General features: G+C 72.5%; 215 protein-coding genes, 4 tRNA genes, 2 pseudogenes and 1 riboswitch (2 of these 222 only partly in view). Of the genes and pseudogenes, 55 read left to right on the top strand and 166 right to left on the bottom strand.

Annotated features, from left to right (window positions below; translation table 11 throughout):
- Nucleotides 1-956, top strand: the 3' portion of a protein-coding gene (gene pstA / locus ABME01_RS02910; protein WP_353826846.1) for a phosphate ABC transporter permease PstA. Its footprint begins 145 nt before the window's first position; the window shows 956 of its 1101 coding nt (coding positions 146-1101); its start codon lies beyond the left edge, outside the window; it ends in the stop codon at nt 954-956.
- A gap of 26 nt (nt 957-982) precedes the next feature.
- A complete protein-coding gene (gene pstB / locus ABME01_RS02905) occupies nt 983-1762 on the top strand; it encodes a phosphate ABC transporter ATP-binding protein PstB (protein ID WP_353826845.1) in 780 nt (259 codons plus the stop codon).
- Between the two features lie 132 nt (nt 1763-1894).
- Here the strand turns inward: pstB and ABME01_RS02900 are convergent, their stop codons facing one another.
- From ABME01_RS02900 to ABME01_RS02865, 8 genes are all read right to left on the bottom strand, one after another.
- Nucleotides 1895-2782 (bottom strand): aminodeoxychorismate lyase, encoded by an 888-nt coding sequence (locus tag ABME01_RS02900; RefSeq protein ID WP_353826844.1) that lies wholly within the window; start codon nt 2780-2782, stop codon nt 1895-1897.
- Between the two features lie 270 nt (nt 2783-3052).
- Nucleotides 3053-3691 carry a DNA-directed RNA polymerase subunit beta gene (locus ABME01_RS02895; RefSeq protein WP_353826843.1) on the bottom strand — a complete coding sequence of 213 codons (639 nt, stop codon included), beginning with the start codon at nt 3689-3691 and terminating at the stop codon, nt 3053-3055.
- Between the two features lie 937 nt (nt 3692-4628).
- Nucleotides 4629-6083, bottom strand: coding sequence for a phytoene desaturase family protein (locus tag ABME01_RS02890; protein ID WP_353826842.1), 1455 nt, complete (start codon nt 6081-6083; stop codon nt 4629-4631).
- Nucleotides 6084-6472: 389 nt separating this feature from the next.
- Nucleotides 6473-7522 carry an LLM class F420-dependent oxidoreductase gene (locus ABME01_RS02885; protein WP_353826841.1) on the bottom strand — a complete coding sequence of 350 codons (1050 nt, stop codon included), beginning with the start codon at nt 7520-7522 and terminating at the stop codon, nt 6473-6475.
- A gap of 43 nt (nt 7523-7565) precedes the next feature.
- The gene (locus ABME01_RS02880; RefSeq protein WP_353826840.1) at nt 7566-8936 is read right to left on the bottom strand and encodes an alpha/beta fold hydrolase; all 1371 of its coding nucleotides are present in this window, start codon (nt 8934-8936) and stop codon (nt 7566-7568) included.
- Between the two features lie 48 nt (nt 8937-8984).
- Nucleotides 8985-9812, bottom strand: coding sequence for an anti-sigma factor (locus tag ABME01_RS02875; RefSeq protein ID WP_353826839.1), 828 nt, complete (start codon nt 9810-9812; stop codon nt 8985-8987).
- Nucleotides 9809-10399: an ECF RNA polymerase sigma factor SigK gene (gene sigK, locus ABME01_RS02870; protein ID WP_353826872.1), complete on the bottom strand. Its 591-nt coding sequence runs from the start codon at nt 10397-10399 to the stop codon at nt 9809-9811. Before sigK ends, ABME01_RS02875 begins: the two co-directional genes overlap by 4 nt.
- Nucleotides 10400-10552: 153 nt before the next feature.
- Complete coding sequence (locus tag ABME01_RS02865) at nt 10553-11248, bottom strand: DedA family protein (protein ID WP_353826838.1); 696 nt, start codon at nt 11246-11248, stop codon at nt 10553-10555.
- A gap of 124 nt (nt 11249-11372) precedes the next feature.
- Between ABME01_RS02865 and ABME01_RS02860 the strand changes: the two genes are divergently transcribed.
- Nucleotides 11373-12551 carry a MarP family serine protease gene (locus tag ABME01_RS02860; protein ID WP_353826837.1) on the top strand — a complete coding sequence of 393 codons (1179 nt, stop codon included), beginning with the start codon at nt 11373-11375 and terminating at the stop codon, nt 12549-12551.
- 9 nt (nt 12552-12560) lie between these two features.
- On the opposite strand, the gene ABME01_RS02855 is transcribed toward ABME01_RS02860, so the two are convergent.
- Complete coding sequence (locus ABME01_RS02855) at nt 12561-13487, bottom strand: aldose 1-epimerase family protein (RefSeq protein ID WP_353826836.1); 927 nt, start codon at nt 13485-13487, stop codon at nt 12561-12563.
- Nucleotides 13488-13497: 10 nt separating this feature from the next.
- Nucleotides 13498-14361: a DeoR/GlpR family DNA-binding transcription regulator gene (locus tag ABME01_RS02850; protein ID WP_353826835.1), complete on the bottom strand. Its 864-nt coding sequence runs from the start codon at nt 14359-14361 to the stop codon at nt 13498-13500.
- A gap of 83 nt (nt 14362-14444) precedes the next feature.
- Here ABME01_RS02850 and galT point away from each other — a divergent pair, with 83 nt between their 5' ends.
- Entirely contained in the window at nt 14445-15596 is a 1152-nt protein-coding gene (galT, locus tag ABME01_RS02845) for a galactose-1-phosphate uridylyltransferase (RefSeq protein WP_353826834.1), read from the top strand.
- The gene (gene galK, locus ABME01_RS02840) at nt 15593-16753 is read left to right on the top strand and encodes a galactokinase (RefSeq protein ID WP_436407387.1); all 1161 of its coding nucleotides are present in this window, start codon (nt 15593-15595) and stop codon (nt 16751-16753) included. The genes galT and galK overlap by 4 nt, the downstream gene beginning before the upstream one ends.
- Here galK and ABME01_RS02835 read toward each other — a convergent pair.
- A complete protein-coding gene (locus ABME01_RS02835) occupies nt 16750-17253 on the bottom strand; it encodes a YbaK/EbsC family protein (RefSeq protein WP_353826833.1) in 504 nt (167 codons plus the stop codon). The genes galK and ABME01_RS02835 overlap by 4 nt on opposite strands.
- A gap of 94 nt (nt 17254-17347) precedes the next feature.
- On the opposite strand from ABME01_RS02835, the gene ABME01_RS02830 reads away from it, so the two are divergent.
- Nucleotides 17348-18670 carry an APC family permease gene (locus tag ABME01_RS02830; RefSeq protein WP_353826832.1) on the top strand — a complete coding sequence of 441 codons (1323 nt, stop codon included), beginning with the start codon at nt 17348-17350 and terminating at the stop codon, nt 18668-18670.
- Nucleotides 18671-18679: 9 nt separating this feature from the next.
- Nucleotides 18680-19216, top strand: a complete 537-nt coding sequence (locus ABME01_RS02825; RefSeq protein WP_353826831.1) for a gamma carbonic anhydrase family protein — start codon at nt 18680-18682, stop codon at nt 19214-19216.
- Between the two features lie 240 nt (nt 19217-19456).
- Here ABME01_RS02825 and ABME01_RS02820 read toward each other — a convergent pair.
- The 5 genes and pseudogenes from ABME01_RS02820 to glyA form a co-directional block, all read right to left on the bottom strand.
- Nucleotides 19457-20506: pseudogene (locus ABME01_RS02820) on the bottom strand (DUF6716 putative glycosyltransferase); the annotation flags it as partial.
- Complete coding sequence (locus ABME01_RS02815; RefSeq protein ID WP_353826830.1) at nt 20503-21375, bottom strand: N-acetylneuraminate synthase family protein; 873 nt, start codon at nt 21373-21375, stop codon at nt 20503-20505. The gene ABME01_RS02815 and the pseudogene ABME01_RS02820, both read right to left, overlap by 4 nt.
- Before the next feature lie 23 nt (nt 21376-21398).
- The gene (locus tag ABME01_RS02810; RefSeq protein ID WP_353826829.1) at nt 21399-22970 is read right to left on the bottom strand and encodes a cytidylyltransferase domain-containing protein; all 1572 of its coding nucleotides are present in this window, start codon (nt 22968-22970) and stop codon (nt 21399-21401) included.
- Between the two features lie 95 nt (nt 22971-23065).
- Nucleotides 23066-23953, bottom strand: coding sequence for a bifunctional methylenetetrahydrofolate dehydrogenase/methenyltetrahydrofolate cyclohydrolase (locus ABME01_RS02805; protein WP_353826828.1), 888 nt, complete (start codon nt 23951-23953; stop codon nt 23066-23068).
- A gap of 77 nt (nt 23954-24030) precedes the next feature.
- Nucleotides 24031-25350, bottom strand: coding sequence for a serine hydroxymethyltransferase (gene glyA, locus ABME01_RS02800; RefSeq protein WP_436407386.1), 1320 nt, complete (start codon nt 25348-25350; stop codon nt 24031-24033).
- Between the two features lie 71 nt (nt 25351-25421).
- Nucleotides 25422-25503: riboswitch (ZMP/ZTP riboswitch) on the bottom strand.
- A 103-nt stretch (nt 25504-25606) separates the two neighbouring features.
- Between glyA and nagA the strand changes: the two genes are divergently transcribed.
- Nucleotides 25607-26779 (top strand): N-acetylglucosamine-6-phosphate deacetylase, encoded by a 1173-nt coding sequence (gene nagA / locus ABME01_RS02795; RefSeq protein WP_353826827.1) that lies wholly within the window; start codon nt 25607-25609, stop codon nt 26777-26779.
- Between the two features lie 463 nt (nt 26780-27242).
- A complete protein-coding gene (locus ABME01_RS02790) occupies nt 27243-28730 on the top strand; it encodes a sigma-70 family RNA polymerase sigma factor (protein ID WP_353826826.1) in 1488 nt (495 codons plus the stop codon).
- A 10-nt stretch (nt 28731-28740) separates the two neighbouring features.
- Here the strand turns inward: ABME01_RS02790 and ABME01_RS02785 are convergent, their stop codons facing one another.
- Complete coding sequence (locus ABME01_RS02785; RefSeq protein WP_353826824.1) at nt 28741-29976, bottom strand: MFS transporter; 1236 nt, start codon at nt 29974-29976, stop codon at nt 28741-28743.
- Nucleotides 29977-30129: 153 nt separating this feature from the next.
- Here ABME01_RS02785 and purU point away from each other — a divergent pair, with 153 nt between their 5' ends.
- Nucleotides 30130-31008, top strand: a complete 879-nt coding sequence (purU, locus tag ABME01_RS02780) for a formyltetrahydrofolate deformylase (RefSeq protein WP_353826823.1) — start codon at nt 30130-30132, stop codon at nt 31006-31008.
- A 42-nt stretch (nt 31009-31050) separates the two neighbouring features.
- Here the strand turns inward: purU and ABME01_RS02775 are convergent, their stop codons facing one another.
- Together ABME01_RS02775 and ABME01_RS02770 are read right to left on the bottom strand one after the other, a co-directional pair.
- Complete coding sequence (locus tag ABME01_RS02775) at nt 31051-31416, bottom strand: YrdB family protein (RefSeq protein ID WP_353826822.1); 366 nt, start codon at nt 31414-31416, stop codon at nt 31051-31053.
- A 102-nt stretch (nt 31417-31518) separates the two neighbouring features.
- Nucleotides 31519-32754 (bottom strand): ABC transporter permease, encoded by a 1236-nt coding sequence (locus ABME01_RS02770; protein WP_353826821.1) that lies wholly within the window; start codon nt 32752-32754, stop codon nt 31519-31521.
- Between the two features lie 83 nt (nt 32755-32837).
- On the opposite strand from ABME01_RS02770, the gene ABME01_RS02765 reads away from it, so the two are divergent.
- Complete coding sequence (locus ABME01_RS02765; protein WP_353826820.1) at nt 32838-33431, top strand: TetR/AcrR family transcriptional regulator; 594 nt, start codon at nt 32838-32840, stop codon at nt 33429-33431.
- A 22-nt stretch (nt 33432-33453) separates the two neighbouring features.
- Here ABME01_RS02765 and nagB read toward each other — a convergent pair whose 3' ends face one another.
- The 9 genes from nagB to ABME01_RS02720 all read right to left on the bottom strand — a co-directional run bounded on the left by nagB (nt 33454) and on the right by ABME01_RS02720 (nt 44773).
- Nucleotides 33454-34239: a glucosamine-6-phosphate deaminase gene (nagB, locus tag ABME01_RS02760; protein ID WP_353826819.1), complete on the bottom strand. Its 786-nt coding sequence runs from the start codon at nt 34237-34239 to the stop codon at nt 33454-33456.
- Nucleotides 34224-35162: an ROK family protein gene (locus tag ABME01_RS02755; RefSeq protein ID WP_353826818.1), complete on the bottom strand. Its 939-nt coding sequence runs from the start codon at nt 35160-35162 to the stop codon at nt 34224-34226. Before ABME01_RS02755 ends, nagB begins: the two co-directional genes overlap by 16 nt.
- The gene (locus ABME01_RS02750) at nt 35159-36703 is read right to left on the bottom strand and encodes a glycoside hydrolase family 3 protein (protein ID WP_353826817.1); all 1545 of its coding nucleotides are present in this window, start codon (nt 36701-36703) and stop codon (nt 35159-35161) included. The genes ABME01_RS02755 and ABME01_RS02750 overlap by 4 nt, the downstream gene beginning before the upstream one ends.
- Complete coding sequence (locus tag ABME01_RS02745) at nt 36700-37617, bottom strand: carbohydrate ABC transporter permease (protein ID WP_353826816.1); 918 nt, start codon at nt 37615-37617, stop codon at nt 36700-36702. The genes ABME01_RS02750 and ABME01_RS02745 overlap by 4 nt, the downstream gene beginning before the upstream one ends.
- Nucleotides 37614-38609, bottom strand: coding sequence for a carbohydrate ABC transporter permease (locus ABME01_RS02740; protein WP_353826815.1), 996 nt, complete (start codon nt 38607-38609; stop codon nt 37614-37616). Before ABME01_RS02740 ends, ABME01_RS02745 begins: the two co-directional genes overlap by 4 nt.
- A 164-nt stretch (nt 38610-38773) precedes the next feature.
- Nucleotides 38774-40042, bottom strand: a complete 1269-nt coding sequence (locus ABME01_RS02735) for an extracellular solute-binding protein (protein ID WP_353826814.1) — start codon at nt 40040-40042, stop codon at nt 38774-38776.
- Nucleotides 40043-40111: 69 nt separating this feature from the next.
- A complete protein-coding gene (locus ABME01_RS02730) occupies nt 40112-41257 on the bottom strand; it encodes an ROK family transcriptional regulator (RefSeq protein ID WP_353826869.1) in 1146 nt (381 codons plus the stop codon).
- A 278-nt stretch (nt 41258-41535) separates the two neighbouring features.
- Nucleotides 41536-43437 carry a heavy metal translocating P-type ATPase gene (locus tag ABME01_RS02725; protein WP_353826813.1) on the bottom strand — a complete coding sequence of 634 codons (1902 nt, stop codon included), beginning with the start codon at nt 43435-43437 and terminating at the stop codon, nt 41536-41538.
- A gap of 118 nt (nt 43438-43555) precedes the next feature.
- Nucleotides 43556-44773, bottom strand: a complete 1218-nt coding sequence (locus ABME01_RS02720) for an NADP-dependent isocitrate dehydrogenase (RefSeq protein ID WP_353826812.1) — start codon at nt 44771-44773, stop codon at nt 43556-43558.
- A gap of 215 nt (nt 44774-44988) precedes the next feature.
- Here ABME01_RS02720 and ABME01_RS02715 point away from each other — a divergent pair, with 215 nt between their 5' ends.
- Together ABME01_RS02715 and ABME01_RS02710 are read left to right on the top strand one after the other, a co-directional pair.
- Nucleotides 44989-45447, top strand: a complete 459-nt coding sequence (locus tag ABME01_RS02715; RefSeq protein WP_353826811.1) for a GNAT family N-acetyltransferase — start codon at nt 44989-44991, stop codon at nt 45445-45447.
- A gap of 22 nt (nt 45448-45469) precedes the next feature.
- Nucleotides 45470-45784, top strand: a complete 315-nt coding sequence (locus ABME01_RS02710; protein ID WP_353826810.1) for an MGMT family protein — start codon at nt 45470-45472, stop codon at nt 45782-45784.
- A gap of 43 nt (nt 45785-45827) precedes the next feature.
- Here the strand turns inward: ABME01_RS02710 and ABME01_RS02705 are convergent, their stop codons facing one another.
- Nucleotides 45828-47750 (bottom strand): sensor histidine kinase, encoded by a 1923-nt coding sequence (locus tag ABME01_RS02705; RefSeq protein ID WP_353826809.1) that lies wholly within the window; start codon nt 47748-47750, stop codon nt 45828-45830.
- A gap of 10 nt (nt 47751-47760) precedes the next feature.
- The gene (locus ABME01_RS02700; RefSeq protein ID WP_353826808.1) at nt 47761-48432 is read right to left on the bottom strand and encodes a response regulator; all 672 of its coding nucleotides are present in this window, start codon (nt 48430-48432) and stop codon (nt 47761-47763) included.
- 210 nt (nt 48433-48642) lie between these two features.
- On the opposite strand from ABME01_RS02700, the gene ABME01_RS02695 reads away from it, so the two are divergent.
- Nucleotides 48643-52269, top strand: coding sequence for a DUF3376 domain-containing protein (locus ABME01_RS02695; protein ID WP_353826807.1), 3627 nt, complete (start codon nt 48643-48645; stop codon nt 52267-52269).
- A gap of 68 nt (nt 52270-52337) precedes the next feature.
- Here the strand turns inward: ABME01_RS02695 and ABME01_RS02690 are convergent, their stop codons facing one another.
- The 9 genes from ABME01_RS02690 to ABME01_RS02650 form a co-directional block, all read right to left on the bottom strand.
- Nucleotides 52338-54146 carry an ABC transporter ATP-binding protein gene (locus ABME01_RS02690; protein WP_353826806.1) on the bottom strand — a complete coding sequence of 603 codons (1809 nt, stop codon included), beginning with the start codon at nt 54144-54146 and terminating at the stop codon, nt 52338-52340.
- Nucleotides 54143-56044 (bottom strand): ABC transporter ATP-binding protein, encoded by a 1902-nt coding sequence (locus tag ABME01_RS02685; RefSeq protein ID WP_436407385.1) that lies wholly within the window; start codon nt 56042-56044, stop codon nt 54143-54145. Before ABME01_RS02685 ends, ABME01_RS02690 begins: the two co-directional genes overlap by 4 nt.
- Before the next feature lie 391 nt (nt 56045-56435).
- Nucleotides 56436-57695 carry a dimethylargininase gene (gene ddaH, locus ABME01_RS02680; RefSeq protein WP_353826805.1) on the bottom strand — a complete coding sequence of 420 codons (1260 nt, stop codon included), beginning with the start codon at nt 57693-57695 and terminating at the stop codon, nt 56436-56438.
- A 117-nt stretch (nt 57696-57812) separates the two neighbouring features.
- Nucleotides 57813-58910, bottom strand: coding sequence for a Glu/Leu/Phe/Val dehydrogenase dimerization domain-containing protein (locus tag ABME01_RS02675; RefSeq protein WP_353826804.1), 1098 nt, complete (start codon nt 58908-58910; stop codon nt 57813-57815).
- A 134-nt stretch (nt 58911-59044) separates the two neighbouring features.
- Nucleotides 59045-60655 carry a bifunctional phosphoribosylaminoimidazolecarboxamide formyltransferase/IMP cyclohydrolase gene (purH, locus tag ABME01_RS02670; RefSeq protein WP_353826803.1) on the bottom strand — a complete coding sequence of 537 codons (1611 nt, stop codon included), beginning with the start codon at nt 60653-60655 and terminating at the stop codon, nt 59045-59047.
- Nucleotides 60652-61245, bottom strand: a complete 594-nt coding sequence (gene purN / locus ABME01_RS02665; RefSeq protein ID WP_353826802.1) for a phosphoribosylglycinamide formyltransferase — start codon at nt 61243-61245, stop codon at nt 60652-60654. Before purN ends, purH begins: the two co-directional genes overlap by 4 nt.
- A 70-nt stretch (nt 61246-61315) precedes the next feature.
- On the bottom strand, nt 61316-62689 hold the full coding sequence (locus ABME01_RS02660) for a cell division protein PerM (RefSeq protein WP_353826801.1): 1374 nt from the start codon (nt 62687-62689) through the stop codon (nt 61316-61318).
- 30 nt (nt 62690-62719) lie between these two features.
- On the bottom strand, nt 62720-64120 hold the full coding sequence (locus ABME01_RS02655; protein ID WP_353826800.1) for an FtsB/FtsL family cell division protein: 1401 nt from the start codon (nt 64118-64120) through the stop codon (nt 62720-62722).
- A gap of 98 nt (nt 64121-64218) precedes the next feature.
- On the bottom strand, nt 64219-64746 hold the full coding sequence (locus tag ABME01_RS02650; RefSeq protein WP_353826799.1) for a hypothetical protein: 528 nt from the start codon (nt 64744-64746) through the stop codon (nt 64219-64221).
- A gap of 305 nt (nt 64747-65051) precedes the next feature.
- Here ABME01_RS02650 and ABME01_RS02645 point away from each other — a divergent pair, with 305 nt between their 5' ends.
- Both ABME01_RS02645 and ABME01_RS02640 read left to right on the top strand, forming a co-directional pair.
- The gene (locus tag ABME01_RS02645) at nt 65052-67718 is read left to right on the top strand and encodes a prealbumin-like fold domain-containing protein (protein WP_353826798.1); all 2667 of its coding nucleotides are present in this window, start codon (nt 65052-65054) and stop codon (nt 67716-67718) included.
- Between the two features lie 318 nt (nt 67719-68036).
- Nucleotides 68037-69422 (top strand): hypothetical protein, encoded by a 1386-nt coding sequence (locus ABME01_RS02640; RefSeq protein WP_353826797.1) that lies wholly within the window; start codon nt 68037-68039, stop codon nt 69420-69422.
- A 104-nt stretch (nt 69423-69526) separates the two neighbouring features.
- On the opposite strand, the gene sucD is transcribed toward ABME01_RS02640, so the two are convergent.
- Together sucD and sucC are read right to left on the bottom strand one after the other, a co-directional pair.
- Nucleotides 69527-70435 (bottom strand): succinate--CoA ligase subunit alpha, encoded by a 909-nt coding sequence (sucD, locus tag ABME01_RS02635; RefSeq protein WP_353826796.1) that lies wholly within the window; start codon nt 70433-70435, stop codon nt 69527-69529.
- Nucleotides 70436-70463: 28 nt separating this feature from the next.
- Nucleotides 70464-71630: an ADP-forming succinate--CoA ligase subunit beta gene (gene sucC / locus ABME01_RS02630; protein ID WP_353826795.1), complete on the bottom strand. Its 1167-nt coding sequence runs from the start codon at nt 71628-71630 to the stop codon at nt 70464-70466.
- A 245-nt stretch (nt 71631-71875) separates the two neighbouring features.
- On the opposite strand from sucC, the gene ABME01_RS02625 reads away from it, so the two are divergent.
- Nucleotides 71876-72598, top strand: coding sequence for a VIT1/CCC1 transporter family protein (locus tag ABME01_RS02625; protein WP_353826794.1), 723 nt, complete (start codon nt 71876-71878; stop codon nt 72596-72598).
- Here the strand turns inward: ABME01_RS02625 and ABME01_RS02620 are convergent.
- The 6 genes from ABME01_RS02620 to ABME01_RS02595 all read right to left on the bottom strand — a co-directional run bounded on the left by ABME01_RS02620 (nt 72595) and on the right by ABME01_RS02595 (nt 79517).
- Complete coding sequence (locus tag ABME01_RS02620) at nt 72595-73389, bottom strand: FAD:protein FMN transferase (protein ID WP_353826793.1); 795 nt, start codon at nt 73387-73389, stop codon at nt 72595-72597. The genes ABME01_RS02625 and ABME01_RS02620 overlap by 4 nt on opposite strands.
- 1 nt (nt 73390) lies before the next feature.
- The gene (locus ABME01_RS02615) at nt 73391-73882 is read right to left on the bottom strand and encodes an FMN-binding protein (RefSeq protein WP_353826792.1); all 492 of its coding nucleotides are present in this window, start codon (nt 73880-73882) and stop codon (nt 73391-73393) included.
- Nucleotides 73879-75297 (bottom strand): ferredoxin reductase family protein, encoded by a 1419-nt coding sequence (locus ABME01_RS02610; RefSeq protein ID WP_353826791.1) that lies wholly within the window; start codon nt 75295-75297, stop codon nt 73879-73881. Before ABME01_RS02610 ends, ABME01_RS02615 begins: the two co-directional genes overlap by 4 nt.
- A gap of 66 nt (nt 75298-75363) precedes the next feature.
- On the bottom strand, nt 75364-75906 hold the full coding sequence (locus tag ABME01_RS02605) for an NUDIX domain-containing protein (RefSeq protein ID WP_353826790.1): 543 nt from the start codon (nt 75904-75906) through the stop codon (nt 75364-75366).
- Entirely contained in the window at nt 75903-78401 is a 2499-nt protein-coding gene (locus tag ABME01_RS02600) for an ATP-dependent helicase (protein ID WP_353826789.1), read from the bottom strand. The genes ABME01_RS02605 and ABME01_RS02600 overlap by 4 nt, the downstream gene beginning before the upstream one ends.
- Before the next feature lie 48 nt (nt 78402-78449).
- Nucleotides 78450-79517 (bottom strand): glycerophosphodiester phosphodiesterase family protein, encoded by a 1068-nt coding sequence (locus tag ABME01_RS02595; RefSeq protein WP_353826788.1) that lies wholly within the window; start codon nt 79515-79517, stop codon nt 78450-78452.
- 158 nt (nt 79518-79675) lie between these two features.
- On the opposite strand from ABME01_RS02595, the gene ABME01_RS02590 reads away from it, so the two are divergent.
- Nucleotides 79676-80485 carry a Bax inhibitor-1/YccA family protein gene (locus tag ABME01_RS02590; protein ID WP_353826787.1) on the top strand — a complete coding sequence of 270 codons (810 nt, stop codon included), beginning with the start codon at nt 79676-79678 and terminating at the stop codon, nt 80483-80485.
- A 61-nt stretch (nt 80486-80546) separates the two neighbouring features.
- On the opposite strand, the gene ABME01_RS02585 is transcribed toward ABME01_RS02590, so the two are convergent.
- From ABME01_RS02585 to ABME01_RS02540, 10 genes are all read right to left on the bottom strand, one after another.
- On the bottom strand, nt 80547-81776 hold the full coding sequence (locus tag ABME01_RS02585; protein WP_353826867.1) for an RNA polymerase sigma factor: 1230 nt from the start codon (nt 81774-81776) through the stop codon (nt 80547-80549).
- Between the two features lie 136 nt (nt 81777-81912).
- A complete protein-coding gene (locus tag ABME01_RS02580; RefSeq protein ID WP_353826786.1) occupies nt 81913-82368 on the bottom strand; it encodes a YciI family protein in 456 nt (151 codons plus the stop codon).
- A gap of 102 nt (nt 82369-82470) precedes the next feature.
- On the bottom strand, nt 82471-83415 hold the full coding sequence (locus ABME01_RS02575) for an L-lactate dehydrogenase (RefSeq protein ID WP_353826785.1): 945 nt from the start codon (nt 83413-83415) through the stop codon (nt 82471-82473).
- An 18-nt stretch (nt 83416-83433) separates the two neighbouring features.
- Complete coding sequence (guaA, locus tag ABME01_RS02570) at nt 83434-85011, bottom strand: glutamine-hydrolyzing GMP synthase (RefSeq protein WP_353826784.1); 1578 nt, start codon at nt 85009-85011, stop codon at nt 83434-83436.
- A complete protein-coding gene (locus ABME01_RS02565) occupies nt 85008-85502 on the bottom strand; it encodes a DUF3817 domain-containing protein (protein WP_353826783.1) in 495 nt (164 codons plus the stop codon). Before ABME01_RS02565 ends, guaA begins: the two co-directional genes overlap by 4 nt.
- 80 nt (nt 85503-85582) lie before the next feature.
- A complete protein-coding gene (locus ABME01_RS02560; protein ID WP_353826782.1) occupies nt 85583-86542 on the bottom strand; it encodes a S1C family serine protease in 960 nt (319 codons plus the stop codon).
- A 63-nt stretch (nt 86543-86605) separates the two neighbouring features.
- Nucleotides 86606-87436 carry an SURF1 family protein gene (locus ABME01_RS02555; protein ID WP_353826781.1) on the bottom strand — a complete coding sequence of 277 codons (831 nt, stop codon included), beginning with the start codon at nt 87434-87436 and terminating at the stop codon, nt 86606-86608.
- Nucleotides 87437-87553: 117 nt separating this feature from the next.
- Nucleotides 87554-89284, bottom strand: coding sequence for a glycerol-3-phosphate dehydrogenase/oxidase (locus ABME01_RS02550; RefSeq protein ID WP_353826780.1), 1731 nt, complete (start codon nt 89282-89284; stop codon nt 87554-87556).
- A gap of 144 nt (nt 89285-89428) precedes the next feature.
- On the bottom strand, nt 89429-90553 hold the full coding sequence (locus ABME01_RS02545; RefSeq protein ID WP_353826779.1) for a GuaB3 family IMP dehydrogenase-related protein: 1125 nt from the start codon (nt 90551-90553) through the stop codon (nt 89429-89431).
- Between the two features lie 61 nt (nt 90554-90614).
- On the bottom strand, nt 90615-92315 hold the full coding sequence (locus ABME01_RS02540) for an ABC-F family ATP-binding cassette domain-containing protein (protein WP_353826778.1): 1701 nt from the start codon (nt 92313-92315) through the stop codon (nt 90615-90617).
- Between the two features lie 139 nt (nt 92316-92454).
- Between ABME01_RS02540 and ABME01_RS02535 the strand changes: the two genes are divergently transcribed.
- Complete coding sequence (locus tag ABME01_RS02535) at nt 92455-93612, top strand: MalY/PatB family protein (protein WP_353826777.1); 1158 nt, start codon at nt 92455-92457, stop codon at nt 93610-93612.
- A 27-nt stretch (nt 93613-93639) separates the two neighbouring features.
- Here the strand turns inward: ABME01_RS02535 and guaB are convergent, their stop codons facing one another.
- A complete protein-coding gene (gene guaB / locus ABME01_RS02530) occupies nt 93640-95142 on the bottom strand; it encodes an IMP dehydrogenase (protein ID WP_353826776.1) in 1503 nt (500 codons plus the stop codon).
- Nucleotides 95143-95492: 350 nt separating this feature from the next.
- On the opposite strand from guaB, the gene ABME01_RS02525 reads away from it, so the two are divergent.
- The 4 genes from ABME01_RS02525 to ABME01_RS02510 are packed head-to-tail and all read left to right on the top strand — an operon-like array spanning nt 95493 to nt 99370.
- Nucleotides 95493-96713 (top strand): ABC transporter permease subunit, encoded by a 1221-nt coding sequence (locus ABME01_RS02525; RefSeq protein WP_353826775.1) that lies wholly within the window; start codon nt 95493-95495, stop codon nt 96711-96713.
- A gap of 15 nt (nt 96714-96728) precedes the next feature.
- Entirely contained in the window at nt 96729-97709 is a 981-nt protein-coding gene (locus ABME01_RS02520; protein WP_353826866.1) for a branched-chain amino acid ABC transporter permease, read from the top strand.
- Entirely contained in the window at nt 97699-98613 is a 915-nt protein-coding gene (locus tag ABME01_RS02515; RefSeq protein WP_353826774.1) for an ABC transporter ATP-binding protein, read from the top strand. The genes ABME01_RS02520 and ABME01_RS02515 overlap by 11 nt, the downstream gene beginning before the upstream one ends.
- Nucleotides 98600-99370, top strand: coding sequence for an ABC transporter ATP-binding protein (locus tag ABME01_RS02510; RefSeq protein ID WP_353826773.1), 771 nt, complete (start codon nt 98600-98602; stop codon nt 99368-99370). Before ABME01_RS02515 ends, ABME01_RS02510 begins: the two co-directional genes overlap by 14 nt.
- Nucleotides 99371-100183: 813 nt before the next feature.
- Here the strand turns inward: ABME01_RS02510 and ABME01_RS02505 are convergent.
- From ABME01_RS02505 to groES, 3 genes are all read right to left on the bottom strand, one after another.
- On the bottom strand, nt 100184-101488 hold the full coding sequence (locus tag ABME01_RS02505) for an ABC transporter substrate-binding protein (RefSeq protein ID WP_353826772.1): 1305 nt from the start codon (nt 101486-101488) through the stop codon (nt 100184-100186).
- A gap of 241 nt (nt 101489-101729) precedes the next feature.
- Nucleotides 101730-102686 carry an EamA family transporter RarD gene (gene rarD / locus ABME01_RS02500; protein ID WP_436407384.1) on the bottom strand — a complete coding sequence of 319 codons (957 nt, stop codon included), beginning with the start codon at nt 102684-102686 and terminating at the stop codon, nt 101730-101732.
- Nucleotides 102687-102816: 130 nt separating this feature from the next.
- On the bottom strand, nt 102817-103113 hold the full coding sequence (gene groES, locus ABME01_RS02495) for a co-chaperone GroES (protein ID WP_022889766.1): 297 nt from the start codon (nt 103111-103113) through the stop codon (nt 102817-102819).
- A 130-nt stretch (nt 103114-103243) separates the two neighbouring features.
- On the opposite strand from groES, the gene ABME01_RS02490 reads away from it, so the two are divergent.
- Nucleotides 103244-104476 carry a class I SAM-dependent methyltransferase gene (locus ABME01_RS02490; protein ID WP_353826771.1) on the top strand — a complete coding sequence of 411 codons (1233 nt, stop codon included), beginning with the start codon at nt 103244-103246 and terminating at the stop codon, nt 104474-104476.
- Here the strand turns inward: ABME01_RS02490 and ABME01_RS02485 are convergent.
- From ABME01_RS02485 to glmS, 10 genes are all read right to left on the bottom strand, one after another.
- A complete protein-coding gene (locus ABME01_RS02485) occupies nt 104443-104952 on the bottom strand; it encodes a hypothetical protein (protein ID WP_353826770.1) in 510 nt (169 codons plus the stop codon). The genes ABME01_RS02490 and ABME01_RS02485 overlap by 34 nt on opposite strands.
- 10 nt (nt 104953-104962) lie before the next feature.
- Complete coding sequence (locus ABME01_RS02480; protein ID WP_353826769.1) at nt 104963-105235, bottom strand: hypothetical protein; 273 nt, start codon at nt 105233-105235, stop codon at nt 104963-104965.
- A gap of 352 nt (nt 105236-105587) precedes the next feature.
- Nucleotides 105588-106013, bottom strand: a complete 426-nt coding sequence (locus ABME01_RS02475) for a DUF4190 domain-containing protein (protein ID WP_353826768.1) — start codon at nt 106011-106013, stop codon at nt 105588-105590.
- A 166-nt stretch (nt 106014-106179) separates the two neighbouring features.
- Nucleotides 106180-107229, bottom strand: a complete 1050-nt coding sequence (gene tsaD / locus ABME01_RS02470; protein ID WP_353826767.1) for a tRNA (adenosine(37)-N6)-threonylcarbamoyltransferase complex transferase subunit TsaD — start codon at nt 107227-107229, stop codon at nt 106180-106182.
- Nucleotides 107226-107771 carry a ribosomal protein S18-alanine N-acetyltransferase gene (rimI, locus tag ABME01_RS02465; protein ID WP_353826766.1) on the bottom strand — a complete coding sequence of 182 codons (546 nt, stop codon included), beginning with the start codon at nt 107769-107771 and terminating at the stop codon, nt 107226-107228. Before rimI ends, tsaD begins: the two co-directional genes overlap by 4 nt.
- Nucleotides 107768-108388, bottom strand: coding sequence for a tRNA (adenosine(37)-N6)-threonylcarbamoyltransferase complex dimerization subunit type 1 TsaB (gene tsaB / locus ABME01_RS02460; RefSeq protein WP_353826765.1), 621 nt, complete (start codon nt 108386-108388; stop codon nt 107768-107770). Before tsaB ends, rimI begins: the two co-directional genes overlap by 4 nt.
- 54 nt (nt 108389-108442) lie before the next feature.
- Nucleotides 108443-108988 carry a tRNA (adenosine(37)-N6)-threonylcarbamoyltransferase complex ATPase subunit type 1 TsaE gene (tsaE, locus tag ABME01_RS02455; protein WP_436407383.1) on the bottom strand — a complete coding sequence of 182 codons (546 nt, stop codon included), beginning with the start codon at nt 108986-108988 and terminating at the stop codon, nt 108443-108445.
- The gene (gene alr / locus ABME01_RS02450; RefSeq protein ID WP_353826764.1) at nt 108988-110127 is read right to left on the bottom strand and encodes an alanine racemase; all 1140 of its coding nucleotides are present in this window, start codon (nt 110125-110127) and stop codon (nt 108988-108990) included. The genes tsaE and alr overlap by 1 nt, the downstream gene beginning before the upstream one ends.
- Nucleotides 110124-110534 carry a holo-ACP synthase gene (locus ABME01_RS02445; RefSeq protein WP_353826763.1) on the bottom strand — a complete coding sequence of 137 codons (411 nt, stop codon included), beginning with the start codon at nt 110532-110534 and terminating at the stop codon, nt 110124-110126. The genes alr and ABME01_RS02445 overlap by 4 nt, the downstream gene beginning before the upstream one ends.
- A gap of 82 nt (nt 110535-110616) precedes the next feature.
- On the bottom strand, nt 110617-112464 hold the full coding sequence (gene glmS, locus ABME01_RS02440; protein WP_353826762.1) for a glutamine--fructose-6-phosphate transaminase (isomerizing): 1848 nt from the start codon (nt 112462-112464) through the stop codon (nt 110617-110619).
- A 76-nt stretch (nt 112465-112540) separates the two neighbouring features.
- On the opposite strand from glmS, the gene coaA reads away from it, so the two are divergent.
- A complete protein-coding gene (gene coaA / locus ABME01_RS02435) occupies nt 112541-113494 on the top strand; it encodes a type I pantothenate kinase (protein WP_353826761.1) in 954 nt (317 codons plus the stop codon).
- Nucleotides 113495-113506: 12 nt separating this feature from the next.
- Here the strand turns inward: coaA and glmM are convergent, their stop codons facing one another.
- From glmM to ABME01_RS02355, 16 genes are all read right to left on the bottom strand, one after another.
- Entirely contained in the window at nt 113507-114868 is a 1362-nt protein-coding gene (gene glmM, locus ABME01_RS02430) for a phosphoglucosamine mutase (protein ID WP_353826760.1), read from the bottom strand.
- A 15-nt stretch (nt 114869-114883) separates the two neighbouring features.
- On the bottom strand, nt 114884-115366 hold the full coding sequence (gene rpsI, locus ABME01_RS02425) for a 30S ribosomal protein S9 (RefSeq protein ID WP_353826759.1): 483 nt from the start codon (nt 115364-115366) through the stop codon (nt 114884-114886).
- Nucleotides 115367-115401: 35 nt separating this feature from the next.
- Nucleotides 115402-115848, bottom strand: a complete 447-nt coding sequence (rplM, locus tag ABME01_RS02420; RefSeq protein WP_353826758.1) for a 50S ribosomal protein L13 — start codon at nt 115846-115848, stop codon at nt 115402-115404.
- A 136-nt stretch (nt 115849-115984) separates the two neighbouring features.
- Nucleotides 115985-116872, bottom strand: a complete 888-nt coding sequence (locus ABME01_RS02415) for a tRNA pseudouridine synthase A (protein ID WP_353826863.1) — start codon at nt 116870-116872, stop codon at nt 115985-115987.
- Between the two features lie 110 nt (nt 116873-116982).
- Complete coding sequence (rplQ, locus tag ABME01_RS02410; RefSeq protein WP_353826757.1) at nt 116983-117516, bottom strand: 50S ribosomal protein L17; 534 nt, start codon at nt 117514-117516, stop codon at nt 116983-116985.
- Between the two features lie 48 nt (nt 117517-117564).
- Nucleotides 117565-118551, bottom strand: a complete 987-nt coding sequence (locus ABME01_RS02405; protein WP_353826756.1) for a DNA-directed RNA polymerase subunit alpha — start codon at nt 118549-118551, stop codon at nt 117565-117567.
- Nucleotides 118552-118686: 135 nt separating this feature from the next.
- Nucleotides 118687-119085 carry a 30S ribosomal protein S11 gene (gene rpsK, locus ABME01_RS02400; protein WP_353826755.1) on the bottom strand — a complete coding sequence of 133 codons (399 nt, stop codon included), beginning with the start codon at nt 119083-119085 and terminating at the stop codon, nt 118687-118689.
- Nucleotides 119086-119117: 32 nt separating this feature from the next.
- Complete coding sequence (gene rpsM, locus ABME01_RS02395; RefSeq protein WP_092668572.1) at nt 119118-119498, bottom strand: 30S ribosomal protein S13; 381 nt, start codon at nt 119496-119498, stop codon at nt 119118-119120.
- Nucleotides 119499-119630: 132 nt separating this feature from the next.
- Nucleotides 119631-119744, bottom strand: a complete 114-nt coding sequence (gene rpmJ / locus ABME01_RS02390; RefSeq protein ID WP_056734976.1) for a 50S ribosomal protein L36 — start codon at nt 119742-119744, stop codon at nt 119631-119633.
- Nucleotides 119745-119814: 70 nt separating this feature from the next.
- Nucleotides 119815-120036, bottom strand: a complete 222-nt coding sequence (gene infA, locus ABME01_RS02385; protein WP_011186713.1) for a translation initiation factor IF-1 — start codon at nt 120034-120036, stop codon at nt 119815-119817.
- A gap of 151 nt (nt 120037-120187) precedes the next feature.
- Nucleotides 120188-121336, bottom strand: a complete 1149-nt coding sequence (locus ABME01_RS02380) for a mannitol-1-phosphate 5-dehydrogenase (RefSeq protein ID WP_353826754.1) — start codon at nt 121334-121336, stop codon at nt 120188-120190.
- Nucleotides 121333-121773, bottom strand: coding sequence for a PTS mannitol transporter subunit IIA (locus ABME01_RS02375; protein ID WP_353826753.1), 441 nt, complete (start codon nt 121771-121773; stop codon nt 121333-121335). The genes ABME01_RS02380 and ABME01_RS02375 overlap by 4 nt, the downstream gene beginning before the upstream one ends.
- Before the next feature lie 163 nt (nt 121774-121936).
- Complete coding sequence (locus ABME01_RS02370) at nt 121937-123466, bottom strand: PTS mannitol transporter subunit IIBC (RefSeq protein ID WP_353826752.1); 1530 nt, start codon at nt 123464-123466, stop codon at nt 121937-121939.
- 18 nt (nt 123467-123484) lie between these two features.
- Complete coding sequence (gene ptsP / locus ABME01_RS02365; RefSeq protein ID WP_353826751.1) at nt 123485-125167, bottom strand: phosphoenolpyruvate--protein phosphotransferase; 1683 nt, start codon at nt 125165-125167, stop codon at nt 123485-123487.
- A gap of 45 nt (nt 125168-125212) precedes the next feature.
- A complete protein-coding gene (locus tag ABME01_RS02360; RefSeq protein ID WP_353826750.1) occupies nt 125213-125479 on the bottom strand; it encodes an HPr family phosphocarrier protein in 267 nt (88 codons plus the stop codon).
- Nucleotides 125480-125573: 94 nt separating this feature from the next.
- Nucleotides 125574-125882, bottom strand: coding sequence for a PTS sugar transporter subunit IIB (locus tag ABME01_RS02355; protein WP_353826749.1), 309 nt, complete (start codon nt 125880-125882; stop codon nt 125574-125576).
- A gap of 228 nt (nt 125883-126110) precedes the next feature.
- Here ABME01_RS02355 and ABME01_RS02350 point away from each other — a divergent pair, with 228 nt between their 5' ends.
- Nucleotides 126111-128024: a BglG family transcription antiterminator gene (locus tag ABME01_RS02350; protein WP_353826748.1), complete on the top strand. Its 1914-nt coding sequence runs from the start codon at nt 126111-126113 to the stop codon at nt 128022-128024.
- Nucleotides 128025-128038: 14 nt separating this feature from the next.
- Here ABME01_RS02350 and ABME01_RS02345 read toward each other — a convergent pair whose 3' ends face one another.
- The 22 genes from ABME01_RS02345 to rpsJ all read right to left on the bottom strand — a co-directional run bounded on the left by ABME01_RS02345 (nt 128039) and on the right by rpsJ (nt 139779).
- Complete coding sequence (locus tag ABME01_RS02345; protein WP_353826747.1) at nt 128039-128671, bottom strand: adenylate kinase; 633 nt, start codon at nt 128669-128671, stop codon at nt 128039-128041.
- Nucleotides 128668-129990 carry a preprotein translocase subunit SecY gene (secY, locus tag ABME01_RS02340; protein ID WP_353826746.1) on the bottom strand — a complete coding sequence of 441 codons (1323 nt, stop codon included), beginning with the start codon at nt 129988-129990 and terminating at the stop codon, nt 128668-128670. The genes ABME01_RS02345 and secY overlap by 4 nt, the downstream gene beginning before the upstream one ends.
- A gap of 117 nt (nt 129991-130107) precedes the next feature.
- Complete coding sequence (gene rplO, locus ABME01_RS02335) at nt 130108-130815, bottom strand: 50S ribosomal protein L15 (RefSeq protein ID WP_353826745.1); 708 nt, start codon at nt 130813-130815, stop codon at nt 130108-130110.
- Entirely contained in the window at nt 130815-130997 is a 183-nt protein-coding gene (gene rpmD, locus ABME01_RS02330; RefSeq protein WP_344378089.1) for a 50S ribosomal protein L30, read from the bottom strand. The genes rplO and rpmD overlap by 1 nt, the downstream gene beginning before the upstream one ends.
- Nucleotides 130997-131695 (bottom strand): 30S ribosomal protein S5, encoded by a 699-nt coding sequence (gene rpsE / locus ABME01_RS02325; RefSeq protein WP_425546259.1) that lies wholly within the window; start codon nt 131693-131695, stop codon nt 130997-130999. Before rpsE ends, rpmD begins: the two co-directional genes overlap by 1 nt.
- The gene (rplR, locus tag ABME01_RS02320; RefSeq protein ID WP_353826744.1) at nt 131692-132051 is read right to left on the bottom strand and encodes a 50S ribosomal protein L18; all 360 of its coding nucleotides are present in this window, start codon (nt 132049-132051) and stop codon (nt 131692-131694) included. The genes rpsE and rplR overlap by 4 nt, the downstream gene beginning before the upstream one ends.
- 2 nt (nt 132052-132053) lie before the next feature.
- Entirely contained in the window at nt 132054-132590 is a 537-nt protein-coding gene (gene rplF / locus ABME01_RS02315; protein ID WP_353826743.1) for a 50S ribosomal protein L6, read from the bottom strand.
- A 4-nt stretch (nt 132591-132594) separates the two neighbouring features.
- Nucleotides 132595-132993, bottom strand: coding sequence for a 30S ribosomal protein S8 (gene rpsH, locus ABME01_RS02310; RefSeq protein WP_344378081.1), 399 nt, complete (start codon nt 132991-132993; stop codon nt 132595-132597).
- A gap of 161 nt (nt 132994-133154) precedes the next feature.
- On the bottom strand, nt 133155-133745 hold the full coding sequence (rplE, locus tag ABME01_RS02305) for a 50S ribosomal protein L5 (protein ID WP_353826742.1): 591 nt from the start codon (nt 133743-133745) through the stop codon (nt 133155-133157).
- Nucleotides 133745-134104 carry a 50S ribosomal protein L24 gene (rplX, locus tag ABME01_RS02300; protein WP_353826741.1) on the bottom strand — a complete coding sequence of 120 codons (360 nt, stop codon included), beginning with the start codon at nt 134102-134104 and terminating at the stop codon, nt 133745-133747. Before rplX ends, rplE begins: the two co-directional genes overlap by 1 nt.
- Nucleotides 134105-134107: 3 nt before the next feature.
- On the bottom strand, nt 134108-134476 hold the full coding sequence (gene rplN, locus ABME01_RS02295; protein WP_353826740.1) for a 50S ribosomal protein L14: 369 nt from the start codon (nt 134474-134476) through the stop codon (nt 134108-134110).
- A gap of 33 nt (nt 134477-134509) precedes the next feature.
- The gene (gene rpsQ / locus ABME01_RS02290; protein WP_129233338.1) at nt 134510-134812 is read right to left on the bottom strand and encodes a 30S ribosomal protein S17; all 303 of its coding nucleotides are present in this window, start codon (nt 134810-134812) and stop codon (nt 134510-134512) included.
- Between the two features lie 2 nt (nt 134813-134814).
- Nucleotides 134815-135132: a 50S ribosomal protein L29 gene (gene rpmC / locus ABME01_RS02285; RefSeq protein WP_353826739.1), complete on the bottom strand. Its 318-nt coding sequence runs from the start codon at nt 135130-135132 to the stop codon at nt 134815-134817.
- Nucleotides 135132-135551: a 50S ribosomal protein L16 gene (gene rplP, locus ABME01_RS02280; protein WP_353826738.1), complete on the bottom strand. Its 420-nt coding sequence runs from the start codon at nt 135549-135551 to the stop codon at nt 135132-135134. The genes rpmC and rplP overlap by 1 nt, the downstream gene beginning before the upstream one ends.
- Nucleotides 135552-135553: 2 nt before the next feature.
- Nucleotides 135554-136300 (bottom strand): 30S ribosomal protein S3, encoded by a 747-nt coding sequence (gene rpsC, locus ABME01_RS02275; RefSeq protein ID WP_353826737.1) that lies wholly within the window; start codon nt 136298-136300, stop codon nt 135554-135556.
- The gene (gene rplV / locus ABME01_RS02270) at nt 136300-136665 is read right to left on the bottom strand and encodes a 50S ribosomal protein L22 (protein WP_353826736.1); all 366 of its coding nucleotides are present in this window, start codon (nt 136663-136665) and stop codon (nt 136300-136302) included. The genes rpsC and rplV overlap by 1 nt, the downstream gene beginning before the upstream one ends.
- A gap of 25 nt (nt 136666-136690) precedes the next feature.
- Complete coding sequence (rpsS, locus tag ABME01_RS02265) at nt 136691-136972, bottom strand: 30S ribosomal protein S19 (protein ID WP_155052793.1); 282 nt, start codon at nt 136970-136972, stop codon at nt 136691-136693.
- 12 nt (nt 136973-136984) lie between these two features.
- Nucleotides 136985-137824 (bottom strand): 50S ribosomal protein L2, encoded by an 840-nt coding sequence (gene rplB, locus ABME01_RS02260; RefSeq protein WP_353826735.1) that lies wholly within the window; start codon nt 137822-137824, stop codon nt 136985-136987.
- A 19-nt stretch (nt 137825-137843) separates the two neighbouring features.
- The gene (gene rplW / locus ABME01_RS02255) at nt 137844-138146 is read right to left on the bottom strand and encodes a 50S ribosomal protein L23 (protein ID WP_353826734.1); all 303 of its coding nucleotides are present in this window, start codon (nt 138144-138146) and stop codon (nt 137844-137846) included.
- A complete protein-coding gene (gene rplD / locus ABME01_RS02250; protein ID WP_353826733.1) occupies nt 138143-138802 on the bottom strand; it encodes a 50S ribosomal protein L4 in 660 nt (219 codons plus the stop codon). The genes rplW and rplD overlap by 4 nt, the downstream gene beginning before the upstream one ends.
- A gap of 3 nt (nt 138803-138805) precedes the next feature.
- Nucleotides 138806-139462, bottom strand: coding sequence for a 50S ribosomal protein L3 (rplC, locus tag ABME01_RS02245; protein WP_353826732.1), 657 nt, complete (start codon nt 139460-139462; stop codon nt 138806-138808).
- Between the two features lie 8 nt (nt 139463-139470).
- A complete protein-coding gene (gene rpsJ, locus ABME01_RS02240; protein ID WP_106816553.1) occupies nt 139471-139779 on the bottom strand; it encodes a 30S ribosomal protein S10 in 309 nt (102 codons plus the stop codon).
- A gap of 529 nt (nt 139780-140308) precedes the next feature.
- Between rpsJ and ABME01_RS02235 the strand changes: the two genes are divergently transcribed.
- Nucleotides 140309-140779 (top strand): OsmC family protein, encoded by a 471-nt coding sequence (locus tag ABME01_RS02235; protein WP_353826731.1) that lies wholly within the window; start codon nt 140309-140311, stop codon nt 140777-140779.
- 73 nt (nt 140780-140852) lie between these two features.
- Here ABME01_RS02235 and tuf read toward each other — a convergent pair whose 3' ends face one another.
- The 10 genes from tuf to rpoB all read right to left on the bottom strand — a co-directional run bounded on the left by tuf (nt 140853) and on the right by rpoB (nt 156227).
- Nucleotides 140853-142043 (bottom strand): elongation factor Tu, encoded by a 1191-nt coding sequence (gene tuf / locus ABME01_RS02230; RefSeq protein WP_353826730.1) that lies wholly within the window; start codon nt 142041-142043, stop codon nt 140853-140855.
- 114 nt (nt 142044-142157) lie between these two features.
- Nucleotides 142158-144272: an elongation factor G gene (gene fusA / locus ABME01_RS02225; protein ID WP_353826729.1), complete on the bottom strand. Its 2115-nt coding sequence runs from the start codon at nt 144270-144272 to the stop codon at nt 142158-142160.
- 96 nt (nt 144273-144368) lie between these two features.
- Nucleotides 144369-144839 carry a 30S ribosomal protein S7 gene (rpsG, locus tag ABME01_RS02220; RefSeq protein WP_067948599.1) on the bottom strand — a complete coding sequence of 157 codons (471 nt, stop codon included), beginning with the start codon at nt 144837-144839 and terminating at the stop codon, nt 144369-144371.
- Nucleotides 144839-145213 (bottom strand): 30S ribosomal protein S12, encoded by a 375-nt coding sequence (rpsL, locus tag ABME01_RS02215; protein WP_022889720.1) that lies wholly within the window; start codon nt 145211-145213, stop codon nt 144839-144841. Before rpsL ends, rpsG begins: the two co-directional genes overlap by 1 nt.
- A 280-nt stretch (nt 145214-145493) precedes the next feature.
- Entirely contained in the window at nt 145494-146141 is a 648-nt protein-coding gene (locus ABME01_RS02210) for a spermidine/putrescine ABC transporter substrate-binding protein (RefSeq protein WP_353826728.1), read from the bottom strand.
- Nucleotides 146142-146210: 69 nt separating this feature from the next.
- Nucleotides 146211-146684 (bottom strand): DUF6121 family protein, encoded by a 474-nt coding sequence (locus tag ABME01_RS02205; RefSeq protein ID WP_353826727.1) that lies wholly within the window; start codon nt 146682-146684, stop codon nt 146211-146213.
- 51 nt (nt 146685-146735) lie between these two features.
- Nucleotides 146736-147791, bottom strand: coding sequence for a hypothetical protein (locus ABME01_RS02200; protein ID WP_353826726.1), 1056 nt, complete (start codon nt 147789-147791; stop codon nt 146736-146738).
- A 159-nt stretch (nt 147792-147950) separates the two neighbouring features.
- Nucleotides 147951-148622, bottom strand: a complete 672-nt coding sequence (locus tag ABME01_RS02195; protein ID WP_353826725.1) for a hypothetical protein — start codon at nt 148620-148622, stop codon at nt 147951-147953.
- A gap of 166 nt (nt 148623-148788) precedes the next feature.
- On the bottom strand, nt 148789-152691 hold the full coding sequence (gene rpoC / locus ABME01_RS02190) for a DNA-directed RNA polymerase subunit beta' (protein WP_353826724.1): 3903 nt from the start codon (nt 152689-152691) through the stop codon (nt 148789-148791).
- 44 nt (nt 152692-152735) lie between these two features.
- Complete coding sequence (gene rpoB, locus ABME01_RS02185; protein ID WP_353826723.1) at nt 152736-156227, bottom strand: DNA-directed RNA polymerase subunit beta; 3492 nt, start codon at nt 156225-156227, stop codon at nt 152736-152738.
- A gap of 263 nt (nt 156228-156490) precedes the next feature.
- On the opposite strand from rpoB, the gene ABME01_RS02180 reads away from it, so the two are divergent.
- Both ABME01_RS02180 and ABME01_RS02175 read left to right on the top strand, forming a co-directional pair.
- Nucleotides 156491-157246, top strand: coding sequence for a spermidine synthase (locus ABME01_RS02180; RefSeq protein WP_353826722.1), 756 nt, complete (start codon nt 156491-156493; stop codon nt 157244-157246).
- A gap of 24 nt (nt 157247-157270) precedes the next feature.
- Nucleotides 157271-158125: a spermidine synthase gene (locus tag ABME01_RS02175; RefSeq protein WP_353826721.1), complete on the top strand. Its 855-nt coding sequence runs from the start codon at nt 157271-157273 to the stop codon at nt 158123-158125.
- Between the two features lie 33 nt (nt 158126-158158).
- On the opposite strand, the gene ABME01_RS02170 is transcribed toward ABME01_RS02175, so the two are convergent.
- The 3 genes from ABME01_RS02170 to ABME01_RS02160 are packed head-to-tail and all read right to left on the bottom strand — an operon-like array spanning nt 158159 to nt 160433.
- Entirely contained in the window at nt 158159-159019 is an 861-nt protein-coding gene (locus ABME01_RS02170; protein WP_353826720.1) for a 5-oxoprolinase subunit C family protein, read from the bottom strand.
- A complete protein-coding gene (locus tag ABME01_RS02165) occupies nt 159016-159675 on the bottom strand; it encodes a 5-oxoprolinase subunit B family protein (RefSeq protein ID WP_353826719.1) in 660 nt (219 codons plus the stop codon). Before ABME01_RS02165 ends, ABME01_RS02170 begins: the two co-directional genes overlap by 4 nt.
- Entirely contained in the window at nt 159672-160433 is a 762-nt protein-coding gene (locus ABME01_RS02160; RefSeq protein WP_353826718.1) for a LamB/YcsF family protein, read from the bottom strand. Before ABME01_RS02160 ends, ABME01_RS02165 begins: the two co-directional genes overlap by 4 nt.
- A gap of 108 nt (nt 160434-160541) precedes the next feature.
- On the opposite strand from ABME01_RS02160, the gene ABME01_RS02155 reads away from it, so the two are divergent.
- The 3 genes from ABME01_RS02155 to ABME01_RS02145 all read left to right on the top strand — a co-directional run bounded on the left by ABME01_RS02155 (nt 160542) and on the right by ABME01_RS02145 (nt 162924).
- Complete coding sequence (locus ABME01_RS02155) at nt 160542-161678, top strand: PQQ-dependent sugar dehydrogenase (protein WP_353826717.1); 1137 nt, start codon at nt 160542-160544, stop codon at nt 161676-161678.
- Between the two features lie 68 nt (nt 161679-161746).
- Nucleotides 161747-162244: a SprT-like domain-containing protein gene (locus ABME01_RS02150; RefSeq protein ID WP_353826716.1), complete on the top strand. Its 498-nt coding sequence runs from the start codon at nt 161747-161749 to the stop codon at nt 162242-162244.
- A gap of 59 nt (nt 162245-162303) precedes the next feature.
- Entirely contained in the window at nt 162304-162924 is a 621-nt protein-coding gene (locus ABME01_RS02145) for a CGNR zinc finger domain-containing protein (protein WP_353826715.1), read from the top strand.
- On the opposite strand, the gene ABME01_RS02140 is transcribed toward ABME01_RS02145, so the two are convergent.
- Nucleotides 162911-163474 (bottom strand): hypothetical protein, encoded by a 564-nt coding sequence (locus ABME01_RS02140; protein WP_353826714.1) that lies wholly within the window; start codon nt 163472-163474, stop codon nt 162911-162913. The two genes, ABME01_RS02145 and ABME01_RS02140, sit on opposite strands and share 14 nt — an antisense overlap.
- 50 nt (nt 163475-163524) lie before the next feature.
- Here ABME01_RS02140 and ABME01_RS02135 point away from each other — a divergent pair, with 50 nt between their 5' ends.
- Nucleotides 163525-164289 carry an SDR family NAD(P)-dependent oxidoreductase gene (locus ABME01_RS02135; RefSeq protein ID WP_353826713.1) on the top strand — a complete coding sequence of 255 codons (765 nt, stop codon included), beginning with the start codon at nt 163525-163527 and terminating at the stop codon, nt 164287-164289.
- A 41-nt stretch (nt 164290-164330) separates the two neighbouring features.
- Here the strand turns inward: ABME01_RS02135 and ABME01_RS02130 are convergent, their stop codons facing one another.
- Nucleotides 164331-165596, bottom strand: coding sequence for a hypothetical protein (locus ABME01_RS02130; protein WP_353826712.1), 1266 nt, complete (start codon nt 165594-165596; stop codon nt 164331-164333).
- A gap of 111 nt (nt 165597-165707) precedes the next feature.
- Between ABME01_RS02130 and ABME01_RS02125 the strand changes: the two genes are divergently transcribed.
- The 4 genes from ABME01_RS02125 (at nt 165708) to ABME01_RS02110 (ending at nt 169265) form a co-directional block, all read left to right on the top strand.
- Complete coding sequence (locus ABME01_RS02125) at nt 165708-166238, top strand: hypothetical protein (RefSeq protein ID WP_353826711.1); 531 nt, start codon at nt 165708-165710, stop codon at nt 166236-166238.
- Nucleotides 166235-166864: a DUF1684 domain-containing protein gene (locus ABME01_RS02120; protein ID WP_353826710.1), complete on the top strand. Its 630-nt coding sequence runs from the start codon at nt 166235-166237 to the stop codon at nt 166862-166864. The genes ABME01_RS02125 and ABME01_RS02120 overlap by 4 nt, the downstream gene beginning before the upstream one ends.
- Nucleotides 166865-167101: 237 nt before the next feature.
- Nucleotides 167102-168664, top strand: coding sequence for a DEAD/DEAH box helicase (locus ABME01_RS02115; protein ID WP_353826709.1), 1563 nt, complete (start codon nt 167102-167104; stop codon nt 168662-168664).
- A gap of 97 nt (nt 168665-168761) precedes the next feature.
- Nucleotides 168762-169265, top strand: a complete 504-nt coding sequence (locus tag ABME01_RS02110) for a GNAT family N-acetyltransferase (protein WP_353826708.1) — start codon at nt 168762-168764, stop codon at nt 169263-169265.
- A gap of 23 nt (nt 169266-169288) precedes the next feature.
- Here the strand turns inward: ABME01_RS02110 and ABME01_RS02105 are convergent, their stop codons facing one another.
- On the bottom strand, nt 169289-169870 hold the full coding sequence (locus ABME01_RS02105; protein ID WP_353826707.1) for an NUDIX hydrolase family protein: 582 nt from the start codon (nt 169868-169870) through the stop codon (nt 169289-169291).
- A gap of 77 nt (nt 169871-169947) precedes the next feature.
- Between ABME01_RS02105 and ABME01_RS02100 the strand changes: the two genes are divergently transcribed.
- A complete protein-coding gene (locus ABME01_RS02100) occupies nt 169948-170577 on the top strand; it encodes an alpha/beta hydrolase (protein WP_353826706.1) in 630 nt (209 codons plus the stop codon).
- Nucleotides 170578-170601: 24 nt separating this feature from the next.
- Here ABME01_RS02100 and ABME01_RS02095 read toward each other — a convergent pair whose 3' ends face one another.
- On the bottom strand, nt 170602-171006 hold the full coding sequence (locus ABME01_RS02095) for a DUF5997 family protein (RefSeq protein ID WP_353826862.1): 405 nt from the start codon (nt 171004-171006) through the stop codon (nt 170602-170604).
- A gap of 141 nt (nt 171007-171147) precedes the next feature.
- Between ABME01_RS02095 and ABME01_RS02090 the strand changes: the two genes are divergently transcribed.
- Both ABME01_RS02090 and ABME01_RS02085 read left to right on the top strand, forming a co-directional pair.
- On the top strand, nt 171148-171831 hold the full coding sequence (locus tag ABME01_RS02090) for a LysR substrate-binding domain-containing protein (protein ID WP_353826705.1): 684 nt from the start codon (nt 171148-171150) through the stop codon (nt 171829-171831).
- Nucleotides 171828-172574: a glutamine amidotransferase gene (locus ABME01_RS02085; protein WP_353826704.1), complete on the top strand. Its 747-nt coding sequence runs from the start codon at nt 171828-171830 to the stop codon at nt 172572-172574. The genes ABME01_RS02090 and ABME01_RS02085 overlap by 4 nt, the downstream gene beginning before the upstream one ends.
- Nucleotides 172575-172647: 73 nt before the next feature.
- Here ABME01_RS02085 and ABME01_RS02080 read toward each other — a convergent pair whose 3' ends face one another.
- Nucleotides 172648-172914 (bottom strand): GlsB/YeaQ/YmgE family stress response membrane protein, encoded by a 267-nt coding sequence (locus ABME01_RS02080; protein ID WP_353826703.1) that lies wholly within the window; start codon nt 172912-172914, stop codon nt 172648-172650.
- 150 nt (nt 172915-173064) lie between these two features.
- On the opposite strand from ABME01_RS02080, the gene ABME01_RS02075 reads away from it, so the two are divergent.
- Nucleotides 173065-174144, top strand: a complete 1080-nt coding sequence (locus ABME01_RS02075; protein WP_353826702.1) for a DNA polymerase IV — start codon at nt 173065-173067, stop codon at nt 174142-174144.
- On the opposite strand, the gene ABME01_RS02070 is transcribed toward ABME01_RS02075, so the two are convergent.
- Both ABME01_RS02070 and ABME01_RS02065 read right to left on the bottom strand, forming a co-directional pair.
- Nucleotides 174145-176778, bottom strand: a complete 2634-nt coding sequence (locus ABME01_RS02070) for a cation-translocating P-type ATPase (protein ID WP_353826701.1) — start codon at nt 176776-176778, stop codon at nt 174145-174147.
- Nucleotides 176779-176892: 114 nt separating this feature from the next.
- Nucleotides 176893-176982: transfer RNA gene (locus tag ABME01_RS02065), tRNA-Ser, on the bottom strand.
- 138 nt (nt 176983-177120) lie between these two features.
- Between ABME01_RS02065 and ABME01_RS02060 the strand changes: the two genes are divergently transcribed.
- Nucleotides 177121-177993 (top strand): SGNH/GDSL hydrolase family protein, encoded by an 873-nt coding sequence (locus ABME01_RS02060; protein WP_353826700.1) that lies wholly within the window; start codon nt 177121-177123, stop codon nt 177991-177993.
- Nucleotides 177994-178058: 65 nt separating this feature from the next.
- Nucleotides 178059-179423 (top strand): DNA repair protein RadA, encoded by a 1365-nt coding sequence (radA, locus tag ABME01_RS02055; protein WP_353826699.1) that lies wholly within the window; start codon nt 178059-178061, stop codon nt 179421-179423.
- 45 nt (nt 179424-179468) lie between these two features.
- Here the strand turns inward: radA and ABME01_RS02050 are convergent, their stop codons facing one another.
- From ABME01_RS02050 to ABME01_RS02030, 5 genes are all read right to left on the bottom strand, one after another.
- Nucleotides 179469-179879, bottom strand: a complete 411-nt coding sequence (locus ABME01_RS02050) for a dehydrogenase (RefSeq protein WP_353826698.1) — start codon at nt 179877-179879, stop codon at nt 179469-179471.
- A gap of 77 nt (nt 179880-179956) precedes the next feature.
- Nucleotides 179957-180469, bottom strand: a complete 513-nt coding sequence (locus tag ABME01_RS02045) for a hypothetical protein (protein ID WP_353826697.1) — start codon at nt 180467-180469, stop codon at nt 179957-179959.
- Between the two features lie 20 nt (nt 180470-180489).
- On the bottom strand, nt 180490-181146 hold the full coding sequence (locus ABME01_RS02040) for a hypothetical protein (RefSeq protein ID WP_353826696.1): 657 nt from the start codon (nt 181144-181146) through the stop codon (nt 180490-180492).
- Nucleotides 181147-181220: 74 nt separating this feature from the next.
- The gene (locus tag ABME01_RS02035) at nt 181221-181730 is read right to left on the bottom strand and encodes an amino-acid N-acetyltransferase (protein WP_353826695.1); all 510 of its coding nucleotides are present in this window, start codon (nt 181728-181730) and stop codon (nt 181221-181223) included.
- 87 nt (nt 181731-181817) lie between these two features.
- Nucleotides 181818-184340, bottom strand: coding sequence for an ATP-dependent Clp protease ATP-binding subunit (locus ABME01_RS02030; protein ID WP_353826694.1), 2523 nt, complete (start codon nt 184338-184340; stop codon nt 181818-181820).
- Between the two features lie 222 nt (nt 184341-184562).
- Here ABME01_RS02030 and ABME01_RS02025 point away from each other — a divergent pair, with 222 nt between their 5' ends.
- Nucleotides 184563-185081, top strand: coding sequence for a glycine cleavage system transcriptional repressor (locus ABME01_RS02025; protein WP_353826693.1), 519 nt, complete (start codon nt 184563-184565; stop codon nt 185079-185081).
- A 48-nt stretch (nt 185082-185129) separates the two neighbouring features.
- On the opposite strand, the gene ABME01_RS02020 is transcribed toward ABME01_RS02025, so the two are convergent.
- Nucleotides 185130-185651: a hypothetical protein gene (locus ABME01_RS02020; protein WP_353826692.1), complete on the bottom strand. Its 522-nt coding sequence runs from the start codon at nt 185649-185651 to the stop codon at nt 185130-185132.
- Nucleotides 185652-185730: 79 nt separating this feature from the next.
- Here ABME01_RS02020 and ABME01_RS02015 point away from each other — a divergent pair, with 79 nt between their 5' ends.
- The gene (locus ABME01_RS02015; RefSeq protein WP_353826691.1) at nt 185731-186747 is read left to right on the top strand and encodes a pirin family protein; all 1017 of its coding nucleotides are present in this window, start codon (nt 185731-185733) and stop codon (nt 186745-186747) included.
- A 61-nt stretch (nt 186748-186808) separates the two neighbouring features.
- Here ABME01_RS02015 and ABME01_RS02010 read toward each other — a convergent pair whose 3' ends face one another.
- From ABME01_RS02010 to tilS, 21 genes are all read right to left on the bottom strand, one after another.
- Entirely contained in the window at nt 186809-188854 is a 2046-nt protein-coding gene (locus ABME01_RS02010) for a PTS fructose transporter subunit IIABC (protein WP_353826690.1), read from the bottom strand.
- 9 nt (nt 188855-188863) lie between these two features.
- Nucleotides 188864-189835, bottom strand: coding sequence for a 1-phosphofructokinase family hexose kinase (locus ABME01_RS02005; RefSeq protein ID WP_353826688.1), 972 nt, complete (start codon nt 189833-189835; stop codon nt 188864-188866).
- Complete coding sequence (locus ABME01_RS02000; protein WP_353826687.1) at nt 189832-190620, bottom strand: DeoR/GlpR family DNA-binding transcription regulator; 789 nt, start codon at nt 190618-190620, stop codon at nt 189832-189834. Before ABME01_RS02000 ends, ABME01_RS02005 begins: the two co-directional genes overlap by 4 nt.
- Before the next feature lie 123 nt (nt 190621-190743).
- Nucleotides 190744-193359, bottom strand: a complete 2616-nt coding sequence (locus tag ABME01_RS01995) for a M14 family zinc carboxypeptidase (RefSeq protein ID WP_353826686.1) — start codon at nt 193357-193359, stop codon at nt 190744-190746.
- Between the two features lie 9 nt (nt 193360-193368).
- Nucleotides 193369-194835 carry a cardiolipin synthase gene (gene cls / locus ABME01_RS01990; RefSeq protein WP_353826685.1) on the bottom strand — a complete coding sequence of 489 codons (1467 nt, stop codon included), beginning with the start codon at nt 194833-194835 and terminating at the stop codon, nt 193369-193371.
- Between the two features lie 6 nt (nt 194836-194841).
- Entirely contained in the window at nt 194842-195021 is a 180-nt protein-coding gene (locus tag ABME01_RS01985; RefSeq protein ID WP_353826684.1) for a hypothetical protein, read from the bottom strand.
- A gap of 49 nt (nt 195022-195070) precedes the next feature.
- Nucleotides 195071-195220, bottom strand: coding sequence for a hypothetical protein (locus ABME01_RS01980; RefSeq protein ID WP_353826683.1), 150 nt, complete (start codon nt 195218-195220; stop codon nt 195071-195073).
- 10 nt (nt 195221-195230) lie between these two features.
- The gene (lysS, locus tag ABME01_RS01975; protein WP_353826682.1) at nt 195231-196739 is read right to left on the bottom strand and encodes a lysine--tRNA ligase; all 1509 of its coding nucleotides are present in this window, start codon (nt 196737-196739) and stop codon (nt 195231-195233) included.
- 108 nt (nt 196740-196847) lie between these two features.
- Nucleotides 196848-197735: a pantoate--beta-alanine ligase gene (gene panC / locus ABME01_RS01970; protein WP_436407382.1), complete on the bottom strand. Its 888-nt coding sequence runs from the start codon at nt 197733-197735 to the stop codon at nt 196848-196850.
- A complete protein-coding gene (locus ABME01_RS01965; protein WP_353826681.1) occupies nt 197732-198493 on the bottom strand; it encodes a Rossmann-like and DUF2520 domain-containing protein in 762 nt (253 codons plus the stop codon). The genes panC and ABME01_RS01965 overlap by 4 nt, the downstream gene beginning before the upstream one ends.
- Complete coding sequence (locus tag ABME01_RS01960) at nt 198483-200099, bottom strand: PH domain-containing protein (protein WP_353826680.1); 1617 nt, start codon at nt 200097-200099, stop codon at nt 198483-198485. Before ABME01_RS01960 ends, ABME01_RS01965 begins: the two co-directional genes overlap by 11 nt.
- On the bottom strand, nt 200096-200674 hold the full coding sequence (locus tag ABME01_RS01955) for a PH domain-containing protein (protein WP_353826679.1): 579 nt from the start codon (nt 200672-200674) through the stop codon (nt 200096-200098). The genes ABME01_RS01960 and ABME01_RS01955 overlap by 4 nt, the downstream gene beginning before the upstream one ends.
- Nucleotides 200667-201137: a DUF3180 domain-containing protein gene (locus tag ABME01_RS01950; RefSeq protein WP_353826678.1), complete on the bottom strand. Its 471-nt coding sequence runs from the start codon at nt 201135-201137 to the stop codon at nt 200667-200669. The genes ABME01_RS01955 and ABME01_RS01950 overlap by 8 nt, the downstream gene beginning before the upstream one ends.
- Complete coding sequence (gene folK / locus ABME01_RS01945) at nt 201134-201619, bottom strand: 2-amino-4-hydroxy-6-hydroxymethyldihydropteridine diphosphokinase (protein WP_353826677.1); 486 nt, start codon at nt 201617-201619, stop codon at nt 201134-201136. Before folK ends, ABME01_RS01950 begins: the two co-directional genes overlap by 4 nt.
- Nucleotides 201616-201987: a dihydroneopterin aldolase gene (gene folB, locus ABME01_RS01940; RefSeq protein WP_353826676.1), complete on the bottom strand. Its 372-nt coding sequence runs from the start codon at nt 201985-201987 to the stop codon at nt 201616-201618. The genes folK and folB overlap by 4 nt, the downstream gene beginning before the upstream one ends.
- Nucleotides 201971-202771: a dihydropteroate synthase gene (gene folP / locus ABME01_RS01935; protein ID WP_353826860.1), complete on the bottom strand. Its 801-nt coding sequence runs from the start codon at nt 202769-202771 to the stop codon at nt 201971-201973. Before folP ends, folB begins: the two co-directional genes overlap by 17 nt.
- A gap of 34 nt (nt 202772-202805) precedes the next feature.
- Nucleotides 202806-203402 carry a GTP cyclohydrolase I gene (folE, locus tag ABME01_RS01930; protein ID WP_353826675.1) on the bottom strand — a complete coding sequence of 199 codons (597 nt, stop codon included), beginning with the start codon at nt 203400-203402 and terminating at the stop codon, nt 202806-202808.
- A gap of 24 nt (nt 203403-203426) precedes the next feature.
- Nucleotides 203427-205442 carry an ATP-dependent zinc metalloprotease FtsH gene (gene ftsH / locus ABME01_RS01925; protein WP_353826674.1) on the bottom strand — a complete coding sequence of 672 codons (2016 nt, stop codon included), beginning with the start codon at nt 205440-205442 and terminating at the stop codon, nt 203427-203429.
- 74 nt (nt 205443-205516) lie between these two features.
- Nucleotides 205517-207205 (bottom strand): MFS transporter, encoded by a 1689-nt coding sequence (locus tag ABME01_RS01920; protein ID WP_353826673.1) that lies wholly within the window; start codon nt 207203-207205, stop codon nt 205517-205519.
- Between the two features lie 31 nt (nt 207206-207236).
- Nucleotides 207237-207788 (bottom strand): hypoxanthine phosphoribosyltransferase, encoded by a 552-nt coding sequence (gene hpt, locus ABME01_RS01915; protein ID WP_353826672.1) that lies wholly within the window; start codon nt 207786-207788, stop codon nt 207237-207239.
- A 59-nt stretch (nt 207789-207847) separates the two neighbouring features.
- Entirely contained in the window at nt 207848-208879 is a 1032-nt protein-coding gene (gene tilS, locus ABME01_RS01910; RefSeq protein WP_353826671.1) for a tRNA lysidine(34) synthetase TilS, read from the bottom strand.
- Between the two features lie 113 nt (nt 208880-208992).
- On the opposite strand from tilS, the gene ppa reads away from it, so the two are divergent.
- A complete protein-coding gene (gene ppa / locus ABME01_RS01905) occupies nt 208993-209478 on the top strand; it encodes an inorganic diphosphatase (protein WP_353826670.1) in 486 nt (161 codons plus the stop codon).
- 145 nt (nt 209479-209623) lie between these two features.
- Here ppa and ABME01_RS01900 read toward each other — a convergent pair whose 3' ends face one another.
- Nucleotides 209624-210964 carry a peptidoglycan DD-metalloendopeptidase family protein gene (locus ABME01_RS01900; protein ID WP_353826669.1) on the bottom strand — a complete coding sequence of 447 codons (1341 nt, stop codon included), beginning with the start codon at nt 210962-210964 and terminating at the stop codon, nt 209624-209626.
- A gap of 267 nt (nt 210965-211231) precedes the next feature.
- Here ABME01_RS01900 and ABME01_RS01895 point away from each other — a divergent pair.
- From ABME01_RS01895 to ABME01_RS01875, 5 genes are all read left to right on the top strand, one after another.
- A tRNA-Glu gene (locus ABME01_RS01895) sits at nt 211232-211304 on the top strand.
- Between the two features lie 38 nt (nt 211305-211342).
- A tRNA-Asp gene (locus ABME01_RS01890) sits at nt 211343-211416 on the top strand.
- A 72-nt stretch (nt 211417-211488) separates the two neighbouring features.
- Nucleotides 211489-211561 (top strand) — tRNA-Phe (locus ABME01_RS01885).
- A 205-nt stretch (nt 211562-211766) separates the two neighbouring features.
- Nucleotides 211767-212675 carry a hypothetical protein gene (locus ABME01_RS01880; RefSeq protein ID WP_353826668.1) on the top strand — a complete coding sequence of 303 codons (909 nt, stop codon included), beginning with the start codon at nt 211767-211769 and terminating at the stop codon, nt 212673-212675.
- A gap of 51 nt (nt 212676-212726) precedes the next feature.
- Entirely contained in the window at nt 212727-214385 is a 1659-nt protein-coding gene (locus tag ABME01_RS01875; protein WP_353826667.1) for a DUF389 domain-containing protein, read from the top strand.
- A 34-nt stretch (nt 214386-214419) separates the two neighbouring features.
- Here the strand turns inward: ABME01_RS01875 and ABME01_RS01870 are convergent, their stop codons facing one another.
- Entirely contained in the window at nt 214420-215367 is a 948-nt protein-coding gene (locus ABME01_RS01870) for a helix-turn-helix transcriptional regulator (protein WP_353826666.1), read from the bottom strand.
- Nucleotides 215368-215565: 198 nt separating this feature from the next.
- Here ABME01_RS01870 and ABME01_RS01865 point away from each other — a divergent pair, with 198 nt between their 5' ends.
- On the top strand, nt 215566-216168 hold the full coding sequence (locus ABME01_RS01865; RefSeq protein WP_353826665.1) for a YggT family protein: 603 nt from the start codon (nt 215566-215568) through the stop codon (nt 216166-216168).
- A 7-nt stretch (nt 216169-216175) separates the two neighbouring features.
- Here ABME01_RS01865 and ABME01_RS01860 read toward each other — a convergent pair whose 3' ends face one another.
- The 4 genes and pseudogenes from ABME01_RS01860 to pip all read right to left on the bottom strand — a co-directional run.
- On the bottom strand, nt 216176-217219 hold the full coding sequence (locus tag ABME01_RS01860; RefSeq protein WP_353826664.1) for a zinc-dependent alcohol dehydrogenase family protein: 1044 nt from the start codon (nt 217217-217219) through the stop codon (nt 216176-216178).
- 150 nt (nt 217220-217369) lie between these two features.
- Nucleotides 217370-218128 carry an alpha/beta hydrolase gene (locus ABME01_RS01855; RefSeq protein WP_353826663.1) on the bottom strand — a complete coding sequence of 253 codons (759 nt, stop codon included), beginning with the start codon at nt 218126-218128 and terminating at the stop codon, nt 217370-217372.
- On the bottom strand, nt 218128-219009 hold the full coding sequence (gene ypfJ / locus ABME01_RS01850) for a KPN_02809 family neutral zinc metallopeptidase (protein ID WP_353826662.1): 882 nt from the start codon (nt 219007-219009) through the stop codon (nt 218128-218130). The genes ABME01_RS01855 and ypfJ overlap by 1 nt, the downstream gene beginning before the upstream one ends.
- A 549-nt stretch (nt 219010-219558) precedes the next feature.
- Nucleotides 219559-220509: pseudogene (gene pip / locus ABME01_RS01845) on the bottom strand (prolyl aminopeptidase); the annotation flags it as partial.
- A gap of 119 nt (nt 220510-220628) precedes the next feature.
- On the opposite strand from pip, the gene ABME01_RS01840 reads away from it, so the two are divergent.
- The 3 genes from ABME01_RS01840 to ABME01_RS01830 are packed head-to-tail and all read left to right on the top strand — an operon-like array spanning nt 220629 to nt 222423.
- Nucleotides 220629-221123: a DUF427 domain-containing protein gene (locus ABME01_RS01840; protein ID WP_353826661.1), complete on the top strand. Its 495-nt coding sequence runs from the start codon at nt 220629-220631 to the stop codon at nt 221121-221123.
- Between the two features lie 45 nt (nt 221124-221168).
- On the top strand, nt 221169-222182 hold the full coding sequence (locus ABME01_RS01835) for a malate dehydrogenase (protein ID WP_353826660.1): 1014 nt from the start codon (nt 221169-221171) through the stop codon (nt 222180-222182).
- A 37-nt stretch (nt 222183-222219) separates the two neighbouring features.
- A complete protein-coding gene (locus ABME01_RS01830; protein WP_353826659.1) occupies nt 222220-222423 on the top strand; it encodes an HPP family protein in 204 nt (67 codons plus the stop codon).
- 64 nt (nt 222424-222487) lie between these two features.
- Here ABME01_RS01830 and ABME01_RS01825 read toward each other — a convergent pair whose 3' ends face one another.
- The 4 genes from ABME01_RS01825 to recQ form a co-directional block, all read right to left on the bottom strand.
- On the bottom strand, nt 222488-224620 hold the full coding sequence (locus tag ABME01_RS01825) for an acyl-CoA dehydrogenase family protein (RefSeq protein ID WP_353826658.1): 2133 nt from the start codon (nt 224618-224620) through the stop codon (nt 222488-222490).
- Between the two features lie 198 nt (nt 224621-224818).
- Nucleotides 224819-225247: a DUF7144 family membrane protein gene (locus ABME01_RS01820; RefSeq protein ID WP_353826657.1), complete on the bottom strand. Its 429-nt coding sequence runs from the start codon at nt 225245-225247 to the stop codon at nt 224819-224821.
- A gap of 39 nt (nt 225248-225286) precedes the next feature.
- Complete coding sequence (locus ABME01_RS01815; RefSeq protein ID WP_353826656.1) at nt 225287-225691, bottom strand: DUF7144 family membrane protein; 405 nt, start codon at nt 225689-225691, stop codon at nt 225287-225289.
- A 128-nt stretch (nt 225692-225819) separates the two neighbouring features.
- Nucleotides 225820-226589: the 3' portion of a DNA helicase RecQ gene (gene recQ / locus ABME01_RS01810; protein ID WP_353826655.1), read on the bottom strand. 1249 nt of this gene lie beyond the right edge of the window; only the last 770 of its 2019 coding nucleotides appear in the window; its start codon lies beyond the right edge, outside the window; the stop codon is at nt 225820-225822.

Here is a 226589-nt window from a genome sequence, read left to right as displayed (position 1 = left end):
TGCTCGCCTTCGCCGGTGCCGAGTTCAACTGGGCCGGCATGTTCATCATCGCGGCCATCGTCTACGTGGTCACGATCACGCTGATCTCGCGGCTGGTCGAGGGCTCGCGCCGGGCCACCGACCGGTTCGTGACGGCGCTGGTGACCGGCGCCTTCCTGCTCGCGATGATCCCGCTCGTGTCGCTCGCGATCACCGTCATCACGTTCGGACTGAACCGCTTCGACGCCGAGTTCTTCACGTACTCGATGCGCAATGTCACCGGCGAGGGCGGCGGCATCGTGCACGCCATCATCGGCACGCTCGAGATGACCGGCACCGCCGCGCTCATCTCGATCCCGATCGGCCTGATGACCTCGATCTACCTCGTCGAGTACGGCCGCGGACGGCTGGCGCAGGGCATCACGTTCCTGGTCGACGTCATGACCGGCATCCCCTCGATCGTCGCGGGCCTGTTCGCCTACGCGCTCTTCGCGATCTTCTGGGGCCCCGGCACGCGCACCGGCATCGCCGGCGCGGTCGCGCTCGCGGTGCTCATGATCCCGGTCGTGGTGCGCTCCAGCGAGGAGATGCTTCGGCTGGTGCCGAACGAGTTGCGCGAGGCGTCCTTCGCGCTCGGCGTGCCGAAGTGGCTGACGATCGTCAAGGTCGTGCTGCCCACGTCGATCGCCGGCATCACGACCGGCGTCATGCTCGCGATCGCGCGCGTCATCGGCGAGACCGCCCCGCTGCTCATCGCCGCGGGCTTCACCAACAGCGTGAACTACGACATGTTCGAGGGGCGCATGCAGTCGCTCCCGGTCTTCGTCTACACGCAGTACGCCAACCAGGGGAACCCGCCCGAGGCGTACCTCGACCGCGCGTGGGCCGCCGCGCTCACCCTCATCCTCATCGTCATGGCGCTGAACCTGATCGCCCGCCTCGTCTCGCGGTTCTTCGCCCCGAAGTACGGTCGCTGACCGCCAACCCCCAGTAAGGAAACGTCGTGTCCAAGCGAATCGAGGTCAAGGACCTCAACGTCTACTACTCCAAGTTCCTGGCGGTCGAGGGCGTCTCCCTCGAGATCGAGCCCCGGAGCGTCACCGCGTTCATCGGCCCGTCGGGCTGCGGCAAGTCCACGTTCCTGCGCACCCTGAATCGCATGCACGAGGTCATCCCCGGCGCGCGCGTCGAGGGCGAGGTGCTCATCGACGGCAACAACCTCTACGACCCCGAGGTCGACCCGGTGCTCGTGCGCCGTCAGGTCGGCATGGTGTTCCAGCGTCCGAACCCGTTCCCGACGATGTCGATCAAGGAGAACGTGCTCGCGGGCGTGAAGCTCAACAACAAGCGCATCTCGAAGTCGGACGCCGACGACCTCGTCGAGACGTCGCTGCGCGGCGCGAACCTCTGGGAAGAGGTCAAGGACCGTCTCGACCGTCCCGGGTCGGGCCTGTCGGGCGGCCAGCAGCAGCGCCTCTGCATCGCGCGCGCCATCGCGGTCTCGCCCGAGGTCATCCTCATGGACGAGCCGTGCTCGGCCCTCGACCCGATCTCGACGCTCGCCATCGAGGACCTCATCGAGGACCTCAAGAAGGACTACACGATCGTGATCGTGACCCACAACATGCAGCAGGCGAGCCGCGTGTCCGACAAGACCGCGTTCTTCAACATCGCGGGCACCGGCAAGCCGGGCAAGCTGATCGAGTACGACGAGACGACCACGATCTTCTCGAACCCGTCCGAGAAGTCGACCGAGGACTACGTCTCGGGTCGCTTCGGCTGATCGACACCGCGGCATCGACGGCCCGGTCCCCGCTCGGGGGCCGGGCCGTCGTCGTCGCGTCCCGGTTCGCGCGGGCGCGGTCGCGCGTGCTCGGTCGCGCCGGCTCGGTCGCGCCGGCTCAGTCGCGCGGGCTCAGTCGCGCGGGCTCAGCAGGTACGCGTTGAACTCCGCGGTCGCCTCGAGGTCGACCGGCATGGGCTCGCCGTCGAGCTCGGCGATCGGCGCCGCCATCCGCACGCTCGAGACCAGCCACGCGGCATCCGCGCCGCGCAGGTCGTCGACCGTCAGGTCGCGGTACTCGACCGTCGCGCCCTGCTGCTCGAGGTGGGCGAAGATGCTCCGCTGGGTGGTGCCGTGCAGGATGCCGGCGGCGGGCGGCGGCGTGACGACCACGTCGCCGAGCCGCGCGAGCAGGCTCGACGTCGGCCCCTCGAGGACGTACCCGTCGGACGAGACGTAGATCGCGTCGTCGGCGCCGCGACGCTTCGCCTCGCGGATCGCCGCCATGTTCGACGCGTAGCTCAGCGTCTTCGCGCCGAGCAGCAGCCACGGCGCCTGCTCGCCCGCGCCCCGTGCGACGCCGCGACCGAGCGTGACGGCGCGGAGGCCCTGCTCGCGCTGCGCGCGGAAGTCGGCACCGGGTGTCACGTGCACCCAGCCGGTGGGCGTCGTGCCCGGGTCGAGCCCCCGGCTCAGCGCGATCTTGAGGGCGAACTCCCCCGCCGCCGGGACCCGCTCGGCGGCGCGCTGGATGATCAGGCGCCACTGTTCCAGGTTCGGCTCGGGAAGCTCCGTCAGGCGCGCCGAGTTGGCCAGCCGAGCCAGGTGCGGTCCGACCTCCTGCACGTGACCATCGACGACGGCGAGCGTCTCGAAGACGCCGTCCCCGCGATGCGGAGCGAAGTCGTTCACGGCGAGCGCCGGCGCCCCGGGTTCGATCTCCCGGAAGGACGCCTCCAGGAACTCCGTTGACGCGTCGACCGGAAGGGGGTCGACGAGGAACGAGACGGTGTCGGCCATGCCCCGATGCTACGCCGCGGGGGTCGCCCACGGCAGGTGCGGCACGGCTCCGCCGCGTCGCCCGTGCTCGGGTGTCGCACGCGGGCATGGAGATGGCCGGCCGCAGAACGCCTCTCGGCGCGAGGCCGCTCGTAGCGGCGAGATTTGGAGCCCGGGGTTACTGCGACCGGCCACGAAGAGTCTAAACGAGGTGACCTGGGAACCTATTCCCGAGGCTCGCCCGGCGCGCGGTCCGGGCGTGTCGATCGGATGGCACAGCCCGGTGCCCGGTCAGTCGAGGCTGTCGTGCCGCCAGAGGCGGGCGCACGCCGCGAACTCCTCGGCGAGCGCCGAGAGTCGCAGCGCGCGCTGGGTGAGCCGGCCCGGCCGGTCGGCGTGGACGGCGTCGGTGGCATCCGCGTCGTCGGCGAGGCTCGCGAAGCCGGTCGAGGCGACGCGGCAGAACGCTCCGGCCCGCTCGAGCGCGGCCGCGAAGTCGCCCGCGAAGGCGCCGCGCAGGATGGTGTCGGCGAGGTCGCGGATCTCGGCCGGACCGGCGGGGATCGCCGCACCGGCGACCACCTGGTCGATGGTGTGCGAGACCTCCGTGCCGCGCTGGAATGCGAGGCTGACGCCCTGCGAGTCCTGCCGGATCATCGTGCGGAGGAGGTAGAGCCGCCAGAGCGCGCCGGGCAGGCTCTTCGGCGAGGCCTGCGACCACAGTTCCGCGATCGCGTCGATCCCGTGCTCGTCGGCGTACGAGACGAGTCGGGCGACGATCTCCGGGTCGGGGTCGGCGCGCACGCGTGAGAGCACCGCCGCCGCGGTGTCGTGCGCGACGCGACTGACCTGCGCCGGGTCCTCGGCGCCGAGGTACCCCTCGAACATGCTCGGCGGGAAGCGCGTGGGGCGGTGGAAGTCTGCGGCCATCGCGCACACGATACCCCTCGATGCTGCAACCCGGGTTGGGGTTCCGCGGTCAGCGGATCGTGCGGTCGAAGGGTCGGGCTCGATCGGGAACGGCATCCTGCACAAGCTCGGTCCGCCAGGTTGCGCCCACCCGCTCGTACGTGACGATGGCGTGGCAGTTGCGACACCGCACATCGCATTTCGCGATCTCGGCGCTCACTCTCCGCCACGAGTACGCCGCCTTCGCGAGCCTCCGATGGTGCTCCAAGTTCTCCGCGTAGTACCGTCGCGCTCTCGCGGAGTTGCACTCCCGGCACACGGATTGACGCCCGTCGACGGATCGCGCACGCACGTTGAAGGCGGTCGCGGGGAGCGATCGACCGCACGTCGGACAGGTCTTCATGCGCATCCTTCCGTGTGCATGAATCGACGCTAGAGGTTGCTGCCGACACTGCGTCGAACGCTCGCCCCGAGCGCCGGGAGTGGCGTTCGCGGGCTGTTATGGTGGACTCGCCCCTATAGCTCAGTTGGTTAGAGCAACGGACTTCAACAGAACACAGGAGCGTCATCGCAGAAATGCGGTGGATGGACGCCGCTATATGCTGGAACACCCTGAGAGCCCGAGGTACTCGCCGTATCGGCAGTGACAATCCGAGGGATTGGGCGATCAGCAGGTAACCGAGAGGGAACCTCAGAGACTACACGCGGCGCACCTGACCGGTCCGGCCGAAGGTGAAGATATAGTCCAGACTGCAAGCCGCTCGTCGGTGGCTGGGGAAACTCAGTGCAGCAGGTTAATCCGTGGGTCCAGGGTTCGAGTCCCTGTGGGGGCACTGTCGCGGGCGGGGGCACTGTCGCGGCCGACGGGGTGCGGCCTCGTACCCCCCGGAAGGCCGAGGTCGCGGCGACATCGCGGGCATCCGGTGCGCGTCGTCCCGGAATGGGAGCTGGGCACGGTTCACGGCGCGAGCCGTGGCATCCCGAGCCCGAACTCGTGGCGCAGCGCGCTCCGGGCGGCGTGCCAGCCGGCGAGACCGTGCACGCCGGGCCCGGGCGGGGTCGACGCCGACGCGAGGTAGACGCCGGGCAGCGGCGTGCGCCAGGGATCGGCGGAGAGCACCGGGCGCCGGATGAGCTGTGCGAGCGTCGGGGCGCCCGCCGCGATGTCGCCCCCGATGTAGTTGGCGTTCTCGGCCTGCATCTGCTGCGCCGAACGGGACGAGGAGGCGAGCACGAGGTCGCGGAACCCGGGCGCGAAGCGCTCGACCTGCCGCGTGACGGCCTCGGTCGGGTCGAGGGTCGACCCGGCGGGCACGTGGGTGTACGTCCACAGGACGTGGCGCCCCTCGGGCGCGCGCGTCGGGTCGAAGGCCGTCGGCTGCGACACCAGCACGTACGGTGACTCCGGATGCTGCCCGCGCGCGACGTCGCGCTCCCCCGCGGCGATCTCCTCGCGGGAACCGCCGAGGTGGAGGGTGCCGGCCACGGCGAGCTCGGGCACCGTCCACGGCACCGGCCCCGAGAGCGCGAAGTCGACCTTCGCGGCGGCGTTGCCGTACCGGAACCGCCGGAGCGCGTGGCGATAGCGACCCGGCAGGCGCTCCCCCGCCATCCGGTCGAGCGCCCGCGGCGTGAGGTCGAGGATGACCACGCGGGCCGACGGCAGTTCCCGGAGATCGCTCACCGCGGTTCCGGTCACGACCTCACCGCCGTGGGCGCGCAGGTCGTCCACGAGCGCCGCGATGATCGCGCCGCTGCCGCCGACCGGGATGGGCCATCCGCGCGCGTGCGCGTGCATCGCGAGCACCAGCCCGGCGGCCGTGGCTCCGAGGCTCGGCTGCGGGCGGATGGCGTGCGCGGCCACGCCGGTGAGCATGGCCGGGGCGAGCTCCTCGCGGAACCGCAGGTTCCAGGCGGGTGTGCCCTGCTCGAGCGCCGCGAGGCCGAGGCCGGCTCCCGCGAACGGATGCCTCGGCACGCGCACGAGCGTCGACCCCGCGAACTCGGTGACCGCCGACGCATGCGCGACGAGGGGGCCGAGCAGGCGACGATAGGCGCGTCCGTCGCGCCCGAGGCCCTCGGCCGTGCGGTCGAGGTCGTGCCAGGCGAGCCCGGCCCGCCCGCCGTCGAGCGGATGCCCGTACGAGAGCTCGGGCGTCCGCAGCTCGATCCGGTGCTCGAGCCCGAACGCCCGGAAGAACGGCGAGGCGAGCGCCATGGGGTGCACGGCCGAGCAGACGTCGTGACGGAAGCCCGGCAGGGTCAGTTCCGCGGTGCGGCTGCCGCCGCCCGGCTCGTCGGCGGCCTCGACGACCCTGACGGACAGCCCGGCGCGCGCGAGCGTCACCGCTGCGGCGAGCCCGTTCGGACCGGACCCGACCACGACGGCGTCGACGGCGGCTCCACGGGCCATGCGACCTCCCGGCCGGGCGGCTCGGTCGACCCGGCCCGACGGGCACCATGATGCCACGCGGCCGGTAGCGAGCGCGGATGCCCGGGGATCGGAGGCCGACCGGGACGCGAACGGCGGACCGCGGACAGACTGCGTCGAGCCCTGCGATGCCGGGCCTGGCACCGCCGTGGGGGGCTCGAGGGGTTCGCGGGCCTCGATGCCCCGACGCGGCGGCTCCTCCCCAGGTGTCCCCTTGCCGCACGGCCTCGTGCGGTGCACCGAGCGTACGTCCGCGATCCGGAGCACGGAACACCCGCGAACGGGGGACTGGACGTGAGCGATGCTCGGATGCAGCGGAACGGGCTCGGCCGCGGCCGATTCGACCGCAGCCGGCTCCGCCGACGATCGGCTCAGCCGACGATGCGGCGCAGTCCCGACATCAGCGCGAGCCGCTCCCCCGCGTCGCGGCCGAGCGGCGTGACCGTGAGCGTCGTGACCCCGGCGCGGGCGAAGGCCGCGACGCGTTCGGCCACCTCGGCCGGCGAGCCGATGAGCGAGATCGCGCGCACCAGCTCGTCGGGCACGGCCGCGACGGCCTCCTCGCGTCGGCCGTCGAGGTAGAGGTCCTGGATCCGTTCGGCCTCGGCGCCGAAGCCGTAGCTCGAGACGAGGTCGTTGTAGAAGTTCTTGCCGCGTGCTCCCATGCCGCCCACGTAGAGCGCGAGGTTCGGCTTCACCGCCGCGATCGCCGCCTCGACCAGTTCGGGCCGATCGGTGATGGCGAGCGCCGGGCTCGCGAACACGTCGAGCTCGCCGAGCTCGGGGGCGCGGCGCGCGCGCCCCGCCTCGAGTGAGGCGCCCCACACGTCGGCGGCCCGCTCGGGGTGGAAGAACATCGGCAGCCAGCCCTCGGCGATCTCCGCCGTCTGCTCGACCGACTTCGGGCCGAGCGAGGCGACCGTGATCGGGATGCGCTCGCGCACGGGGTGGTTGATGAGCTTCAGCGGCTTGCCGAGGCCCGTGCCCTCGCCCTCGGGCAGCGGGATCCGGTAGCGACGCCCCTCGTGCACGACCTTCTCGCGACGCCACACCATCCGGCACACGTCCACGATCTCGCCCACGCGCCCGACCGGCGCGTCGTAGGGCACGCCGTGGAACCCCTCGACGACCTGCGGGCCCGACGCGCCGATGCCGAGCTCGAACCGTCCCTCGGACACGTAGTCGAGGCCCGCGGCCGTCATCGCCGTGAGCGTGGGCGTGCGCGTGTAGAGCTGCAGGATGCCGCTCATGAGCGTCATCCGCGACGTGCGGGCGGCGAGGAAGCCGAGCTGGCTCACGGCATCGAACGAGTACGCCTCCGGGACGGCGACGAGGTCGACCCCCGCCTGCTCCAGCTCGGCGACCTCGTCGGCCGCCTCGCGGAATCCGCCGGCGTAGTTCAGGAACATGCCGATCCGCATGCAACACTCCTCGTCGTCGTGGGTGGTCGGCCCTCGGGCCACCTCAGACCCTAGCCGACGTGTCGGACCGCTCCGCACCGGCTCGGCCCGGGCCCAGCCACCAGAGGTGCCACGTGCCCGGGACGCCCTTCAGCGTCCGCTCCCCCGCATCCTCGAACGCGAACTCGAGCGGCGACCCCATGACGAGCAGCCGCACCGCCTCGCTCACCAGCACCCGGCCGGGCGCGGCGAGCGCGCAGATCCTGGCGGCCGCGTGGACGGCCATCCCGATGAGCGCGCCGTCCCGCGTGATGACCTCCCCGGCGTGCATCCCGACCCGGATGGTCAGGCCCAGGCCGGCCGCGGCCGTCGTCGCCTCCGCCGCGTACTGCAGCGCAGACGACGGCAGCGCGAACGTCGCCACGACGCCGTCACCGGTCGTGTTCGCCTCGCGCCCGCCGTATCGGGCGATCGAGGCGCGGAGGGCGCGGTCGTGGCCCGCGAGCACGTTGCGCCACTGCTCGTCGCCCATCCGGGCGAGTCCCGCGGTCGAGTCGACGATGTCGGTGAACACCGTCGTGAGCACCTCGCGTCGACCGCCGCTGCGCGTGCCGACGAGGAACTCCTCCATCTCGTCGACGAGGTCCTCGGACGGCAGCAGCGCGGGCATGCCGCCGGCCCGGCGGACCAGGCGCAGCCGCCCGTCCGGCAGCCGATCGACGAGCCAGCGCATGGCCGCCTCGTCGATGCCGCCGAGCGACGGGTCGTGCAGCACCAGCACCGGCGCCTCGACCCGTTCGAGCGCATCGCGGATGTCGAGCCGCGCCATCTCCTCGACCACTCCCCTGGCCGCGGTCGGCGTGGCCGACATCGACTCGTAGCGACGCCACCACGCCACGAGGCGGTCGTCGGCGGCCGCCGGCCAGAGTCGCCTCCCGACGTCGCCGCTGCCCCACCGCTCGGGACCGATGCCCTCGAGCAGTCCCGTGATCCACGCCGCGTCGACGCCCCACGGGAATCCCTCGACGGGCCGGCCGACGGCGAGCGCCTCGAACGCGATGACCGCCTCGGCGCGGCCCGGATGACGGGCGGCGGCGACCAGGCACGTCGCGCCGCCGTCGAACCATCCGATGAGCACCGCGCGGCGGCTGCCGACCGCGTCGAGCACCGCGACGAGGTCGTCCGCCCGCACGTCGACCGAGGTCTCGCCGCCGACCCGCCCCGAGAGCCCGGTGCCGCGCTTGTCGAACAGGATCACGCGGGCGTCGAGCGCCTCGAGCCGCTCGATGAACTCCAGGTGCTCGGCGAGTTCGCAGAAGACGTCGACGTTCGAGACGAAGGCGAACGCCAGCAGGATGTCGCGGGTTCCCGAGCCGAACGTCTTGTAGGCGAGGTCGACGCCGTCGCGCGACGCGAACCTCGTGGGCGGGATCATGCGCCCGCTCCGCGCCGGGCGCGAATGCTCACGCGCTCAGGCTAGCCCTCAGGTCGCGAAGACGGCGACGGGTTCGGTCGTCGGTGCGGGCGAGCCGCCCGCGGGTTCCACGGTCATCCCCACGACGACCCCGGGGCGGAAGGCGCCCTCGAGCACGATGTACGCCGCGCCGCCGGCGGGATCGAACGTCCCGGCCGGAGCGGCGCCGGACTCGTCGATGTACCAGAGCTCGTAGGTCGCCTCGGACCCGACGTCGGGGAGGTCCTCCGCGCGCACGGCCGAGCGCCCGAGCTCCTCCGACCACACGAGCGTGACGTCGCCGCCACCCGCGGAGGCCACGGTCTCGCTGCGGGCGTCGGGTGCGTCGGCGATGGCCTGCACCTGGCGCTGCGCGCCCCACCCCGCCGGGCCGCCCCAGTTGACGCCGACGACGGCGCCGGCGATGAGCAGCACGGCCGCGGCCGCCGCGGCGAGCACGGCTCCGGGCCGAGCGAACCAGCGGGCGCGAGCGGTGCGCTCGGCCGGTCCCGGCTCGGCGCGAGCCGCCGGCGCCTCGGCCGGGGTCACGGGTGCCGGGGCCGCCGGAGCGGGCACCGGCCGCGGGTCCGCCTCGGGGCCGACCTGCGGCACCTCGTCGAGGCGGTCCAGGATCGACGCCCGCATACCGGGCGGCGGGGCGACGGGTTCGGTCGCGACGGCGAGGGCCGACGCCGCCTCGCGATGCTCGCGCACGCGATCGCGCAGCTCGGGCGACGACGCCAGGCGCGCGTCGACGTCGGCGCGCTCGTCGTCCGTCACCGCGTCCAGGGCGTACGCGGCCAGCAGCGCGTCGAGGTCCTCGGGAATCCGCTCGTTCCCGGCTCCGGGCACGGTCATGCGCTCACCCCCATCGATCGGCGCAGGCGGGCCATGCCGTCGCGCATCCGGGTCTTCACGGTGCCGAGCGGCACCTGCAGTCGCTCCGCGATCTCGCTCTGCGTGAGGCCGCCGTAGTAGGCCAGCGCGACGCACTCGCGCTGCAGGTCGCTGAGGTCGGCGAGCGCCTCGTGGGCGCGATCGTGGTCGAGGCGGATCTCCGCGGCCTCGGCCACCGTGTCGGTGGGCACGTCGACGTCGCGTGCGCCGATCCGGGCATCGCGATCGCGGGCCGACTGCGACGAGCGGACCCGGTCGACGGCTCGCCGGTGCGCCAGCGTGAACATCCACGACACCGCGGCGCCGCGGTTCGGATCGAACCGAGGCGCGGTCTGCCAGACCTCGAGGAAGACGTCCTGCGCGACCTCCTCGGCCTGCGCGGGGTCGACGACGATGCGTCGGACGAGGCCGAACACGCGCGCGGCGGAGCGATCGTAGAGCTCGGCGAACGCGCCACGGTCGCCGGTCCCGGTCCGGACCAGCAGGTCCTCGAGGCTCGGGCCGGACGCGACGGGCTCGGGCTCGGCGTCATCCACGCGGTCCAGCATGTCAGACGCTCCGTCGCGCGGCGTCACCGTCGAGGCGGGCGCGACGCGCTCGAGGACGGGTGCGAGGGTCATGACGGCTCCTGACGGCGATCCACCGGGGTGGTGGTCCACCCGTGGTTCGGCGCCGACGCCCTCGCGGGTTGGTCGGGTCGCTCAGATCCCGCCGCGAGTCGCCTCGCCGCGGGCGACGGCCTCGCGGTGGGCGCGGATGCGGCGCACGCGCTTGATGACGAAGAGCGCGAGGGCGATCACGACGCCCGCGATCACGACCTTCTGCAGGACGTCCGACCACGGCTCCACGAGGTGCCAGTTCTCGCCGAGCACGAATCCGGCGACGACGAACACCGTGTTCCACACCAGGCTGCCGAGCGTCGTCAGCGCGAGGAACCGCCAGATCGGCATGCGCGTGATGCCGGCCGGGATGGAGATGAGGCTTCGGAAGATCGGGATCATGCGACCGAACAGCACGGCCTTCGTCCCGTGCGCGAGGAACCACTCCTCGGTGCGGTCGACGTCGGCGACGTCGACCAGCGGCATGGCCTTGATGATCGCGCGCGTGCGGTCACGCCCCAGCAGCGCGCCGACGAGGTAGAGCGCGAGCGCGCCGAACACGGAGCCGGCCGTCGTCCACGCGATCACCTCGAGCAGGCCGAACGAGCCGCGGCTGGCGGTGAATCCGGCCAGGGGCAGGATCACCTCGCTCGGCAGCGGCGGGAAGAGGTTCTCCAGGGCGATCGCCAGTCCCGCACCCGGTGCTCCCAGCGCCTCCATGAGGTCGACCGCCCACGCGGCGAGCCCGGTGAGCTCGGGTTGGGCAGCGGCGGCGGCATGCAGGGCTGTCGTCGTCATGGGTTCGAGGCTACCGGCTCGTGGCTGGATGTCCGCTCACCGCCCGGTAACGCCGCCGACGCCGCACAGCGCCTTCCGAGCCGCATGCGGGAGGCTGGTGGTCCCCCCGGATCGGAGCGACCGCATGCCCTGGAGCCTCCTGCTCGACCTCGTGCTCGTGCTGGTGCTCATCGGCGCGCTCGTGAACGGATGGCGCAGCGGACTGCTCCGCACGCTCGGCGGGCTGCTCGGGCTCCTGGCCGGCGCCGTCGTCGCCTACTTCGCGATGCCGTGGCTGATCTCCCTCATCGCGGCGCCCGAATGGCGTGCGCCGATCGCGATCGCGGTCGCGATCGTGCTCGTGATCGCCGGCGGGTCGCTCGGCGGTGCGATCGGTCGGACGCTCGGACAGGGTGCCGAGAAGGTGAAGCTGGGGCTGCTCGACCGGATCCTCGGGGCGATCGTGAACACGATGGTGACCGCGTTCGTGGTCGCGCTCGTCGCCTCGGGCGTGGGGACGATGGGCGTGCCGGTCGTCTCGCCCGCCGTCACGGGCTCCTGGGTCGTGCGCGCCATCGACGGCGTGACGCCGGACCCCGCACGCACGCTCATGGCCGAGCTGCGCTCGGCCGCCCTCGGCGGCGCCATCCCGTGGCTGACCGGCGTGCTCGACGGGCCGACGGTCGCCCCCGATCTCCCCTCCGGCGGCGTCGACGATCCCGAGGTGCAGGCGGCCGCCGCATCGGTGGTCCGGGTGACCGGGCTCGCGTTCGAGTGCGGCGGCAACCTGACCGGCTCGGGCTTCGTCATCGCGCCCGACCGCGTGGTGACGAACGCGCACGTGGTGGCGGGGGTCACCGACCCGATCGTCGAGGCGCCGGGGCGCGGGCCGGTCTCGGGCCGCGTCGTCGCGTTCGACCCCGACGTCGACCTCGCCGTGATCGCGACCGACGGGCTCGGCGTCGCCCCGCTCGCCGTCGCCGAGGCCCCGGGCGCCGACGACGAGGTCGCGGTCGCGGGCTACCCGTTCGGCGGTCCGCTCGAGCTCCGGCCGGCGAGGGTCATGGCCGACGGCCCGATCACGATCTCGATCGACGGCGAGACGAGTGCGCGCGAGGTCGTGACCCTCGCGGCCGACGTGGACCACGGCAACTCGGGCGGTCCGGTGATCACCGACGACGGGCTGGTCGGCGGCGTCGTCTTCGCGAAGTCCCAGACGGTGGAGAACGTCGGCTTCGCGGTGCCGGTGGGCACGTTGCAGCCGCTCGCCGACGAGGCCCCGTCGCTCAGCGAGCGCGTCGACTCGGGGCGCTGCGCGTTCTGACGCTCGGGGCTACTCGGCGGTGAACCCGGCGAAGCGGATGCCCCAGCGGACCTCCCACTGCTCGCCCGGGTCGAGCCAGCGCAGGCCCTTGCCCGAGTTGAACGCGTCGGCGGGCGCCGTCATGGGCTCGACCGCGATGGCCGTGCTCTCGCCGGGGTAGGCGTCGGTCGTGAACACCTGCACGTAGGCGAACTCGTCGTCGGCCCACACGGAGACCGAGCGGCCGTCGGGCGCGAGCAGGGTGTGCTCGACCCTGCCGTCGACCGAGGCGAGCTCGCCGAACGCATCGTCGAGGTCGACGTCGCCGACCCGGCGTCCGTCGCGGAAGTCCCAGTCGGTGCCGTCGACCGGCACCTCGCCCGTCGGCAGCAGCCGGTCGTCGACCTCCAGGTGGCTGTCGGCGTCGAGCCGCAGCACGAGGTCTTCGGTGGGGACCCCGCCGATCTTCAGGAACGGGTGGGTTCCGACGGCGACCGGCGCCGGGTCGGCGCCGAGGTTCTCGAGGAAGTGCGTGACCTCGAGTCCGTCGGAGACGAGCTCGTACCGCACGGCCGTGCGGACCGTGAACGGATAGCCGAGCTGCGGGTAGATCGTGGCCGCGAGGGTCACGGAGTCGCGGTCCTGCTCGACCGGGACGTATTCGGCGTAGCGGAGCAGCCCGTGGATCGCGTTGTGGCGGGCCGGCTCCGTGATCGCGAGCTGGTACGTCCGCTCGCCGTGCTGCCAGACGCCGTCGCGGATGCGATTCGGCCACGGGACGAGCACGATGCCGGAGCCGGACGGCGGGGTGCGGTCGTCGCCGTACGCCGGCACGAGATCGATGCCGTTGAGGGTCAGCGTGCGCAGGCCCGCGGCGACCGCGGTCACGGTCGCGCGGAGGTCGCCCGTGGAGGTGGTCGTCTCGAGCTCGAACTGGTCGCCCGTCGGGTGGGTCATGCAGACCACCCTACGGCCGGTCGCCCTCGCGGGCGATGATCACCTCGAGGCCCGCGTCGACGAGCTCGCCGACGAGCACCTCCGGCGCGGCGGCGTCGGTCACGACGGCGTCGAACGCGTCGACCGGCGCGATGCGGCCGAGGTGCACCTCGCCGAGCTTGGCGGCGTCGGCGACGACGATCGCGCGACGCGCCCGGCGCAGCATGAGCGCCTTGACGCTCGCCTCGGGGAGGTTGGCGTTGGTGACGCCGAGCCTCGGGTCGACGCCGTTGCAGCCGATGACGGCGAGGTCGACGTGCACCTCGTCGAGGATCGATCCCGCGAGCGGGTGGACGAGCGAGTGCTGGCGCGGCCGCAGCGTGCCGCCGGTGACGACGACGGTGAAGCGGGGGATCTCGGGTTCGAGCTCGAGGGCGATCGAGAGGCCGTTCGTGAAGACGGTCACGTCGTCGAGGTCGTCGCGCGCACGGAGCGCCCGGGCGACCTGGAGCGTGGTGGTGCCGACGTCGAGGATGACGCTCTGTCCGCTGCGGACCATGGCCGCCACCCGCTCGCCGATGAGCCGCTTGGGCACGACGGAGGCCTCGAGCGCCTCCTCGAAGCTCGGCTCGCGCTCGGGTCGTGGCTCCGCGGCGCCGGTGCCGGCCGGGACGGCCCCGCCGTGGACGCGGCGGACGAGCCCGGCCCGTTCGAGCGCGTCGAGGTCGGCCCTGGCGGTCACCGGCGTGACGCCGAACGAGTCGCTGAGCTCGACGACCCGGACGAACCCCCGCTCGGCGACGAGGTCGGCCGTGAGGGCGCGTCGGTGCGCCGCGTCTCGGGCCGCACCACCCGCGAGCACCCGGTCGCCGTCGCCGCGCTGATCTGTGGCCATGTCACCATCTTCGCGTCCGCACACATGACTTTGCAATACGAAACACTCTTGTTTCTCAAACGAAACTAACGTACCGTGACCCCGTGAGCACCATCGAACCCGGCATCCTCGATCCGCGCGTCGCCGTCCGACGCTCCACGCTCGCCGACGGGCGCGAGCTCATCTACTTCGACGACGCCGACACCACGCTTCCCGCCGAGCGCGCCCTCGACGCACGGGCGCTCGACCCCCGCCCGGCCACGGCCGAGATGCGCCAGGACCCGCTGACCGGCGACTGGATCTCCGTCGCCGCCTCGCGCCAGAACCGCGTGTTCCTCCCCCCGGCCGACGCCGACCCGCTCGCTCCGCAGACCCCGGCCAACCCGTCCGAGATCCCGAGCACCTACGACGTCGCGGTGTTCGAGAACCGGTCCCCCTCGTTCGGGCCCGACCTGCCCGACTGGACCGGTGCGCCGGATGCCGCCGCATCCGCCCTCGCCGACGTCCGGGCCGTGGGCCTCGAGCGACGCCGGCCCTCGAACGGCCGGTGCGAGGTCGTCTGCTTCAGCCCCGAGCACGAGGGCTCGTTCGGCACGCAGTCCGTCTCGCGCGCCCGCACGGTCATCGAGGCGTGGGCGCATCGCACGGCGGCGCTCTCCGCGCTTCCCGGCGTGCAGCAGGTGTTCCCGTTCGAGAACCGCGGGCGCGAGATCGGCGTCACGCTGCCGCACCCGCACGGGCAGATCTACGCCTACCCCTACGTGACCCCGCGCACCGAGCGGCTCCTCGCCTCGATCGACGCGTACGGCCCCGGCCTGCAGGCCGACATCCTCGAGCGCGAACGCGCCGGCGATCGCGTGCTCATCGCGGGTGCGCACTGGACGGCGTACGTGCCGTTCGCCGCGCGCTGGCCGGTCGAGGTGCACCTCGTCCCGAACCGCCACGTGCCCGACCTCGCCGCCTCCAACGCCGAGGAGCGCGACGAACTCGCCCACGTGTACCTGCGACTGCTCCGCGGCGTCGACCGCCTCTACGACACTCCCACGCCGTACATCGCCGCCTGGCACCAGGCGCCCGTCCACGAGCACCGGGACGACGTCCGGCTGACCATGCAGCTCACGAGCCCCCGCCGCGCCGCCGATCGCCTGAAGTACCTCGCCGGCTCCGAGGCCGCGATGGGCGCCTGGATCGGCGACGTGCCGCCCGAGACGCAGGCCGCAGCGCTGCGCACCGCCATCGAAGGAGTGGAACTGTGACCGACGCCGTCGCCGGCACCCAGCACCTGTTCGCCGAGCAGTTCGGCCGCCGCGCGGCCGGCGTCTGGTCGGCTCCCGGCCGGGTGAACCTCATCGGCGAGCACACCGACTACAACGACGGGTTCGTGTTCCCGTTCGCGATCGACCGGCGCACCGTCGTGGCGCTCGGCGATCGCGACGACCGCGTCGTGCGCGTCGCCTCGACGTTCTCGCCCGAGGTCGTCGAGGTGCACCTCGACGAGCTGACGCCCGATGCCGTCGACGGCTGGGCGGCCTACCCGCTCGGCGTCGTCTGGGCGCTCGCCGAGTTCGGGGCGGACCTGCTCCACGTGCGCGGGGTCGACCTCTACATCGACAGCGACGTCCCCGTCGGCGCCGGGCTCTCCTCCTCCGCCGCGATCGAATGCGCGGTCGCGCTCGCGCTCGACGAGCACTGGGGCCTGGGCTTCGATCGGCCGACGCTGGCGAAGGTGGGGCAGCTCGCCGAGAACCGCGTCGTCGGCGCGCCGACGGGCATCATGGACCAGTCCGCGTCGCTGCTCGGCGAGGCCGACTCCGGCGTGTTCCTCGACTGCCGCAGCCTCGACGCCGACGTGATCCCGCTCGGCTTCGCCGAAGCGGGGCTGTCGCTCCTCGTCATCGACACGCGCGTGAGCCACTCCCACGCGACGGGCGGATACGCGGCGCGCCGGGCGTCATGCGAGACGGGGGCGCGGGCCCTCGGCGTCGACTCGCTCCGCGACGTGCGGGTCGACGACCTCGACCGGGCCCGCGAGATCCTCGACGACGAGACCTTCCGTCGGGTGCGCCACGTCGTGACCGAGGACCAGCGGGTGCTCGACACCGTCCGGACGCTCCGCGAGGAGGGCCCCGGCGCGATCGGGCCGCTGCTCGACGCCTCGCACGTGTCGATGCGCGACGACTTCGAGATCTCGGTGCCCGAGCTCGACCTCGCGGTCGAGACGGCGCAGGCGGCCGGCGCGATCGGCGCACGCATGACGGGCGGCGGCTTCGGCGGCGCCGCGATCGCGCTCGTGATCGACGCGCTCGTGCCCGTGGTGACCCGGAAGGTGCAGGAGTCGTTCGCCGAGCAGGGGTTCCGCGAGCCCGGCGTCTTCACCGTGCACGCCGCGCAGGGTGCGCGGCGCGACGCCTAGGCTCCCTCGCCCGGGTCCACCGCGCGGGGCGTGCCGCCGGTGAGGCGGACGAGCTCCTCGAACGTGGTCGGGAACACCGTCTTCGCGTGCCCGGCCGCGGCCCACACCTCGTCGTAGTCGGCGAGGGCGACGTCGACGAACGTGCGTACGGGTGCCGGGTGCCCGACCGGGGCGACCCCGCCGATCACCTGCCCGGTGGCGGCCTTCACGACCTCCTTCGGCGCGCGCCCGATCGTGCCGCCGAGCTCGGCCCCGAGCCATTCGGTGTCGACCCGGTGCGCGCCGGAGGTGAGCACCAGGATCGGCTCGTCGTCGAGCGTGAAGACCAGCGAATTCGCGATCTGGCCGACCTCGACGCCGAGCGCGTCGGCCGCGAGCTTCGCGGTCGTCACGGCGTCGTCGAACCAGACGATGCGCGGCGCGACGCCCTGCGCCGCGAGCGCGGCGCTGACCCGGTCGACGGCGGCGTGCGAGGGCGTGGCGGCGGACTCGGCGGTCATGCGTCGATCCTACGAGCGGATGCCGCACCACCCCTCGCCGGGGGGCCGGCGGCCGCGTCGCCGACCGTTCACCGCGCTGCCGTAGGGTTCGAGCGTGACCGACCCCGCCGCCCCGTCCGCGCCGCTGGCGCGTCGGCTCGGCCTCCGCGGTGCGGTCGCGATCGGCCTCGCCGCGATGATCGGCGCGGGCGTGTTCGCGGTGTGGGCGCCGGCGGCGCGGGCCGCTGGCGGATGGCTGCTGCTCGGGCTCGTGGTCGCCGCGGCCGTCGCCGTCGCGAACGCGGGATCGACCGCGCAGCTCGCCGTGCGCCACCCGGAGGCGGGCGGCGCCTACCGGTACGGCCGCGAGCGGCTGGGCGCGTGGCCGGGCTTCCTCGCGGGCTGGGCGTTCGTCATCGGCAAGACGGCCAGCTGCGCCGCGATGGCGCTCACCGCGGCGGCCTACCTCGTGCCGTCGGAGTGGCAGCGGCCGGTGGCGGTCGCCGCGGTCGCGGCGCTCGTCGGCGTCAACGTCCTCGGCGTGACGCGGACCGCGCGCGTCGCCTCGGTGATCGTGGCGGCGGTGCTCGCCGTGCTCGTCGTGGTCGTCGCCGCCGGGGCCGCTGCGATCGCGGGGGCCGGCTGGGGCGTCGGCACGGCGGGCGCCGGGGCCGCCCTCGACGCCGCGGATGCCGCATCCGCTCCACCCGGCGCGTACGGCGTGCTGCAGGCCGCGGCCCTGCTGTTCTTCGCGTTCGCGGGGTACGCCCGCATCGCCACGCTCGGCGAGGAGGTCCGCGAGCCCCGCCGCACGATCCCGCGGGCGATCGGCATCGCGTTCGCCGTCGTCGTCGTGGTCTACGCGCTGGTCGGCACGGCCGCGCTGGGAGCGCTCGGCCCGGACGGGCTCGCGGCATCCGTCGCCCCGCTCGTCGACGTCGTGGCGGTCGCCGGATGGCCCTGGGCCGAGCCCCTGGTCCGCGTCGCCGCCGGCGTAGCGGCGCTCGGGTCGCTCCTCGCGCTCGTGGCCGGCATCGGGCGGACCGGCCTCGCCATGGCGCGCGACGGCGAGCTGCCGCGTGCGCTCCGCGCCGTGCACCCCCGCTTCGGCGTGCCGCACGTGGCCGAGCTCGCCGTGGGCCTCGCGGTCATCGTGCTCGTGCTCGTCGCCGACCTGCGGGGCGCGATCGGCTTCTCGTCGTTCGGCGTGCTCGTCTACTACCTCGTCGCGAACGCCTCGGCGCTCACCCAGCCCGCCGCGGAGCGGCTCGTGCCGCGCGCGCTCTCCTGGCTCGGCGCCGTCGGGTGCGTCGTGCTCGTGGCCACGCTCCCGCCGCCCTCGATCGTCGCCGGCGCCGCGGTGCTCGCGATCGGGGTCGCCGTCCGCGGCATCCGCCTCGCCCTCGCAGCCCGGACCACGCGGCGCGGGCGGCAATAGGCTGGCGGCATGAGCGCCGATCCGTCCGCCCGCATCCTCACCATCGCCGACGTGCCCGCGCCCGAGCTCGACCCGACCGCGTTCGTCGCGCTCGGGGCCGTGGTCGTCGGGCAGGTGCGCCTCGCGGCGCAGTCGAGCGTCTGGTACAACGCCGTGCTCCGCGCCGAGGCCGAGCCGATCACGCTCGGCGAGCGCTCGAACCTGCAGGACGGCGTCGTCTGCCACGTCGACCGCGGCTACCCGGTGACGGTCGGGGCCGGCGTCTCGGTCGGCCACCGGGCGGTGCTGCACGGGTGCACGGTCGAGGACGACTGCCTGATCGGCATGGGCGCGACCATCCTGAACGGCGCCGTCATCGGCAGCGGCTCGCTCGTCGCGGCCGGCGCCGTGGTGCTCGAGGGCACGGTCGTGCCGCCCGGGTCACTGGTCGCGGGCGTCCCCGGCAAGGTCCGGCGCGAGCTCACGGCCGACGAGCGGGACGGCATCCGCCGCAACGCCGACGCCTACCTCGAGCACGTCCTCCTGCACACGGCTCCGGTCGACTGACGCGGCGGGGCGACCCCCCAGCCACCGCTCGAACCTCCGGCGCGCCCGGCGTGCGCGGCGCACGACCGCCCGCGCGGGAACCCCGACACCCCACGCGAGCGTGCCGGCGAGGCTGCGGTCGTGCGCGCCCAGCATCCGGCGCCGTTCGAAGGCGCCGCGCAGCGCGCCTCCCGCGAGGTCGTGGCGTCGGTCGAGCGCCGGGAGCGGGACGATCTCGCGGGCCTCGACCAGCGCCGACAGGCGCGCCTGCCAGTCGTCGGCCGCGCGACCGTGGAAGTAGTTGTCGGCGAGCCAGCCCGGGTCGGCGCCCCGGAACCGCCCCTCGACGAGGTCGGCCATCGAGCCGAACAGGCCGGACCCCTCGAACACGGTGTTGATCATCGCGGGCGAGACGCCGAAGTCGTCGAGCAGGAGCGTCGGGATGCCGAGCGCGACCGACTCGAGCGCCGCGGTCGAACTCACGGTCACGAGCGCACCCGCCCTCGCGAGGTGCTCCGCCATCGGGCCGTCCTCGACCACGAGGTTCGGCGGCAGGTCGACGCGCGCTCCGAGCTCGGTGACGAGCTGCGCGTAGTCGTGGGCCTCCTCGTGCGTCTGCGCCTCGCCAGGGCGAGCACGGACCTTGACGACGACCCGCTGCGCGGGCCGTCGGCGGGCGAGCTCGACCAGGGCTCCGACGACCGCGAGCCGGGCGTCGCGGTCGATCGGGACCTTCGCCTGCGCGGCGAAGACGAGGTCGCCGGTGGCGGGGTCGGCCGGCACGGTGACGCCCTCGCCCGCGAGGAACGGCAGCGTCGCGAGTCCGAACGTCCGGTCCACGACGAGCTCGGCCGCGTTGGCACGGAACTCGCGGACCTCCCGCCGGCTGTGCAGCACGATCAGGTCGGTCTGCTCCCGGTAGATCACGGCCTTCGGGACGGCCGGGATGGTCAGGCCCGGGAAGCCGCTCGCGAGGGCGGGGCGGTCGGGGCGGCGGAGCAGCCGCGGCGCGACGACGCGCACGAACGGCCCGCGCAGCGCGAGCAGCACGGCGTGCGGGGCGAACGCGTCCAGCACGTCGCCGAGCCCGCCCCGGCCGTCGAGCGGCACCACGTCGACGTCGTGCGGTGCGAAGGCGGTGGCGTCCAGGGCGTGCTCGAGCTGGCGCGCGCTCGGCTGCACCGGCGAGGCGACCACGACCAGGCGCGACGTCCACTCGCCGGGAAGGGTCGACGCGAGGGCCGCCCCCCACTTCACGTAGGAGTCGGAGTCGCCGACGACGAGCAGCCGTCGGGTCGTGGCATCCGTCACGCGAGCACCCGGCGCAGCTTCGCCTTGGGGGCCTCCTCGCCCGGGTAGACCCGCTTCACCCCGTCGCCGAGGGCCTCGCCGATGATCCGGATGTCGCGGACGAGGTGATCGAGGCCCTGCGGCTCGAGCGACGCCGAGTGGTCGGAGCCCCACATCGTCCGGTCGAGCGTGATGTGGCGCTCGACCGCGACCGCGCCGAGTGAGACCGCGGCGAGCGAGATCTGCAGTCCGCGCTCGTGACCGGAGTAGCCGATCGGCACGCCGGGGAAGCGGCGCTTCAGGGCCGGGATCATGAGGAGGTTCGCCTCCTCCGGCGGCATCGGGTAGCTCGAGGTCGCGTGCATGATGACCAGGTGCTCGGTGCCGAGCACGGTGACGGCGCGGTCGATCTCGTCCATCGTCGACATGCCCGTGGAGAGGATGACCGGCTTGCCGGTCGCGCGGACCGCCTCGAGGAGCTCGAGGTCGGTCACCGACGCCGACGCGATCTTGTGCGCGACGACGCCGTACGACTCGAGGTCGGCCACGGCGGGCACGTCCCACGGCGAGGCGAACCAGTCGAGGCCGTGGAGCGACGCGTGATCGGCGATCGCCGCGTACTCGTCACGGCCGAACTCGACGCGGTGCCGGTACTCGAGGTAGGTCATGGTGCCCCACGGCGTCTCGCGGGGCGTCAGCTTCATGTGCTCGGGCGTGGAGAGGTCCGGCGTGCGCTTCTGGAACTTCACCGCCTGCGCGCCGGCACGGGCGGCCACCTCGATCAGCTGCTTGGCGATCTCGACGTCGCCGTTGTGGTTCAGGCCGATCTCGGCGATGACGTAGACGGGGTCGAACTCGCCGATGGCGGCGTGGCCGATGCGCACGGACATCCGGTGCTCGCTTTCGTGGTGGGTCAGGTCGTCGCGGACGACGCGGCGATGGCCTCGCGCTGCTCGCGCGAGGGATGTGCGGGGTCGAGTTCGCGCGATTCGCGCGGCGGGGCGGGCTCGCCGTCCCATCCGTCGGCGTCGCTGCGCACCGCGCCGTGGCGTTCGGACGCCTCGGACGCGGCGGCGACGGCGTCGCGCGCGGCGAGCACGAGGTCGGCGAGCTCGCGCACGGCACCGTGCCCGCCGTGGCGTTCGAGCACGTGGCGGGCGCGTTCGAGGGCGTCGGGCGCGGCATCCGGCACCGCCAGCGGCCAGCCCACGGCGTCGAGCGCCGGGATGTCGCCGCGGTCGTTGCCGAGGTACGCGACGCGTTCGAGGCGGAGGCCGCGGGCGGCGGCCCATTCGCGCAGCGCCGCCCCCTTGTCGGCGACGCCCTGGATGCAGTCCACGCCGAGCTTCTCGGCCCGCCGGGAGACGACCGGATTCGCCTCGGCGCTCAGGATGAGGACGGGGACGCCGGCGTCGCGGAGCCGGGCGATGCCCGCCCCGTCGGCCCGGCTGACCCGGACCGACTCGCGGCCGAGCTCGTCGACGGCCGCGGTGTCGTCGGTGTGGACCCCGTCGAAGTCGGTGACGACGGCGTCGACGTCGAGGAACGGATGGCGCGGGTCGGCCACCCACGCCGTGCCGGCGCGGCGGGCGAGGCTCGCGGCGACCGCCCCGGCCAGTCGGCGGTCCACGCGCGGAGCGAGGGCGCGGGCCCGCGCGAGGTCGGCGGCGTCGTCGATCTCGACGGCCGTGTCCGGGTGCACGCGCTGGATGCCGATGCGCCCGAAGAACCGGTGCCCGGCGAGCCGGAACCCGGCCGTGCGGAACACGTAGAACGCACCGGTCTCGAGGAACTCCGGCTCGCGATCCTGTCGGCGGGGCCGGTGCGCCGGATCGTGGTTGACGCCGACCGCGCTCGCCCCGTCGGCGTCGTCGGCACGCTCCCGCCACAGGAAGCCGTGCGTGGGCACCGCGGCGAACACCACGTCGCGGTCGCCCCCCTCGACCCGCAGGACGGCGCCGTCGAGGTCGGCCGGGTCGATGAACGGCGACGTGGCCTGGATGAAGACGGTGATCGGCGCGTCCGCCGCCCCGTCCGCGGAGTCGCCCGACGAGTCGGTCCCGGAGGCCAGCGCGTCGAGGGCGTGCAGCAGCGCCGACTCGCTCGAGGCGGTCGCGTCGGCGATCTCGGGCGGACGGTCGACGACCTCCGCGCCGGCGCCGCGCGCGACCTCGGCGATCTCCGCGTCGTCGGTGGTGACGACGACGCGCCCGATGCGTTCCGCCGCGAGCGCCGCGTGCACGGCCCGGGCGACGAGCGGCACTCCCCCGATGCGCGCCACGTTCTTGCCCGGCAGGCCCTGCGACCCGCCGCGGGCCGGGATGATCGCGGTCGCGAGCGCGGCGCCGGCTCCCCGACCGCCGCCGACCGCGCCACGGTCGCCCGGTTCGCGCGCGGCGGGTTCCCCGTTCGCGCCGGCGCCGTCCTGGGCGGATCCCGTGGCCGCGTCGGCGGCGGTGGCCTCGGTGAGGTCGCTGCGGCTCATGCCGCGAAGCTATGCGCGCGACGCGACGACCGGGTGCACGCCGGGTGAACGGGCGTCGACGCTCAGGCGGCCGGTGGATGCCGCACCCCGGCGGGTCAGCGCCCGTGCAGCTTGACCTCGGCGGCCTTCACGACGTTGGCGAGCAGCATGGCGCGGGTCATCGGGCCCACACCGCCGGGATTCGGCGAGAGGTGGCCCGCGACCTCGGCGACGCCGGGGTCGACGTCGCCGGTGAGCCGGCCCCTGCCGGTCTCCTCGTCGGCGACGCGGGTGATGCCGACGTCGAGCACGGCGGCGCCCGGCTTGATCCAGTCGGGCTTGACCATGTGCGGCACGCCGACGGCGGCCACGACGATGTCGGCGCGGCGCACCTCCTCGGCCAGGTCGACGGTGCGCGAGTGCGTGAGCGTCACGGTCGCGTCGAGCCCCTTGCGGGTGAAGAGCAGGCCGAGCGGGCGGCCGACCGTGAGTCCGCGGCCGATCACGGCGACGTGGCGTCCGCGGATCGGGACGTCGTAGCGCTGGAGCATCTCGACGATGCCGGCGGGGGTGCAGGGCAGCGGCGAGCGCAGCTCGCCCTCGATGCCGAGCACGAGGCGGCCGAGGTTCGTCGGGTGCAGTCCGTCGGCGTCCTTGTCGGGGTCGATGAGCTCGAGCATCGCGTTCTCGTCGTGCCCGGCGGGCAGCGGCAGCTGCACGATGTAGCCGGTCACCTCGCGGGCCGAGTTGAGGTCGCGGATCGCGGCGCGCACGTCGGCGGTCGTGGCGGAGGAGGGCAGGTCGACGCGGATCGACTCGATGCCGACCTCGGCGCAGTCGCGGTGCTTGCCGGCGACGTACGAGCGCGAAGCCGGGTCGTCGCCGACGAGCAGGGTGCCGAGGCCCGGCACGATGCCGTTCGAGCGCAGGTCGTCGATGCGCGAGGTCAGCTCGGACTTCACGGCCGCCGCGGTCGCGACGCCGTCGAGGGTGATGGCGGTCATTCGGGTACCTCTTCCGAGCGGATGGCGGTGCAGGGTGGCGTCCGGCCCGGGGCGCGCCCCGGGCCGGACGGATCGGGCTACTGCTGCAGGCCCGGGTAGAGCGGGAACGCGTCGGTCAGGGCCTCGACGCGCGCGCCGAGCGCCGCGACATCCGGGTCCGACTGGAGCGCGAGCGCGATGACGTCGGCGACCTCGGTGAACTCGGCGTCGCCGAAGCCGCGGGTGGCCAGCGCCGGCGTGCCGATGCGCAGGCCCGAGGTGACCATCGGCGGGCGGGGGTCGAACGGCACTGCGTTGCGGTTCACGGTGATGCCGACCTCGTGCAGGCGGTCCTCGGCCTGCTGGCCGTCGAGCTCGGAGGTGCGCAGGTCGGCGAGCACGAGGTGCACGTCGGTGCCGCCGGTGAGCACGTCGACGCCCGCGGCGCGGGAGTCCTCGGCGACCAGGCGCTCGGCGAGGATCCGGGCGCCGCGCACCGTCCGCTCCTGGCGGTCCTTGAACTCCGCCGAGGCCGCGATCTTGAACGCGGTGGCCTTGGCCGCGATCACGTGCATGAGCGGGCCGCCCTGCTGGCCGGGGAACACGTTCGAGTTGAGCTTCTTCGCCAGCTCCATGTCGCGCGAGAGGATGAAGCCCGAGCGGGGGCCGCCGATCGTCTTGTGCACGGTCGAGGAGACCACGTCGGCGTGCGGCACCGGGTTCGGGTGCAGGCCCGCGGCCACGAGGCCGGCGAAGTGCGCCATGTCGACCCAGAGCTTCGCACCGACCTCGTCGGCGATCTCGCGGAACGCGGCGAAGTCGAGCTGGCGGGGGTAGGCCGACCAGCCGGCGATGATGACCTGCGGCTTGTGCTCGTGCGCCTTCTCGCGCACGACGTCCATGTCGACCTCGAAGGTCTCGGGATCGACGCCGTAGGCGACGGCGTTGTAGAGCTTGCCCGAGAAGTTCAGCTTCATGCCGTGGGTCAGGTGACCGCCGTGCGCGAGCTCGAGGCCGAGGATCGTGTCGCCCGGCGTGGCGATGGCGGAGAGCACGGCGGCGTTCGCCGTGGCGCCCGAGTGCGGCTGGACGTTCGCGTACTCGGCGCCGAAGAGGCTCTTCGCGCGCTGGATCGCGAGGTTCTCGGCGACGTCGACGAACTCGCACCCGCCGTAGTAGCGACGGCCGGGGTAGCCCTCGGCGTACTTGTTGGTGAGTACCGAGCCCTGCGACTGCAGCACCGAGACGGGCACGAAGTTCTCGCTCGCGATCATCTCGAGCGTGGTGCGCTGGCGGTTCAGCTCCTGCTCGAGGACCTCGGCGATCTCGGGGTCCACCTCGGCGAGGGGCTGGTTGAAGACGGACGCGGCGCCCGCGACGGCGTCGGCGGGGGCGTCGGTGGTGAGGGACTCGGCCAAGACTGGCTCCTTCGAAGATGACATGCGGACCTGCGGAATACGCCTCGCGCGACTCGCGCCACGAGGCCTCGCGTACCGGCCCAGGCGTGCGGTCGGTCCGTGCCAGTCGCTCCCCGATGGTCACCCATCTCAACGCCAGTCGCGACGCGGCCCAGCATACCAACGGATGCCGGGGGCCACGCCCACGTGTCGGCACGCGTCCGGCGGGCGGGCCGCACGCCGTCCGCCGGGACGCCCACGGCGATATCGTGGCCCGATGAGCAGCGCGCCGACCACCGTCATCCACTCCGCCCGGCTCGTCTCCGGCGGCGACACGGTGCAGGACGCGTGGGTCGCGTTCGACGGCGACCGCATCGCGGCGCGCGGCCTGGGCGACACCTGGCGCGACGCACCGGAGCTGCGGTCCCGGCCGGCCGCGCAGGTGACGGATGCCGCCGGCCGCTGGCTCACTCCCGGATTCGTCGACATCCACTGCCACGGCGGCGGCGGAGCGGCCTTCGACGACGGCGAGGCGGCGATCGCTCAGGCGCTCGAGGTGCATCGCGCGCACGGCACCACGCGGACGGTGTGCTCGCTCGTGACGGCGCCGGTCGAGGTGCTCGCCGACCGCCTGGCGGCGATCGCCCGCGTCGCGGCGTCCGACCAGCGCGTGCTCGGCGCCCACCTGGAGGGCCCGTTCCTCGACCACGACTTCCGCGGCGCGCACGACCCGGTCATGCTGCGCCAGGCGGACGCGATCGCGGTCGACCGGCTGCTCGACGCCGCCGGCGGCACGCTGCGGCAGGTCACGATCGCCCCCGAGCACGACGGCGCCGATGACGCGATCACGAGGTTCGTCGAGGCCGGCGTCGCCGTCGCGGTCGGCCACACGGGCGCGGACTTCGACACGGCGCTGCGGGCCTTCGACGCGGGCGCATCGATCCTCACGCATGCGTTCAACGGCATGCGCGGCATCCACCACCGGGCCCCGGGCCCGGTCGTCGCCGCGATGCGCGCCGACCACGTGACCCTCGAGGTCATCGACGACGGGGTGCACGTGCATCCGGACGTGGTGCGGCTCGCCTTCGACGGCGCACACGGGCGGGTCGCGCTGGTGACGGACGCGATGGCGGCCGCCGGCGCCGCCGACGGCGACTACGTGCTCGGATCCCTCGCGGTCACGGTGCGCGACGGCGTCGCGCGGCTAACCGAGTCGGGCGCGATCGCCGGATCGACGCTCACGCAGGACGAGGCGCTGCGCCGCGCGGTCGTCGACGCGGGGGTGCCGCTGCACGAGGTCGTCGACGCGCTGACCGTGACCCCGGCGTCGGCGATCGGGCGCGCGGGCGACCTCGGCCGGCTCGACGTGGGATTCGCGGCCGACGCGGTGCTGCTCGACGCCGACCTCGCCGTCGACGCGGTCTGGGGCGCGGGCGAGCGGATCGCCTGACCCGCCGCCGAGTCCGGACCGACGGCGCCCGTCGCGGAGCTGTCGCGACCCGGTCACGGGAGGGGCGGAGGCCCGTCGCCCTCGCCTCCGCACCCGTCCCGGTCGCCGGTCCGCGCCGCCCCCGACGCGGTCCGGGCGCCACCCCCGACCGCCGTCGCCCGGACGGGTGCGCCATCCGGCCCGGGTGGCGCACGCGGTCTCGGCCCGCGCGACGACGGTCGGAGCGACCGGCCGGCCCCTTTCCCGATGCGGTCGCTCACCTGAGAGACGCACGCGCCGCGGAATCATGACGCGAGGCGGCGTGATCCGGGCCGATCCGGCGATCGTGAGCGGATCGTGCCACGGACGACCGACGCGATCTGGTGGAATGATCGCGACGCGCGCGACCGGCCGGCACCCACCGGCACCCGACGGCACCCGCGCCGGATCGGCGCGCCCGCGCGCCCGGACGAGAGGAGGGCCCGTGTCCCCAGCACGCCACGGCCGCGCGGACGCGGAACTCATCGACGCGACCCGGGCCGGCGACCGCGACGCGTACGGGCAACTGTGGCGCCGCCACGAGGCGTCCGCCCGGACCGTCGCCCGCTCGTACACGACGCTCGACGCCGACGACCTGGTCGCCGAGGCCTTCGCGCGCATCTTCGAGGCCATCGGCGCGGGCGACGGGCCGACCTCGGCGTTCCGCCCCTACCTGTTCACGACGATCCGGAACACCGCGACGAGTTGGGCGCGCGCCGCGCGCGAGCAGGCGCTCGACACGCTCGACGAGGTCGCCGACCCCGCCACGGCCGACGCCGCGGCGCTCGAGGAGTTCGACCGCTCCACGACGGCGAAGGCGTTCCGGGCGCTGCCCGCGCGCTGGCAGGAGGTGCTCTGGTACGCCGAGGTCGAGCGGATGTCGCCCGCGCGCATCGCGCCACTGCTCGGCATGACCGCGAACGCGACCGCCGCGCTCGCCTACCGGGCCCGCGAGGGCCTGCGCCAGGAGTGGATCCGAGCCCACCTCGCCGATGCGCACCTCGAACCCGAGTGCGGGTGGAGCGTCGACCGGCTCGGGCCGTACCTGCGCGGACGGCTCCGCGCACGCGACACGGCGAGGCTCGAGGCGCACCTCGACGGCTGCGCGCGGTGCACGGTCGTCGCCGCGGAGGCCCGGGAGGTCGGATCGCGCCTCATGGTCGTGATGCTCCCGCTGGCCGCGGGCACGGCCGCAGCGACCGCCTACGGCGCCTGGCTCGCGACGACGACGACCGTCACGGCATCGGCCGCGGCTGGAGCCGCGGCGACGATGGGATCCGGGGCGTCCGGCGCTGGGGCGCTCGGCGGGACGGCGGGCGCCGGCGCGACGACGTCGGCCGTCGCGTCGTCCGCGGGCGGGGCGGCGGGCGGCTCGCTCGCGGTCGGCGCCGGCGTCGGCGGCGCGGCGCTCGTCGCGGCGACCACCGCGGCGCTGCTCGTGCTGCCGCTGCTGTCGACCGATTCCGAGCTCGTCGAGCCCCCGGCCGCCGCGGCGGAGTCGCGCACGGCGCTGGGGCCGCCGGTCCACGTCGTGGACGTCGTCGCCACGGAGGAGGCGACGGTGGAGCCGATCGTCGACCCGGCGCCCCCGGCGCCGCAGCCGGCACCGCCCGCGCCGGAACCGGCCGCACCGGAGCCGGTGGTGCCGGCTCCCGCGCCGCTCGCCGCGGAGGCACTCCCGAAGCCCGCACCGGAGCCCGCACCCGAGCCGGAGCCCGCACCCGAGCCGGAGCCGGCCGCGCCCGGACTCGTCGCCGACGCCCACGGGTCCGCCCTCACGCTGACCGTCACGGGCGAGCCCGGATCCGTCGTCGAGCTGCTCGCCGACGGCGTGCCGTTCGCGACCGTCACGATCGACGCCACGGGCACGACCCGGCTCGAGCTGCTCGCGCCGGCCAACCACAAGTGGACGGCGAGCGCGCGCTACGCCTGAGCCGGCGGTGCTACGCGCCGGCCGCGACGGCCGCGCGGGCGCGCGCGGCACGCGCCGACGCGACCACGACGACCATGGCGACCACGAGCAGGGCCGCGTAGGCGACGGGCACCGAGCCCACGCCGAATGCGCCATAGAGGAGCGACCCGACGAGCGCGCCGCCGCCGATCCCCACGTTGAAGGCCGTGGTGTAGAAGGCGCTCGCGGCGTCGCGACGCTCCGGCGGCGCGGCCTGGAGCAGGCGCGTCTGCAGCAGCGGCGGGATCGCGCCGAAGGCGAAGCCCCACGCGGTGTAGGCGATGATCCCCGCCCAGAGGCCCGGCTCCGCGGCGATCGCGACGAGCGCCACGGCGAGCAGCGTCATCGCGACGACCAGCGCCCGCGCGCTGTCCCTGGCGATCGCGCTGCCCGCCACCATGAGGCCCGCCGCGCCGGCGAGGCCCGAGGCGAACAGCAGGGGCGCGACCGCGGCGGGCGAGACGCCGACCACGTCGGTGAGCAGCGGTGCGACGTAGGTGAGCGCGGCGTACTGCCCGATCATGACGATCGCGGTGACGACGCAGACCGCGAGCACGGCGCGCATCGACGTGCGGCCCACCGCCGGAACGGCACCGGTCGCGACGACCGAGCCGGTGGCGGTGGAGACCGCGCGCGTCGCGCCGTCCGCCGGCAGCACGAGTCGCACGAGGACCGCGCCCGCGAGCGTCAGCAGCGCGACGACGCCGAACGCCCAGCGCCATCCGAGGGCCTGACCGAGCGCGGTCGCGAGCGGAACGCCCGCGATGAGCGCGATCGTGCCGCCGCCGAGGACGACGGACACCGCGCGGCCGAGGTGCGCCTCGCCGACGAGGCGGGCCGGGTAGGCGCCGACGAGCGCCCAGAACAGGCCGTGCGCGACGCCGCCCGCGACGCGCACGGAGACGAGCATCCAGTACTCCGGCACGAGCGCCGACGCGGCGGTCGTGAGGCCGAGCACGACGAGCACGACGGTCATCAGGGTGCGCCGCGGCACGCGGCGCAGCAGCGCCGTCAGCGGCGCCGAGGACACGACCACCGCGAACGCGAAGACCGAGACGAGCAGTCCCACGAGCGGGGCGCCCACGCCCAGCTCGGCGCTCATCTCGGGCAGGAGGCCCGTCGGGAGCATCTCGATGGTGATGGACAGGAAGACGGCCGAGGCGAGGGCGACGAGCGCCCGCCAGGGCATGGTGGTCGCGCCGGGGCGCGACGATTCGGTGATCGGCATGAGAGTTCATCCGACGGCGTTCCCCGCTCGCGGCCTGGCCTGCGGCGGGTCGACTACGCGCTCACGTGCGCGCCCGGGGCCGGCGGAGTCCGTCGACCGCGAGCCAGTGTACCCGGCTCCGCCTGAGCGGATGCCGGACGGTACGCTGTGCGGATGACCACGGAGTCCGAGCCGCACAGCCCGCACCTGTACCACTGGGTGATCACGCTGAGCTGCACCGACGGACCGGGGATCGTGCACGCGGTCAGCGGGGCGATCGTCTCCGCGCGCGGCAACATCACCGAGAGCCAGCAGTTCGCCAGCCACGACACCGGGCGCTTCTTCATGCGCGTGCAGGTCGAGTCGCCGGCGGACCGTGCCGAGCTCGAGGCCGCGCTCGCGCCGGTCGCCGAGCGCTGGGGCATGGAGCTGCACGTCGACGAGGTGGGCCGCCCGCTGCGCACCCTGGTGCTCGCCTCCACGGCGGGCCACTGCGTGAACGACCTCCTGTTCCGCCAGCACGCGGGCCAGCTGCCGATCGAGATCCCGCTCGTCCGCTCGAACCACGGCACGCTCCGCGACCTCGTCGACTTCTACGGCGTGCCGTTCGAGTCGGCCCCGGTCACCTCGCCGGAGACGAAGGCCGAGTTCGAGCGGCGGATCCTCGAGGCGGTCGAGGAGCACGACATCGAGCTCGTGGTGCTCGCGCGGTACATGCAGATCCTCTCGCCCGAGCTGTGCGACGCGCTCGCCGGCCGGTGCATCAACATCCACCACTCGTTCCTGCCGGGCTTCAAGGGTGCGAACCCCTACCGGCAGGCCCACGCCCGCGGCGTCAAGCTCATCGGTGCGACCGCGCACTTCGTCACGAGCGACCTCGACGAGGGGCCGATCATCGAGCAGAACGTCGTGCGAGTCGATCACACCCGGTCGGTCGCCGAACTCGTGGCGATCGGACAGGACGAGGAGAGCCGGACCCTCTCGCAGGCCGTGAAGTGGTTCGCGGAGCGGCGCGTGCTGCTCGACGGGCAGCGCACCGTCATCTTCCGCTGAGGACGGTGCCGGCGCGTCGCGATCGAGCCGCCCCGCCGCGGGTCAGGCGCGGAGCTCGCGACGACCGTTGATGATGCCGCTGACGGCGGCGACGACCGCGAAGACGACCGCGATCACCGGCTGCCCCATGATCCACCAGGCGATGGCCGCGGTCGAGAAGACGGCGATCTCGACGAGGGCCTTCACGAACGGGTCGACGTGGAACACCGCCTTCGGCGAGCGGAACAGCCCCCACAGCAGGATGGCGAGCAGCGGGAGCCCGATGCCGAGGAGCACGCCCGGCCACGGGAGCTCGAACGCGGTGAACCCGAAGATCGCGAGCGTGACGATCGCGAAGATCTCGAGGAGGAAGCGCAGCAGGTCGTTGGCGCCGACCGTCGGGGTCGGCTCGGGCGTGGCGTCGTTCACGAGGTTCAAGCCTAACCGCGCCCGCCGCGCGGTCGCGCCGCGGCATCCGTCGTGGGATGCCGCGGCGCGAGGCGGGTGCGGCGAGCTGCGCTCGCCCGGGTGTCAGCCGACGGCGGTCGTGTCGCGCTCCGGCGCGGCGGGCGAGCCCGCGTGCGTCCGCTCCGCGTCGGCCTCGCCCTCGGCCGCGAGCTCCTCGTCGGCGTGGGCGGCCTCCTCGTCGGACTCGGCGCCGCCCGCGGTGCGGAAGTGGCCGACGAGCGAGAGCAGGATGCCGGCGAGCGCCCAGCCCGCGAGGACGAGCCACGGGAATGCCATGGGCGCGTCCGGGAAGTAGGACAGGTCGCGCAGGAGCGTCGCGGCCGCCCCGGGCGGGAACCACTGGCCGATCGCGCCCCACGGCGCGACCAGGAACTCCATTGGCACCGTGGCAGCCGAGATCGGGTTCGCCACGAGGATGAACAGCACGGCGCCGACGCCGATGCCCGCGCGACCCATGATCGCGACGAGCCCCGTGATGGGCGCGGCGATCGCCGCCACGGCGAGCGCGATGGCGCCGGCATTGACCCAGTAGTCGCCCTGCAGCGCGCCGAACCAGCCCTGGAGGATGCCGGCGAGGACGAGCCCCGCGGCGACGGCGTAGGCGACCACGGCGGCGACCCTGCGCATGGCGCCGATCACAGCCAGCGAGATCGCGATGCCGCCGAGCATGCCACCGAGCACGAGCGGGAACATCGCCACCGCGAGGCCGGTGCCCCGCGGGTCGGTGTCGGCGAGCGGGACGACGTCGGTCACCGTCACCGTGACCTGCGGGAGCTCGGGCGCCGACGGTGCGGCCGGGGCCTCGCCGCCGCCCGCCTGTCCGGTCGCCTGGGCGACCGCGGCCGTCACGGCCGCCTCGATCACCTGCTGGAGCTGCTCGGGCAGGGCGGCCCGCACCTGCTCGTCGATGCCCGCCTGCAGCTGCTGGGCGAAGCCGGTGAGCTGCTGCGCCACGGCGGAATTCGCCGCGGTGGCGATCAGCACCTCGGGCGCCTGGCTGGGCGAGTCGCCGAGCACGACGGCCCCGTAGACCTCGCGCTGCTCGATCGCGGCGACGGCGGCGTCGCGGTCGTCGTAGCGCTCGAGCGCGATGGCTCCGTCGGCCTCGTCGGCGATGCGCTCCTCGACCTGACTCACCGCGTCGTCGGCGCCGACCACGCCCACCGGCAGGTCCTTCGGATCGGCGGTGACGGACGGCCAGGCGAAGGCGAGCAGGATGACGCCGACGACGAGCGAGAGCACGGCGCCGATGCCGACGGCGCGAGCCATCGGCGTCCGTTGCGTGGTGTGGGAGGACATGGGCGGCTCCTTCATAAAAAACGAATGCTCGTTCTTTATAATGGACCTGCGACGTAGGATCGTCAAGCGACGGGAGGATGCCGATGCCCAAGGTGAGCGAGCAGTACCGCGCGGCGCGGCGCGAGGAGATCCTCGACGTGGCGCTCAAGTGCTTCGCCGAACGCGGCTACGCCAAGACGTCGATCGCCGACCTCGTCGAGGCCTCGGGACTCTCCGCGGGTGCGATCTACGGCAACTTCCCCGACGGCAAGAAGGAGCTCTTCGCGGCGGCGGCCGCCCGCGTGCTCGAATCGCGCCGGATCGAACTCGACCGGCGCCGCCGCGGCGAGGGTCCGCTCGCTCCCGGCGAGGTCGTCGCGACGCTGCTCGCGGGCATCCGGACCGAGCCGTTCAGCGACCTCCTCCCCCAGCTCTGGGCCGAGGCGATCGTCGACCGGGAGATCCGCGAACTCGTGCAGGGGGTGTTCCTGCGGCTGCGGGCCGCGATCAGCTCGCAGCTCGCCGACTGGGCGCGGACCCGACCCGATCGCGTCGACGGAGACCCGGACGCCTGGGCCGAGCGCGTGACGCCCGTGATCCTCTCGGCGGCGCCCGGCTTCGTCCTCCAGCGCGCCCTGCTCGACGACTTCGACGAGGCGAGCTACCTCGCCGCGCTCGGCGAGGCGCTCGCCCACTGACCGGCGCCCGGGAGGCGCGCGCTCAGATCCCCTGCCACTCCGGCTTGTTCGCCCACGCGTACCGGTAGTAGTCGGCGTGCGCGAGCCGCGCGGCCGCGGCCTCGTCGGCGATCACCGTCGCGTGCGGGTGCAGCTGGATCGCCGAGCCGGGCTGGCTCGCCGAGACCGGGCCCTCGACGGCCGCGGCGAGCGCCTCGGCCTTGGCCTCCCCGAAGGCGAGCAGCACGAGGTGCCGTGCCTCGAGGATGGTCCCGATGCCCTGCGTGATGCAGTGCATCGGGACGTCGTCGATCGAGTCGAAGAAGCGCGCGTTGTCGATGCGGGTGGGCTCGGTGAGCGTCTTCACCCGCGTTCGCGAGGCGAGCGACGAGCCGGGCTCGTTGAAGCCGATGTGCCCGGTGCGCCCGATGCCGAGGATCTGCAGGTCGACGCCGCCGGCGTCGAGGATGGCCGCGTCGTAGTCCTCGGCGGCCGTGCGGATGCCGGCGGGATCGCCGTTCGGCACGCGCACGAGCTCGGGTGTCAGCCCGAGCGGCTCGACGACCTCGCGCGTGATGACCTGGCGGTAGCCCTCGGGATGTCCCGCGGGCAGGCCCACGTACTCGTCGAGCGCGAAGCCGCGCACGCCCGAGACGTCGAGGGCCTCGTCGGCGATGCGTCGTGCGAGCGCGCGGTAGGTCGAGAGCGGGGTCGACCCGGTCGCGAGTCCGAGCACGGCGTCGGGACGGGAGCCGACGAGCTCCGTGATCGCCGACGCGGCGAGCTCGCCCGCCTCCTGCTCGTCGCGGACGATCACGATCTCTGCCATGCCGGCGCCTCCTGGTCCTCTCCGATGAGCGCGGCGCCGACGGCAGCCGCGGGGAAACCGCGCGGGATGACCTGCACGCGTCTGGGCAGGTCGAGCGAGGCGAGGAACGCGGACTCCTGCGCCCACGCGGCGAGCACGCCGCGGGTGCCGGCGAGCAGGCGTTCGCCGAGGGCCGCCAGCCCGCCGCCGATGACGATGTCGTCGACGTCGGTGGTAAGCGCGAGGAGCCGGACGGCCGCGGCCACGCCGGTGAGGAACCGCTCGCGGACGGCGACCGCCGCGGGCTCCCCCGCGTCGGCCCGGTCGAAGAGGTCGACCGCGGGGTGCCGGTGGCCGGTCGGCCAGAGCGTGGCCAGGGCGGAGCCCGACGCGAGCGTCTCGAGGCAGCCGCGCTGCCCGCAGGCGCATCGCTCGCCGGCGGGGTCGACGGGGATGTGCCCGATCTCGCCGGCGACGCCGCGTCCGCCGCGGAGCAGGTGCCCGTCGAGCACGATCCCGGCGGCGAGCCCGGTGCCGAGGTTGAGGTAGGCCATCGAGTGCGCCCGGAACCCGTCGGCGACGCCGAGGAGGTGGTGGGCGCCGAGCGCCGCGGCCTTCACGTCGTTCTCGATGCGCACCTCGACGCCGAGCCGGTCGGAGAGCCGTGGGCCGAGGTCGAGTCCCTCGAGGCCCAGGTTCACGGCGTGGGTCACCCGCCCGCTCGTGCCGTCGACCGATCCGGGGATGCCGATGCCGATCGACTGGAACTCGGCGGCGTCGACGCCGGCGAGTTCGGACATCCGCTCGACTGTCCGCAGTGCGGTCGCGACGACCGCCTCGGCGCCGAACCCGGTCGGCATGCGCACCTGGTCGCTGAGCTCGCCGTCCTCGCCGATCGCGACGGCGGCGGTCTTCGTGCCGCCGATGTCGATCCCGAGCCTCACGAGACCTCCGACGGTTCCGTCAGGCCCTCGGCGACGAGGTCGGCGAACGTCGCCGCGACGCCACGGGACGCGCCGAAGGTCGCGAGGTCCGCGTACGCCCGGTCCTCGCTCGGCCAGCCCATGTCGACCGTCACGACGTCGTCGCGCGTGGCCCGGAGCCGATCGATCGCCTCGACGGCGAACGCGTGGCGATGCAGGTCCTTGCCGATGACGAGCACCGGCCCGGCGAGCGTGGCGGGGTCGGGCAGCGGCGCGGAGGCGTCGAGCACGACCTCGGCGGCATCCGCCAGCCAGTCCGGCGCCGGCCGGTCGGCATCGGGCACGGCGGTGAGCGCGAACGGCCCCCAGGGCACGGCACCGACCGCGATGTTCGCGACGGTCTCGACCCGGACGACGGTCCCGACCGCGCGACTCGACCCGAGGCGCGCGCGGGCGGCGGGTCCGACGTCGAAGGCGGCGCGCACCCGCGCGTCGAGGTCCGCGGGCAGCCGGGCCGGGGACTCCGCCCGGGCAGCGGCGTCCCTCGACGCCCCGTGGGCGACGGCGAGCCCGCGCACGCGCGCGGCCGCCTCGGCCACGCGTTCGGCGGGGAGCCGGCCCGCGGCGACCGCGTCGAGGATCGCCTGCGCGATCTCCTCCATCTGCGCCCCGGAGTTGTCGGTGCCGATGCAGAGGAGGTCGCAGCCGGCGGCGAGCGCGAGCACGGCAGCCTCAGGGATGCCGCGCCCGCCGCTCGCCCCGGCCATGTCGAGCGCATCGGAGACGATGACGCCCTCGAACCCCAGCTCGCCGCGGAGCAGGCCGTGCAGGATGCGGCGAGACAGGGTGGCGGGATGCTCCGCGTCGAGCTGCGGGAGCAGGATGTGGCTCGTCATGATCGAGCGCGTCCCCGCCGCGATCGCGGCGCGGAACGGCTCGAGCTCGCGCTCGTGCAGCTGCTCGAGCGGCAGGTCGACGACCGGCAGCGCGAGGTGCGAGTCGGTGGCGGTGTCGCCGTGGCCGGGGAAGTGCTTCGCGCTCGCGTCGACGCCGGCCGACTGCACCCCCTGCACCCACGCCGCGGTGTGCCGAGCGACCGGGCCGGGCTCGGCGCCGAAGCTGCGGACGCCGATCACCGGGTTCTGCGCGTTCGAGTTGATGTCGGCGTCGGGTCCGAAGGTCATCGTGCAGCCGGTGGCCGCGATCGCCTCGCCGACGGCGCGGCCGACCGCGCGGGTGAGCTCGACGTCGTCGATGCGGCCGAGCACCGCGTTGCCGGGGTAGGGCGCGCCGCGGTCGGCGAAGAGCCGCGTGACGTCACCGCCCTCCTCGTCGATCGCGACGACCGCGTGCGGGTTCGCCGCGCGCAGCGCGGCCGTGAGGCCGGCGAGCTGCTCGGACGAGTGCACGTTCGTGGCGAACACGCACACGCCGCCGAGTCCCTCTCGCAGCAGCCGCAGCAGCCACTCGGGCGCCTCCGGGCCTGCGAAGCCGGGCAGCAGGGTCGTCAGGACGTCGCGGCGCAGCTCCGGCGTCACGCGGTCCGCGGTCGCCCCGCTCATCCCTTGACCGCCCCGCTCACGAGGCCGCTGGTCATCCGGCCCTGCACGATGAGGAAGAAGATCACGACCGGGATCGCCATGAGCGTGGAACCCGCCATGATCGCGGCCCAGTTCGTGGTGCCGTTGGCGACGAGGAACGTGCGCAGCCACACGGGAAGCGTCATCATCTCGGGCCGGGCGTTCAGCACCAGCGCGATGACGAACTCGTTCCAGGCCTGGATGAAGCCGAACACGCCCGTGGCGACCAGGCCCGGCGCGAGCAGCGGGAAGGTGACCCGCCAGAACGCCCCGGCGCGCGAGCAGCCGTCGATCATCGCCGCCTCCTCGAGGTCGGCGGGGACGCCGTTGACGAATCCCCTCAGGGTCCAGATCGTGAACGGCAGCACGGTCGCCACGTACACGATCGTGAGGCCGATCAGCGTGTTCAGCAACTGCCATCCGTCGATGACCCGGAAGATCGACACGATCATCGCCTCGCCGGGGATCATCTGGATCACGAGGATCATCACGATGAACCCGCGACGGCTCCGGAACCGGAACCGGGTGACGGCGACGGCCGCGAGGAACGCGAACACGAGTGCGACGAGCACGGTCGTGAGGGTCACGATGAGCGAGTTCACCGCGGCCGGCGCGAAGGGCGTGCGGCCCGGGTCGAAGAGCACCGTCGCGTAGTTGCGGAGCGTGAAGTTGTCGGGCCAGAAGTGGATCTCGGAGCCGCGGATCTCGTTGTTGGGCTGCAGCGAGGTGTTCACCATCCAGTAGACGGGGAAGGAGAACAGCGCGAAGAGGGCGACCGAGAGCGCGCTCCAGAGCGCGGTCGAGAGGCGCTTTCGGCCGCGGGACCGGCGCGCGGGGGCGGTCTTCGGGGCCGGGGCGCCCGCGGTACGGGGCGCGATGGCGGTGGCGGCGCTCACAGCTCCTCCTCCTTGATGACCTGGCGGACGTAGTAGAGCGAGACGGTCATCAGGATGATGGCCGTGATGACGGCGATCGCACCACCGGTGCCGAAGTCCCCGCCCGCGATCGAGACCTGGTAGATGTACACGCCGAGCGTGTTGGTGAGGGCGCGGATGCCCCCGATGTCCTGCAGCGCGAAGATCTGGGTGAACACCTTCAGGTCCCAGATGATCTGCAGGATCGTGGTGATGAGGAAGATCGGCTTCAGGTAGGGGAACACGATCAGCCGGAACCGCGAGAAGCCGCCCGCGCCGTCGAGCTGGGCCGCCTCGAGCACCTCGTCGGGCACCTGCGTGAGGCCGGCGTACAGGGTGAATCCGACGAACGGGATCGCCCCCCAGACGATGATGACGCCCGCGACGAAGAAGAAGCTCAGCGGGTCGATCAGCCACGAGTGCTGGCTGAACTGCTCGAGCCCGAACGCGTTGACGAGCACCGAGTTCACGACGCCGTAGTCGGTGTCGAACATCCACCCCCACACGACGGTCGCCGAGAGCGGCGGCATCGCCCAGGCGAGCAGCATGCCCACCGAGAGCAGGAGCCGGAAGCCCTTGGGCAGGCGCTGCAGGAGGAGGGCGACGAGGGTGCCGAGCACCATCGTGGTGACCACGCACGCGGCGGCGAAGACGAGGCTGCGGCCGAGCACTTCGTAGAAGGTGGCGTCGGTGAGGACGTCGACGTAGTTCTGGAACCACACCCACTCGGGCGGGGCGCCGAAGACCTGTGCGCGGCCGAACTCCTGCATCGAGGTGATCAGCAGCTGGATCAGGGGCCAGCCCACGATCGCGGCGAGCACGATCGAGGCGGGGATCAGCAGGGCGTAGGGGGTGAGGCCGCCGGTGCGCCGGCTGGGACGGCGCCGACGGGGTCGGTCGGGGTTCGGCGCGACGATGCGCTCGTCCTCGACCGAGCTCACGGCCGGTGAGAGGCCGGTGTCGGTGGTGGTCATGTGGGGCTCCTGCGTCTGACGGCGGGTGACGGATGCCGCGGGCCGGGCCCGCTCATGGTGCCGGGCCGGCAGCGTGTGTGGGGCGCTGCCGGCCCGGGGCCCTGGTGAGGATCGGTGCGGCCGCACATGACGAGTGTGCAGCGCGGCCGCACCGCGAGGAAGGACTAGCCGTTGAGGATGTCCTCGATCTGCTGGTCCGCCTCGGCGGCGAGCGACGCGACGTCGCCGCCCTGCGCGATGTTGACGAAGAGGTCCTGCAGGATGCCCGCGGCCTCGACGTCCGCCCACTTCGGAGACGCCGGGGTGAGCTTGGCGTTGCCGGCGGCCGAGGAGATCGCCTGCGCGACCTCGTCGGTGCCGAGGGTGTCGGCGAGCGAGAGCTTCGCCGGGACGAGGCCGTTCTCGCCGTACACGGTCTGGAACTCGTCCGAGAGGATGATCTTCAGGGCGTCGAGGGCGAGCTCGGGGTGGGCCGACTTCGCCGAGACGGCGATGTTCGAGCCGCCGGCGAAGACCTGCGCGGCGCCGCCGTCCTTGCCCGGCAGCGCGTAGACGCCGAGGTTCTCCTCCTGGTCGGGGCAGCCGGGGGTCTCGGCGTCCTCGGGGGCGAGGATCGACCACTTGACCCAGCTCGGGGCCGACAGCTGCAGCGTGGTGCCGTCGCAGAAGCCGACCTGCGGGTTCGTCTCGTTGCCGTCCTTCGGCGCGCGCGACGCCTCGGTCATGACCTGCTGGACCTGCTCGAGGCCGGCGATCGACTCGGGGCTGGAGAGCTGCGCGTCCCAGTTCTCACCGTCCGGCACGGCGACCTCGCCGCCGTTCTCCCAGATGTAGGGCAGGGCGTTGTACCAGTCCTGGCCGGGCCACCAGATGCCCGAGGCGCCGTCGTTGTCGGCGGCGAGCTGGACGCCCTGGTCCACGTACTCGTCGAGCGTGGCGGGCACATCGAGGCCGGACGCGGCGAGCGCGTCCTTCTTGTAGAAGACGAGGCGCGAGCCCGAGTAGAGCGGCGCGGCGTAGAACTTCTCGTCGTACGAGCCGGCCTCGACGAAGCCGGGGAGCAGGTCGTCGCCGCCGAGCTCGTCGTAGTGGTCGGTGAGGTCCATGAACGCGCCGGCCGAGGTGAACGCCGAGGCCTGGGTGTTGCCGACCTCGACGATGTCGGGGCTGTCGGAGCCCGAGAGGCTCGTGGTCAGGCGGTCGACGAGTCCGTCCCAGGACTGCTCCTCGATGACGAGCGTGGAGCCGGGGTGCTCCTCCTCGAAGGTCTCGACGAGCAGCTCGCGGGCCGCGTCGGGGGTGTCGGTGCCGACCAGCCAGACGCGGATCTCCGCGTTCTCGTCGCTGGAGGCAGCGTCGCCTCCGCTGGTCGCGCACCCGGCGAGGGTCAGCGCCGCCGCGGCGCCGAGCGCCACGATGCCGAGGTTCCTCATTGCGTGGTTTCCTTTCGTAGGGGGAAGGTGGGAGCGGGGCGCTGCCACCCGTGGTGCAGGGGGTGGGGCCTAGGAGACCCCGAGTTGGCCGGAGAGGACCATGACGGCCGCCCCGCGCAGGACGATGTCCTGCCCATGCGCGGTCATCCGGAGCCTCAGTTCCCGGTGGTGTTCCGTCATCGTCCGGTTCCGGACCGTCTCGACGGTCGCCTGGAGCAGCGGGCCGTCAAGCAGTTCCGTCGGTCCGCTGAGCACGACCTCGGAGAGGTTCAGCGCACCGACGACGGGGGCGAGCACGATGCCGAGGCGCCGGCCCGCTTCCCGCAGGGTCTCTTCACGAGCGGATGCCGGGGCGCCCGCCTGGTCGAGCCGCTCGAGCTCGGCGGTGAGTCGGGGCACGGCGAGCCAGGCCTCGAGGCATCCGTCCTTGCCGCACGCGCAGTGCGGGCCGCCGTCGGTGCCGACGACGACGTGGCCGATCTCGCCGGCGGCGCTGCCCGCGCCGAGCACCGGCCGGCCGCCGACGATGACGCCGGCGCCGACGCCGTGGCCGACCTTCACGAGCACGAGGTCGCCGGGTGCACCGGCGTGCTCGGCGAGCACGGCGACGTTCGCGTCGTTCGCGACGTGCACCGGCAGGTGGAAGAGCTCGTGCAGGCGGTCCTGCAGCGGCAGGTCGATCCATCCGAGGTTCGGAGCGGAGCGGACGACGCCGTTGGGCTCGACGACGCCCGGCGAGCCGACGCCGATGCCGAGCACCTGGGCGGTCGTGAGCGCGAGCAGGCCGTCGAGGAGTTCGACCACCAGGTCGACGGCGCGTTCGCCGGTCGCACCGTCGAGGGCCACCTCGGCGCGGGCGACGACGGCTCCGTCGAGGTCGAGGACGGCGCCGCGGAAGCGCGTGTGCTCGGAGAGGTCGAGCGCGACGACGTGGTGCCCGCCGCGGTCGACGTCGATGAGCGTGGCGGGCTTGCCGGGCCGCGCGTCCTCGCGCTGGCCGAGCTCGCGGACCAGGCCCTCGCCGATCAGCTCGGCGACGAGGTCGGAGACGGTGACCCGGGTGAGGCCGGTCTGGCGCGCGACGTCGGCGCGGCTCTGGGGGCCGAGGGTGTAGAGCGTCTGGAGGACGAGCGAGCGGTTGTTCCGGCGCGCGTGCTCGGGGAGCACCTTCGCCGACGTGCGCAGGGCTCGTCCCGCGAAGAGCGGGTCGGCGATCGCGGCGGCGGCGAGCGTCTCGCCGTTGCCGGCCGCGCCCCCGTTCGCCGAGCGGCCGTGGCCGTTCGCGGTGGGTGCGGGACCCTGACCTGGTGCTGCATCCGTTGCCGTCACGTTTGTTAGTACACCTTACGAACAAACCCTCGCGCAACCCTTCGGATGAAATTCGTTCATGTTCTTTACAAACCCGTGACCTTCCGCGTTCGGGCGCGCGGGGGCGCCGGACGACGACCGGGCCGGACGTCCGGGCCGCGTGTCCGGGCCGCGTCGGCCGCGGTTCAGCGCCGCGCCGCCCCCGACGATGCCGCGCCCGCCTTCACGCCGGCCGCCCCACCGGGTCCGGGCGCGCGCGCATCACGACGCCCGCCGATCGCGCGGAGCGCAGCCAGGATCGTCGCGAGGTCCACGACCTCCTGCAGCAGGGCGCCCGCGGTCGCGGGGATGAGGCCGAAGGCCGCGACGAGCATGAGCCCGACGCTCACGATGATGCCGAGCCAGATCGACTGGAGCGCGATCCGCACGGTGTCGCGGCCGATCTCGACCGCCTTCGCGGTCCGCGAGATGTCGTCGACGAGGATCACCGCCCCCGCCGACTCGCTCGCCGCCGTCGCACCCCGCGCCCCCATGGCGATGCCGACATCGGCCGCCGCGAGCACCGGCGCGTCGTTCACGCCGTCGCCGACCATGATCACCGGCCGCTCGGCGACCTCGGCCACCTCGTGCACCTTGTCCGCGGGCAGGCACTCGGCGCGGACGCGCTCGATGCCCAGCTCGGCCGCGATGTGGTCGGCGGTGGCCTGCGCGTCGCCGGTGAGCATCATGGTGTGGTGCACGCCGAGCTCGTCGAGCCGGGCGAGCGTCGCCGCCGCATCGTCGCGCAGCCGGTCGCGGGCGAGCAGCGCACCGGCGTACGCACCGTCGACGGCGACGTAGATCGCGAGCTCACCGGGGTCGATCCCGGTGCGACGGGCGGCAGGCGCGTGCTCGGCCACGAACGCGAACTTGCCGACGACGACCTCGCGCCCGTCGATGCGGGCGACGACGCCGTTCGTCGCGGCCTCGCGGGCAGTGCTCGCCTCGGCCAGCGGGATGCCGCGGTCGCCCGCGGCATCGATCATCGATGCCGCGAGCACGTGCGACGAGTACTGCTCGGCCGAGGCGACGAGTCCGAGCAGCTCGTCCTCGCCGAATCCCGCCTCCGGCCGCACCGCCACGAGCTCGGGCGAACCGTGGGTCAGCGTGCCGGTCTTGTCGAACACCGCCGTACGGGCGCGCGCCAGCTGCTCGAGCACCCCGCCGCCCTTGACGATCACGCCGTTGCGCGCGGCCCGGCTCATGCCGCCGATGAAGGCGACCGGCGCCGCGATGAGCAGCGGACAGGGCGTCGCGAGCACGAGCACCTCGGCGAAGCGCACGGGATCGCCCGACACCCACCAGGCGATGCCGGCGAGCAGCAGCGAGAAGACCGTGAACGGCACGGCGTACCGGTCGGCGAGCCGGACCACGGGCGCCTTGCTCGCGGCGGCCTCCGCCACGAGCGCGACGATCTGCTGGTACTGGCTGTCGGCCGCGCGCGCCGTGGCGGTGACCTCGACGGCGGCGGGACCGTTCACCGACCCCGAGAGCAGCTGGTCGCCGGCCCGCTTGTCCACGGGCACGCTCTCGCCCGTGATCGACGACTCGTCGACCGAGGCCTCGTCGGAGCGGAGCGCCGCATCGACCGGGACGATCTCGCTCGGCCGCACGAGCAGCACGTCGCCGGGCCGGACCTCGTCGACCGGCACGTCCACGAAGTGGTCGTCCACGACGCGGTGCGCGTGCTGCGGCGCCCGGGTCAGGAGGGCGTCGAGCTCGCGCTTGGCGCGGCGGTTCGCGTAGTCCTCGAGGGCCTCGCCGCCGGTGAGCATGAGCACGACGATGAGGGCGGCGACGTACTCCCCCACCGCGACCGTCGCGACGATGGCCGTGACCGCGAGGATGTCGAGTCCCCAGTGCCCGCGCAGGATGTCGCGCACCATGCCGATCGCCTGCCACGCGGCGATCGCGAGCGCGTACCCGCTGAACATCCAGGCGACGAGCCAGCCCAGCCCGGCCAGGCCCAGCACGATGCCCGCGAGGCCGATCGCGAGCGTGAGCGCGACGACCGGGTAGCGCCGGATGAGACGGATGCCGCGGGCCATGCCTCCATCCTCGCCGATAGGGGCGGACGCCGACCGAGCGGAGACGGCGAAGGGCCGGATGCTCGAGGCATCCGGCCCTTCGAGGACCGCGGGTCAGGGCCCGCTGCGAGCGCGCGGCTCAGGCGCCGAGGCGCGCCTTGAGGTTCGCGTCGATCGTGTCGAGGAACTGCTCGGTCGTCTGCCACTCCTGCTCGGGACCGACGAGGAGTGCGAGGTCCTTGGTCATCGCGCCCGACTCGACGGTCGTGATGATGACGTCCTCGAGCGTGTGCGAGAAGTCGATCAGCTCCTGGTTGCCGTCGAGCTTGCCGCGGTGCGCGAGGCCGCGCGTCCAGGCGAAGATCGAAGCGATCGGGTTGGTCGAGGTGGGCTTGCCCTGCTGGTGCTGGCGGTAGTGGCGCGTGACCGTGCCGTGCGCCGCCTCGGCCTCGACGATGCTGCCGTCGGGCGTCGTGAGCACCGAGGTCATGAGGCCGAGCGAGCCGAAGCCCTGCGCGACGGTGTCGGACTGGACGTCGCCGTCGTAGTTCTTGCAGGCCCAGACGTAGCCGCCCTCCCACTTGAGCGACGCCGCGACCATGTCGTCGATGAGGCGGTGCTCGTAGGTGATGCCGGCGGCGTCGAACTTCTCCTTGAACTCGGTGTCGAAGACCTCCTGGAAGATGTCCTTGAAGCGACCGTCGTAGGCCTTCAGGATCGTGTTCTTCGTCGAGAGGTAGACCGGGTAGTTGCGGTCGAGGCCGTAGTTCAGCGACGCGCGGGCGAAGTCGCGGATCGACGCGTCGAGGTTGTACATGCCCATCGCGATGCCCGAGCCCGGGGCCTGGAAGACCTCGAACTGCTGCGGCTCGGAGCCGTCCTGCGGCGTGAAGGTCATCGTGAGCGTGCCGGGGCCGTCGAACTTGAAGTCGGTGGCGCGGTACTGGTCGCCGAAGGCGTGGCGACCGACGATGATCGGCTTGTTCCAGCCGGGCACGAGTCGCGGGATGTTCGAGATGATGATCGGCTCGCGGAAGATGACCCCGCCGAGGATGTTGCGGATGGTGCCGTTGGGCGAGCGCCACATCTTCTTCAGGCCGAACTCCTCGACGCGCGCCTCGTCGGGGGTGATCGTCGCGCACTTGACGCCGACGCCGTGCTGCTTGATCGCGTTCGCCGCGTCGACCGTGATCTGGTCGTCGGTCTCGTCGCGCTTCTGGATGGAGAGGTCGTAGTACTCGAGGTTGACGTCGAGGTACGGGTGGATGAGCTGGTCCTTGATGGCCTGCCAGATGATGCGAGTCATCTCGTCGCCGTCGAGTTCGACGACGGTGCCTTCGACCTTGATCTTCGACAAGGGGCGGTCTCCTTGGGATCTCGTGGGATTGCTTGGGAAGCGAGGAAGTCTCGGGGGTGTCCGAACACGCCGTCGACCAGCTTACCGCGTCCCCGGAATATCTCGACATCGAGAGATCGGCCCCGCGTGATCGGCGTCGCCGCGCGGCGCGACCCGAGCGCATCCGGATGCATGGGGTTACCCGCGCTCCACCTCCTCCGGTTAGGCTGCCGTGCATGGCTGATCTGCGACTCGAAGAACTGAACGCGACGAACATCGTCGCCGCGAACACCCTGTCGCTGAAGCCCGGCCAGGAGCAGTTCATCGCACCGGTCACCTACGCGGCCGAGTCCACGGTCGTGAACCCGGCCACCGCGTGGCAGCGCGTCGCGCTCAGCGACGACCGAGTGGTCGGCTTCATCCACGGCAACTTCGACCCCGAGAACGAGCACGAGGAGTTCCGGGCCTGCATCTGGCGCATCAACGTCGACGCCGAGGCGCAGGGCAAGGGCGTCGGCCGGTTCCTCGCGCACGCGCTGGCCGAGGAGGCCGAGCGCCGCGGCTTCGACCGCATCACCGTGCTCTGGGAGCCGGGCGAGGGCGGCCCCGGCGAGTTCTTCCACCGCATCGGCTTCCGCGACATCGGCGAGACCCAGTACGGCGACGTCATCGGGGCGCTCGAGCTCACGAGCTAGCGACCAGGACCGGCACCAGCGGATGTCGCGACCGACCGGCGGCTTCGTCGAGGCGGTGCTCGCCGTCGTCGCCGACATCCCGCCGGGCAGCGTCATGACCTACGGCGACGTCGCCGCGGTGCTCGGGTCGCGCGGCGCCCGCGCGGTCGGCGGGGTGATGGCCAGGTACGGCGGCGGCGTGCCGTGGTGGCGCGTCGTGCGCGCCGGCGGGAGGCCGCCCGCAGGGCACGCCGAGGCCGCGCGAGCCCACTACGAGTCCGAGGGCGTGCCGCTGCGTCCCGTCGACGACGAGGACGGCTACCGGATCGAGCTCGCGGCCTGTCGCTTCCGGCCCTGACCCGCTCCGAGCACGGTGGCTCGACCACGGACCGAGCGCGCCGTCAATGCTCGACCGGAGATCCGATGACCCCCGGCGCCACCGCACGAGTCGGCCCGGGCTCCGTGACCGCGTCGGGTGCCGCCGCCTCCGGCCCCGCGGCCACGAGCAGGCCCGCTCCCGACCCCGGCAGGTCCGTCGACGCCTCCAGCGCGGCCGGCATCCGCACGGTCACGGTGGTCCCCGCGCCGCGCGGGCTCGTGAGCTCGATCGACCCGCCGACGGCGTCGACGCGGTCGACGATGCCGAGCATGCCCGTGCCCCGATCAAGCGAGGCGCCGCCGACGCCGTTGTCGCGCACCACGAGCACGAGGTCGTCCCCCTCGACGTATGCGCGCACCCAGGCCCGGGTCGCCTGCGAGTGCTTCGCGACGTTCGCGAGCGTCTCGGCGACCGCGAAGTAGGCGGTGGACTCGATCAGCTCCGGGAGCCGGCCCTCGGCCTGCACCCCGACGTCGACGGGGACCGGGCAGCGCCCGGCCAGCTCGGGGATCGCGAGCGCGAGCCCGCCCTGCGAGAGCAGGGTCGGGTGGATGCCGTGCGCGAGCTCGCGCAGCTCCTTCAGCCCCTCGTTCAGCGTGCCGATCGAGCGCTCCAGCTCGGCGGCCAGGTCCTCCTGCCCCTGTTGCCGCGCCGTGTTCGCCGCGAGGCGCAGGTTCATTCCGAGCGAGACGAGCTGCTGCTGGGCGCCGTCGTGCAGGTCGCGCTCGATGCGACGGCGCGCCTCGTCCCCCGCCTCGACGATGCGCTGGCGGGACTGCCGGACCTGGTCGAGGGTGCGCTCGAGATCGGAGCGGAGCCTGCCGTTGTCGACGGAGAGCCGGAGCGCGCTCGACACCCCGTCGAGCAGCCGCATGTTGTCGGTGAGCGCCCGGTCGTGCACGATCAGCGCGATCGGCAGCCCGGTCGGCGAGGCCACGGGCAGGATGCTGTGCCCGCGGCCCGCGTCCGCGGAGTCCATCGGCTGGCCCGAGGCGTCCACGTACCGGCCGCGATCCTCCTCCCACCAGTACACGCGCACGCTGTCGTCGCGGAGCGCCCGGGCGAGCGACTCCGCCCAGAGGCCGCGATCCGCGCCCTCACGGGTGACCTTCATCAGGTCGGCGACCCTGGCGCGCATGTTGCGCACGTGCGCGAGGCCGGCCACGAAGCTCACCGGCACCGCGGCCATCGCGATCAGCGCGACCGTGCGGAGCACCTGCCCGGGCGTCGTCGACGCGGCGTACGCGGCCGCCTGCACGACGGCCATCGACGCCCACGAGATCAGCGCGATGGGCATCACGAACGCCACCGCCCGCGCCGGGACGCTGCCGCGCACCCAGCGCACGAGCAGTCGGATGGCGATCAGCACCATCAGCCCTGCGCCGACCGCGCGGTAGCCCACGTCGATCGTGCGCAGCAGGTCCGGGGCCTCTGCGATCCGGTAGGGGTTCGGCGCGCACACGCACTCGGGGATCGACTCCGGCCCCGCGAGCGCGACCGTCCCGACCAGGTAGACCACCGAGATCGCGAGCGCGATCATGGCCACGACCCGGTCGAACCGGTCCGCGAGCCAGCCACGGGGGTACACGAGCACGAGGATGCCCGCGACCACGGCCCATCCGAGGTGCACGCCGCGCACGATGGGCCAGACCCATCCGAACTGCCCGACGACGAAGTAGAAGAACGTCTCGGGGATCCAGAGCACGACGAACAGGATCATCAGCCGCGCGGGAATCGGGTTCGGGCCGATGGCCCATGCCACGGCCGCACAGGCCGCGAACACCAGCGGGACGATCGCGTGGAGGGTCGTGTACGAGATCTCGGGCCGATCCGACGGGGGCGCCATCAGGTACCCGGAGATCTCCATGAACAGGCTCAGCGCCACGACGCCCGCGATGGTCGCGCTGCGCCAGGCCACGCGGCGTCGGTACCCGTGCTCCGCCACGGTCCGCCCCCTACCGCTGGCCGAGGAGCGTCAGCACCGCGAGCACGCGTCGGTGATGCTCGGGGGACTCCTCGAGGTCGAGCTTCTGCAGGATGCTGCGCACGTGCGTCTCCACGGTCTTCAGCCCGAGGAACAGCGTCTGCGCGATGCCGCCGTTCGAGTAGCCCTGCGCCATGAGCTCGAGCACCGATCGCTCGCGCTCGGTGAGGCGCGCGAGCGGGTCGTCGGCGCGCGTGCGCTGCACGAGCTGCTCCACGACCTCCGGGTCGACGACCGATCCGCCGGAGGCCACGGTCTGCACCGCGCGCACGAGCGTCTGCGGCTCGGAGACGCGCTCCTTGAGCAGGTATCCCGTCCCGCTTCCGGCGCCCATGACCCGGAGCGCGTACTCGGGCGTCGCGTACATCGACAGCAGGAGGACGCCCATCTCGTCGCCGCGCTCCCGGATGCGCTCGAGGGCGACGATGCCCTCGTCGCGGAACGTGGGCGGCATCCGGATGTCGAGCACGGCGACGTCGGGCGCGACGTCCGGGAGGGTCGCGAGGAGCTCGTCCGCCGTGCCCACCGAGGAGACGACCTCCAGCCCGCCGTCCTCGAGGACCTTCGCGATGCCCTCGCGGAGCAGCATCGCGTCATCCGCGATGGCCACCCGCAGCGGCCGGTCTTCCGTGCGCTCGCCCATCAGGCACCTCCGATCGAAGGCGTGCGTCAGCCCCCGACGTCCATGCGCCGCCTACCGTGAGGGTATCGCGCCGGTCGGCTCCATGGCAGCCCCGTTGTGGGGACACGGTCGTGCGCTCCGTCGGCCGGACGTGCCACGCTGTACGCAGGCCGCGTCCCTGCATCCTGCGGTCCCGTGGCGCGCGCCCGCGCCGTCGTCCCGAGGAGCGTCATGATCCGAACCGGATCGCCCGTGGCATCCGCCCCCGTCGAACCGGTCACCACGACCGGCCGCCCCGTCCGAGTCGTCGTCGTCGGCGCCGACGAACGGGTCGCCGACGTGCTGCGCCGGCTCCCCGGCGCGACGCCGTCGTTCAACCGCACCCTTCGCGTCGCGCTCGCGATGCGCGGCGGGGTGAGCCTGGCGGTGTGGATCGGCGGCACGGTCGCCGAGCTCGACCTGCTCCGCCGCATCCGCCTCGTCGACCACCGGGACGAGACGCTCGCGCTGGTGCCCGAGACGGCCGAGCGGCCGCTCACCGACGCCGTGCGCGCGCGCCTGCAGGCGTACGCCGAGATGCTCGACGCCGCCGGGTACGACCGCGTCGAGTTCGACCTGCTCGCCGGGGCCAGCGCGGGCGGCCTGAACGCGGTGGTCTACTCCGTCGCCCAGCGCGCGGGCACGGGACTCGATCGCCTGCTGCACACGTGGGGGCGGGTGGGCGGCTTCTGGGGGCTGCTGCATCCGCCGGGCGCCCGGCGCATCCTCGCGCTCATGCAGGGCGAGGACTACTTCCGCGCGCAGACCTTCCGGGCCCTCACCGAGATCTACGCGAGCGACGACCGGCATCCCGACCTCGTCGCCGACTACACCTCGGTCGACCTGTCGGCCACGGTGATCGACGCCGCCGACGAGTTCGAGGAGGACGCGAACGAGGGCCGCGGGCACTTCCGGTTCGTCGGCAGCGCGAGACATCGACTCGACAACCGGATCCCGAGCCGCACCGGCGATCCCGACGAGCGGGCCGACGACCTCGAGAACCTCTCGCGCCTCGCGCTGGCCGCCAGGTCGACGTCGTCGCTGCCCGGCGGGTTCGAGCCGGCACTGGTGGACTCGACCGCGGGACCCGCCGCATCGGAGCTCGACGACGACGAGCCCACGACGTCCGCCGCCGCCGGCATGCGCTTCGCCTTCGCCGCGCACCGGGAAGCGGACGACGCGCCCTACCGGGTCGTCGACGGCGCCGTCTTCGACAACGTGCCGATCGAGCGCGCGCTGCGCGCGGCGCGCTCCCGCGTCTCCGACCGCCGCGCCGACCGCGCGATGATCTTCCTCGACCCCGAGCCCGACCCTCCCGTCGGCGGGACCACCGCATGGGACCCGGACGCGTCGCGGTTCTTCCGCGCGATCGGCGCGATGCTGCAACGGCAGTTCCGCAGCGAGTCGGTCTCGCGCGAGGTCGCCGAGCTCGAGCGGTTCAACGCGGCGCAGCAGGTGGCCACCGCGCGATTCCACAGCGCCGCGCCCCTCGTCGCGAGCGTGCCGTGGACCGCGGCGGCGATCGAGGACCGCCGCACGGCCTACCTGCGGGGCCTCGCCGTCGAACTCGCCGACCACCTCGCCGAGACGATCTCGGGCCCCTCGATCTGGCAGCTGCACACCGAGCTGCCGTCGCGCCGGCGGTACCGGCCCGTGCCGCTGATCCGCCTGACCGGGCTCGCGGATGCCGCATCCAGGCGCTTCCAGGCGCTCACGAGCGCCGAGCGTCGATCGATGCTCGCCTCCCCGCTCGCCCTGGCCGACGCGGCGAACTGCACGCTCGGGTGGGTGCGGGCGCTCGAGGCGCTGCCCGCGGAGGAGGGCTCGCGGCACGGTCTCGTGCTGCCGGAGGTGCGCGCGGCCGCGTACGCCGCCCTGACCGCGGCCACCGCGTGGCGCGACGAGCTCACGGCCGGCGTGCTCGAACTGACCGACGCGTTCGCGCGATCCGGCGGCGGGGAGCCCGGGCCGGAGGAGCTCGACGCGTGGATCGAGCGCTGGGTCGCCGCGAGCCGGCGCCTCCGGACCGGCGAGCACTGGCTCGCCCTCGACCAGGCGGTGGCGCGGCTCCGCGTGACCGCGAAGGGCGTCGAACGCGATGCGGTCTCGAAGCGCCGCACGCTGACGCCCGAATGGGAGACCTCGGCCTGGCGGCCGCTGTCGACCTCGCCCCAGATGTCGGCCGGCGACCTGCCCCCGCTGTTCCATTCGGCCGGGATCCCGCCGGCGCTCTCCGACGTGCGCTACTGGCCGATCAGCGTCGACGAGGCGCCGGCGGCGCCCGGCGAGTTCTCCTCGCTCGTCGAGGACCGCTGGTACGCGGCGCTCGGCAGGGTCGTGCGCTCGCCCGCGCTCGCGCCGGCCGAAGCCGCGGAGGTGCTCGAGGCCGCGGCCGCGACGCCCGCACTCGACCGAGCGTCCAAGCTCGCCGGATACGGGTTCGGGAACTTCCTCGGCTTCCTGGCCCGCGACTGGCGCGTGAACGACTGGTGGTGGGGCCGGCTCGACGGCGCCGCCGGCGTCGCCCGGTTCCTGACGTCCCTCGCGCCGGGCAGGGTCCGCACCGACCTCGCCGTGCACCGCCTGCAGGACGCGGTGCTCGCCGAGGCCGACGAACCCGCCGTGCGCGCCGCCGACCTCTCCCCGCTGGAGGAGCCCCGCTCCGACGGCCCGCGGTCCGGCGCGGAAGGCGGGACCGACGCGGACGCCGATCGCGAGGCCATCGCGCGCCGGGCGCGCATGCGCGCCGGCACGGACACGCTGTTCGACCTCTCCCCCTCGTACCGGTTCTCGATCGCGTCCCGGACGGTGCGGCTGCTCGACCGGGTCGTCGTCCAGCCGACGAACCGCGTGACCACGGTGCTCGCGCAGGCGGGTCTCGCACTCCTCCGGCCGCTGCTCGTCGTCGTCCCCACCCTGTTCGACCCGCCGCGCCTCGCGCTCGTGTCCGGCTTCGTCGCGGCCGTCGCCTGGCTGCTCACGTGGGACGACGTCGAGCTCGGCTCGCCTGGCTGGTTCGTCGTCGCCGGCGTGTCCGCCGCGGCGGCGATCGTCGCGGTGCTCGCGGCCGTGGTCGTGCGACTGCGACGATGGGCGGCCATCGTCGACGAGCTCGCCGGCCCCGAGCGGAGCCGCGCACGGGCGGCACTCGACCGCGCGAGCCGGCGGGCGTGGTTCATGGCCTGGGTCGCGGTCGCCGCGGTCGTCCCCTTCTCGATCGCGCTCCTCTCGGGCAACGTCCTGCTGTTCTTCCTCTGCCTCGGCGTGATCGTCGTGCTCGGCGGGATCGCTGCACGCCTGGCCACCACGGCGACGCGAGCGCCGGTGCCCGGCCGCGAACCGCGGGCGATCGCGATGATGTCGGTGTTCGCCGTCTTCGGCGGGCTCCTTCCGGCCACGCAGCTGCTCGTCGAGCTCATCGCGGGCGACCCGCTCCCGACCTGGCTCGAGGTGCCGCGCGAGGCGAACTGGATCGTGCTCGCGGCCGGCGCGGTCGCCGTGGGCGTCACGCTCACCGTCGACTGGCTCCGGGTCGTCTACGCGCCGCCGCTCGAGGGCGGGCGCCGTCCCCGCATCGCCTGGCACCGGCGGGTGAACCTCGTGAACTGGATCACGGTGACGCTCGCCGCGACCGCGGCCGGCCTCGGGGCGTGGTGGGTCGCGTCCGTCCTCACGGACGGCGTCGCCTCGGTCATCGCGGACGCGATCGCCGCCGGCGCGTTCACGGTCGCCTGGGCGAACGTGCTCTGGTGGGTCCCCGACGCGCTCACGCGCCTGCCCGGGACCGCGGACCGGGTCGAGCGCGCCCCGCTCGACTGAGGCGGGCGGGCGCCGTCCGGCCCGGGATGCCGCGGGCTCGCGCCCACGGCATCCCGTCGATCCGGTCGCTAGACCAGGGAGTCGCGCCACGCGGCGTGCAGCGCCGCGAATCGACCGGTGCCCGCGATCAGCTCCTCGGGCGTGCCGTCCTCGACGATGCGGCCGTGCTCCATGACGAGCACCCGGTCGGCGATCGCGACCGTGGAGAGACGGTGCGCGATGATCACCGCGGTGCGGTCGGCCAGCAGGGTCTGCAGGCCCCGCTGCACGAGCCGCTCGCTCGGGATGTCGAGCGAGCTCGTCGCCTCGTCGAGGATGAGCACCGCCGGGTCGGCCAGGAAGGCGCGCGCGAACGAGATCAGCTGCCGCTGCCCCGCCGACACGCGCCCGCCGCGCTTGTTCACGTCGGTGTCGTAGCCGTTCGGCAGACCCTCGATGAACTCGTGGGCGCCGACCGCCTTCGCCGCCCCCACGATCTCGTCCGGGGTCGCGTCGGGCCGGCCGAGTGCGATGTTGTCGGCGACCGAACCCGAGAACAGGTACGCCTCCTGCGTGACCATGACGATCGCGCGGCGCAGGTCCTTCGGATGCATCCGGCGGAGGTCCACCCCGTCGAGTTCCACGACGCCGTCGCTCGGGTCGTAGAACCGCGAGATCAGCTTCGCGAGCGTCGACTTGCCGGCGCCGGTGGACCCCACGAGCGCGATCGTCTGGCCCGCGGGGACGTCGAGGTCGAACCGCGGCAGCACGATCCGCTCGGGCGTGTAGGCGAACTCCACGCCCTCGAAGCGCACGCGCCCCTCGGCCGTCCAGAGGTCGACGGGGTGTGCGGGGTCGGGCACGCTCGGCTCCTCCTCGAGGACCCCCGAGATCTTCTCGAGCGCCGAGGCCGCCGACTGGTAGGAGTTGTAGAACATCGCGAGCTCCTCCATCGGGTCGAAGAAGCGCTTCGTGTACAGCACGGTCGCGAGCAGCACGCCGACTTCGAGCGCGCCGTCGACCACCCGGAATCCGCCGACCAGCAGCACCGCCGCGACCGCGACGTAGCCGATGAACGACAGGGCCGGGTTGTAGACGGCGAAGAGCCCCAGGGCCCGCGCGTTGACGTCCCGGTAGTCCTCGACGAGTTCGCCGAAGACGCGCTCGTTGCGGCGCTGGGCACGGAACGCCTGCACCGCTCGGATGCCGGTCATCGTCTCGACGAACCGGACGATCAGCGAGGCGCTCGCGACGCGCGACCGGCGGAACACGCGCTGCGAGCGCACCTGGAACCACCGCGTGAGCAGCACCAGCGGCACGAGCGCGGCGAGCAGGACCAGACCCGACTGCCAGTCGAGCCAGAGCAGCGCGATCGCCGTGAACGTCATGTAGAGCACGCCGAGCACGAGCTGGTTGATGCCCTCGTCCATGAGCTCGCGGATCGCATCGAGGTCGCTGGTCTGGCGCGAGATGATCCGGCCCGAGGTGTACGACTCGTGGAACTCGAGCGAGAGCTTCTGCGTGTGCAGGAACACGCGCGTGCGCAGGTCGATGAGCACCGCCTGGCTGATCCGCGCCGACAGCCGGATGTACCAGGCGACGAGGAAGGCGCCGACCGTCCCGGTCAGGAGGTAGGCGAGGCCGGCGAGGCCGATCGGCATCCAGTCCTGGCGCATGAGCGCGGGAAGGCCCTGGTCGATGCCGAAGGCGATGACGGCCGGCCCCGCGACCTGGGCGGCGGTGGAGACCACGACGACCGTGATCGTGAGCCACAGCTGCGGGCGCAGCGGCCGCAGCAGCGAGCCGAGCAGCCGCAGGCTCCGCGCGCGGAGCGAGCGGGACTCCGCCCTGGTGTACTCGTCGCGCTCCTCGCCGCGCACTCCCGTGACGGTGTTCATCGGATCGCCTCCTTCTGCTGGTCGGCCGCGAGGTCGCCGGCGATCAGGCCCGACGCCTCCGCATCGGCGCGCCGCTGCTCGTCCTCGAGGCTCGAGATGACGAATCGGTAGTGCTCGGACTCGCGGAGGAGCTCCGAGTGGGTGCCGACCGCCGTGATGCGTCCGTCCTCGAGGAGCGCCACGCGATCGGCGAGCATCACGGTCGACGGCCGGTGCGCGACGATCAGGGCCGTGGTCGAGGCGAGCACGGTGCGCAGTTCGGCTTCCACGCGCGCCTCGGTCGCGACGTCGAGCGCCGACAGCGGGTCGTCGAGCACGAGCACGGCCGGATCGGCCGCCACCGCACGGGCGAGCGCCAGCCGCTGGCGCTGGCCACCCGAGAGGCTCATCCCCTCCTCGCCGACCTTCGTCTCGACGCCGTCCGGCAGCCCGTGGACGAAGTCGGCCTGCGCGATCCGCAGCGCCTCGGCGAGCACGCGTGCGGCCTCCGCGGCCACGGCCGGGTCGGACGCCGCCCCGTCCGCCAGCTCCGGGCGTCCGAGCATGACGTTCTCGCGCACCGACGCCGAGAACAGCGTCGCGTCCTCGAAGGCCATCGCGACGTGGCGGCGCAGCTCGTCGCGGGTCAGGGCCCGGATGTCGACGCCGTCCAGGGTCACCGACCCCGAGCTCACGTCGTAGAGGCGTGCGGCCAGCGCGGTCACCGTGGTCTTGCCGCTCCCGGTGAGCCCGACGAGCGCCATGGTCTCGCCGGGCTCGAGCACGAGGTCGACGCCGTCGAGGAGGTCGCGTTCGCGGGCCGGGGCATCCTGGTAGCGGAACCGGACGTCGCGGAACGCGAGCTCGCCCCGTGGGCGGTCGACGCGGGACGGCGCCACCGGGTCGGTGACCTCGTTCTCGGTGTCCATGATGTCGAAGTACCGGTCCGTCGCGGTCCGCGCGTCGAGCGTGAAGGCGAGGAGGAAGCCGATCGACTCGATCGGCCACATGAGCACGGCGGCCGTCGCGAAGAACGCGACGAGCTCGCCGACGGTGACCTCGCCGCGCGCGGCGAGCCACACCCCGAGCACGAGGCAGATCGCGAGCGCGACCGCCGGCACGACGAGGATCCACGCCCAGATGTCGGACTCGAGCCGGGCCTTCTCGATCTCGGTGGTGCGAAGCTGCTCGGCCCGGGCGCGGAACGAGCTGAGGGCGTGCTTGCCCCGGCCGAAGGCCTTCAGCACGCGGATGCCATGCACCGACTCCTCGACCGCGGTCGCGAGGTCGCCCGACTGGTCCTGGCTGCGGCGCGAGACCTCGGAGTAGCGGCCCTCGAACCGGTAGCCGACGATCCAGAGCGGGATCGAGCAGGCCAGGAAGACCAGGCCGAGCATCCAGTTCATCGAGATCAGGACGATCGCGCCGACCACGATGACCAGCAGGTTGCCGACGAGCAGCACGAACCCGAAGGCGAGCCAGCGACGGATGAGGCCGAGGTCGCTCACGGCGCGGGAGAGCAGCTGGCCGCTCGGCCAGCGGTCGTGGAAGCTCACCGGCAGGTCCTGCAGCTTCGCGTAGAGCGCATCGCGCATGCGGGCCTCGACGCGCGTCGTCGGCCCGATCACGAGCCAGCGGCGCACGGCGAACATCGCCGCCTCGGCCGTGCCGAGGGCGAGCACCAGGAGGGCGAGCGGCAGGACTGCGGCGCGATCGCCGTCCGCGAGCGGGCCGTCGACGATCGACTGCAGCACCTGCGGGATGGTCAGGGCGATCAACTGCGCCACGAGGTAGGCGATCGTGCTCGCGACGATGGCGATCATCGCCCGTCCGATGTAGGTGCGCAGGCGCGCGAGCGCGCGGACGGTCCCCGCGCGCGGCGCGCGGGGAGGGTGGAGGGTGGGATCGGTGGCGGTCACGCCGGGTCCTTCCGGGAATGCGCGAGCGGTCGCGTCGGGGCGACGTCGTCGAGCGGACTCACGAGTGCGGCGCGCAGGATCGCGCGCGGACGGCGGAGCGCGGAGCTCCGCGGAAACGGCCGGCTCCCGCCGGCGGACGGTGTCGGAGCTAGTGCCCGGCGACCGTGACGGGGAGGGCAGGCGTCGGGACGAATGCACCGAACGCCGCGACCGAGCGGGCGGGAATGCCGGTGTACTTCATGTCGTCCTCCTGCGTCGCGATCACGAACTCATGGCCGTCGGATGGGTCCCCAGCGGCCAGCCCTTCAGGCTATGCCCACGGGCACTCGGGGCACAAGAGGGAATCTCGACGCCGACGCGACGGCGTCGCGACCGCGCGCCCGCGGTCGGGTCAGCGCACCCGCACCGACATGCAGGTGACGCACCCCTCGAGCTTCTCGAACTCGCTGATGTCGACCGTGACCACCCGGTACCCGAGTCCGGAGAGCAGCTCCGCCGTCCGGGGCGCGGCGGCCGACATGAGCAGCGTCTCGTCCGAGAGGATCACGACGGCGACGCCCTCGGGCTCGGGCACCGCGAGGAAGCGCGGGAACAGCGTCGTCGTCTCGAGCAGGTCCGGGTACCCGATCACGGTGCCGTCGGGCAGCGCCGTCGCGGCGCTCTTCAGGTGCAGCGCCCGCGTCATCGGCACCGCCACGACCGTGTACCCGAGCGGGGCGAGGATGCCGCGCAGCTGTCGGATGCCCTCGGCGTTCGTGCGGGAGGACGCCCCGACGTACGCGGTCGAACCGACCTTCAGCACGTCGCCGCCGTCGAGCGTGCCGGGCGCCGCGATGCGCGCCACGGAGACGCCGGGAAGCGCGCGCACCGTCCGCTCGACGGCGTCGACCTCGGTGGCGCGGGACTCGGCGCCGGGGTTCGTCAGCACGGCGGTCCCGCCGAAGAACACGACCGTGTCCTCGATGAACACCGAATCGGGCAGTTCGGGGGCGGCGTCGACCTCGAGGGTCTCCCACCCCTCGGCCACGAGCGCGGCGCAGTAGTCGTCCCACTGCTCGTCGGCCTTCGCCTGGTCGACCGCACGGCGCTCGAGGTGCGTGAGCTCGGCCTCGTCGAGGTTCGACGCCGGGATGCGCACGAGTGCGAGGTGGCGCGTGCTCCGTCGCGCGCGGTGCCGGAACACCCATCGCGCCACGCGCGGCGCGAGGAACATCTCGCCGAGCACTGCCGCGAGGATGAACGCGAGGTTGAGCCCGAGCAGGCTCGAGAGCACGAGCGAGAACACCTGGGCGGTCACCGGCACGCCGCTCGAGGCGATGTTGGCGCTCGCGGCCATGAGGGCGGCGAGCACCGCCGAGGTCAGTCCGACCGGCAGCGCGAGGAACCACGCGCGCAGCGCGCCGACCGCGTTGCCGATCGAGAGCAGCCCCCAGAGCACCACTGCGGCCAGCGCGAAGTAGGGCGCGACTTGGCCGATCACCGCGGGGTTCTGCTCCCGGGCGATGAGGTTCGCCAGGACCCCGGCGCCGAAGGCGAGGAGCGCGACCGACCCGGCCGAGGCCAGCGCCGCGATCGAGCGGCGCGCGACCGTGGCCTGCGCGGGGCTCGGGACGGGCACGGCAGGGGGCTGGGTCGCAGGGGGCGGCGTCATGCGCACGAGCCTATCGGCCGTGCGATGGCCGGTTGCGCGGCCGACGCGAGCGCCGCGCGCGGCGGAGATGCGGTCACGGGACGGCGGCGACCCGCCGCCGTCCCGTGACCGGTGGACCTAGCGCGCGGCGTCCAGGCGCGCCGCGGCGAGCCGCTCGGCCGCCTCGAGCGTCGTGATGCCGGCCGCGTCGGCGTCGCGGAGGACCGCGTACACGACGTCGCCGATGCCGGCGATGCGCTGGTCGAGCTCGTCCTGCCCGATGCCGGGCGTGGCCGCGAGGTCGAGGTAGACCACGCCGCCGGCGTTCACGACGAAGTCGGGCGCCCACACGATGCCGCGCTGGCGCAGCAGGCGCGCGACGTCGCGCTCGGCGAGCTGGTTGTTCGCGGCGCCCACGACGGCCCGCACGCGGAGCTCGCCGACGACCTCGGGCGTCAGGACGCCGCCGAGGCCGCAGGGCACGAACACGTCGGCCTCGACGCGGTGCGCATCGGCCGGGGAGACCCACTCGGCGCCGAGCTCGTCGGCGAGCGCGCGCTTGCCCTCGTGGACGTCGGCGACCGTGAGGCGGGCGCCGCCCGCCGCGAGGGCGCGCGCGAGGCGCCCGCCCACCTGGCCGAGCCCGGCCACGACGAAGTGGCGGCCCGAGACGTCGCGCGTGCCGTAGACGTGCTCGAGCGTCGCGAGGATGCCAGCGTGCACGCCCGCCGCCGTGGCGTCCGCGGGCTCGCCCACGCCGCCCTCGTCGGCCGGGAGGCCGCAGACGTGCTCGGTGCGCGAGTGCACGACGGACATGAGCTCGGCGCTCGTGCCGACGTCCTCGGCGGTCATGTAGGCGCCGCCGAGCGACTCGACGGCGTCGCCGAGGTCGAGCATGGCGTCATGGCGACGGGCCTCGTCGAGGGTCTCGCCGGCGGGGATGCAGACGACCGACTTGCCGCCGCCGCGCGCGAGCCCGGCCGCGGCGTTCTTCAGCGTCATCGCCTGCGAGAGGCGGAGGGCGTCGGCGAGCGCGTCGGTCCAGTGCTCGTAGTGCCACACCCGGGCGCCGCCGAGGGCCTGGCCGAGCGCCGTGGAGTGCACGGCGACGATGATCGTGAGCCCGGAGCGGGGACCGCGCGTGATGAGCACGCGCTCGTGGTCGGGCGCCTCGACGGGCAGTGCGGCGTGGACCCCGTGGGACGGGGAGGGGGCCGGGGCGTGGGTGATCGACATCGATCGGTTCTCCTTGTTCATCGCCTTGTGGGCGCGGCTGTGCGGGCGCTTCGTGGGCGCCCTCACTCCAAGGGTACCGCCGCGCGCGCCCCCCGGTGGCCGGCCTCGGGGCGCCCGCTCGGGGCGGGATCGGATCAGTGGAAGAAGTGCCGCTCCCCGGTGAAGTACATGGTCGCACCGGCAGCCTTCGCCGCGGCGACGACCTCCTCGTCGCGCACCGAGCCGCCCGGCTGCACGACGGCCGTGACCCCGGCGTCGAGCAGGATCTGCAGCCCGTCGGCGAAGGGGAAGAAGGCGTCGGATGCCGCGACCGCGCCGCTCGCGCGATCGCCGGCGCGCTCCACGGCGAGCCGGCACGAGTCGACCCGGTTGACCTGCCCCATGCCCACGCCGACCGAGGCGCCGTCCGCGGCGAGCAGGATGCCGTTCGACTTCACCGCGCGGCAGGCGCGCCACGCGAACTCGAGGTCGGCGAGCGTCGCGTCGTCGACGGGCTCGCCGGCGGCGAGCGTCCATTCCGACGAGGAGGCGAAGGCGCGGTCCGCCTGCTGCATCAGCAGTCCGCCGGAGACCTGGCGGATCTCGACGGCGGGCGGTTCGAAGCCCTCGGGCAGCTCGAGCAGGCGGAGGTTCTTCTTCTGCGTGAGGAGCTCGACGGCCTCGGGCTCGAACCCCGGCGCCACGAGCACCTCGGTGAAGATGCCCGACACGGTCTCGGCCATCTCGCGGGTCACGGTGCGGTTCGCCGCGATGACCCCGCCGAAGGCGGACACCGGATCGCACTCGTGGGCGCGGCGGTGGGCGTCGGCGATCGGGTCGGACGCGCCGGCGGCGGCGACCGCGATGCCGCACGGGTTGGCGTGCTTGATGATGGCGACGGCCGGGTCGGCGAAGTCGTACGCGGCGCGCACGGCGGCATCGGCGTCGACGTAGTTGTTGTACGACATCTCCTTGCCGTGCAGCTGCCGCGCCTGCGCGATGCCGGGCCGGCCGCCGACGGACGAGTACCGTGCCGCCGACTGGTGCGAGTTCTCGCCGTAGCGCAGGTCGGCGTCCTTCGTCCACGCGGCGCCCACCCAGGCCGGGAAGGGCGACTCCTCGGTCGCCTGGTCGGGCACGAGCGCGTTGCCGATCCAGGACGCCACCGCGATGTCGTAGGTCGCCGTGTGCCGGAACGCCTCGCGCGCGAGCGTGCGGCGCTGGGCGAGCGTCGTGCCGCCCGCGCGCACGGCGGAGACGACCTCCTCGTAGCGCCCGGGCGAGACGACGACGGCGACGTTCGCGTGGTTCTTGGCCGACGCCCGCACCATCGCGGGGCCTCCAATGTCGATCTGCTCCACGATCTGGTCGGGCTCGGCGCCCGACGCGACGGTCTCGACGAAGGGGTAGAGGTTCACCACCACGAGCTCGAACGGCGCGATCGCGAGCGCCGCGAGCTCGCGCTCGTGGTGCTCCAGACGCAGGTCGGCGAGCAGGCCCGAGTGCACCCCCGGGTGCAGGGTGCGCACGCGCCCGTCGAGGTGCTCCGGGTAGCCGGTGACCTCCGCGACCTGCGTCACGGGCAGCCCGGCGTCGGAGATCGCCTTCGAGGTCCCGCCGGTCGAGACGATCTCGACCCCGGCGTCGACGAGCGCGGAGGCGAGCTCGACGAGCCCGGTCTTGTCGCTGACCGCGATGAGCGCGCGGCGGACGGCGACGAGGTCGCGCTCGCGGTAGAGACGCGGGTCGATGCTGGCTCCGCTCATGATGCGGCGAGCTCCTTCAGGTCGAGGTGCGAGTTGGCGATGTCGATGACGGCCTGGATGAGCAGGCGACGCTCGACGGGCTTGATGCGGTCGTGCAACGTGGTCTCGGTGTCGCCGGGCAGCACGGGCACGCGCTCCTGGGCGATGATCGGGCCGCCGTCGACGGAGTTGTCGACGACGATGAGGCTCGCCCCGGTCTCGTCGACGCCGGCGGCGAGGGCGTCGCGCACCCCGTGCGCGCCGGGGAACTCGGGCAGGTAGGCCGGGTGGGTGTTGACGAGGAACGGGCTGAACGCGTCGACCACGGCGGGCGGGACGAGGCGCATGAGGCCGGAGAGGATGACGAGGTCGGGCTGCCAGGCCCGGACCTGCGCGATGAGGGCCTCGCCCCACTCCTCTCGGGAGTCGTAGGCGGTGAAGGGCACGGTGAAGGCCGGGATCCCGAACGCCTCGCCGAGCGCCAGTCCCTCGCAGTCGCGGTCGGCGCCGATGGCGACGACGCGGGCGGGGAACTCGGCGTCCTCCGACGCCTCGAGCAGCGCGCGGAGGTTCGATCCCGTGCCGGAGATCAGCACGACGAGCTTGAGCACCCTACGAGGGTACCCGGCGCGCAGACGAGCGGATGACACGCGCCCGCCCGCTCAGCGGAGCGCGCCTGGGTCAGCGGTCGGAACCCCGGCGGATCGGCAGCTCGAGCGTCGCCTCGGAGTCGGCATCCGTCGCCGACGGACGGTCGCCGCGCCGATCATCGAGCTGGTCGGACCCGTCGTCCCCGGCGTCGGCGCGGGCCCACGGGTCGATCCCGTCCGGGTCGGCGTGGCCGTGACGTCCGCGGCTGCGCGCCGCGAAGGCGCCCGCGATGGCCCCGACGCCGACGGCGGCCGCGGCGGCCCCGCCGACGAGCAGTGCGTCCGGACCGACGTCCGCGAGCCGGCCGGGGCCGGCTGCGCCGCCGGACGCCCACGCGAGCGCACCGAGCACGAGGCCTGCGACGAGACCCGACGCGGCCCCGACCGCGAGCGTCGCCCACCAGGGCTCGTCGGCCCGCTCCGGCTTGGTCCGCGCGACGAGGACGGCGCCGGCGAAGCCGAGGAGGACGGGAAGTCCGAGCCACAGCACGCCGAGCGGGGCGCCCTCCGCCGGCAGGCCGCCGAGCAGCGGGAGCCCGGGCACCGGGCCGAGGAGGGTCACGTTGGGCGAGACGATCGTGCCGGTGCCGAGCGCGAAGCCGGGGCCCATCATCCAGGAGGCGGTCCAGATCACCACGTTGGGCAGCAGGAGCAGTTCGACCAGGGTGATGGTGATCCCGCCGCCCACTCCCGCGCCGAGCGCCTGGTAGAGGCCGATGATCGTCGCGTGGTCGAGCACGATGCGCACGGCCACGATGGCCGCGGCGACCGCGACGACGCCCACGGCGGAGCCGACGCCGACGCGGACGGCCGTGCGCGCGCCGGCGATCGCGACGAGCGGGAAGGCGTCCATCCGCCGCCGCACGGCGCTCGTCGTGGCGTCCGTCGCCCACCCGCGGCGACCGAACGAGACCATGACGCCCGCGAGCACGCCGGCGGCCATGACGGCTCCGGGCAGCACCACGGCCTGCCAGACCACCGGCCGCGCCTCGGGGGCGTCGGCGAGCACCGCCGTGAGCCCGCCGAGCGCGGCGGTCACGACGACCGCCGAGGCGGCGCCGACGATCGGCGTGCCGCTCGCGGTGGCGCGCCGGCCGATGCGCAGGCCGAAGAGGAACGTGAGCGCGGCGAAGCCGAGCAGGGCGATGCCGAGGGTGAACGGCTCGTCGGCGCCCTCGATGCCGATGCCGGCGGCGGTCGTCGGATCGAGCCGGACCACGATGTCGACGCCGTGACCGAGCAGCCAGCCGTCGGCGGCGCCGCGGAAGAACGCGTCGACCGGGACCGCGAGGCCGAACTGCACGGCCCAGAGCAGCATGAGCGGCACGACCGCGATCCCGTAGCCGACGAGTACCGCGACCGTGGCCTCGAGCGCGGCCAGCAGGGCGATCGTCGTGCGTCTCATCGCACGCGAGCCTAACCCGGCTCGCGGCGCTCAGTCGGCAGGACGTGCGGAGGCGGCGGCCGCCGGTTCGCCGGCCGCCGGGTCGGCGACCTCGTCGGGGCGCCGCAGGAGCTCGACCACGAGCACGGCGAGCAGTGCGAGCACGACGGTCCACACGACGGTGGAGACCGTGAGCGGACGGCTCGCGAGCAGCACGAGCGCCGCGATGACCGCGATCGCCGCATACGCCGCGACCCGCCAGCGGTGCAGGCCCGCGCCGAAGCGCCCGGTCGTGATGCCGTGGGCGGCGGCGCTCCCGCGGACGGCGCCGAAGCCGTCGTCGGCGAAGCCCCGGAGTCGCCGCGCGGGCGACGAGCCGCCGGAGAGCCACGCGATGATCGCCACCGCGAGGGCGAGCACGGTGAGCGCGGCGATGGTCGAGACCATGAGCTCGGTGAGGCCGCCGAAGAGCGATTCGGCCGCGCCCCTCGGCATGATCGACGGGCTGACGGTGCCGACGAAGAAGAGCCGACCCGTGCCGAACCCCGCGAGGGTCAGGAGCATCACGGCCGCGAGCCCGCCCGCCGCCCAGACGAGGGCGACGCTGCGTCGCTTCGCGACGACCACGCCGCCCGCGAGGAGGACGAGGACGAGCACGGGCAGCCAGGTCCCGACGGCCACGGCGAGGGCGTAGATCGTCTGGACCAGCACGAGCGAGTCGGCCTGGGCGATCTGGACGCTCCGGTCGATCGTCGGGATCGCGGCGGCGAATCCGATGCCCTGGTCGCCCAGTCGCTGCTTGACCGCTTCGATGATCGGGCCGAGCTGGATGGAGAGGGTGCCGTCGCCGCCGATCTCGAGCGCGGCGTCCGGGTCGCCCTGCAGGGCCGCGGTGAACTGCCGGTGCGTCGCCGTGAGCGACGCGCGCCAGATGTCGGCGAACGCGTCCGACGCGATGACGCGGTCGACGGTGGAGGAGAGCAGCGACTGCAGGCCCTGCGCCGCGGGCACCTCGAGCAGGCCGAGTGCGTCCTCCGCGCGGGGCGGGAGGTCGAGCGCGCGGATCCCGTCGAACACGTCGGAGGTGAGCTGCGGGATGTCGACCTGGTCCTCGATCGCGACCGTGACCTCGTCGGCGATGAACGCCTGCACCTCGGGGTCGTCGGCGAGCGGTCCGAAGGTCGCGACGAACCGGTCGGTGTCGACGAGCTCGGCACGGGCCCAGGCGCTGATCACGGCGACCGGCGCGAGCAGCAGTCCGAGGACGATCATGACGACCGCGCCGACGGTCCGGCCGCGCCGGCGCTTCGCTCGCTCGGTCGGTGCGGATGCCGCCGCGACATCCGACGACAGGTCCCGGGTCTCGGCATCCGCGCGCAGGCGCGCGTTCTCGGCTTCGAGCTGGGCGATGCGGGCGCGCAGCTGGTCGTCGGGCTCGGTCACGTCGGCCATGTGCCATCCACTCCCCCGGTCGGCTTCCTGCCGACGATATCGAGGGCCCCCGGGCCGGACGGGTCGATGGTCCCGCGACACGCCGCACCCGCGCGGCGCTAGTGGACGATCGCCTTCAGCACGATCATGGCGATGCCGAACGCGGCGGTGCCGAGCGCGCCGACCACCTGCATGATCGGCGAGGCGCGGCGGCGCCGGAAGGCGATGAAGCCGAGCACCGCGAGCACGCCGACGCCGACCCAGAGCGCCGTCCAGTTCGCCAGGTCGTCGGGCACCGCGCGCGTCGCGCCGAGGAGCAGGATCGCCGCGGGCACCAGCGCCGCGAGGAGCATGCCGAGCGAACGGCGCAGCGACCCGCGGAAGGCCTCGCGCAGGCTGACCATGCGGTGCTCGTCGAAGCCGTGGTGCGCGACGGTGCCGGCGTAGACGTGCGCGGCCCAGAAGACGAGGACCGTGATCACCACCGTCCAGAACACCCGCCACGAGCTGTCGCCGTGCCCGCCGCCGACCACGATCATGCCGGAGACGAGGATGACGCCGTAGACCGACTCCTCGGTCACGAAGCTCGCGCGGAGCACGCTCGCGGCGGACTCCCGCTGCCGCGGCGAGGTGGGGCGATCCGTCATCCGCCCATCGTGCCACGGAGCCCCGGCTCGGTCCCCCTTTTTGGGGACATGAGCATTGCTCATTAACGGTTACGGCCCACCCGCGGCCCGGAGTATCGTGCGGACTGGCGTACCCAAGCTTTCCCAAGCCCCTACGGCGCGACACGCCCGCGACGGCCCAGAGACCGCCGGCGGACGCGCCGCGGGCGGGTTCCCCGAAGATCCCGCCCGTTCGCCCGCAGAGGACGTCCGACCCAGACGAGTCGGACGACGTTGCGAACACGGAGGCGATGATGCCCCACACACCCGAAACCCGAACGTCCGGCGTGCGGACGAACTTCGCGAGACGATGTCTGAGGCTCGCCGCCGCAGCCGGGCTCGCCGGCCTCGTCGGCACGGCGTTCCTCGCCGGTCCGGCCGTCGCCGCTGGACCGCTGAGCCTTCCGGGGAGCGAGTTCGAGATCGAGCCGAACGCCAACCTCGTGGTCGACGCAGGCCCGCCGTCGCTCGACTGGGCGAACGTCAACGAGACCCGCCAGAACGACCTCCCGACCGGTGCAGGGGATGACTCGTTCACCCAGGGCACCAAGGAGGACACCGCGGTCCCGGTCCCTGAGTTCGGAAGCATCCCGAACAACAAGAGCGACCTGAAGACGTTCGGCGTCTATCGCGAGCAGACGGGATCGAAGGACTTCATCCACCTGTTCTGGACCCGTGTCCAAGAGCCCAACGGCACCACGAACATGGACTTCGAGTTCAACCAGTCGGAGAACGATTCGGGCAACGGCGTGACGCCGGAGCGGACCGAGGGCGACCTGCTCATCCAGTACGACCTCGCCAAAGGCGGCACCAGTCCCGTGCTGTGGGTCGCGTTCTGGCTGACCGATGCCGACTTCAACCCGCCGTACACCACCGAGACGGTTTCGAAGAACGACTGCACGTCGGCGAACTCCTTCCCGTGCTGGGGCCTGCGGACCGACCTGACCAGCGGCGGTCTCGCGACCGGAGCGATCAATACGTCCGCGATCCTGGCGGCCAACTCCGACGGACTCGGCGCCCTCTCGGCACGGACGTTCGGCGAGGCGTCGATCGACTTCACGCAGCTGCTCGGCACCGAGGGCTGCACCTCGTTCGGCAGTGCCTACCTGAAGAGCCGTTCCTCCGACTCGTTCACGGCGGCACTCAAGGACTACATCGCCCCGGTGCCGGTGAACATCACCAACTGCGCGTCGGTGATCATCCGGAAGCAGACCGACCCGGATGGTGCGACCGCCTCGTTCGGGTACACCAAGGCGTTCACCACGTCGCCCGCCACGTCGAACACCTTCAGCCTGACGGATGACGGCGTGCAGACGTTCAACAACGTGTTCTTCGGCACCGGCCTCACGGTCGACGAGGACACGCTCCCGAGCGGCTGGAAGTTCGACAGCGTCGACTGCAGCGCGAGCACGGGTGTGAGCCCGAGCATCAGCGGCACGATGGTCACCTTCGACCTCGACAGCGCCTCCGACGTGCTCGACTGCACGTACTACAACGAGACCGGCGGCACGGTGATCGTGCGCAAGGTGACGGATCCGAGTCCCGATCCGAGCGATGCGAGCTTCGGGTACTCCACCGTCCTCGAGACGCTCAGCGGAGCGTCGAACCCGTCGTTCAGCCTCGGCGACGGCGACAGCCAGACCTACGATGACGTGCTGCTCGGGACCGGGTACACGATCACGGAGGACTCGCTGCCCTCAGGCTGGTCGTTCGAGAGCCTGGACTGCAGCGCGAGCTCGGGTGTGACCCCGGTCATCTCCGGCGCGACGGTGACGTTCGACATCGACGATGCCAGCGACGTCCTGGACTGCACCTATGGCAACCAGACCGGCGGTACGGTGATCATTCGCAAGGTGACCGACCCGAGCCCCGACGCCAGCGACACGCTGTTCGACTACTCCTCGTCGTTCTCGACGCTCGACGGGACATCGGACCCGACGTGGCAGTTGAAGGACGGGGAGAACGCGACGTACCTGAACGTGCTCTTCGGCTCCGGCCTGACCGTGACCGAGGGTGCGCTGCCGAGCGGCTGGGAGTTCATCAGCCTCGACTGCAGCGCGAGCACGGACGTGAGCTACAGCACGCTCGACGAGGTCGTCACGTTCGAGATCGACGACGCCGATGACATCCTCGACTGCACGTACACCAACCGTGCGTCGGGCACGATCGTCGTCGAGAAGGTCACGAGCAACGGCGTCGGCGCGTTCGACTTCACCTCGAACACGCTCGACCCGCCGGCGTTCACCCTGACGACGAGCGGCGAGGGCGACGCGGGCAAGGACGCGGACACCTTCTCCGACCTGACGCCGGGCACGTACGACGTCGCCGAGACCCTTCCGACCGGATGGAACCTCGACAGCTCGACGTGCGATGACGGCTCGGACCCGAGTGCGATCGGGCTCAGCGCAGGTGAGACGGTCACGTGCACGTTCGTGAACTCGCGCCAGCTCGGCTCGATCAAGATCGTCAAGGACCGCAAGCACGCGGCCGACGGTCTCGGCGTGAACCACCCGCACGAGGGCGTGGACTTCACCATCACCGGTGGCGAGCTCCCGGCCGGGGGCGTGACGGTCACGACCGACGCGAGCGGCGTCGCCTGCTACACCGGCCTCGTCGTGAGCGACCTGGTCAACAACTACACCGTCACGGAGACGGTGCCAGGCGGGTACGTGATGGAGGTGCCGGGCTCGCAGACGGCGAATGTCGCCGAGGCGTCCGACCCCGACTGCGCCGACACCAACCTCGGCGCGATCAAGGAGTTCACCAACATCCCGCTCACGAACATCACCGTCAGCGTGGACTCGCAGGTGGACGGCGGCACGTACTCGAGCATCGAGTGCGACGTGGCCGGCTCCGACTCCGTGGCGATCGCCGATGAGATGGATGACCCCAGCATCACGATCACCGACCTCACGCCGCGCACCGTGGTGTGCACCATCGTGATCGACCCGTGATCCGAGAGGAGGTCACGTCACATCCGTGACTGATCGATGCGGCCCCGTCGACTCGTCGACGGGGCCGCATCGCGTCGGCGTCGTCCGCCCCCCAGACTGGGTACACGAGGATTCCTCACTTTCTCTTCCGGTGATGCATCGGTCGGCGTAACGTGCGGCGCAAGGCGTGAGAGACCCCTACGGCGCGATGTACGCCGATCGACGAGCCCCCACCCGCCGGACGGCGCAGCGGCGCGGATCGGCAAGCCCCGCCGTTCGCCCGCAGAGGATCGACCGACCCGCCCGGACCGGTCGAAGCTGCGACACCCGGAGGCGATGATGCCCCACACAACCCGAAACCGCACGACCGACAGCGGGTTCGCCCGCACCCGCGCCGCGAAGCTGCTCGCCCTTGCGGGCGCGCTCGGCCTCGTCGGCGCCGCGCTCATCGGCGGGCCCGCACAGGCCGCGCATCCCGAGGTGAGCCTCACCGGCAGCGACTTCGAGATCGAGGACCCGACCACCGCCGGCGGCGCGAACCTCAAGGTCGACGACGCCGCTCCCCCCTCGCTCGACTGGGCGAACGTGGACGAGCTCCGCCAGGCCGATGCCGTCAGCGGCAGCGGCGACGACTCGTTCGGCCAGGGATCCAAGGAGGACACCCTCGTTCCCACGCCGGTCACCGGCAGCATCCCCCCGAACAAGAGCGACCTCAAGAACTTCGGCCTCTACCTGGAGCAGAACGCCCAGGGCGAGTTCCTGCACCTGTTCTGGCATCGCGTGCAGGACCCGTCGGGCACGACCAACATGGACTTCGAGTTCAACAAGTCCACGACGATCTCGGCCAACGGCGTCACCCCGGTCCGCAGCCAGGACGACCTGCTCATCCAGTACGACCTCGCCAACGGCGGGACCGTGCCGGAGCTGTTCGTCTCGCGCTGGGTCGAGAGCGGACCGAAGTCTCAGTGCGAGGCGGCGAACAAGACGCCGTGCTGGGGCGAGCGCGAGAACTTCAGCGCGGGAGGCGACGCCACCGGATCGATCAACACGGCCGCCATCCCCGCAGGTGAGGCTGACGGGCTCGGCGCGATCTCGCCTCGGACGTTCGGCGAGGCCTCGCTCGACTTCGGCGAACTCGTCGGCGACGAATGCGTCGCGTTCGGCTACGCCTACCTGAAGAGCCGCTCGTCCGACTCCTTCACCGCGGCGATGAAGGACTACATCGCCCCGATCGAGACCGGGTTCAACAACTGCGGCGCGCTGCGCATCGAGAAGACCACCAAGCTCGCGTCGGAGGGCGGCACGGTGGCCCACGGCGGCGTGGACTTCACCGTCACCGGCGGCGACCTTCCCGTCGGCGGTCAGGTCGTCACGACCGACGCCGACGGCGTCGCCTGCATCGCCGGCATCCAGTCGGGCGACTACGAGGTGACCGAGACCGTGCCCGAGGGATCCGCCGTGACCTCGGCGAACCCGCAGACCGGAACCGTCGTCGAGGGCACCGACTGCGACACCGCGACCCCGGTGGCCTTCACGAACATGCCGCTCACGAACCTCACGGTGAGCGTCGACTCGCAGGTCGACGGCGGCACGTACTCGAGCATCGAGTGCGACGTGGCCGGATCGGACAGCGTGTCGCTCGGCGACATGATGGACGACCCGAGCATCACGATCTCCGACCTGCAGCCCCGGACGGTCGTCTGCACCATCGTGATCGACCCGTGAGCCGAGGAGGCGAGTGAACGACAGGGCCCCGCCGGCGTCGCCGGCGGGGCCCCTTCCGTGTAACGCGGCCGGGCGTCGAGCGCCCGGCCGCGGCATCCGTCCCGTTACGCTTCGAGCGCCTCGTAGACCTCGCGCAGCAGGCGGGCGGTCTCGGACGGCGTCTTGCCGACCTTCACGCCGGCGGCCTCGAGGGCCTCCTTCTTCGCCTGCGCGGTGCCGGCCGAGCCGGACACGATCGCGCCGGCGTGGCCCATCGTCTTGCCCTCGGGCGCGGTGAAGCCCGCGACGTAGCCGACGACCGGCTTCGTCACGTTCGCCTTGATGAAGTCGGCGGCCCGCTCCTCGGCGTCGCCGCCGATCTCGCCGATCATGACGATCGCCTTGGTCTCGGGGTCGGCCTCGAACGCGGCGAGCGCGTCGATGTGCGTGGTGCCGATGATCGGGTCGCCGCCGATGCCGATCGCGGTCGAGAAGCCGAGGTCGCGGAGCTCGTACATCATCTGGTACGTCAGCGTGCCCGACTTCGAGACCAGGCCGATCGGGCCCTTGCCGGTGATGTTCGCCGGGGTGATGCCGACGAGCGACTCACCGGGGCTGATGATGCCGGGGCAGTTCGGCCCGATGATGCGGGTCTGGCCGCCCTTCTCCTTGGCGTAGGCCCAGAACTCGGCCGAGTCCTGCACGGGCACGCCCTCGGTGATGATCACGAGCAGCGGGATCTCGGCGTCGATGGCCTCGATCACGGCGTCCTTCGTGAAGGCCGGCGGCACGAACGCGATCGACACGTCGGCGCCGGTGGCCTCGATCGCCTCGGCGACCGACGCGAACACGGGCAGCTCGACGTCGTTGCCGTCCCGGTCCTTGTGCAGGACGGTGGTGCCGGCCTTGCGCGCGTTGACGCCGCCGACGACCTGGGTGCCGGCCGCGAGCATGCGCGCGGTGTGCTTGGTGCCCTCGCCGCCGGTGATGCCCTGGACGATGACCTTGGAGTCCTTGTTCAGAAAGATGGTCACGGTTGGTGTCCTTGTCTCGTTCGGCGGCCTACGCGGCGTTCGCCAGCTCGGCGGCCTTCGCGGCGCCCTGGTCCATGTTGTCGGCGAGGGTGACGAGCGGGTGCGCCGCCTCCTCGAGGATGCGACGACCCTCGGCCACGTTGTTGCCGTCGAGGCGGACGACCAGCGGCTTGTTCGCCTCGTGGCCGAGCTCGGCGAGCGCACCGACGATGCCCTTGGCGACCTGGTCGCAGGCGGTGATGCCGCCGAAGACGTTCACGAAGACCGACTTGACCTGCGGGTCGCCGAGGATGATCGACAGGCCGTTGGCCATGACCTCCGCCGACGCGCCGCCGCCGATGTCGAGGAAGTTCGCGGGCTTCACGTCGCCGTGCGCCTCACCGGCGTACGCGACGACGTCGAGGGTCGACATGACCAGGCCCGCGCCGTTGCCGATGATGCCGACCTCGCCGTCGAGCTTGACGTAGTTGAGGTCGAGCTCCTTGGCCTTGGCCTCGAGCGGGTCGGTGGCGGCCTTGTCCTCGAGGAGGGCGTGGCCCTGGTGACGGAACTCGGCGTTCTCGTCGAGCGTGACCTTGCCGTCGAGGGCGATGACGTCGCCCTCCTCCGAGAGGATGAGCGGGTTCACCTCGACGAGCGTCGCGTCCTCGCTCCGGTACACGTCGTAGAGCTTGACGAAGACGTCGGCGACCTTGTCGACGAGCTCGGCCGGGAAGTTCGCCGCCTCGGCGATCTCGCGGGCCTTCGTCGGGGTGATGCCGGTGCCCGGGTCGACCTCGATGCGTGCGAGCGCCTCGGGCTTCTCGACGGCGAGCTGCTCGATCTCCATGCCGCCCTCGACGCTCGTGAGCGAGAGGTAGGAGCGGTTGGCGCGGTCGAGCAGCACGGAGAAGTAGAACTCCTGCGCGATGCGGGCGCCGCCGGCGACCATGACGCGCTTGACGACGTGGCCCTTGATGTCGAGGCCGAGGATCGCCTTCGCGGCCTCCTCCGCCTCGTCGGCGTTCTTGGCGACCTTGACGCCGCCGGCCTTGCCGCGGCCGCCGGTCTTGACCTGGGCCTTCACCACGACGACGCCGCCGAGCTGCTCGGCAGCCGCGCGCACCGCCTCGGGGGTGTCGGCGACGATGCCCGGGAGCACCGGCACTCCGTACTTCTCGAAGAGGTCTCTGGCCTGGTACTCGTAAAGATCCACGCTCTGCTTCCTATCGTTCCGCGCGGATGACGCGCAGGGATGGGTGGGTGAGAGGCCCGGCTGTGAGAGTCTCGACGTCAAGATACCTCGATGTCGAGATAAGTCGAGCCGGGACCATGGTACTCCCCCGCCGACGCGCGCCCGAACGCGGGCGGCCGCCGGCGACGGCAGGGCGGGCTCCGCCGGCCGCTCAGGTGAGCCTCACCATGCTGGCGGGGGCGCGCGGCCGCTGCGAGACTGCCCGCATGACGGATGCCCCGACCGAACCGGTCCACCGCACCGACCCGCACGACGGCAAGGTGCACGAGAAGCTCAACTGGCTGCGTGCGGGCGTGCTCGGCGCGAACGACGGCATCGTCTCGGTCGCGGCCCTCGTGGTGGGCGTCGCCGCCGCGACGACGGATGTCGGCGCCATCCTGGTCGCCGGAGTCGCCTCCGTGGCGGCGGGCGCGATCTCCATGGGCCTCGGCGAGTACGTGTCGGTCTCGAGCCAGCGCGACACGGAGCACGCGCTGATCGCGAAGGAGGAGGCCGAGCTCCGGACGATGCCCGAGCAGGAGCTCGCCGAGCTCACGGCGATCTACCGCGCGAAGGGCCTGTCGGAGGAGACGGCCGGACGCGTGGCCGAGGAGCTCACCGCGCACGACGCGCTCGCCGCGCACCTCGAGGCCGAACTCCACATCTCGCAGGAGGACGTGGTGAACCCGTGGCACGCCGCGTGGGCGTCGGCCGCCTCGTTCCTGATCGGCGCCGTGCTGCCGATGCTCGCGATCCTGCTCCCGCCGCCGGAGTGGCGCGTGCTGACGACCTTCGTCGCCGTCGTCGTCGCGCTGGCGATCACCGGATGGCTCTCGGCGTGGATCGGCGGCGCGCCGAAGCTGCGCGCGATCTCGCGGGTCGTCGTCGGCGGCGCGCTCGCCCTCGCGGTGACGTGGGTGATCGGCGCCCTGCTCGGCGGGGCGATCTAGGAGGTTCCGGCGGCCGCCGCCCGCGGCCATCCGGGCGTGGCGAGGAGCGCGCCGTCGTGCTCGACCGCGAGGACGTCGACGTCGTGGCGCCGGGCCAGTTCGTCGAGCGCCGGATGCCCGCCCGCGACGATCGCGGTGGCGAGCACGTCGGCGGTCAGGAGGTCGCCCGCGGCGACCGTGACCTGCACGAACGGCGTCCGCTCCACGCCCGGCGCGGTCCAGATGTGGTCGCCGCGCTCGGCGCTGCCCGAGGTCGCCACCGCGCGGCGACGCACGCCGTCGAGGTCGATGCGGCCGAGCAGCCCGGACCGGTCGGCGGGGTCGACGATCCCGACCGCCACGCGCGCCTCGTCCGCGACGAGCAGGTCGCCGCCGGCGTCGATGGCCCAGCCCGGTCGGCCGAGGTGGTCGAGCTCCTCGCCCGCCTCCTGCACCGCGAGCGCCTTCACCACGCCGTTCAGGTCGACGAGCCCGTCCCCTCGGTGCGGCGTGAACCGCCCGCCGGTCGCGTCCCGCCACTGCAGCGCGAGCGCGTACGCGTGCCGGACCTCCGCGCCGGCGTCGACGAGGGAGAGTTCGCCGCGCCCCACCCGGCTGAGCTCGGACTCGGGGTCGAAGAGGCTGCACCTCGCCTCCCAGCGGGCGAACACGGCCCGCACGTGCTCGACCGGGTCCGCGCCGCCCGGCGCCGCACCGGCCGGACCGCGCCGGACCGCGCCGAGCCCGGGGCGCACGCTGACGATCGTGCCCATGGCCGCGAACGCGCCGGGCGGCAGCGCGGTGCGCCGCATGTCAGAACCCCGCCGCATCCAGCGCCGCCTGCAGCGACTGCAGGTAGGCCGCGCTCGTGTACGTCGCGCCGCTGATCATCGAGACCGAGGCGGACTGGGCCTGGAGCACCTCGCTGCGCAGCACCGGCTCGGCGCGGTTGCTGATCTGGATGGAGCGCCCGTCGTGGTCGGTGAGCTGCAGCGCGCTGACGTCGGTGATGGCGCCGCCCGAGATCGTCACCTGCACCTGCACGTCGCCGAACCGCGTCGAGACCGTCGACCCGGCGTAGGTGCCGTCCGCGGCGGAGGCGGCGTCGCCGGCGGACCCGGTGGTGCCGCCGCCGGACCCGGCGGTGCCGCTGCCCGACGTCCCCGACGAGGCGCCGCCCGTGTCCGGCGTGGTCGAGCCCGCGTCCGCGGTCGGCGAGCTCGTCGCCGCATCGCCGAGCTGCCACCCGCCGAGGATCGCCGCGGCGGAGGCCGCGGAGGCCAGGATCATCGCACGTCGTCTCACCAGTCGAACCTCTCGTGATGGATCTGCTCGGGCGCGAGGCCCGCGGCACGCGCCTCGTCGATGACCCCCTCGGCCCAGCCGCGCGGCCCGCACACGTACAGGTCGCTGTCGGCGACCCCGGGCACGAGCGCCCGGAGGTCGAGCCCCTGTCGCTCGGCGTCGTGCGTGAGCCATCCGCGACCGCGCCCACCTGGCACGGTCAGCAGCGTCGCGCCGCGTCGCCGGCAGAGCTCGCGGACCTCGTCGAGGAGCCATCCGTCGTCCGGCCCGGTGGTGCGGAGCACGACCACCGCCTCGCCGGGCCGGAAGGTCGCCGACTCCAGGAGCGAACGGATCGGCGTGACGCCGATGCCGGCGCCGACGAGCGTGAGCCGGCGACGGCTGCGGGCGGCCTCGCTGAAGACGCCGTAGGGCCCCTCCAGCGCCACGCGCGTGCCGGGCCGGATGCCGGCGAGGCTCGCCGACCCGTCGCCGAGGGCGCGCACGGTGATCCGGAGTCGGTCGCCGCGCGGTGCCGCCGACAGCGAGTACGGGTGCGCCTGCCACCACTGGCCGGCGGCGAGGAAGCGCCAGATGAAGAACTGCCCGCCGGTCGCGCGGAGCGCCGCGAGCCGACGACCGTGCATCGTGACCGACACGACCCCGTCGCGGGGGTCGCCGACCGGGTCGATGCGCTCGACGACGAGGCCGTGGCGCAGCGTCGTCGCGAGCGGTGCGACGGCCCGGTACGCGACGACGGCCGCGAACGTGCCGATCGTGATCGCGAGCCAGTACCAGCGCTGCCAGGTCCCCTCGGCGAACAGGCCGCCGACGCCGAACTGGTGCGGCAGCGCGGCGAGCACGGCGCCGTAGACGAGCAGGTGGATCACGTGCCACGCCTCGTAGCGCAGCTTCCGTCGCACCGCGACGAGCGAGCTCACGACCACCGCGAGGAACAGCCCGAAGGCGAGGATGGCGAGCGGAAGGTCGGGGAGGTTCCAGATCGCGACGGCCTCGGCGGCGAGGTCGACCCCGTCGGCGATCGCGTACCCGCCCAGCAGGAGCAGTCCGTGTCCGATGAGGAGGGAGAGGACCGGCTTGCCGAGCCGCCCGTGCAGCGCCATCGCGGCGTCGTGGCCGACGGCCCGCTCGATGAGCGGCACCCGTGCGGCGAGCAGCAGCATCACGAGCACGAGGTCGGTGGCCGCGAGGCCCGCGAGGATGCCGAGGGACGTCAATGCCGAGCCGAGGTCGCCGAATCGGGTCGCCCCGCCCTCGGCGAGGAAGAGGGCGACCGCGACGGCGACCGAGGCCACGGCGAGCGCCTGCAGCAGGTCGACCCGCCACAGCCGGCGTCCGGCGCGCGCTCGCTCCGGCTCACCGAACGGGCGCGCGGGTCGCTCGAGGTGCCGAGCGTCGTGGACCAGGAATGCCATGACCAGATGGTGCGCCCGGGGTCTATCGCCCCCCGATGGGTCGCCTGTGGAGCCGCTGTGAACGCCTCAGCCGACGCGACCGAGCTCGAGGGCGGCGTACATGAGGGCCGCGACCGTCTCCCCGTCGCCGATCTCGCCGCGGCGGACCATCCGCATCGCCTCGGGCCACGGCACGGTGCGCACCTCGTGGATGCCCTCCTCTGCCTGGTGGTGCTCGACGGTCGCGGCACGACGGAGCCCCGTCGCCAGCCACACCGTCTCGGGCGCCCGGCAGATGCCGTTGAGGGCGTCCATCCGCCCGATCCGACGCCACTCGGCGGCCTCGAAGCCGGTCTCCTCGAGCAGTTCGCGCTGCGCGGCCGCCAGCGGGTCCTCGCCGTCGGTGCCGCCGGCGGGCACCTCGACCGAGCGTCCGACGGTGTGCCGGTCGACGGTCACGAGCAGCACCTCGTCGGCATCGGTCATCGCCACGACGAACACCGCGTCGTTCCGCACCTCGACGACGCCGTAGACGCCCTCACCGCCGTCGGGCCGTACGACCTGGTCTTCCAGCACCCGGATCCACCGGTTCTCGTAGACGGTGCGCTGCGCGCGGACAGGCCAGGTCACAGCTTCTCGATCGGCGCGATCTTGATGAGGAGCTTCTTCTGCCCGGCCGAGTCGAACGCGACGTGCGCGATGCGCTTGGTGCCCTCGCCGGTCACCTGGCGCACCGTGCCCTCGCCGAAGTCGGTGTGGCGGATGCGGTCCCCGGCCTCGAGCGTGAGGTCGCCGTTGTCGCGCACGGTGCCGGTGACCCGGTTCGCCCACTCGGTCTTCGGGGCCGAGGACTTCGTCACGCTGAACCGCTCGAGGTCGCGGTCGCGCGTGCCCCACGCGCCTCCGCCGCCGGCGCCGAAGCCCCGCCGTGCGTTGAGGGCGCGCGGCTGGCTGCCGCCGCGGCTGTTCGCCATGCCGGGCGACTGCCTCCAGTCGACGAGCTCGTCGGGGATCTCCTGAAGGTAGCGGCTCGGCATCGCCACCGACACCTCGCCGAACTGGGCGCGACTCATGGCGAGCGAGAGGTACAGGCGCTTGCGGGCGCGCGTGATGCCCACGTAGAAGAGCCGCCGCTCCTCGGCCGGACCGCCGGGTTCGGACGCCGACATCTGGTGCGGCAGGAGCCCCTCCTCGAGGCCGGTGAGGAACACCGCGTGGTACTCCAAGCCCTTCGCCGTGTGGAGGGTCATCAGCGAGACCGTGCCCGACGCGTCGTCGAGCTCGTCGGCCGCCGCGACCAGGGAGACCTGGGTGAGGAAGTCGACGAGGCCGGCGCCCGGGTTCTCGCGGTCGAAGTCCTTGGTCTGCGCGAGCAGTTCCTCGACGTTCTCGGCGCGCGTCTCGTCCTGCGGGTCGCGGCTGGTGCGCAGGGTCTCGACGAGCTTCGAGCCCTCCATCAGGAACGCGAGCACGTCGGAGACCTTCGAGGCGCCCTCGTTCGTGCCCTCGTCGAGGCCCTTCTGCGACGGCACCAGCATGGCCGCGGCGGCATCGAGCAGCCTGGCGAGCTCGAGGATCGCCGTGGTGACCTTCGGGCCAAGCCCGAGGCCGTCGGCCGCGCGCATCGCCTGCCGGAACGACAGGTCGTTCTGCTCGGCGAAGGTCGCGATCGCGGTCTCGGTCGCCGGGCCGATGCCCCGCTTCGGCGTGTTCAGGATGCGGCGGATGGCCAGCTCGTCGAGCGGGTTCGCGACGGCGATCAGGTACGCCATCGCGTCCTTGATCTCGGCGCGCTCGTAGAACTTCGTGCCGCCGACGACGCGGTACGGCAGCGCCGATCGCACGAAGATCTCCTCCAGCGCACGCGTCTGCGCGTTGGTGCGGTAGAACACGGCGATGTCGCGGTACGCGACGCCCGCCCGGTGCAGCGACTCGATCTCGTCGGCGACGAACTGGGCCTCGTCATGCGCCGAGTAGCCCGTGTAGCCCGTGATCTTGTCGCCGTCGCCGTCGGCGGTCCAGAGCTTCTTGTCCTTGCGGTCGAAGTTGTTCGAGATCACCGCGTTCGCGGCCGACAGGATGTTCTGCGTCGACCGGTAGTTCTGCTCGAGCAGCACGACCTTCGCGCCCGGGAAGTCGCGCTCGAACTCGACGATGTTGCGGATGTCGGCACCGCGGAACGCGTAGATCGACTGGTCGGAGTCGCCGACGACGGTGAGGCTCGCGCCCGGGATCGCGCCCGTGGCATCCGTCATGCCCCGAACGAGCACGCCGTGCTGGTCGAGCTCGGCGACGACCTCGGGGTCGACCGGGCGGGTGAGCTCGCGGATCAGCGCGTACTGCGCGTGGTTCGTGTCCTGGTACTCGTCGACGAGGATGTGCCGGAAGCGGCGCTGGTAGAGCGCGGCGACCTTCGGGAAGGCCCGGAACAGGTAGACCGTCTCGCTGATCAGGTCGTCGAAGTCGAGCGCGCTCGCGTCGCGCAGGCGCCGCGTGTACTGGCGGAAGATCTCGAGGAACATGACGTCGTTCGGATCGTTCGTGTTGACGTTCCGGGCGTACGACTCGACGTCGGAGAGCTCGTTCTTGAGCTTGGAGATCTTCGCCGACGCACTCGCGGGGGTGAAGCCGAGCGTGTCGGCGTCGAGCTCCTTGATGATGCGCTTCAGGATGGTGCGCTGGTCGGCCGAATCGTAGATCGTGAACGTCGAGCTCAGCCCGATCGACTCGGCCTCGCGGCGGAGGATGCGCACGCACGCCGAGTGGAACGTCGAGATCCACATGCCGCCCGCGGCCTCGCCGAGCAGCGCCTCGACGCGCTCGCGCATCTCGGCCGCGGCCTTGTTCGTGAACGTGATCGCGAGGATCTGGCTGGGCCACGCCTCGCGCCCGTCGATGAGGCTCGCGATCCGGTGCGTCAGCACCCGCGTCTTGCCCGAGCCCGCGCCGGCGACGATCAGCAGCGCCTGGCCGCGGTACTCGACCGCCTCGCGCTGCTGGGGGTTGAGCCCCGCGGTCAGTCGATCGGATGCCGCGCCGCGCGCACCGCCGGCGCGCTCGCGGTCGGCCGCGCCGGGCGCCTCGCGCCAGCCGGTGGGGTCGTCGGGGTCGAGGATCAGCGTCATGTCCCGACAAGTCTAGGCGCGGCGTGCGACAGCCCGGGGCTCCGGCGGTCAGCCCTCGGCCAGCGCGCGGCGGGCCTCGACGCCGAGGTCCGGATGGTCGACGAAGACACCGTCGAGCCCGGTGTCCATGATCCGAGTGAACTCGCCCATCCAGTCGCCCCAGGCGGCCCGCGCGGTGCCCCGCCGGAACGGCCGCGCGAGGAACCGGTTCTCGGGACGCAGCGTCCAGGTGAGCACCGACAGCCCCGCGGCATGCGCCGCATCCACCAGGTCGGAGCCCCGCAGCGGGGCGTCCCGTCGCGCGCGGCGCACGGGTGCATCGTCCTCCGACCCGGTCGCGTCGTCGACGAGCCGGCGCTTGCCGACGCTCACCCCGTCGACGCGCCCGGCCAGTCCGAGCAGGCCCCGCTCGCTCACGAAGCTGTCGTAGCGTCGCGCCGCCGAGCCGTCGACCGCGACCAGGTCGTAGGGCGCTCCGACGTCCTCGACGAGCAGCACCCGCCGCCCGCGGATCCCCGCGGCGGCCAGCCGGTCGAGCAGGCCCGGTTCGAAGGACTCCGACACGATCCGGTCGTCTCCGTGCCCCCATCCCGCCGCGGCGAGCTCGGCCGCGAAGAGCTCCTCCAGCGGCAGCCCGAGGGCCGCGAAGTGCGTGGCGTGCTTGAACTCCGCGACGAGGCGGATGACCCGGCGCGCCTCCTCGCTCTCCGCCTCGATCAGGTCGAGCAGGTCGCGCAGTCGCAGGAGCGGGTACCGGCCGTCGAAGCTCGCGCTGTGCTGCCGAAGGGCGCCGAGCCGCTCGGTCGCGCGCAGCGTCGCGAGCTCGTCCCAGGTGAAGTCCTCCGTGAACCACCCCGTGAGCGGGTTCCCGTCCACCTCGCGCGTGGTGCGGCGCGAGGCGAACTCGGGCCGGTCGGCGACATCCGTCGTGCCCGAGATCTCGTTCTCGTGGCGGAGCACGAGCACGCCGTCGCGCGTGGCGACGAGGTCGGGCTCGACGGCGTCGGCGCCGAGGGCGAACGCGACCCGGTACCCGGCCTCGGTGTGCTCGGGCCGGTACCCGGGCGCGCCGCGATGCCCGATGACGAGGGGTCGCTCGGCCAGGTCGCGCCACATGGGTTCAGAATATTCCCGGTCGGCGATGCTCCCGCGGAATCCCGCCGGAACTCACGGCGTTGACACGGACGGAACCGGTAGATTGGGACGACGCGGCCACGACGGCCGCGTGATTCCCCTCCACACGACGGAAAGCCGAAAGCAGAGGAACCACAGCAATGGCTCTGAACAACCCCGCCTTCTCACGCAACGAGGCGTTCACCTCCGGCCAGGGGGCGGTGGCTGTCGCACAGGACATGTCCGCCCAGCAGCTGCAGGACATGTACAACCAGCCCGCCACGCTCCCCGACCGCGACGTCATGACGATCGAGGACTCGATCGCCAAGTCCGCCGCGACCTTCGGCGTGCTCCTCGTGGGCGCCGCCGTGGGCTGGCTCACCTTCCAGTCCGTGCCGTTCCTCTGGATCGGCGCCGGCATCGTCGGCTTCGTGCTGGCGCTCGTCAACATCTTCAAGAAGGAGCCCTCCCCGGCGCTCATCCTCGGCTACGCGGCCGCGCAGGGCGTGTTCGTGGGCGGCATCTCCGCCTGGTACGAGTACGCGTTCGGCGACGGCATCGTGACCCAGGCCGTCATCGCGACCCTCGTCGTCGTCGGCGTGACGCTCGCGCTGTTCGCCTCGGGCAAGATCCGCGCGTCGAAAAAGGCCACCAAGGTCTTCCTGATCGCGATGGTGGGCTACCTCGTCTTCTCGCTCGTGAACATGGGCCTCATCCTCTTCGGCGCGACCGACGACCCGTGGGGCCTCCGCGGCGCCGAGATCGCCGGCATCCCGCTCGGCCTGATCATCGGCGTCCTCGTCGTGATCATGGGCGCCTACTCGCTCGTGCTCGACTTCGACTTCATCCAGCAGGGCGTGCGCAATCGCGCTCCCCGCAAGTACGGCTGGACGGGCGCCTTCGGCATCATGGTCACCGTCATCTGGCTGTACCTCGAGATCCTGCGCATGCTCGCGATCGCGCGCGACTAGCGATCGACCGCACCGCAGCACGCGAACGGGCCGTCCCCACCGGGGCGGCCCGTTCCGCGTCTCAGGACGGTCGCGATGCGCGCGCGAGCAGGACGGCGCGCTCCCGCTCGTTGGCGGTGAGCCGCGCGGCCTCCGCGAACGCGTCGCGCGCGTCATCGGTGCGCCCGAGCCGTTCGAGCAGCTCGGCCCGGACGGCCTGCAGCGGGTGGTACCGCGCGAGCCGCGGATCGGCGGCGAGCCCGTCGACGATCGCCAAGCCGGCGGCGGGCCCGTCGGCCATCGAGACCGCGACCGCGCGATTGAGGTCGACCACCGGCGACGGCGCGATCCGCGTCAGCGCGTCGTAGAGCGCGACGATGCCGCCCCAGTCGGTGTCGTCGACCGAGGCGGCCACGTCGTGCCGCTCCGCGATCGCCGCCTGCAGGGCGTACGGGCCCCTGCCGCGTCCGAGCGCATCCGCACGGGCGAGCGCGGCGCGCCCGCGGGCGATCGCGGACGCGTCCCAGCGCCGACGGTCCTGGTCGGCGAGCAGCACCGGATCGCCGTGCGCGTCGATCCGTGCGGGGAACCGGGCTGACGTGAGCTCCATGAGCGCGACGAGGCCGTGCGCCTCGGGCTCACGGGGCACGAGTGCCGCGAGCACCCTCGCGAGGCGCAGGGCCTCGCGGCCGAGCTCGGGGCGCATCAGGTCGGCGCCGGCCGACGCCGAGTGCCCCTCGTTGAAGATCAGGTACGGCACGCCGAGCACCGTCCCGAGTCGCGGCGCGAACTCCTCGCGGGGCGGGACCTCGAAGGCGACCCCTGCGTCCCCCAGCGCCTTCTTCGCGCGCACGATCCGCTGCTGCACGGTCGAGACGGGCACGAGGAAGGCCCGCGCGATCTCCTCGGTCGTGAGTCCGCCGACGACGCGGAGCGTGAGCGCGACGCGCGCCTCGCGCGAGAGCAGCGGATGGCACGAGACGAACACGAGCCGGAGCACGTCGTCGTCGATCGCGTCCGGGTCGTACGGCAGGTCGCCCGCGGCATCCCTCGCCTCGGCCTGCTCGCGCTCGAGGTCGTGCGCGATGGCGGCCAGCCGCTCGTCGTAGCGTTCGCGGCGCCGCCACCCGTCGATGGCGCGACGCTTGGCGACCGCGGTCAGCCAGGCGCCGGGATTCGCGGGGACGCCCGATTCGGGCCACCGCGCGAGGGCCTCCGCGAGCGCGTCCTGCGCGAGGTCCTCGGCGAGGGCGAAGTCGCCGACCGCGCGAGTGAGCGTCGCGACGATCCGCGCCGACTCGATGCGCCACACCGCGGCGACGGCGCGCCGGGCCGGCTCGGGGTCGGCGGGGCGCGCCGTCGCGGCTTGCGCGGGCTCCGTCGGGCGTCGGGGCTGGTGCGTCACGTCGGGTCGGCACCCCTCCCGGTCGGGAAGCGGGGTGCGCGCCTCACGCGCTCGGCGCCCCCCGCCGCGCGTCCTCCGCGGCCCGCTCGGCCTGCTCGACGCGCCAGCCCGCCTCCTTCTCGATCCACTCGTTGTCCTGCGGGAAGTCCTCGGCGCTCGTCACGCGTCGCACCTCGAGCTTGGATCCGGGTCCGAGCGGGCAGCGCTTCGCCCATTCGGCGGCCTCCTCGCCGGTCGCGACGTCGATGATCCAGAACCCGTTGAAGAGCTCCTTGGTCTCGCCGTAGGGGCCGTCGGTGATGAGCGGCGGCTCGGCCGAGAAGTCGACGACGAAGCCCTCGCTCGCATCGGCGAGCCCCTCGCCGGCGAGCATCACGCCCGCTTTCATCATCTCCTCGTTGTAGCGGCCCATCGCCTCGATGACCTGCTCGAACGGCAGGTCCCGGTAGGCCTCGACCGCCTGGTCGGTGGCCCGCATGATCAGCATGTACTTCGGCATCGTGGTCGGCTCCTCGCGTGTCCGGGTCGCGTCTCGACCCTCTCACTGACGACGTCGAACGGGAAGCGTCCCGATCGACACCTTCGCCGACATCCGCCGGAATCAGAGGCCGAGGGTCTGGATGGTCGCCCGAATGGCGTCACCGGATGCCGCGAGCAGGCCGGCCTCGTGCTCGGACATCGGCGTCTCCGCGATCGGGAACGCCCCGTCGCCGCCGACGACCGAGGGCATCGACAGCGCGACCCCGTCGAGCCCGAACGCACCGGAGTGCACGGTCGAGACCGGGAGCACGGCGTGCTCGTCGTCGAGCAGCGCCTCGACGATCCGCGCGCCGGACAGGCCGATCGCGTAGTTCGTCGCGCCCTTCCCGCGGATCACGGTGTACGCCGCGTTGCGCACCTCCGACGCGATGCCGTCGAGCTCGTCGCGCGTGAACGGCTCGCCGCCCGCCCAGTCGAGGATCGGCACGGGCCCGATGCGCGCGTTCGACCACAGCGGGAACTCGGTGTCGCCGTGCTCGCCGACGATGTCGGCGTGCACGCTCGCGGTCATGACCCCGGCGCGCCTGGCGAGCAGCCAGCGCAGGCGAGAGGTGTCGAGCACCGTGCCCGAGCCGATGACGCGCTCGGGCGGCAGCCCGGTGATGCGCTGAGCGGCGACGGTGAGCACGTCGACCGGGTTCGTCACGAGCACGTAGATCGCGTCGGGCGCGCGCTCGAGCAGGTCCGGGAGCAGGCGCTCGAGGATGCCGACGTTGGTGCCGGCGAGCTCCATCCGGCTCTGGCCCGGCTGCTGCTTCGCGCCCGCGGTGATCACGACGACGTGCGAGTCCGCGACGACGTCGAGGTCGGCGCCGCCGACGACGTTCGAGCGCGTGAACTGCGTGCCGTGCGCCAGATCGAGCACCTCGGCCTCGACCTTCTCGCGCGCGATGTCGTACAGCGCGACCTGGTTGGCCGACTCGCGGATGAGCGAGGCGTACACCAGGCTCGCGCCGACGCTGCCGGCGCCGATGACACTGAGCTTGGAGTTCTCGATCACCGCCATGCCGCTCAGGCTAGCGGCTCACTCCCACTCGATGGTCCCCGGCGGCTTCGACGTGACATCGAGCACGACGCGGTTGACCTCGCGCACCTCGTTCGTGATCCGGTTGGAGATCCGCGCGAGCACGTCGAAGGGCAGGCGGGTCCAGTCGGCGGTCATCGCGTCCTCCGACGAGACGGGGCGCAGCACGATCGGGTGGCCGTAGGTGCGACCGTCGCCCTGCACGCCCACCGAGCGCACGTCGGCGAGGAGCACGACCGGGCACTGCCAGATCTGGTCGTCGAGGCCCGCGGCGGTCAGCTCGGCGCGCGCGATGGCGTCGGCCTCGCGCAGCACCTCGAGGCGATCGCGGGTGACCTCGCCGACGATGCGGATGCCGAGGCCCGGGCCGGGGAACGGCTGGCGGCCGACGATCGCCTCCGGCAGTCCCAGCTCGCGGCCGATGGCGCGCACCTCGTCCTTGAAGAGGGTGCGCAGCGGCTCGACGAGCTCGAACTCCAGGTCCTCAGGCAGCCCGCCGACGTTGTGGTGGCTCTTGATGTTCGCCGTCCCCGTTCCGCCGCCGGACTCGACGACGTCGGGGTAGAGCGTGCCCTGCACGAGGAACTTCACGGCCTCGCCCTCGGCGGCGGCCTCGGCGATGAGGTCGCGCTCGGCCTGCTCGAAGGCGCGGATGAACTCGCGCCCGATGATCTTGCGCTTCTCCTCGGGGTCGGTGACGCCCTCGAGCGCGGAGAGGAAGGTGTCGGCCGCGTCGATCGTCACCAGGCGCACGCCCGTGGCCGCGACGTAGTCCTCCTGCACCTGCTCGCGTTCGCCCTTGCGGAGCAGCCCGTGGTCGACGAACACCGCGGTGAGCTGGTCGCCGACGGCCTCGTGCACGAGCGCGGTCGAGACGGCCGAGTCGACGCCACCCGAGAGCGCCGAGATGACCCTCGCCGAGCCGACCTGCTCGCGGATGCGCGCGACCTGCTCGGCGATCACGTTGTCGGGGTTCCAGTCCGCGGGGATCCGTGCTGCCTTGTGCAGGAAGTTCTCGATGACGTCCTGCCCGTAGGGCGAGTGCTTGACCTCGGGGTGCCACTGCACGCCGTAGAAGCCCTGCTCGTCGCTCGCGAAGGCCGCGACGGGGGTGGTCGCGGTCGAGGCGAGCACCTCGAAGCCCTCGGGCGCGACGGCCACCGAGTCGCCATGGCTCATCCACACCGTCTGGTGGTCGGGCTGCCCGCCGAGCAGCAGGTTGCCGTCGTCGACGCGCACGGTCGCGGGCGTCGAGCCGTACTCGCGGTGCCCGGTGTGGGCGACCTCGCCGCCGAGCTGGCGCGCCATGACCTGGAAGCCGTAGCAGATGCCGAGCGTGGGCACGCCGAGTTCGAGGATGCCGGGGTCCAGCGACGGCGCCCCGGGCTCGTACACCGACGACGGCCCTCCCGAGAGCACGATGCCGACGGGGTCCTTCGCACGGACCTCCTCGGCCGTGATCGTGTGCGGCACGATCTCGGAGTAGACGGACGCCTCGCGCACGCGCCGGGCGATCAGCTGCGCGTACTGCGCGCCGAAGTCCACGACGAGGACGGGTCGCTGCTGGGTCTCGCTCACTGGGCGGCCTCCACGGGCTCGGAATCGGCGTCGGACCCGGGGCGCGCGGCCGCGGCATCCGCCTCGCGCGCCGCGAGGTAGTCGCGGACCTCGCGCCCGATGCGGGCCTCGAGGATGAAGGAGAGGAAGGGCACGATGCCGCCCGAGGCGAGCACGAGCAGGCGCCAGAACGGCCAGCGCATCAGGCTCCACAGGCGGAAGTTGCTGAAGAGGTACACGACGTAGAACCAGCCGTGCGCGATGAGGATGCCGGTCGACAGGTTCACGCCCGTCGCGGTCGACTCGAGCCCCTCGGGCGTCTCGATCACCGGCTCGAAGGCGAGCAGCCCGTTCGCGCCGAACGCGAAGAGCTCGAGGTGCCAGACGTACTTCAGCAGCATCTCGGCGCACAGCAGGAGGAGCATGACGCCCGTGATGTTCGAGGCGACCATGTAGAACTTCAGGGCCCCGCGGACGCGCGGGAGATCAGCCGATTTGGGCTCGAGGGGCATGGCGTCCAGTCTACGGGGCGTCCGGCTGGGCGATGGCCGAGACGGATGCCGCCCGGCGGCGGCGCACGGCGGCCGCGCGGCTACGAGCCGACGAGCTCGCGCGGCACCACGAACACGTCCACGAGGGCGCCGCCGCGCCAGAGCGTCATCTCGACCTCCCGGTCGATCGCGTCCTCGACCATGAGGCGCTGGATCGAGGTCGCGGTCACGATCCCGGTGCCGTCGAGGGTCACGGCGATGTCGCCGGGGCGGATGCCGGCGGCCCCGGCCGGGCTGCCCTCGACCACCGCGGTGACCTGCAGTCCGGTGACCGAGCCGATCCGCTCGGCGAGGACCGGCGCGAGGCGGACCTGCGCGCCCGCGATGCCGAGCCAGGCGCGACGCACGCGGCCGTGCGCCACGAGCGCGTCGACGATGGCGCGCGTCGCCGGGTTGATCGGCACGGCGAGCCCGAGTCCCACGCCCGCGACGGCGGTGTTCACCCCGACCATCCGCCCCCGCCCGTCGGCGAGCGCGCCGCCGCTGTTGCCCGGGTTCAGCGCCGCATCGGTCTGGATGACCTCGTCGACGACCCGACCGGCCGCCGTCGGCAGCGACCGGCCGAGGTTCGAGACGATGCCGGCCGTCACGCTTCCGGCGAGGCCGAGCGGCGTTCCGAGGGCGACGACGAGCTGCCCGACCCGCAGCGAGCGGGCGTCGCCGAGCGGCACGGGCGACGGGACGCGTCCGTCGGCGCGGAGCACCGCGAGGTCGGAGAGCGGGTCCCGGCCGACGACGTCGGCCTCCACCGCCGTGCCGTCGCCGAACGCCGCCTCGACGCGGTCGGCGCCCGCGACGACGTGGGCGCTCGTCAGCAGCACGCCGTCGTCGGAGATGACGCTCGCCGACCCCGTCCCCGCCCCGCGACGCGAGCGCACGGCGAGGCTCGCCATCCTCGGCAGGAGGTCGCGGGCCACGCCGGAGACGACGCGCGAGTACGCGTCGAGCGGCTCCTCGGCGTGCTCGCCGCGCCGCTCCCCCGGACCCCCGAGATCGCTCACACCGGCATCCTCACCCCGTACCGGGGCCGTGCGGGCGGAGTTCGCCGCGAGCGGAACGACCGGTCAGTCGCGAGGCGCGGCGGCGCGCTCCTCCGCGGCTGCCGCCTCCGCGGCGTCGGCAGCCTCGGCGTCGAGTTCGGCCTGCTCGCGCTCGCGCTGCACGGCATCGAGCACCAGGCGGTACCAGAGGAACACCGCGAAGCCGGCGAACACGACCCACTCGACGGCGTAGAAGACGTTGAGCCAGTTCAGCTCCGCCTCCTGCTCGGGGGGCGGCGAGGAGATCGCGTCGAGCCCGGCGACGGGATCGGTCGCCGTGACGTACCCGAAGTACACGGGGCGGTCGTCGTACCCGGCCCACACGTTCACGAGGTGGGCGACCGCGACCGTCGTCATGGCCTGCGGATCCTGGTCGGGCTCCGGCGCGACGGGCGCCTCGGAGGGCAGGAACCGGCCGACGACCTCGACCTCGCCGCCGTCCGCCGCGGCCGCGCGATCCACCTCGGCGAGCGCCGTGCGCGCGGACTCCTCGTCGGAGGTCCAGCCGAGTGCGACGGGGAGCCCGCCGGCCGCGGCATCCGTCACCTCGAGGTGCGCGACGACCCACCAGCCGGCCACGCCGTCGTTCAGGCGCCCCTGCACGAGAACGGTGTCGCCGGGCACGATCGTGCCGCGCACGCTCACGCGCTGGGCGGTGGCCGCCTGCTCGGTGGGCCCGTCGGGCCGCACCACCTCGCCGAGCGGGCGCACCTGCTCGGTCGGACGCTCCTCGACGGTGGCCTGCTCCACCGCACGGTCGACCTGCCACTGCGCGAGGAGCGCGAAGCCCGCCGCGACGCCGAGGGCGGCGAGCAGGGCGAGCACCCACCGCGGGCGCAGCATCATCCGGAGCATGTCGCTCGGATTCTAGCCGGGCGGGATGCGCGGTTCCTGCCAGCGGCCGGCCCGCGATCCGCGCGGTCGGACGGCGGACGCCGCGGGGCGCCGGCCCCGCGGCATCCGCTCGCCTCGTCAGTCGACCGAGACGATGTCGGGCGCCTCGAGCCGCACCCGGTCCGCCGACTCGTCGTCGGGCTGCTCCTGCGAGGCGCGCTCGGCGGCGACGCGCTGCAGGTACCGCTCGACCTCGAGGGCCTCGCGCTCGGCGTCCCAGCCGAGCACGCCGGCCATGAGCTTCGCGGCGACCGGCGCGGCGGACACGCCGCGGTCCCAGGCCTCGATCGAGATGCGCGTGCGCCGGGCGAGCACGTCGTCCAGGTGCAGCGCGCCCTCGTGCGAGGCCGCGTACACCATCTCGGCGCCGAGGTAGTCGTCGGCGCCCGGCAGTGGCTCGCCGAGCTCCGGCGTCTCGCGGATCAGGTCGAGCAGTTCGTCGGTCATGGTGCCGTACCGGTTCAGCAGGTGCTCGATGCGCACCTTGTGCACGCCGAACGCCCGGGCGATCTTCCCGCGCTTGTTCCACGCCGCCTGATAGCCCTCCGCGCCGAGCAGCGGGATGTCCTGCGTCGTCGACTTCGGCACGCGCCCGTCGAGCGCGTCGGCGGCGGCGTCGATCGCGTCCTTCGCCATCACCCGGTACGTGGTCCACTTGCCGCCGGCGACGACGACGAGGCCCGGCACGGTGTGGGCCACGACGTGCTCGCGCGAGAGCTTCGAGGTCGACTCGCTCTCGCCGGCGAGCAGCGGACGCAGCCCCGCGAACACGCCCTCGACGTCCTCCCGCGAGAGCGGGATCGCCATCACGGCGTTGACGTGCTCGAGCAGGTAGTCGATGTCGGCCGCGGTCGCGGCGGGGTGCGCCTTGTCGAGGTTCCAGTCGGTGTCGGTCGTGCCGATGAGCCAGTGGCGCCCCCACGGGATGACGAACAGCACGCTCTTCTCGGTGCGGAAGATCATGCCCATCGCCGACTGGATGCGGTCGCGGGGCACCACGAGGTGGATGCCCTTCGAGGCGCGCACCTTGAACGTGCCGCGCTCGCCCACCATCCGCTGCGTGTCGTCGGTCCAGACGCCGGTCGCGTTGACGACCTGCTTGGCGCGGATCTCGAAGTGCTCGTCGGTCTGCAGGTCGTGCGCCTTCACGCCGACCACGCGCTCACCGACCTTCACGAACCCCTCGACCTTGACGCGGCTGGCCACGTGCGCGCCGTAGAACGACGCCGTCCGGGCGAGGGAGGCCACGTACCGCGCGTCGTCGACCTGCGCGTCGTAGTAGGTCAGCCCGCCGACCATCGAGTTGCTCGACAGCGACGGGATGGCCCGCATGACCTGCCGCTTCGAGAGGTGGCGGTGGTGCGGCACGCCCGGCGGGCGGCCGCCCGTGTAGCTGAAGACGTCGTAGAGCAGCATGCCCGCGCCGACGTACAACCGCTCGAACACCCGCTTCTGCAGCGGGTAGAGGAATCGCACGGGCTTGACCAGGTGCGGCGCGATCCGCTGCAGCAGCAGGCCGCGTTCGATGAGCGCCTCGCGCACGAGGCCGAAGTCGAGCTGCTCGAGGTAGCGGATGCCGCCGTGCACGAGCTTCGAGGACCGGCTCGACGTGCCGGACGCCCAGTCCCTGGCCTCGAGCAGCCCCGTCGAGAGCCCTCGGGTCACCGCGTCGAGCGCGGCCCCCGTGCCCACGATCCCACCGCCGACCACGAGGACGTCGAGTTCCTTCTCCTTGAGGCGGGCGATCGCCGCCTCCCGCTCCTCCGGTCCGAGCTTGTTCGAACGCGTCACCGTCTTCAGTCTCGCCATCGTGGCTCCCCATCCCCGGGCGGACCGCGGCGGCACCGCCCGTCCGTCCCCACGCTACCCGCTCCCCCTGCCGCGGTGCCATGGAATCTGCTGGGATGCGACGGGGTCGACGACGGACCCCCCGCGGGTGTATCGAGCCGGCGACTACACCGCCTGGTAGGGGGCGACGACGACCTCGACGCGCTGGAACTCCTTCAGGTCGGAGTACCCGGTCGTGGCCATCGACTTGCGGAGCGCCCCGACGAGGTTCGCGGTGCCGTCGGCCGCAGGTGCCGGACCGTACAGGATCTCCTCGAGCGGGGCCACCTGGCCCACCTGCACGCGCTGTCCGCGCGGCAGCTTCGCGTGGTGGGCCTCCTGGCCCCAGTGCCATCCGCCGCCGGGGGCGTCGGTCGCGCGCGCGAGCGCCGCGCCGAGCATGACCGCGTCGGCCCCGCACGCGACGGCCTTGACGATGTCGCCCGCCGCGCCCACGCCGCCGTCGGCGATCACGTGCACGTACCGGCCGCCGGACTCGTCGAGGTAGTCGCGGCGCGCGCCGGCGACATCCGCCACCGCGGTGGCCATCGGGGCGTGGATGCCGAGGGTCGCGCGCGTGGTCGACGCGGCGCCGCCGCCGAAGCCCACGAGGACGCCCGCCGCGCCCGTGCGCATGAGGTGCAGGGCCGCCGTGTACGTCGCCGCGCCGCCCACGATCACGGGCACGTCGAGCTCGTAGATGAACTTCTTGAGGTTCAGCGGCTCCTGGTTCTTCGACACGTGCTCGGCCGAGACGGTCGTGCCCCGGATGACGAAGAGGTCGACGCCGGCCGCGACGACCGTCTCGTAGAGCTCCTGGGTGCGCTGCGGCGAGAGCGCGCCGGCGACGGTGACGCCGGCGGCGCGGACCTCCGCCAGCCGGGCGGTGACGAGGTCGGGCTTGATCGGCTCCGCGTAGAGCTCCTGCATGCGCGCCGTGGCCTGCTCGTCGGGGAGGTTCCGGATCTCGGCGAGCGCCGGCTCCGGGTCCTCGTAGCGGGTCCAGAGTCCCTCGAGGTCGAGCACGCCGAGGCCGCCGAGCTGGCCCATCATGATCGCCGTGCGCGGCGAGACCACCGAGTCCATCGGGGCCGCCAGGAAGGGGATGTCGAACTGGTACGCGTCGATCGACCAGCCGACCGAGACGTCCTCCGGGTCACGGGTGCGCCGGCTCGGCACGATGGCGATGTCGTCGAACGCGTAGACGCGACGGCCCCGCTTGGAGCGGCCGATCTCGATCTCCTGGGTCACCCGTCAACCCTACCGAAGGGCCCCGGCGAGCGACACGGATGCCTCGTCGGCTGCCCGCGTCTCAGCGTGCCCGTGCGACGCGCGCCTCGTCGAACACCGCCTCGTCCGCCTCGACGACCTCGCCGTCCGAGCGGAAGACCAGGTACCGGTCGAACGCCCGCGTGAACCACCGGTCGTGCGTGACGGCGAGCACCGTGCCGTCGAAGCGGGCGAGCGCGTCCTCGAGCGCTTCGGCGGAGACCAGGTCGAGGTTGTCGGTCGGCTCGTCGAGCAGCAGCAGCGTCGCGCCCGAGAGCTCGAGCAGCAGGATCTGCAGTCGCGCCTGCTGCCCGCCCGAGAGGGCCTCGACTCGCTGCTGCGCGGCGCCCGCGAGTCCGTACCGGTCGAGTGCCGAGCTCGCGGCCTCCCGCGCCATCCCCTCGCGGTTCGCATCGCCGCGATGGAGGATGTCGAGCAGGGTGCGCCCGCGCAGGCCGGGCAGCTCGTGGCCCTGCGCGAACCACCCGGGCACGACCCGGGCGCCGAGCACGGCCCGACCCTCGTGCGGCACGACCGCGAGGCTCGCGCCGACGTCGGTCCGGTGGCCCTTGGCCGGATCGGGGTCCGTGCCGCCGGCCGCGAGCAGGCGGAGGAAGTGCGACTTCCCCGACCCGTTCGAGCCGAGCACGGCGACCCGGTCGCCGTACCAGACCTCGAGGTCGAACGGCCGCATCAGTCCGCTGAGCTCGAGTCCCTCGCACACCACGGCCCGCTTGCCGGTGCGCGATCCTCGCAGCCGCATCGACACGGCCTGCGCCGGGGGCCGTTCCTCGGGCGGGCCGGCCTCCTCGAACCGGCGCAGCCGCGTGAGCGCGGCCTGGTAGCGCGAGGCCATGCCGTCGTTGTACGTGGCCTTGACCTTCAGCGTCCGGACGAGCTGCTCCAGTTGCGCGTGCTGCTCGTCCCAGCGGCGACGCAGCTCGTCGAGCCGCGCGAACCGCGCATCGCGCGCGGCGTGGTAGCCCCGGAAGCTCCCGCCGTGCACCCAGGCCGTGCTGCCGGCGGCGCCGACCTCGAGCGTGACGATCCGATCGGCCGCCCGGGCGAGCAGCTCGCGGTCGTGCGAGACGAGCAGCACGGTCTTCGGCGTGGCCTTCAGCTGCTGCTCGAGCCACCGCTTGCCCGGCACGTCGAGGGAGTTGTCCGGCTCGTCGAGCACGAGCACCTGCTCCGGCCCGCGGAGGAGCGCCTCGAGTGCCAGCCGCTTCTGCTCGCCGCCCGAGAGCGTCGACAGCTCGCGCCACCTGGCGCGTTCGAACGGCACGCCGAGCGCGGCGACCGTGCAGCGGTCCCAGACGACCTCCTGGTCGTACCCGCCCGCCTCGGCGTACTCGGCCAGCGCCGACGCGTAGCGCATCTGCGTCGCCGTGTCGTCGGCGTCGATGAGCGCCTGCTCGGCCGCCTCGAGCTCGATCGCGGCCGCGCGGACGCGTGCGGGGGCGACGGACACGAGCAGGCCGTGCACGGTGCGGTCGACGCCGTCGACCACCTCGCCCCGACCCACGAACTGGTCCATGACGCCGAGGCCGCCCTCGACCTGCACGCTGCCCTCGTCGGGCCGGAGCTCGCCGCGGATGATCCGCAGGAGCGTGGTCTTGCCCGCGCCGTTCTGCCCGATGAGGGCCGTCCTCCGACCCTCCGCGACGCGGAACGCGAGGTCGGAGAGCAGCGGCCTGCCGTCGGGGAGGGAGAAGGAGACGCCGTTGACGTCCACGAAGCCCATGGTGCGCCGATTCTGTTGGAGATCGCGGCCGAGCCGCACCGCCCGACGGGCAGCCGACCAGACTACACAGCCCGGTTGCGTGCCGCGAGCAGCGGCGATCCCGGTGGCGGGCCGGGCCGCCCGGGGGCAGGCTGGGGCCATGCATCGCGTCGCCGCCGATCCGCTCGACCAGCTCCGCACCCGCACGAGCGCGAAGTGGCGCAGCTACGACGCCGACGTGCTGCCGCTGCCGATCGCGGAGATGGACTTCCCCCTCGCGGAACCGATCGCCGAGGCGCTGCACGCCGCCGTCCGCCGCTCGGACACGGGGTACAACTGCGGGAGCCGGCCGGTGGCCGAGGCGTTCGCGCCGTTCGCCGCCGACCGGCTCGGCTGGGAGATCGACCCCGCGCGCGTGGGCTGCGTCTCCGACGTGAGTGCGGGGATCGTCGAGATCCTCCGCCGCGCCGTGCCGGCCGGTTCCGGGGTCGTGATCACGCCGCCGATCTACCCGCCGTTCTTCGACCTCGTGACCGAGGCGGGGGCGCGCGTCGTCGACGTGCCGCTCGCGGGCGGCATCGACGCCGGGTGGCGCCTCGACCTCGACGGCATCGGGGCCGCGTTCGAGCGCGGCGCGCGCGCCATGGTGCTCTGCAACCCGCACAACCCGGTCGGGTTCGTGCCGACCCGTGACGAGCTCGCCGCGCTCGCCGACCTCGCGGCCCGGTTCGACGCGACGATCGTCGCGGACGAGGTGCACGGGCCGCTGGCGCAGCCCGAGTCGCCGTACGTGCCGTTCCTGACGGTCTCGGATGCCGCGCGCGAGCACGGGCTCGCGGTGACCGCCGCCAGCAAGGCCTTCAACCTCGCCGGCCTCAAGGCCGCCATGGTCGTGACGGCGAGCGCGCGCGGGGACGCCGTCCGCGAGTCGTTCCCGTACGAGGTCGAGTGGCGCATGGGGCACTTCGGCGCGATCGCGTCGATCGCCGCCTTCCGCCACGGGGCGACCTGGCTCGACGGCGTCATCGCCGCGATCGACGACAACCGCCGGCTGCTCGCAGACCTGCTGGCCGACGAGCTGCCGACGGTGCGGTACCGGATGCCGGAGGCGACCTACCTCGCCTGGCTGGACCTCAGCGCGCTCGGGTGGGGCGACGACCCGGGCGCGGTCGCGCTCGAGCGCGCCCGTGTCGCGCTGGCCAACGGACCGCACTTCGGCGCCGAGGTCGGGCGCGGGCACGCGAGGCTGAACCTCGCGTGCTCGCCCGAGGTCCTCTCGGAGGCGATCACCCGGATCGCCGACGCGCACGACGCCTGAGGCCGTCGCCGGGCCGGGCGGCCGGGGTCAGCGCGTGTAGTTCGGCGCCTCGACGACGAACTGCACGTCGTGCGGGTGCGACTCCTTGAGGCCGGCGGGCGTGATCCGCACGAAGCGGCCCTTCGTCTTCAGCTCCGCGACCGTGCGCGCGCCGACGTAGAACATCGACTGGCGCAGGCCGCCGACGAGCTGGTAGGCCACCGCCGAGACGGGGCCCCGATAGGGCACCTGGCCCTCGATGCCCTCGGGGATGAGCTTCTCGTCGCTCGGGACGTCGGCCTGGAAGTAGCGGTCCTTGGAGTACGACGTCTTCTTGCCGCGCGTCTGCATGGCGCCCAGCGAGCCCATGCCCCGGTACGCCTTGAACTGCTTGCCGTTCTGGAAGACCAGCTCGCCCGGGCTCTCGGCGGTGCCCGCGAGGAGCGAGCCGAGCATGACGGTGTCGGCGCCCGCGACGAGGGCCTTCGCGATGTCGCCCGAATACTGCAGGCCGCCGTCGGCGATGAGCGGCACGCCCGCGGGCTTCGTGGCCCTGGACGCCTCGTAGACGGCGGTGACCTGCGGCACGCCGACTCCGGCGACCACGCGCGTGGTGCAGATCGAGCCGGGGCCCACGCCCACCTTGACGGCATCGGCACCCGCGTCGACGAGCGCCTTGGCGCCCTCGTAGGTGGCGACGTTGCCGCCGATCACGTCGATGTGCGCGAAGGTGGGGTCGGCCTTCAGGCGGCGGATGATGTCGAGCACGCCGGCCGACTCGCCGTTGGCGGTGTCGACCACGATCACGTCGACGCCGGCATCGCGCACGGCCTCCGCGCGCTCCCAGGCCTCGCCGAAGAAGCCGATCGCGGCGCCGACGCGGAGTCGGCCCTCCGAGTCCTTCGTCGCGTTCGGGTACTGCTCCGACTTGTCGAAGTCCTTCACGGTGATCAGCCCGGTGAGTCGGCCCGCGTCGTCGACCAGCGGCAGCTTCTCGACCTTGTGCTGCGCGAAGATCGCGACCGCCTCGTCCGGGTCCATGCCGACCCGGCCCGTGATCAGCGGCGCCGTCGTCATCACGTCCGCGACCTTCGTGGTCGGCTTCTCGAAGTCGGAGACGAAGCGCATGTCGCGGTTCGTGATGATGCCGACCAGCACGCCGTCGGCGTCGACCACCGGAAGGCCGCTCACGCGGTACGTCGCGCACAGTTCGTCGACCTCGGCCACGCTGGCATCCGGAGTCGTCGTGACCGGGTTGGAGACCATCCCCGACTCGCTTCGCTTCACGCGGTCGACCATGTCGGCCTGCTCGGCGATCGAGAGGTTGCGGTGCAGGATGCCGATGCCGCCCTGGCGGGCCATGGCGATGGCCATGCGCGCCTCGGTCACGGTGTCCATCGCCGCGGAGAGCAGGGGCGTGGCCACGGTGATGCGCTTGGTCAGGCGCGAACTGGTGTCGGCCTCGCTGGGGATCACGTCGGTGTGCCCCGGCAGCAGGAGGACGTCGTCGTACGTGAGTCCAGTGAATCCGAACGGATCGGCCTGATCCATGTCGCCCCTTCGTTTCGAGTCGTGCTCGATCGCCCGCGGTCCGCGGGTCGCGGGCACGGGCGCATCGTCGCGGTACAGGAAGTTTAAGCGAGTTTGCGCGCGCGGCATTCCCCGGATAACAATCGAGGGCCGTTTGTGCCCCGCTGCGAAACACCTGGGACATAATCGGGTCGTACTGTGACGACGTCGTCGCAGGAAAGGCGAACCCGGCCGACCCCCATGCCGGGACCTTTGGAGGTTCAGTGGAATCCACGCAATCAGTCCGCCCACGCTCACGTGGGAGGTGGCTCCTCCTCCTCGGACTCCTACTGTCCGCACTCACTCTGTCCGGCATCGCAGCGTCCCCTGCGATGGCGGACGAAGGGGGTACGGACGCGGAGCCCACCGCGGAGGAGTTCGAGTTCTTCTTCACCGGCAACGTCCAATTCGAGGGTGACCCCCTCGAAGGCGTGCGCATCACGGTCGAGGGCAGCGGCTTCGAGGCCGAGACCGAGACCGACGCCGACGGGCGCTGGCAGGTCGGCGTCCCCGAGAAGGCCGAGTACGAGCTCACGCTCGACGAGGACACCCTTCCCGACGGCGTCGTCGTCGAGGACGGACAGGCCACGGTCACGTCCGAGTTCGGGCTCACGAGCCGCAAGGCGGTGAACTTCTTCCTCGGCGAGGGCCAGCGGGTCACCGTCAACCTGTTCGACCAGATCATCGAGCGCACGGTGAACGGCATCAACTTCGGCCTGCTCCTCGCGCTCGCCGCGATCGGGCTCTCGCTCATCTTCGGCACCACCGGCCTGTCGAACTTCGCGCACGCGGAGCTCATCACGTTCGGTGCGTTGATGGTCCTGACGTTCGGAGTCGATCTCGCGTGGCCCCTCTGGCTCGCGATCATCGCGGCGCTCGTGCTGAGCGCGGCGCTCGGATGGACCCTGGACGCCGGGCTCTGGAAGCCGCTCCGGCGCCGGGGCGTCGGCGTCATCCAGCTGATGATCGTCAGCATCGGCCTCTCGCTCGCGATGCGGTACACGTACCAGTTCTTCTACGGCGGGTCGACGAGGCAGCTGCCCGGAGCGACGCTTCCCTCCGACATCCGGTTCGGTCCGGTCGCCCTCTCCTGGGTCGACGTCGTGAGCATGGCGGTCAGCGTCGTGGTGCTGCTCGGCGTGGCGTACTTCCTGCTGCGCACGCGCACGGGCAAGGCGACGCGCGCGGTGTCCGACAACGCACCGCTCGCCGCGGCGAGCGGCATCGACGTCGACCGCGTCATCCGGATCGTCTGGGTGCTCGGCGCACTGCTGGCGGGTCTCTCCGGCATCCTCTGGGCCTACTTCCGCCCCGGGGTCAGCTGGGACATGGGCTTCCAGATCCTGCTGCTCATCTTCGCGGCGGTCACCCTCGGCGGACTGGGCACCGCGTTCGGCGCCCTCGTCGGATCCCTCATCGTGGGCCTGTTCGTCGAGCTGTCGACGCTCTGGCTCCCGAGCGACATGAAGTACGTCGGTGCGCTGGTCATCCTGATCCTCGTGCTGCTGTTCCGGCCCCAGGGAATCCTCGGCCGCCAAGAGAGAATCGGATAGGAGGCCCGCGACATGATCGACTGGGGAGCAATCTTCGGAAACGCGGCGATCGAGCTGATCAGCCCGACGACCGCCGCCTACGCCCTGGCCGCACTGGGTCTCGCGATCCACTTCGGCTTCACCGGCCTGCTGAACTTCGGTCAGGCGGGATTCATGCTGCTCGGCGCCTACGGGTACGCCATCCCGGCACTGAAGCTCGGCTGGCCGTGGTGGGCGTGCATCCTGTCCGCCCTCGTGGCATCGGTGATCTTCGCGCTCATCCTCGGTATCCCGACGCTGCGGTTGCGGGCGGACTACCTCGCCATCGTGACCATCGCCGCAGCCGAAGTGCTGAGGCTGACGTTCACGACGAACGAGTTCCAGCCGGTGACCGGTTCGGCCAACGGCCTCTCCGAGTACCAGCGCGACCTGCTCACGCTGAACCCACTGCCCGACGGGCGCTACGGGTTCGGTCCGTGGGTGTTCAGCGACCGCGCCTGGTTCTTCCTAATCATCGGATGGATCGTCGTGATCCTCGCCGCGGTCCTCACGTGGCTCCTGATGCGCAGCCCGTGGGGCCGCGTGATCAAGGGCATCCGCGAGGACGAGGACGCCGTGCGCGCCCTGGGCAAGAACGTGTACTCGTACAAGATGCAGAGCCTCATCCTCGGTGGCCTGTTCGGAACGCTCGCGGGCATCATCTTCGTGCTGCCACGCGCGGTGGTGCCGAGCTACTTCCAGCCGACGCTGACGTTCTTCATCTACGCGATCCTGCTGCTGGGCGGGGCCGCGACCATCCTGGGGCCGATCCTCGGTTCCATCGTCTTCTGGGTGCTCCTCTCGTTCTTCTCGGGCTTCGTCGCCCGAGCGGTCGAGGCGGGATGGCTGCCGTTCATGACACAGGTCCAGGCCGGTCAGCTGCGGTTCATCCTCGTCGGCGTGGCGATCATGTTGCTCGTGGTCTTCATGCCACAGGGCATCCTGGGCAACAAGAAGGAGTTGGCCTTTGTCAAGTGAGAACACTCCCAGTGCCAAGCCGGTGAAATCGACCGGCCTCCACGTCGGCGAGCCCGCCCCGGGCGTCAAGAAGGTCGACCCGATCCTCGTGGCCGACGGCGTCAAGCGCACCTTCGGCGGCCTCACGGCGGTCGACGTCGAGCACGTCGAGATCCCGCGGAACGCCATCACGGCGCTCATCGGGCCGAACGGTGCCGGCAAGACGACCTTCTTCAACCTGCTGACCGGGTTCGACAAGCCCGACACGGGAACCTGGTCGTTCGAGGGCCGTTCGCTCGCGCACGTCCCGGCGTACAAGGTCGCCCGCATGGGCCTCATCCGCACCTTCCAGCTCACGAAATCCCTCGGCCTGCTCTCGGTCATGGACAACATGAAGCTGGGCGCCAAGGACCAGGCGGGCGAGAACATCTTCCGCGGCCTCATCCCGTCGTTCTGGCGCAAGCAGGAGAACGAGATCGAGGGCAAGGCCGACGACCTGCTCACGCGGTTCAAGCTCGACGCGAAGAAGGACGACTACGCCGCGAGCCTCTCCGGCGGGCAGCGGAAGCTGCTCGAGATGGCGCGGGCGCTCATGAGCGACCCCACGCTGGTGATGCTCGACGAGCCGATGGCCGGCGTCAACCCGGCGCTGACCCAGTCCCTGCTCGACCACATCCTCGACCTCAAGGCGGAGGGCATGACCGTGCTCTTCGTCGAGCACGACATGCACATGGTGCGGCACATCGCCGACTGGGTCATCGTCATGGCCGAGGGCAAGGTCGTCGCCGAGGGCGACCCGCACGAGGTCATGCAGGATCCGGCCGTGATCGACGCCTATCTCGGAGCCCACCACGACTCCGACCTGGGCGCGACCGACACGGGCCATGTCACGGTGCTGAAGGAGCTCATCGATGACGAACAGTGAACCCACGACGACTCCGGTGATGGAGCCCGAAGGCGACATGGTCGTCGAGGTGCGCGACGTCACGGCGGGCTACCTGCCCGGCGTCAACATCCTGAACGGATGCTCGCTCACGGCCCGGCAGGGCGAGCTGATCGGCATCATCGGCCCGAACGGCGCCGGCAAGTCGACGCTGCTCAAGGCGATCTTCGGCCTCGTGAAGGTGCGCGAGGGCGGGATCTTCCTGCAGGACCAGGAGATCACCAACCTCAAGGCGAACAAGCTGGTCGCCAAGGGCGTGGGGTTCGTCCCGCAGACGAACAACGTGTTCCCGTCGCTCACCATCCAGGAGAACCTCGAGATGGGCATCTTCCAGAAGCCCAAGGACCTCAAGCACCGCCTCGAGTTCGTGACCGAGATCTTCCCGGATCTCAAGAAGCGACTCGCGCAGCGGGCGGGCTCCCTCTCGGGCGGTGAGCGCCAGATGGTCGCCATGTCGCGCGCCCTGATGATGGGTCCGCACGTCCTGCTGCTCGACGAGCCGAGCGCCGGCCTCTCGCCGGTGCGCCAGGACGAGGCGTTCCTGCGCGTCAAGGAGATCAACCGCGCGGGCGTCACGACCATCATGGTCGAGCAGAACGCGCGTCGATGCCTGCAGATCTGCGACCGCGGCTACGTGCTCGACCAGGGCCGCGACGCGTACACCGGCACTGGGCGCGACCTGCTCAACGACCCGAAGGTGATCGGGCTCTACCTGGGCACGCTCGGACAGGACGAGTAGCCCTCCGAGGGCGCCGGCAACGGGGGCGGGGATGCGAGGCATCCCCGCCCCCGTTCTCGTGCGCGGAGGCCTCTCGTGCGGCGCGTGCGACGTTCGCGAGCGTTCCCGCGGCCCCCGGGAGGGCCGAGTGCCGGGGCGCGACGTCGTGCGATGCCAGAAGCACCCGCCCAGGACAGGACGGGCGCGCGCCGGATGCTCGGCGGTGCCCACCGGCGGGATGGAGCCGACGGTACCGACCGCAGGTGCGGCGGCTCGCCGGCGACGGCCCCGACGCCGCCGGCGCTCCCGGGTCACGGGCGCCGCGACTCCGCGGGTGCGCCGCGACCGCGACGCAGCCGGACGGCGCAGCGCAGACGGCCGGCGCGGACGGCAGGGCAGGCGGGGCCGGCGCTCGGCCCGGCACGGGTGGCCTGGCGTGCGGCGTGATCAGAAGGCGCCCCAAGGCGTCAGGCGGCGTCAGGCGGCGGTCAGGCGGCGCCAGGTCGCGCAGGCGCCACCAGAACGGCGACGCGGCGTCCCGGCCGTCTGCCGGGGGCCGACGCGGGCAACGGCGACGCAGGTCTCGAGTCGCCATGACGCCGCGAGTCCGAGTGCGTACGTCGCAGCGACTGGGCGTAACCGGGCGATCAGGTGACCGGGCGGCCGGCGATCAGGTGACCGGGCGGCCGGCGATCAGGTGACCGGGCGGCCGGCGATCAGGCGATCGGGCGATCGGGTGATCGGGCGATCGGGCCGGCCACGACCGCGTCCGTGATCGCCCCGAGCACGCCGAAGGGCCCCGGCCGAAGCCGGGGCCCTTCGTGGGGTGAACGATCAGCCGTCGCCGATGCGCTCGTAGGTGTTGTCGTCCTTGTACTCGTAGATGCCGATGGTCGCCTCGGTCGGGTCGCCGTTCTCGTCGAACGTCACCGGGCCGGAGGGGCCGTCGTAGTCGATCTGCTGGCCCTCGGCGAGCAGCTCGGCACCGGCCGAGAAGGTGTCGACCGTCTCGCCCTCGCCCGAACCACCGGAGACCTGCTGCAGGTACGCCGCGATGTCGGCACCGTCGGTGCTGTTCGCCGCGTAGGCCGCGAGCGCGATCAGGATGAGCGCGTCGTAGGACTCGGCCGCGTAGCTGTAGTCGGTCAGGCTCGAGTCGACCTCGAGCAGGCGGTCGGTGAAGTCACCGAGCGTGCCGACGTCGAGACCGGGCAGCGTGCCCTTCGAACCGGTGACCAGGCCCGGAGCGAAGTCCGCGCTGTAGTCCGCCAGGTTGCCGTCGACGAAGTACAGCTGGTCACCCGGGTAGCCGGAGCCGACGAGCGCCGGCGTGATGATCTTCGCCTGATCGAACGTGATCAGCGCGATCGCGTCCGGGTTCTGCGCGGTGACCTCGGAGATCTGCGCGTCGAAGCTCGAGTCGCCCTCGTTGAAGAGCGCCTCGGCGACGACCTCGCCGCCGGCGGCCTCGAACGCGTCCTTGGTGAACTGCGCGAGACCGGTGCCGTACGCGTCGTTCAGCACGATCATGCCGAGGGTGGCGTTGCCGTCCTCCGCGATCAGGTTGCCGAGGACCTCGCCCTGCAGCACGTCGGACGGAGCCGTGCGCCAGTACAGGTTGTTGTCGTCGTAGTCGGTGAAGTCCGCCGAGGTGTTCGCCGGCGAGAACTGCACGACGCCGGCGGCGACGATCTGGTCGATGACGGTCTTCGAGACGCCCGACGAGGCCGCACCGATGATCGCCGACACGTCCTGCGAGAGGAGGTCGGTGACCGAGACGGTCGCCGTGTCGGTCGTGGTGTCGCCCGAGTCGCGGTAGACGACCTCGACCGTCATGCCCATGTCGGCGTCGTTGATGTCCTGCGCGGCGAGCTCGACGCCGGCCTCCTCAGGCGGGCCGAGGAAGGCCAGGGCACCCGACTGCGGCAGGATCGTGCCGACCTTCAGGGTCAGATCGCGGTCACCCGCCTCGATCGACTGCGCGTCGCCGGACGCCGCGGGCGCCTCCGACTCGGCCGGTTCGGTGTCGCCGCCCGTGCTGCACGCGGTGAGGAGGAGGGCGGAGACGCCAGCGATGGCGACGCCCGTCCAAGCCGCGCGAGTCGAGCGCGAGGCATTGGCCCTCGCGAATACGCTCATGATGCTCCTTGGGACTGAAGGATCGGTACACAATCAGCGCCTGACGACGCCGGTGTATCGACCGTATTGCCCGCCCACAGGCGACACAAGATTGCCGCGGTCACAACCCGGTAACGCACACGGAATCGTTACCTGTGCCCCGTCGGGCGCGCGGGGAGCGCACGAAACCGCCGTTCAGGCGCATGTTCGCGCACGATCGCGGCCGACGCCCGCCCCACGCCCCACCCCCGTCCGGGGGGACTCAGACCGGCTCGAGCGACGCCGCGCGACGCGCCGCCCTGGCGCCGCGCACCAGGTCGAACGTGAGCACGCCGAGCGCCACCCAGACCAGGGCGAATCCGATCCACCGCTCGAGCGGCATCGGCTCGCGGAGCACCAGGACGCCCACGACGAACTGGATGAACGGGGCGAAGTACTGGATGAAGCCCATGTAGGTCAGCGGCAGCCGGCGCGAGGCGGCCGCGAAGAGCAGGAGCGGCACCGCGGTCACGGCTCCGGCAGCGAGCAGCAGCGTGGTGTGCCACCCGCTCACCGTGCCCATCGTGAGCCCGCCCGTGGAGGCGACCACGACGAGGAGCGCGGCGGCCGCGGGCGCGAGCCAGGCGGTCTCGAGCGTGAGCCCCGAGATCGCATCGACCCGCGGACCGACCCGCTTCTTGATCAGGCCGTAGAAGCCGAAGCTGAACGCCAGCACGAGCGCGATCCACGGCAGTCGGCCGTACCCGAACGCGAGCACCGCCACCGCGACGATGGAGATGCCCACGGCGGTCCACTGCAGCGGGGTGAGCCGCTCGCGCAGCACGAGCACGCCGAGGAAGACCGTCACGATGGGATTGATGAAGTAGCCGAGCGCGGCCTCGACGACCTGGCCGCTCATCGCGGCGTACACGTAGGTCAGCCAGTTCACGAAGATCAACGCGCCCGCGACGCCCATGGTGAGCACGACCCGGCGATCCCGCAGCAGCGCCCGGATCGCGTGCCAGGATCGCGTCACGGCGATCAGCGCGGCGCAGAACACGAGCGAGAGCAGGATGCGCCAGGCGACGATCTCGACCGGTCCGGTCGGCGCGAGGGCGAGGAAGTAGACGGGCAGGAAGCCCCAGAGCGAGTACGCCGACACGGCGTAGACGAGTCCGCCGCGGCTCACGCCCGCGGTCGTGGCGCTCGCCGGCGCCGTCGGGGTCGGAGCGGTTGGCACCGTGACAGCCTACGCGCGCGCCGGCGCATCCGACCCGGCGTCGGCTGCCGCGGATCGTCGACTTCCGGCCGAGACGACGACGCGGCCCGGATGCCGTGTGGCATCCGGGCCGCGGAAGCGTCGGTGTCGACTAGCGGACCACGACCGCGAGCACGTCGCGGGCCGACAGCACGAGGAAGTCCTCGCCGCCGAACTTCACCTCGGTGCCGCCGTACTTCGAGTAGATCACCTTGTCGCCGACGGCCACGTCGAGCGGCACGCGGTTGCCGTTGTCGTCGATGCGGCCCGGGCCGACCGCCACGACCTCGCCCTCCTGGGGCTTCTCCTTGGCGGTGTCGGGGATGACCAGCCCGGAGGCGGTGGTCTGCTCGGCCTCGACCTGCTTGATGACGATGCGATCCTCGAGCGGCTTGATGGAAACCGACACGGTTGACCTCTTTCTTGACGAAGACTGGGGTTAGCAGCCTCTGGACGAGAGTGCTAACCCCGAGTCTAGGGCGGTTCTGGCACTCGTGCAACGTGAGTGCCAGCGCGCGGCCCGGTGCTAGCGTGGCCGCGTGGAACGCGACGAGCTGGTGCGGCTGCTCTCCCCCGAGGGCCTCGAGCTGCTCGACTCGCTGCCGCCCTACTCCTCCCGCGCGGATGTCGTGAAGGTCGTCTCCGACCTCCGCAGCCGAGGCCACGACGCCGGGCTCGTCGCCGCCGTGCTCAGCCAGTCGCGACTGCGGACGAGGGCCAGGGCGAAGTTCGGGGAGTTCGCCGACCGGATGCTCTTCACGGAGCCCGGCCTCGAGCAGGCGACGCGCCTGCGGGTCGCCGCGCTGCACGCCGGCCGGTTCGCGCGGGCGGGGCTCCGCCACGTGGCCGACCTCGGGTGCGGCATCGGCGGCGACGCGCTGGCCATGGCGGCGGTCGACCTCGAGGTCACCGCGGCCGAGGCCGACGAGGTCACCGCCGCGGTCGCCGCATTCAACCTCACCCCGTTCCCGAAGGTCCGGGTCCTGCACGCGCGGGCGGAGGACGTCGCGCTCGGCGGCATCGACGCGGCGTGGCTCGATCCCGCGCGCCGGACCACCGCCGCCGGGACGACGACGCGACTCTCCGACGCCGCCGACTACTCCCCGTCGCTGGACTTCGCGTTCGGGCTCGCCGACCGGATGCCGGTGGGCGTCAAGCTCGGCCCCGGCACGGACCGCGACGTCGCGCCCGACGGCGCCGAGGCCCAGTGGGTCTCGGTCGACGGCGACGTCGTCGAGCTGGCGGTCTGGACGGGCGCGCTGGCGCGTGCCGGCGTGGGCCGGGCCGCGCTCGTCATCCGCGGCGACGCCGCGCACGAGCTGGTCGCGCCCGCCGACTCCGAGGATGCGCCCGTCGGGCCCGTCGGCGACTACGTGTACGAGCCGGACGGCGCGGTCATCCGGGCCCGGCTCATCGGCGACCTCGCCCGGTCGATGGGCGCGTGGATGCTCAGCGACGGCATCGCCTACCTGACCGGCGACCGGGAGGTCGCGACGCCGTTCGCCCGCGGCTTCCGCGTGCTCGAACGCCTCCCGGCCGACGAGCGCAACCTCCGGCGCGCGCTGCAGGACCGACAGGTCGGCACCCTCGAGATCAAGAAGCGCGGAGTCGACGTGGATCCTGCGGCATTGCGCACGCGACTGAAGCTCAAGGGCGCCGAATCGGCCACCGTCATCCTCACCCGCGAGGAGGGACGCCACGTGGCGCTGCTCGTCGAGCGCCTCCCCGGTGGCGAGGCTCAGGACGGGAGCGCCTCGAACACGATCGCGTAGTAGCCGAGCCAGACCCCGGAGAAGACCAGGCCCGTCACGCCGGTCCCGATGCCGACGAAGGCCAGCACGCGCCCGTGCTCCTCCCGCCGCAGGCCCAGCACGCCGAAGACGATCGCCGCGACCGAGAGCGGCAGCATCCAGCCGACGAACAACGAGGCGATCGCCCCGATCGATCCGATCACCGCACCGACGCGGCTGTAGACGCGACGCTGCTCGTCCTCCTCGGCGTCCTCCATCGGCATCGCCGGCTCGGGGCGGTGCACGGTGAGGAGCTGCCCCGTGGGAAGTCCGTGCAGTTCGGCCGTGTCGAACGGGACCTCGTAGCCGCGCTCGGGTGTCGCGGGGCCGGGCGGTGCGACCGGCCCGGGCGCAGCCGGCAGGGTCGGCGGAGCGGATGCGGGCACGCGCGGCGCGGCGGCCGGGGCCGGCCGTGCCGGCTCGTCTCGGCCGCGTTCGGGGTCGGGTCCGTCGGTCATCTCGCTCGTCTCAGTAGCCCCGCACGGCCCAGTCGCCGATCGCCAAGACCAGGCCCCACAGGACGAACGAGAGCAGCGCGATCCCGATGCCCACGAATCCGAGGATGATGCCGGTCAGCCACATCCCGCGGGCGGCGGGCTCCCGACTGCGCCCGAGGAAGCCCAGGACGACGGCGGCGGCGGGGACGAGCAGCTGCAGGATGCCGCCGGCCACCGGGATGATCGCGATCGGCGACCCGACCACGCCGATGACCCCGGCGATGAGGGAGATCAGGCTGAGCACCGACGTCGCCCCGGCCGGAGGACCGGACGCGGTCGCACCCGGTGCCGGCGCGCCGGGCGCCCTGTCGAACGGCCCGCCGACCGGCGGAGCCGCGGTCGGACCGACCGGCGGCACCGCGCCGACCGGAGCCGGCGGCGCGGGCGGTGCCGGAGCCGGCGGCGCGGACGGTGCCGGCGGCGCGGGTGGCGCCGGCACCTGCGTCGCCGGTTCCGCTCCCGCCTCCACGGTCGGGTCGACGGGCGATCCCGGAGGCGACGTCGCGCCGGAGGCCGGTTGCTCCGGCTCCGTCGGGCCGCCGGGCGTGCCGGGATCGCTCACGTCGAACCCCTTCCGTGGTGCGGATCGATGCCGATCAGTAGGTCTCGAACGAACCGGTGCTGAACGCGGCGCCGAGCACGGCGATCCAGACGATGCCGACGATGAGGCCGACGACGAGGCCGATGTAACCGATCACGAGGCCGGCGATCGCGAGGCCGCGGCCCTGCTCGCCGGTCTTCTTGATCTGGCTGAGCGCGATGTGGCCGGTGATGATCGCGACGAGGGAGATGAAGAACGCCGAGACCAGCGAGACGATGGCCAGGATGTTGGTCTTCTGCTCCGGCGGCGTCGCGTACGACGGCGCGCCGCCGTAGGCCGGCGCGGGCTGCGAAGCCGGTGCGGGCTGCGCCGGCGGGGCCGGCGGAGCGGGCTGGGCCGCCGGTGCGGGCGGCGGGGGCGGCGGCGGGACGTTCTGCGCGTTCTGGTCCGGCGCGCCGTCCGGCGTGGTGGGGTCGGTCATGGTGGCTGCTCCCTCTCGTGCAGGCGTGGACCCGGCAATGCTGGCAGCGCCGCACGGTCGTGTCAACGATCCGCGGTGCGCGTCGGCACCCCGCGTTCGCGGGGGTCCCCGCGCCCAGACTAGCGCGCGGGCGCTGGGGCGACGTGGGACCGACGACCCGGTGGGATCAGGTCCGGATCTCGGTCGCGGGCAGGGTGGAATCGGCGCCGAAGTCGAGCCCGGACGGCCCGTGGCCGGCCATGATCAGTCGGGCGGCCAGCGCGGCGATCATCGCGCCGTTGTCCGTGCACAGCGAGAGCGGCGGGATGCGCAGCGCGATGCCGGCCGCCGCCGCGCGCTCCTCCGCGACCTCTCTCAGGCGGCGATTGGCCACGACGCCGCCGCCGAGCAGCAGCCGGGGCACGCCGAGGTCCGTGCATGCGGCGATCGCCTTCGAGACGAGCACGTCGACCACCGCCTCGCGGAAGCTCGCCGCGACGTCGGCGAGCGGCACGGGCTCGCCGGCCGCCTCGCGCTGCTCGACCCAGCGCGCGACCGCGGTCTTCAGCCCGGAGAACGAGAAGTCGTATCGGTGCCGCTCGAGGTCCTTCGGCCGCGTCAGCCCGCGCGGGAAGCGGATAGCGGTCGGGTCTCCGCCGATGGCGGCGCGGTCGATCTCGGGGCCGCCGGGGTACGGCAGCCCGAGCAGCCGCGCGACCTTGTCGAAGGCCTCCCCGGCGGCGTCGTCGATGGTCTCGCCGAGCAGTTCGACGTCCGAGTCGAGGTCGCGCACGAGCAGCAGCGACGTGTGCCCGCCCGAGACCAGCAGGGCGATGCTCGGCGTCTCGAGCGGAGCGCCGCCGAGCAGGTCGGCGCCGACGTGCCCGACGAGATGGTTGACGGCGTAGACCGGCTTCTCGAGCGACAGGGCGAGCGCCTTCGCGGCACCGACGCCCACCATCAGCGCGCCGGCGAGGCCGGGGCCGCTGGTGACCGCGACCGCGTCGAGGTCGGCGAGCTCCACGGACGCCTCCTCGAGCGCCGAGCGGATCGTCGGGCCGAGCGCCTCGAGGTGGGCGCGTGCGGCGACCTCGGGCACGACGCCGCCATAGCGCGCGTGCTCCTCCATCGAGGACGCGATCGCGTTCGAGAGCAGTTCGGTCCCGCGCACGATCCCGACGCCGGTCTCGTCGCACGAGGTCTCGATGCCGAGGACCAGGGGCGCATCGCGGTTCACTGCGGACCTCCTGCGGTCGGGACGGTCGGCCCCGCGGTCGCGGCATCCGGTCCGACGCGGTCCGCCGGGCGCGCGACGGCGGGCGGCACGTCGAGGCGCATCGCGATCGCGTCGACGCCGTCGGGCTGGTAGTAGCCGCGTCGCACGCCGATCTCGGCGAAGCCGAGCGAGACGTAGAGCGACCGCGCGACGGGGTTGTCGGCCCGGACCTCGAGGAACAGCTCGGACGCGCCGCGACGTCGGGCCTCGTCGATGAGGGCGTGCATGAGCGCCCGCCCGAGCCCGGCGCCGCGATGCGCAGGGTGGACCGCGATGGTCTGGATGTCGCCCTGACCCGAGCCGCGCGGTGCGAGCAGGCCGGCGTAGGCGACCGGCTCGCGCGGCGCGGCGTCGTCGACGGCGACGAGGTAGTACGTGTGCTCGCTCGAGAGCTCGGACCGCATCGCCGACTCGGGCCAGGCGTCGGTCGCGAAGGTGGAGCGCTCGAGCCGCATGAGGGCATCGAGGTCGTCGCCGCCGGCTCGCCGGAGCATGAGGCTCATCGCAGCACCCGCTTCGCGGTCGACAGCGTCACGTCGGGAGCACGCAGGTACAGCGGCTGGTCGTCGGCGATCGGGAGCCGACCGGCCGCGACCGCGAGCTCGGCGAGCATTCCGAGGGCCCCGGCCGAGACGGTGCCGGCGTCGAGGCGGATGCCGCGGGGCGCCGGCACGGCGTCGCGCGGCTCGAGCCGCGGGGCGTCGAGCCGGATCGGGAGTCCATGGGCGTCGAGGCCGTCGTAGTCGGTCACGGCCGACTCGCGGCGACGGGCGTCGGTGACGACCTGCAGCGCGCCCGATCCGCCGGCCCGGTACCAGGCTCGCGCGATCGCATCGTGGCTCACGACGGGCACGACCTCTCGCGAGATGCCGAGCGCGAACGCCCGCGCGGCCGCGATGCCGACGCGCAGGCCCGTGAACGGGCCGGGTCCCATGCCGACCGCCACGCCCGACAGGCGACCCGGCGCGACGCCCGCCGTCGCGAGCACGTCGCGGATGCCGTCGCCGATGAGCTCGGCGTGCCGCATGGTGTCGTCGGTGCCGACCTCGGCGAGGATCCCCGCCTCCCGGTCGACGACGGCGACGCTCGTCCCGGTGGACGTGTCGATCGCGAGGAGCATGGCATCAAGCCTAGGGGCGTGCGGCCGGGCGTCCGCCGTGAGCGCTCGCGGCGCTCAGCCGAGACCGTCCGGGAGCTCGCCCTGCACCGCGAAGCGCGTGCCGGCCCAGCGCGGTCCGTGCCCGCGCAGCTCGACCGTCCTGGGCTCGTCGGCGTCGAGCTCCTCGTCGTGCGGGTCCGTCTCCGCCATCCCGTCGACCGCCGGGTCGGGCCGCTCGCTGCCCCGGCGCCGCACGATGACGACCTCGAGCCACGAGTCGCTGACGCCGTCGAGCAGGCCCGCGCCCCACTCGGCCACGACGACCGAGCGCGAGAAGTCGAGGTCGAGGTCCTCGAGCTCGGCGGCCGTGCCGAGCCGGTAGGCGTCGACGTGCACGAGCGGTGCGCCGCCGACGAGGCTCGGGTGGGTCCGGGCGAGCACGAAGGTCGGGCTCTGCACGGGTCCGCGGATCCCCAGGCCCTCGCCGATCCCTCGCGTGAGCGTGGTCTTCCCGGCGCCGAGCGGCCCGGTCAGCACCACGAGGTCGCCGGCGCGCAGCTCGTGGCCCAGTTCGCGGCCCAGCGACTCCATCGCCTCGGAGTCGGGCACGACCCGGCGCATCAGTCGCGCTCCACGTACGTGCGCGGCACCCGCGGCCCGATCCGGGTCACGATCTCGTAGGCGATGGTGTCGGCGGCGTCGCCCCAGTCGTCGGCCGAGGGCGCGCCCGACTCCGGGTCGCCGACGAGCACGACCTCGTCGCCGACGGCGACCTCGGCCTCGCCGACGTCGACGAGGAACTGGTCCATCGCGATGCGGCCGACGACCGGGTGGCGGACACCCGCGATCGCGACCTCGGCGCGGCCCGAGGCCTGGCGCGGCACGCCGTCGGCATAGCCGAGCGGCACGAGCGCGAGGGTGGTCGGCTGCGGCGCGCGCCACGCGTAGCCGTACGAGGCGCCGGTACCGGGCTCGACCCGGCGCACGGCCGCCACGCGGCCGCGCAGCGTCATCGCCGGGCGCAGTCCGAGGTCGGCCGCCGTGGTGCCGTCGCCGAACGGCGGCACGCCGTAGATGCCGATGCCGAGGCGCACGAGGTCCAGCCGCGCCTCGGGCATGCGCAGCGCGCCAGCCGTGGCTGCGAGGTGCCGCACCTCGGGTGCGAGGCCGGCGCGCTCTGCCTCGGCGACGCCGTCGAGGAACGCGGCGAGCTGGGCGGCATCCTCCTCGGGCGAGGTGTTCGCGAGGTGGCTGAACACCCCGCGCACGCGGATGCGTTCCGCCCGCTCGAGTTCGGCGGCACGTGCCACGGCGTCGCTCCAGTCGGCGGGGGCGATGCCGTTGCGGCTGAGGCCCGTGTCGAGCTTGAGGTGCACCTCGGCGGGGGCGCCCGCCGAGGCGGCGGCATCCGCCATCGCCTCGAGCTGGGCGAGCGACGAGACGCCGAGTTCGATGCGCCGGCCGATCGCGGCGTGGAAGCCGGCCTCGGGGTCGTGCAGCCAGGCGAGCACGGGCGCATCGATCCCGGCGTCGCGGAGCGCGAGCGCCTCGTCCAGGTCGGCGACGCCGAGCCGCGACGCGCCACCGGCGAGCGCGGCGCGGGCGGCCGGCACGGCGCCGTGGCCGTAGCCGTCGGCCTTCACGACCGCCATGACCTGCGCGGGCGCGACGAGCGAGGCGAGGTGCGCCACGTTCCGGCGGATCGCATCGAGGTCGACGACCGCTTCGCGGAAGGGTGATCGGGCGTGCCGGGGGTTCACGGGGACTCCTCGTCGGGGGCGGCGAGGGCCTCGCGCGAGCTCGACGCCCGCCCGACCCCGCGCTCGAGCACCACGAACGCGCTCGCGATGCCGGCGTCGTGGCTCATGGACAGGTGCACGCGGTCGATGCCGAGGGCCTCGACGTGCGCCGAGAGCGCCCCGGAGAGCGCGAAGTCCGGGTTGCCGTCGGCGTCCTGGACGATCCGCATGTCATGCCATCGGATGACCGCGTGCCCTCCGAGCGCCTTGATCAGCGCCTCCTTCGCCGCGAATCGCGCAGCGAGGGATCGGACCGGCCGCTCGCGTTCGCTCTCGGCGAACAGGCGATCGCGCAGGCCGGGCGTGCGCTCGAGCGAACGCCCGAACCGCGCGATGTCGACCACGTCGATCCCGATGCCGGCGATCACGTCGCTCCTCCCGTGCCCACGGTTCGAGTCTGCCGCACCCGGTCGCCGAACGGACGGCCTCGCGGCCGTCGCCGGCCCGGACTCACTCGACCGTGACCGACTTCGCCAGGTTGCGCGGCTGGTCGACGTCGAGCCCCTTCGCCTGCGCGAGCTCCATCGCGAAGATCTGCAGCGGGACGACCGCGAGGAGCGGCTCGAACAGCGGGCCGGCCAGCGGAATGCGGATGACCTCGTCGGCGAAGGGCAGCACGGCGGCGTCGCCCGCCTCGGCGATCGCGATCACGCGCGCGCCGCGAGCGCGGATCTCCTGGATGTTCGAGACGACCTTCGGGTGCAGGCTCGCCGAACCGCGCGGGCTCGGGACCACCACGAACACCGGCTGGCCGGGCTCGATGAGCGCGATCGGGCCGTGCTTGAGCTCGCCGGCGGCGAAGCCCTCGGCGTGGATGTAGGCGAGCTCCTTGAGCTTCAACGCGCCCTCGAGGGCGATCGGGTACCCGACGTGACGGCCGAGGAAGAGCACGGAGCGGGTGTCCGACATCCACCGGGCGAGCTCGCCGACCCGGTCGGCCTGCTCGAGCACGGTCGCCACCTTCTCGGGAACCGCCAGCAGTTCGTCGACCTGCGATGCGAGCTGCTCGTCGGTCATCGTGCCGCGCACGCGCGCGAGGTGGAGCCCGAACACGTACAGCGCCGTGATCTGCGCGACGAACGCCTTGGTCGAGGCCACCGCGACCTCGGGCCCCGCATGCGTGTACACGACGGCGTCGGACTCGCGCGGGATCGTCGCGCCCTGGGTGTTGCACACCGAGATCGCCTTGGCACCCTGCTCGCGCGCGTACTTGACCGCCATCAGCGTGTCCATGGTCTCGCCCGACTGGCTGATGGACACGACGAGCGTGTGCTCGTCGATGACCGGGTCGCGGTAGCGGAACTCGTGGCTGAGCTCCACCTCGACCGGGATCCGCGCCCACTGCTCGATCGCGTACTTCGCGACCATCCCCGCGTACGCGGCGGTGCCGCACGCGACGATCGTGATGCGGCGCACGTCGAGCAGCGCTTCGCCGAACGACTCCAGCTCCGGGATCGAGACGACGCCGTCGACGATGCGGCCGCGGAGGGTGTTCGCCACCGCGTCGGGCTGCTCGGAGACCTCCTTGCGCATGAAGGAGGACCAGCCGCCCTTCTCGGCCGCCGAGGCGTCCCATGCGACGTCGAACGGCTCGACCTCGACGGGAGCGCCGTCGAAGTCGGTCACGGTCACGCCGTCGGCGGTGATCGCGACGATCTGGTCCTGGCCGATCGCCACGGCGCGCTTGGTGTACTCGACGAAGGCCGCGACGTCCGAGCCCAGGAAGTTCTCGCCGTCGCCCAGGCCGATCACCAGCGGAGAGTTGCGACGGGCTCCGACGACGACCCCCGGCTCGTCGCGGTGCACCGCGAGGAGGGTGAACGCGCCGTCGAGCTGGGACACGGTGCGGCGGAACGCCTCGCGCAGGTCCCCGGTCTCGCGGTAGTGCGTGCCGAGGAGCACCGCGGCCACCTCGGTGTCCGTCTCGGACTCGAACTCGTAGCCGGCCGCCAGCAGCGCGTCCTTCAGCTCGGAGAAGTTCTCGATGATGCCGTTGTGGATGAGCGCCAGCCGCCCCTCGTCGGCGAGGTGCGGGTGGGCGTTGCGGTCGGTCGGGCCGCCGTGCGTCGCCCAGCGCGTGTGGCCGATGCCCGTGCCGCCCTCGCCGATCGGGTGGCGCTCGAGCTCGTCGGAGAGCACCTTGAGCTTTCCGGCGCGCTTGGCGAACTCCAACTCCCCCTCGCCGTCGACGACCGCGACCCCGGCCGAGTCGTACCCGCGATACTCGAGGCGGCGAAGGCCGCCCAGGAGGACGTCGAGGCTGTTGCGCTCTCCGACGTATCCGACGATTCCACACATGGGCTCGATTGTATCGACGGCCGGCTGGGCGTCCGCCGCGCCCGGCTGCCCTCGCCGTCGGCACTAGACTGTCCCGGTGCCCGATCCGCAGAGCCCGTCGACGCACACGCAGACCTCCCCGTTCGTCGAACTCGACCGCGACTCGTGGGCGGCCCTCGCGCCGTCCATGCCGTCGCCCCTCCGCGAGACCGAGATCGTCCAGCTCCGCGGCCTCGGAGAGCCGCTGGACCTTCGCGAGGTCGCCGAGGTCTACCTCCCGCTCAGTCGGCTGCTGAACCTCTACGTCGGCGGGACCAAGTCGCTGCACGAGGTCACCAGCACCTTCCTGCGCGAACGGTTCGAGGCCACGCCGTTCGTGATCGGCGTCGCCGGCTCGGTCGCGGTCGGCAAGTCGACGATCGCGCGACTGCTGCGCGAACTGCTCGCCCGCTGGGAGCACACGCCCCGCGTCGAGCTCGTCACGACCGACGGGTTCCTGTTCCCCAACGCGGAGCTCGAGCGCCGAGGGCTGATGGCCAGGAAGGGCTTCCCGGAGTCGTACGACCGCCGGGCGCTGCTCCGCTTCGTGAGCGAGGTCAAGTCGGGAGCGCCCGAGGTGCGCGCCCCGTTCTACTCCCACCTGGCCTACGACATCGTGCCCGACGCCCAGATCACGGTCCGGCGCCCCGACGTGCTCATCATCGAGGGCCTGAACGTGCTCCAGCCTCCGGGGCCGGGCCACCGCCTCGCGGTCAGCGACCTGTTCGACTTCACCATCTACGTCGACGCGCGCACGCGCGACATCGCGCGGTGGTACGAGGAGCGGTTCCTGAAGCTGCAGCGCGGCGCGTTCTCGAACCCGCGCTCCTACTTCCACCGGTACGCGAGCCTCACGGAGGACGAGGCGCGGGCACGGGCGCGCTCGATCTGGCAGTCGATCAACGAGCCGAACCTGCTGCAGAACATCCGGCCGACCCGTTCGCGCGCCTCGCTCGTGCTCCGCAAGGACGCGGACCACACCGTCTCGAGCGTGCTGCTGCGCAAGCTCTGAGGCGTCGTCCGATCAGAGGGCGAGTCGCTCGCGCACGACGTCGGCGAGCTGTTCGGCGTGCGCCTCGGCGACCGCCTGGTCGGCGGCCTCCACCATGACGCGCACCATGGGCTCGGTCCCGGAGGGCCGCAGCAGGACGCGCCCGGTGGTGCCGAGCTCGGCCTCGACCGAGCGGACCGCCGCGGCGATGCCGTCGTCGTCGTGGAGTGCGTGGTGGTCGACGCCGCGCACGTTCACGAGCACCTGCGGGTACACCGTCATGACCTGCGCGAGCTCGGCGAGGGACTTGCCCGTCCGCACGATCTCGGCGGCCAGGTGCAGCCCGGTGAGCACGCCGTCGCCGGTCGTCGCGAACTCCGTCATGATGACGTGGCCGGACTGCTCGCCGCCGAGGGCGTACCCGCCCGCGGTGAGCGCCTCGAGCACGTAGCGGTCGCCGACCTTCGTCTCGACGACGTCGATGCCGCGCTCGGCCATGGCGAGCTTGAGTCCGAGGTTCGACATGACGGTCACGACGAGCGTGTCGTCCGTCAGGGTGCCGCGCTCCTGCATCGAGACCGCGAGGATCGCCATGATGCGGTCGCCGTCGATCACCTCGCCGGCCGCGTCGACCGCGAGGCAGCGGTCGGCGTCGCCGTCGTGGGCGATGCCGAGGTCGGCGCCGTGCTCGAGCACGGCGGCGCGGAGTGGTTCGAGGTGGGTCGAGCCGACGCCGTCGTTGATGTTGGTGCCGTCGGGGTCGGCGCCGATCACGATCACCTCGGCGCCGGCGTCGCGGAAGGTCTCGGGCGACACGCCCGCCGCGGCGCCGTGTGCGCAGTCGATGACGACCTTCAGTCCGTCGAGGCGGTTCGGGAGCGTGCCGAGGAGGTGGACGACGTAGCGGTCCTCCGCGTCGGCGAAGCGCCGGATGCGACCGACGCCGTCGCCGGTCGGGGCGAGCTTCTGCCGTCCGAGGTAGGACTCGATGCGGTCCTCGACCTCGTCGGGCAGCTTGGTGCCGCCGAAGGAGAAGAACTTGATCCCGTTGTCGGGTGCGGGATTGTGCGACGCCGAGATCATGACGCCGAAGTCGGCGTCGATGCTGTCGATGAGGAACGCCGTCGCGGGGGTCGGCACGACGCCCGCATCGAGCACGTCGACGCCGGAGCTGGCGAGCCCCGCCGACACGGCCGCGGTGAGGAACTCGCCCGAGACGCGCGGGTCGCGGGCGACGATCGCCGTCGGTCGACGACCGGCGGCGCGGAGTTCGTCGGCGTGGCGGCCCTGGGTCAGGACCGCGGCAGCCGCCTGGGCGAGGCCCAGGGCCAGGTCAGCCGTGAGTTCACGGTTGGCCAGGCCCCGGACCCCGTCGGTTCCGAAGAGCCGAGGCATCCAGAGGTCCGAAGACTAGCGCTTCGAGAACTGCGGCGCCTTGCGGGCCTTCTTGAGACCGGCCTTCTTGCGCTCGATGACGCGGGCGTCGCGGGTGAGGAAGCCGGCCTTCTTCAGCGTCGGGCGGTTGTTCTCGCGGTCGATCTCGTTCAGCGCACGCGCGATGGCGAGGCGGAGCGCACCGGCCTGGCCCGAGGGGCCGCCGCCGGTGATGCGCGCGACGACGTCGTACGAGCCGCCGAGCTCGAGGACGGTGAAGGGGTCGGTGATGAGCTGCTGGTGGAGCTTGTTCGGGAAGTAGTCCGCGAACTCACGGCCGTTGACCGTGATGTTGCCCGCGCCCGGCACGACGCGCACGCGCGCGATGGCCTCCTTGCGGCGGCCGACGGCCGCGCCCGACACGTTCAGCACGGGACGCGCCGCGGGGGCGGCGGCCGGAGCCGACTCGGTGGTGTAGCTCTCGGGAGCCTGGTCGATCTGGTCTGCGATCTTCGCCATGGTGGTGTCTGAGTCCTTTTCGCTCGGCGCCGGGCTTACTGGGCGACCTGGGTGAGGGTGTACGGCTTCGGCTGCTGGGCGGCGTGCGGGTGCTCCGGGCCGGCGTAGACCTTCAGCTTCTTGATCTGGGCGCGCCCGAGCGAGTTCTTCGGGAGCATGCCGCGGATCGCCTTCTCGACGGCGCGGACGGGGTTCTTCTCGAGCAGCTCGGCGTAGCCGACGGCCTTGAGGCCGCCCGGGTAGCCGGAGTGGCGGTAGGCCTTCTTCTGCTCGAGCTTCTGGCCGGTGAGGGCCACCTTGCCGGCGTTGACGATGATCACGTGGTCACCGGTGTCGACGTGGTTGGCGAAGATCGCCTTGTGCTTGCCGCGGAGGATCGCTGCGGCGTGGCTGGCGAGTCGGCCGAGCACGATGTCGGTGGCGTCGATGACGACCCAGTCGCGCTGGATCTCGTTCGCCTTCGGGGTGTAGGTGCGCGTCACGATAGTGCTGCTTTCTGATCGAGTGAGGGGTTCGTGAATCCCACTCCGGTGGGTGTTCTCCCGCGATGCGGGGGAACGCTCCGGTGGAGGGCTCAACATCGGGTACCGACGCAGTCGACGGCACCAAAGGGTTAGCTTAGCCGACGACGCCGTCCACGTGCAATTCGCGACGCGCCCGCGTCTGCTCCGCCCGGGCGGCGAGCTCCTCGTCCGCCGGGTACCCGACCTCGGTCAGCGTGAGGCCACGGGCGGGGAGGACCTTGAACGCGCTGGTGCGTTCGCCCGCGCGCATGAGCTCGGAGGGCCCCGAGACCTCGAGCCGTCCCTCGCCGACCGCCACGCAGGCGCCGACGAGCGCGCGCACCATCGAGTGGCAGAACGCATCGGCCTGGAGCGACGCCACGAGCACGCCGTCGTCGTCCCGCCGCCAACGGAACGACTGCAGCGTCCGGATGGTCGTGGCCCCCTCGCGCGGCCTGCAGAACGCCGCGAAGTCCCCCAGCCCCACGAGCGTCTGCGCGGCCACGTCCATCGCCTCGACGTCCAGCGCGCGCGGGAACCAGACCGTCCGGTGCCGCTGCAACGGGTCGTGGACGGCGGAGAGGTCGGCGACCCGGTAGGCGTAGCGCCGCCACACCGCCGAGAACCGGGCGTCGAAGCCCTCGGGAGCGGGTCGTGCCGCACGGACCACGACATCGTCGTCGGTGCTGCCCAGGATGCCCGTGACGCGACGGACGAGCACGCCGAACGGGTCGGCGGCCGGGCCCGCATCGGCGGCGCCGCGGCGCGGCCGGGTCACCGCCTCGAACGCCTCGGCGTCGACGTCGAGGTGGGCGACCTGCCCGGTGGCGTGCACGCCGGCGTCGGTGCGGCCCGCGACGACGAGCCGCGGCGCGATCCCCTCGCGTCGGAACAGGGTCGCGAGCGCGGCCTCGACCACGCCCTGCACCGTGCGCAGGCCCGGCTGGCGGCTCCATCCCGCGAAGGACGTGCCCTGATAGGCGAGGTCGAGGCGGATCCGCATCGTCATCGGCTCGCTCCCATGGCCGACAGCCTACGGCGCCGCCCCCCCCGGCATGCGCGACGCCCCCGCAGCCGTCGGGCTGCGGGGGCGTCGAGTGGTGCTGCGCGGGGCTACTTCGCCTCGGCGGCCTCGGTCTCCTCGGCGGGAGCCTCGGCCGACTCCTCCGACGCCTCGGCGCCGGCGGCCTCGTCGACCGCGGCCTCGGCCTCGGTGACCTCCTCGGCCGGGGTCTCGGCGGCGGGCGTCTCCTCGGCGGCGGGCTTCGCGGCGCGCTGCTTCGGCTGGACGGGCTCGAGCACGAGCTCGATCACGGCCATGGGCGCGTTGTCGCCCTTGCGGTTGCCGATCTTCGTGATGCGCGTGTAGCCGCCCTCACGGTCGGCGACCTGCGGCGCGATGACCGCGAACAGCTCGTGGACGACCGACTTGTCGCCGATGACGGCGAGCACGCGACGGCGCGCGTGCAGGTCGCCGCGCTTGGCGAACGTGATCAGGCGCTCGGCGAACGGACGCAGGCGCTTGGCCTTGGTCTCGGTCGTCGTGATGCTCTTGTGCGTGAACAGCGCGGCGGCGAGGTTCGCGAGCAGCAGGCGCTCGTGCGCGGGTCCGCCTCCGAGGCGGGGTCCCTTCGTGGGCTTCGGCATGGTTCTTGATCTCCAGTGGTGTGGGGTTGGTGAGGCCCGTGGCCTGCGTTAGTTCTCGTCCTCGAAGCCCGTGTAGAAGTGGGCGCCGTCGAAGCCGGGGACCGAGTCCTTCAGCGCGAGGCCCATCTCGGTGAGCTTGTCCTTGACCTCGTCGACCGACTTCTGGCCGAAGTTGCGGATGTTCATCAGCTGCGACTCCGACAGGGCCACGAGCTCGGACACCGTGTTGATGCCCTCGCGCTTGAGGCAGTTGTAGGAGCGGACCGACAGGTCGAGGTCCTCGATCGGGATCGACAGCTCGCTCGAGAGCACGGCGTCGACCGGCGCGGGGCCGATCTCGATGCCCTCGGCGGCGCTGTTGAGCTCGCGGGCGAGGCCGAACAGCTCGACGAGCGTGCGACCGGCGGAGGCGATCGCGTCGCGCGGCGAGATCGCCTGCTTCGTCTCGACGTCGACCACGAGGCGGTCGAAGTCGGTGCGCTCGCCGGCACGCGTGGCGTCGACGCGGTACGTGACCTTCAGGACCGGCGAGTAGATCGAGTCGACCGGGATCTGGCCGGCCTCGGAGTACTCGTTGCGGTTCTGGCTGGCCGAGACGTAGCCGCGGCCGCGCTCGATCGTGAGCTCGAGCTCGAACTTCGCCGAGTCGTTGAGCGTCGCGATGACCAGCTCGGGGTTGTGCACCTCGACACCCGCCGGGGCGGAGATGTCGGCCGCGGTGACCTCACCGGAGCCCTGCTTGCGCAGGTACGCGGTGATGGGCTCGTCGTGCTCGCTGGAGACGACCAGGTTCTTGATGTTGAGGATGATCTCGGTGACATCCTCCTTCACGCCCGGGACGGTCGAGAACTCGTGGAGCACGCCGTCGATGCGGATGCTCGTCACGGCGGCGCCGGGGATCGAGGAGAGGAGGGTGCGACGGAGCGAGTTCCCCAGGGTGTAACCGAAGCCCGGCTCGAGGGGCTCGATCACGAAACGCGAACGGAACTCCGAGATGTTCTCTTCGGTGAGCGTCGGACGCTGTGCGATCAGCACGGTGTGATTCCTTTCGGCAGGGTGTCCGCTATATGACACCTGCGAGTTCGAGGATCTTGAGTTGTTGAGAGAACGGGATTCCGCCGGCCGGCGGGCGCGCACGACGCGCGACCCGCCGACCGACGGCTCGAAGAACTAGACGCGGCGGCGCTTCGGGGGACGGCAGCCGTTGTGCGCCTGGGGCGTCACGTCGGTGATGCTGCCGACCTCGAGGCCCGCGGCCTGGAGCGAGCGGATCGCGGTCTCGCGGCCCGAGCCCGGACCCTTGACGAAGACGTCGACCTTCTTCATGCCGTGCTCCTGCGCCTGACGCGCGGCCGACTCGGCCGCGAGCTGCGCAGCGAACGGGGTCGACTTGCGCGAGCCCTTGAAGCCGACGCCGCCCGAGGACGCCCAGCTGATCACGGCACCGGTCGTGTCCGTGATGGACACGATGGTGTTGTTGAACGTCGACTTGATGTGGGCCTGGCCCACGGCGACGTTCTTCTTCTCCTTGCGGCGCGGCTTGCGAGTAGCCGCCTTGGGTGCTGCCATGTGTGAAATCTCCTAAGACTGGCGACGAGCGGTTACTTGCGGCCGGGCTTCTTCTTGCCGGCGACGGTGCGCTTCGGGCCCTTGCGGGTGCGAGCGTTGGTCTTGGTGCGCTGACCGCGGACGGGGAGGCCGCGGCGGTGGCGGATGCCCTCGTACGAGCCGATCTCGACCTTGCGGCGGATGTCGGCGGCGACCTCGCGGCGGAGGTCGCCCTCGACCTTGTAGGTGCCCTCGATGTGGTCGCGGAGCGCGACGAGCTGGTCGTCGCTGAGGTCCTTGACCCGGATGTCGCCGCTGATGCCGGTGGCCTTCAGCGTCTCGAGCGCGCGGGTGCGACCCACGCCGTAGATGTAGGTCAGTGCGATCTCCACGCGCTTCTCGCGCGGGATGTCGACTCCTGCCAGACGTGCCATGTTGGCGTTCTCCTGTCGGATGGTTCGGAGGTGTGGAGCACTTCCGGTGCCTCGGCCTCCGTCCGAGGGTGTCCCCCGCGCCTCATCGGTGCGGGTTCGTGGAAGTGCCGGTATTCGGGTGCGTCGGCGCGACTAGCCCTGGCGCTGCTTGTGGCGCGGGTTCTCGCAGATGACCATCACGCGGCCGTGGCGGCGGATGACCTTGCACTTGTCGCAGATGCGCTTGACGCTGGGGTTGACCTTCACAGTCGTTGTTCCTTTTTTCGCTGTCCTCGTACCCGCGGGGTGCCGCGGGTCGTTACTTTCCGAACAGCCCTTACTTGTAGCGGTAGACGATGCGGCCGCGGGTCAGGTCGTACGGGCTCAGCTCCACGATCACGCGGTCCTCGGGGAGGATGCGGATGTAGTGCTGGCGCATCTTTCCGGAGATGTGGGCGAGCACCTTGTGCCCGTTGGTCAGCTCGACCCGGAACATCGCGTTCGGGAGAGCCTCGATGACCGAGCCTTCGATCTCGATGACGCCGTCTTTCTTGGCCATAGCCTCACTATCGCTTGGGGGTTTGGGTTGTCGGTCGTGCGATGATGATGCACGCCCTCTGCGGAGCCCATCGGGCAGGCAGAAGCGGGCGTGCAAAACACCAAGGGTCAACTATAGGCGAATCGTCGCCGATTCGCCAGTCGGCCGCGTGTCAGCTTGCGAGGCGGCGCTCCACGACCGCCAGCAGCCGATCATGGAGCGGATGCCCCGGCTCGATGCCGCACACCTCCCGCACGATCGCGCCGGCGGGTTCGGTCGCGAGGCGCTCCTGGAGTTCGACGCTCTCCGGGTCGGACGGCACGTCGAACCCGAGCGCCGCCTCGACCGCGTCGAGCAGCGCGTCGACGGGCAGGCCGCGCTCGGCCAGTTCGGCGGCCGGCGCGATGAAGCGCTCGCGTCGCGAGAGCTTGCGCAGCGGCTGGCGACCCACGCGCTCGACGGTGTCGGGCAGGGCGTCGTTCCGGAACCGGCCGAGGATCACCTCGCGGTACTCCGCCATCTCGCCGGCGCCGAACCCGTGCTTGGCGACGATGAGCGCCGACGTCTCGTGCAGGACGGCCTCGACGCGCTCGGCCACCGACGGGTCCGCGAGCGCGTCGGCGATCCTCGCGTGGCCCGCGAGGAAGCCGAAGTACGCCGTGGAGGCGTGGCCGGTGTTCACCGTGAACAGCTTCCGCTCGATGTACGGCCCGAGCCGGTCGACGAAGTGCGCGCCCGGGATGACCGGCGGCGCGTCGCCGAACGGCGGTTCCTCGATCGCCCATTCGGAGAACGTCTCGACCGTGACGTCGAGGCCGGCGCCCTCGGGCTGGCCGGGCACGATGCGATCGACGGCGGTGTTGGCGAACACCGCCCGACGCTCGAGCTCGAGCCACTCGTCGGGGCCGGCCAGCCGCCGGGTCTCCTCGCGCAGCATGCTCGTCGCGTCGATCGCGTTCTCGCACGCCATCACGGCCAGCGGCGCCGCACCCGAGTCGCGGTCGCGCAGCGCCTGCAGCACGTGCGGCGCGATGAACTTGAGGATGTTCGGCCCGACGGCCGTGGTGAGGATGTCCGCGTCGGCGAGCTCGGCGGCCAGCGCCGCGGCGTCCGCCTGCGAGTTGACCGCCCGGTACCGGTCGACGACGAGGTCGCGTGCACCCGTGCCCACCTCGTGCACCGTGTACCGGTCGGATGCGGCGAGCGCGTCGATGAGCTCCGCATTGACGTCGGCGAAGACGAGCTCGTACCCCGCATCGTGCAGGAGCAGCCCGATGAAGCCGCGACCGATGTTGCCGGCGCCGAAGTGGACGGCCTTCACGAGTCGTTCACCTCGGACAGCGCCGCGGCGAGCTCCTCGGCGGAGCCGGCCGCGAGGAGCTTGCCGACCTCGTCCTCGTCGGAGAAGATCATCGCGATCTTCGACAGGATCTCGAGGTGCTCGTCGCCGAGGCCGGCGATGCCGACCACGAACCTGGTCGGCTCGCCGCCCCAGTCGATGGGCTCGTCGTAGCGGATGAACGAGAGCGCGGAGCGCACGATCTGGTCCTTGGCCTCGTTCGTGCCGTGCGGGATGGCGAGCCAGTTGCCCATGTAGGTCGAGACGCTCCCCTCGCGCTCGAGCATGGAGTCGACGTACGCGGGGCGGACGGCGCCGGCCTCGACGAGGATGGCGCCCGCGGCCCGGATCGCCTCCTCGCGGCTCGCCGATCCGGGGGCCAGGCGGACGTCGCCGGGCGACAGGATCTGGTCGGTCATGGGTGGTCCCTCTTCCTCATCGCTTCGTGGTGGTGGTCGGGAGTCCGGATGGAGCGTGCGCGGCGCGGCCGCCGCCGGGTCGGATGACGCGGGCGCCCGAGCCGCGACCGCCACGTTCGGTGGGGCCGCGTCTCGGGCGTCGCGTCATCCGCTCGGAAGGTCGTCAGCGGACGCCCTCGGATTCGAGCAGGTTCACGATCTCGTCGTACTTCGGCGAGTTCATGAAGTTCTCGACGGACATGTGCAGGGCGCTCGGGGACTGCAGCTTGGCGCGGTCCGTGAGGTCCTGGTGGGTGATCACGAGATCGACGTCGTCGCCCAGGTTCGCGATGGCCTTGTTGGTCACCGTGACACTGTCGATGCCGGCCTTCTTGATCTTGTTCCGCAGGACCGTCGCGCCCATCGCCGACGAACCCATGCCCGCATCGCAGGCGAACACGATCGTGTGGATCGGCTTGTGCTCGAACGCGGCGCGCTCGCCCTCGTCGATCAGGCCGGCGCCGGCCTCGACGCCCTCCTCCTGGAGCGAGCCGAGCACGCTGGACTGCTTGCCCTTGTTCGCCTCGGTCTGCGCCACGGCGGCCGAGAGGTCGCCGCCGCCGGTCTCGAGGTCGCGCTTGCGACTGGCCCGCAGGATGATCGCGGAGATGACGAACGACACCGTCGCCGCGAACACGACGGACAGGATCACGCCGACGTAGCTGTCGGACGCGGTCTGCAGCAGCACCGCGATGATCGATCCGGGTGCGGCGGGTGCGCGCAGGCCGGAGCCGAAGATCACGTTGGTGGCGACGCCCGTCATGCCGCCGGCGATCGCCGCGATGATCAGCAGCGGCTTCATCAGCACGTACGGGAAGTAGATCTCGTGGATGCCGCCGAAGAACTGGATGATGATCGCGCCGGGAGCGCTCGCGCGGGCGAGGCCGACGCCGAAGATCGCGAACGCGAGCAGGATGCCGAGTCCGGGACCGGGGTTCGCCTCGATGAGGAAGAGGATCGACTTGCCCTGCTCCTCCGACTGCTGCACGCCGAGCGGCGTGAACACGCCGTGGTTGATGGCGTTGTTCAGGAACAGCACCTTGCCGGGCTCGACCAGGATCGACACCAGCGGGAGCAGGCCCGCGAGGACGAGCCAGTTCACCGCGGCCTCGAGGCCGTTGCTGACCGCGGTCACGGCCGGCGCGAACGCGTAGAAGCCGACGAGAGCGAGCAGCATGCCGACGATGCCGGCGGAGAAGTTGTTGACCAGCATCTCGAAGCCGGCCTTGATCTTGCCCTCCCAGAGGCGGTCGACCTGCTTCATGACCCAGGCCGCGAGCGGGCCCATGATCATGGCGCCGATGAACATCGGGATGCCGGCGCCGACGATGACGCCGACGGTCGCGATGGTGCCCACGACGCCGCCTCGGGTGTCGTAGACCATCCGGCCGCCCATGTTGGCGATGAGCAGCGGCAGCAGGTAGGTGATCATCGGGCCGACCAGGCCGACGTTCTCCGTGCCGTCCGGGCTCGGGAAGCCGCCGATCTCCGGGATCGGGAAGGGCCCGACCTGGATGAACAGCGCGGTGATGAACCCCCAGGCGATGAATGCCGCGATGTTCGGCATGATCATGCCGCTGAGGAAGGTTCCGAAGCGCTGGACGGCGACTCGGGCTCCGCCCGGTCGCTTCGCCTCAGCTGACGTCGTCGTCATGATGCCTCCAGTGCTGGGTCACGGCACGTTCGTGCCGCTCGGGGTGGGTGCGGACTCGGCGGCCTCTTTCGCCGCCTGCTTCGCCTCGGCCGCTCCCTCTGCGGCCAGGGCTGCCCGGGCGATGCGCTCGGCATCCTCCCGGGTGTACCGCGCGAGGGAGGCGCGGACGTCTGCGAGTGCCGATGGCGACATCGACAGGGTGGTGGCTCCGAGGCCGACGAGCACCACCGCGAGCATCGGATCGGCGGCGGCCTCGCCGCAGATGCCCACCGGCTTGCCGAGCTCGGCGCCGGCGGCGCCGACCTCCGACACGAGCCGGAGCACGGCGGGGGCCCACGGGTCCTGCAGGTTCGCGACGGTGCCGAGCAGTCGGTCGGCGGCCATCGTGTACTGGGTGAGGTCGTTCGTGCCGATCGACGCGAAGTCGGCGACCGAGAGGATGCGGTCGGCGATGAGCGCCGCGGACGGCGTCTCGACCATCACGCCCGCCGTCTTGAGCCCGAGCTCGCGGCACAGCTGCGTGAAGTAGGCGGTCTCGTCGACGGTGGCGATCATGGGCGCCATGACCCAGAGATCGGCCTCGGTCGCGGCGTCGGCCGCGGCGAGCGCCGTGAGCTGCTCGCGCAGGATGACCTCGGCGTGCCGGAGGGCGCGGATGCCGCGCAGCCCGAGGGCGGGGTTCTCCTCGTCGGCGTCGTTCAGGAACGCCAGCGGCTTGTCGGCGCCGGCGTCGAGCACGCGCACGACCACCTTGCGTCCTGGGAAGGCCGCGAGCAGGCGCGTGTACTGCTCCTGCTGCTCGCCGACGCTCGGCGCCCGGTCGGCGTCGAGGAAGAGGAACTCGGTGCGGAAGAGCCCGACGCCCTCGGCCCCGAGCTCCACCGCGTTCGCCGCACCGTCGGCGGAGCCGAGGTTGGCCAGCAGCGGCACCGAGGTGCCGTCGGCCAGGGCCCCCGGCGTGATGGGCGCTGCGGCGCGAGCGGCTCGCTCCGCGATGCGCTCCTTCGCCGCGGCGACCTCGTCGGGTGACGGCGACTGGACGACGACGTCGTTCTCCGCGTCGACGATGACGGTGTCGCCGTCGGCGAGGCTCGCGGCATCCGCGGCGCCGACGATCGCGACGATCGACTTCTCGCGGGCGAGGATCGCGGTGTGCGAGGTCGGGCCGCCGTCGATGGTGACGAGGCCGAGCACCTGGCCGAGGTCGAGCAGGGCCGTGTCGGCCGGCGCGAGGTCTCGCGCCACCAGCACGAAAGGATGACCGGGGTTCGGCACGCCGGGCGCGGGCACCTTGAGCAGGTGCGCGACCACGCGCTGCGAGACGTCGTCCAGGTCGGCGGCGCGCTCCCCCATGTACCCGCCCATCGACGAGAGCAGGTCGCGGAACGCCGCGAACGCCTCGTAGACGGCGCGCTCGGCGGTCTTGCCCTCGGCGAGGCGCTTCACCACGTCCTCGATGAGCGTCGGGTCCTCGGCCATCATCGCCTGGGCCTCGAGCACGTCCTGGGCCGAGCCGCCGGCCTGGCGGCCCTTGCGCTGCAGCTCCTCGGCCACGACCGAGAGCGAGCCGCGTGCGCGGTCCTCCTCGCGGGCCGGGTCGAGGTGACTCGGTCGGTCGACGGGCTCCGGCAGTCGTTCCGCCATCCGCACGACCGGTCCGACGGCCACACCCTGGCCGATCCCGGTACCTCTGAACTCCATCACTCGCCCTCCCCGTTCGGTTGGATGGGCGACGGACGCCGCTCGCTATTCGTCGTGGTCGGTGCTGAGCAGCTCGACGAGCTCGTCGAGCACGCGCTGCTCCTCGCCGCCGTCGACCGCCACGGTGACCTCGTCGCCATGGTCGATCCCCTGCGCGATGACGGCGAGGATGCTCGCCGCGTTGACGGGCGCGGCGCCCGCCTTGGCGATCGTGACACTCGATCCCGACTGGGCTGCGGCCTGCGTGAACAGCTTGGCCGGCCTGGCGTGCAGTCCGTGGCTCGATCCGACTCGAACAGTGCGCTCCACCATGTCTCCGGCCTCCGTCGCTGGCGTCCGTTCCCGTGTTCACCATAGACCCGTGGGTTCGCGCAGGGAACGGGAGTGCGCGGGTTCGGCGTGTCGTTCACGATCGACCTCCCGTGAGGGCGATCGCGAGGTCGAGGGCGGCGTCGCCGTCGAGCACGCGGGTCTCGTCGGGCAGCACCGCGAGCGGCACGGATGCCGCGTCGGCGAGTTCCCGGAGCGAGGCGAGGTGCCCGCCGAGGTGGGTTCCCACGAGCAGCGCGTCGGCACCCTCGAGGGCGTCGGGGAGCGTCTGCTCCCCCGCGGCCCGCACGTCGGCGGCGACTCCGCGCGCCTCGGCGGCGCGACGGATGCGCAACGCGGCGAAGGTGCTCGATGCACCGGCGCCGCACACCACGACGATCCGCATCTTCGGCCTCCTCGCCGAGCTTCGCCCGGTCCTCTTCGATCGGTCACGGCGTCCGCCGCGAACTCCTCCGAGTGTCCTCCCGCCCGACGCGGAGCCGCCAACAGATCGACTTCCGCACCCCCGGAAGATTGGGCGCCGATGGCCCCCGAGCCGGCTCCCGCGATGGTTGACTGTCTGCCATCGCAACGCGGGCGATCGGACCCGCGGTCGGGCGGGAGGCGGACGCACGTGTCGGAGAAATGGGAACGCCTCGTCGAGGCGCTCGCGGAGGACGGGTGGGTCACCGCCGCTCGCCTCGCCGACCGGCTGGCCGTGACGCCCCGGACCATCCGAAGCTACGCGTCGCAGGCGAATGCGAGCGGCGAGACGGTCGTCGAGTCGGGCCCTGAGGGCTACCGCCTCGACCGCGGCGCGTGGGCGCGACTGCTGCACGCGCGCGGACAGGACGGCGAGGTCGGTCCGGAGGGGCGGCGCGCCCGGCTCATGCGCGACCTGCTCGATGCTCGCGACGGGCTGGACGTGCATGCCGTCGCCGCCGAGGCGTACCTGAGCGAATCGACGATCGAGGCCGACCTCGGACGCGTCCGCGCCCGGCTGAAGGGCAGCGGGCTCACCCTCGAGCGCGAGGGCAGCCGCGTGCGCCTGGTCGGTCCGGAGAGCGCGATGCGGCGCCTCGTCGGCACGCTGGTGCGCGACGAGGGGCGACGCGGCGTGCGCGACCTCTCGACGCTGCGCGCCGGCTTCCCGCGCATGGACGGCTTCCGGGCGGCGCTCATCGAGGGCCTACGCGCCGCCGACTACGCGCCGAACGAGTACGCGCTCGACGACGTGCTGCTGCACGTCGCGATCGCGCTCGACCGGGTCGGGCGCGACCACCTGCTGGTGGAGGGGTCGGATGCCGCGAGCGGCGAGGCCGGGCCCGAGACCGCGGAGTCCGGTGCTCCAGGATCGCCGGGCGAGACCGCCGCCACCGCGCCCGACCACGGTCTCGAGCCCATCGAGGCGCTGGTCGACGGCCTCGTCCGCGACGAGTACGGCGTGCGCCTGCCCCCGGCCGAGCTCCGGCACCTCGCTCGCCTGATCGGCACCCGGGCCGCCACGCCGCGCAGCGGCCCCGCGCGAGCGCAGGTCATCCGCAGCATCGTCGAGCGGATCTCACGCGACTGGCTCGTCGAGCTCGGGGACGAGGAGTTCATCGAGCGGCTCGCGTTGCACGTCGAGAACCTCGCCGCCCGGTCCGCCGAGCAGAGCTACTCCCGAAATCCGCTCACGGCGTCCATCAAGTCGTCGTACCCCCTGATCTACGACCTCGCCGTGTTCCTCGCGAGCGAGCTCGGGCGCCTCGAGGGCATCACCGTCAACGACGACGAGATCGCCTACCTCGCGATGCACCTGGGCGCGCAGCTCGAGCGCACGCGCGCCCGCGGGGACGTGCTCCGCCTCGCGGTCGACGTGCCGGGCTACCACGACACGCGGGAGCTGCTCGTGCAGCGGCTGCGCACCGCGCTCGGCGACGAGGTCGAGCTCTCCTTCGACGACCCGGCCGAGGCCGACCTGGTGGTCGGCGTCCTGCCGCCCACCTCGCCGATGCCGGCGGTCGTGACGGTCGCTCCCATCCCCACCGACGACGATGTCGAGCGGGTCCGTGCCGAGGTCGCGCGGCTGCGCCGCGGGCGGCGCCGCGCACGGCTCGCCCGTACCCTCGCCGACTCGATCGGAGCCGACCTGTTCGTGCGGGGCGTCGGCGGGCGCGACCGGGAGGGCGTGATCCGGCTGCTCGGCGACCGCATGATCGCCGCCGACGTGATCGACGAGGCCTACGTGCGAGGCGCGCTGGAGCGTGAGCGGATGTCGTCGACGGCGTTCACGGACCTGCTCGCCGTGCCGCACGCCATGACCATGACGGCCGCGCGGAGCGCGATCGCCATCGCGATCGACGAGCACCCCGTGCAGTGGGGCGACGCCCAGGTCCACGTCGTGGCGTTCATCGCCTTCGCGGAGCACGGCCGCGCCGAGTTCCAGCCGGTCTTCGACCAGTTCGTCGAGGCGTTCTCCGACCCCGAGAACGTGCGCCGCCTCGTGCGCGGCGCGACCGACTACCGGGGACTGCTCGCGGAGCTCTCCGGGATCATGGCGAGCTGAGTCGCCGGTCCGCCTTAGGCGGTCGCCGCGTCGCCCGCGCCGGCGGCGTCCGCCTCGAGCCCGCGCTCGGCGAGGGCCGAGAAGATCCGCTCGGTCACCTCGTCGAGTCCGCCGACGCCGTCGACGCGCACGACGATGCCCTGCTCGCGGTACACGTCGAGGATCGGCGCCGTCTCGCGCTCGTAGATCGCGAGGCGGTTCGCGATGACCTGCTCGGTGTCGTCGGTGCGACCCTGGTCGATCGCGCGCTGGCGGAGCCGTTCGATCGACTCCTCCTTCGGCACCACGAGTTCGATCACGGCGTCGAGGGACTCCTCGCGGCCCGACAGGAACGCCTCGAGGTCGTCGACCTGCCCGCGGTTGCGCGGGTACCCGTCGAGCAGGAACCCGCGCTCGGCGTCGGCCTGCTCGAGGCGGTCGCGGACGAGGGCGCTCGTGAGCTCGTCGGGGACGAGGTCGCCCGCCTCGATGATGGCCTGGACCTGCTTGCCGAGGTCGGTGCCGCCCTTGACGTTCTCGCGGAAGATGTCGCCCGTGGCCACCTGCGGCACGTCGAACGCCTCGGCGACGAGCACGCCCTGCGTGCCCTTGCCGGAGCCCTGCGGGCCGACGATCAGGAAGCGGGCGGAGGGGGCGGCGTGCGTCATCGGAGGAGTCCTTCGTAGTGGCGCTGCTGGAGCTGGGCGTCGATCTGCTTGACCGTCTCGAGGCCGACGCCGACGATGATCAGGATCGAGGCTCCGCCGAACGGGAAGTTCTGGTTCGCGCCGAACAGCGAGAACGCGAACAGCGGCAGCAGCGCGATGAGGCCGAGGTAGATCGAGCCGGGGAGCGTGATGCGGGTGAGCACGTAGTCGAGGTACTCCGCCGTCGGACGGCCGGCGCGGATGCCGGGGATGAACCCGCCGTACTTCTTCATGTTCTCGGCGACCTCGTCCGGGTTGAAGGTGATCGCCACGTAGAAGTAGGTGAAGCCGATGATGAGGAGGAGGTACACGGCCATGTACAGGCCGCTGTCGCCCGAGGTCAGGTTGTTCGTGACCCACACGACCCAGGCCGCGGGCTCCTCGCCGGCGGCGGGCTGGTTGAACTGGGCGATGAGGGCGGGCAGGTACAGCAGCGACGAGGCGAAGATGACGGGCACGACGCCGGCCATGTTCACCTTGATCGGGATGTAGGTGTTGTTGCCGCCGTAGGTCCGGCGCCCGACCATCCGCTTGGCGTACTGGACCGGGATGCGGCGCTGCGACTGCTCGACGAAGACGACGGCCACGACGACCAGCAGGCCGACCGCGAGCACGACCGCGAAGACGTCGAAGCCGCGCGAGATGGCGATCCCCCACAGCGAGCCGGGGAAGGTCGCGGCGATCGAGGTGAAGATGAGCAGCGACATGCCGTTGCCGACGCCGCGCTCGGTCACGAGCTCGCCGAGCCACATGATGAGGCCGGTGCCCGCGGTCATGGTGATGACCATGAGCAGGATCGCGTACCAGGCGTCGTTGGTGATGAGCTGCGAGCACGCCGGGTCGGAGTTGGCCGGGAAGAGCGCGCCGGAGCGGGCGACCGTGATCAGGGTCGTCGACTGGAGGACGGCCAGCGCGATCGTCAGGTAGCGGGTGTACTGCGTGAGGCGCGCCTGGCCCGCCTGGCCCTCCTTGTAGAGGGTCTCGAAGTGCGGGATGACCACACGCAGCAGCTGCGTGATGATCGACGCGGTGATGTACGGCATGATGCCGAGCGCGAAGATCGACAGCTGGAGCAGCGCGCCGCCGGAGAACAGGTTGACGAGCTCGTAGAGACCCGAGGCACCCTGGTTCGCCGCCAGGCACTGCTGCACGTTGCCGAAGTCCACGAACGGCGCCGGGATGAACGAGCCGAGGCGGAACAGGGCGATGATGCCCAGCGTGAAGCCGATCTTCCGGCGAAGATCGGGGGTGCGGAAGATCCGCCCGATGGCGTTGAACACTCGTCCTCCTGTTACTGACGCCGCAGTCAGCATGAATGCGGCTCGAGCCTGTCGAGACCCCCGTGAATCATACGCGAGGTCCCGACAGGCTCGAATTCCGTGTGTGGTGCAGTGGTCCTAGTTGACCGAGCCGCCGGCGGCGACGATCTTCTGCTCCGCCGAGCCGGAGACCTTGTCGACCGACACGTTGAGCTTGACCTGGATGTCGCCGTTGCCGAGCACCTTGACGCGCTCGTTCTTGCGAACGGCGCCCTTGGCCACCAGGTCGTCGACGGTCACGTCGCCGCCCTTGGGGTACAGCTCGGCGAGCTTGGCCAGGTTGACCACCTGGTACTCCACGCGGAACGGGTTCTTGAAGCCGCGCAGCTTCGGCGCACGCATGTGGTACGGAAGCTGGCCACCCTCGAAGCCGGGGCGCACGGTGTTGCGGGCCTTGGTGCCCTTCGTGCCGCGACCGGCGGTCTTGCCCTTCGAGCCCTCACCGCGACCCACGCGGGTGCGGTCCTTCTTGGCACCGGGCGCGGGGCGCAGGTGGTGCACCTTGAGGACCGGCTCGCGCACGACGTCCTCGGACGCCTTCTTGGCGGGGGCCTTCTTCGCCGGGGCCTTCTTGGCGGGGGCCTTCTCGGCCTTCGCGTCGTCGGACTTGGCGGCGGCGGCCTTGGCCGGGGCCTTCTTCTCGGCGGCGGCCTTGGCCGGCGCCTTCTTCTCGGCCGCGGCCTTCGCCGGGGCCTTCTTCTCGGCGGCGGGCTTCGCGGCCGCCTTCTTCGCCGGAGCCTTCTTCGGGGTCTCCTCGGCGACGGCGTCCTTCTTCTCGTCAGCCATCAGTCGATCTCCTCAACCTTCACGAGGTGGGCGACCGTGTTGACGTAGCCGCGCACCTGGGGGGTGTCCTCGCGCACGACGCTCTGGCCGATCTTCTTCAGACCGAGGCTGCGCAGCGTGTCGCGCTGGTTCTGCTTCTCGCTCACCTTGGACTTGATCTGGGTCACCTTGAGCTTGGCCATCAGGCACCTGCCTTCGCTGCGGCGGCGGCCTCGGCCGCCTGGGCCTCGGCACGCAGCAGACGGGCCGGCGCGACCTCGTCGTAGTCCAGGCCACGACGGGCGGCGACGGCGCGCGGCTCCTCGAGCTGCTTCAGCGCCTCGACGGTCGCGTGCACGATGTTGATGGTGTTCGACGAGCCGAGCGACTTGCTCAGCACGTCGTGGATGCCGGCGCACTCGAGCACGGCGCGGACCGGGCCACCGGCGATGACACCGGTACCGGGGCCGGCCGGGCGCAGCAGCACCACACCGGCGGCCGCCTCGCCCTGCACGGGGTGCGGGATCGACGAACCGACGCGCGGGACGCGGAAGAAGTTCTTCTTCGCCTCCTCGACGCCCTTCGAGATCGCCGTCGGCACCTCGCGGGCCTTGCCGTAGCCGACGCCGACGAGGCCGTTGCCGTCGCCCACGACGACGAGCGCCGTGAAGCTGAAGCGACGGCCGCCCTTGACGACCTTCGACACGCGGTTGATGGTGACCACGCGCTCGAGGAACTGGCTCTTCTCGGCGTCGCGGTCGCGGCGGTCGCGGCCCTGGCCGCGGTCGCGGCCGCCACGGCGGCCCTCGCGCTCGTTGCGCGGCGGCTCCGAGGAGGCTGCCGTCTCGACGGGTGCCTCAGCGGTGGTCACCTCGGTCTCCTTCTGGTTCTTCTCGCTCACAGGTTCAGCCCTGCCTCTCGCGCTCCGTCGGCGATCGCTGCGACACGACCGGCGTACTTGTTGCCGCCGCGGTCGAACACGACCGACTCGATGCCCGCCTGCTTGGCGCGCTCGGCGACGAGCTCGCCGACCTTCTTCGCCTTGGCGGTCTTGTCACCCTCGAACGCACGGAGGTCGGCCTCCATGGTCGAGGCGGATGCCACGGTGTGGCCCTTGCTGTCGTCCACGACCTGCACGAAGACGTGGCGGGCCGACCGCGTCACCACGAGACGGGGACGCTGCTCGGTGCCGACGATCTTCTTGCGAAGCCGGGTGTGGCGGCGCGTACGCGCAGCCGACTTGCTCTTGACGGCCATGATTACTTACCAGCCTTTCCGGCCTTGCGACGCACGACCTCGCCGGCGTAGCGGATGCCCTTGCCCTTGTAGGGCTCGGGCTTCTTGATCTTGCGGATGTTGGCGGCGGTCTCGCCCACGGCCTGCTTGTCGATGCCCGAGACGGTGAGCTTGTTGTTGCCCTCCACCGTCAGGGTGATGCCGTTCGGCGCCTCGACGGTGACCGGGTGCGAGAAGCCGAGCGCGAACTCGACCGAGGAGCCCTTCTGGGCGACGCGGTATCCGGTGCCGACGATCTCGAGGCCCTTGGAGTAGCCCTGGGTGACGCCGATGATGTTGTTGGCGATGAGGGTGCGCGTGAGGCCGTGCAGCGCGCGCGACGCGCGCTCGTCGTCGGGGCGGGTGACGAGGACCTGGCTGTCCTCGACCTTGACCTCGATGGGCTGGGCGACGGTGAGCGCCAGCTCGCCCTTCGGGCCCTTCACGGTGACGGCGCGGCCGTCGACCTTCACGTCGACCCCTGCCGGGATGTCGATGGGGAGTCGTCCGATTCGTGACATGGATCTACCACACGTAGGCGAGGACTTCCCCACCCACGCCCTTCTTCTCGGCCTGGCGGTCGGTGAGCAGACCGCTGGAAGTGGACAGGATCGCGACGCCGAGGCCGCCGAGCACCTTGGGGATCTCGGTCGACTTCGCGTACACGCGGAGGCCGGGCTTCGACACGCGCTTGATGCCCGCGATCGAACGCTCGCGGTTCGGGCCGAACTTCAGCTTCAGCGTGAGCGTCTTGCCGACGCGGGCGTCGGTGATCTCGAAGCCGGAGATGTAGCCCTCGGACTCGAGGATCTCGGCGATGTGGCCCTTGAGCTTGGAGTGCGGCATCGACACGGTGTCGTGGTGCGCCGAGTTCGCGTTGCGAAGGCGCGTCAGCATGTCAGCGACCGGGTCGGTCATCGTCATGACTATGTCTTCCTTACGTTCACCAGGTTTCAGGACCCGTTACACGGGGACTGACCTGTGGTGGTGGCGGCACGCGGTTGCGTGCCCCCGGATGTCCCGCCGGCCGGGCTCCGGACGTGTCCGGTGCCCGGCCCGCGCGGGGCACAAACTCGTAGAGTCTACTACGCGTTGTCGGTCGACTTGAACGGGAAGCCGAGCGCCTTGAGCAGCGCGCGACCCTCGTCGTCCGTCTTGGCGGTGGTCACCACGGTGATGTCCATGCCGCGGACGCGGTCGATCTTGTCCTGGTCGATCTCGTGGAACACGGACTGCTCCGTGAGACCGAAGGTGTAGTTGCCGGTGCCGTCGAACTGGCGGTCCGACAGTCCGCGGAAGTCGCGGATGCGGGGCAGCGCCAGCGAGAGCAGGCGGTCGAGGAACTCCCACATGCGGTCGCCGCGCAGCGTGACGTGCGCACCGATCGGCTGGCCCTCGCGCAGCTTGAACTGCGCGATGGACTTGCGGGCCTTCGTGACCTGCGGCTTCTGGCCGGTGATCTTGGTGAGATCGGCGATCGCACCGTCGATGACCTTGCCGTCGCGCGCGGCCTCGCCGACGCCCATGTTCACGACGATCTTCACGAGACCGGGAACCTGGTGCGGGTTGGCGTAGCCGTTCGCCTCGGTGAGGGTCTTCGTGATGTCGGTCTTGTACTTCTGCTTGAGGCGCGGCTGGATCTTGCCAGCCGGCGCGGCAGTCGTGGTGTCAGTCATTACAGGTCCTTACCTGACTTCTTCGCGTACCGGACGCGGACCGTCTTGGTGACGCCGTCCTTGGTGACGGTCTCGTTGCGGAAGCCGACGCGGGTCGGCTTCTTCGTCTCGGGGTCCACGATCGCGACGTTCGACACGTGGATCGGGGCCTCGTGGGTCTCGATGCCGCCGGTCTTCGAGCCGCGCTGCGTCTGGCCGACGCGCACGTGCTTCGTGACGTAGTTGACGCCCTCGACCACGACGCGGTTCTGGTCGACCAGGACCTCGATGACGCGACCCTGCTTGCCGCGGTCGCCGCCGCGGGCCTGGCTGCGGCCCGAGATGACCTCGACGAGGTCGCCCTTCTTGATCTTCGCCATGTCTTACAGCACCTCCGGCGCCAGCGAGATGATCTTCATGAACTTCTTGTCGCGGAGCTCCCGGCCGACCGGCCCGAAGATGCGGGTGCCACGGGGGTCACCGTCGTTCTTGAGGATCACCGCGGCGTTCTCGTCGAACTTGATGTAGGAGCCGTCGGGACGACGGGTCTCCTTCGCGGTGCGGACGACGACCGCCTTGACGACGTCGCCCTTCTTCACGTTGCCACCGGGGATGGCGTCCTTGACCGTGGCGACGATGACGTCGCCCAGGCCCGCGTACCGGCGGTTGGATCCGCCGAGGACGCGGATGGTGAGCAGCTCCTTGGCACCCGTGTTGTCGGCGACCTTGAGCCGGGATTCCTGCTGAATCACTTCGTACTCCTTCTGGGAAGCAAGCCCGGGGGCTTACTTGGCCTTCTCGACGATCTCGACCAGGCGCCAGCGCTTGGTGGCGCTGAGCGGGCGGGTCTCGGAGATCACGACGAGGTCGCCGATACCGGCGGTGTTCTGCTCGTCGTGCGCCTTGACCTTCGACGTACGGCGCATGACCTTGCCGTACAGCGGGTGCTTCACGCGGTCCTCGACCTCGACGACGATGGTCTTGTCCATCTTGTCGCTGACGACGTAGCCGCGACGGACCTTGCGGTAACCGCGGACGAGCTCGGCCGTCTCGGCGACCTCGGCCGCAGCCTTCTTGGTCTCAGCCATGATCAGGCCTCCTTCGTCTCGGCCTCGGCCGCCTCATCGGCGGCCTTGGCCTTCTTCGTCTTCTTCGCAGGCGCTGCGGGCGCCTCGACCGGCGCGGGCGTGGCACGGATGCCGAGCTCGCGCTCACGGATGACCGTGTAGATGCGGGCGATGTCGCGCTTCACGGCCTTGAGGCGGCCGTGGCTCTCGAGCTGACCCGTGGCGGCCTGGAAGCGGAGGTTGAACAGCTCCTCCTTGGCCTTCTTCAGCTCGTCGACGAGACGCTCGTCCTCGAAGGTGTCGAGCTCGACGATAGCGAGCTCCTTGGAACCGACGGCCATTATGCGTCGCCCTCCTCGCGCTTGATGATGCGTGCCTTGAGGGGCAGCTTGTGGATGGCACGGGTCATGGCCTCGCGAGCGAGTTCCTCGGAGACGCCCGAGACCTCGAAGAGGACTCGACCCGGCTTGACGTTGGCGACCCACCACTCGGGCGAACCCTTACCGGAACCCATGCGGGTCTCGGCGGGCTTCTTCGTGAGCGGACGGTCGGGGTAGATGTTGATCCACACCTTGCCGCCACGCTTGATGTGACGCGTCATGGCGATACGAGCGGACTCGATCTGACGGTTCGTCACGTAGGCGGGGCTCAGGGCCTGGATGCCGTACTCACCGAAGGCGACCTTGGTGCCACCGGTGGCCTGGCCGGAACGGCCGGGGTGGTGCTGCTTGCGGTACTTGACTCGACGGGGAATCAACATGGTTATGCCTCAACTCCTGCTGCGGCCGTCTCCTGCGCGCGCGGCGCGCGGCGACGGTCGTTACGGTCACGCGACGGCTTCTGGGCCGCCTGCTCGCGAGCGAGCTCCTTGTTGGTGATGTCGCCCTTGTAGATCCAGACCTTCACGCCGATGCGGCCGAAGGTGGTCTTGGCCTCGTAGAAGCCGTAGTCGATGTTCGCGCGGAGGGTGTGCAGCGGCACGCGACCCTCGCGGTAGAACTCCGACCGGCTCATCTCGGCGCCGCCGAGACGGCCCGACACCTGGATCCGGACGCCCTTGGCGCCGGCGCGCTGCGCGCCCTGCAGGCCCTTGCGCATCGCGCGGCGGAAGGCCACGCGGGCGGAGAGCTGCTCGGCGATGCCCTGCGCGACGAGCTGGGCGTCGGCCTCGGGGTTCTTCACCTCGAGGATGTTGAGCTGGATCTGCTTGCCGGTGAGCTTCTCGAGGTCGGCGCGGATGCGCTCGGCCTCGGCGCCGCGGCGGCCGATGACGATGCCCGGGCGCGCCGTGTGGATGTCCACGCGGACGCGGTCACGGGTGCGCTCGATCTCGATGCGCGAGACACCCGCGCGGTCGAGCGACGTCTGGAGCAGGCGCCGGATCTTGACGTCCTCGGCGAGGTAGTCGGCGTAACGCTGTCCGGGCTTCTTCGAGTCGGAGAACCACCGCGACACGTGGTCGGTGGTGATGCCGAGACGGAAGCCGTACGGGTTGACCTTCTGACCCATTACTTCGTACCCTCCTCGGGCGTGGCGAGCACAACGGTGATGTGGCTCGTTCGCTTGTTGATGCGGAAGGCACGGCCCTGCGCGCGCGGCTGGAATCGCTTGAGGGTCGTGCCCTCGTCGACGAACGCCGTCTTCACGTAGAGGTCCTGCTCGTCCAGGTAGGTGTTCGAGGCATCGGCCTTGACGCGAGCGTTCGCGATGGCCGAGGCGACGAGCTTGTACACCGGCTCGCTCGCACCCTGGGGCGCGAACTTCAGGATGGCGAGCGCCTCCTGAGCCTGCTTGCCGCGGATCAGGTTGACGACGCGGCGAGCCTTCATGGGGGTGACGCGGATGTGTCGCACGCGGGCGATCGACTCCACCATTTCTTCCTCCTTCACACCACCGCGGTCAGCGGCGGCGGCCCTTCTTGTCGTCCTTCACGTGTCCACGGAAGGTGCGGGTGGGCGCGAACTCTCCGAGCTTGTGCCCGACCATGGTCTCGGTGACGAACACCGGGATGTGCTTGCGGCCGTCGTGCACGGCGATCGTGTGCCCGAGCATGGCGGGGACGATCATCGAGCGACGCGACCAGGTCTTGATGACGTTCTTGCTGCCGGCTTCGTTCTGCGAGGCGACCTTGCGGAGCAGGTGCTCGTCGACGAAGGGGCCCTTCTTGAGGCTGCGAGGCATCTTCCTGAACTCCTACTTGCGCTTCTTGCCGGCGGTACGGCGGCGGACGATGAGCTTGTCGCTCTCCTTGTTGGGGCGACGGGTGCGACCCTCGGGCTGGCCCCAGGGGCTCACCGGGTGACGACCACCGGAGGTCTTGCCCTCACCACCACCGTGCGGGTGGTCGATCGGGTTCATCGCGACACCGCGGACGGTCGGGCGCACGCCCTTCCAGCGCTTGCGGCCGGCCTTGCCCCAGTTGATGTTCGACTGCTCGGCGTTGCCGACCTCGCCGACGGTCGCGCGGCAGCGCGCGTCGACGTTGCGGATCTCACCCGAGGGCAGGCGCAGCTGCGCGTAGGGGCCGTCCTTCGCCACGAGGCGCACGGAGGCGCCGGCCGAGCGGGCCATCTTCGCGCCGCCGCCGGGGCGGAGCTCGATGGCGTGGATGACCGTACCGGTCGGGATGTTGCGCAGCGGCAGGTTGTTGCCCGGCTTGATGTCGGCGCCGGGGCCCGACTCGATCCGGTCGCCCTGCTTGAGCTTGTCGGGGGCGATGATGTAGCGCTTGGTGCCGTCCACGAAGTGCAGCAGCGCGATGCGCGCGGTGCGGTTCGGGTCGTACTCGATGTGCGCGACCTTGGCGGGCACGCCGTCCTTGTCGTTGCGACGGAAGTCGATGACGCGGTACTGGCGCTTGTGGCCGCCGCCGACGTGGCGGGTGGTGATGCGGCCCTGGTTGTTGCGGCCGCCGCTCTTCGAGAGCGGGCGGAGCAGCGACTTCTCGGGCGTCGAGCGCGTGACCTCTGCGAAGTCGGCGACCGACGAACCGCGACGACCCGGGGTCGTGGGCTTGTACTTGCGAATAGCCATGGTGGGTTTCCTCTGCTCCTTAGCCGACAGCCGTGAAGATGTCGATCGAGCCGGACTTGAGGGTGACGATCGCGCGCTTGGTGTCCTTGCGCTTGCCGGTGCCGAAGCGCGTGCGACGCGTCTTGCCCTGACGGTTGAGGGTGTTGATCGAGGCGACCTTGACGTTGAAGATCTTCTCGATGGCGAGCTTGATCTCGGTCTTGTTCGCGCGGGGGTCCACGGTGAACGTGTACTTGCCCTCGTCGATCAGGTTGTAGCTCTTCTCCGAGACCACCGGCGCGATGATGATGTCGCGGGGGTCCTTGTTGTGGGCGGCGCTCATGCGGAGACCTCTTCCTTCTTGGCCTGCTTCGCGGCGATGAACGCCTCGAGCGCGGCCTGGCTGAAGACGATGTCGTCGGCGACGAGCACGTCGTAAGCGTTCAGCTGGTCGACCGGCAGCACGTGCACGGTCGGGATGTTGCGCACGACCCGCTCCGAGAGCTCGTCCTCGCGGGTGAGCACGACGAGCTGGTGCTTCGAGGCCGCGAGCGAGCCGAGGAGCTTGACGGCGTCCTTGGTCTTCGGGGCGTCGCCGTTCGCGAGCGAGGTGACCGCGTGGAGGCGGCCGCCGCGGGCGCGGTCCGAGAGGGCGCCGAGCAGGGCCGCGGCGATCATCTTCTTGGGGGTGCGCTGCGAGTAGTCGCGCGGCTGCGGGCCGTGGACGACGCCACCGCCGGTCATGTGCGGCGCGCGGATCGAGCCCTGGCGGGCGCGGCCCGTGCCCTTCTGCTTGAAGGGCTTGCGGCCGGCGCCGGAGACCTCGCCGCGACGCTTGGTCTTGTGCGTGCCCTGGCGCGCAGCGGCGAGCTGGGCGACGACGACCTGGTGGATCAGCGGCACGTTCGTCTGCACGTCGAAGAGCTCGGCGGGCAGCTCGATCGAGCCGGACTTCTTGCCGGTGACGTCGAGGACGTCGATGGTGTTGGCGGTAGCCATGGACTACGCCCCCTTCACAGCGTTGCGGACGAACACGAGACGGCCGCGAGCACCGGGAACCGCGCCCTTGACGAGCAGCAGGCCCTTCTCGGCGTCGACGGCGTGCACGCGGAGGTTCAGGACGGTGACGCGCTCGCCACCCATGCGGCCGGCCATGCGCATGCCCTTGAAGACACGGCTCGGGGTCGACGAGGCGCCGATCGAACCGGGCTTGCGGTGGTTGCGGTGCGCACCGTGCGAGGCGGAGACGCCCGCGAAGTTGTGGCGCTTCATGACACCGGCGAAGCCCTTGCCCTTCGACGTCCCGACGACGTCGACCAGCTGGCCGGCCTCGAAGGTGCCGTCGACGGTGAGCTCCTGGCCGAGCGCGTAGTCCGCGGCGTCGGCGGTGCGCACCTCGGTGACGTGGCGGCGCGGCGTGACGCCGGCAGCCTCGAAGTGGCCGGTGAGCGGCTTGGTGACCTTGCGCGGGTCGATGCCGCCGGCGGCGATCTGGACGGCCGAGTAGCCGTCGCGCTCCGGGGTGCGGAGCTGGGTGACCACGTTGGGGGCGATCTCGATGACGGTGACCGGGATGAGCTTGTTGTTCTCGTCCCACACCTGGGTCATGCCGAGCTTGGTGCCGAGCAGGCCCTTCACGTTCTTGGCAGTGGTGGACATGTCGTACCTCAGAGCTTGATCTCGATGTTGACGTCGGCCGGAAGGTCGAGACGCATGAGCGAGTCGACGGCCTTGGGCGTCGGGTCCACGATGTCGATCAGGCGCTTGTGGGTGCGCATCTCGAAGTGCTCGCGGCTGTCCTTGTACTTGTGGGGCGAACGGATCACGGCGATCACGTTCTTCTCGGTCGGAAGCGGCACGGGGCCGACGACCGTGGCGCCCGCGCGGGTCACCGTGTCGACGATCTTGCGCGCCGAGCTGTCGATGACCTCGTGGTCATACGACTTCAGTCGAATGCGGATCTTCTGTCCCGCCATTGCTGACTCTCTCTCTGTCAAGGCGTCTTACCCCTTCCGAGGGCATCGGACGCCGCGTAGTCGCTTCGTGTGAAGCACCACTGTTCTTCTGTCAAAGGCCGGTGATCGAGCCTGTCGAAACCACCCCGCGGCGCGGTGACCTCGACACGCTCGACCTTCGAGCCCCAACCGACCCCCGCGCTCGGGCGTGTCGCACTCGCGGAAACGGGCATGGGCTTCTGCACGCAGGCGGACGCCATGCTCGGATCAAGGGTGTCGGTTGTCGTGTCCTGCTGCCCGCGGCCTAGCCTGACCCGTGGTCCTCCGAGGAGTTCCGGTGGCTATGCACTGCCTGGCAGTGATCCGATCGGCGCGCACCACGGCACGCCGTTCGAAATGTTGAACTCAAAGAGTTTGCCATACTGCATCGGGTCGGTGCAACCCGGGCGTGTCGCGCCGAGCAGGCTCACCGCATCCTCCCAGTCAAGGCGATTCCGGTGCGCCTCGCGTCGTGGTGGAATCGAGCCATCAGCCCCACGGGAGGACCGCCATGACCGACGACACGACCGAACGAGCCCACGCCGTGAGCGAGCGGATCGGACCGGGCAGCGTCTCGGCCACCCGCATCGCGCCGCGACGCTACGAGGGCCTCAACGAGCGCGGTGCGACCGTCGCGATCGGCGGCGCCGAGATGGAGGGCGAGCACTTCACCCCCGGAGAGCTCCTGAAGCTCGCGCTGGCCGGCTGCGTCGGGTTGAGCACCGACCGGGTCGCGGCGCGTCGCCTCGGGGACGACTTCGCGATGACCATCTGGGCGCACGGGCGATCCGACGAGGAGTCGAACCGCTACCGGCAGATCGCCGAGGAGGTGATCGTCGACCTCTCCGGCCTCGAACCGCACGACCGCGACACGCTGGTCCAGATCATGGCCAAGGCCATCGACCGCGCGTGCACCGTCGGCCGATCGGTCGAGGGCGCGATCGACGTCGACACCGCGATCGACGGCACCGACGTGCCCTGACCGCGGAGCTCGTGGGGACGACGAAGGGGCCGGGCCCGAAGGCCCGACCCCTCACAGGTCGCGATCGCGAAGACTACTTGACGATCTTCGTGACGGTACCGGCGCCGACCGTGCGGCCACCCTCGCGGATGGCGAAGCCGAGGCCCTCCTCCATGGCGATCGGCTGGATGAGCTCGACCGTCATGTCGGTGGTGTCGCCGGGCATGACCATCTCGGTGCCCTCGGGCAGCGTGATGACGCCGGTGACGTCGGTGGTGCGGAAGTAGAACTGCGGACGGTAGTTCGCGTAGAACGGGTTGTGGCGGCCACCCTCGTCCTTCGACAGGATGTACGCGGTGCCCTCGAACTCCGTGTGCGGGGTGACCGAGCCGGGGGCCACGACGACCTGGCCGCGCTCGACGTCCTCGCGCTTGGTGCCGCGGAGGAGCAGGCCGCAGTTCTCGCCGGCCCAGGCCTCGTCGAGCTGCTTGTGGAACATCTCGATGCCCGTGACCGTGGTCTTCTGCGTCGGGCGGATGCCGACGATCTCGACCTCGGAGTTGATCTTCAGCGTGCCGCGCTCGGCGCGACCCGTGACGACCGTTCCACGGCCGGTGATGGTGAAGACGTCCTCGATGGGCATGAGGAACGGCTTGTCCTTGTCACGCACCGGGTCGGGGATGTTGTTGTCCACGGCGTCCATGAGGTCGAGGATCGACTGGACCCACTTCTCGTCGCCCTCGAGCGCCTTGAGGCCCGAGACGCGCACGACCGGCGCGTCCTCGGCGAAGCCCTGGCTGGCGAGCAGCTCCGAGACCTCGAGCTCGACGAGCTCCAGGATCTCCTCGTCGTCGACCATGTCGGCCTTGTTCAGCGCGACGAGCAGGTACGGCACGCCGACCTGCTTGGCGAGCAGGACGTGCTCGCGCGTCTGCGCCATGGGGCCGTCGGTCGCGGCGACCACCAGGATCGCGCCGTCCATCTGGGCGGCACCGGTGATCATGTTCTTGATGTAGTCGGCGTGACCCGGGGCGTCGACGTGCGCGTAGTGACGCTTCGGCGTCTCGTACTCGACGTGCGAGATGTTGATCGTGATGCCGCGCTGGCGCTCCTCGGGAGCCGAGTCGATCGACGCGAAGTCGCGCAGGACGTTGACGTCCGACGGGTACTTCTCGGCGAGCACCTTCGAGATCGCGGCGGTGAGCGTCGTCTTGCCGTGGTCGACGTGACCGATCGTCCCGATGTTGACGTGCGGCTTGGTCCGCTCGAACTTGGCCTTAGCCACTGTGGGTCCTCCTCAGGATCCGTGTAGCAGCACCGGGCGCCGGATTGCGACCGGTGTGCTACGGGGGGTTGTGTTGTTATGTTACGCGAACCTGTCGGTCCGTGCGTTCGGGCGCTATTCGCCCTTGTTCTTCTGGACGATCTCCTCGGCAACGGCCTTCGGGACCTCCGCATAGCTCTCGAACTCCATCGAGTACACCGCGCGGCCCGAGGTCTTGGACCGCAGGTCGCCGATGTAGCCGAACATCTCCGAGAGCGGGACGTGCGCACGCACGACCTTCACGCCGGCGGCATCCTCCATGGACTGGATCTGGCCGCGGCGCGAGTTCAGGTCGCCGATGACGTCGCCCATGTACTCCTCGGGAGTACGGACCTCGACGGACATCAGCGGCTCGAGCAGGACGGGGTTCGCCTTCCGAGCGGCCTCCTTGAAGCCCATCGAACCGGCGATCTTGAACGCCATCTCCGAGGAGTCGACGTCGTGGGCCTGGCCGTCCATGAGGGTCGCCTTGACGCCGACCATCGGGAAGCCGGCCAGGATGCCGACCTGCATCGCGTCCTGGAAGCCCGCGTCCACCGACGGGATGTACTCGCGCGGGACGCGGCCACCCGTGACGGCGTTGACGAACTCGTAGGTCTTGTCGCCCTCGACCTCGAGCGGCTCGAGCTTGAACTGGATCTTCGCGAACTGGCCCGAGCCACCCGTCTGCTTCTTGTGGGTGTAGTCGTGGCGCTCGACCGCGCGGCGCAGCGTCTCGCGGTACGCGACCTGCGGCTTGCCGACGTTCGCCTCGACCTTGAACTCGCGCTTCATGCGGTCCACGAGGATGTCGAGGTGCAGCTCGCCCATGCCCTTGATGACCGTCTGGCCGGTCTCGGGGTTGAGCTCGGTGCGGAAGGTCGGGTCCTCCTCGGCCAGCTTCTGGATGGCCGTGCCGAGCTTCTCCTGGTCGGCCTTCGTCTTCGGCTCGATGGCGACCTCGATCACCGGGTCCGGGAAGGTCATCGACTCGAGCACGACCTGGTTGTCCGGGTCGCACAGGGTGTCGCCGGTCGTCGTGTCCTTCAGGCCGATGACGGCGTAGATGTTGCCCGCCGTCACCGAGTCGACCGGGTTCTCCTTGTTGGCGTGCATCTGGAAGATCTTCCCGATGCGCTCCTTCTTGCCCTTGGTCGAGTTGATGACCTGGGCACCGGAGTCGAGGCGACCCGAGTACACGCGCACGTAGGTGAGGCGACCGAAGAACGGGTGGACCGCGACCTTGAACGCGAGGGCCGAGAACGGCTCGGTCGCGTCGGCGTGGCGCTCGATGACCTTCTCCTCGTCGCGCACGTCGTGACCCTGCACGGGCGGCACGTCGAGCGGCGACGGGAGGTAGTCGATGACCGCGTCGAGCATCGGCTGCACGCCGCGGTTCTTGAACGCGGAGCCGCAGAGCACCGGGTAGATCTCGGAGTTGACGGTGAGCTTGCGGATGGCGCCCTTGATCTCGGCGACCGTGAGCTCCTCACCGCCGAAGTACTTCTCGAGCAGCTCGTCGTCGGTCTCCGCGACGGTCTCGAGGAGCTGGGCGCGGTACTGCTCGGCCTTCTCCGCGAGGTCGGCCGGGATCTCCTCGATCTCGTACTTGGCGCCCATCTGCACGTCGCCCTTGGCGTCGCCGCGCCACGTGAGGGCGCGCATCTCGACCAGGTCGACGACACCCTCGAAGTTCGACTCGGAGCCGATCGGCAGCTGGAGCACGAGCGGCTTCGCGCCGAGGCGCTTGATGATCGTGTCGACGGTGAAGTAGAAGTCCGCACCGAGCTTGTCCATCTTGTTGACGAAGCAGATGCGCGGGACGTTGTACTTGTCGGCCTGGCGCCACACGGTCTCGGACTGGGGCTCGACGCCCTCCTTGCCGTCGAAGACGGCGACCGCGCCGTCGAGCACGCGCAGCGACCGCTCCACCTCGACGGTGAAGTCCACGTGGCCGGGCGTGTCGATGATGTTGATCTGGTTCTTGTTCCAGAAGCAGGTGACCGCGGCGGACGTGATCGTGATGCCGCGCTCCTTCTCCTGCTCCATCCAGTCGGTCGTCGAGGCGCCGTCGTGGGTCTCGCCGATCTTGTGGTTGACGCCCGTGTAGAACAGGATGCGCTCGGTGGTGGTGGTCTTGCCGGCATCGATGTGGGCCATGATGCCGATGTTGCGGACCTTGCTCAGGTCGGTGAGCACGTCAAGTGCCACGGGGTTCCTCCGGATAGTCGGGAACGGAAGGGGTGGTGGGGAGCGGATGCCGCGTGCCGGCGCGAGCGCTTCGGCCCGCGGCATCCGCTCGGCCCATTACCAGCGGTAGTGGGCGAAGGCGCGGTTCGACTCGGCCATCTTGTGCGTGTCCTCGCGGCGCTTGACCGCGGCACCGAGGCCGTTCGAGGCGTCGAGGATCTCGTTGGTGAGACGCTCGGTCATGGTCTTCTCGCGGCGGGCCTTGGCGTAGCTGGTGAGCCAGCGCAGCGCCAGGGTGTTCGCACGGTGCGGCTTGACCTCGACGGGGACCTGGTAGGTCGAGCCGCCGACGCGGCGCGACCGGACCTCGAGGGTCGGGCGCACGTTGTCGAGGGCCTTCTTCAGGACCGCGACGGCGTCCTGGCCGGACTTGTTCGCGACGTTCTCGAGCGCCTCGTAGACGATGCGCTGCGCGAGGTCCTTCTTGCCGTCGACGAGGATCTTGTTGACGAGCTGGCTGACGACCGGCGAACCGTAGACCGGGTCGGCGACGACGGGGCGCTTCGGAGCGGGACCCTTGCGAGGCATTACTTCTTCTCCATCTTCGCGCCGTAGCGGCTACGAGCCTGCTTGCGGTTCTTCACGGCCTGCGTGTCGAGCGCGCCGCGGATGATCTTGTAGCGCACGCCGGGGAGGTCCTTCACACGACCGCCGCGGACGAGCACCATCGAGTGCTCCTGCAGGTTGTGGCCCTCGCCCGGGATGTAGGCGGTCACCTCGGTGCCGTTCGAGAGCTTCACACGGGCGACCTTGCGGAGCGCCGAGTTCGGCTTCTTGGGGGTGGTGGTGTACACACGCGTGCACACGCCGCGCTGCTGGGGGTTGGCCTTCAGGGCGGGCGCCTTGGTCTTGGTGACCTTGGGCGAGCGACCCTTGCGGACCAACTGCTGAATGGTTGGCACTGCTTCTCCTTGTTGTGCTGCACGGTGACAGCGTTGATGGATTTCACATCACGACCCACCGGCACCGCCGAGCGGCGCTGCCTTTCAGTGGTGGGTATGCCGTGGGGGCGGTCCGGCCGTCCGGCCGGCGCCCTGGTGTGCGCCCTGTGAGAACCCGTCCCGCCCCCGGACCCGTCCGGATCCGAGGCGCGACACGAGCGCGCGGCAACGCGCACACCCGATTCATGGTAATGCGGCGTCACGATGCGGTCAAATGTCCGCGAACGCCGTCGGCGAACGCTCAGCCGGCCCAGCCGGGCGCGTCGAGCTCCCGCTCGAGGTCGGCCAGCATCTCGGCGACCTGGGGCTCCACGAGGCGCTCGATGGCGTTGCCGATGCGCTGGCGGTGCCGCGCCAGTTCCGCGCAGATGCGTCGGCCCAGCTGCTTGGCGAAGTCGTCGGCGAGGCGCACCTCCTCGCGGAGCGCCTCCTTCTCCTCCGGCGTGAACGGCCGCGGCGCCGGCTCCGACGAGTCGGCCGCGGCATCCGCCTCGAGGCCCTGGAGGGTGAACAGGAACGGCTCGCCCGGGGTCGGGTCGGGATCGAGCTCGAGCCCTCGGTACTCCGGGTCGAGCCCCTCGCCGGCCCGGTACGGGCGACGCGCCTTGCGCTCCTCGGCGAGCCGGATCTCGCGGTGCAGCATGGGCAGGTTCCGGGCGGTGTAGTCGTCGACGGCGGCGTCGATGATGCCCTTCATGCGCATCGAGAACGCGTGCTGCACCGGGTGCGGCACGTCCACGTCGAGTCCGGCGGCGGCGAGGATCGGCGAGCCGAAGCAGCGCGTGCACAGGCGCACCCGACCGCGATGGGTCCCCGGGCGCCATCGAGGCAGCCAGGCGAGCCAGCGGTCGACCTCGTGGCTCACGCGGGCCTCGACCGATCCCTCCACGCGCTTCACCCTACTGCCGCAGCGGTCGGTCCCGCCGATGGCGCGACGGATGTCCCCCGCTGCCCGCGATCACTCGTCGTCGCGCTCCCACGGCCACCTGGGCCGTTCGATCCCGCCCCGCTGCGCGCCGACCGTCGCGCCGGCGAGCACCGCGACGAGCGCGGAGGAGATCGGGATGATCGCCCCGAAGCCGACGGTCATGAAGCCGAGGGCGAAGAGGAGCGCCGCGAGGATCGTCCCCGTGGCCGCGCCGTACGCGAGCGTCGCCGCGACCACGCCCGAGGCCCAGGTGACGAGGAGTGCCAGGCCCGCGAGCGCTCCGGTGCGCGCACCGCGCGCGAGGCCCACGCCGAGCAGGACCAGGAGCGAGCCGACGGCGACGCCGACCGTGATCGGGCCGACCAGCCGGCCCGCGGCCGGATCGGCGATGGGCTCGAGGTCCGCCAGGAGGCTGAGGAAGCCGAACGTCGCGACGATGAGCGCGAGGTCGAGTGCGGCCCCGAGCCCCGCGACGGCCCATGCGGAGGACGATCCCGACGCCATCCTCCGAGCCTACGCTCCCGCCGGCGGCGCCGCCCGACGGCCTCCGCCGCGTCAGCGCGCGGTGGAGACGGGCTGCGGGCCCGCGGCGATGCGCCGGTCGTACTCCTCGCGCTCGCGGATGTTGCGGTCGGTGACCGTCCGCCCGTGCGCGGCGATCCAGCCGCCGAACCAGATCGGGAGCTCCCGGGCGACGACGGCCGCGATGATCGCGTAGGGGTCGAGCCAGCGGTCCCTGATGAAGTCGCCGGCCTGCTGCGGCGTCATGGTCCAGGCGTTGACCGTGAGCAGCGCCCCGGCGATGTAGGCGAAGTAGACCACGACCCCGACCGCCAGGCCGAACACCGCCCAGGTCCACCACGCGGACCGGTTGAGGATCGCGGCGAGCAGCGCGAAGGCCAGGAAGAAGAACACGACGGGGAGCCAGAACACGAACTGCACCACGAACTGCCCGAGGATCCGGCCGGCGTCGACCGCGCCGTTCTGGCCGAGGATCACGAGGTAGGACACGCCGGCGTAGAGCAGCGCGAAGCCGACCGTGGCGATGAGCCCCACCAGGATGCCGAAGCCCCGGTTCCCGCGCTCGCGCGGTGCCGGCGGCGCCTGGACGTAGACCGTCTGGGGCGCGGGCGGGCTGGGCGCCTCGGGAGCGCTCGCCGCGGCGACCGCACCGGCACCGGCGCCACCGGCGACGGCGGGTGCGTCCTCGTGCCGCTCCGGCTCGTCCACGACGACGACCGCGGTCTCGTCGGCCGGCGGGTGGTCCGTACGGGCGCGCTCGACGGCGGCGTCGAGCTCGGAGCGCGGCGGCTCCGGATCCGTCTCGACCGACGACGCCTCGTCGGGGTGCTGGTCCTCCGTCGTGCCGGTGAACACCGCCTCCTCGACCGGGCCCTCCGGCGCGGCCGGCTCGGCCTCAGGGGGCTCCAGCCGATCGACGTGCTCGGCGTCGGGAGCCGTCGGCTCGACCTTCGCCTGCTCGTCGTGCAGCACGTCGCCGGTGTCCGTCGTGGGCTCGGGCGTGGGCTCGGCCGCCGGGGGTGCGTCCACGCGCGCGTCGTCGCCGTCGAGGTGCCGGCCGGGCTCGGATCCGGGAGGCGTGCTGCTCATCGTCCGCTCCTTCCGGGCGGCGCCGACCGCCCGTGGTGCGGCTCACTCTAGCAACGCGGCATCGCCCCGGCGTGAGGCGCGCGGGTCGCCGCGACGCCGTCGGCGAGCGGCCCGGCGGGGTCCTGCTCGCGCGTTCGGCTGCGGCCGCGGATCCGGGGATCAGCCGAAGAGCTGTGCGGCGATGTCGGCCGTGTACCCGCTCACGGCGGGCCCGTCCCAGCGCGTCGCGATCCAGATGCCCTCGCGGAGGAACTGCGACTCGCCCGCCGATCCGGCCGCGCCCTCCCACTCGGCGATGCAGCGGGTGCCCTCCGACTCGGGGTAGCACTCCATGCCCGCCGCCTGGAAGGCCGCGATGACGCTCGCCGTCTGGTCCTCGTCGACGGCCGAGATGCTCGTCACGAGCCCGATGCGCCCGTCGCCCGTGTCGGGCGGCAGCCAGCCGCACGAGAGCTGCGCGGTCTCCTGCGCCACCGGCAGCGCCGCGGCGTCGTCCGTGCCGTACAGCGCGGGCGCGCCGTCGGCCGTCGACCACGCGGGGTTGAGGACGTACCCCGGCGCGAAGGTGCTCGACCAGTCGAACGTGTAGATCGCGGCGCAGTCCTCGGGGATCCGGGGGTCGCGCACGGGCTCGGGCTCCGGCAGGTCGACCGGCGCGGGGCCGCCGTCCACGGTCGGCGACGGACGGGAGGCGGTCTCCTCCACCGCCTCCTGCGCGGGCGCCGGGCTGTTCAGGACGACCAGCAGCGCCACGACGGTGACCGCGAGCACGATCGCTGCGGTGACCAGCCAGGTCACTGGGCGGCGGAAGACGGGGACTTCGTCGGGCATGAGTACTCCGGGGTCGCGGGTCGGGGTCGGGGGGCGACCGGCGAGATACTATCCGCCCGACCTGAGTGTCGGCACCCATCGCGTGGCGTGCCATGCACGACGGGCCCCGGATCGCTCCGGGGCCCGTCGTGGGTGCGGGCGGCGCCGAGGCGCCGCCCGCGTGGGATCAGCTGTAGTTGCCGGGCGTGAAGTCGTCGCTCGAGAACGAGTCGAAGTCGACGAAGCTGAGGTCGCCCTCGCTGAACGAGGCGTCGTCGGAGAAGATGCGGTTCGGGTAGCGCTCCGCCTTCGCCTCCTCCGTCGCCTCGACCGAGACGCTCCGGTACTTGCCGAGGCCGGTACCGGCCGGGATCAGCTTTCCGATGATCACGTTCTCCTTGAGGCCGACGAGCGGGTCGGACTTGCCCTCCATGGCGGCCTGCGTGAGCACGCGGGTCGTCTCCTGGAAGGACGCGGCCGACAGCCACGACTCCGTCGCGAGCGAGGCCTTGGTGATGCCCATGACCTCCTGGCGCGCGGACGCCGTCTTCTTGCCCTCGGTCAGCGCACCGCGGTTGATCTCGTTGTACCGCGAACGGTCGACGAGCTCGCCCGGCAGCAGCTCCGTGTCGCCGTGGTCGACCACGGTGACCTTGCGGAGCATCTGGCGGACGATGACCTCGATGTGCTTGTCGTGGATCGGCACGCCCTGCGAGCGGTACACGTCCTGCACGCCGTTCACGAGGTGCTTCTGCACCTCGCGGACGCCCTTGACCCGGAGGACCTCCTTCGGGTCGACCGTGCCGACGATGATCTGCTGGCCGAGCTCGACGTGCTGGCCGTCCTCGACGAGCAGCGTCGAGCGCTTGAGCACGTTGTACGCGATCGGCTCGTCGCCGTTGTCGGGCGTGAGGATGACCTTGCGCTGCTTCTCGGTCTCGTCGATCGTGATGCGGCCGGCGGCCTCGGCGATCGGCGAGGCACCCTTCGGGGTGCGCGCCTCGAAGAGCTCCTGCACGCGGGGAAGACCCTGCGTGATGTCGTCGGCCGACGCCGAACCACCGGTGTGGAACGTACGCATCGTCAGCTGCGTGCCGGGCTCGCCGATCGACTGCGCCGCGATGATGCCCACGGCCTCGCCGATGTCGACGAGCTTGCCGGTCGCGAGCGAACGGCCGTAGCACTTCGCGCAGACGCCGACCGCGGACTCGCAGGTGAGGACCGAGCGGACCTTGATCGACTCGATGCCCGCCGCGACCAGCTTGTCGATGAGCACGTCGCCCACGTCGCTGCCGGCCTCGGCCACGACCTCGCCCTTCTCGTCGACCGCGTCGGTCGCGAGCGAACGGGCGAACACCGAGTTCTCGACGTTCGCGTCGCGGACGAGCGAGCCGGTCGAGTCCACGGCGGCGATGGGCATCTCGAGGCCCTTCGACGTGCCGCAGTCGTCCTCGCGGATGATGACGTCCTGCGAGACGTCGACCAGACGACGCGTGAGGTAGCCCGAGTCGGCCGTGCGGAGCGCGGTGTCGGCGAGGCCCTTGCGCGCACCGTGGGTCGCGATGAAGTACTCCGCCACCGACAGCCCCTCGCGGTACGAGGAGATGATCGGACGCGGGATGATCTCGCCCTTCGGGTTGTTCACGAGGCCTCGCATGCCGGCGATGTTGCGCACCTGCAGCCAGTTACCACGAGCGCCCGAGGTCACCATCCGGTTGATGGTGTTGTCCTGGTTCGCCGCGAACTCCTCCTGCATGGCCTTCGCGACCTCGTCGGTCGCCTTGGTCCAGATCTGGATGAGCTCCTGACGACGCTCGAGGTCGGTCGTGAGGCCCTTCTCGAACTGCGACTGGACCTTCGCGGCCTGCTTCTCGTACTTCGACACGATCTCGCGCTTCTGCGGGAGCTCGACGACGTCGGAGAGCGCGACGGTCACGCCGGAGCGGGTCGCCCAGCGGAAGCCGGCGTCCTTGATCCGGTCGAGGGTCGCGGCGACCTCGGTCTTCGGGTACCGCTCGGCGAGGTCGTTGACGATCGCGGAGATCTGCGACTTGCCCGCCTGCGCGTTGAAGTACGGGTAGTCCTCCGGCAGCGCCTCGTTGAAGATGGCGCGACCGAGGGTCGTCTCCAGCAGGAACGGACGGCCGGACTCGAAGCCCTCGGGCTCCTGGCCCTCGCCGAAGTGGAGACCCTCGAGGCGGATCTTCACCGTGGCGCCGAGGTCGAGCGCGAGCTCGCCCGGGCGGTTCTGGTCGAACGCGAGGATGGCCTCGGAGATCGAGGAGAACGCGCGGCCCTCGCCGGCGGCGCCGGGCTTCTCGGTCGTCAGGTGGTGCAGGCCGATGATCATGTCCTGCGAGGGCAGGGTCACCGGACGGCCGTCCGACGGCTTCAGGATGTTGTTCGACGCCAGCATCAGGATGCGGGCCTCGGCCTGGGCCTCGACCGACAGCGGCAGGTGCACGGCCATCTGGTCGCCGTCGAAGTCCGCGTTGAACGCGGCGCAGACGAGCGGGTGGAGCTGGATGGCCTTGCCCTCGACCAGCTGCGGCTCGAAGGCCTGGATGCCGAGGCGGTGCAGCGTGGGCGCGCGGTTCAGCAGCACGGGGCGCTCGCGGATGATCTCCTCGAGCACGTCCCACACCTGCGGGCGCGACCGCTCGACCATGCGCTTGGCGGCCTTGATGTTCTGGGCGTGGCTCAGGTCGATCAGGCGCTTGATGACGAACGGCTTGAACAGCTCGAGCGCCATCTGCTTGGGCAGGCCGCACTGGTGCAGCTTGAGCTGCGGACCCACGACGATGACCGAACGGCCCGAGTAGTCCACGCGCTTTCCGAGCAGGTTCTGGCGGAAGCGACCCTGCTTGCCCTTGAGCATGTCGCTCAGGGACTTCAGGGCGCGGTTGCCGGTACCCGTGACGGGACGACCGCGGCGGCCGTTGTCGAACAGCGCGTCGACGGCCTCCTGCAGCATCCGCTTCTCGTTGTTCACGATGATCTCGGGCGCGCCGAGGTCGAGCAGGCGACGGAGGCGGTTGTTGCGGTTGATCACGCGACGGTAGAGGTCGTTCAGGTCGGAGGTCGCGAAGCGGCCACCGTCGAGCTGGACCATCGGACGCAGCTCCGGCGGGATCACCGGGACGACGTCGAGGACCATCGCGGCCGGCGAGTTGCCGGTCTGCAGGAACGAGTTGACGACCTTGAGCCGCTTGATCGCACGGATCTTCTTCTGGCCCTTGCCCTCGGCGATCTGCAGGTGCAGGTCCTGCGCCTCGGCGGCCAGGTCGAAGGTCTCGAGGCGCTTCTTGATCGCCTCGGCGCCCATGTAGGCCTCGAAGTACATGCCGAAGCGGTCCTGCAGCTCCTGGAAGACCGAGTCCTCCGGCTTCAGGTCGCCGACCTTCAGCGTGCGGAAGTCCTCCCAGACGCGCTCGAGGTGCGCGATCTGCTCGTCGGCCGACTTGCGGACGCCGGCCATCTCCTTGTCGGCGGCGGCCTCGGCGCGCTTGCGCTGGTCGGCCTTGGCGCCCTCGGCCTCCAGGGCCGCGAGCTCCTCCTCCTTGCGGGTCATGAGCTCGGCGATGCGCGCGTCGCGGGCGTCGCCGATGGCCTTGATCTCGAGGCGGACCTCGTTCTCGAGGCCCGGCATGTCCTGGTGACGGCCGTCGTCGTCCACGTCGATCACCATGTAGGCGGCGAAGTAGATGACCTTCTCGAGGTCCTTCGGCGCCATGTCGAGCAGGTACCCGAGGCGCGAGGGCACGCCCTTGAAGTACCAGATGTGCGTCACGGGCGCGGCCAGCTCGATGTGGCCCATCCGCTCGCGGCGGACCGAGGACTTGGTGACCTCGACACCGCATCGCTCGCAGACGATGCCCTTGAAGCGGACGCGCTTGTACTTGCCGCAGGCGCACTCCCAGTCACGGCTGGGTCCGAAGATCTGCTCGCCGAAGAGCCCGTCCTTCTCGGGCTTCAGCGTGCGGTAGTTGATGGTCTCGGGCTTCTTGACCTCGCCGTAGGACCACTTGCGGATGTCCTCGGCGGTCGCCAGGCCGATACGGAGCTCATCGAACGTCGTTGCGTCGAGCAATTTCTCTCCTAGATTCCTGAAGTCGTTCTCGTATGCCTGGCGGATCAGATCTCGTCGATGTTCGACGACTCGAAGCGCGCGGAGATGTTGATGCCGAGCTCCTCCGCAGCGCGGAAGGCCTCGTCATCGGTGTCGCGGAGGCTGACCGCGGTGCCGTCGGCCGAGAGCACCTCGACGTTCAGGCACAGCGACTGCATCTCCTTCATGAGCACCTTGAAGGACTCGGGGATGCCGGGCTCCTGGATGTTCTCGCCCTTGACGATCGCCTCGTACACCTTGACGCGGCCGAGGATGTCGTCGGACTTGATCGTGAGGAGCTCCTGGAGCGCGTACGCGGCGCCGTAGGCCTCGAGGGCCCACACCTCCATCTCGCCGAATCGCTGACCGCCGAACTGCGCCTTCCCGCCCAGCGGCTGCTGGGTGATCATCGAGTACGGGCCGGTCGAGCGCGCGTGGATCTTGTCGTCGACCAGGTGGTGCAGCTTCAGGATGTACATGTAGCCGACCGAGACGGGGTACGGGAACGGCTCGCCCGAACGGCCGTCGAACAGCTGCGTCTTGCCGCTGGAGTCGATGAGCCGCTCGCCGTCGCGGTTGGGCAGGGTCGAGTCGAGCAGACCCGCGATCTCCTGCTCCAGCGCGCCGTCGAACACGGGCGTGGCGACCTTGGTGCCGGGCTCGGCCTCGCGTGCGACCTCGGGCAGGCGCTTGGCCCACTCGGGGTCGCCCTCGACCTTCCAGCCCTGCTTGGCGACCCAGCCGAGGTGGGTCTCGAGCACCTGGCCGAAGTTCATTCGACCGGGGATGCCGAGCGGGTTCAGGATGACGTCGACCGGGGTGCCGTCGGCGAGGAACGGCATGTCCTCGACCGGCAGGATCTTCGAGATGACGCCCTTGTTGCCGTGGCGGCCGGCGAGCTTGTCGCCCTCGGTGATCTTGCGCTTCTGCGCGATGTAGACGACCACGCGCTGGTTGACGCCCGAGCCGAGCTCGTCGTCGCCGTCCTGCGCGTCGAACACCTTGACGCCGATGATCGTGCCCTGCTCGCCGTGCGGCACCTTCAGCGAGGTGTCGCGGACCTCGCGGCTCTTCTCGTTGAAGATCGCGCGGAGCAGGCGCTCCTCGGCCGAGAGCTCGGTCTCGCCCTTCGGCGTGACCTTGCCGACGAGGATGTCGCCGGGGCGGACCTCGGCGCCGATGCGGATGATGCCGCGCTCGTCGAGGTCGGCCAGGAGGTCCGGGCTGACGTTCGGCAGGTCGCGGGTGATCTCCTCCTTGCCGAGCTTGGTGTCGCGGGCGTCGACCTCGTACTCCTCGATGTGGATCGAGGAGAGGACGTCGTCCTTCACCAGGTTCTGGCTGAGGATGATCGCGTCCTCGAAGTTGTGGCCCTCCCACGGCATGAACGCCACGAGGAGGTTCTTGCCGAGCGCGAGCTCGCCGTTGTCGGTCGCGGGGCCGTCGGCGATGACCTCGCCGGCCTCCACGCGCTCGCCGGCGGAGACCACGACGCGGTTGTTGTACGAGGTGCCCTGGTTGGAGCGGTCGAACTTGCGCAGGTAGTAGCTCTGCGTGCCGCCCTCGTCGAGCTGCAGCGTGACGGCGTCGGCCGACACCTCGGTGACGACACCGGCCTTCTCGGCGGTGACGACGTCACCGGCGTCGACCGCGGCGTAGCCCTCCATGCCCGTGCCGACGTACGGCGAGTCGCTGCGCAGCAGCGGCACCGCCTGACGCTGCATGTTCGCACCCATGAGGGCGCGGTTCGCGTCGTCGTGCTCGAGGAACGGGATGAGCGAGGTCGCGACCGACACCATCTGGCGCGGCGAGACGTCCATGTAGCCGATCTCGTCGGCGGGGATCAGGTCGACCTCGCCGCCGGTCTTGCGCGCGAGGACGCGGTCCTCGACGAAGTGGCCGTCCGCCTTCAGCGGGGCGTTGGCCTGCGCGACGACGTAGTCGTTCTCCTCCATCGCGGTGAGGTAGTCGATCTGGTCGGTGACCTTGCCGTTCTCGACCCGACGGTACGGCGTCTCGATGAAGCCGAACGAGTTGATGCGGGCGAACGACGCGAGCGAGCCGATGAGGCCGATGTTCGGGCCTTCCGGCGTCTCGATCGGGCACATGCGGCCGTAGTGCGACGGGTGGACGTCGCGGACCTCGACGCCCGCGCGGTCGCGCGAGAGGCCGCCGGGGCCGAGCGCCGAGAGGCGGCGCTTGTGCGTGAGCCCGGCCAGCGGGTTGTTCTGGTCCATGAACTGCGACAGCTGCGAGGTGCCGAAGAACTCCTTGATCGCCGCCACGACGGGTCGGACGTTGATCAGGGTCTGCGGCGTGATCGCCTCGATGTCCTGCGTGGTCATGCGCTCGCGGACGACGCGCTCCATGCGCGAGAGGCCGGTGCGGACCTGGTTCTGGATCAGCTCGCCGACCGCGCGGATGCGGCGGTTGCCGAAGTTGTCGATGTCGTCGACGTCCAGGCGCAGGGTCACGTCCTTGCCGCCGCGGCGACCGGGCAGCTCGGTGCGGTCCTCGTGCAGGGCGACGAGGTACTTGATCGTCGCGACGATGTCCTGCACCGTCAGCACCGAGTCGGTCAGCGGGGCCTCGAGGCCGAGCTTGTTGTTGATCTTGTACCGGCCGACCTTGGCGAGGTCGTAGCGCTTCGGGTTGAAGTAGAAGTTGTCGAGCAGCGCGCGGGCGGCCTCGGCGGCGACCTGCTCGCCCGGACGGAGCTTCCGGTAGATGTCCTTGAGCGCCTCCTCCTTGGTGAGGATGTTGTCCTTCTCGAGGGTCATCGCGATCGACTCGTAGCCGGCGAACTCCTCGAGGATCTCCTCGGAGGTCAGGCCCAGGGCCTTCAGGAAGACGGTGACCGACTGCTTGCGCTTGCGGTCGATGCGGACGCCGACCTGGTCGCGCTTGTCGACCTCGAACTCGAGCCAGGCACCGCGGCTCGGGATGACGCGCGCCGAGTAGATGTCCTTGTCGGAGGTCTTGTCGGGCGTGCGCTCGAAGTAGACGCCGGGCGAACGGACGAGCTGCGAGACGACGACGCGCTCGGTGCCGTTGATGACGAAGGTGCCCTTGGGGGTCATGAGCGGGAAGTCGCCCATGAAGACGGTCTGGGTCTTGATCTCACCGGTGAGGTGGTTCATGAACTCCGCGTTGACGTACAGCGGAGCGGAGTAGGTCTTGCCCTTCTCCTTGCACTCGTCGATCGTGTACTTCGGCGGCTCGAGCTCCGGGTTCGAGAACGAGAGCTGCATGGTCTCGCCGAGGTCCTCGATGGGCGAGATCTCCTCGAAGATCTCCTCGAGGCCGGTGGCCTCGGGCAGGTCCTGACGGCCGGACTCGATGGCCTCCTCGACGCGGGCCTGCCACGTCTCGTTGCCGACGAGCCAGTCGAAGCTCTCGGTCTGGAGGGCGAGCAGATCGGGTACGGTGAGGGTGTCGGCGACCTTTGCGAACGAGAGGCGGCTTGCACCGCGTCCGTTCTTGGGGGTGGGCGTGGTTGCGTTGCGCGCAGCAGCCAAGGAAATGACCTCCATGGCCCCGTGAGGGGCCGGTTCACTGTCGGTGGTGGTGGAGTTGACCCCTCAGACGTGGTGCGGATGCCGGTGAGCCCGGCACGCAGGAGCCGACCGCAATATGAAGGCATAGTGGGTCTGGGAGCGCAAAGGTCAAGCATAGATCGATCTGGTCTCCATGTCCAGTCGGATTCTTGATTTGTTCGTGGATGTCGGGTATAACCGCGCGAACCGGCGCCCGACCGGGACCTGCGTGGGACGATTCGGGCATGGCGCCCCGCATCGAGTTCGAGCGCGACGTGTTCTCGTCGCGGGGCTGGACGCTGCTCGTCGACGACACCGCGCAGTCGCACGTCGACGCCGGCGATCCGACCCGGCTCTTCTTCGAGTACGTGCGGCGCATCGGCAACCTCGTCGACGCGATGGCCGAGCCCGGGGCCCCGATCACGGCGCTGCACCTCGGCGGCGGGGCGATGAGCCTCGCGCGCTACGTCGCCGCGACCCGGCCGGACTCGCGCCAGGTCGTCGTCGAGGCCGACGCGCGCCTGGTCGACCTGGTGCGGGAGCGGCTCCCGCTCGCGCCGGACTCCGGCGTGTCGGTCATGGTGGCCGACGCCCGCGACGCGCTCGGACGGCTCGACGCGACGCTGCGGTTCGACCTCGTGATCCTCGACGTGTACGCCAGGCTCCAGGCGCCCGCGTTCGTCGACGATCCCGCCTTCCTCGCGGCGTGCCTCGGTCGGCTGGCACCGGCCGGCCTGCTCGTGGCCAACGTGGCCGACGAGGCCGGCGGATCCAGGCTCGCGGCGCAGGCCCGCGGCATCGCGAGGGCCGATCCCACGGTCGACCTGGTCGTGGCCGGGCCGCCGACCGTGCTCTCGCGCGCCGAGGAGGGCAACGCGGTGGTCGTCGCCGGGCGCACCGTGCCCGACCGGGTGCTCGAGCGCCTGCGCGCAGCGGGCCCGTTCCCGGCGGAGGTGCTCCACGGCGCACGGCTGGACGCGGTGCTGTGGGGCGCATGCTGAGGCGGCACGGGTAGCGTGGCATCCGTGCCGGACCTCGAACGACGACTCGCCCCGAGCGGGCACCTCGCCAGGCTGGAGGAGTCGCGCAGCCGACCGGGCTCGTGGACCCTGTACGTCGACGGGACCCCGCAGTCGCACGTCGACCTCGAGCAGCCGGAGTGGCTCGGCTTCGAGTACGTGCGGCGCATCGGGCACGCGATCGACCTCGTGCGGCCGGAGCGCGAGGCGATCACCGCGCTGCACCTCGGCGGAGGCGCGTTCACGCTCCCGCGGTACGTGATCGCGACCCGGCCGGGCTCGCGGCAGCAGGTGGTGGAGCTCGAGTCCGATCTCGTCGACCTCGTGCGCACGAACCTGCCGCTCCCCCGCGGCGCGCAGGTGCGCGTGCGGCACGGCGATGCGCGCGAGGTGCTCGCGAAGCTCCCGGCGGGCCTCGACGGCGCGGTGGACCTCGCCGTCGTCGACATCTTCTCCGGGGCGCGCACGCCCGCGCACGTGACCAGCACGGAGTTCCACGCGCTCGTCTCGCCGCGGCTCGCGCCCGGCGGCATCGTCGCCGTGAACGTCGCCGACGGCGCCGGGCTCGCGTTCGCGCGCTCGCAGGCGGCGACGCTCGGCAGGGTGTACGAGCACGTCGCGATCGCAGCCGACACCTCGATGCTCAAGGGCCGCCGGTTCGGCAACGTGGTCATGTACGCCTCGCACGACCCGCTGCCGTTCGAGTCGATGCCGCGTCGGCTCGCGAGCGACCCGGCGCCCGCGAAGCTCGTGGAGGGCGACGAGCTCGTGCGGTTCGTCGCCGGCGCGCCGGTCGTGACGGACGCCACGGCCGTGCCCTCCCCGCCGCCGTCGCGCTCGGTCTTTCTCGCGAAGCCGTAGCGCGCCCGGTCCGAGGACCGCGGCGTCGCACCGTCAGGCGTGCCGGAACCGGACCTCCTGGCCGGGGCGGACCTGGGCGAGCCGGTCGAGCGATCCCGGCTCGACGATCGCGACGACCGGGTAGCCGCCGGTGACCGGACGGTCGGCCAGCAGCACGGTGGGCACGCCGGCGCCCGTGACCTGGATCGCCCCCGGGACGGTCGGCTCGCTGACGAGCTCGCGCCGCACGCGGCGTTCGAGCGCGGTTCCCTCGAGCCGTGCCCCGACGCGGTCGGCCGATGCCGAGACCCGCCACGGCGACTCGTGGAGCGCGGCGAGCGCGGCATCCGTCACCCAGTCGGCGCGCGGGCCGGGCAGGAGGCCCAGGGTCACGGCGCCGGCCGGCGGCGGCCATGCCGCATCGTCGTCGAGCAGCGGCACCGACGCCGCGGGCTCGGCGCCGACGGCGAGCACACGGCCCGCGGCGACCGGGTCCGGGCCGATCCCGGACAGCGTGTCGCGGCTCCGGGAGCCGAGCACGGGCGGTTCGTCGATGCCGCCGCGGATCGCGACCAGGAACCGCAGCCCGCGCTGGGCGGTTCCGAGCTCGACGACCTCTCCGGCACGGACGCGCGCGGCGCGGTACGGCCCGACGTCGTGTCCGCCGACCCGGACCGGCCCCCAGGCGCCGGTCACCGCGAACCAGGTGTCCGAGTCGACCGCGAATCGCAGCCCCCCGAGCACGACCTCGAGGCCCGCCGCGCCGTCGGGGTTGCCGACGAGCCGGTTCGCGAGCGCGAGCGCGCCGCGGTCGAGCGCGCCCGACGGCGCGACGCCGAGGTGCGCGAGCCCGGGCCGCCCGAGGTCCTGCACGAGCACCGGGCCGGCCGTCGCCTCGACGTGGAGCCGGGTCATCGCCCGGCCTCCCGGAAGCGCACGCCGCGACCGGGGACGAGCACGGCCGGCTCGTCGGCCGTGGCGTCCCACAGCGCGTCATCGGTGCGGCCGATCAGGCGCCATCCGCCCGGGCTCTCGCGCGGGTACGCCCCGGAGAACGCACCCGCGAGCCCGACGGCACCGCTCGGCACGCGCTCGCGGGCGACGTCGAGGCGCGGCACGTCGAAGGGCCAGTCGTCGGCGACGAGGTAGCCGAACCCCGGGGCGAAGCCGATGAACGCCACGCGCCAGTGCGCGGCGACGTGCCGGGCGACGAGGTGCTCGCTCGACACGTCGAGCGCCTCGGCGACCGCGGGGAGGTCCTCCCCGCGGTAGTCGACCTCGATCACCGCGTCGCCGCCTCCCGTCACGCCGCCGACGCCGCGTGCGGACGGCTCGCGACCGCCCGCGCCCCCGGCGACCCGGCGGACCCAGGCCGCGGCGGACTCCAGCGGCATCCGATCGGAGTCGATCGCGACGAGCAGCGTGCGGGCAGCGGGCACGAGCTCGACCACGCCGGCCGGGGCGTCGGCCGCGAGGGCCTCGTGCAGCACCAGCACCTCCGCGAGCGCGTCGCACTCGACGAGGAGCGCCGAGCGTCCCGACGGCAGCAGGCGGATCCCGTCGAGGCTCATGCGAACGGTCGGACGTCGTGACCCGCCGACGCGAGGGCGCTCCGCACGGCGCGGGCGATCCCGACCGAGCCGGGCGTGTCACCATGCAGGCAGAGGGAGTCGGGTGCGAGCTCGACCCGGGCCCCGTCGATGGCGACGATGCCGCCCGTCTCGACGAGTTCGAGCGCCCGGTCCGCGGCCCGCTCGGGGTCGTGCACGAGCGCGTCGGGGCGGTCCCTCGGCACCAGGCGCCCGTCGGCGAGGTATCCGCGGTCGATGAACGCCTCGCGCGCGTAGCGGATGCCGGCCCGACGGGCCGCCCGCTCGAACTCGCTGTCGGGCGGCCCCAGCACGACGGCCGAGGGGTCGGCCGCGGCGAGCGCGTCGGCGGTCGCGGCGGCCGCGGACGGATCGGCCGCGAGCCGGTGGTAGAGCGCTCCGTGCGCCTTGACGTACCGGACGCGGGCGCCGGCCGCGCGGGCCACGGCCTCGAGCGCCCCGAGCTGGTAGACGACCTCGGCGGCCAGTTCCTCCGCCGAGACGTCGAGCGCGCGGCGGCCGAAGCCGGCGCGGTCGCGGTAGCCGGGGTGCGCTCCGAGGGTCACGCCGTGCCGCACCGCCAGTCGCGCGCTGCGCGCCATCGTCAACGGGTCGCCCGCGTGGAACCCGCAGGCGACGTTGGCGCTCGAGACGACCTCGAACATGGCCTCGTCGTCGCCCATCCGCCACGCGCCGTACGACTCGCCGAGGTCGGCGTTCAGGTCGATCGCACCCTGCATGCCTCCATTCTCCCGCGTTCGCGCACGCCGCGCCCGGCCCGCGGTCCGCGCACGATCGGCGCTGCGGTCGGTCGCCGCGCCCGGCAGACTGGAGACAGGGAGGTCCTGATGCCAAGGTCGACGCCCACCGCGGCCGTGATCGCGCTCGGCGCGGTGCTCGCGCTCGCCGCGTGCGGCGGCCCCGAGGGCCCGGTGGTGGTGCCGCCCTCCACCGAGCCGCCCTCGGCCCCGCCCGCGGCATCCGCGTCGCCGGTCCGGCCGGTCGGCGAGCCCGAGACCCTGGCGGAGGGCCTCGAGGCGCCGTGGTCGATCCTTCGCCTTCCCGACGGCTCCGTGCTCGTGAGCGAACGCGATCGCGGCCGGATCGTCGAGGTGCTGGCCGACGGCGCGGTCCGGGTGGCGGGGGCCGTCCCGGGCGTCGCCGCGGGTGGGGAGGGCGGCCTGCTCGGGCTCGCGCTGCTCCCGCCGAGCGAGGCCGGCTCCGCCTCGATCGCGGCCTACCTCTCCACCGACGACGACAATCGCATCGTGCGGATGCCGCTCACGGGCGGCCCCGGCGAACTCGGCCTCGGCGAGCCGGAGGTGATCCTCGACGGGATCCCCCGGGGCGGGCGCCACAACGGCGGTCGACTCGCGATCGGACCCGACGGCTTCCTGTACGCCACCACGGGCGACACCGGGCGCGAGGAGCTCGCGCAGGACCCGGACTCGCTCGCCGGCAAGATCCTTCGGATGACCGCCGACGGCGATCCGGCGCCGGGCAACCCGTTCGGCACGCACGTGTGGAGCCTCGGCCACCGGAATCCGCAGGGCATCGCCTGGGATGCCGCAGGCGGCATGTGGGCGGCCGAGTTCGGCCAGAACACGTGGGACGAGCTGAACCGCATCGAGCCCGGAGCGAACTACGGATGGCCCGAGGTCGAGGGCCGCGCCGACGACGAGCGCTACCACGACCCGGCGGTGCAGTGGCCGACCTCCGAGGCCAGCCCCAGCGGCCTGGCGGTGGTGGGCGACACCCTCGTGCTCGCCGCGCTCCGCGGCGAGCGCCTGTGGTTCGCCTCGCCGGCGCTGAGCTCGCCGACCGAGGTCGAGGCGGCGTTCACGGGCGAGCTGGGCCGCCTGCGCGACGTCGTGCCCGGTCCCGACGGCGAGTTGTGGGCGATCACGAACAACACCGACGGCCGCGGCCTCGCGCGCGACGGCGACGACCGCCTCGTGCGCATCCGCCTCGCCGAGGCCGACTGAGCGGGGCCCCCGATCGGGGGCCGGGCACCGCGGACGCCGTCGAACCCCCGGGGGTTATCCTCGATCGCATGGCGGATCTCGCGAGGGTTCGGGTCTGGGCGGAGGCGCTCATCGCCCTGCACCTGGATCCCGCCGAGTGGACGTTCGCGTTCGACAACGCGAAGAAGCGCGCGGGACTCTGCAACTACACCGCGCGGCGCATCTCGGTCTCGCGCTACCTGGCCGTGCGATACGACGACGACGAGATCCACCAGATCCTGCTGCACGAGGTCGCGCACGCGATCGCAGGACCTCGGGCCGGCCACGGCCCGAAGTGGGCCGCGACGGCCGCGGAGATCGGGTACGTCGGCCGGCGGACGCACGACGGGGCGGTCGCCGACGAGCTGGCGCCGTGGGTGGGGCGATGCCCGTCCGGGCACGAGCACTTCCGGTACCGCCAGCCCGTGCGTCCGCTCAGCTGCGGCATCTGCCGTCGCGGGTTCGACCGTCGCAACCTGATCGAGTGGCGCCGCCGCGAGATCACCGCGGCCATGCGCCGCGCCGCGGCGAGCGCCGCCGCCGACTGACCCGGCGCCGTGACCTGATCGTTCCCGCGCGGCACCCGGCGACCCGATAGGTTGGTCCGGTGCCCGTCTCGACCGTCTCGATCCCCGTGGGCCAGTGGTTCACCGACGACAGCGGACGGTGGTGGTTCGACTCCGGTTCGTTCGCGCTCGACTTCGCCTACACCGGGGGCATCCCCGTCGCCGTCGCGCCGGAACGACTGCACGCGCCCGACGACCTGACCTCGTGGATGCGCGAGCGATTCCCGATGGCGATCGCACCGGCCCGCTCGCGCGACCTCTTCGATGCGACGGCGCTGCGCGACGCGATCGCGCGCCTCGCACTCGCGGCTGGCCGCGGCGAGGCGCCGGCGACCGCCGACGTCGACGTGGTCAACCTCTACGCCGCGACGCCCGACATCCCCCCGACGCTCGAGGGCGGCTCGCGCCAGGCCGGCCGGTCCGTGCAGACCGTCGGGCAGGCGCTCTCGACGATCGCGCGCGACGCGGTGGACTGCTTCGGCGCGGCCAACCACGGGCGCGTGCGCATCTGCGCGGGCGGCTGCGGCATCGTCTACCTCGACACGTCGCGCGCGGCGAGCCGCCGGTGGTGCACGATGCAGCGCTGCGGCAACCGCGCGAAGGTGCGCGCGCATCGCGCCCGCAAGGCCGGCCGGAAGGTGTCGTCGCTCAGCGCGGCGTGACCACGCGCGGGTCCGCGTCGGCGGCGTGCTGCGCGGCACGACGCAGGATCGCGGGGTCGGCGCCGTCCTCGACCGCGGCTCGGCCCGCCACGGACGCCGTCGCGAGGTGGGCGACGGCGCGACGAAGGCCCGCGAAGGCGGCGCTCGCGACGGCGGCCTCCGGCGACGTGTCGTCGATCCCGAGTCCGGCGAGCGCGTCGACCACGGCACCCGCGGCGAGCACGTCGTCGGCGGCGAATCCGCCGTCCGCGCGCCCCGAGGCCGCGATCGCCAGGTAGGCGCGACGGCCCAGCCGTTCCTGCTCGGCGAGGATCCACGTCGCGACGGCGGCGGCATCCGCGAGCCCGGCCACGAGGACGACCGGGGCGAGGCGGCGCACCTCGTCGGGCACCTCGACGGCGTGGTCCGCGACCGCGACGCCGACCTGGTCGATCCAGACGAGCACGTCGGCCCCCCGTGCGATGCGGCGCGCGCCCGCCGGTCCCTGGTCGAACCGCACCTGGTACCTGGTCTGCGCGGCGTGGTCGGCCGCGCGCTGGGTGTCGCTCACCGCGTCAGGCTACGCGACGCCGCGCATCGGCCGGCTCGTAGGCTGGGATCATGACCTCGCATGTCGACGACCGGCCCGTGACGATCATCACCGGCGGGGGTCGCGGCATCGGCCGCGCGATCGCCGAGCGACTCGCCGCCGACGGCCACGACCTGGTGCTCACGTGGCGCGAGCGGCGCGAGGAGGCCGAGGCAGTGGCCGAGGGCTGCCGCGCGGCGGGCGCCCGCGTCGAGTTGCTGCAGCTCGACCTCGCCGACCTCGACCGGGTCGCCGAGATCGTCCCCGAGGCGATCCGCCGGTTCGGGCGGGTCACGGGGCTCGTGAACAACGCCGGCATCACGGGGCGCATCGGGCCGTTCCTCGACGGCTCGATCGAGGAGTCCGACCTCGTGTTCCGCATCAACGTCCTCGCGCCCATGACGCTCTGCCGCGCCGCGATCGCCGCGATGGCCACGGACCGGGGCGGCGCGGGCGGGTCGATCGTGAACATCTCGTCGGGGGCGGCTGCGCACGGCGCTCCCGACACGTACATCCCGTACGCGGCGAGCAAGGCCGCGCTGAACGTCATGTCGATCGGGCTCGCGAAGGAGTTCGGGCCGGTCGGGGTCCGCGTGAACACGGTCTCCCCCGGCACGACGCGCACGGAGATCCACGCGGACGCGGGCCGCCCGAACGCGCCCGACGAGCGGGCCGGCAACATCCCGATGCGACGTCCGGGCGAGCCGCACGAGATCGCCGGCGCGGTCGCGTACCTGCTGTCCGACGACGCCTCGTACACGTCGGGGGCCGACATCCTGATCACGGGCGGCAAATAGGGAGGACGGCGCAGCGGGACGTGCGACGGCCGCCCGCGACGTCAGCGGTGCCGCGCCGCGTAGTGCGCGAGCGCCTCCGCGTCGCCGGCGCGCGCCGCGGCCCGCCGGGCGGCGTCGAGCGCCGCGACCGGATCGGGCTCGCGACGCGCGATGCCGAGCTGCCGCTCGGCCTCCGCGAGCCGGGTCCGCGCGTCGGCGCCCGCGAACCCCCGGGCCCGTTCGAGGGCCTGCTCGGCCATCCGGACCTGGCTCTCGGCGATCGCGATCGCGCCAGGCAGGGCGCCGCGCGCGCCGTGCAGCCGTTCCTCGGCGCGCCGGGTCGTCGCGCGAGCGGCCTCGAGGCGGTCGCGGGCCGCACGCAGCCGGTCCCGCTCGGCGAACGGGTCGTCGGCACGGCCCTCGCGGCCCACCAGCAGCGGGGAGAGCTCGCCGATCGCCCCGGCGAGGGCGGCACCGGCGTCCGGGTCGACCGCGGCGTCCCGCTCGCGCCGGGCCGAGACGAGCTCGGCGTCGAGCCCGGCCGCCTCCGCCGCCGCGTCCGCGGTCGCCTGCGCGAGCTCCAGTTCGACGTGCTCGGCGCGATCGAGCTCGGCGGCGGCGCGGTCGAGCGCATGGGCGGCCCGGCCGAGCGCATCGGCGACCGACGATCCGGCCACGCGCCGCAGTCGCGACTCGGCGTCGTCGAGCGCGGCATCCGCCGTGCCGAGGTCGCGGCGCGCACGGACGAGCGCACCGCCGGCGCCCGCGAGCGCGGACGGCGCGAACCGCGTGCCGAGCCGATCCAGCATCCCGGCCGCGTCGGCCTCCCGCGCACCCAGATGGCGGGCGCGCTCGCGCAGCGCCGGCACCTCGTCGGCCGCGCCGCGTTCGGCCGCCCGGCGCTCCCCCAGGACGGCGTGGGCCTCCGCGAGCACGCGTTCGACGTCGTCGCACAGCGCCGCGATCCGCGCGCTCCAGGTCCGGCGCTGGGAGACGGTGTCGGGCTCGGCGTCGTCCAGCCGCTGCTGGAGGAGGAACGCCTCCCTGAGCCATCCGCGGGCCCGGTGCACCGCCTGCTCCAGCGCGCGCGCGGCCTCGGGGCCGAACTGCGCCTCCGCGAACCGGATCTCCTGCATCGCATCGCGCACAGCCTCGTCCGCGCCCACGAGTCGCGCCTTGGCCGAGGTCTCGAGGGCCCGCACCGCCTCGCCGTCGCGAACCTCGCGCCGCCGGCCGAGTCGGCGCAGGCCGAGCGCGCCGGCGACGAACGCCAGGGCGGCCGCGCCGAACACCACGAGCGAGGGCAGCCATGCGGCGGCGTCGGGCATGGTCGTGAGCCTAGCCCGCGAACCCGCCACGCGCGCCGGCGCGGGCGGGCGCGCGACCGGAATGCGGCCGCGACGCTTTGACGAGGCCCGCGCGGCCCCTAGGGTCGGGACATGCGGGTGCTGTTGAAGCTGACCCTCGACTGCGATGCGGATGCCGCGTGGCGCGCCATCCGCAGCCCGGCCGTGCTGCGCGAGGTCGTGGCGCCGTGGCTCGACTTCGAGTCGCTCGAGGCCGAGGGCTTCCCGGCGACGTGGCCCGAGGGTCCCCACCGGCTCCGGACGCTCGCGTTCGGCATCGCGCCGAGCGGCGAGGAGGTCATCGACGTCTCCTACCCCGGTGGCCTGCCGCCAGGCGTGCGGATGCTGCGCGACGGCGGCGGCGCCGTGACCGGCCCGCTCGCCGCGTTCCGCCACTGGGACCACCGGATGGCGATCTCGCCGCTGCCCGACGGCCGCACCCTGTACCGCGACCAGCTCCGGGCCAGCGCGGGCGCACTTGACGTGCTCGCCTGGTACCCGACCTGGGCGTTCTGGCAGTACCGCGGGGCCCGGCTGCGGCAGCTCGCCCCGACCTGGGCGTACGACCCGCCAGGCACGGCCGACGCGGAGCGCGCCGCGGCGCGGGCCGGAGGCGCGGCGTGACCGCCACGCTGGGATCGCTCCAGCTCGCCGACTGGCGCCGGCGCGTGTTCGGCCTGTACGCCGGCGTGCGCCACCTCGCCATCCACGATCCCGCGCAGGCGCACGAGCTGTGGGTGTCCGGGCGCGACGAGCTCTTCGCCGGGCACCCGCAGTCGCCGCTGCTCCCCGACGACCGGGCCCGCTTCACCGGGCTCGACGTCTCGTCGTACGACCCGGACTGGCGGTTCGAGCTCGAGGTCCGACGTCCGCCCGAGCCGCTGCGCATGGTCGTCGACAGCTCGAGCGACGGCCCGATCCCGTTCTCGCTCGTGGGGACGGTGCGGGTGCCCTACCTCGGCACGCTCGACGTGTGGCGGCTCACCGGGTACGGCGGCGGGCTCTTCCTGCCCGTGAAGGACGCGCTGGCGGGGCTGCCCGGCGGCACGTACGGGGGCGGGCGGTACCTGATCGACACGGTCAAGGGCGCCGACCTCGGCACGGGCGGCGACGACGACAGCCTCATCGTGGACTTCAACTTCGCGTACAACCCGTCGTGCGCGTACGACCCCTCGTGGTCGTGCCCGCTCGCGCCCGCCGGCGACACCGTCCGAGAGGAGATCCCGGTGGGCGAGCGGATGCCGCGGTGACGGCGCCGACGCCGCGTACAGCTCCGTCGCAGCGCCATCCGCTATGGTGGTCCCCGGCGAGCGCGATGATCGCGCCGCCTGCGTCGTAGACACGCTTCCGGGCCCAGGGCCCGTCGACTTCATACGGCGAACGGATTCGCCGACCGGCGTCTTCGCCATTCCCCACCGCCGGGTCCATCCCCCGCCAGCACGACCGTGCAGCGGCGCGCCCGGCCGTGCCATCCGAAACGGACTCACTTGACCGACATCACCTTCGGCGCGCTCGGCGTGCCCGCACCCCTCGTCGCCGCCCTCGCGGCCGACGGCAAGACCACCGCGTTCCCCATCCAGGTCGACACGCTGCCCGACACCCTCGCCGGACGCGACGTGCTCGGCCGCGGGAAGACCGGCTCGGGCAAGACCATCGCGTTCGCGCTGCCCATGGTCGCTCGCCTGGGCACCTCCCTCGCCGGCGGCCGCCGCCGCGCGGGCCGACCCCTCGGGCTCGTCCTCGCTCCGACCCGCGAGCTCGCGACCCAGATCACGCAGACCTTCGAGCCGCTCGCCGACGCATACGACCTGAAGGTCACCACGATCTTCGGCGGCATCAACCAGAAGCGCCAGGTCGACGCGCTGCGGGCGGGCGTCGACATCGTCGTCGCGACGCCCGGACGCCTCGAGGACCTCATGAAGCAGGGCTTCCTCAGCCTCGACGCGATCGAGATCACGGTGCTCGACGAGGCCGACCACATGGCCGACCTCGGGTTCCTGCCGGTGGTCACGCGCATCCTCGACAAGACGCCGCGCGGCGGGCAGCGACTGCTGTTCTCGGCCACCCTCGACAACGGCGTGGACCGGCTCGTCAAGCGCTACCTGCAGAACGAAGTGCTGCACTCGGTCGACGAGGCGAACTCGCCCGTCGCCGCGATGACGCACCACGTGTTCGAGATCGCCGACACCGACGCCAAGAACGACCTGGTCAAGGCGCTCGCGTCCGGCACCAGCCGTCGCATCCTCTTCATGCGGACCAAGCACCACGCCAAGAAGCTCGCGAGGAAGCTGACCGAGCAGGGCATCCCCGCGGTCGACCTGCACGGCAACCTCTCCCAGCCCCAGCGCGACCGCAACCTCGCGGCGTTCGGCGACGGCTCCGTCAAGGTGCTCGTGGCCACCGACGTCGCGGCGCGAGGCGTGCACGTCGACAACGTCGAGCTCGTCATCCACGTCGACCCGCCCATGGAGCACAAGGCGTACCTGCACCGCTCGGGCCGCACGGCCCGTGCCGGCAGCGAGGGCGACGTCGTCACGATCTGCCTGCCCGCCCAGAAGCAGGACCTCAAGACCCTGCTCCGCAAGGCCGCGATCACGGTGACCCCGCAGCAGGTCACCGCCGGCTCCCCCGTCGTGACCGCACTGGTCGGCGAGGTCGCCCCGTACGTGAAGCCGGCGCCGCGCGAGGCGACGCCGCAGCAGGGCGGCGGACGATCGCAGGGCGCCAACGCGCAGCGCAAGCGCGCCGCGCGCGAGGAGCGTGCGGCGGGCGGCGCCCAGCCGGCCGGCCAGGGCCGCCGCAGCCGCGGCCGCGGCCGCGCCGGCCAGTCGGACGTGGCGGCCGGCGCACCGCGCCGCGACCGCTCGGGCCGCCCCGCCGAGGCGCGGGCGCACGCCCCGAAGCAGGGCGGCGGCCAGAGCCGCGGCTCGCAGTCGACCGGCGCGCAGCGCTCGTCGACGGGCCGCTCGTCGCAGAAGCAGCCGCTGCGCGTCGGCAGCGTCGTCACGCCGAACCGCAGCACGCGCACCAACCGCCGCGCACAGGGCTGACGCCCTCCGCCGCGTCGCGACGGCCCCGCACCCCGACCGGGTGGCGGGGCCGTCGCCGATTTCGCCGCCGACGGTGGCGCGGGTTAGCCTGTGCCGCATGAGCACCGAGGTCGTTGCCGAAGTCGTCATCCGTCCCGTCCGAGACTCCGACGCGGAGGCGCTCGGCCGCGTCCACGCGCAGTGCTGGCACGAGGACTACGACCAGCTCGTCGACGCCGCCACGCTCGAGAACCTCTCCCCGCGGCGGATGGCCGAGCTCTGGACCCACTGGATGAACCAGGGCGACGACTTCGTGCACGTGGCCGCGCTCGTCGACGGCGAGATCATCGGCTTCGCCGGTGCGGGGCCTGCGCGCGACGAGGACGCCCCGCGCGAGCGGGAGCTGTTCTTCATCCACCTGCTCGACGCGCACCACGGCAAGGGGATCGGCCAGAAGCTCTTCGACGCGGCCGTCGGCGAGGGCCCGGTGTACCTCTGGGTGCCCTCGAGCAACGAGTACGCGCTGCACTTCTACGCGCGCAACGGCTTCGCGGCCGACGGCGCGTCGCACGACGAGCCCTTCCTCGGCGAGACGATCCACGAGGTGCGGATGGTGCGCTGAGCGCACCGCCCGCCCGCCCGGCCTCAGCCGAGCGCGCCGACCGCGGCGAGCGCGCGGCGCAGCAGCACGCCCCGACCGCCCTCCATCTCCTCCCCGAACGCGTCGCTCGCGGCCTCCGACGGGGCGACCCACGTCACCTCGAGGGCGTCCTGGCGGGGCTCGCACGTGCCCGTGACCGGGACCACGTACGCGAGCGAGACCGCGTGCTGGCGCTCGTCGGTGAACGGCGAGATCCCCGGCAGCGGGAAGTACTCGGCGACGGTCGCGGGCACCGGGCTCGCGGGCAGCAGCGGGAACGCCATCGGCCCGAGGTCCTTCTCGAGGTGCCGGAACAGCGCGTCGCGGATGGTCTCGCCGTAGAGGACCCGGCCCGACACGAGCGTCCGCGTCATCTCGCCCACGGCGTTCGCGCGCAGCAGGACGCCGACCTCGGTGACCTGGCCCATGCCGTCCACGCGCACGGGCACGGCCTCGACGTAGAGCAGCGGCAGCCGCCCGCGGACCTCGGCGAGTTCGAGGTCCGAGAGCCAGCCCGGGTTGGCGGCCGGCCGGTCGACCGGCTCGTCGCCGTCGTTCCAGTCCGGGTCGGGGGTGCGTACGGCCATGGCTCGATTCTGCCCCACGGCTCGCACCGGCGCCCAGGTCGGCTCGCGACGCCGGACGCGCGGGGTACGATTCCCGGATGCGGATCGACGACGAGGCGGTGCTCTGGTCGGCGTCGCCGACCGACCGGGCGGGGCGCCCGCTGCTCGTGCTCCTCCACGGCTACAACTCGCACGAGGGCGACCTGTTCGGCCTGAGCCCCTACCTGCCGCTCGAACCCGCGATCGCCTCGCTCCGCGCCCCGATCTCGACCGGCTGGGGGCACGCGTGGTTCCCGCTGCTCGCCGAGGGCGAGGAGTTCGCGACCGCCGGCGCCGAGGAGTCCACCGACGCCATCCTCGCGTGGGTCGACCGCGCCGTGCCGGAGGACACCGCGATCGGGCTGCTCGGCTTCTCGCAGGGGGCCGCCATGGCGCTCGAGCTCCTGCGGCGCCGCCCGGATCGCTTCTCGTTCGCCGTGAGCCTGGCCGGCTTCTCGCTCCCGGGCGAGCGGACGGGCGACGAGCGACTCGCCGAACTGGCGCTGCCCGTGTTCTGGGGCCGCGGCACCGACGACGAGGTGATCCCGACCCGATCGGTGGAGCGGACGCAGGAGTGGCTGCCGGCGCATTCGTCGCTCGACCAGCGGGTCTACGAGGGCCTCGGGCACTCGGTCTCCGACCGCGAGATCGGCGACGTCCGCGCGTTCCTCGCCGCCCAGTACGCCTGACCGGCGTCGCCGGGCGCCGTCGGCTCAGACCCCGCTGCCGGAACCCCCGCCGCCCCGCGGGCGGTCGTCGGCCGCCGCCGCGCGCTCGGCGTCGCGTTCGGCGAGCCGGCGCTTCTCGGCCCGCACCCCGGCCTGCCGGGCACGCTCCTCGACCAGCCAGGCGGGCGGGTCCGCGAGCAGCGCCGAGATCTCGGCCGTGGTCAGCGGCTCGGTGATCCCGGCGCGCGCGAGTCCGGAGTTCGAGACGCCCAGCTTGCCGGCGACGACGCTGCGCGGATGCGGCCCTTCACGGCGGAGCGTCGCGAGCCACTCGGGCGGGTCGGCCTGCATCGCCGCGAGCTCGTCGCGCGTGACCGAGCCGGACCGGAACTCCTCCGGCGTCGCGGAGACCAGGATGCCGAGCTTCTTGGCCGCGGTCTCCGGCTTCATCGACTGGGACTGGCGGGGCGTGTCGGCGTTCACCCCTCCACGGTAGTCGCCCGGACGTCTCCGCGCGTAGCCCACTGCCGTGCCGGGTGTCCCCGGCGCTAGCCTGAGAGGGCCGCGCGACGCGGCGGGAAGGGGCCGGACGTGTCGCTGCGGCTGCGCTACGTGGCGGGAGTGAGTCCCGCGAAGTGGCTGCGCGCGTGGGCCGAGCGACGACCCGACCTCCCGCTCGACGCGCAGCGCGTCGACGAGCCCGACCAGCTCCGCGAGCTGCGGGCGGGCGAGGCCGACCTCGCATTCGTGCGCCTGCCGGTCGACGACGAGGGCCTGCACGCCATCCCGCTCTGGGAGGAGGTGGCCGTGGTCGTCCTGCCGAAGGAGCACGATCTGGCCGAAGCCGACGAATTGCACCTCGCCGACCTCGACGGGCTGCCCGAGGCACCCGCACAGTCCGACGCGGCGATGACGATGGAGCTCGTGGCCGCGGGCACGGGATACGCGATCATGCCGCACGGCCTGGCCAGGCTGCACCACCGTCGCGACGTGGCCGCCGTCCTGCTCGCGGACGCGGCGCCCACGCGCATCGCGCTCGTCTGGCCCGTCGAACGCGACGACGACGACATCCAGGAGTTCGTGGGCATCGTGCGGGGCCGCACCGCGCGCAGCTCCCGCGGAGCGACGGCCGATGCCGAGCCTGCTCCCGCCGGGTCGCGTCACCGTGACGGCCGCCGTGCCGCCAAGGGCGGCGCGCAGGGCGGTCGCCGCGGCGCCGGCACGGCTCGGCGCGGGGGTCGCGGGACGGGGCGACGAGGGGGCCGCGGACGATGACGCGCGACCTGCTGTTCCTCTCCGCGCGGCCCGAGGTCGAGGCCGTGGGCCCGGAGTACGAGTCGGTGCGGCGCGCCGCAGGCGTCGACGCCGGACGACTCGAGCACGTCCGACTCGACGTCGAGAGCATCGCGGAGCTCGACCCGCTCGCCTACGCGGGCATCGTCGTCGGAGGCAGCCCGTACAACGTCACGACGCCCGAGCACCGGAAGCATCCCGTGCAACGGCGGGTCGAGGACGACCTCGCCCGCCTGGCCGAACGCGCACTGGCGGTCGACCATCCGGTGCTGTTCACCTGCTACGGGATCGGCGTGCTCACCCGCGTCATCGGCGGCGAGGTCGGCGGGCTCCATGGGGAGCCGGCCGGGTCGGTCGAGGTCGCGCTCACGGACGCGGGACGCGACGACCCCGTCACCGGCGTCCTGCCCGAGCGCTTCGACGCGCTGGTCGGCCACAAGGAGGCCACCGACCGGCTTCCCGACGGGGCGGTCCGCCTTGCCGGCTCCGAGGGCTGCCCCGTGCAGGTCTACCGCGTCGGAAGCGCCGTGTACGCCACGCAGTTCCACCCCGAGCTCGACGCGCCGGACTTCCTCGCGCGCGCGGCGGTGTACCGCCACCACGGGTACTTCCCGCCGCAGGAGCTCGAGGCGCTGGGCCGACGCGTGCGCCCGGTGGCCGTCACCGAGCCCCAGCGCATGCTCCGGAGGTTCGTCGAGCTCGCCGACGAACGCGACGCCGGCTGAGGACGCCCCCGGACGGCCGAACGGCCCGGCCGACACGAGGTCGGACGGGCCGTGCGGGGTGGAGCGTGTGCGATCAGGCAGTCTTGCGGCGGTTCACGATGAGACCGTAGATCAGCAGCACGATGATCGAGCCGCCGATGGCGAGCAGCCAGGTGCTCAGGTCCCAGAACTCCTCGAGGCCGACCCCGAAGAGCACGCTGCCGAGCCAGCCGCCGAGCAGGGCGCCGACGACGCCGAGCAGCAGCGTCACCAACCATCCACCGCCCTGCTTGCCCGGCAGAATCAGCTTCGCGATCGCACCGGCGATGAGGCCGAGGATGAGGAAAGCAAGGAAACCCATCGAAACTCCTTTCGGTTGACGCCTACTGTGCTCCTCCAGCGGCCTCCGGTGCAAGAGGTTGCGCCAGCGAGCCGCGAGACGGTATCGCACACGCGGATAACAACGGTCCTCGCGGTTGCGGACCGCACCGCGGGCGCGGATTCTGGGGCGATGGAGGCCCGGAGGCGCGACTGGGTGCTGCACGTGGACCTCGACCAGTTCATCGCCGCGGTCGAGGTGCTCCGCAGGCCCGAGCTCGCCGGCGTGCCGGTGATCGTGGGCGGGCGCGGGGACCCGACCGAGCGCGCCGTCGTCTCGACCGCCTCGTACGAGGCGCGCGAGTTCGGCGTCGGCTCGGGCATGCCCCTGCGGATCGCCGCGCGCAAGGCGCCGGACGCCGTGATCCTCCCCGTCGACGCCGAGGCGTACACCGCCGCCTCGCGCGAGGTGATGGCCGCCCTGCGCGCGTTCCCCGGCGCCGTCGTCCAGGTCCTCGGCTGGGACGAGGCGTTCATGGGGGTGGGCACCGACGACCCCGAGTCGGTCGCGCGCGCCGTGCAGCGCGCCGTCCTGGACGGCACGCGCCTGCACTGCAGCGTCGGGATCGGCGACACGCTCGTGCGCGCGAAGATCGCGACGGGATTCGCCAAGCCGCAGGGCGTGTTCCGGCTCACGGCCGGGAACTGGATGGACGTCATGGGCGACCGGCCGACCACCGACCTCTGGGGCGTCGGCGGCAAGGTCGGGCGACGACTGGCCGCACGCGGCATCCGCACCGTGCGCCGGCTCGCGGAGGCCGATCCGGCCGTGCTCGCCGCCGAATTCGGCCCACGCATGGGTCCCTGGTACGGCGAACTCGGCCGCGGCGAGGGCTCGCGGGTCGTCGACGACACCCCGTGGGTCGCACGGGGCCACAGCCGCGAGACGACGTTCCAGCGCGACCTGGCCGAGCCGGCCGAGGTCGACGCGGCGCTCGCCGAGCTCACCGACCGGGTGCTCGCCGACGTCGCCGCCGAGGGACGCCCGGTCGTGGGGCTGACGCTGAAGGTGCGCTACGCGCCGTTCACGACGAAGACGTTCAGCCATCGCATCGCGCCGACGGCCGAGCGCGAGGTGATCCTCGCCGAGGTGCTGGCACTCGCGGCCAAGCGGGATGCGAGCCGCGCCATCCGGCTCCTCGGCCTCAGGGCGGAGATGACGCCGCCCGACGACGCCCGTGGACCCCGCACGCCCACGCGCGGCGGATGGTGATCACGCCGCGGCGCGGACGGACGCCCGCCCACGTCGCCGGCGCAGCCACTTGTCGGCCTCGGCCACCACGAGCACCGTCGATCCGACGAGGAGCGCGACGACCCATTCGGTGAGCGTGAGGGACACGAACCCGAGGAGCTCCTGACCGATCGGCACCGACACCGCGACGGCCTGCAGCACGACGGCCAGGACCGCGGCCCCCAGCAGGAGCGGGTTCGCCCACGGGCGGAGCGCGAAGACCGATCGGCGCTCCGAGCGCGCCGTCCCCGCCTGGAAGAAGTTGAGGAACGCGAACACGGTCATGGCGAGGGTGCGCGCGTGCTCGAGGCTCCGCCCGGAGTCGAGCGCGAGGTGGAACATCACGAGCACGCAGATCCCCATCCACGCCCCGGTGACGGCGATCCGCACGAGGACGTCCCTCGAAAGCAGCCCGGCGTCGCGCCGCCGCGGCGCGGCCTCGAGCTCGTCGCCCTCGCCCGGCTCGAACGCCAGCGCGATGTCCTGCAGGCCGTTCAGCACGAGGTTGAACCACAGCACCTGCACCGGGAGGAAGAGCAGGGGCGTGTCGGTGAACAGGTTGAGCATCACGGCCAGCGGCGCGGCGACCGAGTTCGCGAGCAGGAAGAACGCGACCTTGCGGATGGCGCCGAAGGTCACCCGACCCTGCTCGACGGCGTCGACGATCGTCACGAAGTCGTCGTCGGTGAGCACGATGTCCGCGGACTCCCGCGCCACGTCGGTGCCCGAGCGGCCCATCGCCACCCCCAGCGAGGCCACCCGCAGCGCGGGGGCGTCGTTGACGCCGTCACCGGTGACCGCCACCGTCTCGCCGTGCTCCTGCAGCACCGAGACGATCCGGAGCTTGTCCTGCGGCGCGGCGCGGGCGATGACGGCGGTCTGGCGCAGCCGCGCCGCGGCTTCGGCATCGCTGATCTCGTGCAGTTCGGCGCCGGTGAGCGGCGGTCCCGACGACGGGATGCCGACGCGCCGTGCGATCGCGGTGGCCGTGCGCGGATGGTCGCCCGTGACCATCTTCACCGCGATCCCCGCCTCGCGGCAGCGGCGGATCGCCTCGGCGACACCGGCCCGGGGCGGGTCGAGGAGGCCGACGAGGCCGAGCAGCGTGAGCCCGCGCAGCCCGTCGGGCGCGGCGGTCGCGGGCTCGTCCGGACGGAGCACGCGCGACGCGGTCGCGATCACGCGGAGGCCGCGATCCGCCATCTCGTGCTCGGCGCGCTCGACGGCCGCCCGATCGAGCGGCACGACGACGCCGTCCGGGCCGAGCATCGTGACGGCGGCCTCGAGCACGGCGCTCGGCGCCCCCTTGACGGAATGCACGCGCGACCCGTCCCCGACGCCGTGGATCGCCTGCGAGCTGCGCAGCTCGGGTTCGTACGGCACCTCCGCGAGCGGCCTGGCCCCGAGCTCCCGGACCCCGATCGCGTCGATCGCCGTCGCCGCGCGCGCGATCGCGACGTCGACGGCGTCGCCGGACAGCCCGCCGCCGGCGGGATCGACCCGCACCTCGTTCGCCCTGGCGCCTGCGGCGAGCGCGGCGCGCACGGACGGGTCCCGGTCCGCCGGCGGGTGCGATGCCCCGCCCGCCCACACCTCCTCGACGGTGAGGCGGTTCTCGGTGATCGTGCCGGTCTTGTCGGAGGCGATCACGGTGGTCGACCCGAGCGTCTCGACCGCGGGGAGGGAGCGGACGACGGCGTGGCGACGCGCCATCCTGGTCACCCCGATGCTCATCGCGACGGTCAGCGCGACCGGTAGCCCCTCCGGGATGGTGGCCACGGCGAGCGCGATCGCGGTGAGGAACGCGTCGCCCGCGGTCAGCCCCACGACCAGTCCCGCGAGGAGCACGAAGACGCCGATGAAGCCGACCGCCCACCCGATGCGGCGCTCGAGGCGCGCGACGATCGCCTCGAGGGGGGTCCGCGTCTCGACGCCGTGCACGAGCGCGTCGATCTCGCCGAGCTGCGTGTTCGCGCCGGTCGCGACCACGACGCCGGTCGCGCGGCCCGTGGTGACGAGCGTGCCGCCGAAGAGGAGGTCGCGATCGCCCGCCTCGCGGCCGACCGCCTTCGACACGGCGATCGACTCGCCCGTGAGCATCGACTCGTCGACGCGCAGGCCCCGGGCGGCCACGAGCCGCAGGTCGGCCGGCACGCGATCGCCGCTCTCGAGGAGCACCACGTCGTCGGGCACGAGCCCTTCGGCATCGATCTCGGTCACGGCGCCGTCGCGCCGCACCCGGCACCGCGGCGCGGTCAGCGAGCGCAGCGCCGCCACCTCGTGCGCGGCGCGCCGCTCCTGCCAGAACCCGATCGCGGCGTTGACGACGAGCACGAGCAGGATGGACACGGTGTCGACCCAGCGCTGCAGCACCGCCGTGACGACGGCGGAGAGCAGCAGCAGGAAGATGAGCGGGCTGACGAACTGCCGGAGGAGGATGCGCCACCAGCTCGCCGGGCGCGCGGCTCCGAGCACGTTCGGACCGTACTCCTCGCGCCGGCGCTCGACCTCGAGACCGCTGAGGCCGCGGCCGGCGTCGTCGCCGGGCCCCTCGGGTCGGGGCGCGCCGGGCGACGGGCTGCCTGCGGCATCCGGCCGCCGGGGCTCGTCGGTCATGCCTCCAGCCGAACACGGCGCCGCGGCGTCGGGCGGGGCCCAACGTCCCGGTCGCGCGTACAGGTCTCCGGAGACGACGACAGCCCCGGATCGATCGATCCGGGGCTCTCGCACTGGCGGTACCGGTGGGATTTGAACCCACGGTGGGCTTTCACCCACACAACTTTTCGAGAGTTGCACCTTAGGCCGCTCGGACACGGTACCGGGATCGATGATAGCCGGATCGTCGCGAGGTGCCAAAACGAGCGGATGCCGCGGCCGGCACCTGCTCGGATCGACGTCGTGCACGGCACGCCGCGTCCGATTCAGCACTCGTGCAGGCGCCGGCCATAGCGTCGGCGGATGGCCGACGAACGCCCGATCGCCGCCCGGCTCGCCGCCGTGCTCACCCCCCTCGCCCTGCTCACCGCCGGCGTGCTCGCCCTCCGCGCCGCCTGGCGATCGTTCCGCGCGCAGATCGCATCGAACAGCGCCATCCTCAACGAGACGCTCCCGGTGCACTCGGCGTGGTGGCGCGACCACGCGAAGGTGCCCGGCGAGGTGCTCTACGTGGCGCTCGGCGACAGTGCGGCGCAGGGCATCGGCGCGAGCCGGCCCGACCACAGCTACGTCGGCGTGCTCGCGCGCGACATCCGTGCCACGACGGCGCGCAGCGTGCGGGTCGTGAACCTCAGCGTGTCGGGTGCGACCGTCGAGCTCGCCGTGCGCGACCAGCTGCCGAAGCTCGCGAAGTTCCGCCCCGACGTGATGACGGTGGCGATCGGCGCGAACGACATCGCGAAGTGGGACGAGGCCGGGTTCGAGCGCGGCATCCGGGAGATCTTCGCGACGCTGCCGCCGCACGCCCTCGTGGCGAACCTGCCGTTCTTCTACTTCCCGTGGCACGAGCGGAAGGTGCTCGTCGCGAACCGCATCATCCGCGAGGTCGCCGAGGAGCACGGTCTGACCGTGGTGCCGCTGCACCACGAGACGCGCTACCAGAGCGTTCGGCGCATGTTCACCCACTTCGCCATGGACTGGTTCCATCCGAACGACCACGGGTACGGCGTCTGGGCCGATGCATTCCGCCCCTCGCTCATCGCCTCGCTGGTGGCCCGGTTCCCCGCGCAGACGGACCTTCCGCCTGCGCCCTCGGTGGACGCCGTGACGGAGGCCGTGACGGATCCCGGGACGAATGCAGCGACGGATGCCGTGACCGCGGCGCGCACGACGTGAGCACGGTCCGCGGGCGCGCCGCGGTGCCGGCCGCGGATGTCGGCGGCCGCGAATAGCCTCGCAGCATGCCGAGACCCACCACCGCCTTCCGTTGCACCGAATGCGGATGGAGCACCGTGAAGTGGGTCGGCCGGTGCGCCGAGTGCCAGCAGTGGGGCACCGTGGTCGAGGCCGGCACCGAGACCGGGATCGTGCGGAGCCTCCAGCCGGTCGCGCCGTCGGCCGGGCGGGCCGCACGACCGATCCGCGAGGTCGAGGCCGAATCCACGGCGCACCGTCCGAGCGGGGTCGGCGAGTTCGATCGCGTGCTCGGCGGCGGCGTCGTGGCGGGGGCCGCCATCCTGCTCTCCGGCGAGCCGGGCGTCGGCAAGTCCACCCTGCTGCTCGAGGTCGCTGCGCGCGTCGCCGCGACGGGCCGCCGCGTGCTCTACGTGAGCGCCGAGGAGTCGACCGCCCAGGTCCGGCTGCGTGCGGGTCGAACGGGCGCCCTGCACGACGAGCTCTACCTCGCCTCCGAGACCGACCTCGCGACGATCCTCGGCCAGATCGACCAGGTCGCCCCCGAGCTGCTCATCGTCGACTCGGTCCAGACCGTCTCCAGCGCCCTCTCCGACGGCCTTCCGGGGCAGCCGAGCCAGGTGCGCGAGGTGGCCTCCACGCTCATCCGCGTCGCGAAGGAACGGCAGCTGCCGGTGCTGCTCGTCGGCCACGTCACGAAGGACGGCACGATCGCCGGCCCGCGCCTGCTCGAGCACCTCGTCGACGTCGTCTGCCAGTTCGAGGGTGATCGCCAGACCGCGCTGCGGTTCGTGCGAGCCCTGAAGAACCGCTTCGGCCCGACCGACGAGGTGGGCTGCTTCGAGATGACCGGCGATGGCATCGCCGAGGTGCCCGATCCCTCCGGGCTCTTCCTCAGCCGATCGCGCAACGCGGTGAGCGGCACGTGCGTGACCGTCGCGCTCGAGGGGCGGCGGGCGCTGCCCGTCGAGGTCCAGGCGCTCGTCGTCGGCACGAAGGCGCCGCAGCCGCGACGGGTGGTCAACGGCGTCGATCCGTCACGCGTGGCCATGATCATCGCGGTGCTCGAGCGTCGGGCGGGCCTGCGCCAGCTCGGCGAGCACGATGTCTACGTCTCGACCGTCGGCGGCGTGCGCCTCGTCGAGCCGGCCGCCGACCTCGCGATCGCGATCGCGATCGCGAGCGCCATGCGCGATCGCGCCGTGCCGCACGACCTGGCCGCGGTCGGCGAGATCAGCCTCGCCGGCGAGGTGCGACCGGTCGCGTCCGCGCGGCAGCGCGCCTCGGAGGCGAGCCGGCTCGGCTACCGGGCCCTGCTCGACGACGAGCTCGGCAGCGTGCGCGCGGCCGTGGAGCGCGCGATGATGGCGTCCGACACGAGTCGCGAGCGCGAGCTCGACGCGGCGTTCTGACGGCGCGTCGGGTCACTCGCGGCGAGAACCCTCGGAGCCGCCGGCTCAGATCTCGAGGGCCTTGAGCAGCTCGCTCGGCGAGGCCTGCATCGGATGCGGGCCCGCGATATCGAGGAACACGGTCGTGATCGTCGACTCGTACCTGGCGAGGAAGCCCTTCAGCCACGCTGGGCTCTGCAGGCCCACGGCCGGCGGCAGGTTCTCGGGCTTGTGCTTCGCATCGCTGAACAGCAGCAGCGCGACCTCACCGGTGCTCGGGTCGCGATACGTCCACACCTCGCCCCCGTCGAGGGGCCGGTCGCGCGGGCCGGGCTTGATGAGGGGCACCACGGTGTTGCCGTTGCGGAGTGCGAGCGCGACGGCGGCCATGTCCTGGCGCTCGAGCGCCTCCGCGAGGGCCTGCGAGCGGAACTCCACCGGCGCGGCGGGCTTCTTCGAACGCTTCGATCCGGGCATCCCACCAGCGTAGCGACCGATGTCGTGGTCGCATGGCCGAGAGGGGATGCGCCCGTGCGGATCGACCGCTCGCAGGCTCACTCCCCCGTGCGGGAGACCTCCTTCCCAGGGGCCGTCGATCCTGTCACGGCCGACGACGCCGCGTGCGATTCGAGCTCCTCCGCCGGTGCGACGATGTCCGAGAAGAAGACCGTCGTCATGAACACTCCCACAGCTCCCACCACGACCGTCGCGGGCAGGGCGACCCATGCCCATGGCCCGCCCCAGGCGCTGAGCGTCCAGGCGATCATCCCCCAGACGACTGCAGCCAGGACGCAGAACGCGATGATGGCGAGCGCCAGGTCCATCCACTTGATCCGACGCGGGCGCGCCGATTCGCGGCGACGGAGCTTCACGGCCTGAGCCGCGACGAGGGCGTCGAGTTCCGATCGCGCGGTGGTCCCCTCCGGCGCCTCCTTCAGCGCGGCCGAACTGTGTCGGAGTCGGCGGTAGATGGCCGGATCACGGTCCTTCGAAGCGATCGCCGTCAGGAGCGTCAGCGTGGGAACGGCCAACGCGAGGACGATCGGCTGCCAGATCTCCGGCTCCATCTCGCTGACTCCAGACGACCTCAGTAGAGCAGGAACTGCTTCGTCTGGACCGAGTCGAATCCGTCGACACTCACATCGAGGTGGTAGGACGCACCGCTGGCCGGCACGGCCGACCGTTCACCGCCGCACGTCTCGGAGCTGGAGCGCGTGCGGTCCCAGGTGATGGGCTCGCTCGAGGAGACCGGGTCGCCCGGCGCGATCGTGACCTGCGCGCCGACGGGGTCGACCTGGCAGTCGGTCGAGGTCCAGTAGGTGTCGTTCCCGCTCGTGATGGTGAAGACCTGCGCGGCCGTGCCGACATCGATCGTGCAGGCGTTCGACCCGGTGTTGGTGATCGTCACCGACAGCTTCGGCCGCTCGTCGGCGGCGTACACCGTCGCATCCGTCATCGCCTCGACCGTGATCTGGTCGGCCCGGCAGGGATCGCCGTCGGCCGCCGGCTCGGCCGGTTCCGCGGTCTCGGGATCGTCGGTCGCCGGCGCGTCCGTGGCGGCCGCTGAGGCGGGCGGGGTCGCGCTCGGCGTCGTCGCCGGCTCTTCGCCCTGACTGGCGCCCGGACGGACGATGACGAGGACGATCGCGACGATCACGGCGAACAGGCCCAGGAGGACCATGAGCCGTCGCCTCCGGTACACGGAGGCGGGGAGGCGCCCGGGTGCGGGACGATCAGTGGACATGGCCACAGGCTACGGCGAGCGGACGACAGTCCCCGGATGGCGCCGCGGCGCGCCCCCAGGCTCGTGAGGAACGCTCAGAGGATCTTCAGCATGCGGGTGTTGCCGAGCGTGTTCTGCTTCACCCGGGCGAGGTCGAGGAACTCCGCGACGCCCTCGTCGTGCGAGCGCACGAGCTCGGCGTACACCTCCGGGGCGACCGTCTCGCCGCCCATGTCCTCGAATCCGTGCCGCCCGAAGAACCCGACCTCGAACGTGAGGCAGAACAGCCGACTGAGGCCGAGCTCGCGCGCGTCCGCCTCGAGCGCGTCGAGGAGCGAATGCCCCACGCCGTGCCCGAGCCAGGCGTCGCTCACCGCGAGGGTGCGGACCTCGCCGAGGTCCTCCCACATCACGTGCAGGGCGCCGCAGCCGACGAGCTCGCCGTCGGGCCGTTCCGCGACCCGGAACTCCTGCAGGGCGCCGTACAGGTCCACCCGCTCCTTCCCGAGCAGGATGCGACGGCTGACGAGCGGCTCCACGAGTTCGACGATCTTCGGCACGTCGGGGGTCCGCGCTCGGCGCACGGTGAACGGGGGCTGCGTCATCCGCTCATCGTATGCGCCTCGCTCCGCGTGCGGAGACGACGACGGGGGCGGATGCCGTGGCATCCGCCCCCGTCGGGTGGGTCGTCGTTACTGGCCGGCCGCGAGGTCCGGCGTCGCGGGGCCCGTGCCGAGCGCCGCGCCCGTGTTCACGCCGACGCCCACGGGGAGCGCCCGCTGGGTGGTCGTGAAGACGAACTCGCCGTCCTTGAAGTCGACGTGCACGTGGTCGCCCGAGTTGAGCTCGCCGTGCAGGATCTTCTCCGAGAGCCGGTCCTCGACCTCGTGCTGCACCGCGCGACGGAGCGGGCGGGCACCGAGCGTCGGATCGAACCCGACCTCGATCAGCCGTTCCTTGGCCGCGAGCGTGAGCTCCACGGTCATGTCGCGGTCGAGCATCCGCTCGCCGAGGCGCTTGATGAAGAGGTCGACGATCTGCAGCAGCTCCTCCTTTGTGAGCTGCGGGAACACGATGATCTCGTCCACGCGGTTGAGGAACTCGGGCTTGAAGTGCTTCTTCAGCTCCTCGTTCACCTTCGCGCGCATGAGGTCGTAGCCCGTGCGGGAGTCGCCCTCGATCTGGAAGCCGACCGGGCCGCCCGAGATGTCCTTCGTGCCGAGGTTCGTCGTCATGATGATGACGGTGTTCTTGAAGTCCACGACCCGGCCCTGGCCGTCGGTGAGGCGACCCTCCTCCAGGATCTGCAGGAGCGAGTTGAAGATGTCGGGGTGGGCCTTCTCGATCTCGTCGAACAGCACGACCGAGAACGGCTTGCGACGCACCTTCTCGGTGAGCTGACCGCCCTCCTCGAAGCCGACGAAGCCGGGAGGGGCGCCGAAGAGGCGCGAGACCGTGTGCTTCTCGCCGTACTCCGACATGTCGAGCGAGATCATCGCCGACTCGTCGTCGAAGAGGAACTCGGCGAGCGCCTTGGCCAGCTCGGTCTTGCCGACGCCGGTGGGGCCGGCGAAGATGAACGACCCCGAGGGACGCTTCGGGTCCTTCAGGCCCGCACGCGTGCGGCGGATCGTCTTCGAGAGGGCGGCGATCGCCTCCTCCTGGCCGATGACGCGCTCGTGCAGCGCCTTCTCCATGAAGACCAGGCGCGAGCTCTCCTCCTCGGTGAGCTTGAAGACGGGGATGCCGGTGGCCTGCGCGAGCACCTCGGCGATCAGGCCCTCGTCGACGACCGCGGTCGTCTTGACCTCGCCCGACTTCCACTGCTTCTCGAGCCGCAGCCGCTCGCCGAGCAGGTTCTTCTCCTCGTCGCGCAGCGACGCGGCCTTCTCGAAGTCCTGCTCCTCGATCGCGGTCTCCTTGGCGCCGCGCACGGTCGCGATCTTCTCGTCGAACTCGCGCAGCTCGGGCGGCGACGACAGGATCGACAGGCGCAGGCGCGCGCCGGCCTCGTCGATCAGGTCGATGGCCTTGTCCGGGAGGAACCGGTCGCTGATGTAGCGGTCGGCGAGGTTCGCGGCCGCGACGATCGCGCCATCGGTGATCGAGACCTTGTGGTGCGCCTCGTAGCGGTCGCGGAGGCCCTTGAGGATGTTGATCGCGTGCGGCAGCGACGGCTCGGCCACCTGGATCGGCTGGAAGCGGCGCTCGAGCGCGGCGTCCTTCTCGAAGTGCTTGCGGTACTCGTCGAGCGTGGTCGCGCCGATGGTCTGGAGCTCGCCGCGCGCGAGCAGCGGCTTCAGGATGGACGCGGCGTCGATGGCGCCCTCGGCGGCGCCCGCACCGACGAGGGTGTGGATCTCGTCGATGAAGACGATGATGTCGCCGCGCGTGCGGATCTCCTTGGTGACCTTCTTGAGGCGCTCCTCGAAGTCGCCGCGGTAGCGCGAGCCGGCGATGAGCGAGCCGAGGTCGAGCGAGTAGAGCTGCTTGTCCTTCAGCGTCTCGGGGACCTCGCCCTTGACGATCGCCTGCGCGAGGCCCTCGACGACGGCCGTCTTGCCGACGCCGGGCTCGCCGATGAGCACGGGGTTGTTCTTGGAGCGGCGCGAGAGGATCTGCATGACCCGCTCGATCTCCTTCTCGCGGCCGATGACCGGGTCGAGCTTCGACTCGCGCGCGGCCTGCGTGAGGTTGCGGCCGAACTGGTCGAGGATCTGCGAGCCGCCCTGCGGCTGCTGCTGCTCGTTCGCGCCGACCTGGACCTGCTCCTTGCCCTGGTAGCCGGAGAGGAGCTGGATGACCTGCTGGCGCACGCGGTTGAGGTCGGCGCCGAGCTTCACGAGCACCTGGGCGGCGACGCCCTCGCCCTCGCGGATGAGGCCGAGGAGGATGTGCTCGGTGCCGATGTAGTTGTGGCCGAGCTGGAGCGCCTCGCGGAGCGACAGCTCGAGCACCTTCTTGGCGCGCGGGGTGAACGGGATGTGCCCGGTCGGCTGCTGCTGGCCCTGCCCGATGATGTCCTGCACCTGCTCGCGAACGGCATCGAGGGAGATCCCCAGCGACTCGAGCGCCTTCGCGGCCACGCCCTCACCCTCGTGGATGAGGCCGAGCAGGATGTGCTCGGTGCCGATGTAGTTGTGATTCAGCATCTTGGCCTCTTCCTGGGCCAGGACGACGACACGACGGGCTCGGTCGGTGAATCTCTCGAACATCTCAACTCCTCACCGACGCCGGGTAGGGGCGTCGATACATCCACGGTAACGACCGCGGCTGCGCGACGGGTCGCTGTTCGCCATGGGCGCACGGGCCGTGACCCCGCCGTGACCCGGCGGCCGGTCGTGACCCCGCCGACGCCGGTGCCGGTGCCGCGGCGAGTGCGGCGGCCGGATGCCGCGGACTCGACCGCGCCCGAGCGCCCGTGGTTGGATGCACGCATGTCCAGACTCGTGCTGACCGTCATCGGAGACGACCGCGCCGGCCTCGTCGAGCGGCTCGCGGAGGTGATCGGCGAGCACGGCGGCAACTGGGAGCGCAGCCAGATGGCCGAGCTCGCCGGGCAGTTCGCCGGCATCGTCGTCGTCGAGGTGCCCGCGGAGCGCGAAGGCGCCCTGCGCGCGGCCCTGCACGAGCTCGACGGCCTGCTCGAGGTCGCGGCGCATCCCGGTACCGCGGCGGCCGAGGTGCCCGACGAGTGGACGCTCCTGCGGATCGACCTGCTGGGCAACGACCACCCCGGGATCGTGCGCGACGTCTCGGCGGTGCTCGCGCGCCACGGGCTCAGCATCGAGACGATCACGACCGGACAGCGCGATGCGCCGATGGCGGGCGGGCGCCTGTTCGAGGCGCACCTCGTGGTGCGCGTGCCCCCGGGCGGGGATCCCGTCGACGTGCGCGAGGACCTCGAGCGCGTCGCGAGCGAGCTCTTCGTCGACCTCACGCTCGACCGGGAGTGACCGCGGCCGCGCCCCCTCGCACAGCGGCGACCGCGTCGGCCCTGCGGCCTACTTGATCGGCACCGTCACGACCGCGTCGCCGACCGTGACCTGCAGCGGCTCGGTGGTGGTCACGTCGACGGGCGTCCAGAACACGGTGGTGTGCGGCACGTAGTCGGCCGTGCAGGGGCGCGGCTCGGCATCCTCCTCGGGCAGCGCCGCCTCGACCGCGTTGCCCTCGCCGGCCTCGGCGGTCACCGTCAGCCCGGTCAGCACGATCGGGCAGGTGGACGACCCCCACACCGTGATCGCGAGGCGGCCGCCGTCGTCCAGGTACTGCACGTACGGTTCGTCGCCGGTCGGCTCGGGCACCTCGACCGCGTCGTCCTCGTCGGTCTCCTCCTCGGTGCCGCCGCCGAGGTCCGTCTCCTCGCCGCCGGCCTCGGTGGCTTCGTCCTCGACGGGCAGGCCGGGGAAGTCCTCGACCGCACCGGAGCCGGGGTTGCAGGCGGTCAGCAGCAGTGCCGACGCGATCGCGGCACCGGCGAGCAGGAGGCGGCGGACGCTGCGGGCATCGCTGTGCGAGGTCATGCGCGTCATGCTGCCACGCGGCGACTCGCGCCGGTGGGACCTCCGGCCCGGTCGGATCGGACGTGCGTAGGATGCGGGAATGAGCAACCTGGAGCGCGATCCCGTCGAACTGCTCTGCCCCGCCGAGGACGGCAGCGGGCCGGGGATCCAGGTGTTCCCCCACCGGGAGGTCCCGCTCGGCGGCCCGCGCGCGATGCCCGTCCGCCGCACGCTCCCCCAGCGCGGCCGGACCACGATCGGCGCGTGGTGCTTCGCCGACCACTACGGCCCGGATGCGGTCGCCGACACCGGCGGCATGGTCGTGCCGCCGCACCCGCACACGGGGCTGCAGACCGTGAGCTGGCTCTTCGAGGGCGAGATCGAGCACCGCGACTCGACCGGGAGCCACGAACTCGTGCGGCCCGGTGGGGTCAACCTCATGACCGCCGGTCGCGGCATCTCCCACTCCGAGGTCTCGACGCCCGGCACCACGCGGTTGCACGGCGTCCAGCTCTGGGTCGCGCTCCCCGCGGGCTCCCGCGACGTCGCGCCGTTCTTCGAGCACGCCGACACCGAACCGTTCGCACTCGGCGACGCCAGCGTCCGCGTGTTCGCGGGCGAGCTCGCCGGCGACGGCGACGCGGAGGACGCCGCGGGCTCGCCGATCACCGTCTTCTCCCCGCTGCTCGGCGCCCAGGTCGACCTGCCCGCGGGCGGCAGCGTCGACCTCCCGCTCGACCCCGCGTTCGAGCACGGCGTCCTCGTGGACGCCGGGCCGGTCCGGGTGCAGCCCGCCGGGGCCGACGCCCCGGTCGAGGTGGCGTGGTCCGACCTCGCGGTGCTCGAGCCCGGGCCGGCCGCGCTGCGCCTCCTGGCCGACGCCGAGCCCGTCCGGGTCATCCTCCTCGGCGGCATCCCGTTCGGCGAGGAGCTCGTGATGTGGTGGAACTTCATCGGCCGCACGCACGACGAGATCGTCGAGTTCCGCCGCCGTTGGCAGTCCGACGTCATCGACCGCAACGACCCCGACGGGCTGTTCGGCACCGTCGCCGGCTACGACGGCGCGCCCCTGCCGGCGCCGGAGCTGCCGACCGTGCGACTGAAGCCGCGACGCTGACGCATCGCATGCCGAGCGGCCGGCACCCACGTGGATGCCGGCCGCTCGAGTGCGGGCTCGGTCAGGCCGCGACGATCGAGGGCTCGCCCTCCGCGACCTCCTCGCGGATCGTGCGGCGGTGCGCCCAGCGCTTGAGCGCGATCACCACGAGGGCACCGACGACCGAGCCCGCGACGATCGCGAGCACGAACCAGAGCAGGTTGCCGATCGCGAAGAACACGAAGATGCCGCCGTGGGGCGCCTGCGAGGTGACGCCCATGCCCATGCAGATCGCGCCGGCGATCGCGCCGCCGATGATCGTCGACGGGATGACGCGCAGCAGGTCGGCCGCGGCGAACGGGATCGCTCCCTCCGAGATGAACGCGGCGCCCAGCAGCCAGGCGGCCTTGCCGTTCTCGCGCTCCACCGGGGTGAAGAGCTTGCGGTCGAGGACCGTGGCGAGCGCCATCGCGAGCGGCGGCACCATGCCCGCGGCCATGACGGCCGCCATGATCGCCCAGGGCGCCTGATTGTCGAGCGAACCGGCGGAGAGGCCGGCGACCGCGAACGCGTAGGCGACCTTGTTGACGGGCCCGCCGAGGTCGAAGCCCATCATCGCGCCGAGGATCAGCCCGAGCAGGATGGCGCCCGCGCCGGACAGGCCGGCCAGCCAGTCGTTGAGCGCGGTCGTGAGGGCCGCGATCGGCCCGCCGAAGACGACGATCATGAGTCCGGACGCCACGATCGAGGCGACGAGCGGGATGATCACGACCGGCATCAGGCCCCGCAGCCAGCGCGGCACGTCGAGCCGTGCGAAGACGAGCGCGATCCATCCGGCGAGGAGGCCGCCCACGAGGCCGCCCAGGAAGCCCGCGCCGATGAGCACCGACACGGAGCCGACGACGAAGCCGGGCGCGATGCCGGGCCGGTCGGCGATGCCGTAGGCGATGTACCCGGCGAGGGCCGGGACGAGGAAGCCCATCGAGATCGCACCGATCGTGAAGAGCACGGCGCCGAGGTACTCCAGAAGGCCCCCGTCCGGGAGGTTCCACAGCGAGTTGCCGAGCACGACCTCCTGCGCGTTGTCGGTGATGTCGTACCCGCCGAGCAGGAATCCGAGCGCGATGAGCAGGCCGCCGCCGGCGACGAACGGGATCATGTAGCTGACGCCGGTGAGCAGCACGCGCTTGATCTTCTGGCCGAAGTGCTCGCTCGCCGCACCGCCGGATGCCGCCGCCTCGGCCGCACCCGCCTCGCCGGCGACGCGCGGTGCCGACGGGTCGCCGATGGCCGCCACGGCCTCGTCGATCATCTCCGCCGGGTGGTCGATGCCGCGCTTGACGGGGCCCTGCACCACAGGCTTGCCGGCGAACCGGCTCTTGTCGCGCACGTCCACGTCGACGGCGAAGACCACCGCGTCGGCGCGGGCGATCACGTCGGGCGCGAGCGGCGTCGAGCCGGATGAGCCCTGGGTCTCGACGTGCAGCTCGACGCCCGCCTTCTTCGCCGCGGCGGCGAGCGCGTCGGCCGCCATGTACGTGTGCGCGATGCCGGTCGGGCACGCGGTGACCGCGATGAGCACGGGTGCCGAGGCGGATCCGGCGGCCGGCGCGACGGCCGGGGACGCCGCAGCGGCGCCGGCGGCTCCCGCGGCCGGCGCGGCGACCGGCTCCTCCTTGGGCTCGAGCGCGCCCTCGACGAGCGCGACGAACGCGGGCACGTCGGGGGCGGACCGCAGTGCGGCGACGAAGCCCTCGTCGATGAGCGAGCGCGCGAGCGTGGAGAGCACCGCGAGGTGGTCCTGCGTCGACGCGGTCGGCACCGCGATGAGGAACACGAGGTCGGCGGGTCCGTCGAAGGAGCCGAAGTCGACCCCCTCGGGCAGCCGTGCCGCGGCGAGCGTCGGCTCGGTCACGGCGTCGGACTTCGCGTGCGGGATGGCGATCCCGCCGGGGACGCCGGTGGAGTCCTTCTCCTCACGGGCCCACGCGTCGGCGAAGAGCGCCTCGGCGTCGGTGGCTCGGCCCGCGCCGACGACGGCGTCGGCGAGGGCGCGGATGACGGCGGCCTTGTCGGCGCCGAGTGGCTCGTCGAGGGTGACGAGCCGCTGGTCGATCACGGTGGACATCGGTTCCTCCTAGTGGATGGCCGGGGCGACGGCGCCCCGGATTCTGGTGACGGTGACGGCGGAGGCGTCGGCCTGCTCCCTCGTGGGGACGGCCGAGCCGGGGAGCGACGCCGCGGCCGCCCCGTGTGCGACCGCCTGGGCGAGCGCCCGCTCGGGCACCGCCCCTTCGGTCGTGGCCAGCAGGTAGCCGGCAAGCGAGCTGTCGCCCGCGCCGACGGTGCTGCGGGCGTGGATGCGCGGTGCGGGGGCGAACCAGGCGCCCCCGTCCGTCGCGAGCACGGCGCCGTGGGCGCCGAGCGTGACCAGGGCCGAGCGGATGCCGCGGGGCGCGAGCCGCGCGGCCAGCTCGGCGACCCGCTCGGGGTCGGCTTCGAGCGCGTCGGCATCGGGCTCGCCGAGGAGCTCGGCGAGCTCCTCGCCGTTCGGCTTGACGAGGTCGACCTCGACCTCGGACCCGACGAGCGCCGCGAGCGGGGCGCCCGAGGTGTCGACGGCGATCCTCGCTCGCACGCCGGCGGCACGCGCCTCGCGCACGACCCGCACGTAGAAGTCGGCGGGCAGCGACGGCGGGAGCGACCCGGCGAGCACGAGCCACGAGGCGTCCGCCGACCGGTCGACCACGGAGCCGACCAGGGCGCGCTGCTCGGCGTCGCCGAGCGCCGGGCCGGGTTCGTTGAGCTTCGTGGTCACGCCGCCGGGCTCGCTGATCGTGATGTTCGAGCGGAGCCGGGCGGCGATCGGGACCGTGACGACGGGGAGGCCGACGCGCGCGAGTGCGGCGACGAGCGGGTCGTCGGTGCGCCCGGGGAGCACCGCGACGGACGGCGCGCCGGCGGCGACCAGGGCGCGGGTGACGTTCACGCCCTTGCCGCCGGGCTCCTCGACGCTGCGGTCGACGCGCTGGACCTCGCCGCGCTCGAGTTCCGCGCCGAGCTCGACGGTCCGGTCGAGCGACGGGTTGACGGTGAGCGTGACGATCATGCGACCCGCACCTCCACCTCGGCCTCGTCGAGCGCGACGGCGAGCGCCGGGCCGGGCGACGCATCCGTGATGAGCACGTCCACCTCGTCGAGCGCGGCGAATCGCTGGAGCGCCTCGTCGTCGTGCTTCGACGAGTCGACGAGCACGACCGCGAGCCGCGCGCAGGCGACCATGGCCTGCTTGACCTGCGCCTCGAGCTCGTCGGGCGTCGAGAGACCGAATTCCGCGCTGACGCCGTTGGTGCCGATGAAGGCGATGTCGGGCCGGATCTCCGCGAGCTGCGCGATGGCCGCGGGACCCACGACCGCGCTGGTGATGCCTCGGATGGTGCCGCCGACGATGCGGACGACGAGGTCGGGGCTCCCGTGGAGCAGCGCCGCGATCGGCACCGAGTTCGTGTAGACCGTGAGCGGCGGCGTTCCCGGCTCGGGGCGCCAGCCGACCAGGGCCTCGGCGAGCGCGCCGGTCGTCGTGCCGGCATCGAGGAGGATCGAGCCGCGGAAGGTCGGGGGGACCAGGGCCAGCGCCTCGCCGGCGATGGCGCGCTTGGCATCGGTGCGCTGCCCGGCGCGCTCGAGGACCGTGGTCTCGGCGAGGCTGGCTCGGGAGGTGCTCACCGCGCCGCCGTGGACGCGGCGGAGGTGGCCGGCCCGCTCGAGCGCGTCGAGGTCGCGGCGGATGGTCTCCGCGGTGACGTCGAGGGCGTCGGCGAGCCCGGCGACCGAGACGCGCCCGGTCCGTGCGATGGCCTCGAGGATGTGCTCGTGTCGCTCCGTCGCGTACATGCGGCCTCCCTGCCGATCTTCGATCACCTGCGGTTGTGTGAGTTTAGCTCGACAATCTCACACAATGCAAGCATTACGCAGAATTTCCCACAGGAACCCACATCGCACGGTGGGAAGCACGGGCTAGGGCGCGGGAACCTCGGTGCCCGCCGGCCCGGCCCAGAGCAGTGCACGCGCGACCTGCCCGAACTGCCCGCGCGGGTGCGCGCGGAAGGTCATCGACGTGCCGAACATCAGCACGCGGTTGCCCGCCGCCGTCTCGGCCGAGACGGCCGACGCACGGCCCGCGGCATCCGTCGTCGATCGCCCCGTCGAGTCGCGCCAGTGCCCCGACACCAACGGGTCGTCGTCCGCATACGCCTGCTCGATCACGGCGTTCGCGCCCAGGTCGGTGTACCAGACGGCCGGGGAGGCGAACGCGGTGCCGAGCGGACGCGCAGCGAACAGGCCGCCCTCGACGGCGTCGACCGCGACGATGCCGTTGGATCCACCGCGTCCCGCGGTCGCCGTCGAGTCCACGAGGCCGAATCCGTTCGCGAAGCTCGCGATCGCGGTGCCCTCCCCCACGACCCCGCCGCCACCGGCGAGGTAGTCCTCCACCGCGGAACGCCCGGCGGACTGGGAGGACGAGAAGTCGAGGGCGCCGCCGACCCACAGGACGTCCACCTCGGCGAGGCTCGCGCCCCCGCGAGCGAGCGACGCGGCCGAGATCGCGATCGGCTCGCCGAAGCCCAGGTCGCGGAGCGCCACCAGGTCCTCGCCGCCGCCCGAGTACGCGACCACGAGGTCGGCGAGCCCCGAGCTCGCCTCCGCGGCCAGCCGCGACCCGTCCGACGCCGTGAACGCCACGCCGAGGCGGTCGGCGACCTCGGACGCGGCCGCGCGCCCCGCGGCATCCGCGCGGACGATGACCGACCCGTCGGCGAACGCGGAGACGGCGACGCCCGCATCGAGCAGCTCGTTGACCGCCCGGTACTCCGCGACGCCGGCCGTCGCGAGCTCGAGGTACGGCGAGCCGGACGGCACGGCGCCGGTCGGGGCCGCCTCGATGACGCGCGTCAGGTCCGCGACGAGCGCCGGGTCGCCGGTCGCCCCGATCGCGTCGACGTCGGCGCCCCACAGGAGTCCGAGGCTCCACGCGGAGATGTCGTACATGGCGCGCACCCGGTCGGAGAGGTCGGAGCCGTCCGCGAGCAGGGCGTTCGCCAGGCCGCGCAGCGGCTGGTGCAGGTCGACGACGTACGAGCCGGCCTCGTACGTCGTGCCGGCCGCCGTGAACGCCGCGGTGGACCGCTGGACCTCGACGCCGTGCGCGATCAGCTGGTCGGCCAGTCGCGCCGCGTCCGTCGCGGAGCGCTGGGCGGCGCCGGCGGGGATGACGTACGCGCGGGGGAACTCGGCCGCGTACGCGTCGGTCTCGTCCCAGATCTCGGCCCACTCGTTCGGCTCGGGCAGCTCGGACGGATCGAGGTCGGCCGCGACCGAGACGAGCGGCTCGCCCGCCGACCCGCGACGGAGGAACTCGACCTGGTTCGAGACGAGCGCGTCGGCGTGCGCCGCGGCGTAGTCGACCGCGGCCTCGACGACCACCCCGGCCACCTCGATGTCGACGGCGGCGTTCGCCGCGTTCCGCGGATCACCGGGAGGGCCCACCCGCCCGAGCGGGAGCTCGACCGTGTTGGTCATCGCGCCCTGGAGGGCGACGTACTGCGCCGCGAAGACGGGGGGCCAGTCGTCCCACCCCACCCGGAGGTCGCGATACGGGATGCGGATGTTCCCGGTGTTCTCGGTCGTCACGCGATTCAGCGTCCGGTCGAGGTACGTGTTGCCCGGGATGTCCGACGCGACGACCGCCTCCTCGATCTCGAGGGCGGCGGCGTAGGCGTGCGGCAGGAGCAGGTCGACCTCGGAGTTCTCGCCGTGCGGCGGACCGCACGGCTCGACCTGGAGCACCCCGGTGTAGCCGTGCAGGTCGAGGAAGACGGTCGGCCGGATGGCGCGGGCGAGGTCGCGGAGGAGGCGCGCCTCAGCCGTCGCCCCCGTGATCAGGTCTCGATTGACGTCCAGCCCGTCGGCCCCGGCCCGCTCGCCGAGCACGCGTCCGTCGGGGTTGCTCGAGACCGTGAAGTAGAGCCGCGCGTGCTCGAGCAGGTCGCCGACCTCGGCGTCCGGCGCGGTGGCCAGGTGCTCCACGTACTCGAGCACCGCGTCGGTGCCCTCCCACTCGTTGCCGTGGATGTTGGCGTTCACCCAGATCGGCAGCTTGTACTCCGCGAGCAGCGCGTCGCTCGCCGCGGCGGTGGCGGGATCGTGCGCGATCAGGTCGCGGAGGTCGGCCTGGTGCCGCGTGTCGGCGACGCGCTCGGGCGCCGTGACCGTGACCAGGTGGATGTCGCGGCCCGCCCCGGAGCGCCCGACGACCTGCACCGAGACCCGGTCGCTCCGCGCCGTCAGGCGGTTCAGCAGCGGCGCGATCTCGTCGTAGGGCATGGCGCCGCGCTCGATCGAGGCATCGGTCGGGTCGTCGGCGACGGTCTCGAGCACCGGCTGCCACGGGTAGCTCGTCGGCATCGCCACGGGAGGCGTCGGAGCGACCGCCGGCTGGGCCGGGTCGCGCTCGCGCGGGTCCCATCCGGCGGTCCCCGTCGTCGGCGCCGACCACGCCGCCGCGGCGAGCACCGCGGTGAGCACGCATGCGGCGCCGACCGCGAGGTGACCGGTGCGGTCGGGCGCCGTCATGCCGAACGCCTACTGCAGCGCCGAGGTGAGTCGCGCGAGGTTGTCGAGCACGGTGGACCGGAGCGGCTGCCGCATCCACTCGTCGAGGTCGAGCTCACGGCTGTCGCGCCGGTAGCCGTCCTCGACGGCGCGCATCTCGCGCACGAACGGCGCCCCGCGCACGAGGAGCGAGACCTCCATGTTCAGTTCGAACGAGCGGATGTCCATGTTGCTCGAGCCGATCACGGCGACGTCGTCGTCGATCGTGAAGTGCTTGGCGTGCAGGATGTACGGCGCCTTGTACATGTAGATGCGCACGCCCGCACGGAGCAGCGCCTCGTAGTAGGAGCGCTGCGCGTGGTACACGAGGGCCTGGTCGCCGAGCTCGGAGACGAACAGCTCGACGTGCACGCCGCGCTGCGTCGCCCCGCTGATGGCTCGGAGCATGGCCTCGTCCGGCACGAAGTACGGGCTGGTGATGATGATCCGCTCCCGAGCCGCGTAGAGCAGGGCGAGGAAGAGCTTGAGGTTGTTCTCGTTCGGGTATCCCGGCCCGCTCGGCACGACCTGGCAGTCCAGGTTCTGCTCCTCGGGCGGCTGGGCGAAGGGCAGGAGCTCGTCGCGAGCGGGGGCCTCGCCCGTCTCGAGGTACCAGTCGGTCGCGAAGATGGCGTCGAGGCCCGAGACGATCGGGCCCTCGAGCTCGGCCACGAGCTCCTGCCACTTCAGGCCGCGGCGGATGTTCGACCGCTTGTTGTAGCTGCGGTCGATGATGTTCTGCGATCCCATGAACGCGACCTCGCCGTCGACCACGAGGATCTTCCGGTGGTTGCGCAGGTCGGGTCGCTGGTACTTGCCGTGCAGCGGCAGCACCGGGAGCATGAGCCGCCACGAGACGCCCATCTCGGTGAGCCGACGCAGCGTGCGGCGGTAGCCCTTGGTGCGACGCGACGCGATGTGGTCGAGCAGCACGCGCACCTCGACGCCGCGCGCGGCGGCCGCGCCGAGCGCGTCGACGAAGCGCGCGGTCGTGTCGTCGTAGGCGAAGATGTAGAACTCGACGTGCACGTACCGCGTGGCGCGGTCGATCGCGTCGGCCATCGCGTCGAGCGAGGCCTCGTAGTCGCCGATCAGCCGCGCGCTGTTGTGGCCGATCAGCGGCATGGCGCCGAGGTTGCGGTTCAGGGTCACGACCCCCTCGAACCAGTCCGGCCAGTCCGCCTTGTCGGTGGTGTTCTCGACGCCGTGCGTGCTCTCGCGGATGAAGCGGTCGACCTCGGCCTGCTTCTCGCGCCGGGCCTTCGGCAGCTTCGGATTCCCGATGAGCAGGAAGAACAGCACGCCGAGGTAGGGGATGAAGAAGATCGCGAGCAACCAGGCCATGCCGGCCGTGGGACGGCGGTTGCGCGGCACCACGATGATCGCGACGATGCGCACGACGATGTCGATGAGGAGTGCCACGCCGGCGATGATCGCCGCGACCTGAGCGCTCGTCATGCGCGACTAGGCGGCCTTGCGCTGCTCGTCGGCGAGCTTGGCGCGCTCCTCGGCCTCGATGCGGGCGTAGCTGTCGCGTTCGGTGCGATCAGCGCGCAGCAGCGATCGCATCACGAACCAGAAGATCAGTCCGATCAGCACGGTCGGGGTCAGCGACCAGATCGCATTCAGCCAGAAATCGTCCATAGCCGTTCCAGAATACCTGCGGATCGCTCGGTTCCGCGCCGTCTCGGGCTCATCCGCCCGTGACGATGCCCCAGATGCCCGATCCGAGCAGGTAGACGCCGACGGCCCCGACGATCACCCAGATCGCGATGCGCGCGAACGAGGGCCGGCGCGGGTCGCGCTCGGGCTCGAGTTCCTTCTTCGGCAGGTAGTCGTCCATGTCGCGCCTCCTACTTCACGAGCGGGAACAGGATGGTCTCGCGGATGCCGAGGCCCGTGACCGCCATGAGCAGCCGGTCGATGCCCATGCCCATCCCGCCGGTGGGCGGCATGCCGAACTCGAGGGCCCGCAGGAACTCCTCGTCCAGTCGCATCGCCTCGGGGTCGCCGCCCGCCGCGAGGCGCGCCTGCTCGACGAAGCGCTCGCGCTGCACCACGGGGTCGACGAGCTCCGAGTAGCCCGTCGCGAGCTCGAACCCGCGGACGTACAGGTCCCACTTCTCGACGACGCCGGGGATGGTGCGGTGCTGGCGCACCAGCGGCGAGGTGTCGAGCGGGAAGTCCATGACGAAGGTGGGTCGCGCGAGGCCCGGCTTCACGTGGTGCTCCCAGAGCTCCTCGACGTACTTCCCGGGCAGCGGGTGGTCGATCTCGACCTCGACCGCGTCGGCCAGTTCCTTCAGCCGCGACATCGGCGTCTCGGGCGTGATCTCCTCGCCGATCGTCTCCGAGAGCGAGCCGTACATCGACACCCGGTCCCACTGGCCGCCGAGGTCGAACTCCGTGCCGTCGGCCCAGGTGACCACGTGCGAGCCCGAGACGGCCTCCGCGGCATCCTGCACGAGCTTCTGGGTGAGGTCGGCGATGGAGTGGTAGTCGCCGTACGCCTGGTAGGCCTCGAGCATCGCGAACTCGGGGCTGTGCGTCGAGTCCGCGCCCTCGTTGCGGAAGTTCCGGTTGATCTCGTAGACGCGCTCGATGCCGCCGACCACCGCACGCTTGAGGTACAGCTCCGGCGCGATGCGCAGGAACAGCTCGGTGTCGAACGCGTTCGAGTGCGTCACGAACGGGCGCGCCGAGGCACCGCCGTGCATGACCTGCAGCATCGGCGTCTCGACCTCCACGAAGCCGAGCTCGCCGAAGGTGCGGCGCAGGCTCGCGTTGACCTTCGCGCGGTCGATCACGTTGCGGCGCGCCTGATCGCGCGCGATGAGGTCCAGGTAGCGGCTGCGCACGCGCGTCTCCTCGGAGAGCTCGTTGTGCAGGTTCGGCAGCGGGTTGATGGCCTTCGACGCCATCCGCCACTCGGTGGCCATGATCGACAGCTCGCCGCGGCGGCTCGTGATGACCTCGCCGGCGACGAAGACGTGGTCGCCCAGGTCGACGAGCTCCTTCCACGCCGCGAGCGACTCCTCACCCACCTCGGCGAGCGAGACCATCGCCTGGATCCGGCTGCCGTCACCGGACTGCAGCGCCGCGAAGCAGAGCTTCCCGGTGTTGCGCAGGTGCACGATGCGGCCCGAGACGCCGACGGTCTCGCCGCTGCGCTCGTCGACGCCGAGGCCGACGAAGCGCGCGCGCACCTCCGGGATGCTCGTGGTGATCGGCAGCGACACCGGGTACGCGCCCTGGCCGAGGTCGTCGGCCGTCTCGATCAGGCGCTCGCGCTTGGCCAGCCGCACGGACTTCTGCTCCGAGATCTCCTCGGCGGTCGGCTCGTGCGTGGTCTCGTCGGCCATGGCTACTCCGGATCGGTGTCTCACGGGAAGGCGCATCCGAGCGGATGCCACCAACCAGCGTATCCCGCCGCCGCGCGGCGACCTGAAGGGACGGTGGGACGCCGCGGCTCAGCCGAGCACGATGTCCGCGTTGTCGATGAGGCGCGTGCCGTCCACGCGCGCCGCGACGAGGACGGTCGCCGGGCCCGCGACGCCCTCGTCGACGGGGAGGAAGGTGACCGGGTCGACCACGACGAGGTAGTCGAGCTCGATGCCGTCGTGGTCGCCGAAGGCGGCCGCCGCCTCGGCCAGCACCTCGTCGAGCCCCTCCGCCGCCGCGGCCTCGGCGGCCGCCAGCGACTCGGAGAGCGCGAGGGCGGTGCGCCTGGCATCGTCGCCGAGGTAGCGGTTCCGGCTCGACATCGCGAGCCCGTCGGGCTCGCGCACGGTCGGGACGACCTCGACCTCGAGCGGCACGTCGAGGTCGGCGACCATGCGCCGGACGAGGAAGACCTGCTGCGCGTCCTTCTGCCCGAACACCGCGCGGTCGGGCTGGACGATGTGGAAGAGCTTCGCGACCACGGTGAGCATGCCGTCGAAGTGGCCGGGGCGGGAGGCGCCCTCGTAGAGCGCACCGACGCGGCCGGCCGTCACGCAGGTCGTCCCCTCGCCGTCGGGGTACATCTCCTCGACCGCGGGGGCGAACACGTGGTCGACGCCCTCCGCCGCGAGCGCGTCGACGTCGCGGTCGAGCGTCCGAGGGTAGCGGTCGAGGTCCTCGCCCGCGCCGAACTGGAGCGGATTGACGAAGATCGACACGATGACCGTGTCGGCCACCTCGCGGGCGCGGCGCACGAGTGCGAGATGCCCCTCGTGGAGGGCGCCCATGGTCGGCACGAAGGCGACCGAGCGCCCCGCGGATCGCGCGTCGCGCACGGCCCCGCGGATGCCCGGGATCGTGCGGTGCACCGCGGGCGCCGTCGTCGTGCGCGGCCTCCGCTGCTCGTCGCCCGTCACCGCATCCCTCCCGACGGCCGATCGTCGTCGGCCCCGTCGATCGTAGCCGCCCCGTCGATGCCCGGCCCCGGGTCGTGCCGCGCGAGCGCGTTCTCCACCGCGCTGCGGACGAGCGGCGCGAGCACGGCCCCCGCCCGTGGCATCCCGATCCGCTCGAGGATGCCGGTGGCCTGGTCGACGATCGCACTCGAGAACGAGACCGCCGTGTCGACGGCCTCCGCGTACGCGGCTCGGTCCGCCTCGTCGACGACGAACGGCTCCCCGCCCATCTCGACGACGAGCGCCTGGCCGATGGGCAGCACGGGCGCCGGCGCCGTCACCGCGAACCACGTGCCGGCCAGCCTCGGCAGGTCGAGGCTCGTTCCCGTGAACGACATGGCGGGATGGATGGCGAGCGGGATGGCGCCGGCGCGCATCGCGGGTTCGAGCACGCCCACCCCCCGGCGCGCCGAGGTGTGCACGACGAGCTGGCCGGGGCGCCAGGCGCCTGCCGCGGCGAGCCCCTCGACGAGTCCGTCGAGCTCGTCGCCCGGCACGGCGAGGAGCACCAGCTCGCTGCGCTCGACGATCTCGGGCACGGCGAGCACGGGCAGGTCGGGGAGCATGGCGGCGGCGCGTTCCCGGCTCGCGTCCGACACGGCGGAGATGCCGGTCAGCGCGTGCCCGGCGCCCGCGAGGGCGGAGGCGAGCACGGCGCCCACCCGGCCGGCGCCGACCGTGCCGACGCCGAGGCGCCCCGCGCGCTGCTCAGGCCGCATGCGACACCCCCCAGCGGTCGCCGCCGTCGCGCAGCGCCCGGTCGACCGCCTCCGCGGCGATGCGCGCGAACGCGTCGTCGGCGGCCTCGCGCTCCAGCGCCGGCACCTCCGGCGTCACCGGGCCCGCCACGGTGTGGATGCGGAGCGCCGCGAGCCCGAGCGCGCGCCGCACCGGTCCTGAGGCGACGGCGACGGACTGCATGCGCGCGAGCGGGACGAGCGCGAGGTTGCGCAGCAGCCAGCCGCGTCGGATCACCGCGTGCCCGTCGACGAGCGCCACGCCGATGCGTCGCCACGAGAACGGCCGGATCCACGCCGCGCGACGCGGCGCGGGCTGGAAGCCGCCCTCGTCGCCCCGGCCGGTGAGTCCGGCCCCGAGCACGTCGCCGAGCGGCCCTCGGGCGTCGGGAGCGAGCAGGCCGATCACGCGTCGCACGTCGTCGGAGGTGCCGACCGGCAGCACCACGGTGCGCCGCGCGGCGTCGCCGTTCGGTCCGACCGACTGCCCGGCCACGTTCACGCGGACCGTCCACCAGTCGAACGCGCGCCAGAGCAGCCACTGCGACGCCTCGATGGCGTGCACCCGACCGGGCGGGATGGTCTGGTTGGCCGTCGAGAGCAGCCCGGAGCCGATGCGGACCCCGTCGGGCGTGCCGGCGATCGTGTAGCGGAGGGAGGTGGTGATCCTCGACCACAGGTAGCTCACGACACCGATCGCGGCGGGCACGAACGTGAAGAGCACCCACAGCGAGCCGGTCGAGACGCCGACGACGATCGCGACGACCACGGCCACGAACCAGATCATGGAGCCGCCGAGCAGCGCCGACCCGATCACCCGCCCGAGCGGGATGTGCACGACGGATTCGGGCGGCGCGAGGCCCGGATCGAGTTCGGGCGCGAGGAAGTCGTCGACCCGGCGGCCGACGAGTCCGGGGGCGCGACCCGCCGAGGCCTCGGTCGAGCCCGCCTGCGGGGCGGCGTCGGTCAGGTCGTCGGCCGCGGCGGGCGGTCCGTCGGCGCGGCGCGCACCCGAGGCCAGGCGGAGCAGGTCGGCCCGCAGGCGATCCGCCGGCGCCGAGCCGAGGTAGGAGAGCTCGACGTTGCCGGACTGCCCCGCGACCGACACCTCGAGCTTCGCCGCTCCGAACAGCCGTGCGAACACCGGTCGGGCGATGTTGATGCCCTGGACGCGATCCAGCCGCGCGCTGCGGTGCGACCGGAAGACGATGCCGCTGCGGACCTCGAGCGCCTCGCCGGTGACGCGGAACGTGTGCATGCGCCACGAGAACCAGAACCCGAGGATCACGAGGACGAGGACCACGGCCAGGACCAGGAGCGCCCAGCCGACGAGTCCCGTCTCGATGAGGCCCGACACCGGGTCGTCGGAGAACTCGCCCGAGAAGTCCGGCCCGGCCGAGCGGTCCGCACCGGGCGCGAAGAACAGCAGGAACAGCTCGACGACCCGTTCGCGGAGGTTCGCGATGAGGAAGCCGAGCACGGCGATCAGCACCAGGCCGCCGCGCAGCAGCGGGCTCGCCGGGTGCAGTCGGTGCCACTCGCCGTCGGCCAGCGGGCCGACCTGCGGGCGGGTGCCGGGAGCCGTCACAGTCCCGCCCGCCGCGTCTCGGCGAGCGCCACGAGTTCGTCGCGCAGCCGCTCCGCGTCGTCGAGCGGCAGCCCGGGCAGGGTCACGGCCGTCGCGGCGGCGGCGGTGACGAACTTCAGGTCGGCGAGGCCGAGCGCGCGCGAGACCGGACCGCGGGTGATGTCGACCAGCTGCATGCGCCCGTACGGCACCGCGACCTGACGCTGGAACATGATCCCGCGACGGAAGACGAGGTCGTCGGCGCGCCGGCGGTAGCCGATCGAGCGGACGCGCCGCGGCTCGAACGCGATGGCCACGAGCGCGATGACCGCGACGGCGGCGGCCGCCCAGGTCGCCCAGGCGAACCCGAGCCACGCTCCGACCACGAGGAGCACCGCGACCGTGATCCCGCTGCCGATCACCGAGCCGACGACCTCGACGACCACGTGCTTCGGTGAGACCCGCTGCCAGTCGTCGTCGAGGGACGCGGTCGGCGCGGCCTCGACCTCGGCCTCGGCCGGCGTCGGCTGCGGCGCCGGAGCGGTGGCTGCAGCGGCCGCCTCCGGTGCGGGGGCGTCGTGCTCCGGGTCAGGCATGGGCCGGGCCCTCCTCTTCGTCGGGGTCGTCGGGCGGGAGCGTGCAGAAGGCCTCGGCGACGAGGCCGCCCGCGAGCAGGAGCGCGGCGCCGATCGCGGTCGCGACCGCCATCCACGTGGTGGCCGCCGGCGGGAGCACGCTGCGGGTCAGCAGGAACAGCGTGATGCCGACCCCCGCGCCGAGCACCAGCGCGCCGGTGATGCTGCTGGCCTTCGCGAGGACCGCCACGCGGGCCGCGCGGAACGGGTCGAGGCGACCGCGGCGCTCGCCCCGCACGGCCTGGCGGATGGGCCAGGCGACGAGGACCACGATGACGCCGAGGCCGACGAGCGTGAGCGCGAGCGAGAACGGCGGCACGAGTGCCGCGGCGCCCCCTGAGACGAGTGCGAGCTCGCCGAGGTAGCCCACCGCCAGGCCGCCCACCGCGAACGCGACCAGGGTCGAGGCGTGCGTGCGGTTCACCGGCGGACCACCTCGTCTCGTGCCGCGGCGCGGAGCGCGTCGACCCGTCCCCGCCCGGGGATCTCGGCGTCGGGGTCGACGTCGAGCCACGGCTGGAGCACGAACGCGCGCTGCCACGCGCGCGGATGCGGCAGCTCGAGCCGCTCGTCGGCGAGACGCACGCCGCCGTGGTCGATGAGGTCGAGGTCGAGCGTGCGGTCGCCCCAGCGCGTCTCGCGCGTGCGTCCGTGCGCGTCCTCGATGCGCTGCAGGAGGTCGAGCAGCGCCGTCGGCGCGAGCGAGGTCTCGACGAGCAGCACCCCGTTGAGGTAGCGCGGCGCGTCGGGATCGACGCCGTCCGTGCGCACCGCGGGAGTCTCGTAGAGCGGCGAGACGGCCACGAGCTCGACGCCGTCGGCGTCGGCGATGGCCCTCGCCGCCGCGGCGATGGTCTCCTCGCGGTCGCCGAGGTTGGCCCCGACGGCGATGACGGCCCGGGTCATGCGCGGCTCCGCACGACGGTCACGGACACGTCGTCGAAGGGCACCTCGATCGGCGCCTGTGGCTTGTGCACCGTGACCGTGGCCTCCTCGACGCCCTCGAAGCCCAGCGCGACCCCCGCGACGCGCTCGGCCACGGTCTCGATGAGGTCGACCGGGTCTCGCTCGACCGCACGGGCGACCGCCTCGGCGAGCTCGCCGTAGTGGACGGTGCGCGCGAGCTCGTCTCCGGATGCCGCGCGCGCCAGGTCGACCGCGACCGACACGTCGACCACGAAGTCCTGACCCTGTTCGCGCTCGAAGTCGAAGACGCCGTGATGCGCCCGCACGCGGATGCCGGTCACGGAGATCCGATCACGTGTGCTGCCCACGGCGTCCACTCTGCCATGCGCCGACCACGTCGAGCGCGACGCGGGTGCCGGCGACGTCGTGCACGCGGACGCCCCACGCCCCGGCCTGCGCCGCGAGCACGCTCACCACCGCGGTGGGCAGGTCCCGGTCCTCGACCGGAGCGTCGTGGGGCAGCAAGGCACCGAGGAACCGCTTGCGCGAGGCGCCGACGAGCAGCGGGTAGCCGAGCTCGGCGAGCACGTCGAGGTTGGCCAGCAGCTCCCAGTTCTGCTCCGCGCGCTTGGAGAACCCGAGCCCGGGGTCGAGGATGAGCCGCTCCGGTGCGACACCAGCCGCGAGCAGGTCGTCGACGCGACGCGCGAGCTCGTCCCGCACGTCGCGTGCCACGTCGTCGTATCGGGTGAGCTCGTCCATCCGATCCGAGTGACCGCGCCAGTGCATCGCGACGTACGTGGCGCCGGAGTCCGCGGCGATCCGCGCCATCTCGGCGTCGGCGAGGCCCGCCGACACGTCGTTGATGATCTCGGCGCCCGCCTCGACGGCGGCCGCCGCCGTGGCGGCGCGCATCGTGTCGACGCTCACGCGGAGGCCGCGGCCCGCGAGGTCGCGGATGACCGGGATGACGCGGCGCAGCTCCTCCTCGGGGTCGACCCGGGCCGCGCCCGGCCGGGTGGACTCGCCGCCGACGTCGAGCAGGTCCGCGCCGGCCGCGGAGAGCTCGAGCGCGTGCGCGATCGCGGCGTCGGCGTCGAACCAGCGCCCGCCGTCGCTGAACGAGTCGGGGGTGACGTTCACGACCCCCATCACGAGCGGCCCGCGAACGGGCGACGGCGCGGGCTCAGGCACCGCGACCCGAGCCGATCAGGGCCATGACCTCGGCGCGCGCGACCGGATCGGCGAGCGCGCCGCGGCTCGCGACGGTCACCGTCGAGCTGTGCTCCTGTCGCGCACCGCGCGTGGTCACGCAGGCGTGCACCGCGTCGATCACGACCAGCACGCCCCGCGGGTGCAGGCCGGCCTCGAGCGCATCGGCGACCTCCTCCGCGATGCGCTCCTGGAGCTGCGGGCGGCTCGAGACGGTGTCGAGGACCGCCGGGATGCGGCCGAGCCCGACGAGCTTCTCGCCGGGCAGGTACGCGACGTGCGCCGTCCCCGTGAAGGGTACGAGGTGGTGCTCGCACACCGACCGGAACGCGAGGTCGCGGAGCAGGACCGCGTCCGACGTCGCCGGGCGCCCGGCGTCCGTCGACCCCGTCGGCACGGCGTCGGCCAGGTGCACGCCCGGGTCGACCCCGATGCCGCTGAAGTACTCCGCGTACGCCTCGGCGACCCGCTGCGGGGTGCGCTCGAGGCCCGGGCGACCCGGGTCCTCGCCGATGGCGAGGAGCAGCTCGCGCACGGCGCGCTCGATGCGCTCGGCGTCGACCGCGGTCATGGCACCCTCCTCACCGGGCACGGCTCAGGCGGTGGCGGGACGCGGCTTCGTGCTCGGCGTGCGTGACGCCTTCGCCTCCTCGACGGGCGACCCCGAGTCCACGCCGCCGTCCACGGCGCCCTGGTCGATCGGCGCCTTGCGGGTCGGGAACGGGATCGGCGGGCGGTCGGAGACCGGTCGCTTGTCGCTCGAGAGCCAGAGCGGGCGCTCGGGCAGCTTGGTCACGTCGGTGAAGATCTCGGCGATCTGGTGGTGGTCGAGCGTCTCGTGCTCGAGCAGCTCCGCCGCGAGGCGGTCGAGGATGTCGCGGTTCTCGTTCAGCACCTGCCACGCCTCGTCGTGCGCCTGCTCGATCAGCGCGCGCACCTCGAGGTCGACCTTCTCGGCGATCTCCTCCGAGTAGTCGCGCTGGTGTCCCATGTCGCGGCCGAGGAACACCTCGCCCTGCGACTGCCCGAGCTTCACGGCGCCGACGTTGGCCGACATGCCGTACTCGGTGACCATCTTCCGCGCGGTCGCGGTCGCCTTCTCGATGTCGTTCGAGGCGCCGGTCGACGGGTCGTGGAAGACGATCTCCTCCGCCACGCGGCCGCCCATGGCGTACGTGAGCTGGTCGAGCAGCTCGTTGCGCGTCACGGAGTACTTGTCCTCCAGCGGCAGCACCATCGTGTAGCCGAGCGCACGGCCGCGCGGGAGGATCGTGATCTTCGTGACCGGGTCGGTGTGGTTCATCGCCGCCGCGGCGAGGGCGTGGCCGCCCTCGTGGTACGCGGTGATGAGCTTCTCCTTGTCCTTCATCACGCGCGTGCGTCGCTGGGGCCCGGCGATCACCCGGTCGACGGCCTCGTCGAGCGCGCGGTTGTCGATGAGCTGCGCGTTCGAGCGGGCCGTGAGCAGCGCGGCCTCGTTCAGCACGTTCGCCAGGTCGGCGCCCGTGAAGCCCGGGGTCTTGCGCGCGAGGACCTCGAGGTCGACGCCGTTCGCGAGGGGCTTGCCCTTCGAGTGCACCTCGAGGATCTTCTGGCGGCCCTTGAGGTCGGGCGCGTCGACGCCGATCTGCCGGTCGAAGCGACCGGGGCGCAGCAGCGCCGGGTCGAGGATGTCGGGGCGGTTCGTCGCCGCGATCAGGATCACGTTCGTCTTCGGGTCGAAGCCGTCCATCTCGACGAGCAGCTGGTTCAGCGTCTGCTCGCGCTCGTCGTGCCCGCCGCCGAGACCGGCGCCGCGGTGGCGGCCGACCGCGTCGATCTCGTCGACGAAGATGATGGCCGGGGCGTTCTGCTTGGCCTGGTCGAACAGGTCGCGCACGCGGCTCGCGCCGACGCCGACGAACATCTCGACGAAGTCCGATCCGGAGATCGAGTAGAACGGCACGCCCGCCTCACCCGCGACCGCGCGGGCGAGCAGCGTCTTGCCGGTGCCGGGAGGGCCGTACAGCAGCACGCCCTTGGGGATGCGCGCGCCGACCGCCTGGAACTTCGCCGGCTCCTTCAGGAACTCCTTGATCTCGTGGAGTTCCTCGATGGCCTCCTCGGCGCCGGCGACGTCGGCGAAGGTGACCTTCGGGCTCTCCTTCGACACGAGCTTGGCCTTGGACTTGCCGAACTGCATGACCCGGTTCCCGCCGCCCTGCATGCCCGAGAGGATGATCCAGAAGAAGAGGCCGATGAGCACGAGCGGCAGCAGGATGCCGAGCAGCGACAGGAACCAGTTCGGCTGCGGCACCTCGTCGTCGAACCCGTCGGCCGGGTTCGCGGCATCGACGGCGGCGATGACGTCGGCGCCGCGCGGGGTCACGTAGTAGAACTGCACCTGGGTCCCGAGGTCCTCCTCGGCCTGCGCGAGCGTGAGGTCGACGCGGTTCTCGCCGTCGACGATCTTGGCGGCGGCGACCTTGCCGTCGTCGAGGAGCTGGAGACCCTCCTGCGTCGAGACCTGCCGGAATCCGGACTGGGTGATCAGCGTCGACCCGATCCAGACCGCGATGATGGCCAGCACGATGTAGAGGACCGGCCCGCGAAGGATCTTCTTCATGTTCATGGTGCTGTCAGGCTACCCGCTGGCGACTGGACGCCCGCTGCCTGTTCGCTGTCAGCGGTCCCCTCGAGGCAGGGTCACCGAGCGGGCGGGTCCGCCGCCGGATCGTCCGGTTCGTAGCCGGACATGATGCCGTCGACGGTCGCCTCGGCCTGCTGCGCGCTGGGCGTGTACCCCAGCACCACGCACAGGAACCGGTCCGAGGTGAGCGACCGCAGCGCGAGGTCCCGGGTGGCCACGACGCTCGCCATCCGCCCGGTCATCCGGAGCAGCGCGATCTCGCCGAAGCCGTCGCCGGGTGCCAGGTTCGCGACGACGTGCCCGTCGCGAACGACGTCGGCCGCGCCGGACTCGATCACGTAGTACCGGTCGCCGGACTCGTCCTGCGCGAACACGGTCCCCCCTGCCGGCACGGTCACGGGTTCGAGGGCGCGCGCGAGCTGCTCGACGGACGGCAGCGGGAGCGGACGGAGCATCGGCACCCCTCGGAGCAGCGCGATCTCGCGGTCGAGCGCGGCCACGGACCGGTCCAGCCTGCGCAGCCGCCGCCACGCGACCACCGCGAGCACGGGGCAGAGCATCCCGATCGCGACGAGCGCGGGCTGGATGCCCCACCACCCGACGAACGACGACGCGACGACCGCGCCGATCCCGACGAACACCGCGACCACGCTCTCGACCACCCCGAACACGCGCGCGAGGACCTCGTCGGGCGCGAGTCGTGCGATGAGCGTGAAGCCCGCGAGGTCGATCAGCGCGTTCCCGACCCCGACGAGGGAGAGCAGCACGAGCGCCGGCGCCTCCGCGGGGACGACGGCCACGAGTGCGATCGGCAGTCCCCAGAGCGCGACGCCGACGGCGAACCACGCGCCGAGCCGCCCCGTGCCGACCAGCAGCGACGACCCCAGCGAGCCGAGCACCGCGCCGGCGCCGACCGCGGCCATCAGGGCGCCCGCGCCGGGTTCGCCGGTGCCGAGGAGCTCGATCGCGACCACGACCGAGAACACGGTGAGCGCGCCCCGGGTCAGGGCCTGCGCCGCGGCGAGCCCGAAGATGAGCAGCAGGTCGCGGTCGCGCGCGACCGCCCGGAGCCCCTCGACGGCCTCGCGCACCAGGTTCGGCCGGCGACGAGCCGGCGGTCGCGGCGGCGCGTCGTAGCGCAGGCGCAGCAGCAGGGCGGCCGCCCCGAAGGACGCGGCCGCGGCGACGGCGAACACGACGTCCACCCCGGTGAACTGCAGCAGCACCGCCGCGAGCAGCGGGCCGACGAGCGTGGCCGCGGAGTCGAGCAGCCCGCGGACCATGTTGGCGCTCGCGAGCTCGTGGCCCGTGCTGCACAGCGACGGCAGGAGCGCGGAGTGCGCCGGACGGTAGAGCGTCGCGGCGATCGTCGACAGGACTGCGAGCGCGTAGACCACGACCGGTGGTCCCGCAGTCGCCACGATGACCGCGGCGCCCGCGGTGGCGAGGCCGCGGACGACCGAGACGAGGATGAGCACGCGCTCGCGTCGTCCGCGATCGGCGATCGGCGACAGCAGCGGGGCGAGGAGCGCGGACGGCACCATGCGCAGCAGGCCCACGAGCCCGACCGCCGCGGCCCCGCCGTAGCGGTAGGCGACGATCCCGAGCGCCACGGTGAACGCCCACTCGGCGGTCCACGCGCCGAGGAAGCTCAGCTGCGCCCGGCGGAGGTCGGGATTGCGCCAGTTGCTCGCGAAGGCGGCTCGGGCGCCCCGCCAGGCGGTGCGGCGTTCCCGCTCCCCCATGAGCCGCCTCCCGCCGCCGGCCCGGACCGTCTCAGCTGTAGACGTGCGGCGCGAGGATCGCGACGTCGCGGAGGTTGCGGTAGTTCTCGGCGAAGTCGAGGCCGTAGCCGACGACGAACTGGTTCGGGATGTCGAACCCGAGGTACTTCACGTCGATCTCGACCTTCGCGGCATCCGGCTTGCGCAGGAGGGCGCAGATCTCGATGGAGGCCGCGCCGCGCGAGGCGAGGTTGCCGAGCAGCCAGCTCAGCGTGAGGCCCGAGTCGATGATGTCCTCGACGATCAGCACGTGCCGGCCCGAGAGGTCGGAGTCGAGGTCCTTCAGGATCTTCACGACGCCGGACGACTGGGTGCCCATGCCGTAGGAGGACACGGCCATCCAGTCCATCGTGACGTGCGGCCGCAGCTCGCGCGCCAGGTCGGCCATGACCATGACCGCGCCCTTCAGCACGCCGACGAGCAGCAGGTCACGGCCCTCGTAGTCGACCTCGATGCGACGGGCGAGCTCGGCGAGCTTGTCGCGGATCTGCTGCTCCGTCACGAGCACTTCGGTCAGGTCGCCCTCGATCTCGCGCGAATCCATCCTCGTTCCCTCTCACCAGTTGCGGCCGAACGGATGCCACGAGCCTACGCCGTGCCGACTCAGTGGTCGTGCGGCAGCACGGTGGTCGAGCCCGTGGTCGAGATCACGACGTGGGCGCCGGCCCGCGTCGCACGGATGCCGCGGGGCAGGTCGATCGGGCCCTGGCCATGCCATCCGGTGACGAGGCGGGCGACCTCGAGGGTCTGGACGCGACTGAGCGCGACCCCGAACTCGCTCGCGACGACGTGGCGGATGACGCGCTGCCGGAGGGCCGCCGGGTTCGCGGCGAGCGCCGCCGCCGAGATGGCGATGCCGGCCTCGGCCGGCTCGCAGATCTCCTCGATGAACTCGTCGATCTGCTCGTCGAAGGCCTGCTCGTCCTCGCGGAGCTGCTCGGCCGTCCGGGCGAGGGCCTCGGCGACGCCCGGGCCCAGCTCGGCTTCGAGCACCGGGAGCACGCGCTCCCGCACGCGCACGCGGGCGTACGCGGGGTCGAGGTTGTGCGGGTCGTCCCACGGCGCGAGTCCCGCGTCGAGGCACGCCTGCCGGGTCGCCGACCGTCGGATGCCGAGCAGGGGCCTCGCGTACCGGCCCGATCGCGCCGCCATCCCGCCGAGGCTCCCGGAGCCGGAGCCGCGAGCGAGCCCGAGGAGCACCGTCTCGGCCTGGTCGTCGAGCGTGTGGCCGAGGAGCACGATCTCGGCACCGGTCGCGGCCGCCGCGGCGTCCAGCGCGGCGTATCGGGCCGAGCGCGCGGCCGCCTCCGGTCCGTCGCCGCCCGGAGCCGCGCTCGCGTCGACGCGCTCGACCAGGACCGGGTCGAGGCCGAGTCGCCGTGCCGCGGCGGCCGCGGCCTGCGCCTGCTCGGACGAGTCCGCCTGCAGCCCGTGGTCGACGATGATCGCGCCGGCGCGCCATCCGGCCCGCGACGCCTCGAACGCGGTCGCCGCGGCCAGCGCGAGCGAGTCCGGCCCGCCGGAGAGCGCGACGAGCGCGAGCGGCGCGTCGTCGCGGGCGTCCAGCGCCGACCGGACCGCGCGTCGCACGTCGGCGATCGGCGGCGTCAGGCGGGGACGGCGCTCCGAGGGCATCACGTAACCTTATTCCGTCGTCCGCGGCCCCGATCGGTGCGCCCGCGGCGCCGGGGCCCGTCGCGGCCCCCGAGACCTTCGAGACTCCACCATCCGACACGAGGAGAACCAGCATGGGCGACTACGCCGCCGTCATCGAGATCCCCAAGGGGAGCCGCAACAAGTACGAGGTCGACCACGAGACCGGCCGGGTGTTCCTCGACCGCGTGCTCTACACGAACTTCGTGTACCCGACCGACTACGGGTTCTTCGAGAACACGCTCGGCGACGACGGCGACCCGCTGGACGTGCTCGTGCTCACGCAGTACCCGCTGTTCCCGGGCGTCGGCGTGAAGGTCCGCCCCGTGGGCGTCTTCCACATGACCGACGACGGCGGCGGCGACGCCAAGGTCATCGCGGTGCCCGCCGGCGACCCGCGCTGGAACCACATCCAGGACATCGAGGACGTGCCCGAGTACACCCGCAAGGAGATCGAGCACTTCTTCGAGCACTACAAGGACCTCGAGCCCGGCAAGTGGGTCAAGACCGAGGGCTGGGCGAACGCGGCCGACGCCGAGTCGCTCATCGCCAAGGCGATCGAGGCGTACCCGGGCCACTGAGCCGGGACGGGCCTTCGAGCCCGATGCGGATGCCGCGGCATCCGCCCGCACGTCACGAGGGGGCGAGCCGACCCGGCTCGCCCCCTCGTCGCGTCTCCGGGCCGGGCCGATCCGGCCGGCCTTCCGGCCTTCCGGCCTGCCTGCCTCAGCCGAGGTAGACGCCGCGCGCCGCCAGGAACGGCACCGGGTCGATGCGGCTCCAGCCGCTGTACACCTCGAAGTGCAGGTGGCATCCGGTCGAGGCGCCGGTGGTTCCCGTCGAGCCGATCACCTGCCCGGCGTTGACCCACTGGCCGTAGCCCACGAAGAGCCCGCCGGGCCGGATGTGCGCGTACCCGGTCGAGACGCCGCCGCCGTGGTCGATCTTGATGAAGTTGCCGTAGCTGCCCGACCAGCCGGAGTAGACGACCGTCCCGGAGTGCGCGGCGTAGATGGCCGCCGAGCAGCCGGTGGCGAGGTCGGTGGCGTAGTGGAACGAGTTGGAGCAGTAGCCGCCGCTGCAGATGACCTGGCGGGGACCGTACCCGCCGGAGATCCAGCCGTACGCGGGCTTGGCCCAGCCCGACGAGACGGGCGCGCCGCCTCCGCCTCCGCCGCCGCTGCTGCTGCCGCCGCCTCCGCCGCCGCTGGACGCGGCGGCCGCCGCTGCCGCCGCCGCGGCCGCCGCCGCAGCTGCCGCGGCCGCCTCGCGCTTCCGGCGCTCCTCCTCGGCGCGACGACGGCGCTCCTCCTCCTCCTTGCGCTTGCGCTCGCCCTCCTCGTAGGCCGCCGTCGTCTTCGCCTCCTGGTCCTTCAGGAACTTCAGCTGCTGGTCGAGCTCGATCTTCTTCTCCTCGGACTCGGCCAGCGCCGCCTCGGCCGCCGCCTGCGCCGCCTGCGCCGCGGCGAGGGCCTCCTCGGCCGCGACGCGCAGCTTCTCGCGCTCGACCCGCGCGACCTCGGCCTGGTCGGCGAGCGACTGCGCCGTGTTGCCCTTCTCCTGCGCCTCGCGGTAGATCGCCGCGGTCCGTTCGACGAGCTTCTCCATCGATCCGAGCCGCGAGAGCAGTTCGTCGGTGCGATCCGCGTCACCCGCGTCGAAGAGCAGGTTCACGCTGAGGTCGGAGCCGCCTGTCCGGTAGAGCTGCGCGGCCAGCTGCCCGGCGTTCTGCTCGGCCTCGTCCGCCTCGGCCTGCGCCTGGTCGGCCTGCGCCTGGATCTCGTCGGCGCGACGCACGGCGTCGTCGTACTCCTGCTGGGCGACCAGGAGCTCGTCGGTGCGCCGCTCGGCCTCCGCACGGGCCGCGGCCACGTTCGCCTCGAGGTCGGCGATCAGCCCGATGATCTGCGTCACCGCGTTCGCAGCCGCCTTGGTGTCGGCCTTCGCCGCCTGCACTTCCTCCCACGTCGGGTAGTCGGCCGCCGTCGCGGCCACGGGGTTCGCGACCACGCCGCCCGTCGCGGCGATCACGAGCGCGAGCGCCGCGGCGAGTGCGCGCCCGCGCACGCCCCGCCTCCCCGGCGCTCGTGCTCCTCGATCGCGAGACATGATCCCCCTCTGCGCGGCGATCCGACCGCGCGCTCGTGCGGCCCGCGTGCGGGCATCGGCCCTGTCACCGTACGAGCGGATGCCGCCCCGACCGGGCATTTCCACCGCGCGTGGCGCGACTCCGCGACCTCGTTTTGGAATCTGGCGAAGTCTTGCGTATGCTTCTATCTCGGCGGTCGAGCCCCCCGGGGCGAGACCAAGGTCGGACTTCCGAGTACGACCACCGGCCCCATCGTTTAGCGGCCTAGGACACCGCCCTTTCACGGCGGCAGCACGGGTTCGAATCCCGTTGGGGTCACCCAGCGATGGGTTTACAATTGAACAGCTTCTTTACGAGGCCCTGTGGCGCAGTTGGTTAGCGTGCCGCCCTGTCACGGCGGAGGTCGCGGGTTCAAGTCCCGTCAGGGTCGCTCAGGCGACAAGCCCTTTCCCTTTCGAGAGAAGGGGCTTTCTCCTTATCATCGAGGTGTTGCACACCCCGAGGCTCTGTAGCTCAGTTGGTAGAGCGTTCGACTGAAAATCGAAAGGTCACCGGATCGATGCCGGTCGGAGCCACATCGAGACGAAGGCCCCCGGTTCGCCGGGGGCCTTCGTCGTTCCCGGTCGGCAGCGAGCGGCTCGAGGCGTGGCCATGGCCGAGATGCGCCACCGTGTCCGTCCGCCACGGCCGCCGGAGCGGGGTGAGGGTCGTATCAACCATTCGATTGGAATCGCTCCGCCGATGCACCCGGCGACCCCCGGGCCGCCTACGCTGACAGCCATGGGATCGGGGATCGGGCCGTCTGAGCTGCGGCGATTCGTCGCGCACACCGAGAGCACGATCTCCCCCAGGTCGGTGGCCGCGCTCTACGGGCGCGCCGAGATGCTCGCCCGCATGCCGCAGTCGCTGCAGCGCTGGATCGTCTCGCACGCGCGCGCCGAGGAGTACATGGGCTTCGTCGTCGATCCGTACTGCCTGTTCCTGGCGTACGAGATCCGCGACGAGGCGGCGGCGAGCCGCCTGCTGCCGCCCGGGTACCGCCTCGTGCCGACGGCGATGTTCGCCGACGAGACGCCCAGGCCCTGCGCCATCCTCGGGGCCTTCAACGTGCGCACCTCGGTCTTCTGGGGCGCCCGCCTCGAGCTGTACCTGATCGCCGAGCACGCCGAGACGGGGATGCTCACCTGGGTCATCTGCGATGTCGAGTCGAACACCATCAACTACGACCCGGGCGAGGGCTTCTCGGGCGCTTCGACGAGCCGCGCGATCGTGACCACGACGCACGCGGGCGAGGTCATCGTCGACGTGCGGAGCGCGGAGCGCGCGAACGAGCTGACCGTGACGGCCTCCGTGCCGGCGGGGACATCGCGTCCGCTCGACCAGCGGTTGTGGATCGACGGCAACCTGTCGGTCGACTACGGCGGCCGGCTCATGCACGCGGACTCGGAGCCGTTCGGGCTCGTCTTCGATCCCGGCGAGATGGCGCAGGCGCTGCGGATCCCGCTCGACGCCGTCGAGGTCGAGGCGAACTCGTTCGGCGCGGAGTTCCTCGCCGACCGGCCGTTCGAAGCGGCCTGCTTCCCGTACGCGCAGCACTTCCTCACGACGAGCTACCCGCGGTCGACCCCGATCACCGACCGGCACGCGCTCGAGGACGCCGTGCGCACCCACGCCGCGCAGGTGCGCTGACCGCGCCCGGGCGGCCCTAGGCTGGGCGCACGGGGCGACAGGGGGCGGCGCGTGGAGGTCGACGACAAGGCCGACTGGGTGAATCCGCGGGCGAACGCGCGCCTGCGCGACCAGTTCCGGGCCATGGCCGGCGCGCTGTCGAACGCGGTCGCTTTGCGGGGACTGGCCTGCATGGTCGGCGGGATGGCGGTGCTGCTGCTGCCCGACGTGACGACGACGCTCGTGAGCGGGATCGTCATCGCGCTCTTCGCCGTCGGCGGCATCGCGGACGTGGTCTACGCGGTGGTCGGCGATCGCTGGTTCCACCGGCGCATCAACCGGTGGCTCGCGGCACCGCGGGGCCTCGCCGCCCTGCTCCTGGCCGCCTTCCTCGGCCTGCTCGTGTACGCCGGCGCGGGCGACGTGACCCTCCCGTTCGTCATCGGACTGGTCGGCATCTACCTCATCGTCCGAGGAGTGATCGCCGTGGTCGCGGCCGTGGTGCGCCGTCGCGAGCGCGATCCGCTGCCCGCGCTGGCCGGCGGCGCGATCGCGATCGTCGGCGGCATCCTCGCCTACGAGGTGCCCACGTCGATCGCGACGACCGTGATCGTCACCACGGCCACCGCGTCGCTCGTCGTCGGACTCGTGCTCATCTCGTGGAGCGTGCGCCGGGCCGCACGGCACACCGGCCCGGACCCATCGGACGCCACGGTCGCCGAGGTGCTCTGGGACTGGATCGAGGGCTCGGACATCGGCCGGTCGCTGCGCGCGGAGCAAGCGGCCGGGCTGTACTTCGAGAACCCGCAGCGGCTGACCAAGCTCGGCACCTGGTGGGTCATGCTGGTGCTCTCCGTGGCGATCGCGACGTTCGCGGTGCTGCAGGACTCGACGGCCGTCGTCATCGGCGCCATGCTCGTCGCTCCGCTCATGACCCCGATCCTCGGGCTCGCGGGGGCCCTGGTGAACGGGTGGGGGCGCCGGGCCTTCCAGTCGGCGACCATGGTGGTCTCGGGCGCCGTCGCCTCCATCGTGCTCGCGTACGGCATCACGGCCTGGGCGCCCGTGGCGATCTCCTACGCCGTCAACTCGCAGGTCGTCTCGCGGGTCTCGCCGAACACCGTGGACATGATGATCGCGCTCGCCGCCGGCGCCGCCGGTGCCTTCGCCACCGTCAACGCCCGCGTCGCGAGCGGCATCGCGGGAGTGGCGATCGCCGTCGCCCTCGTTCCCCCGCTCGCGGTGGTGGGTGTCAGCCTCAACGGCGCGCGATACGCGGATGCCGCGGGTGCGGCGCTGCTGTTCCTCACCAACTTCGTGGCGATCGTGCTCGCTGCCGCCGTCGTGTTCGTCCTCACCGGCTTCGCCAGGCCGTTCGCGCTCCGGCATCGGCCGCGGCAGATCCTCCAGACGGTCGCCCCGTTCGTCGTGCTCGCCGGGATCGTGATGCTCCCGCTCATGCTCACCTCCGAGGGCCTGCTGCTGAACCAGACGCGCGAACGCGACGTGCAGGGCGCCGTCGAGGACTGGCTCGGCCCGGACAGCGAGTTCGAGATCACGGATGTCTCGGTCGAGACCGGCACCGTCGGCGTCACCATCACCGGCGACGGCGACGCACCGGAGGCGGCCGACCTGCGCGATGCCCTCCAGGACGGGTTCGAGAACCCGATCGGCCTGGAGCTCACCGTCATCCCGGTCGACGTCACCGTGGTGCCCGCCCCGAACGGCTGACGCCCCGGTCCGGCTGCGGGACCGGGCGCCCGCGTCAGGCGCGCGCGGCGGCCGTCTCCGACGGGAGCCGCCCGTACCGGCCTCGATACGCAGCGGCGAACCGGGAGAGGTGCACGAAGCCCCAGCGCCGCGCGATGGTGCTGACCCCCTCGCCCGGTGCCGCGAAGCTGAGCTCGTCATGCACGCCCTCGAGCCGGATCCCCCGGAGGTGCTCGGACGGCGTGACGCCGAGTTCCGCGCGGAACGCGGCGTGCAGCCCGCGCGCCGAGATGTGCACGGCGTCGGCGACGTGCTGCACGGTGATCGGGTCGGCGGCGTGGGCCTGCATGTACTCGACCGCGGCCCGCACCACGGCCGACCGCGCGCCCACGGCGACCTCGCCGCGCATCGGGTCGAGCCAGACGACCTGGAAGGCGTGCAGGTACGCGACCGCGAGCCGGTGGAAGGCCGCCTGCTCGACGACGGGCTCGTCGAACGCCTCGGGCGACGCCGTCATCGCGGTCCGGACCCGGTGCACCGTCTGCTCCCAGTGGCGACCGAGCGCGGGACTGCGCGGCTCGAGGCCCGAGAACGCCAGCGGGAACCCTGGGTCACCGGAGATCGTCCGGGCGATCGCTTCGACCCCGGGCCGAGCGAGCATGACCGCCCGGGCGGCCACGGCCTGCCAGCGCGCGGCCATCGCATCGGGCGTCTGCAGGTACGGCCTGGAGGTGTCGACGTCGTGTCGTCCGTGGCGGAGTTCGAACCCGCGACCGCGGGCCGAGATCACCACGATGTCGTCGGAGCCGGCGACGGTGGCCGCCGGCGCCGAGAAGGCGTACTCGATCACCGAGAACGACGCGGCGACGTCGAACCGCAGCTGCACGCGAAAGTCGGCGGGGTCGACCCGTCCGAACTCGAGCCGTGGAACCATGGGCTCGAACGCGCGGCGCGCCGCTTCTGGGTCGGTGGTGTGTATCGCGGACCGGGTGAGTCCGACCATGGGGATCCTGACCCCCGGCAGGTGAGTGGGGGGGGTCCCGCCGGGTGCCGCAAGTGTATGCGCCGAAGCAGCGAAGTCGATAGATGGTCGAGATCGAGACCGACCCGCCGCGGGACCCTCGTCCCTTGCGATCACGACGACCGACCCGATTGGCTGAGGAACGCCGTCCCGCATGGGCGCGGGGGAATGGAGGCCGAGATGAGCCGGGCCGAGACCAGCACCGACACCGAATGGAAGCCGCCGTGGTACCTCAGGGTGCTGCAGGTCGGGGTGTGGATCCTCTACATCTGGGTGCTGATCGGGGTGATCGCGCTCCTGCTCCGCGTCTTCCTGCTCCTGTTCGCGGCGAATCCCGACGCCGGCTTCGCCGCATTCGTCTACCGGGTCTCGGACGCGTACCTGCACCCGTTCCGCGACATCTTCCCCACGCGCGACCTGGGCGACGGCGGGTACCTCGACATCTCGGCGATCTTCGCGATCATCGTGTACGCCCTCATCGCGGGCGGCGTCGGGGCCGCGGTCGCCGCGATCGGTCGCCGGATCGAGCGCGCGGAGCGCCGCCACCGGCAGGAGATGGACCGGCTGATGACGGCACGCGCGCAGGGCGTCGGCACGACGCCGTCGTCGGGGGCGCAGGCGATCGTCGGCGGGTACATCCCGGCCCAGCGGGCGCCCGGCTACGTGCCGGCGCAGCCGCCGCCCGGGTACCCGGGCGCTCCGACGAGTTCCCCGCCGGAGCCCGGCGCGGCGCCGGGACAGGGCGGATACCCGCCGCCCGGGGAGCCGACCGCCCCGCGCTGATCGCGGGCTAGAGCTCGACGACCGTCATGCCCGACCCCGCGCCGCCGGCCCGGCTCATCGCGTCGATGGCGTCGGGCACCTCGTCGAGCGCGATCCTCCGCCCCACGAGCTCGATGGGCCGGAACGCCTGCGAGGCGACGGCACCGAGCATGTCGGGGTACTCGTGGGCCGCCATCCCGTGGCTTCCCAGGATCTCGAGCTCGCCGTCGATCACGGCGTCCATCGGCATCGGCGCCGTCGCGCTCTCGGCCACCATGAGGCCGATCTGCACGTGCCGGCCCCGCTTGCGGAGGCTCCGCACGGACGCGAACGAGGTCTCGGGGCTGCCGAACGCGTCGACCGAGAGGTCCACGCCCCCGCCGCTCGCCTCGCGAACCCGGTCGGCCGCGCCCTCGCCACCGCGGATGGGCGTCGCTCCGAGCGAGGCCGCTGCGGCGAGGGCCGCATCCGAGACGTCCACGCCGAAGACGCGCACGCCGGCCGCCACCGCGATCATGATCGCGGAGAGGCCGACCCCGCCGCATCCGTGCACCGCGACCTGCTCGCCCGGGTGCAGCCGGCCGCGGCTGATGATCGCCCGGTAGGCGGTCGCGAAGCGGCATCCGAGCGAGGCCGCCTCGACGAACCCGAGCGAATCCGGCAGGCGGATGAGGTTCAGCTCGGCCTCGTCGACGACGACGTACTCGGCGAACGAGCCCCAGTGGGTGAACCCCGGCTGGCGCTGCGCGTCGCACACCTGCTCGTTGCCCGAGCGGCACTCGTCGCAACGGCCGCAGGCGCAGATGAACGGTGCGGTGACCCGGTCGCCGACCGACCACCCGGCGTCGTCCGCGACCTCGCTGCCGAGCTCGGCGATCTCGCCCGCGAACTCGTGCCCGGGAACGTGGGGCAGCGCCACGCCGTCGTCGTGCCCCATCCACGCGTGCCAGTCGCTCCGGCACAGGCCCGTCGCCCGCACGCGCACGACGGCGCCCCGGGGCGGGCAGTCGGGGCGGTCGACGTCGACGACCTCCGGTCGGTCGCCGAATCCGCGGTACATCACGGCGCGCACGGGTCCTCCTCTGGGTTGGGACGGCCGCAGGCCGGGGACACCGTGCGCCGGGTCGCGCCCCCCTCGGCGATGACGTGAACGGATGCCGCGGCGAAGCGACCCACGGAATCCTATCGGGCGTCGTCCCGCCGGTTGATACGCGAGCCGGCCTCAGCCGGCGAGGCCCGACGTGACGAGGAACTCCTCCACCGCCGCCGCGATGTCGTCGTGGACCGCCTGCCGGTCGACCGTCGCGACGCCGTCGCCCGGCTGCGGGCCGTAGTCGCCGAACGACGCGTGGTTCGCGCCCTCGAGGAGGACGGAGACGGCGTCCGGCGGGAGCAGGTCGTCGGCGGCGGCGACGGTGTCCGGCGTGCTCAGGCCGTCGAACTCGCCGATGAGCGAGAGCACCGCGAGGTCGGTCCCTGAGACGTCGTCGGCGCAGTAGCTGCCGAACATGACCATGCCGACCACCTCGGGGCCGTCCGAGCCGTCCTGCGCCGCGGCGAGCTGGCAGGCCCGCACGCCGCCGAGGGAGTGCCCGCCGACGAGCCATCGGTCCACGTCGGGTGCCGCGTCGGTGAACGCCTCGAGCGGCCGCGTGTCGAAGAAGGCGAGGTTCAGGGTCGGGTGCGTGATGACGACGGTCGTCCCGGTCGCCGCCACGATGCCGCTGAGCTTGTAGAGGTACGCGCTCGGTTCGACCTTCGCGCCGGGGATGAAGACGAGCCCGAGGTCGTTCCCGCTCCCGGTCGGCTCGATGAGGAACCCCTCGTCGGTGCGGGTGATCTCAACGTCGTCGGACCGCCACGCGTCGAGCGAGGCCTCGCGATCGCCGGGGAAGAGGGTGTTCGCCCAGACGAGGAACACGACGACCAGGAGGGCGAGCGCGAGCACCGCGCCCAGCGCGATGCCGCCTGCGCGGCGCATCAGAGGTCGGATCCGGCGACGCCGAAGGTGTCGCAGACGCTCACGCCGGAGTCGTACCCGGCGGCGAACCAGCGCTGGCGCTGCTCGCTCGTGCCGTGCGAGAACGTGTGCGGCGTGACCTGGCCCTGGGTCGCCTCCTGGATGCGGTCGTCGCCGACGGCGGCGGCCGCGTCGATGGCCTGCCGGTACTCGTCCGGCGTGATCGGCTGGAGGAACGGGTCCCCGTCGGGGTCCTCGGTGGACGAGGCGGCGCCGGCCCAGGCGCCCGCGAAGCAGTCGGCCTGCAGTTCGACGCGGACCGCGTTCGAATCCGGCCCGGTCTCGCCGTCGCGCGTGGCGTCGAGCACGCCGCCGATGTTCTGGATGTGGTGGCCCCACTCATGCGCCACGACGTACATCTCGGCGAGCGGCCCGCCCTGCGCGCCGAACCGCTGCTCGAGCTGGTCGTAGAACGCCGTGTCGATGTAGATGGTCTGGTCGGGCGGGCAGTAGAAGGGCCCGGTGGCCGAGGAGGCGTTGCCGCACCCGGTCGCGACGGCCTGGTCGAAGAGCACGAACCCCTGCGGCCCCACGTAGTCCAGCCCGATCGTCGGAGCCGCCTCGGTCCAGTACGCCTCGAGCGACGCCGACGCGCCCTTCATGCGGCAGTCGATCCGCTCGTTCGCGTCCTGGCCGGTCTGGCACTGCTCGAGGGAGGAGTCCTCCGCCAGGGGCTGCCCGCCACCGCCGAGCATGCCCCCGAGGTCGACCCCGAGGAACTGCCCGATCAGGACGATCGCGAGCACCGCCAGCCCGCCGCCGCCGCCGATCGCGATTCCGGCGGTGCGGCCGCGCCGCGAGGTCTTGCCGCCGCTGATGTCGGCGTCGCGATTGAACGTCATGGGATGACGTTATCGGGCGTCGCCGCCCTGGGCATCCGCCTTCCGTTCGGTCTCCTCGGCCAGTACGCTCATCGGTTCGGACCCGTCGGCGTCCGGCTCGTCGGTCTCGTCGGGTTCGGCGTCGGGATCCGATCCGGTGTCGGGGTCGGCGTCGAACTCGCCCTCGGCCTCCGGCTCGGGGTCAGGTTCGGCCTCGGTGTCCGGCTCGACATCGGGGTCGGTGTCCGGTGCGGCATCCGCGTCGTCCCCGGCCCGGCCGCCGTCAGGGTCATCGCCGTCGTGGTCGCCGTCGCCGGCGTCGTCCCGGTCGGCCGGCTCCTCGCCGTCGTCGCCGCCCACATCGTCGCTCGCGTCGCCCGCGACGCCCGCCTCGGCGGTCTCGTCCGCGTCCTCGGCCCCGTCCAGCCCGTCGTCCGCGTCGTCGTCGTCCTCCTCGAGCTCATCGGCGAGGTCGTCCTCGTCCTGCGCGGCGTCGTCGAGTTCGTCGTCCTCGTCCTCCTCGAGCTCGTCGTCGGAGCGGGCGGCCGTCGCAGCGACCCCGTCGACGCGGGCGAACCGGTCGGTCGCGCCGATGAGCGCGTCGAGGATCCCCGGCTCGTCGAACGCGTGCCCAGCGTCGTCGATGATCCGCAGCTCGGCCTCCGGCCAGGCGCGGTGCAGGTCCCATGCCGTCATCGTCGGCGTGCAGACGTCGTAGCGGCCCTGCACGATCACGGCCGGGATGTGCCGGAGGCGGTGCGCATCGCGGATGAGCTGACCCTCCTCCCACCATCCGCCGTGCCGGAAGTAGTGGTTCTCGATCCGCGCGAAGGCCGTCGCGTACTCCGGCGAGGTGAAGCGGGCGATCGTCTCGGCCTGCGGCAGCAGCGTGATCGTCGAGGACTCCCAACGCGACCAGGCGATCGCCGCCGGCTGGTGCACGGCCGGGTCCGGATCGGAGAGCAGGCGGTGGTACGCCTCGATCAGGTGCACCCGGTCGCCGATGGGCACGGGCGCCAGGAAGTCCTCCCAGAGGTCGGGGAAGATCGCCGATGCGCCGCCCTCGTAGAACCAGTCGAGCTCCTGCCGCCGGAGCGTGAAGATGCCGCGGAGCACGATCTCGGTGACCCGCTCCGGATGGGTCTGCGCGTACGCGAGCGCGAGGGCGCTCCCCCACGACCCGCCGAACACCTGCCAGCGTTCGATGCCGAGGTGGGCGCGCAGTCGCTCGATGTCGGCGACGAGGTGCCAGGTCGTGTTCGCGGCGAGGTCCGCCGCCGGTTCGGACGCGTGCGGGATGGAGAGGCCGCAGCCGCGCTGGTCGAACAGCACGATGCGGTACCTCGACGGGTCGAACAGCCGCCGGTGCGCCGGACTGGTCGCACCACCGGGCCCGCCGTGCAGGAACACCACGGGCTTGCCGTCGCGCGCGCCGGACACCTCCCAGTAGATGTGCTGGCCGTCCCCCACGTCGAGCATCCCCGTCTCGAGCGGTTCGATCTCCGGATACAGTTCCCGCATCGGATCCCCCTTGTCCGGAAACGCTAGCCGACGAGCGGATGCCGCGCTCGCGGCACGCCGCCCCCGACACCCCGTCCGGCGCGCGGCGCCCTCCCAGCCGGGCATCGTAGCGTGCGCATATGCGACCCGAGCGAGCCGCCGTCCGTCCCGGCCAGGAATCGGTCTGGGACTACCCGCGCCCGCCGGCCATCGAGGCCGTCGACGCCCCCGTCTCGATCGCGTTCGGCGGGGTCCGGATCGTCGACACCCGCGACGTCGTCCGGGTGCTCGAGACGAGCCATCCGCCGGTCTACTACCTGCCCGTGGACGCGTTCGCCCCGGGCTCGCTCGTCCCGGCCTCCGGAGCGTCGTTCTGCGAGTACAAGGGCGCCGCGCGCTACTTCGACGTGGTCGGGGGCGGGCGCACCGCGCCGCGCGCGGCGTGGAACTACCCGAACCCGTCCCCGGGCTACGAGGCGCTGCGCGATCGCGTCGCCGTGTACGCCGGGCCGATGGACGCGTGCACGTTCGACGGCGAGGCCGTCGTGCCGCAGCCCGGCGGCTTCTACGGCGGCTGGATCACCTCGGGCGTCGCCGGCCCGTTCAAGGGCGGGCCGGGCAGCATGGGCTGGTGAGCCCGACCGTGCCGCGTGATGCGACCGCGGCGTAGGCTCGGCGTCATGAGCCGCAGTCCGGTCACCGTCACGATCACCGGCGCCGGGGGGCAGATCGGCTACGCGCTGCTGTTCCGCATCGCCTCCGGGGCCATGCTCGGTCCCGACACCCACGTGCGCCTGAACCTGCTCGAGATCCCGCAGGGGCTCGGCGCCGCGGAGGGCGCCGCGCTGGAGCTGATGGACTCCGCCTTCCCGCTGCTGACGCACGTCGAGGTCACCTCCGACCCGGCCGTGGCCTTCGACGGGGCGAACCTGGCGCTCCTCGTCGGCGCCCGTCCCCGCACGGCGGGCATGGAACGCGGCGACCTCCTCGAGGCGAACGGCGGGATCTTCGGCCCGCAGGGGCGTGCGATCAACGACCATGCCGACGACGACGTGCGCGTCGTGGTCGTGGGCAACCCCGCGAACACGAATGCGCTGATCGCCGCGTCGAACGCGCCCGACGTGCCGAAGGAGCGCTTCACCGCCCTCACCCGGCTCGACCACAACCGGGCGCTCGGCCAGCTCGCCGAAGCGGTCGCCACGCCGGTGGGCCGCATCCGCGGCGTCACCATCTGGGGCAACCACTCCGCCACGCAGTTCCCCGACGTCGCGCATGCGACCGCCGACGGCGATCCCGTCCCGGCCCTGCTCGCAGCGCGGCTCGGCGGGGCCGACGCGGCGCAGGAGTGGATCGCGGAGCAGTTCATCCCGCGCGTCGCCAAGCGCGGTGCGGAGATCATCGAGGTGCGCGGGTCCTCGTCCGTGGCCTCGGCGGCGTCCGCGACCATCGACCACGTGCACGACTGGGTGCTCGGCACCGGCGATCGCGGTCGGACGAGCGCGGCGCTGTGGTCGACCGGCGAGTACGGGGTGGCCGAGGGCGTGATCTCGTCGTTCCCCGTCGTCGCCGAGGGCGGCGCGTGGCGCGTGGTCGACGGCCTCGACCTCGACGGGTTCGCCCGCGCGCGCATCGACCGGTCGGTCGCGGAACTCGTCGACGAACGCGAGGCGGTGCGCAGCCTCGGGCTGATCTGACCGGCGGATGCCACGCGCCCGCCCCTACGCTGGGGGCATGGCCGCACGCGAACCGCTCCCGCCCGCCCGTCGTCGACAGATCGTCGCCGGTCTCGTCGTGGGGCTGCTCGTCGGGGTCGTGGTGAGCCTCTGGACCGGATTCTGGCTGTGGCTCGCCGCGGGGCTCGCCGTCGGGCTCGCGGCCGGCGCGCTGATGAAGCCGCCGGGCGACGACCAGGGGCGCGGGCCCGCGCGCCGCTGACCGCCGGCCGAACGGACCACGACGGGCCGGGCGCTGCGCGCCCGGCCCGTCCCATGCCGTCCGGCTACCGCTTGGACTTCTTCTCGGTCGACTTCTCGGGGACCGGCAGCGTGCCCGCCTCGCGCTGCGCGGCGTAGTAGGCGCGCGCCTCGTCCTGGCGGGCCTGCTCGGCACCCGAGGCGATCGAGGCGCGCAGGTGCTCCGGCGCGAAGCCGAACGCGTCGACGAGGTCGAGAGCGTAGGGGCGCAGCCGCTCGACGAGCCGGTCGATGTAGGCGCCCACGGCCTGCGCGCGCTGCGGCGAGAGACGGCCCTGGATGAGGTACCACTCGAGGTGCTTCTCGACGAGCCCGAGCCCGAACAGGTCGCGCACCCAGGTGAGCACCTGCTTCGTGCCCGGGTCGGTCGTCTGCGCGAGCCCGCGGGTGAACGCCTCCCACTGGAGCAGCTCGGCGTGGGCGCGTGCGGCCTCGATGAGCTCGTTCTGGTTGCGGTTGAACAGCGCTGCGGCGTCGGCCTTCGAGAGCTTGCGCATGTCGCGCAGGCGGCCCGCGATCTCGGCGATCATGACCTCGACGCGGTCGGTGAGCAGCTCGCGCTGCGACTCCTCGTCGCGCAGCTCGTGCACCGAGCGCGCCGTCGAGCCGAAGTCGGCGACCGTCTGCGCGAGCCGGCGGAGGCCGAACCCGTGGTAGGCGCGATCCGCCGCCTGGGCGACGACGTAGCGGGCCATCGCGCCGGCGTCGGCCTTGGCGAACTGCTTGGAGTAGTCGGTCAGCAGGCGCTTGGCGACCAGCTGGAGGAGGACGTTGTTGTCGCCCTCGAAGGTCGCGTAGATGTCGAGGTCCTGCCGGAGCCCGACGATCCGGTTCTCCGCCAGGAAGCCCGCGCCGCCGCAGGCCTCACGGGCCTCCTGCAGGGTCTCGAGCGCGTGCCAGGTCGACAGGGGCTTCAGGGCCGCGGCGATCGTCTCGAGGTCCTGCCGGTCGTCGTCCGTGTCGGCCGCACCGGAGAACACCGCGTCGAACTTCACGAGGAACTCGTCGTGCGCGAAGACCTGGGCGTAGGTCGTCGCGAGCTTCGGGAGGAGGCGGCGCTGGTGGCGCTGGTAGTCGAGCAGCACCTGCTCCTCGGTATCGCTGCCCGCGTTGAACTGGCGGCGCTGCGTGCCGTAGGTGATGGCGATCGCGAGCCCCATCGCGCTGGCGGTGGTCGCCGCACCGTCGAGCGAGACGCGGCCCTGCACGAGCGTGCCGAGCATCGTGAAGAAGCGGCGGCCGGGGCTCGCGATGGGGCTCGTGTACGTGCCGGCGGCGTCGACGTCGCCGTAGCGGTTCAGCAGGTTCTCGCGCGGGACGCGAACCTCGGTGAAGTGCAGGCGGCCGTTGTCGATGCCGTTGAGGCCGCCCTTGAGGCCGTCGTCCTCGCCGCCGATGCCCGGGAGGAACTCGCCGTGCTCGTCGCGGATGGGCACGTAGAACGCGTGCACGCCGTGGTTGACGCCCTTGGTGATGAGCTGGGCGAAGACGACCGCGGCGATGCCGTGCAGTGCGGCGTTGCCGAGGTAGTCCTTCCACGCGCCGCGGAACGGCGTGTGGAGCACGAACTCCTCGGTCTCCGGGTCGTACGTGGCGGTGGTCCCGATCGCGGCGACGTCCGAGCCGTGGCCGGTCTCGGTCATCGCGAACGCGCCGGGCACCTCGAGGTTCATGATGCCGGGGAGGTACTTCTCGTGGTGCGTCTTCGTGCCCAGGTGCAGGACGGCCGCGCCGAAGAGGCCCCACTGCACGCCCGACTTGATCTGCAGGCTGGGGTCGGCGAGCACGAGCTCCTCGAATGCGGCGATGTTGCCGCCGTGGTCCTCCTCGCCGCCGAGCTCCTTCGGGAACGCCTTGTGCACGGCGCCCGACTCGACGAGCAGCTTGAGCTGGCCGAGGACGCGCTCGCGGTGCTCGGCCATGCCCTGCCCGTCGATGCGCTGGAATTCGGGCCGCGCGGCGCGCTCGCGCGCCGCCAGACGGGTGTCGGCCCAGGTGCCGAGCAACTGCCGCCCGAGGGCGGCGACGTCCACCACGGGGGCGGCGTTCGCGTCGATCGGGGTGTTCGCCGGAGTCGCTGCGGCCGCGCCGTCGCGGGTGCGGGGGCGCTCGGCGTCGGGCGCAGGAGTGGCGTCGGTTCGTGATGCCGTGTCGACCATCGTCGGTTCGTCCTTCGTACGCGGATCAGGGCTGCTGCCACGGTACGACCGGCTCCGGCACGGCCGAAGAAGTGCGTCAGCGGCCTACAAACCGCGCTCCGACCCATCCGACGGCGACTGTGGAAGCCTACAAATGCGTTGGGCCGAGACCTTGGATGATCGACAAGCGGGAGGGCGCGGCCGGTGCCGCCACGAGCCTCAGCTGACGTCGGGCTGGCCGGGAGCGAGTCCCCGGAAGTACCGCGTCGACTCCTTGGACCACAGGATCATCAGGATCGCGAGGGCGATCAGCGCGCTCACGATCTCGTTCGGCACGGTGTCGGGGTTCGCGACCGCTGCGGCCGCCGACGCGACGATCGAGACGGCCTCGATCACGGTGACCGCGATACGGGCGACGGCGTTGCCGCGCATGAGCCCGATGGCCACCACGGCCGCGATCACGCCGAGCACGAGCGAGACCGATCCCATGATGGTCCACGTGCCACGGTCACCCGATTCGGCGCCGGCCGCCGCGAGCAGCAGCACGACCCCGGCCACGAGGTCGAGCGCGGCGTTCACCCACACGAGCGCGGCCACCACCGTGACCGCCGCAGGGCGACGTGCGCGCCCGATCCGTTCCTCCGACATGCGTCGCCCCTTTCGATCCGTTCAGGCCCGGGTCGGCCCTCAGCGCGTGAAGAACGCGCTCGACTTCGGCGTCCAGAGCAGGATCAGCACCACGACCGAGACGGCGACGCCGATCCACTCGCCCACCGGGAAACCGAGGTAGGCGACCGCGAGGAACAACGACCCGATCAGCGAGAGCACCTGCAGGACGGTGACGACCAGTCGCGCCACCTGGCTGCCGCGGAGCAGTCCTCCCGCGAGGACCGCGGTGATCAGGCCGACCACGATCGAGCCGATCGCCGCGGCGATGAGCTGGCCCGTTCCGCCGAACCCGTCGACGACGTCCTGCACGGGCAGCAGGAACAGGAGGATGATGCCGGAGACCATGTCGAGCGCTCCGGCGATGAACGCCAGGACGGCGATGATCGTGACGGTGACCGGCCTGCTTCCCTGGACATCGGACATCTGCGCCTCCGGATCCCGGCCGCGCCGTCGGCGGCCTCAGCGCCGATGCTAGCGATCCGGCCGTGCGGCGCTCGGGGACATTCGGCCCGTGTCGCGATCCCGTCGGCCCCGGACCGCCTCGGCGCGCGTCAGGCCGCGTGCTCCGCGACCACCCGCACCAGCGCCTCGCCGTACGCGTCGAGCTTCTTCGCGCCGATCCCCGAGATGCCGTCGAGCTCGCCCACGGTGGCCGGCCGTCGCACCGCCACGGCACGGAGGGTCGCATCGCCGAAGACGATGTACGCCGGCACGCCCTGCTCGCGCGCCTCGCCCGCTCGCCAGGCGCGCAGCGCCTCGAAGAGCTCGGCGTCGCGAGGCTCGAGGTCGGCGGCCGCCGGCGCGGCCGCCCGAGCGGACCGCGCCCGGACCGGGCGCTCCGGCTCGGTGCGGAAGGCGACGGTGCGGTCCCCGCCGAGGACGGCGGACGACGCGTCGGTCAGCGCGAGCACGCCGTACTCGCCGACGGACTGCAGCAGGCCCTGCGCGAGCAGCTGCCGCACCGCCCCTCGCCACTGCGCCTCCGAGAGGTCGTCGCCGATCCCCCATGTCGCGAGCGCGTCGTGGCCGTACTGCTCGACGCGCGCCGTCCGCTTGCCCCGGAGGATGTCGACGAGGTGCCCGGCGCCGAAGCGCTGCCCGCGCTCGCGCTGCAGGCGGACGATCGTCGACATGAGCTTCTGCGCGGCGACCGTGCCGTCCCACGACGCGGGCGGCTCGAGGCACGTGTCGCAGTTGCCGCACGGCGCGCTCGGCTCGCCGAAGTACGCGAGCAGGTTCTGGCGGCGGCAGGAGACCGTCTCGCACAGCGCGAGCATCGCCTCGAGGTGCGCCGCGAGCCGTCGACGATGCGCGAGGTCGC

Source organism: Agromyces litoreus (assembly GCF_040496015.1).
GTDB classification, from domain to species: domain Bacteria; phylum Actinomycetota; class Actinomycetes; order Actinomycetales; family Microbacteriaceae; genus Agromyces; species Agromyces litoreus.
The sequence above is the reverse complement of the archived record's forward strand: the minus strand, read 5'-3'. Positions and strand labels throughout refer to the sequence as shown.

Bases quoted from the DNA above. Each gene is read 5' to 3' on its own strand.
- ABME01_RS02650 (WP_353826799.1), bottom strand. From the start codon at position 64,746: ATGACGGATCGCCCCACCTCGCCGCGGCAGCGGGAGTCCGCCGCGAGC.
- ABME01_RS02835 (WP_353826833.1), bottom strand. From the start codon at position 17,253: ATGACCGCCGAGTCCGCCGCCACGCCCTCGCACGCCGCCGTCGACCGG.
- ABME01_RS02735 (WP_353826814.1), bottom strand. From the start codon at position 40,042: ATGAGGAACCTCGGCATCGTGGCGCTCGGCGCCGCGGCGGCGCTGACC.
- ABME01_RS02345 (WP_353826747.1), bottom strand. From the start codon at position 128,671: ATGACGCACGCCGCCCCCTCCGCCCGCTTCCTGATCGTCGGCCCGCAG.
- ABME01_RS02355 (WP_353826749.1), bottom strand. From the start codon at position 125,882: ATGCGGATCGTCGTGGTGTGCGGCGCCGGTGCATCGAGCACCTTCGCC.
- ptsP (WP_353826751.1), bottom strand. From the start codon at position 125,167: ATGGAGTTCAGAGGTACCGGGATCGGCCAGGGTGTGGCCGTCGGACCG.
- ABME01_RS02620 (WP_353826793.1), bottom strand. From the start codon at position 73,389: ATGCGGCGCACCGCGCTGCCGCCCGGCGCGTTCGCGGCCATGGGCACG.
- ABME01_RS02690 (WP_353826806.1), bottom strand. From the start codon at position 54,146: ATGAACACCGTCACGGGAGTGCGCGGCGAGGAGCGCGACGAGTACACC.
- ABME01_RS02660 (WP_353826801.1), bottom strand. From the start codon at position 62,689: ATGAGACGCACGACGATCGCCCTGCTGGCCGCGCTCGAGGCCACGGTC.
- ABME01_RS02125 (WP_353826711.1), top strand. From the start codon at position 165,708: ATGCGGGTGCTGTTGAAGCTGACCCTCGACTGCGATGCGGATGCCGCG.
- rpsS (WP_155052793.1), bottom strand. From the start codon at position 136,972: ATGCCTCGCAGCCTCAAGAAGGGCCCCTTCGTCGACGAGCACCTGCTC.
- rpsI (WP_353826759.1), bottom strand. From the start codon at position 115,366: ATGGCGAAGATCGCAGACCAGATCGACCAGGCTCCCGAGAGCTACACC.
- ABME01_RS01825 (WP_353826658.1), bottom strand. From the start codon at position 224,620: ATGGTCGACACGGCATCACGAACCGACGCCACTCCTGCGCCCGACGCC.
- ABME01_RS02150 (WP_353826716.1), top strand. From the start codon at position 161,747: ATGGCGGATCTCGCGAGGGTTCGGGTCTGGGCGGAGGCGCTCATCGCC.
- ABME01_RS01880 (WP_353826668.1), top strand. From the start codon at position 211,767: ATGGGATCGGGGATCGGGCCGTCTGAGCTGCGGCGATTCGTCGCGCAC.
- ppa (WP_353826670.1), top strand. From the start codon at position 208,993: ATGGGCGACTACGCCGCCGTCATCGAGATCCCCAAGGGGAGCCGCAAC.
- glmS (WP_353826762.1), bottom strand. From the start codon at position 112,464: ATGTGTGGAATCGTCGGATACGTCGGAGAGCGCAACAGCCTCGACGTC.
- ABME01_RS02895 (WP_353826843.1), bottom strand. From the start codon at position 3,691: ATGGCCGCAGACTTCCACCGCCCCACGCGCTTCCCGCCGAGCATGTTC.
- rplF (WP_353826743.1), bottom strand. From the start codon at position 132,590: ATGTCACGAATCGGACGACTCCCCATCGACATCCCGGCAGGGGTCGAC.
- ABME01_RS02045 (WP_353826697.1), bottom strand. From the start codon at position 180,469: ATGGAGCCGGAGATCTGGCAGCCGATCGTCCTCGCGTTGGCCGTTCCC.
- rpsQ (WP_129233338.1), bottom strand. From the start codon at position 134,812: ATGGCTGAGACCAAGAAGGCTGCGGCCGAGGTCGCCGAGACGGCCGAG.
- ABME01_RS01835 (WP_353826660.1), top strand. From the start codon at position 221,169: ATGAGCCGCAGTCCGGTCACCGTCACGATCACCGGCGCCGGGGGGCAG.
- ABME01_RS02715 (WP_353826811.1), top strand. From the start codon at position 44,989: ATGGCTGATCTGCGACTCGAAGAACTGAACGCGACGAACATCGTCGCC.
- ABME01_RS02825 (WP_353826831.1), top strand. From the start codon at position 18,680: ATGAGCGCCGATCCGTCCGCCCGCATCCTCACCATCGCCGACGTGCCC.
- ABME01_RS02750 (WP_353826817.1), bottom strand. From the start codon at position 36,703: ATGAGCGGGGCGACCGCGGACCGCGTGACGCCGGAGCTGCGCCGCGAC.
- ABME01_RS02070 (WP_353826701.1), bottom strand. From the start codon at position 176,778: ATGACCGACGAGCCCCGGCGGCCGGATGCCGCAGGCAGCCCGTCGCCC.
- ABME01_RS01985 (WP_353826684.1), bottom strand. From the start codon at position 195,021: ATGGACGATTTCTGGCTGAATGCGATCTGGTCGCTGACCCCGACCGTG.
- ABME01_RS02195 (WP_353826725.1), bottom strand. From the start codon at position 148,622: ATGCCCGACGAAGTCCCCGTCTTCCGCCGCCCAGTGACCTGGCTGGTC.
- ABME01_RS01815 (WP_353826656.1), bottom strand. From the start codon at position 225,691: ATGTCCGATGTCCAGGGAAGCAGGCCGGTCACCGTCACGATCATCGCC.
- ABME01_RS02095 (WP_353826862.1), bottom strand. From the start codon at position 171,006: ATGAAGCCGGAGACCGCGGCCAAGAAGCTCGGCATCCTGGTCTCCGCG.
- rplO (WP_353826745.1), bottom strand. From the start codon at position 130,815: ATGGCTGACGAGAAGAAGGACGCCGTCGCCGAGGAGACCCCGAAGAAG.
- rpmD (WP_344378089.1), bottom strand. From the start codon at position 130,997: ATGGCCAAGCTCAAGGTGACCCAGATCAAGTCCAAGGTGAGCGAGAAG.
- rplE (WP_353826742.1), bottom strand. From the start codon at position 133,745: ATGACTGACACCACGACTGCCGCGCCGGCTGGCAAGATCCAGCCGCGC.
- ABME01_RS02785 (WP_353826824.1), bottom strand. From the start codon at position 29,976: ATGCCGATCACCGAATCGTCGCGCCCCGGCGCGACCACCATGCCCTGG.
- ABME01_RS02010 (WP_353826690.1), bottom strand. From the start codon at position 188,854: ATGTCCACCGTGATCGACCAGCGGCTCGTCACCCTCGACGAGCCACTC.
- ddaH (WP_353826805.1), bottom strand. From the start codon at position 57,695: ATGACGCCGCCCCCTGCGACCCAGCCCCCTGCCGTGCCCGTCCCGAGC.
- ABME01_RS02205 (WP_353826727.1), bottom strand. From the start codon at position 146,684: ATGGCGTCGGGATCGTCCTCCGCATGGGCCGTCGCGGGGCTCGGGGCC.
- ABME01_RS02850 (WP_353826835.1), bottom strand. From the start codon at position 14,361: ATGGCCACAGATCAGCGCGGCGACGGCGACCGGGTGCTCGCGGGTGGT.
- rpmC (WP_353826739.1), bottom strand. From the start codon at position 135,132: ATGGCCGTCGGTTCCAAGGAGCTCGCTATCGTCGAGCTCGACACCTTC.
- ABME01_RS02135 (WP_353826713.1), top strand. From the start codon at position 163,525: ATGACCTCGCATGTCGACGACCGGCCCGTGACGATCATCACCGGCGGG.
- ABME01_RS02155 (WP_353826717.1), top strand. From the start codon at position 160,542: ATGCCAAGGTCGACGCCCACCGCGGCCGTGATCGCGCTCGGCGCGGTG.
- ABME01_RS02555 (WP_353826781.1), bottom strand. From the start codon at position 87,436: ATGCTCCGGATGATGCTGCGCCCGCGGTGGGTGCTCGCCCTGCTCGCC.
- ABME01_RS02765 (WP_353826820.1), top strand. From the start codon at position 32,838: ATGCCCAAGGTGAGCGAGCAGTACCGCGCGGCGCGGCGCGAGGAGATC.
- ABME01_RS02370 (WP_353826752.1), bottom strand. From the start codon at position 123,466: ATGACGACGACGTCAGCTGAGGCGAAGCGACCGGGCGGAGCCCGAGTC.
- rplQ (WP_353826757.1), bottom strand. From the start codon at position 117,516: ATGCCGAAGCCCACGAAGGGACCCCGCCTCGGAGGCGGACCCGCGCAC.
- ABME01_RS02590 (WP_353826787.1), top strand. From the start codon at position 79,676: ATGGCTCTGAACAACCCCGCCTTCTCACGCAACGAGGCGTTCACCTCC.
- ABME01_RS02525 (WP_353826775.1), top strand. From the start codon at position 95,493: ATGGCGGACGAAGGGGGTACGGACGCGGAGCCCACCGCGGAGGAGTTC.
- ABME01_RS02505 (WP_353826772.1), bottom strand. From the start codon at position 101,488: ATGAGCGTATTCGCGAGGGCCAATGCCTCGCGCTCGACTCGCGCGGCT.
- rpsG (WP_067948599.1), bottom strand. From the start codon at position 144,839: ATGCCTCGCAAGGGTCCCGCTCCGAAGCGCCCCGTCGTCGCCGACCCG.
- ABME01_RS02810 (WP_353826829.1), bottom strand. From the start codon at position 22,970: ATGAGCCGCAGCGACCTCACCGAGGCCACCGCCGCCGACGCGGCCACG.
- ftsH (WP_353826674.1), bottom strand. From the start codon at position 205,442: ATGAACATGAAGAAGATCCTTCGCGGGCCGGTCCTCTACATCGTGCTG.
- ABME01_RS02900 (WP_353826844.1), bottom strand. From the start codon at position 2,782: ATGGCCGACACCGTCTCGTTCCTCGTCGACCCCCTTCCGGTCGACGCG.
- rpsH (WP_344378081.1), bottom strand. From the start codon at position 132,993: ATGACGATGACCGACCCGGTCGCTGACATGCTGACGCGCCTTCGCAAC.
- ABME01_RS02860 (WP_353826837.1), top strand. From the start codon at position 11,373: ATGCCCTGGAGCCTCCTGCTCGACCTCGTGCTCGTGCTGGTGCTCATC.
- ABME01_RS02160 (WP_353826718.1), bottom strand. From the start codon at position 160,433: ATGCAGGGTGCGATCGACCTGAACGCCGACCTCGGCGAGTCGTACGGC.
- ABME01_RS02030 (WP_353826694.1), bottom strand. From the start codon at position 184,340: ATGTTCGAGAGATTCACCGACCGAGCCCGTCGTGTCGTCGTCCTGGCC.
- ABME01_RS02020 (WP_353826692.1), bottom strand. From the start codon at position 185,651: ATGACCTCGCACAGCGATGCCCGCAGCGTCCGCCGCCTCCTGCTCGCC.
- ABME01_RS02015 (WP_353826691.1), top strand. From the start codon at position 185,731: ATGAGCAACCTGGAGCGCGATCCCGTCGAACTGCTCTGCCCCGCCGAG.
- ABME01_RS02005 (WP_353826688.1), bottom strand. From the start codon at position 189,835: ATGATCGTCACGCTCACCGTCAACCCGTCGCTCGACCGGACCGTCGAG.
- ABME01_RS01840 (WP_353826661.1), top strand. From the start codon at position 220,629: ATGCGACCCGAGCGAGCCGCCGTCCGTCCCGGCCAGGAATCGGTCTGG.
- ABME01_RS02740 (WP_353826815.1), bottom strand. From the start codon at position 38,609: ATGACCACCACCGACACCGGCCTCTCACCGGCCGTGAGCTCGGTCGAG.
- ABME01_RS01920 (WP_353826673.1), bottom strand. From the start codon at position 207,205: ATGGGGGAGCGGGAACGCCGCACCGCCTGGCGGGGCGCCCGAGCCGCC.
- folE (WP_353826675.1), bottom strand. From the start codon at position 203,402: ATGACCGCGGTCGACGCCGAGCGCATCGAGCGCGCCGTGCGCGAGCTG.
- radA (WP_353826699.1), top strand. From the start codon at position 178,059: ATGCCGAGACCCACCACCGCCTTCCGTTGCACCGAATGCGGATGGAGC.
- ABME01_RS02040 (WP_353826696.1), bottom strand. From the start codon at position 181,146: ATGTCCACTGATCGTCCCGCACCCGGGCGCCTCCCCGCCTCCGTGTAC.
- ABME01_RS02165 (WP_353826719.1), bottom strand. From the start codon at position 159,675: ATGAGCCTCGACGGGATCCGCCTGCTGCCGTCGGGACGCTCGGCGCTC.
- ABME01_RS02035 (WP_353826695.1), bottom strand. From the start codon at position 181,730: ATGACGCAGCCCCCGTTCACCGTGCGCCGAGCGCGGACCCCCGACGTG.
- ABME01_RS02360 (WP_353826750.1), bottom strand. From the start codon at position 125,479: ATGGTGGAGCGCACTGTTCGAGTCGGATCGAGCCACGGACTGCACGCC.
- folP (WP_353826860.1), bottom strand. From the start codon at position 202,771: ATGGGGGTCGTGAACGTCACCCCCGACTCGTTCAGCGACGGCGGGCGC.
- ABME01_RS02575 (WP_353826785.1), bottom strand. From the start codon at position 83,415: ATGGCGGTGATCGAGAACTCCAAGCTCAGTGTCATCGGCGCCGGCAGC.
- ABME01_RS02600 (WP_353826789.1), bottom strand. From the start codon at position 78,401: ATGACGCTGATCCTCGACCCCGACGACCCCACCGGCTGGCGCGAGGCG.
- ABME01_RS01955 (WP_353826679.1), bottom strand. From the start codon at position 200,674: ATGCCTGACCCGGAGCACGACGCCCCCGCACCGGAGGCGGCCGCTGCA.
- ABME01_RS02510 (WP_353826773.1), top strand. From the start codon at position 98,600: ATGACGAACAGTGAACCCACGACGACTCCGGTGATGGAGCCCGAAGGC.
- ABME01_RS02105 (WP_353826707.1), bottom strand. From the start codon at position 169,870: ATGGCCGTACGCACCCCCGACCCGGACTGGAACGACGGCGACGAGCCG.
- glmM (WP_353826760.1), bottom strand. From the start codon at position 114,868: ATGCCTCGGCTCTTCGGAACCGACGGGGTCCGGGGCCTGGCCAACCGT.
- ABME01_RS02415 (WP_353826863.1), bottom strand. From the start codon at position 116,872: ATGCGGATCCGCCTCGACCTCGCCTATCAGGGCACGTCCTTCGCGGGA.
- cls (WP_353826685.1), bottom strand. From the start codon at position 194,835: ATGACGAGCGCTCAGGTCGCGGCGATCATCGCCGGCGTGGCACTCCTC.
- ABME01_RS02610 (WP_353826791.1), bottom strand. From the start codon at position 75,297: ATGGCATTCCTGGTCCACGACGCTCGGCACCTCGAGCGACCCGCGCGC.
- ABME01_RS02675 (WP_353826804.1), bottom strand. From the start codon at position 58,910: ATGTCGATCACCCACGCCCCGGCCCCCTCCCCGTCCCACGGGGTCCAC.
- rplW (WP_353826734.1), bottom strand. From the start codon at position 138,146: ATGAGCGCCGCCCACAACAAGGACCCCCGCGACATCATCATCGCGCCG.
- ABME01_RS02695 (WP_353826807.1), top strand. From the start codon at position 48,643: ATGATCCGAACCGGATCGCCCGTGGCATCCGCCCCCGTCGAACCGGTC.
- ABME01_RS02580 (WP_353826786.1), bottom strand. From the start codon at position 82,368: ATGCCGAAGTACATGCTGATCATGCGGGCCACCGACCAGGCGGTCGAG.
- ABME01_RS02485 (WP_353826770.1), bottom strand. From the start codon at position 104,952: ATGACCGACGGACCCGACCCCGAACGCGGCCGAGACGAGCCGGCACGG.
- nagB (WP_353826819.1), bottom strand. From the start codon at position 34,239: ATGGCAGAGATCGTGATCGTCCGCGACGAGCAGGAGGCGGGCGAGCTC.
- ABME01_RS02535 (WP_353826777.1), top strand. From the start codon at position 92,455: ATGCATCGCGTCGCCGCCGATCCGCTCGACCAGCTCCGCACCCGCACG.
- rpsC (WP_353826737.1), bottom strand. From the start codon at position 136,300: ATGGGTCAGAAGGTCAACCCGTACGGCTTCCGTCTCGGCATCACCACC.
- ABME01_RS02375 (WP_353826753.1), bottom strand. From the start codon at position 121,773: ATGACCGACCAGATCCTGTCGCCCGGCGACGTCCGCCTGGCCCCCGGA.
- ABME01_RS02110 (WP_353826708.1), top strand. From the start codon at position 168,762: ATGAGCACCGAGGTCGTTGCCGAAGTCGTCATCCGTCCCGTCCGAGAC.
- ABME01_RS02235 (WP_353826731.1), top strand. From the start codon at position 140,309: ATGACCGACGACACGACCGAACGAGCCCACGCCGTGAGCGAGCGGATC.
- ABME01_RS02025 (WP_353826693.1), top strand. From the start codon at position 184,563: ATGTCCAGACTCGTGCTGACCGTCATCGGAGACGACCGCGCCGGCCTC.
- ABME01_RS01820 (WP_353826657.1), bottom strand. From the start codon at position 225,247: ATGTCGGAGGAACGGATCGGGCGCGCACGTCGCCCTGCGGCGGTCACG.
- purU (WP_353826823.1), top strand. From the start codon at position 30,130: ATGACCACGGAGTCCGAGCCGCACAGCCCGCACCTGTACCACTGGGTG.
- ABME01_RS02865 (WP_353826838.1), bottom strand. From the start codon at position 11,248: ATGACGACGACAGCCCTGCATGCCGCCGCCGCTGCCCAACCCGAGCTC.
- rplP (WP_353826738.1), bottom strand. From the start codon at position 135,551: ATGTTGATTCCCCGTCGAGTCAAGTACCGCAAGCAGCACCACCCCGGC.
- ABME01_RS02000 (WP_353826687.1), bottom strand. From the start codon at position 190,620: ATGTACGCGACGGAGCGACACGAGCACATCCTCGAGGCCATCGCACGG.
- rpsK (WP_353826755.1), bottom strand. From the start codon at position 119,085: ATGGCAGCACCCAAGGCGGCTACTCGCAAGCCGCGCCGCAAGGAGAAG.
- ABME01_RS02180 (WP_353826722.1), top strand. From the start codon at position 156,491: ATGGCGCCCCGCATCGAGTTCGAGCGCGACGTGTTCTCGTCGCGGGGC.
- ABME01_RS02725 (WP_353826813.1), bottom strand. From the start codon at position 43,437: ATGGCCCGCGGCATCCGTCTCATCCGGCGCTACCCGGTCGTCGCGCTC.
- tilS (WP_353826671.1), bottom strand. From the start codon at position 208,879: ATGCCCTCGGAGCGCCGTCCCCGCCTGACGCCGCCGATCGCCGACGTG.
- tsaE (WP_436407383.1), bottom strand. From the start codon at position 108,988: ATGCGCCGGGTCGTGCCCGACTCCGAGGCGATGGAGTCGCTGGGCCGC.
- rimI (WP_353826766.1), bottom strand. From the start codon at position 107,771: ATGAGCCTCATGCTCCGGCGAGCCGGCGGCGACGACCTCGATGCCCTC.
- ABME01_RS02075 (WP_353826702.1), top strand. From the start codon at position 173,065: ATGGAGGCCCGGAGGCGCGACTGGGTGCTGCACGTGGACCTCGACCAG.
- rpsJ (WP_106816553.1), bottom strand. From the start codon at position 139,779: ATGGCGGGACAGAAGATCCGCATTCGACTGAAGTCGTATGACCACGAG.
- ABME01_RS02550 (WP_353826780.1), bottom strand. From the start codon at position 89,284: ATGGCGAGACTGAAGACGGTGACGCGTTCGAACAAGCTCGGACCGGAG.
- ABME01_RS02890 (WP_353826842.1), bottom strand. From the start codon at position 6,083: ATGGCCCGTGGAGCCGCCGTCGACGCCGTCGTGGTCGGGTCCGGTCCG.
- ABME01_RS02770 (WP_353826821.1), bottom strand. From the start codon at position 32,754: ATGTCCTCCCACACCACGCAACGGACGCCGATGGCTCGCGCCGTCGGC.
- ABME01_RS02565 (WP_353826783.1), bottom strand. From the start codon at position 85,502: ATGCCCCTCGAGCCCAAATCGGCTGATCTCCCGCGCGTCCGCGGGGCC.
- ypfJ (WP_353826662.1), bottom strand. From the start codon at position 219,009: ATGACGTTCAATCGCGACGCCGACATCAGCGGCGGCAAGACCTCGCGG.
- ABME01_RS02085 (WP_353826704.1), top strand. From the start codon at position 171,828: ATGACGCGCGACCTGCTGTTCCTCTCCGCGCGGCCCGAGGTCGAGGCC.
- ABME01_RS02710 (WP_353826810.1), top strand. From the start codon at position 45,470: ATGTCGCGACCGACCGGCGGCTTCGTCGAGGCGGTGCTCGCCGTCGTC.
- infA (WP_011186713.1), bottom strand. From the start codon at position 120,036: ATGGCCAAGAAAGACGGCGTCATCGAGATCGAAGGCTCGGTCATCGAG.
- purH (WP_353826803.1), bottom strand. From the start codon at position 60,655: ATGAGCGGAGCCAGCATCGACCCGCGTCTCTACCGCGAGCGCGACCTC.
- ABME01_RS02815 (WP_353826830.1), bottom strand. From the start codon at position 21,375: ATGTCCGTGCGCATCGGCCACGCCGCCATCGGCGAGTTCGACCCCGTC.
- ABME01_RS02855 (WP_353826836.1), bottom strand. From the start codon at position 13,487: ATGACCCACCCGACGGGCGACCAGTTCGAGCTCGAGACGACCACCTCC.
- tsaB (WP_353826765.1), bottom strand. From the start codon at position 108,388: ATGCTCCTCGCGATCGACACGTCCACCGGGACGAGCGTCGCCGTCGTC.
- ABME01_RS02885 (WP_353826841.1), bottom strand. From the start codon at position 7,522: ATGCGGATCGGCATGTTCCTGAACTACGCCGGCGGATTCCGCGAGGCG.
- guaB (WP_353826776.1), bottom strand. From the start codon at position 95,142: ATGGATCAGGCCGATCCGTTCGGATTCACTGGACTCACGTACGACGAC.
- ABME01_RS01965 (WP_353826681.1), bottom strand. From the start codon at position 198,493: ATGCGGCCTGAGCAGCGCGCGGGGCGCCTCGGCGTCGGCACGGTCGGC.
- ABME01_RS02170 (WP_353826720.1), bottom strand. From the start codon at position 159,019: ATGACCCGGCTCCACGTCGAGGCGACGGCCGGCCCGGTGCTCGTGCAG.
- ABME01_RS01830 (WP_353826659.1), top strand. From the start codon at position 222,220: ATGGCCGCACGCGAACCGCTCCCGCCCGCCCGTCGTCGACAGATCGTC.
- ABME01_RS02130 (WP_353826712.1), bottom strand. From the start codon at position 165,596: ATGCCCGACGCCGCCGCATGGCTGCCCTCGCTCGTGGTGTTCGGCGCG.
- lysS (WP_353826682.1), bottom strand. From the start codon at position 196,739: ATGGCCGACGAGACCACGCACGAGCCGACCGCCGAGGAGATCTCGGAG.
- ABME01_RS02655 (WP_353826800.1), bottom strand. From the start codon at position 64,120: ATGGCCGACGTGACCGAGCCCGACGACCAGCTGCGCGCCCGCATCGCC.
- rplX (WP_353826741.1), bottom strand. From the start codon at position 134,104: ATGGCGAAGATCAAGAAGGGCGACCTCGTCGAGGTCATCTCGGGCCGC.
- ABME01_RS02475 (WP_353826768.1), bottom strand. From the start codon at position 106,013: ATGACCGACCCCACCACGCCGGACGGCGCGCCGGACCAGAACGCGCAG.
- rplB (WP_353826735.1), bottom strand. From the start codon at position 137,824: ATGGCTATTCGCAAGTACAAGCCCACGACCCCGGGTCGTCGCGGTTCG.
- rplR (WP_353826744.1), bottom strand. From the start codon at position 132,051: ATGGCCGTCAAGAGCAAGTCGGCTGCGCGTACGCGCCGCCACACCCGG.
- rplV (WP_353826736.1), bottom strand. From the start codon at position 136,665: ATGGTGGAGTCGATCGCCCGCGTGCGACACATCCGCGTCACCCCCATG.
- ABME01_RS02625 (WP_353826794.1), top strand. From the start codon at position 71,876: ATGACGGATGCCCCGACCGAACCGGTCCACCGCACCGACCCGCACGAC.
- sigK (WP_353826872.1), bottom strand. From the start codon at position 10,399: ATGCTGGACCGCGTGGATGACGCCGAGCCCGAGCCCGTCGCGTCCGGC.
- ABME01_RS02805 (WP_353826828.1), bottom strand. From the start codon at position 23,953: ATGACCGCCATCACCCTCGACGGCGTCGCGACCGCGGCGGCCGTGAAG.
- ABME01_RS01855 (WP_353826663.1), bottom strand. From the start codon at position 218,128: ATGCGCCGCGCAGGCGGCATCGCGCTGGGCGCGGTGCTCGCGCTCGCC.
- ABME01_RS02540 (WP_353826778.1), bottom strand. From the start codon at position 92,315: ATGGGCTTCGTGGACGTCAACGGCGTCTCCTTCTCCCTCCCCGACGGC.
- ABME01_RS02700 (WP_353826808.1), bottom strand. From the start codon at position 48,432: ATGGGCGAGCGCACGGAAGACCGGCCGCTGCGGGTGGCCATCGCGGAT.
- ABME01_RS01995 (WP_353826686.1), bottom strand. From the start codon at position 193,359: ATGACGGCGCCCGACCGCACCGGTCACCTCGCGGTCGGCGCCGCATGC.
- rplD (WP_353826733.1), bottom strand. From the start codon at position 138,802: ATGGCTACCGCCAACACCATCGACGTCCTCGACGTCACCGGCAAGAAG.
- ABME01_RS01865 (WP_353826665.1), top strand. From the start codon at position 215,566: ATGAGCCGGGCCGAGACCAGCACCGACACCGAATGGAAGCCGCCGTGG.
- folK (WP_353826677.1), bottom strand. From the start codon at position 201,619: ATGACCCGGGCCGTCATCGCCGTCGGGGCCAACCTCGGCGACCGCGAG.
- ABME01_RS02080 (WP_353826703.1), bottom strand. From the start codon at position 172,914: ATGGGTTTCCTTGCTTTCCTCATCCTCGGCCTCATCGCCGGTGCGATC.
- ABME01_RS02050 (WP_353826698.1), bottom strand. From the start codon at position 179,879: ATGCCCGGATCGAAGCGTTCGAAGAAGCCCGCCGCGCCGGTGGAGTTC.
- nagA (WP_353826827.1), top strand. From the start codon at position 25,607: ATGAGCAGCGCGCCGACCACCGTCATCCACTCCGCCCGGCTCGTCTCC.
- rplC (WP_353826732.1), bottom strand. From the start codon at position 139,462: ATGTCCACCACTGCCAAGAACGTGAAGGGCCTGCTCGGCACCAAGCTC.
- ABME01_RS02880 (WP_353826840.1), bottom strand. From the start codon at position 8,936: ATGATCCCGCCCACGAGGTTCGCGTCGCGCGACGGCGTCGACCTCGCC.
- rpsM (WP_092668572.1), bottom strand. From the start codon at position 119,498: ATGGCACGTCTGGCAGGAGTCGACATCCCGCGCGAGAAGCGCGTGGAG.
- ABME01_RS02100 (WP_353826706.1), top strand. From the start codon at position 169,948: ATGCGGATCGACGACGAGGCGGTGCTCTGGTCGGCGTCGCCGACCGAC.
- ABME01_RS02595 (WP_353826788.1), bottom strand. From the start codon at position 79,517: ATGTGGCGCGACCTGGCCGAGCGACCCCTCGTCATCGGGCATCGCGGC.
- ABME01_RS01980 (WP_353826683.1), bottom strand. From the start codon at position 195,220: ATGGACGACTACCTGCCGAAGAAGGAACTCGAGCCCGAGCGCGACCCG.
- ABME01_RS02640 (WP_353826797.1), top strand. From the start codon at position 68,037: ATGCCCCACACAACCCGAAACCGCACGACCGACAGCGGGTTCGCCCGC.
- ABME01_RS02875 (WP_353826839.1), bottom strand. From the start codon at position 9,812: ATGACCGTGCCCGGAGCCGGGAACGAGCGGATTCCCGAGGACCTCGAC.
- ABME01_RS02060 (WP_353826700.1), top strand. From the start codon at position 177,121: ATGGCCGACGAACGCCCGATCGCCGCCCGGCTCGCCGCCGTGCTCACC.
- ABME01_RS01870 (WP_353826666.1), bottom strand. From the start codon at position 215,367: ATGGTCGGACTCACCCGGTCCGCGATACACACCACCGACCCAGAAGCG.
- hpt (WP_353826672.1), bottom strand. From the start codon at position 207,788: ATGGATTCGCGCGAGATCGAGGGCGACCTGACCGAAGTGCTCGTGACG.
- ABME01_RS02200 (WP_353826726.1), bottom strand. From the start codon at position 147,791: ATGAGCAGCACGCCTCCCGGATCCGAGCCCGGCCGGCACCTCGACGGC.